The following is a 172,410-nucleotide window of genomic DNA, read 5'->3' as shown; positions in this document are numbered from 1 at the left end:
AGGCCTCACGCCTTACGAGTTCATCTGCAAAATCTGGAAAACAGAACCAGAGAAATTCAAAAGAAACCCGCTCCAGCAAATACCGGGACTAAACATCTAAATGGCAGAAATCGTGGAACTGCTCATACAGATGGCCGTGTATGCAGGCTTCCCCGCAGCGCTCAATGGTTTGGCCGTTGCGAAAGAGGTTTTGCCGAACGCAACAGTTGAAAATCGCTACCTAACCACGCCTCTTCACGCCCGCTGTCTGCGGCACCGGCGTCAGCGCAACCCCATCCTCAAACCAGGCAATGAGATTATCGACCACGAGATCAGCCATCGCCCGCCGCGTCGCCTGGGAGGCGGAGGCGACATGGGGCAGGAGCGTGGCGTTCGGCAGATCGATCAGCGCTTGCGGCACATGCGGCTCATCGGCAAAAACATCGAGACCCGCGGCGGCGATCGTGCCATTTCCCAGCGCTTCGATCAAAGCCTCCTCATCGACAACGGTTCCCCGCCCGATATTGATGAGCACGCCATTTGCCCCAAGCGCGCCAAGCACCTGCGCATTCACAGCTTTTTCCGTTCCCAACCCGCCCGGTACCGCAACGATGAGCGTATCGACGGCCTCCGCCAACGCAGGCAGGCTCGGATAATAATCGTAGGCTACCTCATTGTCCTGGTGCCGATTATGGTAGGCGATCGGCAGGCCGAACGCCTCGATCCGCCGGGCGATGGCCTTGCCGATGCGGCCCAACCCGAAAATGCCGACCGTGCGGCCGCGCAGCGACAATTTCGTCAGCGGATAATTGCCTTCTCGCTCCCACTTGCCCGCCTTGAGCCAGGCCTGCGCCTGTGGCAGTTCCCGAACCGTATCGATCAGCAGGCCTAATGCCGTGTCGGCAACTTCCTCCGTCAGCACATCCGGCGTGTTGGTCACCATGATGCCGGCTTTACCCGCATGGACGGCGTCGACATTGTCGTAACCCACGCCGAAATTGGCGATGATTTCCAGATTTGGCAGCGCATCCATGAATTGGGCGCTGACTGCCCCGCTGGCCGCGATGCCACGCACAAGCGCGGCAAGTTCAGGCGTAACCAGCGCCGGATCGCCGATCTCCATCCGCTCCATCCTGAATGTCCTGTCGATGCGCTCTACGACATGAGGATTCATCCGACCGATCACCAGAATCGTCGTGTCATGTGTTCCGGTCATAAATAATCCTCCCTTTTATCGGTTCTTCGGCTTCGCCGTCGATTGCCGGATGCGCAGTTCCGGCTTGATGAGTTCTTGACGCGGCGCCGCGCCGACGCCGTTCAGTTGATCGAGCAGCGCGCGCGCCGCGCGCAACCCAACCTCGCGCTGCCCGTTCCAGACGGTCGTCAAGGCAGGCGTGGCAATCTCCGCCTCCTCCAGATCGTCATAGCCGGTTACCGAAATGTCCTCGCCCGCCACCAGCCCGGCCCGTGCGATCCCGTTCATCAACCCGATCGCCGTCAGATCGTTCCAGCAAACGGCCGCGGTCGGCTTATCGATCAGCGCCAGGAATTGCGGCGCCACCTCGAAGCCGCCCTGCTTGGTGCGCGGGCCGGGAATGCGCCATTCCGGCTTGACCGGCAGCCCGGCCTTTTCCATCGCCGCCACATAGCCGTGATACCGGTCGCGACCGGTGGAGGTCTGGTCGGTGCCGCCGATCATGGCGATACGCGTATGTCCAAGCGAGATCAGATGATTGGTGGCAAGCCCTATGCCGTAGGAATCGTCCCCGCGAAAAACCGGGACGTTGGCTTGTTCCACGGTACGCGCGATCAGCACCACCGGAAGTCCGTTATCCTCGGCAAGCTCGATATCGGCGGCGGGCGTGCCGATGGCCGGCGACATGATGATGCCATCCGCGCCCAATTGCAGGAGCGTGTCGATGAAGGTGCGCTGCTTTTCCACCTGGTCGTAATGGTTCGACAGGATGAAAGTCTGCCGCGAGCGGTCGAGTTCGGATTCTATCGAACGCAGGATTTCCGCGAAAAACGGGTTCATGATGTCATGCACGACAACGCCGATAATACCCGAACGCGAAGTCCTCAAACTCGCCGCGCGGCGATTGTAGATATAGCCGATGGCGCGGGCATGCTCCTTGATCTTGTCGCGAGTCTGGTCCGCCACCAGCGGACTATCGCGCAAGGCCAGCGAGACCGTCGCGGTTGAAACGCCCAGAGCATCCGCTATGGTCGAAAGCTTGATCTTCTGGGCCAACGCGCCTCCCGCATCCTTTGCGCCGATTCTGCAAAATCGACCAATAATGCCGGGATTTATGCCACTCCAACCGGGGAATTGAAAGATTTTTCAGGCGGGGACTCGCCGGATCAAGCCGCATTATTCAACATAGCTATCCTCGGCTGTTTCCTGGATACCCTCCGCCTCGTCGAGAGGCTCCCGCGCCGACAGATTGAATTCAAGCCTGTTAAGCAATTTCAGCAGCGTCTTGCGCTCTTTCTTGTCGAGGCCGCGCAACGCATCCTTCTCCGTTTTGCGGATGGATTTCTCGATTGTTCTGATCACATCGCGACCATTATCGGTGAGAAAGACATGCGCCTGCCGCTGGTCCCTCTCGGAAGCCTGCTTGGTAACGAAACCCTGTGATTGCAGACGGGAAATAGTCTTGGTCACCGTGGGAGGCCGCACACCGAGGCGCTGCGCCAGGACGCCGGGCGACTGCCCGTCCTCCGCGGCCAGCTGCAACATGATCGCATCCTGCCCGGCATAAAGCCCATGTTCCAGCAGCCGCGTTGCAAGCGAGGTGCGCCCCAGCCTCGCGGCCGATTGCAGCCGATACAAAATGACCTGCTTGCGTTCTTTTGTCATTGGTTCCCCACTGCCGAATATTTCGAGATCATAAGCCGGCGTTCCTCTCGGGGCAAACGTAAGATTTGCTCCTTCTTGCCGTCGAGTGCCCGCTTCGATACGCTGGCTTACAAAGATGACAGGAGAATAACATGGCGGCGCAGGAACACGTGACCGGCAAGACCATCGCCGTCCTGCCTCTCGGCGCTCATGAACAGCATGGCCCGCATCTGCCCTTCGAGACGGATACGATCATCGCCGATGGTCTCGCCGCCAGAACCGCCGCCGCCATGCCTCGCGGCCTCGACGTCCGGTTTCTGCCCACCGAATCGGTCGGCTATTCCATCGAACATCTGGATGTGCCGGGCACGCGGACGCTGTCTTTTGACGAGGCGGTAAACCGCTGGGTCGGCATCGGCGAAAAGCTCCATGCGGAAGGCCTCGAGAAGCTGGTTCTCTTTAATGCCCATGGCGGCAATTCCCCGCTTTTGACCATCGTAGCGACTGAGCTGCGCATTCGACTGGACATGCTCGCCGTCGCCACAAGCTGGACACGCTTCGGCCTGCCGGAAGGAATAATCGCCCCTCAAGACAAAGCACTCGATATCCATGGCGGCTTCATCGAGACATCGGTGATGCTGGCGCTGCGCCCCGATCTGGTGAAAATGGAAAACACGCGCAATTTCCCCAACGCTCAATCTATCTTCGCCGAAAATTTCAAATATCTGCGCGCCTATGGACCTCATGCCTTCGGCTGGAAAATGCGCGACCTCAATGCTGAAGGCGTCGCAGGCAACGCCGCTGCCGCCAGCGCCGAAGCCGGAGAAAAGCTGATCGCCCACGCGGTCGCGGGCTTCATCGAACTCCTGCGCGATATCGACCGCTTCGACCCAGCGTTATTTAAAAACAAGCTCTCACGACCGCGCTGAAGCGGAACCCGCATCATCAAGATAATAGTTCTGATATCGATCCATGAAATATTCCGAGCTCCCATAAGAGCTGTATTTCGCAAGCAGCTTCATATCGGTCTTGTTGAGGACGAGCCCAAGCACCTTCGGCAATATCTGGCCTTCCGCCTGCAAGACGGATCTGACGAGCGCGCGCGGCGTGACACCCCATTCCGTCACCACGACGAAACCGTCGGCAAGCGGTGCGAAGGCCTTGGCATCGACGACGGGTCCAAGCGGCGGCAGGTCGACGATGATATATTCAAAGATACCCCGAGCCTCGTCCAGAAGATTTTTCATGGCGGCACGGGAAATGAGTTCGCTTGTATGGGAAATGTGCCTGGGGATGATAGCCGGAAGGATGGCGAGCTTGGTCTTGCTATCGATCTTGACGGCGCTCTGCCATGGAAGTTCTCCCATGAGAACCTCCACCAAACCTTTTTGAGGGTTGAGTGACAGCGCGCGTGTCAGGCCCGGATTGCGCAAATCGGCATCGATCAGAAGCGTCTTCGCGCCGTTTGCGGCGAGGAGCCCGGCAAAATTCGCCGCAACGGTGGATTTACCCTCGTTCGGCAGAACGGAAACGATGCCGATCACCTTGCTCTCCCTGCCCTGCAGCACCACATCGGCGGCAATCTTGGCATTGCGCAGCGTTTCCGCAAAGGCGGAAGCCGGCGCTTCGACCGCGACGCGCATCATGTTGATGGCGCGCGGTGCGGGCTTCTGGTCATCAGGCGAGGAAGTGCCTGAGCCGCCAACGGCAGGAAGATAGCCAAGGAACTTGACATCCAGATACGCGCGAACCTGCTCGCCGACGCGAAAGAACCGCTCGCTGAACTCCCGCCACGCGCCAAGGCCCGCACCGGCAAAGAGGCCAAGAAGCAGGGATCCCGCCAGCACCATCGTCCTCTTCGGGCTGGACGGATCGGTCGGTGTCGATGCAACGGAGATGATCCGCGCCTTGGCAATCGGGAACGATTGCTGCTGCGACGCCTCCTGGTAGCGCTTCAAATAGGTCTGGTAGAGATCGCTGAGCGCCTGCGATTTCTGCTCCAGCTCCCTCAATTGAACGAGCGACCGGTTCGCCGTGGATGTCTCGCCGGTCGCCTTTTTCAGGCTCTCCGCAAGCGAATTCTCGCGCGATTGCGCCACCTCATACTGGTTGCGCGCGCTTTCCGTCATCTGCTGGATTTCCTGGAAAATCTGCTGCCCCACCTCCTGCTGCTCGGTGCGAAGGCTTACGGCCTGCGGGTGATCGTCTCCGAATTGGCTGGTGATTTCCTGGATGCGTTTGCTGATCGTCAGGTAACGGGTCCGCAGCGTCGAAATGACAGATGTGTTCGTCTGGTCCGATAGGACGGCTGCGTTGTTGACAGCCGATTCCTGCCCGCCGTCGGCGATTGATTTGTACTGGTTGTATTGCGCAAGCGCCCGTGCCGTTTCCGCTTGTGCCAGAATGTACTGGCTATTGAGATCTGAAAGTTGTTGTTCCGATACCAGTGCGCCCTTGGCGGCAGTGAGCCCGTTCGCGGCCCTGAAGCGCTCGACCTCGAACGCCGCCTGCTGTGAGCTCTCCTTCAAATCGACAAGACGATCCTGCAGCCATACGGTGGCTCGCCGCGTGGCATCGAAATTCGCGTCCAGCTGATCTGCGAGATAGACATCCGCATAGGCGCGCGCGATGCGCCCGGCGAGTTCAGCATCGTTCGAGATATAGCTGACGTCGATGACGAAACTGCGCCCCTGCTGTTCTACCTTGACGTTGCTCTGGAGAATTGACGCCGCATATCCGCGCCGGGCCGCGGGGTTGGACGTATCCCCCGCCCCACCGCCGAATATACCGACCAGCCCGCGCGCTACGCCTTTAACCCGCGAGACGAGCGAGCGCGGCGGATTCATGAATGTTTCATTTTGGGTCAGATTCGCGCGGTCCACCACCTTGCCGGCAAGTTCAGCCGATTTCAGAATCGCGATCTGACTGAGAATGGCGGCGTCGGTCTGCGCATTGGAAGGCGCGGGCGACGGCCCATCGGCCAGCTTGCCGAGATTGTCATCGAGCAGGATGCTGGTGGAAGCGGTGTAATAGGATGTCGAGAAGATGAGGCTGAGAATGCCGAGCAGAAGCCCCAGCGCGGTAACAATGGCGACAATCTTTGCCTGCCGCCGCGCCATGGCGAGCAATTGTTCGATATCGATGAATTTGTCGGCATCCGGCTGCCCCTTCGCGTCTACCGCGAGCCTGCCGTTAACCGGAATATTGCCTTGATGCATGATACCGCCAATTCTTTATACGCAAACGATGAGCGCGCGGCTCGCGGAGCTACAAACCGCGCGCGCCTATAATAATTTTAAGCCGCTTCGGTGACGGTTGCATGCGAGAGAATGATATCACGCAGCGGCTCGAAGACCTTGCCCCTGATATCCGCCCGCGCCAGCGCGAACGCCACATTGGCTTCGATGAACCCCTCCTTCGATCCGCAATCGAACGTGCGGCCCTCGAACGGAAAGGCGAAGAAATCCTGGGCTTCGGAAAGGCGCAGCATGGCGTCGGTCAACTGAATCTCGTTCCCCGCGCCCCGTTCCTGATGTTCCAATATATCGAAAATACCGGGCTGGAGGATATAGCGTCCGTTGATGTAATAATTCGACGGCGCGACTGATGGAGCCGGTTTTTCCACCATGCCGGTGATCTCGAAGCCGTGGCCGATATCGCGTCCTTTTGCGACGATGCCGTATTTGTTCGTCTCGGTCGGATCGCACTGTTCCACCGCGATCAGGTTGCCGCCCGTGCGGTTGTAGAGATCGACCATGCCGGGCAGGCAGCCGCGCGCGCCGAAGGTCACCATGTCGGGCAGGAGCAGCGCGAAGGGTTCGTCACCGATAATGTCACGCGCGCACCAGACCGCATGTCCGAGACCGAGCGGCGATTGCTGCCGGGTGAAGCTCATGCTTCCCGCCTTCGGCAAGAGACGCTGCAAGGACGCAAGCTGCTCGAGCTTGCCCGACTCGGTGAGGGTCGAGACCAGCTCCGGCTGGATATCGAAATAGTCCTCGATTGCCGCCTTGTTGCGCCCGGTGACGAAAACGATGTGCTCGATCCCGGCCTCGAAGGCTTCATCGACGGCATATTGCACCACCGGGCGGTCCACGATGGTCAGCATTTCCTTTGGCGTGGATTTGGTCGCGGGGAGAAACCGCGTACCGAGACCGGCGACGGGAATGACGGCTTTCTTGACGGTCTTCATCGAAATTTCCTTTTCTTTCGAGAGCGGAAGAAAATGTGTTTACTGTTCAAAACCCCGCCACCTATTCTCCGAGCGATTGCCTCGCTTCTCATTTCATTATGCCCCCCGTCCGTTGCGCTGCTGTCGACGGCATGAGCTGCTTGAGGCGCACCGCGATCGGCATTGAGAGATGACGCAACGCTATCGGATCGCTGAGCGCCACCTTGACGATATCCTTCAACGACCGGCGCTTGATATGCCCAACCAGCGAGATGAAGGATCGCGCCTCTTCGAGGCTTCGCGTCCGCCGTGCCTGAGCGGCTTTCGCCTCGTCATTGAGTTCGAACGTCCCGACGAATTTCCTGTCCGCCTCCAGCATGGAGATGACATGATGCAGCTCAAGGACACGGGAAATCGAGCCGGAACGGATGTGATAGGAATATCCCACCGCCGGCTCGACAACGAGCTTGCCGCCCTGCGCCAGAATGGACGCGAGGAAGATGTAATCCTCGCCGATGCGCAGGCCCTCGTCATAGCGAAGGCCGTGCGCTTCGATGAAGGCGCGCTCGAATATCGGCTTCATATAGCCGAAATTGAAGGTCGATTTGAAAACGAGGTTCGACGCGATGAAATCCGCAAGCGTGATCTCATGGATATTCTCCAGCCGCCCGGCGGGAAACATCGGCTCCCCCCTCGTCTGGCCTTCGCCGATCACTTCGATATTGTCCACCACCGCCTGCGCGCCCGCCTTTTCGGCCCGTGCGATCATCCGCGCCATTCGGTCGGGTAGAACCTCGTCATCGGCATCGAGCACCGCGATCCAGCGGCCCTTGGCGACACCGAGCGCCGCATTACGCGCCCCGCCCGGACCGCTGTTTTTTGCCAGCGTCACCACATGAACGAGGCTCTCCGGATAGGACGCCGCGATTGAAGCGGTGCGGTCAGTCGAGCGGTCATTCGCGACGATCACATCGACGCTGACGCCGCGCTGCGCCAAAGCGCTTTCGATAGCGCGGCCAATCGTGCCTTCCGCATTATAGGCGGCGATGATGAAGCTGACATCAGGCTGCATGGGATTTGCCTCCGCTGGCTGGCGCCATGGCGGCTTCGCCATATTGCTGGATTTCCCGAATGCCCATCAGGCCGCTGATGACGCCCACATGCATGATGCCGCGCAACAGCGAACGGTTGCGATGCGTGGCTGAAAATGCGGTAACGAGCGCCGCGCCAAAGCTGTAAACAGCCTTTGCCGCAGCCAGCGCCACTTGCTTGGCAAGACCCAAACCCACCGCCTTTCCGGCAAGCAGCCGCCCATGCGTCTGGCCGAAGCGGAAGCGTCGCTTGCAGAGCCACGAGAACCGCGCCCGCCCGGCGGGAACCGGCTCATAAACCCACGCCTCCCGCGCATAGGCGATCTTGCCGCCCGCCTCGTAAAGTTCGGAGAAATACTGCGTATCCTCGCCGCCGCTGCGACCGAGCGCCAGGCTGAAGCGCCGCCCGGCGACGGCAGGCGAAGCATTCCGCAGAAGCACGTTGCACGTATAGCCGGTGCGGATTTCGCCCTTCACCCAGACAGGGAATGTCGAGTGGAAATCGCCCTTGCTCATCCAGCGCGGCGCACCCTCTCCATAAGAAGCCCGGACAGGTCCCAGAACCGCATCGGCGTTTCTGTCCTGCGCGGTAGCCATGAGATAGGCCAGCCAATCCTCGCAGGCCGTTTCGTCATCGTCGATGAAGGCGAGGAAATCGCCATCGCTGGCATCGAGACAGGCGTTGCGGGCGATGGATATATTCGAGGCCGGACAATGGATATAGGTCAGCTCGAACGGCAGCGACGGCGCGATGTCCGCGACGCGCTCCTTCGCGCTAGGGTTCACATCATTGTCGGCGACGATGATCCGAACGCGGCAATTCTCCGGCACATTCAGCCGGCCCAGCGAATGCAGCGTCGCCTCCAGTTCCTTGCGCCTGTACGTGCAGACGCCGATATCGATCCGATAGAATGCGTGCCTGGCGCCCTCGCCCTTCGAGGCTTCGTTCCGCTTCGCTTCACTACGCACCTCAGGATGAGGGCTACTTGAGCGCCGTCGCCCTTCACCCTCATCCTGAGGTGCGAGCGCAGCGAGCCTCGAAGGACGAGGGTGAAGGGATGCGTTGAAAATCTCGGTCTTGCTCATGGCGACGACTCCCGGCGTTTGCGGGAACCGAGCAGTTGCAGCCAGAACCCTGTTGACCACGCAAGATGCATGATCATTGCGGAAACCGCGGCAAGCGGGCCGTAGGGGTTGCGCTCGCCCACCGCCATCCAGACGCCATAGCCAAGACAGATTGCCACCCACAGAAAGGCAGGCACGGCAGCCGACCAGTGGAGGACGGCAAGAACGGTGCCCGCCACCACCGGCAGCACCATCAGCGGCAACGCCTGGCGGAGCTTCGGGACGATGCGATGCTTGAGCACGTTCTTCGCCCTGCCCCGGCCATAGCCCAGATATTGCCGGAAGAGCGAAGACGCCGAGGCTCTTGGATAATAGACCATCAGCGTCCTGTCGGTCATCCAGATGCGGAAGCCGGCTTTTGCGAGCCGATAATCGAGTTCCGCATCCTCATTATGGGTGAAGGTTTCGTCATAGCCGCCGACTTGCCGGAAAGCCTCGATGCGCATCAGCGCGTGGTGGCCATGGTCGGTCCAGTGCCCCTTCGCCCCATGGCGATGCTTGGCGCCGCCGTTGCCGAGCTTGGAATTCTGCGCCGAAGCGGTGGCCTTCTGGAACGTGCTGAACCCTTCCGTCGCCATGGCGACGACGACGGAATCCGCACCTTTCGCTTGGGCTTCCTCGATCAGCTTCCCGCAATAATCGTCCGGATATTTCCCATGCGCGTCGATGCGGATGAAACAGTCATAGCCGTCGCCATAGGTGGCGACAGCCAGATTGATGGCCGCGCTCTGAATCCGCTTTTCGTTATGCAGCAGAACGACGCGTGGATTGCGCTGCATCATGTCTTCGACGATCTGCACCGTACCGTCGGTGCTGCCGCCGTCGGCGACAACGATCTTCATGTCATGCCGTTCGGCATCGAGGCTGAACTGTTCGAGCAGGGCGCCGATATGCCCGGCCTCGTTCAGGCAGGGAATGATGATGAGGCATCGGCTGCTCAGCCGTGGCTTTTTTGCGCTTGGCAAATCCGTCCCCTCTCCTGTGTTCATCTCGGTTACATCCCCTCGGTTCGGAAAAATCAGGCCATGGCCTCCACGACAGCATTCTGGCGCATTGGAACCAGCTGGCGCAGCCGACCTACCAACGCGCGGCAATCACCTTCGTCGCAGATCCACGTGCGGGCATCCTGCGCCGCTATCTTTGCCTGTTCCCGTTCGTATTGCTCCGCATCGAGCCGCTCGAACAGGCTAACGAGTTCGCCCGCATCGGGTTTGGACAGCGCAAAGCCGATGCCGCGCGCCTTCAGGAACAACGACGTCTCCGTCCCCTGCATCGCGATCGGCACGCAATGATAGCGGCACCCCTCGTAAAGCCGGTTGGGCAGGAGCCAGTCCGAATTCTGCCCTGCCTCGAAAAAATCGATAGCCCAGGAGAAATGCACCTCGCCATAGATGCGCGCCAGATCCTCCGGGTTTCGATAAGCCCCATGGAACTGCAGATAAGGCTCGGCGGCGACGAACCCGTCGAAATCATCGAATTCCGTATAGGCCGGACGGCCGCGCAGGACGACCTCCACCCTGCCCTCCATGCGGCGTGAGAATTCCGCCAGAAGCGCCAGCGAACGGCGACAGCGCAGGGCGCCGAACCAGCCGATTTTCCAAGGTTCGCCTGGCGCCTTCCTTCCCCCTTGCGGGGAAGGTGCCCGCGTAGCGGGCGGATGGGGGTGGTGACGGTTGTGCTCGACATTCACCACCCCCACCCCGCTCCGCTTCGCGGAACGACCCTCCCCGCAAGCGGGAGGGCAAGGTAGAAGCTCCAGCACCTTGTTCTCGACCAGTTCGACAGGCAGGTCCAACTGCCCGAACGGTTCGAAATATTGCCGGATAAAGGCTGGAGACGAGGTGATGAGCAGCGCCGCATTGCGTGCCAGCGCGCGTTCCGCCGAGCGGATCGCCTTGCCCGCCAGGTCTCGCCTCAGAAGCAGACGGTGAACATCGAGGCATTCATAGACTATAGGAACTTCGTCTGCCCCGCCCTTAAGCTCCCTGCGGTCGCTGGCGGGGACCCCGCCGGAGAAAATCGCCCTCGCCCGGTTGGCCAGCGCCAGCATTTCCAGATTGCGACCGATGATCACGTCCGGCTTGGCCACACGCTTCAAAGCCGTCCCGAGCGTCAACGTCGCCTGCGCGATTGCTGCCAGACGCTGCGCGAACCGGCCATCGCTTGTTTTTCCCAAATCGATGGGCGAAATGCTCGCCACATCCGATACCGGCTCACCGCTGCGCCTGAAACCGACGAGCGTCACCACCGCACCGCCCGCCTGCAGCATGACCACGCGGCGGCGAACCGCCGGGTCGGAAAGATCATGCACCAGGTACAGGACTTGCAGCATGAGATCGTTCCTCAAGCATGATCCAGAAAAGTTGCAGACTTTTCTGATAAGATCATGCGTTCCACCTTACTGAGCATGATCCAGAAAAGTTGCAGCTTTTCGGACAGGTCATGCAGCTAAACAAAGAGCTGGAGCGGGGCGCTTGCTTTCAATCGATTTGCCACCCACTCCGGTTGATCCGAACCCACAAGGTAATACAGCCTTTGCTGCGCTGCAACATTTCTGTTTGATGGCAATCAGCCAACCTTGGAAAAAGGGCTCCCGGCGCGCCCGGCGTCGATAAAATATTTATGATGCACTGCAATATTACTTGAGCGAGCAGGCGACGGATTCGGGAAACTGGCATGAATCCCCCGGCGCCGTGAAAGCGACACGGGTGAACTGCGCCGTGACCGGCTTGGCGGGGCTTTCAAACTCTCCCAGCCATTCCGTCAGATTGTCGCTCGCCCAGAGGCTCAGATAGATTTTCTGCGCATGGGCCGGCAGCGCCGCCGGGTCGGTAACGGTATGAACCAGCTTGCCGTTGATATAATAGCGCATCCGGCCCTTTTCCCAGACGAAGGCATAATCGTTGAAGGCCGCGTCGGCGCCGCCGGGCACGGGAACCAGTTTCTCATTGCCGCCCTTGCCGTTAACGTAGGAATTGAGCTGAACCTGCGAGGTATCCTTTCCCAGAAACTCAAAGTCTATCTCGTCCCAAGGCTGTTTATGCGCAGGGCCGATATAGGTGAAGAAGCCGGTGTTGAACCCTGAACCTGACGCAGCCTTGATGCGGGCCTCATAGGTACCGTGGCCGAATCGTGCATGCGTCTGAATCTCGCCGCAGGCATATTTGCGATCCTTGGTTTGTTTCGGCGCGTAGCTGAGGCTGAGAATGTTATCGGCGACCTTCACCTGGTCACCATCCCAGGTGCAATTCTGATGGTCGCCATTGGCCCAGCCGTCGGAAATGTACCAACGGCTCTTGTCGAGAACGGAGAAGTTTTCGACGAAGGATTTTCCTGTCTTCTGGTCGCCCTCCTGCGCCTGCGAAGGCAAAGCGGTAGCCAGCATGGCCAAAAGCGGACAAATCGTCTTTGAGAACATCATGGACGGTTCCTTTGCGAGAGTGAAATCATCAACCTCGGCTCCCGACGAGCAGGGCGTAAGCACTGGGAAACGTGCGGCGCGCAATCTCGTTCGATAACAACAGGAGCCCTCCGCCCACGGCCAGGGCGCCGGCATAGAACACCACATACTCGCTGGGATGAACCCGGTTCCAGATCATCCAGAGCATCAGCAGAACGGGGTAATGGGCGCAGAAGATCCAGAAGCTTAAGCCCCCCGTCCGCGCCATTTGCCGCCCGATTTCAGACTGGATCAGCAGCGCAGACAGCGCCCAGAACCCCGGAATGCCGATCAGGATGAAAAGATTGCGGATAACTTCGAGCCAATAGGGATAGTCCGGCCCATAGTGATAGAGCGCGGCGGCAAGCAAAGTGCTTGCCGCAAGAAAAGCGGCAAGGACCGGCGCCGCATAAGGGTCCATGCGCCTGAGATCGACCTTGTGAATGGCGAAGGCCATGCCGAGGGAGAAACTGAGCAGGATCGATGGCCGCAGCACGATATAGATCGGAACGGAAACCACCGTCAGCACCAGGAGGATTGCCAGAGTGGGAATAGGATAGCGCGTTACCAGAAAGGCCAGCACGGGCGAAAGGAGGATACAAGCGAAGAGATCGCGCAGGAAATAAAGCGGCAGATTGATCGGCTCGCCATTCAGCGCGAAAAGCAGATTAAACAGATCGGGAAGCCGCGCATGCGTTACATCAGGCAGATAGCCCTCGCCGATACCTCGACTTTGCATTATTAAAACAAAAAGGAAAAAAGCGCCATTCCAGATCAGCAAGGGCAGCAGGATGCTCTGCATCTTGCGTCCCAAGACTTGGCCGTAGTCGAAATTTTTAAGTCCCTTGCGCAACAGGAGATAACCGGAAATCGCGCTGAGACACGGTACGCCCACGCGGAAAACGCTTTCGGCAAGAAAGACACGCAGCCAATCCACGGCCCCGTTATTGCCATTGAACGGCGTCGTTTCCGGCCCGTAGGGCACATGCACCAGCACGATGCCGCATATCAGCGCTATCCGAAGCAGATTGATCCGGGCGGATATATTCGCATCCATCGTCCTGGCGACCCCTCTGTTTTGGCTGCGCCCCCAAAAACAGCGTGTCGAGCAAATTCGGGAGCATGGGCCCGAAGATCATGCGGCTAAAACAATTGAGATCGATGTCCTGCCAATTGTTTGCTGCACCGCACCAATTTCAGGGAACTTGCCTCTGGTGTCAACCGGCAAAAACTTAGGAGGCGCGGCTATCGGCGTCTGCCAGCCCATTCTCGCCGGCAAAATCCGCTACCGTCTCATCGATCCCCTGGAGGAAGGCAAGCTGCTTTTCCAGAAAGGCGATGCGCTGTGTGAAGCTCTCCAGTGCTTGGGACAAATCATCGATCCGCGCCGATACTTTTTCAGTTTCGCCTTCATTTTCCATATTTTCCAGCGAGAATGCCGCATTCATCGCGACTTCATCATAACGGCGCCGAAAGCCATCGCGCTCTTGCTCAATCGCCGCGGACGCCTCACCGAGCGACTGCCTGATACCGGCGAAACGGGAAAAGTCGGTCCCGCGATCTCTGTCTGGGCTTCGTGTGCGGAAGCGAAAAAATGCCATTTCCTTGCTCCATCTCGCTGAAACCATCCATGGCGCCAGCTTGTTTCCCACGCCCGCACCTGTCAAGCGCCTCCAATATTTAGGTGCATTGCACAAATTTTTTGAAATTCCCGATCTTGCCTGTATTGTGTCGTCAATTGCCGCCACGCCCCCTAAAGCAGAGAGGTTTTCATGCGTCCATTCCACTGGGAATCCAACCACGGAAACTTTGGCGACGATCTCAATCTCTGGCTCTGGGATTTCCTGCTTCCCGGATTGCGCGACAGGCATGACGACATTCTCCTCGTCGGCGTCGGCACGGTGCTCAACTCGACATTGTTGCCGAAAAACATCCTGAAGCTGGTGATCGGAAGTGGCTATGGTTATGGGACCGTGCCGCCGATTGCGGATCGCAGCGAGTGGGATATCCATGCCGTGCGCGGGCCGATGACCGCCGCCAAGCTGGGGCTCGACCCGAAGCTTGGTATCGTCGATCCAGCGGTCATGGTCACCGACATGCCGGAATTCCAAAACCTGCCGAAGAAGAACAAGGCCATTTTCATTCCGCACTGGGAATCGGCCATCGGCGGCATATGGGACAGCGTCTGCAAAACCGTCGGCCTCACCTATGTTGATCCCTGCGGCGAAGCCAAATCCGTGATCAGGAAAATCGCCCAGTCCGAGCTGGTCGTCGCAGAATCGATGCACGCTGCTATCCTCGCGGATGCCTTCCGCGTTCCCTGGATCGCGGTCAGCACATCCGGCAACATCAACAGCTTCAAGTGGAACGATTGGGCCGCATCCGTCGGCGCAAGTTACAAGCCGCATCAAGTGCCCGTGTCCACCCGCGCGGAAGCCATTTTCAAGGGCGAACGTTTCTGGGGCATCAATTATGAGAACCGCAGCCATCCCGTGACCAATACTTTTGAAACGCGCTATGCGCCGGACGGAACCGTACTCACCGCCGGCTGGAAGCCGCTGGATTTTTCCATCAAGAACGTCGCCAAGCAGGTCTTGGCCGTCCCCTCCATCCTGGCGCTATGGCAGGCGAGCAAAGCGGAACCAAGCCTTAGCCCCGACGGCCGGGTAAACGAATGCAAGGAGCGCTTCGCTGAAATGCTCGAGGGTGTGCGACGGCAGTATTTTTAGAGCATTTCATTTCTAGGTTGAAACGGTGATATTCTTTTATCGGTGCGGACTGTTTCACCGTTGAGGCATGGATTCCTGTGACAAGCACAGGAATGACGGCAATATGGCTTTTGACACCATGCCTAAACATTTCTGCCTGCAAGACGATGAAGTTTCAGGCGAAGAACCCTCTCTTCCGTCATTCCTGTGCTTGTCACAGGAATCCATGCCTCAACCTATCCATTCACGACAACGCCGCAAAAGAGCGATTCCATCAAAAGAGAAGCGCCCTAGAGAAATCTACTCAGCGGCGCTTCCGGTAAAAAGATAGCGCAGCTCGATGGGTGCCTCCGACGCCTTCGGCCCCCGCCGTTGCAGGAAACCATCGAGCTTGTCGGAAAGTATACCCTGCGCCACCGGCGCGACAGCGGAGGGGCTCTTCAAGCAATAGCCGAGCGCCGCGCCAAGTCCCCCTTGCGCCTTGGTATCCAGAAACTGGCGGTGGTGATACTTCCCGCGAATATGGCGCTCGTGCTGACGCACCGCTTCTCGTCCCTCGCCCGATAGCACGCCGCTTTCCAAAAGCGCCTTGTCCGCATCGGCGAGTTGCCTCAGATCATCTGTCCTGTGCCGCCCGCTCAGCGAATCCGAGCGCACCACAGCGCCGTAGCCGCAATTATTGATGATCTGAAAGCGCGCACCCACAGCGAGCGCCCTTGTATAGAGATCGTAATCCTCGCCAAGCCTTAGATTTTCATTATAGCGCAGGCCATGGCGGTCGAGAAAATCCCGGCGGATAACGGGTTTCAGGAACCCCAATTCGCCGCGCTGTTTACCGCGCCTGGAAATGTTGCGCTCGACGAATGCCGGCAGGTCAAGAAACCGCGGCTCGGAGGAAAACCGCTTGATGGATGAGGCATCGAATCCGCGAAGCTCCTTCTGATCGACAAAGACCATGTTGTCGCCGGCCAAATCCCAGTCCGTCGCCGCCAGAAGGTTGGAAAAACGTCCGGCAAGGAAAAAATCATCCGCATCGAGAATGCTGATCAACGCTGCCGATGAAGCTGCGATAGCCTGATTGCGCGCATGGGAAGGCCCCTGGTTGATATCGAAGCGGATGATGCGCATCCGCCCGCTTCCATCATCAGCCGTACGCGCCGCATTGGAGGTGCCGTCGGTCGAGCCATCGTCGACGACGATGACTTCCGTCACCTGGGTTTCGCCAAGCGCCGACGATATGGCCATGCCGATGGTATCGGCGGCATTCTTCGCGGCAATGATGACGCAAACGCTATCGTCCGATACGTTGGCGACCGTTTTCCGCTTCGCTTCTTCCATCATGGAAACCTTCATCCGCGCGCTGGCCCCGGCGCAAGGATACAATGGTTTCGCCTCCCCGCAAGAGGCATAGAGCAAGTCCAGGAAAAGTGCGAAGCATAAACGCCGCTATGGTGCCTTGGTGGCGGAGGTGTTGAACGGCTGCGAAGGCTTTTGCAGATTTGCCTCGTCAGTTGGCAGCGATTTGCGCCTCCCGGCGTTGCGCGCATTCTCGCGCATCACGAGGAAAAGAACCGCGCCAAAATAGCCGATCTGGATGAGTACCGCGCAAACCACGGTCTGGGTGACGGTCGTCCAGAACGAATTCGTCATCGCATAAGTCGTGGCCGCGAAGGCGATCAGTACGCCCAGCATTCCTATCAGAAACTTCGGAAATCTCATATCGTTTGCCCCCATTCTCTACCCGAGCCGGGGCCTTTCAAACTGCCGCATCTTGCGCCTCCCCTCCACACCCGTGAAACACGCATATGGAAACCCGCTCTCATTATTCTTGGCCCCGACCGCATTATCGGCGAGAGGCTTTGAGATTGTATTAAACCGCCCTAGCCTACGCAATATATAGCTTTACCATCACCTTTGCACCTCGATTCAAACGAGGGAAAATAGATGTGAACAGCAATCGAGAAATTCCTCAGGCAAAATCGCCCCAGCTGGAGCGCTATACAAAACTATCCGTTGAGTTTTATTGCAGAGCAACATAAATTCAAATTTGTATTACTTGAGTAATACGCAGTATAATTACGCAATTAGCGCATGACCCAACAGGGTTGCGCCGATATATTTTACTCCCACATAATGTTATCAGGAATAATAATATTTTATCCGCAGCTTAGCCCACTATTTATTGGACATTAGTTATTGGTAGATCTGCAATCCGCCGAATTAACGCCTTGATTAATATTCATTCGCTTCCCAAAATCCCATAATTAAGCCAACACGACATTGCCCGGCCCTGGATGAGCATGGCATGAATAACAGCATGTTGCATTGCACAAATTTCATGTTATCGTTTGTGCGACCATTCGTGTCCCTTCAATGGAGCAGCATACATGAAGCCTGCAACGAAGTTGGCCAGTTTCCCTTATCTTCAGCCGTCGGGAAAGACGGAAAAGCTCCCTGTGGGCGGAGCGTTGAAACGCTCCTTCGACCTGATTGGCGCGACTGCCGGCCTTATCCTGCTCAGCCCCCTTTTCCTCCTGGTGGCGCTTCTGGTTAAATTTTCCAGCGGCGGATCGGTTTTTTACGGCCATCGCCGGATTGGGCGCGATGGAAACCCGTTCTACTGCCTGAAATTTCGCACCATGGTGCAAGACGGCGACGCGGTGCTTGCCGCCCATTTCGCCGCCAATCCAGAGGCGCGCGTTGAATGGCAGGCGACACGCAAGCTGCAGAAGGACCCGCGGGTCACCAATGTCGGCGCGGTCCTGCGCAAGCTGAGCCTCGATGAGCTGCCCCAGCTGGCGAACGTACTGCGCGGCGAAATGAGTCTTGTCGGGCCGCGCCCCGTCGTCAAGGATGAGATCGAACTCTACGGCCCGGCAGCGGTGTATTACTTCAAGTCACGCCCCGGTCTGACCGGCGTCTGGCAGATCAGCGGCCGCAACGATGTTTCCTATGACGACCGCATCGCATTCGACAGGCATTATGTTGAGAATTGGTCCTTTCAGAAGGACATCATGATCATTCTCAAGACCATTCCTGCCGTGTGCGCATCGCGCGGGTCATATTGATGGCGGCTGCTTCTCGATCAGGAATGGCTGCGATTTCGCGGCTGTCAGGCGCCCTTCTTCCCGCTTTGCTGCTGATAGCTTTTCCCTCCACGGCAGCGGAATACAAGCTGGGTCCCATGGACAAGCTCTCCATCCGCGTGGTCGAGTGGCAAACGGCGGAGGGTACCTTCCGGGAATGGCCGACGATATCAGGCAATTTCACCGTCGGACCGTCGGGCGCGCTCTCCCTGCCTTTCACGGGTGAGCTGCAGGCCGGCGGGAAAACAACATCGCAAATCGCGGGCGAAATCGCCAAGAACCTCCAGCAGAAATTCGGCCTGCGGGATCGTCCCGAAGCAGCCGTGGAGATTGCCGAATTCCGTCCGATATTCGTTTCAGGTGATGTGGAAACCCCTGGGAAATACGCCTACGACCCGGAATTGACGGTTTTGAAGGCCGTAAGCCTCGCGGGCGGAATGCGCCGGGGAGAAACGGGCCAGCGATTCGAGCGGGATTTTCTCAATGCGCGCGGCAATCACGACGTGCTGATCGCCGAGCGCAACCGGCTTCTGGCCAAGCGTGCGCGGCTCGAAGCGGAGCTCGCCAATGCGAAAGAGATCAAGGTTCCGAAGGAACTGGCCGACAACCCGGATGCGCAAAAGCTGATCGGCGATGAGGCGGCGATCATGCTGTCCCGAAAAAATGCCCTGACGCTGCAGCTCAATGCGCTCAATGAACTCAGGACACTCTATCAGAACGAGATCGTGTCGCTGGAAAAGAAGATGGTCGTCCAGAACCGCCAGAAGGACCTGATGGCCAAGGAACTGGCCAATATCGGCGGTCTGGCGGACAAAGGCCTCGTCGTCAACTCACGCGTCATGACGCTCGAAACGTCGTTCGCCGAAATGCAAAGCAAGCTTCTCGATCTCGACACCAATTCCCTGCGCGCCAAGCAGGAAATCAACAAGGCGACCCGCGACGCGACCGATCTGGAAAACAGCCGGAAAGCCGAACTGACGAGCGACATGCAGGCGACCCAGGCCGCGCTCGATGAGGCCAACCTCAAGCTCGCAATGTACAGGAACCTGATGACCGAGGCGCTGGTCAACGCGCCGGCTGCAGCCGCCCTTGCCGGCAGCGGTGAAGGCGAAGGCCCGGTGCTGCAATACAGCATCGTCAGGAACAGCGGGAACGGCGAGACGAAGGAGATCGCGGCGGAGGAAAACACGCCGCTCTTGCCGGGGGATCTGGTCAAGGCTGCGATTTCGAATGTGCGGTCATAGGTCCAGCAGTTTGTACGGTGGATGCTCCGCGACGGGGTCCTGATTTGATGGAATCGCGAGATACCCCCCTCTGGCTTGCCAGCCATCTCCCCCTCAAGGGGGGAGATTACGCCCTCATTGACGTTCGGCATCAATCGCGAACGTTGCAGGATGAGTGCCGCTTGCCGTATCAGCCAATCTCCCCCCTTGAGGGGGAGATGCCCGGCAGGGCAGAGGGGGGTGAGCCGCGTCGACGGGTGTTCTCAAGATCAGGCCACTCCGGCAGCGTCCCCTCGGATCACGCGCCATGAGAATCGCAAAATCCGCCCTGATCCGCCCAGGCCAAAATACCTTCTACGGCGCCTTCGCCGTTGCCGTTTCGGTTTTCATTTTCGCCTACTCAGCCCACTTCGGCCAGATATCCGTGCTGGTATTCTATGCCCTGTGGCTGCCGCTCATCCTGGTGGATTACCGCCATGTGATCGGTAATTACGCAAGGTTTTCCTGGATTTTGACCTTCGGGCTTTTCGCCTGCCTATCCTTCATCTGGTCGGACGCGCCTGCGGTCTCCTTGCGTGCCGGCATCCAGTACATGACCACCATCGTTTGCGCCTTGATCGCATCGCGCACGATCGACGCAAGGACATTGACGAGCGGCATCAGCATTGGCGTTGGAATCGTGCTCATCTATTCGCTTGTTTTCGGCCAATATCACTATGATCCGCTGGACGGCTCCTACAGCTTCATCGGCACATTCTCATCCAAGAACCAGCTCGGCTTCTTCGCCTCCCTCGGCGTCTATTTCGTCTTCGCGAGCTTCTTCATCCTGCCCACCGGCAAGTTGTGGCGCTGCATTGCGATTCCGTTGGGCGCTTTGTCGGCCTACTCCTTGCTGGCTTCGAGTTCCGCCACATCGATTATCGCTACAGCCGCCACCCTCATGATCGTCACGACGTTGAGCGTGGTCTTGAAATTCTCTCCGCGAAACCGTCGCTCGTTTTTCCTTATCGGGCTTGTCGTCGCGGTGATAATTGCGGTCGTGGCGCTCAACACCGGGGCGGTCGATCTGATCCTCGGCGCGTTCGGCAAGGATACAACCCTCACGGGACGAACTTATCTGTGGGATCAGGGTCTGCGCGCCGCCCATGAATCGCCCGTCATCGGCGTCGGATATTATGCCTATTGGGTCCAAGGCTTTTCCGAAGCGGAACGCCTGTGGGAGGAATTTTATATCGACAGCCGCAGCGGCTTCCACTTTCACAATACCTATATCGAAGCGCTTGTGGAGCTGGGTTATATCGGACTCATCCTGATAATCCTTCTCATGGCACAGATCCTCTTTGGCTATCTCAGGCGACTTCTAACCGAAAGCCGGGCACCCCAGGCGCATCTGATGTTCGGCATCACCTTGATGCTCCTGATCCGTTCCTTCTTCGAACTCGATTTCATGACGCCCTACTCGGTCGGGGCGTTCCTGCTTTATTATTCCGCCGGCATATTGGCGATACCGCAACGCGGTGCATCATCCCTGATGGTTCAGCCGTGGCAATGGGAGAAAACGCGTCCGGAGGGGACCGCATGACCCAGCTGAACATGACCCAGCTGAAATCGATACAGGTTCTGCGCGCCATCGCGGCCCTCGCCGTGGTGTTTTTTCACCTGCGTCCTGCGCGGGCTCGTTGCTCCATCGCGGTCTGAGCGAAGGCCAACCCTACCAGTCCCAATTACCGCTGCGCTTGTCCTTCAGCATCAGGACCAGCGAAACGGGCAGACCGATGACCCGCGCCGGATCGAGCTTGAATATCTTTGACAGGACCACCCTGTTCGGCGCCCTGCCCTTCGCCAGACTGCGGGCAAGCAGATAGGCGTAGACCTTGCTGAACTTGGCGAGCCGCGTCTCGATCATCTGCTTGTCTGGCCCGCCCATCTCGAAATTGCGTTTGAGCTTGGTCAGGAAGACGACGAGATAACCGTAGCGGTCGATCGTCTGCGGCAGGTTCCAGTCGAAGGCGGAGAAATAGATGTTCACCCCCTGCCCGCAAATGACATTGCGCTCGGTCGAAAACACCGCTACCCCAGCCTTGGCCGCGAGCGTGATCCACAGCATATGATCCTCGCCGGCGCTACGCAGATCGGTATCGAACCGCGCGTCCGGAAATTTGGCAAAGCGATAGACGACCGTCGATGTCTGGCTCAGATATTCAGCCAGAAACGCGCTGAAGGCGAGCCGCGAGGGCATCTGGTAGATGTTCTCAAGCCCCGGCACGGGAACCGGCGCCGGGCTTATATCCCCCTTCGCCCATTTCTGGAAAATCTCGCTCTCCTCGAACCAGCTCTTGTCCGTGTTGAAGCGCGTGTGGTCGCAGAAATAGAAATCGTAATCGGGCGAAGCGGACAGCGTAGCAATCGCCTTGCGTAAGTGCTCCGTCTTCCACTCATCGTCTGAATCGAGAAACGCCACGAACGGCACCTCCGCCGGATCAAGGGTGGCAAGCGCCAGGTTGCGCGCCGTGCCCGGACCGCCATTTGGCTGGCTGATCAATTCGATCCGATGCCTTGCGTCAAATGTGACGCTCGCTATATCGTCCACAGGCGAAACCGGCGAGGAATCGTCGACGATCACCACCTTTAGGCAGATAGAGTCGGGGATATCCTGCGCGACGACGGAGCGAAGCGCGCGCGCCAGAATCCCCTTCTCGCGCTGATAAAACGGAATGACGACGGCAATGGTTGTATCGGAATTCATCGGCACCTCTCGGAGCTGATCTTAACCGATGTTTTTGACATTACTACCAAGGGGAAGCCCAAAATTGCTGCATTGCACAAATTCATGGGTTTACCGTTCCGTATATGCCCCGTAAGGTTTGAAAAGCCGAAGCATCGGGAGCATTGCATGGACGAGGTGAGGACGAGCCGCAAGATCATCGGGAATGTCGGCTGGAGCATCCTGTCCAAGATTATCGTCTTCTCGCTCAAATTCATCAGCGTTCCGATCCTTGCTCATCTTCTGGCACCTGCGGAATTCGGCGTCGTCGCCACCGGCATGGTCGTCGTGTCCTTCCTGCTGCTGATTGGCGGCGCGGGCCTTTCCTCCGGTCTCATCCAGGCGGAAAAGGAAGATGCGGAAACGCAGGACACCGTATTCTGGACCAATCTGGCGGTCGCGAGCGCGCTCGGCGTGCTCCTCTATTTCAATGCCGGTTTCGTCGCTCGCCTTCTCGGCGCGCCGGAAGCCAAATGGCTGCTTGAGATATTCGCCTTTCTCTTCCCCATTTATCTCGGCGCGGATGTCGCCTCCGCCCTGCTCTCGCGGCGCATGGCCTTCGCCAAGGATGCCTTCTGGAACGTCATATCGGAGGTGCTGGGCGCAATCGCGGCAATCGTCGCCGCACTTGCCGGTCTCGGCGTATGGGCGCTGGTCCTTCAGCAATTCGTAAGCGCCATCGTGCGCTGGGGCGGGCTGATGTTTGCCAGCCGCTACATGCCGCGCTTCCGCTTCTCCTTCGCCAAGCTTCGGGGCCTGTTCGGCTATGGCAGCCGGATCGCCGGGGCGGACTTCGCCAATTTCATCTCGTTCCAGTCGCCGCTCGTGGTGATCACCCGCGCCCTCGGCCTTGCCGATGCCGGCGCCTTCAGCGTTGCCAACCGCCTCTCCGACCTGCCCAACCAGATCGTCCTGTCGGGGCTGATGGGCGTGCTCTTCCCGGCCTTCTCCACCATGGCGGATGAGCCGGAGCGCAGGAGCCACGCGCTGATGCGCAGCACGCAGATGACGAGCGTGCTGCTCGCGCCGATGCTGTTCGGATTCTGGGCCGTGGCCGAACCCGCCATGAGCGTCGTCTTCGGCGCGCAATGGACGTTTGCATGGCCCGTGCTGGGTCTGCTCGCCGCCGCAAAGGGCATCATGACCCCGTGTGGCAGCTTCATCCCCTTTCTGAAAGCCACGGGTCATGCCGGCGTGCTATGGTGGTTCGCCCTGGCGCGCGCCATCGTGGTCGTTGCCGGAACATGGATCGGCGCGATGGTCGATGGCCTGGTCGGCGTGTGCCTGGCACTCTGCATCGTCAACGTCTTCATCATGATCGGCTATGCCGCGGTGGTCTTCAACGTCGCGAAGATCCCGGCGCGAGCCGCCGTCCAATGCATCGTCCTGCCACTTGGAAGCGCCGTTGTGATGGCCGCTCTCGTCCGCATTCTGCTTGGGATTTTGAGGCCGCATGTCGAGAGCGACCTGATCCTGCTCCTCGCCGGCGCCGGCGCCGGAGCGGTGATTTATCTCACCCTCATACTCGCGACCCAAAAGCAGGCACTATCCTCGCTCGTGGCGCTTCGCCGTTAAAGCAAGAACCAATAGAGCAAGAGATCGAGAATATGGCAGGCATTGCCGTCAGTCAGGCGACTTGTTGGAATGCCAGCATTGCGGAATGACGCGAACGGGATGAGCCGGATGTAATATTATAGCATTGCGTATGGCATTCGCACCGCCCTTCCCTTATATGAATTCTCCACCAAAGCATTGTCTGGTCAGGCGTCCGACGCCGAAGAGCCACGAGCCAAAGAGGCACGAGAATGAGCCAAGCCGAAGCAACCGCATCCGCCCCTGAAGCCTCCACGCAGGCCGGCGCCCCGATCCCCGTCACCGTGCTGACCGGCTATCTTGGTTCCGGCAAGACGACGCTTCTGAACCGGATACTCACCGGGAATCACGGCAAGCGCTATGCGGTGATCGTCAACGAGTTCGGCGAGATCGGCATCGATAATGACCTGATCGTCGAGTCGGACGAAGAAATCTACGAGATGAACAATGGCTGCATCTGCTGCACGGTGCGCGGCGATTTGATCCGTGTCGTCGAAGGCCTGATGCGCCGTCCGGGCCGCTTCGATGCCATCATCGTGGAGACGACCGGCCTCGCCGATCCCGTGCCCGTCGCCCAGACTTTCTTCATGGATGACGATGTGCGCACCAAGACCACGCTCGATGCCGTCGTCGCCCTTGTCGATGCCAAGCACCTGCCGTTGCGCCTGAAGGACAGCCGCGAGGCGGAAGACCAGATCGCCTTCGCCGATGTGGTGCTTCTCAACAAGACCGACCTGGTATCGCCGGAAGAGGCGGACAAGGTGGAAGCGACCATCCGCGCCATCAACCCTTACGCCACCGTCTACCGCACCGAGCGCGCAGAAATCCCGCTCGACAAGGTGCTGGACCGCGGCGCTTTCGATCTCAAGCGCGCGCTGGAGAACGATCCGCATTTCCTCGACCACGATCATCCCGATCACGTCTGCGGCCCGGATTGCGACCATGATCATCACCACCACGATCACGGCCATCATCATCACGATCATGACCACCATGATCACCATGATCACCACCACCATCATGACCATGCCTCGCCGATCCATGACGTGACCGTCACATCCGTATCGCTGAGATCAGGCGAAGTCGATCCGGGAAAATTCTTCCCCTGGGTCCAGAAGATCACGCAGGAGCAGGGGCCGAACATCCTGCGCCTCAAGGGCATCATCGCCTTCAAGAACGATCCGGAGCGCTATGTCGTGCAGGGTGTCCACATGATCATCGAGGGCGACCACCAGCGCGCCTGGAAGGACGGCGAGAAGCGCGAAAGCCGCCTCGTCTTTATCGGGCGCGAGCTTGACCACGATGCGCTGAAAGCCGGTTTCGAGAACTGCAAGTAACCCATGCCCACAATAGCCCCGCTTGACCTGACCGGCCATTGCGTCCTCGCGCGCTTTGTCTCCGGCATTCCCTTCTTCGCGCTTGCCGATGGCGCCATCCACCGCCTCGACAACGGCCACAAGGTGTCCGAAGCCCATGACGGGCTTCTTTGCGCCACGCGCTCGACCGACGGAAAATCGCTCCTGACCGGCGGCGAGGATGGGCGCGTCTGCCGCGTAGCTGTCGATGGCAACGTGGAGGAGTTGGCCTCCAACCCGCGCAAATGGATGACCGCCATTGCGTCCGGCCCGCAAGGATCGGTTGCCTACGCTTCCGGGCGCAGCGCCTGGGTGCGTGAAGCGAGTGGCAAGGTGCAGGAGTTCCAGCATCCCCGCAGCGTCGAAGGCGTCGCCTTTGCGCCGAAGGGCATGCGGCTCGCCGTCGCGCGCTATAATGGCGTGACGCTGCATTGGGCGGCGACGACAAGCAAGCCGGTGGAGTTTGAATGGAAGGGCGCGCATACCGGCGTGATGTTTTCGCCCGATGGCCGCTTTCTCGTCACTGCCATGCAGGAAAACGCCCTGCACGGCTGGCGGCTGGATGATAACAAGCACATGCGCATGACCGGCTATCCTTCCAAGGTCAAGGACTGGTCGTGGAGCGTCAAGGGCAAATGGCTCGCCACGTCAGGCGCGCCCGCTGCGGTCATCTGGCCGTTTTCCGGCAAGGATGGCCCCATGGGCAAGGCGCCTCTGGAACTTGGATTCCGAGGTGACGTCATGGTCAGCGCCGTCGCCTGTCATCCGCTGGAAGACATCGCGGCGATAGGCTATTCCGACGGCATGATCCTCGTCGTCCGCTTCACCGACCAAAAGGAAGTGCTCCTGCGCCGTCCTGGCAAGGGTGCCGTGACCTCGATGGATTGGGATGACACCGGGCGACGGCTGGTATTCGGGTCGCAAAGCGGGGATTGTGGGGTGGTGGATATTTCGGCCTAGCGCCCTCCTTCCCCCTTGCGGGGAGGGTGGCCGCGTTAGCGGACGGGTGGGGGTGGCGACGCTTGCACCATGGTCTTCGAAGCAAGCGCAAACGTCACCACCCCCATCCGCCCGCTCCGCGGGCACCTTCCCCGCAAGGGGGAAGGAGGGCGTGGGCGCTACACCAACGCCGGATAATCAATATACCCCGTCGCCCCGCCGCCATAGAAGCTGGCGCTATCAGGCGCATTCAATTCCGCACCCTCTTTAAACCGCTGCACCAGATCCGGATTGGCGATAAACGGCTTGCCGAAGGCCACGAGATCGGCACGGCCTTCCGCGACCGCGTCTTCCGCCAGTTCTTGGGTGTAGCCATTATTGACGATCCACGCTCCGATGCCGCCCGCATCACGGTAGGCTGCCTTGAAGGCCGCGTAGTCAAAAGGCTTGTCGCCTTGGCTGTAGTCGCGCGGCCCGCCCGTATGACCCTCGACGACATGCACAAAGGCGAGACCATAGGGCGCGAGTTTGCCGGCGACATAATCGAAAAGCGGCTGCGGCTCGGGGTCCGACGCGTCATTGGAAGGCGTAACGGGCGACAGGCGAATACCGGTGCGCCCTCCCCCGATTTCGCCCACAACCGCATCGACCACTTCGAGCAGGAAGCGGGCGCGGTTCTCGATGGAGCCGCCGTACTCGTCGGTACGGTGGTTGGTTCCGGCGCGCATGAACTGGTCGAGCAGATAACCATTGGCCGCATGGATCTCCACACCGTCGAACCCGGCCTCATCGATCGCCGCTCGGGCCGCGCGGCGATAGTCCTCGACGATGCTGGGCAATTCGCTCGCCTCAAGCGCACGGGGCTCGGACGTATCCACGAACCCGCCGTTGCCGTCTGCATCGATAATATAGGTCTTGGTCTTCGCCTGGATCGCCGAAGGCGCTACCGGCGCGGCGCCGCCCGGCTGCAGCGAGGTGTGCGACACGCGCCCCACATGCCAGATCTGCGCGACGACCTTGCCGCCTTCCGCATGCACCGCGTCGGTCACTTTCCGCCAGGCCGCCAGTTGTTCCGGCGCGTAAAGGCCCGGCACGTCGGCATAGCCCTGTCCTTGCTGGGTGATGGCCGTTCCCTCCGAGACGATCAGCCCCGCCGTCGCGCGCTGCGTATAATAGGTGACGGCCAGTTCGGTCGGCGTCGCATTGGGCGAACGGTTGCGCGTCAGCGGCGCCATGACGATGCGGTTGGCGAGTTGCAGATCGCCGGCTTTGATCGGGTCGAAGAGTGTGGTCATTCTTGTCTGCCTTTGGTTGGAGTTCAGAGATCGGAGAGCGATTTGAGGAAATCCGCGATGGTTTCCTCATTGCGTTTGTAAAAAATCCATTGCCCGACGCGCCGCGAGGTAACGAGTTCCGCATGGCTGAGCGTCGCCAGATGCGCCGACACCGCCGATTGCGACAGGCCGCAATTACGCTCGAACCCGCTGGCGCAGACACCCATTTCGAACGGATGCTCCTGGGTGAAATGCTTCTCCGGCTCCTTCAGCCAGTTCAGCATGTCGAGCCGGGTCGGATGCGCCAGCGCCTTGAGGATATCTTCGCGGTTCATGGCCGTTTCCTATATCGCGTACAACAGATACATATATCTGATTTACACGATATACAGCTGCATCCTTCGTCACATTCCCGTGAAAGCGCCAGGTGCCCCTCACCCTTACCCTCTCCCCGCATTGCGGGGAGAGGGAGACATAAGCGTCCGCGCGCCCTTTTTCTGCCAGATACAAGGGGAGAAGAAGGGGCCGGCAACGCCGATGCCCCCCTCTCCCCGTTCTACGGGGAGAGGGTAAGGGTGAGGGGCACCTGGCGCTGACTTCTTTCCTGTGGAACACCCATTGCCTTCTTTGCGCCCATGAGCGGTCCGACTATGGTTGCCCTCCCCTCATCAATACGAGACCGACATGGCAGAAGACATCAAGCGCCTCGCTCCCATCATCGCAGCCGAAATCAACGCGCGCCCCGAGCAGGCCGCCGCCGCGATCACGCTTCTCGATGAGGGATCGACCGTCCCCTTCGTGGCGCGTTACCGCAAGGAGGCGACCGGCGGGCTTGACGACACGCAATTGCGCCTGCTCGCCGAACGCCTTTCCTATCTGCGTGAGCTTGAAGCGCGGCGCTCGACAATCGTCGAATCCATCCGTTCGCAGGGCAAGCTGACGCCGGAACTGCACGCCAAACTCGCTTCCGTCGCCACCAAGGCGGAGCTTGAGGACATCTACCTGCCCTATAAGCCGAAGCGCCGCACCCGCGCCGAGATCGCCCGTGAGCGCGGGCTCGGACCGCTGGCCGAGGCGATCCTCGCCGACCGCAAACTTGTCCCTGCTGAATTGGCGCAATCCTACATCACCGACGATGTGCCCGATGTGAAGACGGCGCTCGAAGGCGCGCGCGACATCATCGCCGAAGGAATTGCCGAAAACGCCGACCTGCTCGGGCGCCTGCGTAATCATCTGAAGGACCGCGCCTTCCTGCGCTCGCGCGTCGTGGACGGAAAGCAGGAGGCCGGCGCGAAATTCTCCGATTATTTCGACCATAGCGAGCGCTGGGCGACAGTTGCAGGCCACCGCGCGCTCGCCATGCTGCGCGGTCGCAACGAGGATTTTCTGTCGCTCGAAATCGTGGTCGATGCCGACGATACTTCGCCGATCAAGCCGGTGGAGCGCATGATCGCCGCCGCCTATTCCATCGGCGGCACCTTGCCCGGCGATCGCTGGCTGATGGAAGTCGCGGGCTGGACTTGGCGGGTGAAGCTGTCGCTGCATCTCTCGCTCGACCTGATGCGCGAGTTGCGCGAGCGCGCGGAAGAAGAGGCGATCCACGTCTTCGCCCGCAATCTGAAGGATCTGCTGCTCGCCGCCCCCGCCGGATCACGCGCCACCATGGGTCTCGATCCCGGCATCCGCACCGGCGTCAAGGTCGCCGTGGTCGATGGCACCGGCAAGCTCCTCGACACCGCCACTGTCTACCCCTTCCAGCCAAGGAACGATCTGCGCGGCGCGCAAGCCGAAATCGCCAGCCTCATCCGCAAGCATAAGGTCGAGCTCATCGCCATCGGCAACGGCACGGCGAGCCGCGAAACGGAACGCCTCGTCGCCGACATGCTGGCCGATATGCCCGCGCCAAAACCGCTGAAGGTCATTGTCTCGGAAGCTGGCGCTTCGGTCTATTCCGCCTCGGAAGCGGCGGCGACCGAATTCCCCAATCTCGATGTGTCATTGCGCGGCGCGGTGTCCATCGCCCGCCGCCTGCAGGACCCGCTGGCGGAACTGGTCAAGATCGAGCCGAAATCCATCGGCGTCGGCCAGTACCAGCACGATGTCGATCAATCCCGCCTCGCCCGCGCGCTGGACGCCGTGGTCGAGGACGCCGTGAACGCCGTCGGCGTCGATTTGAACACCGCGTCAGCCTCGCTGCTTGCCCGCGTTTCCGGTCTGGGCGCTTCGCTGGCGGAGGCGATCATCGCTCACCGCAACGAGACCGGCCCCTTCAAGAGCCGCAAGGAACTCTTGAAAGTGCCGCGCCTCGGCAACCGCACCTTCGAGCAATGCGCCGGCTTCCTGCGCATCCCCAACGGCGCGGAACCGCTCGATGCCTCCGCCGTCCATCCGGAAGCCTATGGCGTTGCCAAGAAGATCGTCGCCGCCTGCGGACGCGACGTGCGCGCGCTGATGAGCGACGGCGCGGCCCTGAAGGCGCTGAACCCAAGCGTTTTCGTGGACGACCGCTTCGGCCTGCCGACCATCCGCGATATCATCGCCGAACTGGAAAAGCCCGGCCGCGACCCGCGCCCCGGATTCAAGACCGCAACCTTCGCCGATGGCGTCGATGACATCAAGGATTTGAAGCCCGGAATGCTGCTCGAGGGCACGGTAACAAACGTCGCCGCCTTCGGCGCCTTCGTCGATATCGGCGTGCACCAGGACGGCCTCGTCCACGTCTCGCAACTCGCCGACAAGTTCGTGAAAGACCCGCACGAGGTGGTGAAGGCGGGCGATGTGGTGAAGGTGCGCGTGGTGGAAGTGGATGTCCCCCGCAAACGCATCAGCCTGACCATGCGCAAGGACGGCGAGGCAATGGCCCCGCGCGGCAACAGTCAGCCGAAGAGCACCGGCAAGAGCTTCACCCCGAAGCCGCAGGCAAAACCCGCGGTGGGCGGATTCGGCGCGGCATTGGCGGAAGCGATGCGGCGGAAGTAGGCCGGGCTCCCTCCTTCCCCCCTGCGGGGAAGGTGTCCGCGGAGCGGACGGATGGGGTGGTGAAGTGTCGAGCAAAACCGTCTCCACCCCCACCCGGCCCGGAGCCTGTCCTGGGCTTGCCGAAGGCAAGACCCGGGGGGCCACCCTCCCCGCAAGGGGGAGGGAAGGCGCTCCTCAGCCAACCATCTCCGCCAGATGCGCGACCTGCGAACCCGCCTCGTAATAAATCTCACTTAAACCGCGAAATATCTGTTTCTGCGGGTCGATGACGGGCAATGGCAGTTCCTCCTCGCTGAGTTCCCCGCTGATATGACGCGCCAACACCTCGCCGAAGACCGTACCCGGCGCGATGCCGCGCCCGTTATAGCCGCTGAAGCCGACCACATTGCGCGCGAGGCGATGGAACTTCGGCACGCGGTCGCTGGTCATGCCGATCTTGCCGTACCAAGCCGCTTCGAATTCCACCTCGCCAATATCGGGAAAGATGCGGGCAAGCGCCCGTTTCGCCCAGGCGCGATGCACCATCGTTCCCGTGCCGCGCAATGCGCCGACGCTGCCGAAAACCAGCCTGCCCTGCCGGTCGAAACGGAAGGAGGAAAGCACCTCCTTCGTATCCCACACACCCTGACGCTCCGGCAAAATGGATGCGCGGAGGCCATCGGCAAGCGGCGCGGTTGCAAAATTGAAATAGGGCAGATGCACCAGTTCGCTGCGCACCTGCGGCCAGGGCGCTTTTGTGTAGGCATTCGTCGCGACCACAATCCAGTCCGCCGAAACCGAGCCTTGCGCTGTCGCTACCCGCCAGCGCTGTCCGTCGCGCTTAGCCGAGATGACGGGACTGCCGGTGAAAATCGCGGCGCCTGCCTCGATTGCCGCGCGCGCGAGCCCCCTGACATAGGCAAGGGGCTGAATGGTCCCGGAGCGAAGGTCGAGAAGTGACGCGGCATAGACCGTCGAGCCGACCTTTTTCGCCGTTTCATCGGCGTCAAGCAAATGTACCGGCGCGTGGCGCTTTTCCCATTGTCTGGCGCGCTGTTCGAGCTCTTTCACGCCTTTTTCACCCACACCGCAATGCAATGTGCCGGCGCGTACCGCCTCGCATTCGATCTTATGCTTTTCGATCAACGCGAAGACGAGATCAGGCGCATTGCCCAGCAAATTCAGCACCCGGCGACCGTAATCCGCCCCCAGCACGCCGGGCAGATCGTCCGGCATCATCCACATGCCGGCATTGACAAGGCCGACATTGCGCCCCGAACCACCGAAGCCGATTTCGACCGCTTCGAGCACTGCCACCTTCGCGCCCTTCTGGGCCAGATGCAGCGCGCACGACAAGCCGGTGTACCCGCTACCAACGATGACGACATCGGCATTGATATCGCCTTGCAACGACACCGTTTGCGGCGCCGCGGGCGCCGTTTTTTCCCATAGGCCATGAGAGCGGGGATCGTTCAGCATAGTTTTCTCACTTCAGGTTTCGATCCAGTTCTCATTGATATGAAGCTGCCGAAGAAGCGCTATTTGCGCAAGGGTTCATTCCGGGCCGGAATGAACTCCGGACTGAACCAGCAATTGATAATCGCTCTTGCCCACCTGCCCCGCAATCCAGCTACAGAAAGTCTGTGTCATCGGGTTTTCGTGCTTTCCCTCAGGCACGACAAGATAATAATCGTTCTCGGTCTTGAGCGGCTTGTCGAAGATGATCACCAGGCGCTTTTCCCGCAATTCCTGCTCTATGAGGTAAAGCGGCAAAAGCGCAAAGCCCATCCCCGCAAGCGCGGCCTCGATTACCATCGAGAACTGGTCGAAACGATGGCCGCGATAGGCCGACCGCGCCTCGATGCCGCAACCCTCGAACCATTGCGCCCATATCTTCGGCCGCGTCGCCAGATGCAACAGCGGCTCGTCTTCAAGCGCCGCTGGTTCCGCCACCGGATGCGCCATGAGCAATAATGGGCTCGCAACCGGAACGATGATTTCGCTGCACAGATAGCTGCAGGTGGCATGCGCCCACACCGGCTGGCCATAATGGATGGCGAGATCGAAAGGCTGCTCGTTGAAATCGAACACCGCCGAACGCGACGCGATATTGAGCGCCACACCGGGATTTGCCTCAAGGAAATCCGGCAGGCGCGGCATCAGCCAGCGGCTGCCGAAGGTCGGCAGCGTGGCGATCGAAAGCGAGGACACCGATTGCGCCGAAGCCATGGCGCGCAGCATCGTATCCTCGGTCTGGTTGAGAAGACGCCGCACCTCGGGCAGGAATTTGCGCCCCGCATCGGAGAGCAGGATGCGCTGGCGCACACGCTCGAAGAGAAGCACGCCAAGCTGCCCTTCCAGGTCCTTGATCTGCCGGCTGACGGCGCTCTGCGTCAGGTTCAGCTCATGCGCCGCCTGCGTAAAGCTGCCATGCCGCGCCGCGCATTCGAAAGCTTGCAGCGTGGCGATGTCCGGAATCAGCCTGCGGCTAAGCTTCATTCCCGCCTCGCATCAACATAGTCGAATTCATCGCAACAATGCCCCACATTGCCCTTAAAGAAAGGGATATGATCCGCTTTATGCATGATATGATACAGCCTGCTTCATCCATATTGCGAGGCATTCGACGATGAAAAAAGAGAATTTCGTTTCCGCCGACGATATCCGCTCGGCATTCTCCGCAGCCATGTCCGCCATGTACCGCAAGGAAGTGCCCGCCTATGGCACGCTGCTCGACCTTGTGGCCGACGTTAACAAGGCGACGCTCGACGCCTCGCCGCAATTGCGCGCGCGGCTGGAAGAGACGGATTCGCTCGACCGCATCTCGGAGGAGCGCCACGGCGCCATTCGCCTCGGCACGGCGGAAGAGCTTAGCCTTATGCGTCGCGTCTTCGCGGTCATGGGCATGTTCCCCGTCGGCTATTACGACTTGAGTTCCGCCGGCGTCCCGGTTCATTCCACCGCCTTCCGCCCGGTCGGCGATGCGGCGCTGAAACGCAATCCGTTCCGTGTTTTCACCTCGCTGCTGCGGCTCGATCTCATCGCCGATGAGGCTTTGCGCGATGAAGCCGCGCGCATCCTTGGCAAGCGCCAGATCTTCACACCCCGCGCCGTCGCGCTTGTCGAGAAGGCGGAAGTCCAAGGCGGGCTTGGCCGCGAGGATGCCGACGAATTCGTCCAGGAGGTGCTCGAAACCTTCCGCTGGCACGACAAGGCCAATGTCAGCGCCGAGCTATACAACCGCCTGCACGATGCTCATCGCCTCATAGCCGACGTGGTGTCCTTCAAGGGACCGCATATCAACCATCTCACCCCGCGCACCCTCGATATCGACGCCGTGCAACGACTGATGCCGGAACGCGGCATCGCGCCGAAAGCCGTCGTCGAAGGGCCACCGACGCGCCAATGCCCGATCCTGTTGCGCCAGACCTCGTTCAAGGCGCTGGAGGAACAAGTCTCCTTCATCGGCGCGGACGGAACGTGGAAGCCCGGCTCGCACACGGCCCGTTTCGGCGAAATCGAACAGCGCGGCATTGCGCTCACGCCAAAAGGCCGCGCGCTTTACGACGCCCTGCTTGATGAGACGCGTAAGGTCGTCCGCCCGGCAGCCGATGGCTCCAATGCAGCCGAATATGAACAGGCGCTTCAAGAAGTGTTTCGCGCTTTCCCCGATGATTGGGCCGAAATCCGTACTGAGGGCCTCGGCTATTTCGCCTATTCGACAGCGCCGGATGCCAAAGCAAAGAAACTTTCGGATGCGGATGATATCGAAACCCTAATCGCTGCGGGCGTTATCCGCTTCGATCCGATCACCTACGAAGACTTCCTGCCCGTCAGCGCCGCCGGTATATTCCAGTCCAATCTCGGTGACGATCAGCGCCAAGAATTCGTGGAAAGCCCGAACCAGAAGCGGTTCGAGAGCGATCTGGGCGCGAGTGTGCTGAACGAGTTCGAGCACTATGCCCGCATTGAACGCGAGTCGATTGAGGCGGCGCTTCGCGCGACCAAGGCAATCGAGCCTGTCGCATAAAGCAATAATCGAACAGGAAGAAACGAAAGCATGGACACCCAAGCCAAAATTGATGTAAAGCGCGAAACCGCGGCCCTTCTGGAAAAGCTCGGCATCGAGCCATCCGCCTATACCGGCGGCGATCTTGCCTCCTTCACGCCCGTCACCGGCGAACAGATCGCCAGCATCAAGACGCATTCCGCGACCGATGCGGAAAAGATCATCGACAAGGCCGATGAAGCCTTCCGCAAATGGCGTCTGGTGCCCGCGCCGAAGCGCGGCGAGCTGGTGCGCTTGCTTGGCGAAGAATTGCGCCGGTTCAAGAATGAGTTGGGCCGGCTCGTTTCCATCGAGGCGGGCAAGATTCCGTCCGAGGGCCTCGGCGAAGTGCAGGAGATGATCGATATCTGCGATTTCGCCGTCGGCCTTTCGCGCCAGCTCTATGGCCTCACAATTGCCACCGAGCGCCCCGGCCATCGCATGATGGAAACCTGGCACCCGCTGGGCGTCGTCGGTGTTATCTCCGCCTTCAATTTCCCCGTCGCCGTCTGGTCCTGGAACGCCGCGCTGGCGCTGGTGTGCGGCAACGCCGTGGTGTGGAAGCCATCGGAAAAAACGCCACTGACGGCGCTTGCCTGCAACGCAATTTTCGCACGCGCCGCGAAGCGTTTCGGTGATGCGCCGGAAGGCCTGTCTCAGGTGCTTATCGGCGACCGCGCCATCGGCGAAGTGCTGGTTGACAGCCCCAAGGTACCGCTCGTCTCGGCCACCGGCTCCACCCGCATGGGCCGTGAAGTCGGCCCCCGTCTTGCCAAACGCTTCGCCCGCTCGATCCTAGAGCTTGGCGGCAACAATGCCGGCATCGTTTGCCCCAGCGCCGATCTCGACATGGCGCTGCGCGCCATCGCCTTCGGCGCCATGGGCACGGCAGGCCAGCGCTGCACCACGCTGCGCCGTCTCTTCGTGCATGAAAGCGTCTATGACACCTTGGTGCCGCGCCTGAAAAAGGCTTACGCCAGCGTCTCCGTTGGAAGCCCGCTTGAGACAAGCGCGCTCGTCGGCCCGCTGATCGACAAGGCTGCTTTCGATCACATGCAGAAGGCGCTGAAGGAAGCTGCGGCAAACGGCGGCAACATCACTGGCGGCGAACGCGTCGAGACCGGCCATGCGGATGCTTATTACGTGAAGCCGGCCCTGGTCGAAATGCCAAAGCAGGTCGCGCCCGTGACGGAAGAGACCTTCGCGCCCATCCTCTATGTCATGAAATACAGCGATTTCGACGAGGCATTGCGCGACCATAACGCGGTCGGCGCCGGCCTTTCCTCATCCATCTTCACGCTGAACCTGCAGGAAGCCGAACGCTTCATGGCAGCGGACGGCTCGGATTGCGGCATCGCCAATGTCAATATCGGCACATCGGGCGCGGAAATCGGCGGTGCATTCGGCGGCGAGAAGGAAACCGGCGGCGGGCGTGAATCCGGCTCGGACGCCTGGAAAGCCTACATGCGCCGCGCCACCAACACCGTCAACTATTCGAAGGCCCTGCCGCTGGCGCAAGGCGTGTCTTTCGATATCGAGTAATCTGAAAGCCATTCCTCACCCGGTCTATCTGTGGACCGGGTGAAGTGGTTTTGCCTGTCGGAGCGTCGAGTCTCGGGCGTCATTGCGAGCCGGCCGGCATCGGGAAGATAAGAGACGACGTGAAGCCGGTCCCACCGTTGAAAAGGACCGCCGCGTCGCTGTTCCCGTCGCCGTTGAAATCTCCGACAACGGGCTGAAAGGTAGTAGGCTGAAACGTCACTAACCCCGATGGGGACGATACGAAGGCCCAGTTGCAGCCCGTATTGAGAAAAAACCGCGTTTCCCCTTTATCCAACAGCGTGGCGGCGATATCCGGCAGATTATCGTGATTGAAGTCCCCAACCGTCAGCGAAATCCCGCCCGCCGCGGGAATTTCGTACCCCGGATGGCAGGTGAAAGTCTTGCCATCGCCGGCGCCTTGATAAACAAATATTTTCGTAGCGCTGCCTACTGCAAAATCCAGATTGCCGTCGCCGTCGAAATCCGCCGCCGTGACTGAACGGGGGCTATGCCCCGCTTCGAGCGTGAAACGGACAGGGTTCCGCTCGAACAAGCCCTGACCGGTGCCGAGGTAGAGCCACGCCGCGCCATCTTGCCCCGCGGTGAGAAGGTCCGGCTTGTCGTCCTTGTTGAAGTCCCCGGTCGTCATCATGGGACCAGTAGGTTGCTGGAACCGCTGGAGATCCTGTGCGGGCGGTGTGAGACCGTAGGCTGTGAACTGCCCCTTGCCGTCGCCGAGATAGACCCGAAAGCCGCGCTCGGTTACGAAGACAACATCGAGATTGCCATCGACGTTGAAGTCGGCGGGCGTCGCCGACAGTTTCGGCGGGTTGAGGTCACCATTGCCCTTGCCTTGCAGATAAATAATGGCGCCCTGGGAATTGCTGGAGCCTGTGACGACATCGAGGATGCCGTCGTTGTTGAAATCCCCCGTCACCATCCCGGCAATATCATAGAGATTCGTGGATTGTTGATAAGAAGGGGTCACCCAGTTAAAATCGCCGGCTGGTTTTGCCAGATAAATGTTGACGGCTTGGTCCGGTTTAGAGCTTGCCACCGCCAGATCACTGTGGCCATCGCGATTGAAATCGCCGGCTTCCAGACCGGTCAGAAGCCGCAAGTCATTGCCAAGAATGGCGGGATTGATCACCGCTATATCCCGCAGCGGATCGCCGCAATGCCCGGCGAGGTCAGTGACGCCACCGCCATGGTAAGTGGTGATATAGGTGTAGGCCGCGCAGGCGATACTGGCCCCTCCATCATTCACCACAGTCACACCGACGGGCCCCAAAGCGTGCGGCGGAGCAGTCACCTGCAGTTCCTTATCCGACTTGACCTTCAAATCCGTCGCCGCGACGCCGCCGAGCTTGACCCCGGTCGTCCAGGTCAGATTCTCCCCCTGAATGGTCACCTGGGTGCCAACCGGGCCGCTCGATGGCAGCACTCCGGCGTTGTTGAAAGCCGGGACGGGAGGAGGAAGATTGACAACCGTAACCCAGCCTTTCGGGTTGGTAATATAGAGAGTTTTACTATCCGGAGTCACAGCCATCACTTGATTAAAATCCCACCACAGCGTGTCCGGGTCCCACCACCCAGCGGCGGGATCAAGGAGAGTCAGCGCGCCTGCGGCAGTGTCCGTCTCCACGTCAATCACCGCGCCGCTTCCATCCATGACATACGCGTATTGTCCATCTGAAGAAAAGACGACGTCAAAAGAATCGGACTGATTTGGGGGCTGAATGAATTTAATAACTGTATCTGTAGCCACATCAACTGCTACAACCCCAGATGCTCCAGCATCACAGTATCGTGTTGCAATATAAGCCTTCTTTCCATCCGGAGAAAAAGAAACACCCCCATAGACCATCCAGTTTGCGGTGCAGCCGAAGTTCCAATTCTTGATCGTTCCGACTACTTTTTTATTCTTAATATCGACCACCCATACGTTGATGAAATTGGCGCTGTTTGTCACATATGCCTTTTCCCCATCTGGAGAAAGCGCGAGAATCCTTCCTCCTCCGTGATTCCATGAGTCGGGAGGAAGAATGAAACTCACCTCCTTTGTCGTGAGATCGATGACGGCAATGCCTGGGTCCGGCGGGTTAGCCGGAACAAAGCTTAGATAGGCAGTCGTTCCATCCGGAGAAATTGCCATGGCGCTTACAGACCCGTAAACATTTACGGGGGGATTCTGGCCGTTGGTTTTCGGTAAGGGAATGGTGTCAGTCTGGGTGTTCGTTGCCACGTCGATAACGGAAATCGTGATATCGCCGCCGTTGGGCACATACACGGTTTTGCCGTCCGGCGACACTGTGATAGCGAAAGCGAACCCAGTATAATTTTTTACCGTACCTATTTCAGCGTTCGTGGCCGTATCGATGACGTGAACTGCACTTGGTTGCTGTGACGTCACATACGCCGTTGTACCGTCTGGCGTGATTGCTACTGCAGTGGCAAAGCCTCCGCTATACCCCTGCACCTTCCCTATATCCGTGTTTGGGTCTGCAGCGTACGCATCCACCAACGCTCCCGCCAGCAAACCCGCGGCAGTCACATACGCTGCCACGAACCGGCTTGGAAATACTTTCAAAAAACCACTGAAAATCATCGCAATAGTCCTGAAAAATTGAAAATAGCCATTCTCCCCGGCAAGCGCGCCCCGATGATGGGGCGCGCCGCGCGGATGAGAAGAAAGAAGGTTAGTTCGGATCGACGGTGATGTAGGTAAAAGCTTTTTCGGCCTTGCCTGGACCGCCCTCATTCTCCACGATAACCTCAACTTGCGCTGGGTCACCGCCCGGCGCAGCGGGCGTGATCACCGTCACCGTCTTGTCGTCAACGACGGTGGGGCTCGTCCCCGCAGTCCCCCCGAAGGTCACCCCCGTCGTATCGAGCAGATTCTTTCCGGTGATGGTCACGGAGGTCCCGCCCTGCACCTGGCCCGAGCTTGGCGCCAGCGGCGGAGCGATGATAGCCGCGGCGGGATGCACCTGAATCACCGCCACATTGTCTGAACCGTTGTAGACCACATAGGCGACATCCCCATCATTGGAGGGGTTGGCATCGGGGCGAAATTTCACCCCGTTCAGATGGTTGCCCTCATAGCTATTCAGATCGACCGTATTTGTTTGCGTGTCGGTTGCGACATCGATCACCGACACGGAGTGAGAACCGAAGCCGGTCACATACACAATCGCGCCGTCCGGGTTGGCAGCCACATCGGCAGGAAAAATGCCGTTGAATTTGGCGACTTCTTTCGTCTGCGTGTGAGTGCCGGTGTCGATCACCGACACCGAGTTTGACTGTTGGTTGGTGACGTAGGCCTTTTTACCGTCGGGGGTGATGGCGATATTGAGCGGAGTGTCGCCGGTATAACTCGAAACCGTTGCTGATTGCTGGTGTTTCGAAACATCGATAACGGCGACAGATTCGCTGGTCGCTACATATGCGAATGTGCCGTCCGGCGCGAATGCCACGCCATGGGCGCCCTGGGCGCCGTCGTAGCCGTCCACCGCGCCGGTTTGCGTATCCGTCGACGTATCGATTATCGATACCGACGCAACCTCATCATTATTCGTCACATATGCGAGATTTGCCCCTTGGGCCCGGCTGAACGCGACGCTGTAAGGGCTGGTTCCCTTGTATCCCTTAACCGTGCTTGTCGACGCCAGATCGTCTGTTTTCGTATCGATGATGAAAACCGAATGCGTTCCGGTGTCGAGCACATAAACCTTCGTCCCATCGGGCGCGACGGCAAGGTTGCCAGGCGTGCTGCCTCTGGGCAGATTGATAATCTTGAGCTGCTTATGGTTCTGAGCGTCTATCACAGACACCGTGTTCGTGCCGGTGTTGGGAACGTATGCTTTCGACCCGTCAGGTGTGAAAGCCACACGATTGGGGGCCGTGCCGGTGAACGCGGCAACCAGTTGGGTCGCCCTGTTGCCGGAAGTCGCCTGCGCGGTCTCGGGCACGATGATTACAGCAGCAACAGCCGCCAGACCGATCATGACGGACGCAAGCCCGGACTTAAACCGCCGCGATGCCGTCGTAGTTAGTAGGTTATTCATATCACTTCTCTTCCCTTTATTAATGAAAACATTGATGTTCGTGCATGCAGAATCAGCACGTAAAGAGAGTATAAATTATATAACACAACCTAAGATAGCTGAAAATGTCGGTCGACCAATATGATTACCAAACGGGTAACCGGCGTTGACCAGCCATCTTGGCAAAATGCGGATGCAAATAAGGGGATATTTCAATGGTGCCCCCCTGGGCCGGCATCTTATTGAAATATCAGCGAAAATCATCCTCTATCATCTTGTATCAAGCCCCTTGATCGGCCATACTGTTCCCGTTACGTTCAATATCAGGCTCTATCACGAATATTCACCCAATCGCAGCATGAAAGGTGGATTGGCGGGTGGATGAAAAGAGCCGCTGAGAAAGGCGGATCGAGGTGCGGGCAATAAACCGTTTGAACGCGCGGGCAGTCGCCACGCTGGGACCGGGGAAATACAATGACGGCGCTGGGCTGTGGCTGCACAAGCGGCCTGATGGCGGCGGGCAGTGGGTTCTTCGTGTTACCGTTCACGGCAGACGGAGGGAAATGGGCCTTGGCTCCTTGCTCGAAGTTTCCTTGAAGGAGGCGCGTGAAGCTGCCGAAAAGTGGCGGACTGTGGTCCGCTCGAATGCCGATCCAATCAAGGAGCGGGAACGCCAGAAACGGGAAGCCGCCCGCAACCTTCATTTACTCAAGGATATCGCCAAGGGACGCCTTCGAGAGCCGCAAGGCCGAACTGAAAGGCGATGGTGAGGCAGGGCGCTGGTTCAGCCCGCTTGAACACCACATCCTCCCAAAGCTCGGGAATGTGCCGGTGGCCGATATCGACCAAACGGAGATTAGGAACACCCTCGCCCCGATCTGGCACACCAAAGCCGACACCGCGCGCAAGGCGATCAATCGGCTCAACATCTGTATGAAGCATGCAGCCGCGCTTGGTCTGACCGTAGACTTGCAGGCGACGGAGAAGGCCCGCGCCCTTCTCGGAAAGCAGCGCCACAAGGCTCAGAATATCCCAGCCATGCCCTGGCAGGAGGTTCCGGCCTTCTATGCCTCGCTGACCGATGACAGCGTAACCCACCTCGCTATGCGCCTTCTTATCCTCACTGGCGTTCGTTCCGGGCCGCTGCGCTCAATCCATGAAGACCAGATCGACGGCGATGTTTGGACGATTCCCGCCGAGGCCATGAAAGGCAGGAAGGACGCGACGAGTGATTTCCGCGTTCCGCTTACGGTCGAGGCGATGAAGGTTATCGAAGCTGCCCGCCGCCACGCTCGCGACGGCTTCCTTTTCCCGAACGTCCGCAGTGGCGTCATCAGCGATATGACGCTGGGAATGTTCATGCGCCGCGCCGGCCTGGAAGCCCGCCCACACGGCTTTCGCTCCAGCTTACGCGATTGGATAGCGGAAGCGACGGAAACGCCCCACGATATCGCTGAAACCGTTCTCGGGCATACGGTCGGCGGATCGGTCGAGCGGGCTTATCGGCGCACGGATTTCTTGGAACAGCGGCGGACGCTGATGGAGCGCTGGGCGCGGTTCGTGAGCGAGGGCAAAGGCCAACTGTTGAGGGTTTCTTTTGGATGACTGACGGGAGCACCAGTGAAGCCAGTTCCTGGCGGGACCATGCATCTCTAAGGCGTTGGGACCGCATCGATTGGCTGCACTTGACTGATGGTGAGCGCGCGGAACTAAGACATACGCTTGAGGGCGTTGTGCGCAAGGTGGTGAAGGGCCACGGGATTGAAGTTTTCGAAACTCATGTGGATCCCAATGAAGCCGAAAATTGGGGGGAATACTCTGCGGCCCACTTACTGAAACAGCTGAAGGCGACCGCGCGTACCAGCCTTGGGGACGAGTTCGGTGAAATCGATGCAGCTGCGGCTTTCGCTTCGGAGGCTCTCGCGAGCGGACTAGGCGGAAAATTTGACGGACTACACGATACGTTCATTTATGTGGAGCCTGACGGGACCATTCGCCCGATCCGGCGCGACCGTGGGGCCGCGCTGAAGGCGAAACGCGAGGGGTTATGGTTCGCAAATTTCGACAACATTCAAGAAGCTCGATTTCAAATAAATAAATGGCTCGCCCTCTACCCTTGGCGAAATGCAGACTCGATTCATCAGTTCTGGCGACAAGGTAAGTTTACCCCAAACTCTCCTATAGACCACGCATTGCACATTCTGAATTGGCATAACGTGTACAAGTCGAACATGGCGAGTATCGACACAGAGGACGAGCGCCATGGCCTTGAAGTACATTTCATTGCGAAGGCGGCGTTTATGATTGGGCGGCACTACGAGGCATTACTGCGAAAACCGTACGAGGATTACGCGGTAAAAAAATTGGAAGAAATCGAGAAAAACCGAGCCAACGGCAAGAACGGCGGGCAATCTAATAGACAGTTGAAGATAGAGCGGCACAAGGTTCTCAACCGCCTTGCGTTGGCGCATAAAGAAGATTTCGCTTTCACGACCGATAAAGCCTGTATCCAGAAGGCGAAGCAGCTAGCCGCCGCTTACGATAAAAACAAGGACGCGGACAGCAGGCTTTTCACCGTGAAGGGGAAGCACCTCAGCCCAGAATGGTACGAGGAGTGGCTATCGCAGTTCCGAGCCGTTGCGCGGAAAGTTCAATAAAATCATTAATTTATGTTCAATCCAGCCACTGGTTAGCCGCAAAAGCGAAGCGCTGTATGGCTGACGTGCCTCCCATGAAGGAGGCTTGAATGAACCATAAAACAGAAACGCCGCACTTGCTAGACAGCAGCAAGGACGGCGGATCGGTAATTCAAAGTGGTTGGTCCCCTTCTGATTACCGCAATCCGCCCCTCACCGCAACGAATTTAACAACATCGATCATCGCAAAGCGCTTCCGCCTTCCGATAGCGACGGCGCGCGTCGTTTGCGAGCTTGCCGGAATTGGAGGCGCAGCATGAGCAGGCGGAAATCAGTTCAGTCGCTTACAGTCAAAATTCGGCCGGATGGCGGGCTTGTTACAGTCGTGGGCCGGGATGCTTGGGCGCTCGATCAGCTTCTCCGAGCTGGCGATGCGGGATGCACCCCTTTGCACAATCCCGCGCTGCGCTGGTCGCATTATATCTTCAAGCTTCGGCAAGCCGGTATCGTGGTGGAGACGATCCACGAAGAGCATGGCGGACCTTACGCCGGAACGCACGGACGCTACGTTTTGCGTTCAGATTTGAAGGTGCTTCGCGAAACTTCGGCGGTGACGCTATGAGCGCCGCGAGAGAGATAACCCGCGCGCTGGGCGGTCACTGGCATGGCCGCTATGGCGTGGCGCGCTGCCCCGCCCATGGCGACAAGCGCCCAAGCCTGAGCCTATCGGACAGACGGCAGGCTCTTGCTTCGCTGCCATTCGGGTTGCAGCTTCACGGATATTCTGGACGCACTGAAAGGCCGGGGACTGGTCGAGGGCGAGGGAAACTATTCCCCGCCATCGCCCGCCGACCTTGAGCGTATCCGGCAGGCCGAGAACGACGAAGCGAAGCGCAAGGAAGGCCGCGCACTGGCCTGCTGGCGGGAAGCTCGCCCAATCCACGGCACGATTGTCGAAACCTATTTGCGCCATAGGGGCATTACCAGCACCCTTGCCGATACATTGCGGTTCCATCCCGATTGCTGGCACCCTTCCGGCAATCGCTTCCCTGCAATGGTCGCGCTGGTCGAGGGAGCGCCGCGTCTGGCGGTGCATCGCACATACCTTCGCCCGGATGGTCGCGGCAAAGCGCAGATCGAGCCAGCAAAGGCGATGCTGGGGGCCGTGGCAGGCGGCGCGGTGCGCCTCTCCAGCGGCACCGATAAGCTGATTGTGTGCGAGGGCATAGAAACGGGCCTCTCGCTCCTCTCCGGCCTTGTGCGCGGCTCTGTGGCCGTCTGGGCGGCACTATCCACCAGCGGCATGAAAGCCCTGTCATTGCCGGATAATCCAGCGCTGCTGACGATTGCCACGGATGGCGACGACGCGGGCCGGGAAGCGGGCAACGCGCGGGCGACCCGCGCGGCGTTAGCGGGCTGGAAAGTCAGCCTGTTGCCCGCCCCAGACGGTCGGGATTGGAACGACATTCTCCTGGTGAAAGGAGCGGCGGCATGAGCACGATCGAGCCTACAGCGAAAATCCTTGATCACTTGGTGCGGGAAGAACCGTTTGAGCTTTGGAAGAAGCCCATCCCCATTTCATCCAGCCTGCCCCCCGTCGAAGCATTTGTGCCGGAACTATTACCGGCTGCACTTCGGGGTTATGTTTTTGATGTTTCCGATCGACAGCAATCCGTCCCCGATTTCGTGGCGGTGGCGGCGCTTTGCGGCATCGCCTCCATAATCGGAAATCGTATCCGCGTCGCTCCGAAGCAACTGGATGACTGGATTGAGGTTCCCAACCTATGGGGGGCTATCATTGGACCGCCGTCCGCGATGAAAACCCCGGCGATGCAAAAGGCCCTTGGCCCTGTTTATGCAATTCAGGACGATATGCGGAAGCAGTGGCAGGAGGGCTTAAAGTCCGCCGATATCGATGACGTTCTAGGCAAGATTGAAACCAAGGAAGCAACGAAGGCAGCGGCGAAAGCATACAAAGAAGGCGACAAGGATGCAGCCCGCGCTATCCTTGCCGAAATGACAAAAGGCGACGACGATGAACCGCCTTGCCCGCGCATTGTGGTGAACGACGCCACTGTCGAGAAGCTGGGTGAACTTCTGAATGAAAACCCTCGCGGCCTGCTGCTGGTCCGTGATGAGCTTCCGGGCTTCCTGTCTCAGATGGAGAGCGAGGAACACGCCAGTGATAGGGCCTTCTATCTCGAAGCCTTCAATGGTTCAGGTCAGTTCACCTATGACCGCATCGGGCGCGGAACGGTCCATATCGCCAATTGCACGGTAAGCATTATCGGCGGCGTTCAGCCCTCGCGGATTGCCCCGATTGTCCGAGGGGCGATTACCGGCGCGAGCAATGATGGCTTGATCCAGCGTCTACAGTTGACCGTCTGGCCGGATCCGCGAGCTTCGTGGCAGTGGATTGACCGGCACCCGGATAGAGCCGCCAGAGAAGCCTATGAGGCAGTATTCCGTGACCTTCACGAACTGGAACTAGGCAGCCCGGATAACCCCACGGTGTTCAGGCTTTCAACGCCAGCACAGGGCATGTTTCAGCAATGGATGGAGGAAATTCAAACTGAGGCACGAAACGGCAAGCTGTCTACGGTTCTCGAAAGCCATCTGCTGAAAATGCCCAAGACGGTCGCCAGCCTCGCATTGATATTCGAGTTGGTCGAGGGTGGCCACGCCGAAGTCGGGCCGGACGCCATGGCTCTGGCTCTGGGGTGGGCGGATTATCTGCGAAGCCATGCGAACCGGCTTTATTCATCCGGCAACACAATCGTTGTCGAGGACGGCGCGCGCCTCATACCGGAGCGGCGCGACATGCTACCGGAAGAATTCACCATCCGCGATATTCAGCGGAAAGGATGGCAGGGCCTTACTGACCGCGATGTTTTAGCCGCGGCTGTCGAGCTTCTGGAAGAAACGCATCATTGCCGCAAGTTCGACAAGGCCGCTGGGGCAGCAGGCGGACGCCCCTCAGCATCCTATCGTTGGAACCCCAAGATGAAGGAGGCGAAAAATGGGGCGCTGGCTTGAGGCATTAAAAGACGCGAAAACGTACCCAAGGCAAACCGACAAAACTGACAAAAATACCGAAACTCCATTTTTGTCAGTTCTGTCAGTTCCGTCCGGGGCCGAAAATGAAAATTTTTCTGCTGATCGAGAGGCGAGCGACAAGAGCGAGAAACCCAACGCACCACTTGAGCGAGGGCGGGTTATCCCATTTCCCGGCGCGGAATGGTCGCCCGACACGACGCCTAAGCCAGACGATCCAGAACGCTACGCGGACGCTCTGCTTGCCTATGGCCCCATGTCCTACGGGATGGCGATGCGCATTCTTGGCTGGGGAGGCACCCGCGCCGGACAGGCCGAGGACGCCTTGAGAAAACAGGGCCGTATCGCCTTTGACAAATTTGGACGGGCTGTTCTGAAAACGGAGGATAAAACACCATGACTAAAGCAATGAAGGAAGCGGCGCGATGGCTGGCGACAACGCCAGATGCCGCGAAGCCTCACCCGATAATCCCCCACCTCAGGAAGCAGTTTGGCCTTTCGCCCGTCGAGGCGGTCAGGGCCATCACAGAAAGCCATCTCATCAAAGCGAGGGCGTCATGAGCGAGCAGACTTTCTTAAAACCTCCTGGGACAACGACCCGCTGATGTACCCGGCATTCATGGGCTGCGTTCAATGGGCGCTGGGGACGGATGAAATCATCAAGCGCTATCGCGACGAAACCGGCGACAAGTTCGAGTTCGGCAAGAGCGGCATTGAGCAGATGGTCGATCAGGCGACCGGCGCGGACTTCGCTTTCTTCCAGCGCTTTTCCGATTGGGTGGAGCGCGAAATCTTCGGAACGCCGGAGATGGTTCACGGGGGTAATGGAGCGTAATGGAAGGTAATGGAACCATGACAGCGCATGAGGCAATCAGGCGCGCTATAGCCGCCATTCCGCTTTTCCCAGAAGGCGAGGATCGATGACCACTCACGCCCCGCCTAAATTGGACATTGAGAAATTCCGCAAGGTCTATGCGCTGGTTTCGGGCGGCGCGACGGATGGCGAGCGGAGGGCGGCAAGAGCGCGGGCGGAGGCAGTGGCGAAATCCGCCGGCATGACCTTCGCGCAAGCCGTGTCAAAACTGGACGGCGTGAAACCAGCATCGAAACCGGCTTCAAATCCGTTCGATGACTTATTCAATTCGCCGGAAGCGCGCGCCAGGAAGGCCGAGAGGGAAACCCGCAATGATAAGCTCAGAGCGAAAGTCCTCTCCGCTTATGGATCGGAGGCGGCGGTGTTCGCTCACAATGCGCGTGAGGTGCTGCTTGCCGCCGCCGTCGAGCATATCGCTACATGGGAATACTGGACCGATGATGACGACCGCCAGTATCGGTTTGCGTCCACGTTGGACGGCAAGAAATCTCACCTCTGGGACATGGACAGCATAACCCCGGCAATCCGAGAGGCGGTGACAAAAGCCTATCCATGGCCGTCAAATTTGGACGGGGTGCTAAGAGAGGTAAAGCAATGGGACCGCCTTCGCTGGGACCGGGGCTTATTCAACGGCGGTGGCTGGGACCATCATGCAGAGGTGGAATGCCGCATATCCCTTCTGGAGCACTCCCTTGATGAGGGACAGGCCGCAACATCATGGGAAGACATTCAGGCGCGGTTCGACTGGAAGCGGTATGAATTTGAGCGCCAATGGATTGACCCGACCAAGCGTGAAGACCCCTTCATGGATCGGCTTGAGGAAGATTTTCGCATTCTTCGCGAGAAATCAGAGGGCATCCATACTGTGGATACCCATGGCTCAGATTTGAGCCATACCGTCCGCCGCACCAATGCCGACAAGCGCGCCGCCGTCCTGTCCATGTTGGACGCAAACCCGGAGCTATCGGACAGGGAGATTTCCCGGCGCGTGGGTGTCAGCCCGCAAACTGTGGGCAACTGGCGAAATCGACACACCCCATAAGTGAGGCAAATTGTCGCACCTATATATCTCCCCGGAATTTGATGGAACCTGATAGACGATGAGCGGCGGTGAAATAAGCCAACCGCTTGATAATTAATACGTATTTCGAGAAAGCGCGCCCCTTTCGTGGTAAATTGTGCCACGAAAGGAGATTGCTATGCGTTCAGATGTTGCAATGCCGGATTATATCCACGTCCGGGTTTTCAGGGAAGAAAAGCGGACGCTGGAAAAGCTCGCCCAGGAGAAGGGAACTTCGCTCTCAGAGTTGATCCGCGCTTCGGTGCTCCCCCAAGCTGGGGAGGCTTCCCCGCGATGAACAAGCCGCTTTTACGGCCCTTTAAAGCCCCGGCAGGCGTTTACATTCTGCACCCTGATTTCGTGCAAGGGATAATCCGGCAAGTCGCGCTGCAGAACTTCGATGATGTCACGCGCCGCGTCGATTGGGACGCTGCACGGGCGGAAATCATGCAAATCACCCACATGCTTGCGGAGATAGCCAGTGAGGATGTGCGAGCGGAGGGCGGCAGCGAAATCGAAGCCGAAATACACGCCAACGAAGTTTATGAAAGCTTGGTCGCAGGCGCGACCGGCATACAGTGAAGGAGAGAAGCCATGTCGAATTTTGATCTTCGCTGGCTGGGTATGCCGCAGGTTCCGAATTACCTGACAGCACAGCCCAACCTCATGCCACAAAACATGCTGACCAACCCGCAGCCGCAATCCGGGCCGATAATCGACTTGACGGCGACCGGCTCCATTCCCTCAAAGGAGACAATCCCGAAGGGCGGCATAATGTCGGCGTTCGAGCAGCCGCAGGGAATGGTCAATTCGCCTGTTGCTGTTGGCCGGAACGATCCGAACTATTTCCCGCCTGCACCAGCCGCAAACGGCCCGCCTATCACGCAGCAGGATTATCAGGCGTCGTTGCGCCACCTCCAGCCGCAGCAGGGCGCACAGCAGCCCGCACAGGCGCGTTCAGGTAATTCGGGCGGTAACTTCATGGAGACAGCCGCCGCGTTCTTGCAGGGGCTTGGTTCGGGCAACGGCGTTCTCTCTGCAATCGGCGGCGGCCTGAATGCCGTCAACAACGTCAAGAAGGAGAACCAGACCGTCAGCTATCTCACGGCTCGCGGCGTCCCAGAAGGTGAAGCGGAGATACTCGCGCAGCATCCGCAGGCGGCTATTCAGGTGATCCAGAATTTGCAGAAGGGTGCTGATCCGAAGGCCGCGCTGGAATTGCAGAAGCTGGGGCTGGAAGTGGAAAACCTCCGAAACCCGCAGATCAAACCGACGAGCGATATCCAAGAATATGATTTTGCCCGCCGCCAAGGCTATCAGGGAACGTTCTCGCAATACCAGCAGGAGATCAAGAAGGCCGGGGCGACCAATGTTACTCAGAACGCCGCCCAAGATGAAAGCGAGTTTGCGAAGAAAGCCGCAGGGCGAAATGTCGAGCGGTTCGGGGCGCTGGCTGATGCTGGAACGCAATCCGCTTCGGTGGCGCAGTCCATCCCCGTCATGCGTGAGTTGCTGACGCAGGCACCGCAAGGCCCGGTATCGGGGCGCTTAGCTGAAATGTTCCCAGGCTTCAGTTCTGCCGGGGATGCTTTCACAGCGCAGGTGAACCAGTTGGCCCCAACCTTACGGGTTCCGGGGTCTGGCGCGCTATCGGATAGAGACATGGATATTCTCATGGGGAGCTTCCCACGCCTTCGCGGCAACCCAGAAGCCAACCAGATGATTATGAATATCTTCGAGCGAAAGGCGCAGCTTAATGCGGAGCGCGGCGCTATCGCATCCGGTGCTTTGCGCGGTGAAGTCACTCCGGCAGAAGCTGACAGGCGCTTAGCCGAAATCGACAAACAGCCGCTGCTCGATGAGCGTACCCGCTCGATCCTTTCCAATTCGGGTGGCAATCAAAACGCCCCCGCCGCGCCGCAAGGCGTTGATCCTTCGCTATGGGGCATCATGACGCCAGAGGAGCGCGCACTATGGAAATGACCCTTGAACAGAAAAGAGCCATCGCGCTTGCATCGGCTCGCTTGAGATTGCAGCAGCAGGGCGGTGGGCGGAACGCCACCGGACAGGATGGGAGCCTGAACGCTGAGAATACCATGCGCGCGCTTGGAACCGGCATTCCGGTTCTTGGCGGCCTGCTGAACAAACTCGACGCAGCGACCAACGCCACGCTTGCGCCGGTCGTGGACCCTTTATTGCCTGATGACTTTCAGAAGCTTCCCGGCGAAACGTGGGGAGAACGCTACAACCAGGCGCTGGATATTCAGCAGAGCAAGGACAAGGCGTTTCAGGAAGAACACCCCTATGTGAATACCGGCCTGAATATTGCGGGAGGTGTCGCAGCGACGGTGCCGCTTATTGCCGCTGCTCCCGCTGCCTTCGGTGCCGGTGGCGGCACTGGCTTGGGTGGCCTTGCGAAGAATATTGGTGCAGGGGCCATGTCAGGGGCAGGCATCGGAGCAGCAGACGCTGGCGTTCGGAGCGATTATGATCCAAGCGCCATGAAACAGGGCTTGATGTACGGCGGTATGCTTGGCGGTGCAGCACCTATTGCAGGTCGCGCCATTGGTAAGGGAATCGCCGCACTCACCGGCCCTTCCCCTTCACGAGCACAGCAAGCTTTCACGCGGGCCGCCGCCGCAGACGGTGTTGATGACGTACCGGCTCGCCTCGCGCAGATGGGGCCGGATGCCATGCCGATGGACCTTGGCCCGAATCTGCAATCGTATGCTGGTGCCTTGGCCGGAACGCCGGGCCGCGCGCAGGAGATGGTTCGGTCCGCAGTTTCGCAGCGGCAGGCCGGGGCAGGGCAGCGCGTATCGTCTTCCCTTGATGATGCGCTCGGTCAGAACGTCGATACCGTGGCGCTCGCAGATGACATTATCGCCCGCAGATCGGCGGCGGCAAAGCCGCTCTACGACGCAGCGTATTCCAAGCCTGTTCCCTTCTCGAAAGAACTGGAGGAACTGTTGCGCCGCCCTACGGTCGGAAAGGCGCTCAAGAAAGCACAGGGGCTTGCCGCAGATGAGGGCATTACCTCGCAGCAATGGTTCGCCAATGTATCGGACGATGGCAGTGTTGCGCTGAGAAATGTTCCAGACGTTCGGCAGCTCGACCTGACAAAGCGCGCCCTGGATGACATGATTTCCTCAGCGCAGCGCGCCGGAAACAACAATGAAGCACGGATTTTCATTCAGCAAAAAGACCTTCTGACAAAGATGGTCGATAAGGCGGTGCCAGAATATGCTCAGGCTCGCAAAGCGTTCAGCGGCCCTGCCGCCGTGCTCGATGCGCTGGAAGAGGGGCGGGCCATTTTCAAGAACCAGATGACGCCCAATCAGATACGCACCCAGCTTCTCAAGATGGGGGACGCAGAACGCGAAGCCTTCGTTCAGGGTGGACGCTCCGCTATCGCAGACACAATGGGAACGGCGCGAAACGATGCATTGAAGGGCATCCAGACATTCGAGAGCGGATACAACAAGGAAAAGCTCGCTCTTCTAGTGGGTAAGGACCAAGCCGACCAGATGCTGAAATCGCTTGATGCTGAGCGCGCCTTTCGCCTATCCCGCGACAGCGTGACCGGCAATTCCGAAACATTCGCCCGCGCTCAGGCGATGAAGTATATTGGCGCGAACGCAAAAGAACCGGGCGTTATCCGTGAACTCTTGAACATGCAGGCGGGGAGTGCCGCCGCCAAGTTGGGAGATAAGACCGTTGGGCGCGTCCAATCGGCCTCACAGCAGAAGGTGAATGAAGAACTCGCGCGCTACCTGACCGTAAAGCCGGGGAACCAAACGGACCTGAAACAGGCAATCGACGCTATCAGAGCCGCGCAACGCCGGAAGGACATTACGGCGGATCAAGCTTTGAAATTCGTCGTCAACGTTCAGGGGCAGTTTGCCCGTAAGGTTAGCGGACCGGAAACCGCGCCTAGAGTTCTGGGGCAGGAAGCGCGCAAGCCGCTGGAGATTACGATACGGCCTAACCGCTAGGGTGTTTCGCGGACGTTGCGGGAGGCGAGGAACAGAAGGCCAATCCCAACGAAGAAGCCAACACCAACCCCCATTCCGAAATCACCGTTGATCCCGGTGAGAAGCCAGTGAATGCCACCCATGACTAGGCCGAAAAGAACGAAGCAGATCGCGTAAATGAAGCCCTGTTGGTTTCTGGTCATCCCTAACCCCTATCCTTGCGCCACACTATAGGAGAAAACCGCGTGGGGCGGCAAGGTTCCGAAAATGGGTCCATCCGAATTTGGAGAGACCCCATATGTCGAGGTCGAGGCGCATATCGTCACGCTCTCCGATATGCGCCTTCTGACGAGGTCTCAAAAGTATCAAAATTAGCCAAATCCGATTTTTGATACTTTTGAGGGTTCGGCTCTGGGGCATTTTCATAAAATTCTGAGCCGAAAAAATACGAAAACAGCCCAAAGGCGAACTGACAAAACTGACAAAAATACCCAAGTTCCATTTTTGTCAGTTTTGTCAGTTCCGTTTCAGGGGAATTGCAGAAAAAATTTTGAGCCGGAAGGAGCCTATGAGGCACTGCCTCCCGCTACTCGTCCCCTTCTCTTTTCCTCCGAAGTAGCAGAAGTAGCGGGAGTAGCAGTAGCAACCGGCCCTTAACAGAATTTGGGAGGTGGGACGCGGCAGGGGCCGCAAGAACGATCAAGTGGCAAACTCTACCACTCGAAGCCCCCGCAATTCCCCCAGGAGCCGTTGAACGGCTTCGAACCTCATAGCGTGGCTCGACCAAAGGCGGCGTTTGGTATCCTCGACGGCCAGCGCGCCTTTGTGGGTGCGACCGTTAAAAATCGCGACTGATTGAGGGTGCGCTACATCTTCGCCGTCTATGGCGTCGTAGAATAGCGCCTCAATCAGATAATCCGGCCGGCGAGGATTGCTGTTTATCGAAAGCCGAACCTGACAATCTTTATCATACCCCCTCATGTTGCCGAGAACGGCCCGAACATACTCCGTCTGGTTATCGACTAAGCCCATTATGGTGACCAAAGTCGCGTCCGGTGGCAGTGCCGGTTTCATTCCGGCCTTATAGGTTTTCGGCATTTTGCTCACGGTTTCAATACCCCACCAGGACAGATCACCTGTCCATTTTTAGAAAAGACATACCCCTTCGCCACCAATTCAGATTTCAGCCAAGCGGACGCGATGTAATAATTGGGATGGCCCACGGATATGGAATAGCGGCGCGATGCGCCTCCAGGCGACACTTGCGGCTCTAAGAGCGCGTTTCCGCCGAGATGATGCCCGTTCAAAGAAGCCTCGATAATTTCATTCTCGGACAGGTGCTTTGAAGCGAGGCGGCATAGCAAATCCATCATGCATTTTTCGCTCGCCCAATAGACGGGAATGACCCTTTCGAAGATGAGTTCGGTGCTGTCATAGCCCTCAATCTTCCAATATCTTCGGTCGCCCTTCATTCGGAACGCGGTCCTGCCAGCGCCACTCCCGGCCCGTTTGCCACCTGTCCATTTTCGAGAAATTGGACGCCTGCATTCGCCAAAACAGAAATCAGGGCTTCGATATTCTGATAGTTGCCGCTCAGCACGCCAGAGCCGCCTTCATAGCGTTTCAACGTCTGAATATTGACGTTCGAGGCTTCTGCCAACGCCCTCTGTTCCATCTTGAGAAGGGCGCGCGCCGCCCGCAATTGTTCCGATGTTATCGCCATTTTGATACCTGCGTATAAAAAATTGAACTCACGTATTGACCATATAGTTCATACATGGTACGTAGGTATCATAAACGATATAAGGGAACAAGCCAATGTTCAACCGTTCTGAAATCATGAAGCGCGCATGGCAGGATTATAAAGCCCGGTACGGTAATCGCCCGTTCAAGCGCTCTCTGTTCACTTGGTGCCTGCAAATCGTATGGGCCGAACTGAAGCAAGCGATTGCCTATCGGGTTAACCCGGTGGCGGCGAAGATTGCCGACCTACGGCACGAGGCCGAAATGCTTTCATACAAGCCTTGGCGGATCGATATCATGAACCGCCAGCGTGAGATTGAAGGGCAGATTGCCAGCCTTTTGGCGGCCTGAAATGACGCATAGAAGCGGCATGAATTTCTAAGTGTCATGAAAAAACATAATAAAATCAATTGGCATGACGCTTATGACACTTATGACGCTTATTTTTACCCCCTCTGAGAGTATACCCGAACGAGGGTAAGACCGAACCAACCAACTTAAAAAATGTGGGACAGACCAATGACGGAACACACCATTCCGGCGAGCGCCGAAGGCTTGCCCAATACCCCGCAGACGGACAAACAAAGCCGTGAGGCGGAAGCGCGGGAACTTTTTGCTCTCCTTAGCGAAAACGAGCGCAAGCGCGTGGCGGCGCTTCTGCGTCGTATGGCGGCGGTAATTGATGGCGACGGGGAGGACGTGCAATGAGCGAGGTAATCCAGTTCAAAAGCTCGCGCGGCCCTGTCGCCGTCCAGCTATCAGCCTACCCGCAAGAGGGCGGATGGGTGCTCTATGCCATAGAAACGCTGAACGGTGACGACACCTGGACAATTCGCAACACCACCAAATCCAAGCCTGTCGGCTGGGTTCGCGCGGAGAGCCTCGCCCTTGAGTTGGGCGTCCCACTTCTCCCGCAATCCACCTTTCCGGGGAGGGAGGCGTGATGAAGCCTCTGACCGAAACGCAGCGCATTGCCAAATTTCTCGCTAAATGGCGGACGCTCACCGAAGCTGAAAAGTTGGCGCTTCTCGCCAAGCTGGATCGGCTTGACGTGAAGGAGGACGCATAATGGCACTTTCCGCTGACGATGTGCTCAACATCAAAATCTTGGTTGTCATGTCCAAATTGGACGAACGGCAGAAGCTGGCGGCATTCGAACGGTTCGACCGTGAATGGCCGGAATACGCCGATCAAGCGGAGAAGCTCCTGAACTTGATGCAGGAGCGGGACGCGGTGCTCGATGCAGCAGGGAGGGCCGAATGATGCTGGCGACCATCCGCATATTCCTAGCCTTCCTCCTTCTTCGTATCGCTCGCGGCGTGACGGTCGTTTCCATCTGGGTTCTGCCTAAGGTGAAAGGCGGCGTGGAATGAACAGCCCAGCGATTTACCGCCTTCGTCGGCTGTTGCTCGAACGCTGGATCGATGAAGCGATTGCACTTCTCGACCAGATCGACGGCGACACGGATTTAGAAGACGGAGACGAGGATTATGAAGACGGGCGCGAATATCCGGCGAGGATGATGGGCGGGCACGGGCTTTGAGCAGCCTGCCTCAGCTTCAGGGTATTCGATTCAGAGCTTAAAATTTCTGATTCCGAATTATGGAGTAATGGGGGGAGAAAGGCCCCCGGCGCGAATGGGAACATCGTCCGAATTGGTGAGCGTCACCGGCTTTCCCCAATGGGGGAAGTTCCTTGTCAATCATGTCAATATGGGAAAATCCCATAATACCGCTGGGGGAGATATTTGAGCGCCCCGATTTTGGGGACCGCACCAGCCGCACCGATTAATCCCATATCATACGCGAGCAGACGGCCCGCACCGATTTAAGTAACATCATATCGCGAGCAGAACCACGTTATCCCGGACCGCTGGAGAGGGGCGAGCGAGCGCCCCACCGATTAATCCGGCATCACCACGCGAGAGAAAGCGACCGGCGCGGCGCGGAGAGGTTTTCCGATTTTTGATACTTTTGAGGGTTCGGGTTTTAAGGGTTTGATGAATTTTCCCAACAGGGCAATTTTGTCAGGCGGTCTATGGCCGTTTGAAAAACAATCAAAGAGTATCAAAGCGGGGCGGCATTCTCCAAAGCCATGGAGGCAGGCCGGAGAGTTTCGGGAGCAGTACGCGCGGACGCGGGGCGGCGTGTGCCTTCCCGCTTGAATTAAATCAAAGGAAATCAAACGCGGCTCGCGGCATTCTCGGAGCGGAAATCTGAATTCGTGGAGGGCGCAGCTGGTCTCAGCCAGCGAGAGCCGCCTTGACGGTTTTAACGGGGATGAACAGCCGGAGCGGGTTGGACGGCAAAGGCATGAAGCCGAACTTCTCCGTATAAAGCTTCAGCCGCCGCGCCGTGTTCCTCTCGTTCCCGCAATCCAGAACATCGAGCATGATGACGCGTATTCCCATTTGATCCGACACCATGACGATCCGCTGCATGGCGTCAACGAGAAGCATTTCCCCGAAACCTTGCCCTTGAAAGCGGCTGTCCACGCCTATCATGGAAATATACGCGGCGGCGATATTGCCGTGGCTGGGCCGGTTCTTGGCATATGGCGGCGGGAGGTCCCGGTAATCGACGGAATGAGCATTTAGGGCATAGAAGCCAATGAGTTCATTTGTCCCGGCAGTTAGAACAAACACCCGGATTGCATCAGCCTTCGATAATTTGTTCGCCGTCAGCTTGAGGAAGTTATCGACTTGCGGCACCCCGCAAGAAAAAGCCGCTCGATCATGTTTGTCTGGATCGAACGGCTCAATGGTGCGCAGGTTCGGATTTTCGCTTGTCACTTTGAAATGACCGCCCTTCTATGGCGGGCAAACGCTGCCTTCAAATGTGCGGTCGGCTCAGGAGGATTGTCGAGAAGCGTAAAGAACGCTTCATGATCCACCGGCTGCAAGAGTGTGTGTTCATGAGCGGCAATGGTTTCCATCGCAGCCTTGTATGCCGCACTCATGGTGAAGACCGAGTCATCCACACCGGAAAGAGCAGCGGCGCGCTGAATGGTCCTCTTGATCCGGGGCTTGGTGCGAAAGTTCATTCTCTCGCTGCTTTTCTCGTCAACGCCGCTAACTTCATCATGGAAAGCCAACATATCAGCCTCCTGCGTCCTGTGGTTGGTGCTGTTGATCATACGTACGTCAAAACGGCGTACAGTTCAATAGCAGCGCGTATCACACATTCTCACCCACTGCCATTGTATGTCAGGCAAAATCGTTTTCCGATGGGAAGTCCAACCGAACGACGCGAGGGGGATTAAGGGGTGGATTGGAAAAGCTGAAAATCATCTAACGAGTTGAAAAATAATGGTTTTTCAGAGAAAAATGGTGCCCCTGGCCGGGATCGAACCAGCACTCCTTGCGGAACTCGATTTTGAGTCGAGCGCGTCTACCAATTCCGCCACAGGGGCCCGGACGCTTGCATGCAGCGTCGGATGCGCCGGACTATAATTATATGCACCTTCCCGTCAACAGGAAGATCGCAGTGGACCACATGAATGTTGCGCAGGCGTGATTGCCCGGTGCCGCTTTAGCCTCTAGAGAATGGCCGACCGAACCGACAATTTGGAACGCTGATGCTGCGCAAACTTTACGACTGGACCCTTTCGCTCGCCGCCAGAAAATCCGCCCAATGGTGGCTCGCCTTCATCGCCTTCATTGAAAGTTCTATTTTCCTGGTGCCGGCGGATGTGCTGTTTCTGCCTATGGCGCTGGCCAAGCCTGAGCGCGCCTATCGCTATGCGCTGATTGCCACCATCGCCTCCGTGCTGGGCGGCATCGCCGGCTGGTATCTAGGTTATCACGCCTATGAAACGGTTGCGAAGCCCGTGCTCGAAATGTACGGCAAGCTCGATACATTCGAGCGGCTGCGCAACTCCACCAGCGCCGATGCCATCCTCCTGATGCTGATAACCTCCGGCCTCGCCCATTTGCCGCCAATCAAGGTGGTGACGATCCTTTCCGGCGCGGTGGGCGTCAATATCTGGCTTTTCATCGTTTCAGCCATCGTCGCGCGCGGCGCCCGCTTCTTCTTCCTCGCCTGGCTGCTGCGGAGCTATGGCGAGCCGATCCGCGAATTCATCGAAAAGCGGCTAGGACTCATTGCGGGCGCCGTATCCGTCGCCCTTATTTTGCTGTTTATAGCAATCAAGTATTTGCACTAAAGCCTGAAATAAAGCCGTACAGGATCGGTCCATGTCCCTCGATATCGCCTCGCTCCGCGCACCCTCCGGTCGCACCCAGACCGTTGCCGCCATCTTCCTCGGCCTCGCCATGGCCGCGACTGTCGGCGGAGCGCTAGGCTTCCAGCATCTGGGCGGCTTCATGCCCTGCAAGCTCTGCCTCGAAGAGCGCACCCCCTATTATATCGGCGCGCCATTGATGCTCATCGCCGCTCTCGCCGGTGGCTTGAAATGGCCCGGCTGGCTCGTGCGGGGTCTCCTGCTGGCGGGCGCGCTGCTGATGACCTACGGCCTTGCGCTCGCGGTCTTCCACGCGGGCGTGGAGTGGAAATTCTGGGCCGGCCCCACCGATTGCTCGGCGGCAAGCATGTCGATCACCACCAATGCCGGCAATCTCCTGGGCGATATCAATTCGATCCGCCCGCCCGCATGTGACACGGCTGCAGGCCGCTTCCTCGGTCTCTCCTTTGCCGGCTGGAACGCCGTGGCGAGCCTGATTTTGCTTAGCGTTGGGTTTTATGGCGCATTCACCCGATCGGATAAAAGATCGTAAGGCTCTACCGGGAAACGGATCAGGCCGAGTCGAAAATGGTGATTTGCGAGCACCGGAGCGGAGCGTACTTTTGGGTACGTGAGCACCGGAGCACAGCAAAGCGCCATTTGCAGACCGGCCTCATCCGTTTCCGATCAGGGTTCCAGCTCGACATCCCAATAGAGATAATCAACCCAGCTCTCATGCAAAAAATTCGGCGGGAACAGCCGGCCATTGTTATGCAGATCATGCACGCTTGGCGCAAAAGCCTTTTGCCGTGGCCACATCTTGGCCTCCGCCGGCATCATGCCGCCCTTGCGTAAGTTACAGGGCGAACAGGCCGCCACGACATTCTCCCATGTCGTCTCGCCGCCATGCCGGCGCGGGATGACGTGATCGAAGGTCAGGTCATCATGCGTGCCGCAATATTGGCATTCGAAGCGGTCGCGCAGGAAAACGTTGAACCGGGTGAAGGCCGGATTGCGCGAGGGGCGCACATAGCTCTTGAGACAGACGACGCTCGGCACGCGCATGGAAAAGGAGGGCGAGGCCACTTCATGATCGTATTCGGCAACGATATTCACACGGTCAAGAAAGACCGCCTTGATCGCGTCCTGCCAGGACCAGAGCGACAAGGGATAGTAGCTCAGCGGACGGTAGTCCGCATTTAATACCAGCGCGGGCAACCCGCCGGGCGACACGGCTACCGTCAAGGAATCACCCTCCTTTGGAGCAAGTCCAGGAACGGACCTGCTTGGAAACAAAGAATTCAACCAGCCGACATCTATAATGTAAGCCTGAGGTGACACTAATGTGAAGCGCAAAACGAGAACGAAGGCGTCTCGCCTATCAATTCCTCGTATTTTGGTTTCTTTTTGCAAAGATTATAAAAGGGGAGCGGCCTCTCTGCCGCGAATAACCGCGTAATAAGCCCAGAACAGCCGCGCCGCCACGCCGCGCCATGGCGACCATATTTCAGCGAAAGCGCGCAGATTCTTGGCATCAGGGCGCGCCTCATGCCCGAAGGCATGGCCCACTGCCGCCTGCAACGCCACATCGCCTGCCGGAAATACATCCGGATGGCCTGCCGAAAACAGAAGGTAGACCTCCGCCGTCCATGGGCCGATACCCTTGATGGCCGTCATCGTAGTGATCGCCTCGTCCGCCGGATGGTCGCACAGGCCGAGAAGATCAAGCTTCCCCGCAAGAACAGCCTGCGAGACATGAGCGAGCGTGGCCTGCTTGGGTCGCGACAGGCCGGAAAGCCGCCAAGCCTCCTCGCCAGCCGCCAGATAATTCTCCGGCGTCAGCGGATCGATATGAGCCTTGAGCCTCCCCCAGATCGCCGCCGCGCTCGCGGTCGAGACCTGCTGCGCCACGATGATCGAGGCGAGGCTTTCAAACCCCGGCTCGGAGCGGCGAAGCGGCACACTTGCCACGGCGGCGCGGATAGCGTGAAGACGCTCATCGCCCGCCACCAGCGCGCGGATGCCTTCCTCTATATCGTCAAGCGTATCGATGCGCCGCATTTGGCTGTCCTTGTCTTGCATGATCCCAAAAAGTTGCAGACTTTTCGTAATTGATCATGCGATAAAAAATACGTCCTTCGCTTTAAATCGCAAATGGACCCTATCGGTAATCTTCCGCTATGAAACCCATTTTCCGCTTTGCCCCCAGCCCCAACGGCCTCTTGCATCTGGGCCACGCCTACTCAGCGCTTCTGAACGCGCGCATGGCGGGAGAAGCCGATGGCCGCTTTCTCCTACGCATCGAAGATATCGACACCGCCCGCTGCGCCCCGGAACTGGAGCACCATCTGATAGAGGATTTGCGCTGGCTCGGGCTTGAATGGGAAGAGCCGGTGCGCCGCCAGTCGGAGCATTTCGCGGATTACCAGGCAGCGCTCGACACGCTCATCGAAGCCGGGCTGGTTTACCCCGCTTTCATGAGCCGGGGCGAGGTGCGCGCCCGCATCGATGAATGGACGCGCGATGGCCGCGAATGGCCGCATGACCCCGACGGTACGCCGCATTACCCCACCGACGAACGCACCATGCCAGCCGCTGAACGCCGCCTCCGCATCGCCGCTGGCGAACCCTTCGCCTGGCGCCTCGATGTGGAAAAGGCCATGGCCCGCTACGGCAGGGATTTATACTGGGATGAAACCGGCGCGGGACCGGCGGGTGAGACAGGCCGCATCGCCGCCGACCCATCGCGTTGGGGCGATGTCGTCATCGCACGCAAGGAAACGCCCACGAGCTATCATCTTTCCGTCGTCATCGATGATGCGCTGCAAGGTGCCACCCACGTCGTGCGCGGCCGCGATCTTTTCCACGCCACCGCCGTGCACCGGTTGCTGCAGGATATACTCGGTCTCCCCGTACCGCTCTACCACCATCATGACCTGATCCTGGGCGAAGATGGCCGCAAGCTTTCCAAAAGCCGGGGAGACACGGCGCTCCGTTCCCTGCGCGAGGCGGGAATGCAGCCGGAGGACATTCGGCGGCTGGTAGGGCTATAATCTGCCGGATTTTTGTCATCCCGTTGAAAATGATATTCATCTTTGACGGATTGACGAAACTCTCAGCGTGGGTTTCAACCCTACCCACAATTAACGAGGAGTAGCTGCCATGAGCGCACGCATCGAGATCGACGGCCTGAAGGTCGCAAACGAACTCTATGATTTCATCAACAACGAGGCGATCCCCGGCACCGGCGTCGAGCCTGCCGCGTTCTGGTCCGGCTTTGCGGAAATCGTGGCCGACCTTGCGCCGAAGAACCGTGAACTCCTTGCAAAACGCGATGCGTTTCAGGCGAAGATCGATGACTGGTACAAGGCGAAGCGTGAGACCGGCTTTACGCAAGACGAATACCAGGCCTTCCTGAAGGAGATCGGCTATCTCCTGCCCGAGGGCGAAAAATTCTCCGTCTCAACTGCAAATGTCGATCTTGAAATCGCCGTCACCGCCGGGCCGCAGCTTGTCGTTCCCGTCATGAATGCCCGCTATGCGCTGAATGCCGCCAATGCCCGCTGGGGTTCGCTCTATGACGCGCTCTACGGCACCGACGCCATTTCCGAGACCGACGGCGCCGAACGCGGCAAGGGCTATAATCCGAAGCGCGGCGAGAAAGTCATTGCCTGGGCCAAGGCGTTTCTTGATGACAGCGCGCCGCTCGAATCCGGCAAGTGGGCGGATGTTACCGGCATCACCGTGGAAGATGGCGTTCTCACCCTCACCCTTGCCGATGGTTCGACCACGCGTCTCATGGATATCGGCCAATTCGCGGGCTATCGCGGCAAGCCAGCCTCTCCTTCCGCAGTTCTGCTGGTCAAGAACGGCATTCATTCCGAGATCGTCATCGATGCCGCCCATTCGATCGGCAAGTCCGACCCGGCGCATATTGCCGATGTGGTGCTCGAATCCGCGCTTACCACCATTCAGGACTGCGAGGATTCAATCGCTGCGGTCGATGCCGAGGACAAGGTCGCCGTCTACAGCAACTGGCTGGGCCTGATGAAGGGCGATCTGGAGGATACGTTCGAGAAGGGCGGCAACAAGATCACCCGCCGCCTCAACGCCGACCGGGACTATACCGCGCCGAACGGGGCGCCCCTCACCCTGCCCGGCCGCTCGCTCATGCTCATCCGCAATGTCGGCCACCTCATGACCAATCCCGCTATTCTTGATGCGGACGGCAACGAAGTCCCTGAGGGCATCATGGACGCCGCCTTCACGTCCCTCATCGCTCTGCATGATGTCGGCCCGAACGGACGGCGCAAGAATTCCCGCGCGGGCTCCGTCTATATCGTCAAGCCGAAGATGCACGGGCCGGAAGAAGTCGCCTTCGCTTCCGAACTTTTCGCCCGCGTCGAAAAACTCATCGGCATGAAGCCCAACACGCTGAAGATGGGCATCATGGATGAGGAGCGCCGCACCACGATCAACCTGAAGGAGGCGATCCGCGCCGCCAGAGAACGCGTGGTCTTCATCAACACCGGCTTCCTCGACCGCACCGGCGATGAAATCCACACCTCGATGGAAGCAGGCCCGATGATCCGCAAGGGCGACATGAAACAGGCCGCCTGGATCGGTGCCTATGAAAACTGGAACGTCGATATCGGCCTCGAATGCGGCCTTTCCGGCCATGCGCAGATCGGCAAGGGCATGTGGGCGATGCCCGATTTGATGGCCGCGATGCTCGACCAGAAGATCGCCCACCCCAAGGCCGGCGCCAACACCGCCTGGGTACCCTCCCCCACGGCGGCAACGCTCCACGCCACGCATTATCACAAGGTTGATGTCGCCGAAGTGCAGGAAAAGCTGAAGAGCCGCCCCCGCGCCAAGCTTGACGATATTCTCTCCGTTCCCGTGGCAAGCCGGCCCAACTGGACGCCGGAAGACATCCAGCACGAACTCGACAACAATGCGCAAGGCATCCTCGGCTATGTCGTGCGCTGGGTCGACCAGGGCGTCGGCTGCTCGAAGGTGCCCGACATCAACAATGTCGGCCTGATGGAGGACCGCGCCACGCTGCGCATCTCCTCCCAGCACATCGCCAACTGGCTGCACCACGGCGTCGTCACCGAGAGCCAAGTGATGGAAACCATGAAGCGCATGGCCGCTGTCGTCGACAAACAGAACGCGGGCGACCCCAACTACCACCCGATGGCCGCCGATTACGACAACTCCGTAGCCTTCCAGGCCGCCTGCGATCTCGTCTTCAAAGGTCGCGAGCAGCCGAACGGCTATACCGAGCCGGTACTTCACGCCCGTCGCTTGGAGCTGAAGGCGAAGGGCTGAGAGAGATTTCACAAGCAGATTGATTGACGAGAAAGTGGCGGGGCAATCCCGCCGCTTTTTTATTTTCCTCTACCCGACACGCTCCCATTGACTCCATCATAGTGGATATTATTCTAACATGATGGAAAACGACATCGACCATTTGGACAATGCCATCGGCGAAAACCTGCGCCGCCAGCGTCTGGCGCAAGGGTTGACGCTGGACACACTCGCCGACGCCTCCGGCGTCAGCCGCGCCATGATTTCGCGCATCGAGCGCGGAGAGACGAGCCCTACGGCGCAATTGCTGGCACGGCTCTGCGCCGCGCTCGGCACATCGCTTTCGGCCTTCTTCGCTGATGCCGAACAACCCGCCTCGCCCTTTCTCGCCCGCGATGCACAGCCCGTCTGGCGCGATCCCGACACCGGCTATATCCGCCGCTCGGTTTCACCGTCAGGCACCGGCTCGAATGTCGATCTGATCGAAGTGGAATTCCCGCCCGGCGCCCGCGTCGCCTTCGCCCCGCAGACCGCCAATGCCGGCATCACCCAGCACATGTGGCTGTTTGCCGGCGAGATGGAAATGAAAGTCGGCGAGACGGAATACCGGCTTCACCCCGGCGATTGCCTGTTCATGCCCCTGATGGCGGGCGTAACTTTTCACAATCCCGCAAAGACCCCGGCCCGCTACGCCATCGTGCTTGAACGGCGCTCCGGCTTCTAGAAGAGAATACCCATGATCAAAGTCCTTGATGCAAATGAGACCCGCGCAGCTCTCCCTGCCCTCGCCGAAATTCTCTCCGATTGCGTCAACGGCGGCGCGTCCGTCGGGTTCATGATGCCCTTCTCGCCGGATGACGGCCTGTCATATTGGTCGCGTGTCGCATCCGAGGTCGAGGCCGGCAGCACGGTGCTCCTGATAGCGGAGCATCAAAGCAAAATCGTCGGCACGGTGCAGATCGGCATGGCGCAAATGCCGAACCAGCCACACCGCGCCGATGTGAAAAAACTGCTCGTCCACCGCAAGGCGCGCGGTCTGGGCCTCGCCCGGCAACTGATGGAAAGCCTCGGAACGGAAGCCCGCAAACGCGGCAAGACCCTGCTTTGCCTCGATACCGCCACCGGCAGCCCGGCCGAAGCGATCTATGCCCGTCTCGGCTGGAAGAAGGCCGGGATCATCCCGAACTACGCCCTGTTCCCGGACGGCCGCTACTGCGCCACCACCCTCTTTTACAAAGGTATCTAGAAATCATGCCCCTCATCCGCCATGCGGCCGAAGCCGATCTGCCAGCCATTCTCGCCATCTATAATGATGCCGTGGAAAACACGACCGCCATCTGGAACGAGAAACTTGTCGATCTCGAAGACCGGCGCGCATGGCTGAAGACGCGCACGGAAGCCGGCTTCCCCGTCCTCGTTGCCGAGCGCGACGGCCGGACGATCGGCTACGCCAGCTATGGCGCGTTTCGCGCCTTCGACGGCTATCGCCACACCGCCGAACTCTCGGTCTATGTCGACAAGACCGCGCGTGGCGGCGGCATAGGCCGTCTTCTCCTGACCGAACTGATCGAGGAGGCAAAGCGGCGCGGCGTACATGTGCTGATCGCCGGGATCGAAGCCGGCAATGCCGCGTCCATCGCACTCCATGCCTCGCTCGGCTTCAACGAAACCGGACGCCTGGCCGAAGTCGGCCGCAAATTCGACCGGTGGCTCGACCTTGTTTTCATGCAGCGGATTTTATGATGATGCCGTTGTAGCCGCGCCCCCTTGATAAGACCTTTTAAGAGAGCTATTTATAGCACTCTTAAAAGGCTTGGAGTGGTCGAATGCCGCACGTTATCTTGGCTGAAATTGCGGCCAGCATTTCGGAATTGAAAAAGAACCCGATGGGGACCGTCGCCGCCGGCGAAGGTGCGGCGGTTGCCATTCTCAACCGGAATGAACCGGCATTTTATTGCATTCCTGCCAGCACCTATGAGGCGCTGCTGGACCGATTGGAGGACATGGAACTCAACGCCATTGCCGATGCCCGCAAGGGACAGAAAGAGATCGCGGTCAGCCTTGATGAGCTATAAGCTCAAGTTTTTGGAAGATGCTGAAAAAGACTGGTGCAAGCCGGCTGGTCTACGAAGTAGTCGACGTGGAAATTCTTGTCGTGGTTATTGCAATCGGTAAACGCGATCACGACGAGGTTTACAAGATCGCCGCGCAGCGAGACGTTCGGCATTGACATTTCCCAGCTGGATATTAGTTTAGAATTATTCTAAACAGAGACCCGCCAAATGCTCAGCCGCTTTTTCCGCACAGGGCGTCGCCCCTTTTCCTCGCTGTCCGAGCAGGAAATCCTCGCGCTCGCCATCTCGTCCGAGGAAGATGACGGGCGCATCTATCTCTCCTATGCCGACGGGCTGAAGAATGAATTCCCCCAGACGGCGAAGATTTTCGAGGAGATGGCGGCGGAGGAAAACGGGCACCGCGAGCGGCTCATCTCCCTTTTCCGCAAACGCTTCGGCGAGCGTATCCCGCTGATCCGGCGCGAGCATGTCAGCGGCTATTATGAGCGCAAGCCCGATTGGCTGGTCCGCCCGCTTGGCATAGACAAAGTGCGAGAGACGGCGGAAGCGATGGAGGATCAGGCCTACCGCTTCTATATCGAGGCATCCAAGCGGGTAAGCGATGCATCGACCCGCAAGCTGCTTGGCGATCTCGCCATGGAGGAAAAGCAGCATGAATCACTCGCCAGCCGCCTTGGCCTCAAGCTCACGCCGGGAGATGTGAGGGAGGAAGAACGCGAAACGGAACGCCGGCAGCGGTTGCTCACCTATATCCAGCCGGGCCTCGCCGGGCTGATGGACGGCTCGGTCTCCACCCTCGCGCCCATCTTCGCCGCCGCCTTCGCCACGCAGAACACCTGGTCCACTTTCCTGGTCGGCCTGTCAGCCTCCATCGGCGCCGGCATCTCGATGGGCTTCACCGAAGCCGCACATGATGACGGCAAACTTTCCGGTCGCGGCTCTCCATGGAAACGCGGCGTCGCCAACGGGCTGATGACGACGCTGGGCGGCCTCGGCCATGCCCTCCCCTACCTCATCCCGCATTTCTGGACGGCGACGAGCATCGCCATCGCCGTTGTGTTCGTGGAGTTGTGGGTCATCGCCTATATCCAGAACCGCTTCATGGAGACACCGTTCCTGCGCGCCGCCTTTCAGGTGGTGCTCGGCGGCGCGCTGGTTTTCGCAGCAGGTGTGCTCATTGGAAATGCGTGAGCACCTCATTTTTTAAATTGATGTCGCCTTGCCCTAGTTCGTCTGGCGCAAGCCGGCGTTCGCCGTGCCCCGGTTATGCGTCCGCTCGTAAAGCTCACGCACGATCCGGCTCGCCGTCGTTTCAAACAGGAAAGGCAGAAATGCGTGGATTATCGCAGCACAGGCGGCGGCGAAGAGCTTCGCCGAAAAGCTTGCGGCAAAGGCCATGTGCTCGAAATAGCTCTCGTCGACGGATGCCGGGTGGTCGGTGAAAAGATGTGTGATGCGGTTTGTCATGGCTATTCTCCCCATTGATATCTCTCACACAGTCTAGCGCCTAACCTCCGCAATTCGTCCCAATTTATCCTTGATATCAGCCTTGATTTGGGACAATCATCCCAACATGGCCATAGAACTCGATGAACTCGACCGGAGAATCCTCGCCGAACTGCAACGCGACGGAACCCTGTCAGTGGATGCGCTTTCGGAGCGCGTGAATCTTTCCCGCAATGCCTGCTGGCGGCGCGTGAAGCGGCTGGAGGAGGAAGGCGTCATCACCGGCCGCGTGGCTCTTGTCGATGCGGACCGCGTCGGCCTCGGCCTTTCCGTCTTCATTCTGGTGCGGACTTCGAACCACGATCCGGACTGGCTGAAGCGCTTCCGTGAGGCCGTCGCCACGCTGCCGGAAATCGTCGGCGCCTATCGCATGACCGGCGATCTCGATTATGTGCTGCGCGCCCGCGTGGCCGATGTGAAAGCCTATGACCGGCTTTATCAACGCCTCATAGCCAAAATGCCGCTTTCCGATGTCTCCGCCTCCTTCGTCATGGAGGAGATCAAGGAAACGACCATCGTGCCATTGGAAATCCGTTAGCGATCCTTTATTGCGCCCTTATTGAGATCAATGATTTACTCCGGTGGTGAAAGGGTCCCCCATGTCTACTCTGCCAGAACCCCATTCCGCTCCGCGTCTCGGCATCGTGCGTCTTGCGCATGGTGAGGGCCTTGAACTCCCTTCGTATGAAACCGCCGGCTCGGCCGGGCTGGATTTGCGCGCCGCTGTTCCGGAAGACCGGCAGATCGTGCTTCTGCCCGGTCGCCGCGCGCTGGTTCCCACCGGGGTCGTCTTCGAATTGCCCGCCGGTTACGAGGCGCAGATCAGGCCGCGCTCAGGGCTCGCCTTCAAGCACGGCATCACCTGCCTCAACACCCCCGGCACAATCGATTCCGATTATCGGGGCGAGATCAAGGTGCTGCTTATCAATCTGGGTGACGATGATTTCCGCATCGAGCGCGGCATGCGCATTGCCCAGGCGGTCATCGCGCCGGTGGCGCGGGCAATCGTCGAGGAGCGCGAGAGCGCCGGCGACACCGCGCGGGGAACAGGCGGTTTCGGCTCTACCGGCACGGCCTGAGACGGCAAATTGCCCCTCACCCTTACCCTCTCCCCGTAAAAACGGGGAGAGGGGGGCATTGACGTCGCCGCGTCTTCCTTCTCCCCGTTCTTCACGGGGAGAAGGTGCCGGTAGGCGGATGAGGGGCATTCTTCATCTTAACAATTTGTAAGTATGATTTCAGTTCATCCGCCATACATATGGCTTGGCGGATCATGTTTTTTGATTTGCGCTTGATCGTAACGGTAATCCCATAAATGCCCCATACCACTCCTCAGCCCAATGACAAGAAACCGGCGCAAGCCACGATGTTTCCAGGCAGCATGACCACCCGCCGCAAGCGGCGGCGGCGCATCTGGCCGTGGCTGGCGCTGGCGGTTGTGCTGGCGGCGGGCATCGGCCTCGCCCTTTCTCCCCGCATGGGAAATGAGCCAAGCGCGACCTACCTCACCGAGCCGGTGACGCGTGGCGATATCGAAAATGCGGTTACCGCCGTGGGCAAGTTGAAGCCGGTCAAGGATGTCAATGTCGGGGCGCAGGTTTCCGGCCAGCTCAAATCGGTTCTGGTCGAGGTCGGCGACAAGGTAAAGCAAAACCAGCTCATCGCCGAGATCGACCCCCGCTCGATCGAAACCAAGGTGGCGATCAGCAGTGCGGAGCTCGATAATCTCAAGGCCCAGCTCCAGAGCAAGCAAGCCCAGCTTGTGCTGAAGCGCGCCAATGCGGCGCGACAGAAAGCGCTGTTGGCGACGCGTGGCGTCAGCCAGGCCACCGTCGATCAAGCCGTTGCCGATCTTGCCGCCGCCGAAGCCGACGTGAAGGGGCTTCAAGCGCAAATCAGCAAGCAGGAAGCCCAGCTTGCGGGCGACAAGGTCGATCTCGGCTACGCAAAGATTTACACGCCGATGGACGGCACCGTCGTGGACCAGTCGGCAAAGGAGGGCGAAACGCTCAATGCCAACCAGTCGACCCCAACCATCGTCACCGTCGCCGATCTCTCGACCATGACAGTGGAGGCGCAGGTATCCGAAGCCGATGTCGGCAAGCTGAGGGTTGGGATGCCGGGCTACTTCACCCTGCTCGGCCAGCCGGGCAAACGCTTTACCGGCACGTTGCGCCAGATCAAGCCAAAGCCCGACACCACCAACAATGTCGTGCTCTATTACGCCCTTTTCGATGCGCCCAACCCCGATGGCGAACTGATGGTCGATATGAGCGCGCAGGTTTACTTCGTTATTGGCGAGGCCAGGAATGTCCTGCTCGTGCCCACCGCCGCCCTCAGCACCAGGCCCGGACCGGATGGCAAGCCGCAAACGACCGTGAAAGTCGTCAGCGCATTGGGCGGCACCGAAGAGCGCGTTGTCGAGATAGGCCTCCGCAACCGCGTCCAGGCTGAGGTCAAAAGCGGCCTCAAGGAAGGCGACCGCGTAATCGTGACCACGGATGCGGGCGCAGCAGCGCGCGGACAAGGCGGCAATTCGCGCGGCATGCGCATGCGGATGTTCTGAGCATGACCGCCCCGCTCATCCGGCTGGAGAACATCAGCAAGACCTATTTCAACGGCGATCTCTCGGTCGAGGTGCTGCACGGGATCTCGCTCGATATCGAGGCAGGCGAGTTTGTCGCCATCATGGGCGCGTCGGGCTCCGGCAAATCGACGCTGATGAACATTCTGGGCTGCCTCGACAGCGCCACCGGCGGCCATTACCTGCTCGATGGCGAAGACATATCTGGCCTCGAAGCCGACGAACTGGCCGCCTTGCGTCGCCGCACCTTCGGCTTCGTCTTCCAGAGCTACAATCTCATCGCCACCTCCACCGCGCAGGAGAATGTCGAGGTTCCGGCCATCTATGCCGGCACTCCCGCCGCTGAGCGCCAGGCCCGCGCCGCGGAGCTTTTGACGTCGCTGAGGCTTGGCGACCGGCTGGACCATCGCCCGAGCCAGCTTTCCGGCGGACAGCAGCAGCGCGTCTCCATCGCCCGCGCACTGATGAATGGCGGCCGCATCATCCTTGCCGACGAGCCGACTGGCGCCCTCGATAGCCAGAGCGGCGAGGAAGTTATGGCGCTCCTGCGCTCGATGCACACCGAGGGTCATACCATCATCGTCATCACCCATGCGCGGGAAGTCGCCGAACAGGCAGACCGCCTGATCGAAATCCGCGACGGGCATATCCTGTCCGACCGCACCAAGCGCCGGGCTCCTAATGAGGTCGCGTCGGAAAAACTGAAGCAGGTTTCAAACGGCGGCGTGGCGGCAATCGCGGATTTTACCGAAGCGGTGAAAATGGCTTTGCGGGCGCTTCGCGCCAATCTCTTCCGCACCATCCTGACCCTGCTCGGCATCATCATAGGCGTCAGCTCCGTCGTCGCCATGCTCGCCATCGGCTCGGGTGCGCAGAAATCCATCCTCGACCGCATCAACGCGATGGGATCCGATCTTCTGCTGATCCGCCCCAGCATGGCCAACTTCCGAGGGTCTGGCTCCATCGTCACGCTCGTGCCGGAGGACGCGGACGCCATTGCGGAATTGCCCAATGTCGCTGCCGCCGTACCTGAGGTTACGGGAGCGGTGACGTTGCGCTATGGCAATGTCGATTATCAATCGCAGGCCGACGGCACGATTCCCGCCTTCACCACAGCGAAATCGTGGAAGGTGGAACGCGGCGATTTCATCAACCAGCAAGACGTCTCCACCTATGCGCCGGTTGCCGTTCTGGGAACGACGGTGGCAAAGACGCTGTTCCCCGATGGCGCCGATCCCATCGGCAAATATGTCCTCGTGCAGAAGATCCCGTTCCAGATCATCGGCGTGATGGAATCGAAGGGCGCCGGCCCCGGCGGCAACGACCAGGACGATGTGATCATCCTGCCGCTCTCCACCGCCAATCTGCGGCTGTTCGGCAACAAGCATGTGCGCACCATCACCGTGCAGGTCAAGGACGGGAGCCTGATCAACGCTACCCAAGATCAAATCCAGGCGCTGCTCGACACCAGGCACAATGCCGACGACACGATGATCACCAACATGTCCTCCATCCGCGAGGCGGTGACCGAAACGTCGAACACGATGACGCTTTTTCTCGGTTCCGTGGCGGCCATTTCGCTGCTCGTCGGCGGCATCGGCGTCATGAATATCATGCTCGTCAGCGTGACCGAACGCACCCGCGAGATCGGCGTCCGCATGGCGACCGGCGCCCGCAGGCGAGACATCCTTATCCAGTTCATCACGGAAGCACTCACCGTCTCGGCCATCGGCGGCGCGCTCGGCGTAGCGCTGGGCCTCGGCATCGGCGTCCTCGCCCGCTATCTCGGCGCCCCGATCGAATTCAGCATCGGCCCGGTAGCCCTCGCCTTCGCCTGCGCTTTTGCGACGGGGCTTATCTTCGGCTTCCTGCCGGCGCGAAAGGCATCGAGGCTGCAGCCTGCGGTGGCGTTGTCGTCGGAGTAGGTGATTTAACGAAAAGCACTGGCGCGCTTCCTCTCACCCCCCTCTGGCTTGCCAGCCATCTCCCCCTCAAGGGGGGAGATTACGCCTTCATAGACGCTCAGTACCAATCGCAAATGTCGCAGAAGAAGCCGGACGGGCTGTGTCAGCCAATCTCCCCCCTTGAGGGGGAGATGCCTGGCAAGGCAGAGGGGGGTGTTATGGCGCTGAGTGCTGTTATCAGCTACCGTGCCTTTACTTAAACTCGAAAGGAACAGCAAACGCCCGCCCTGTGACCGCCGGCGGCGGTGCTGCAATGGGTGAGGCCCGGCGTACGATTCCTTCCACGACCTTATCAAGGGCCGGATCTTTAGATGACGCGCGCACCGAAAGCACATTACCCAAAGAATCAAAGCTGAAATTTATAAAAACCCTGCCCGTAATTTCCGGCGCGTGGCGTTTGGCATATCGTTTGAGGTGGGCAAAAACCTTGGCCTGCCATCTTTTGGATTCTGCACCCGAACTGCCAGCGGTCTCGCTATTCCGGTTCGCCGCAACCTTCGCCCCCTCCGTCGCATCCACCTGCGGCGCGGCGGCCTGCTTCTTTACCGGCTTGGGCTTTTCTACCTTCTTCGGCTTGGCCTTCTCGACAACCTTCGGCTTTTCCTGCTTCGGCTTTTCGATCACCTTCGGCTTCTCAACCGGTTTCGGCGCGACCACTTCCGGCTTTTCCGTCTCCACAACGTCGGGGACCGGCTCCATCTCTGGCTGCTCGATCTCCGGAACCGGCTCCGCCTGCGCGATCTCCTGCGGCGGCGTTTCCGGCTGCAGTTCCTCGACCGGCTCGACCACATCAGGCTCGGGCTCTATCGCTTCTTCCGAGGCTTCCTCCGTCTCCTCCTCAGGCACCAGCGCGGGGGCTTCTTCCGCGATGGGCGCCATCGGCTCCGGCGCGAGTTCCATCATGATGGCCGGGGGCGCCGCGCCGTCTGTCTGCGCAACAGGCTGCAATTCGCGGAGCGCATAAGCACCCGCGCCATGCGCTATCAGCATGACAAGTCCTGCCCCGCCCCAGAGCGCCGCATCACGCCAGCCCGTGCGCTGCGGATCGGGGGATTGGGGTGGAATCGGGGGGTGGCCTTGCGGCAATTCAGGGGGGTAAGCGGTCATGGCGCGGTGGCTCCTCCCCCTGCGGGCGCGGTGGGGAGGGTCTCAAGCCCCACCAGCGCTATTTTCAGATAGCCCGCCTGACGCAGCGCATTCATCACATTCATCAACTCGCCATAGCCCACCGCCTTGTCGGCGCGCAGGAAAATGCGGGTATCCTTGTTGTTCTGCGACAGGCGATCCAGCGTCGCCCCCAGCGTCTCCCGCGTCGCGGCATCATTGCCGACATTGAGCGACAGATCCTGCTTCAATGTCACATAAAGCGGCTTGTCCGGTCGCGGCTGCGGCGTTGCCGCGGAAGCCGGCAGATCGACATTGATATCGACGGTGGCGAGCGGCGCCGCCACCATGAAAATGATCAGGAGCACCAGCATGACGTCGATGAAGGGCGTCACGTTGATCTCGTGGTTCTCCTCCAGATCGTCGCCGCCGCCTTCGCGTATCCTTGCAGCCATCGCCCTTACTCCGCCGCCGCCCGAACCTCGTGTGCCGCAGGCATCATGCCAGCAGCGCGGAAATCGACATCGCGGCTCACCAGGCGCTCAATGCCCGCCGACGCATCGGCCAGAAGCTGGCGGTACCCGGTGATCGAACGGGCAAAAACGTTGTAGATCACCACCGCCGGGATAGCCGCGACAAGCCCGATGGCGGTTGCGAGCAGCGCTTCCGCGATGCCCGGCGCGACAACGGCGAGATTGGTCGTCTGCGCCTCCGAAATGCCGATGAACGAATTCATGATGCCCCAGACCGTGCCGAAAAGGCCAACGAATGGCGCGGTGGAGCCGATGGTGGCCAACATGCCGGTGCCCTTCGACATGCGCCGCCCGGCAGCCGCCTCGATGCGCGAAAGGCGCGAGGCGACGCGTTCCTTCAGCCCTTCGCCATGGCCCTTGACCGCGCCTGCTGAAAGCCGCACTTCCTCTTCCGCCGCGCGCACCAGCAACGCGCCCGTGCCCTTCCTGGCATGCAGCGCGCGAAAGGCGTCGTTGAGACTTCTCGCCTCGGTGATTTCCTTCAGCGCCCGCTTGGCCATCACCCGCGCGCCGGCAAGCTCCAGCGACTTGGCGAGCCAGACAGTCCATGTGACGAGCGAGGCAAAGGCAAGGCCGAGCATGACGCCCTTCACCACCCAGTCGGCTGCCATGAACATGCCCCAAGGCGAGAGATCATGCGGCAACTCGATCTTCACGCCCTCGTCCCCGGCGGTCGCCATGGGCTGAGCCTGGAAGGGCGCAGGCTGCGCGGCTGGCGCGGTAGATTGCGCGGGGGCAGTGATATCAGGCTGTTGCGCTACCGGTTCCGTTTGTGCTGAAACGGCCATCGGAAGTAAGATGATCGCCAAGCACCCGAATGCCGCAATGAGCTTCGCCTTGAACATGTCTCGCGCCTCTTCGATCTCTAGATTTTGCGGAAACTCTTAACCAACAATAACATGATAGCGCAAGTCATGTTTTGTGTTTAGCCCAAGACAGTTTGCTTTTTCGTGGAAGCTTGCAGCCGGCACCGTTCCTCTGTAACCCAACGCCCAAAAGCGACCGTCCCGCTTCGCTTTTGCGGCAACGCGATTCACCCGCCCGAACTATTGTGACCCAAGCAAAGTCTGCGTATCCGGAGGACCCATGGCCGACCATTCCTACATATTGACCCTTTCATGCGAGGATGGGCCGGGGATCGTAGCGGCGGTGACGACGGAACTGGCGGCCATCGGCGCCAACATCGCTGAGTCCAACCAGTTCTGGGACCGCCAGACCAACCGCTTCTTCATGCGCATCGCTTTTACCGCGCCTGACCGCGTGTCGAAAGATGATATCGAACGCGGCATCAAGCCTGCGATCGAGCGCTTCGGCATGAAAACCGCGATCGTCGATCAGGCGCGACTGCCGAAGATCATCGTCATGGTATCGAAGTTCGACCATGCCCTGCTGCACCTGCTCTACCAGATCCGCGTCGGCTGGCTTAATGCGCAAGTTGCGGCCATCGTCTCCAACCATGAAGATTCACGCCGCACCGCCGAATGGGAAGGCATCCCGTTTCATTATTGGCCGGTGACGAAGGACAACAAGGCCGAGCAGGAAGAAAAACTCATCACGCTCGTCAAGGAAACCGGCGCCGATCTCGTCATTCTGGCTCGCTACATGCAGGTGCTTTCCGACAATCTCTCGAAACGGCTTTACGGCAAGGTAATCAACATCCACCACTCCTTCCTGCCGTCTTTCAAGGGGGCAAAGCCCTACCATCAGGCGCATGAGCGCGGCGTCAAGCTGATTGGCGCTACCGCCCATTACGTGACGCCCGATCTGGACGAAGGGCCGATTGTCGAGCAGGAGACGGAACGGGTGACCCACGCCATGAGCGCCGACGATTTCGTCGCCACCGGCCGGGACATCGAAGCCCGCGTGCTAGCCCGCGCCGTCAAGCTGCATCTGGAAAGCCGGGTGATGCTGAATGGGCATAAGACGATTGTGTTTGGGTGAAGTGGAATGCCCCTCATCCGCCTGCCGGCACCTTCTCCCCGCACACGGGGAGAAGGAAGAGGTGGGAATGTCTTCGCTTCTTCTGCACCATGGGTGAAGAAGGCGGCGGCAACGTGGATGTCCCCCTCGCCCCGCTCGCGGGGAGAGGGTAAGGGTGAGGGGCAATTCGCTCAGCGGCCCTTCACCAACACCGCCCGCAAATCATTGACATTCGTCCCCGTCGGTCCAGTAACAAACAAATCCCCCACCGCATCGAAAGCCGTCCAGGCGTCATTGCCATCCAGCAGCGCCGCGCCATCCTTCCCCGCCGCGATGAGCCGCGCGGCGGTCGTGCCGTCGGCAAAAGCGCCGGCATTGTCCTCCGATCCATCGATACCATCCGTATCGGCGGCGAGCGCGGTGATGCCCTCAGTGCCGTCTATATCGAGCGCGAAGGAGAGCAGAAACTCCGTATTGCGCCCGCCCTTGCCCTTGCCCCGCACGGTAACCGTGGTTTCGCCACCGGAAAGCAGTACCACCGGCTTCCGGAACGGCCGGTCCTTCATCAGCACCTCCCGGGCAATCGCCGCATGAACATGCGCCACCTCGCGCGCCTCGCCTTGAACAGCATCGGAGAGGATGACCGCCTCGACACCTTGACGCCGGGCTTCAACCGCAGCCGCTTCCAGCGAAACGGCGGCGGAGGCGATCACCCGCGTCTCATGGCCTGAAAAGCGCGGATCGTCCGGCCGCGGCGCATTCGCCGCCTCGCTTTGCAAGTGCCGAAGCGCGGCTTCAGGCAATTGCAGCCGGTAGCGCTCGATCACCTTCAGCGCATCCTCGCGCGACGTCGCATCGGGCACAGTCGGCCCCGAGGCGACAAAGGCCGGATTGTCGCCGGGTATGTCGGAGACGATGAGCGAAACCACCTTCGCCGGATGGGCGGCTGCGGCAAGCCTGCCGCCCTTGATGGTGGAGAGATGCTTGCGCACGATATTCATCGCCGAGATCGGCGCGCCGGAGGCAAGCAACAACCTGTTGACGGCGATTTCGTCTTCCAGCGTCATGCCATCAGGCGGCGCAGGCAGAAGCGCCGAGCCGCCGCCGGAAATCAGCGCCACCACCAGATCGTCCGCCGTCAGCCCCGAAACAGCATCGACAAGGCGCTTGGCGGCGGCAAGCCCCGCCTCGTCCGGCACCGGATGCGCCGCCTCGATGATCTCGATATCGCGGCATTCCGCGCCATACCCATAACGCGTCACCACCACCCCTTCGAGCGGCCCGTTCCCCGCCCTCTCCCACGCCCGCTCGAACGCCCGCGCCATCTGCGCAGACCCCTTGCCCGCGCCGATGACGATGGTGCGCCCCTTCGGTCTCAGTGGCAAATTGGCGGCAATCACACGCTCCGGATCGGCGGCGGCGACCGCTGCGCTGAAAAGAGACGCCAGAAAGGCTTTTGAATCGGTAATGGTCATTGCGCTCCTCCCTCCCGGAATCGGCCCGAAATTTGGAACCGAACCGGCGATAAGCCGTTACCTCAGAACAATCTGGCCTCTATTTCAAGGAGAGATACCATGGCTCGTGTATCGACCACCCTCCGCCAAGCCGAGGACGTCCTCAGGAATGGCTCCAACGGGGATGCGGCGGACGATCTGCAATATCAGGTAACACGATTGAAGGAAGATATTGCCGGGCTTGCCGCCGCTATCGCGGATTTAGGAACGGAAAAGGTGCGCGACGCCAGACGCAGCGCGGCAAAAACCTATAACAGCGCGCGCCGCACCGGTGAGGACACCGTCTCCGAGCTTCACGACCAGCTTGCCCAATCAGCCCGCGAACGCCCGCTGGCAACCATCGCGGCGGCGGCGGGAGTGGGTTTTCTGCTGGCACTGATGGCGCGTCGCCATTGATGCTGCGGCTTATTCTTCCACTCCTGGGCAGCGAAGCAGGCGTGGCAATTCGGCAAATAACACGCAAGACCGCCTTGCTTTCCGCCATCGCATTCTTCGTGCTGACGGGGGTGATCTTTCTGCTGGCGACGATCTATCTGGCGCTCGCCCGCGCTTTTGGCGATATTCACGCCGCGCTATTTGTCGCGCTCGGCTGCTTCGCCTTGGCGTTCATCGGCTTCATCGCCATCAAAATATTGGATGCGCGTAGGCGGCGCCGGCAGGTACGGGAGCACACGCGAGTGGATGGATCGGCGGTGCTGACGGCAACGGCCCTTGCCGTGCTACCTGAACTAATGAAGCGTCCGCTGATTGCCGCGGCGATGCCGATCATTGGTCTGGCGGCCTATGCCTTTCTCTTCAATGGCGAGGGGACCCCGAAGAACCGCCGTCGTCAGGAATGATCAACCCCGCACTTCAAGCGAGGGAAACCGGATGACCGCCCGTGTGCCTGCGTCGCCGTTGTTGCTGTAATGCGGCGCATCACCAAATTGCAGGCAGAGCTGTTCGATAACCAGCATTCCAAGGCCTTGGCGCTTTCCCCGCTTGCCCTTCCCCTTCCCCTGCCCGACGCCGTCATCGGCGACGGCAAGCTCCAGAACGCCGTCCTCGCCGCGCCCGAAGCTGATCGAGACAATGCCCTCCCGATTATCGGGAAAGGCATGTTTGACGGCATTGGTGACGAGTTCGCCAAGGATGATGCCGATGGTAGTAACATCGCGCGCGTTGAGATTGAGTGGCGCGAACGCGGTCTCGAATTTGATTCTTCCGCCCGGAACAAGCGCGGTCGTAATATCCTCGACGACCGCCTGCAGGAATTCATCGGCGCGAACTGTTTCAAGGTCGTCACCCAGCCGCAGGCGGCGATGCGCTGTCGAGATCGTCTGCACGCGGTCACGCGCGGCGATCAGCACCCGCCGCGCATTCTCATTGGTCGCCTCGCGCAGCTGCAGGCTGAGAAGCGAGGAAACGGTGGCGAGCGAATTGCCGATACGGTGATTGCTGTCCTGCAGCAACACCTCGACCCGCCGTCGCTCGCGCTCGGCGACCGCGCGCGCATTCTCCAGTTCCGCCGTGCGCTCCTGCACCCTCTCCTCCAGAAGCACGTTTTCCGACAGGAGCGCGCTCTGCCCCTCGCTGAGCAGCCGCACATAGCGCTGCACCCGGCTGAGGAGGGAATAGGCAAGCATCACCGCGCTGGTGAGGGCGGCGAGAGACGCGATCGTCAGCCAGTCGCGGGTACGGTCTATTTTGTCATTGCGCTGAATGAGCCGCCGGTCTTCCTCGTCCATGAAATTGCGGATTGTCTCGCGCAACTGGTCCATTTTGCCCTTGTCACTACGAATATCCTCCAGCGCTTTACCGAGCTGGCCCTCTACCGCCAGCTGAACCGTTTGTCTCACCCCGCCCTGGATTTGCGTGGTAAGCGCCTCGATCTCCCGTACGCGTTCCTCCTGCGGCGGATTCCCCCGCGCCATGCTGGCAAGCCGGCTCATCGATTCATCGATGGAGAGCGAGGCCGCGTAGTAGAGATCGAGATAGGAGCGTTCCAGCGTCAGGAGATAACCGCGCTGGCTGGTCTCCATATTGGTGACGAGCAATAGCGTTTTGCTGGCCTGCTGGATGAGTTGGTACGTTTTGGAAACGTCGGCAAGTTGATAGTTGATGCCACGCGTGAGAATGACGGTGGATGTCGCCGTCAACAGCACCAGACACAGCGAGATGATGACGGCGAGTTGTCGCCGATAAGCAGCGCGCGTTCGAGGTTCTGGCACTTGTCGCGAAGTTTCGTTCATCTGACCCGCAAGATGGAACCATACAGGATCGGATTATACGCTTCTGCAAACGAAAAGCGAAACCCCGCATTCTTGGATGTGTTCAAGGCCGGATCGGTTTTCACGCGAAGGAGCGTGTCGTCACCGGCGCGGAAAGGGCGTCGGGACCATAATCAGACTGACCGTTGACGCCGAGCAATTCCTGAAGCCGTGCCCGCGCGCGGCTGACGCGGCTTTTGATGGTGCCCACCGCGCAGCCGCAAATCTCCGCAGCTTCCTCGTAGGCGAAACCGGATGCGCCGATGAGGATGATCGCCTCGCGCTGGTCGGCGGGCAGTTGCTCTAGGGCTTTGCGGAAATCCTGCAGATCGAGCGCGCCATATTGCGCCGGCGGCACGGCTAGCTGGTTTGTAAAAACGCCCTCGCTATCCTGCACCTCGCGACCACGCTTACGCATCTGGCTGTAGAATTCATTGCGCAGGATGGTGAAAAGCCAGGCCTTGATGTTGGTTCCCATCTCGAAGGAATCCTGCTTGGCCCATGCCTTCATGATGGCTTCCTGGACAAGATCATCCGCCTTGTCATGCTGGCCGATGAGCGAAACCGCAAAGGCGCGCAGGCTGGGAAGCGCCTGCAGCAATTCCCTTTTGAACTCGGTCGAACCGGGGTCCATGCCGGCGTCCTGGGCGCTATTTTGCATGCCATCACTCCATGGCGGGCACAGTGGATTCACATCCCTGCCCACGCTCCACCCGATCGAGCTTTTCGAGAAGATCGAGAAACCTGTCGGGAATGGTTTCTTCCTGGATCGAGGTGTAAAGGGCCCTCAGCTTTGAACCGATCTCGCTATTGGGTCCCAGTTCATCTCGGGCGCCCGGATGCTTCTCGCCCGAGCTTTGCTTCCCTCGCGGACGAAGATTGCCTTTCTCGCTCATTTTGTCCCAGCCATTCCTTAGAAGTGTGAAGCAAGTCCGGGAAAAGAGCGCACCGTCAGCCACCCGAACTTCTATAACACGCTTGCGTAAAACAATTGCGGCGCATGTTTATGCCGCATTTCGTTCTTATAATGCTCGATAGCGCAAAAAGTTCCATTAATGCGGAACTTTTTTCTTCCCGCAGCGTTTAATAACGGCTGTGCCGTGAGTTTAAAGCAAGTCCAGGAATAGGGTGACACGGTTTTCCGTTCAGCGGGACTTGCCGACAACCAAAGCTTTAGCGGACTGAAGGGAGCTCAAACAAATGTCCTTGTCCACCCGTATAGCGCCACACCTTCCATATCTGCGACGCTTCTCGCGCGCTGTGACCGGCTCGCAGGCTTCCGGCGATGCCTATGTAGCGGCCACTTTGGAAGCCCTGATCGCGGATATTTCGATCTTTCCGCGAACATCCTCCGACCGGATAGGACTTTATCGGCTTTTCTCCAACATGTTCGAATCGACCGCCGTGCGTGTTCCGGCGACAACTTCGGAATTCGCCTGGGAAGCACGCGCCGCAGCCAATCTCGCCGTGATGGCGCCTAAAGCGCGACAGGCTTTCCTGCTGGTTTCCGTGGAAGGCTTCAGCGAGCGGGAGGCCGCTGAAATCCTCGATGTTTCAGAAAAAGAGCTTGCCGCCCTGCTGGCGCATGCCTCACAGGAGATTTCGCGGCAGGTCGCTACAAGGATCATGATCATCGAGGACGAACCGCTGATCGCCATGGATATCCAGCAAATGGTGGAAAGTCTCGGCCATGAGGTTGTCGGAATAGCACGCACGAGACAGGAGGCGGTCGAGCATTATAAATCCGCCAGGCCGCGCATGGTGCTCGCCGATATCCAGCTTGCCGACGGAAGTTCAGGATTGGATGCAGTCAACGACATTCTCGGCCAGAACACCATACCGGTGATCTTCATCACCGCTTTCCCCGAACGGCTTCTGACCGGCGAACGCCCGGAACCGACATTCCTCGTCACCAAGCCGTTCAATCCGGAAATGGTAAAGGCGCTCATCAGCCAGGCACTGTTCTTCGAGGAGAAATCGAAACTGGCTGCGTGATGTGAGCAGTGAGCAGTAAAAACCCATCTTGCTCACTATCTCACTGCTCGCTGCTCACCATTCCCTCAAAAAGGAACTAATCTCCCCTTTCCGGCGTTTCGGGCCTGACATATGGAAAGGGAGCGTCGGCGTTGCAGTCGGCGATGTTGGAATGGCACCACGAAGAGCGCGCCATGCGAAGACAGGCTACCGCACGGGCGGCGTAGTTGGCGCCGGGCTCTGATGATGGGCGCCTCCCTGCTCTCCGACAAGTCGGAGTATAAAGACGCCGTGCGTTTGCGCTCGCTGCTTCGAGCCATCCATAACAGCAACGTCTTCGTGCTCTACCAATCCGCGGATCTCGCTTATGTCTGGGCGGAAAATCTCCCCGAGGCATGGAGCGCCCAATGGCGCGTCGGTGTCTATGACCATGAGCTGGTCCAGGAGGCCATGCTGGCCAGGCTCGCGGCGGCCAAGCAAGGGGTGCTGGAAACCGGCGAGCCAACGCGCGTGGAGATTTGCCTGCCGCATGGCGAACAGTCCCGCTGGTTCGAGCTTTCCATCGACAGCGACCGCGACGATGCCGGCGTCATCATCGGCGTTGTGACCACCGGCGTGGACATAACCGAGCTGAAACGACGCGAGCAGGTGCTGAAAACCTTGCTGCGCGAGGTCAGCCACCGGTCGAAAAACCTGCTCGCGATCATCCAGAGCATCGCCATGCAGACCGCTCGCTACACGGAGACGATCGATGGCTTCCTCGCGAAGTTCCGCGGGCGCGTACAATCGCTTTCCTATTCGCAGGATCTGGTGACGGATTCCAACTGGCGGGGCGCCCGGTTCCACGAACTCGTCCACTCGCAGATGCAGAAATATATCGACATCGGGGATCCGCGCTTCACGCTCTCCGGCGCCGATCCCTACATATTTCCCGGCGCCGCCCTCCATATAGGTCTCGCGGTTCATGAGCTGATCGTCAACTCCGCCGCCTATGGGGCGCTATCGAACGGCGAAGGCACAGTCACCCTCTCGGGCAGGTTCGAGAATGCCGGCACGGATCGCATGTCGCTCTGCATAAAATGGGATGAGAAGATTCCAGGCTCGCTCAAAGGGCAAAACCCCAACGCCCGCTTCGGCAGCGCCGTTCTGGAGCGCATCGTGCCTATATCGGTTGATGGAACCGCGACCTACCGCATCGAGCAGGACAGCGTGACGTATGCGCTAGACGTGCCCCGCTCTCATTTTGAGCTTTAGCTTCTCAGGCAGGATGAAAAAGAAGGATCGCCACGGGCCGGTCTTGTGCCGGAACGCCATGGCGATCCTGATTTCGCGTCTCCATGGCATTGGGCAACCATGGGCGCGCAGTGGCCGCAAGCGTTAGGGGGACTCGCGACCGATGCCTGGCTTTTTCGTGAGGGGGGCGGGGTGCGCCAGACATCCTGCGACCCAAACGGAATACGAGAACGAAGGTTCCAGCAAAAAAGATTTTTGTTTAAATTTTTCACGATCCGGCAAGCGTTTTCTACACTGGGGACCTGTAGCATACCCGCCCCAGGAAGGGCCTTTCGATGAAAACGGAACTACCAGGTTGGTATCTCCGTTTATTCCGTCAAAGGAGTTGAGCCCATGCAACATCTGGCTGCCATCATGGTATTGATTTCTTGCTCGAACGATCTGGTCGTTTGCAACGAACGCCCGGCGCCGACCGTCTCTTATGAGACGATAGCGACATGCAAGGCTGAATTGAAACCGGCAATGGATAACCTCGCCGCCGAGAGCACGAGGCCTTACGGAAAATGTGTCGAGGTCGATCCTGAAATGATGGAACGCGACGCCGCTGTTTATTGGGAAATCGACAAGAACGACGAATTGCAGGTGACGATCCGCGAAGAACATGAAGACCCCGCCGTGACGGCGGAAACTCAAACCACAGGCTCGTAATAGGAACAGGATTGCACTAGAAATGCCTCACATCATTAATTGTGAGGCAATCTTGAACCGAAACCCCGCTTCCCATCCCTTCCTCGACCCACTCTGGCGGCGCATTGCGCTTGTCGCCTTCTGCGCGGCCTGGAGCATTTTTGAGTGGGTGAGAGGTGACGCCTTCTGGGGAACGCTCACAGCCGGCATGGCGGTTTATGGCGCGTGGATCTATCTGTGGAAATACAAGGTAGGGGAATAGGGCAGTAAGTCAGTAGGGCAATATGTTAGAAAAACCGCTTGTTTCAAAAACATACTGCCCTATTCCCCTACTGCCTTACTGCCCTGTCTTCCGCTTTCGCCCATAAAGTTCGAGCCGATGATGCACGATGTCATAGCCGAGCGAACGGGCGATTTCCTCCTGCAGCTTCTCGATGCTGTCTGAGTGAAATTCGATGACATCGCCGGTTTCGATATCGATGAGATGATCATGATGCGCACCGCTCGCCTGCTCGAAACGCGATGGCCCGCCATTGAAGGCATGGCGATGGATGGCGCCGCGCTCTTCGAGCAATTTCATTGTGCGATAGACGGTTGAGAGCGAAATGCTGCTGTCGATGGATACCGCGCGGCGAAAAATCTCCATCGCGTCAGGATGATCCTCGGTGGCGGATAATATATCCAGAATAACGCGCCGGGGCCGGGTGATCCGAATGCCGGCGTCGCGCAATTCCTTCTCATAATCGGGCTTGTGATTCATCGCTCCCATAGAGCCGATTATGCGCCAGTTGACAAGATTTTGCAAAATTTGCGGCTACCGTCACGGACGACCTCTTATGAGTGCGCCCGTCGCGCCTTTTGGCCGGTCTTACGGCCGTGACGGTCTAGGTGCTCCCGATCATGACGCGTCATATAAAGCAGGAAAAGCCCAATCAAGAGAGCTCCAGCCGGCGCAACCAAGAATGTCAGAAGTTGGGTGGTCGTCATGGCTTTAATCCTTTAAGGATCCGTCTCCCGACAATATGTAATCCAAGTGAGACGAAAAAACAAACCACGCCGATAAATATAGAAGAATCGTTATGCCCATTCCAGCCTCTATTAAGACTGGAAACCGTAGGTGCAAAAAAGCCGACTGCGAAAATAGCTATAGCAGCCCCATTCGCATAGTTTGCAGTAAGCTTGGTACGTTCATTGCCGACTGCATCCATTTTCTTCCCCCAGCTTAAGCTGCCCCACAGGAAAAACCCAACTCATTATATTTATGAAAAATGCTGGTACGCCCAAGGGGAATCGAACCCCTGTTCCCGCCGTGAGAGGGCGGTGTCCTGGACCGCTAGACGATGGGCGCCCGGGCAGAGCGCCGATATAGCCAAGCTCGAATGAAAGCGCAACGGCTATTCGGCAAAATAATGCATGAAACTTATTCGATGGCGCCCAACTTATTCGATAGCGCCAAGACGCATCCGCGCGACGATCCGGGACTTGACGTAATCATAGACGATGATTTCCGTGCCGCCATCGGGCAGAAGCGTTTCGAGAGAGACGTGATCGCCGGAAAGGCTCTGCGACAGAAGGCGCGTGCCGGGAGCGAGCGGCACTTGCGATTCGATGATTGCAGGCGGAGCCACCGGCGCGGTGACAGCCTCACCCGGAATATCGGAACGCGGCGGCGCCGTTTCCGCCTCGTCGGAACGCGTAACCTTATAGACAACCGCCACCAGGACAGCCATAAGGCCGATGAGCATGATGCCGATGGAAACCGCCAGAAGCCGCATCATCTTGCGGCGCACCTTTTCCATGGCGGGATCGAGCGGAGGCTCGGCCGCGGGATGGATGCCCGGATAGGCATGCTGGTCAGGATAACTCTGATTATCAGGATACTCCTGATGATAACGGTCCTGGTGCATCGAATGTCTCCAGTTCGCGCATGATCCCAAAATGGTCCAGACTTTTGGAATAAGATCACGCGGTTAGATAATGCGGTTGGGCCGCGTGATAACGAAGGGAAGTGACGATTGAAAGAGCTAATTGCCGATGCGGACGCCGCCGGAAAGCGGCTTGACCAGTGGCTGGCGGCTCAGTTCGCCCCCGATTTGTCGCGCAGCCGCATCCAGCAGCTGATCGCCGATGGCCAGGTCACGGTGGATGGAAATCCCGTGCGCGAGCCCAAGCACAAGCTGCGCGAAGGCATGGCGATCGCGCTGGAAATGCCGGAGCCAGAGCCGGCCGAACCCGAAGGCGAGGATATCCCGCTCGATATCCTTTACGAGGATGACGACCTCATCGTCATCAACAAGCCCGCCGGATTGGTGGTCCACCCAGGCAACGGCAATTGGACCGGAACGCTCGTCAATGCGCTGATCCACCATTGCGGCGATACGCTTTCAGGCATCGGCGGCGTCAAGCGGCCCGGCATCGTCCATCGCCTCGACAAGGAGACGACCGGCGTCATGGTGGTGGCGAAAAACGACCGCGCCCACCGGCATTTGAGCGAGCAGTTCGCCGACCATGGCCGCACGGGCGATCTTGAGCGCGCCTATCTTGCGCTCGTCTGGGGAACCACGGACCGCACCAATGGCACGGTTGACGCCCATCTTGGCCGATCGCACCGCGACCGCACCAAACAGGCCGTGGTGAACGAAGCCCGTGACGACGCGCGCCATGCGGTGACGCATTTTTCGCTGATCGAGAAGTTTGGCGCAAAGGAGGACGCAACGGCCGTCGCCTCCCTCATCGAATGCCGTCTAGAAACCGGCCGCACACATCAGATCCGTGTGCATATGGCCCATATCGGCCACCCGCTGATCGGCGACATGGAGTATGGCGCCGCCTTCAAGACCAAGGCCAACAAGTTGGCCGAACCGCTGAAACAGGTTGTGACCGCATTTCCTCGCCAGGCGCTGCACGCCAGGCTCTTGACCTTCGCCCACCCCGCCGACGATGAAATCATGAGCTTTGAAGCTCCCTTGCCGGAAGATATGGCCGAGCTGGTGGAAGCGTTTCGCGCCCATGACGGACATTAGAATGCCGGCAGGTCGGACACCTTGTCCTGCCGTCTTCTCCGGGCTCCATTGATACGAATTTAAATTTATTCCTCGCGAAAAAGGTGAAACTTTTCGCACCACATTATCGTTCACGTTGGTGTGACGAATTGTTTAGCATGTTAAGGCATCGTGTTTTTGCCAAAATGATGTTTATATAGGTGAGCTTACGCCCGAGGTGCGAAGGGCAATCGGGTGTGCCGGGTCTGCCCATGGTGGGGGCCCGCTTTCCCAAGAGGAGGGTGCTTTATGGCCCAGAGTCTTCCAAGCCTGGTTTCCGGCGATGGCGGTCTTACCCGTTATTTGGAGGAAATCCGGCGTTTTCCCATGCTTGAGCCGCAGGAAGAATACATGCTGGCCAAGCGTTATCTCGAACATGCCGACCCGCAAGCCGCACACAAGCTCGTAACGAGCCATTTGCGTCTGGTGGCGAAGATCGCCATGGGTTATCGCGGATATGGATTACCGATCGGCGAAGTCATTTCCGAAGGCAATGTCGGCCTGATGCAGGCAGTCAAGCGCTTCGAGCCGGAGCGCGGCTTCCGCCTCGCCACCTATGCGATGTGGTGGATCAAGGCTTCGATCCAGGAATATATCCTGCGTTCTTGGAGCCTCGTCAAAATGGGCACCACCGCCAATCAGAAGCGTCTGTTCTTCAACCTGCGCAAAGTGAAGAGCAAGATCCAGGCCCTCGACGAAGGCGACCTCCGCCCCGACCAGGTCAGCGAAATCGCCACCCGGCTGAACGTCAGCGAGGAAGAGGTGATTTCAATGAACCGTCGCCTGTCCGGCGACGCATCGCTCAACGCGCCGATCCGCGCGACCGAAGGCGAATCGGGTGAATGGCAGGATTGGCTCGTCGACAACAGTTCCAGCCAGGAGCAAATTCTCATCGAGCAGGACGAGCTGGAAAACCGCCGTTCCATGCTGACTGGCGCCATGGCTTCGCTCAACGACCGCGAGCGCCGCATCTTCGAGGCACGCCGCCTCTCGGATGACCCGGTAACGCTTGAAGATCTGTCGACGGAGTTCGGCATCAGCCGCGAGCGCGTACGCCAGATCGAGGTCCGCGCCTTTGAAAAGGTGCAGGACTCGGTGAAAGCCGCCGCGATCAGCCAGCAAAAGGCGCTGACCCAGACCGGAGCGGCTCACTGAGTTGCTTGGAGCTCTCTATCCTCCACGTGGAAAACTTCATATTTCCACGTGGAGGCGCGTCTGCCTGAACGTTTCCACCATCACTACAGTTCAGTTGATCTCCCTGCGCATCCCGTGAGATTTCACGTCCGGCAAATAGACACCCCGCCATCCACCAGCAGCGCCGTACCGGTTATGAAACTGGATGCATCCGATGCGAGATGGAGCACGGACCGGGCGATTTCCTCAGGCGCGGCCATCCGCTTGAGCGCATGCAGGTTTTCGACAAAGGCCAAGGTCTCCGCGGTTGCTCCCGGAGCGCGGGTCACACTCATCGGCGTATCGGTGCCGCCGGGAAGAATGGCATTGGCCCGAATGCCCTTGGCGCCATATTCCGCGGCGAGAACCTGGGTAAGACCGATCAGGCCCGCTTTGCTTGCTGCATAAGCCCCCATCCCCGGCATACCAGCCGTATAACCGACGAATGTGGAGGTGAAGATGATCGAGCCGCCACCGCGCTCAAGCATCGCCGGCACCTGATATTTGGCGCCAAGAAAGGCACTCGTCAGATTGGTATCGAGCGCTTCCTGCCACTCCGGCAAGGATAGTTCATAAATTGGTCCGGTTGCACCAACCATACCCGCATTGTTGAACGCGATATCGAGACCGCCGAACCGGCTGATAGCCGTATCGACCACCGCCTTGGCAAGCGCTTCGTCTTTCACATCTCCCGCAACGGCAACAGCTTGTCCGCCGGACGCCTCGATTTCAGCGACCAGGCTGTCAAGCTCCGTTTGCCGGCGGGCGGTCACGACAATGCGGGCGCCTTCCCGCGCAAATAGCTTTGCTGTCGCATAGCCAATACCGGAACTCGCACCGGTCACTATGGCAACCTTATCCTTCAATACATCCATTTTGAGATCCTTCCGTTACACAAGAACGGAACCCAAATCTCAAACACGAGCTGTAAGCGCTATCCGTTCCTTGCGCCCGAATCCCACAAATATTTTTCCAAAGTTCAGTCGAAACGAAAAAGGCTCCGCAACGAGCGGAGCCTTACGCAGCGGCCGTCGGCCACGCTGTTCTTCACTGCCGGCTATTATCCAACCACACCCCAAGCCTTCAGCACCTTATCGAAAACCTGTTCGCCGGGGACGCCTTTTTCAACTGTAATGAGCGCGCGGCGGCCGTTGCGGTAGGTGATCGGGATATCGATCCATTGCTGGCGGCGCATCAGCGTCATGTTGGTGTCTATTGCCGTGCGTGCATCGTTCAACGCCACGATGAAAAAATTATCGGCAATCTTCGCGGGAATGGCGATAAGCGGACTGCCGGCCGATTGCTCGGTATCCTTGAACGTCACGCGCTGCACATTCTCGATCGCCCCGCCGGAGAAATTCTCGGGCACGGAAAAGATCATCTCGATAAGATGGCTCGCCGGCAATGATTTGTCCGTGTTACGCCGGATGGTCATGCGCAGCTTGAGATTGCTTTCCGGAATGGTGACATCGGCGCGGATCGCCGGTTCCGCCGGTTCCCCCTCGCCGGGCGAATCCTGCACTTCCGACCAGACGACAGTCCCCTTTTTGGCGGACCCAGCCTCCTGCCCGCTTTTCTCTTCATAGAAGAAGGCCTGCTGTCCGACCGGGACGGCCGCCTGCGGAGCCTGCGTGGACGCGCCGCCGGCTTGCGGACGTAGCCCTGGCTGGTCGGTGGATGCGGATACCGACGTGCCCTCCCCCACGCCCGGCGTATCGCCGGCCGGTCCGGGATCCGCTTCCGAGCCATCTGGCAACAGCCGTTGCGTCAGTTTCTGCGTTTGCGGCAATTGGCCGGCGCCACTTGCCGCTCCCGCGCCACTTGCCACTGAGGTCGGCTTTCCCGAGGCGGATGTTTTCGTTGGGACTGGCTGAACAGCCGCCTCGTTTGTGCCGTTGAACTGATCCATTACACTGGCAAGATACGGCTCAAGGCGATCCTTGTTGGTCCAGGCGGCATAGCCTGCGCCACAGAGCACCAGAAGCGAGAGAAGACCGAAAACGAGTCCCTTGCCTGCGCTCCGCCGTCTCTCGCGGGCTTCGCTATAGGAATCGTCGGCGAAGGCATCTTCCTCCTCCTGGTCCCTGCCCCAGTCGTTACGCTCGCCCCGGTTGGACGAAAGCATCGCATCGTCTTCATGCGAAGACCGCCGGCGGGGCTTGGCCGACCGCGTTTTCGTGAAATCCGGCGCAGGATGGGCGGCGGCGGCGCGACGTGGAGCCGGCTGGGTGCCTTTGAGAAAATCATCGAGCGGATCGACTGCCGGCTCCGGTGCTCTTGCCGCCGCGCGTCTCGGCGCAGGAGGCGGCGGTACGGGCGCAGCTACACGAGCAGGTGCAGGCGCCCGTAGAGGCGCACTTTGCTCGGCGCGAGGCCTTGCAGGCGCGGGTTTCGGCACCGCGGGCGCGGGCGGAATCGGCCTGGACATCGGCCGCGGAGCGGACGCTGTTGCCGCTGAGGGGATTTTGCCTGCAGCGGAGGTCCTGGCCACAGGCGCCGCATATTGCGCCTCGACTTCGGCAATGGAATCCTCCAACGCCTTGCGCTGCCGACTGGCGACAGCGGCAGGCGCATTGGCGGCAGCAAGCTTCTGCTCGATCGTCGCGCGAGCCTTTTCATAGACGCGTTGCCGCAACTCGGGCGTCGGGTTCGCCTGCGTCTCGATCGTCTTCTTCAGTACCGCTGCAAAATCTGCCATGCCGTGCTGCTCATACTTTGCAAAGAGGTTTTGCTGTTACTTTGGCGTCGCATAAATGCGGCATCCCAGGACCGCTTTCTGCGTCCAAGTAGAATCACTTGGCGTCGCAAAAATGCAGCTTCCTATGACCTGCCCAATAATCACAATAATCCATCGAAAGCAAAATCACGCTGAAATTCTGCCGATGCGAACAACTTTCCCAAGGGATTAATCCTGGAAGGGATCAGTCACTAGTATCGTGTCCTCTCGTTCCGGGCTCGTCGAAAGCATCGCCACCGGCGCGCCGATCAGTTCTTCGATATAGCGGACATACTTGACCGCCTGCGCCGGAAGCTCGTTCCAGGACCGCGCGCCCGCGGTCGTTTCGGACCAGCCGGGCAGCGTCTCATAGATCGGCTTGACCCGCGCCTGCGCGCCCATCGACGCCGGCAGATAATCAATCCGCTTGCCGTCGAGTTCATATGCCACGCAGACCTTGATCTCCTCGAGCCCATCGAGAACGTCGAGCTTGGTGAGTGCGATGCCAGTGATGCCCGATGTGCGCACCGTCTGGCGCACGATGACCGCATCGAACCAGCCGCAACGGCGCTTGCGCCCCGTCACGACGCCGAATTCATGGCCGCGCGTGCCGAGAAACTCGCCGACCTCATCGTTGAGTTCCGTCGGGAACGGTCCCTCGCCCACGCGCGTCGTATAGGCCTTGGTGATGCCGAGCACATAGCCGATCGCCGTGGGTCCGAGCCCCGAACCGGCGGCGGCCTGTCCGGCGACCGTATTGGAGGAAGTCACGAACGGATAGGTGCCGTGATCATTGTCGAGCAACGCCCCTTGCGCGCCCTCGAAAAGAATACGGTCGCCCGCCTTGCGGCGCTCGTCCAGCACGCGCCCGACCTGATCGATATAGGGCAGTATCTCACCGGCCACCGAGGTCAGTTCCTGCATGATGGCTTCAACCTGAATTTCATCGAGACCCATGCCGCGGCGCAGCGCATTGTGGTGGGCGAGCAGACGCTCCACCTTCGGCTCCAGCGTATCGGGCTCGGCGAGATCGATGACGCGGATGGCGCGGCGGCCGACCTTGTCCTCATAGGCGGGGCCGATGCCGCGCTTGGTGGTTCCGATCTTCAGGCCCGAATTGGAGCCCTCGCGGATCGCGTCGAGATCGCGGTGCAGCGACAGGATCAACGGCGCGTTCTCGGCGATACGCAGCACATCGGGCGAAATCTCCACGCCCTGCCCGCGCAGCTTCGCCACTTCGGCCACGAAATGATGCGGATCGACCACCACGCCATTGCCGATGACGCTGAGCTTGCCGCGAACGAGGCCGGAAGGAAGCAGCGAGAGCTTGTAGCTGACGCCGTCGATGACAAGCGTATGGCCGGCATTGTGGCCGCCCTGATAGCGCACGATCACATCGGCGCGCTCCGACAGCCAGTCAACGATCTTACCCTTGCCCTCGTCGCCCCACTGCGACCCGACGACAACCACATTGGCCATAAAGAAACTCTCCGCTCCGGGCGGCGGACCGCCCGCCATAAAATGACAAACGTGAGCTTCTATACAGGCTCAATCCATAAAGCGCGACCTTCTTTTTATGTTCGGAGCACACCAGCCAGCTTTGCATGATTGTACCGGCACGGCTGTAACGTCATAATAAATTATGTACCAATTGCAGCCTGGCATAAAGAAAGACCCCATACGACGGTGGGCTCTGCCTGACCGTATCTTTTTTGGAAATGGGGCATGCGCCATTCTCGCCGGGGTATTCCTGCGAGAAGCTCCTCTTTGCGGCTTCCACGCGGAGCGGATCATTCCAGGTGAAGGTTTCGGGGGAAACCACATTTACGTGACGGATGGAGTAGTCGCGTTCGATTATCACGGATATTCGCTGCGGAGCCGATTACTGCTGCATCATACAATGGGCTGGGCGAACCGATATACCGAAGGCTGGAACTGTCTTCTCGAACGCGTGAGCTTCGATTTGCTGGATACGCGTGATCTGAACAACAACAAGATGCTTGGACCGGATCAATACCTTCACGATCCAATAGCTCGCGCGCAAAGGTTTCTTGATCGAGTGGATCACGTGGGAGCCAGCGCACGAGCACGAGCCAAACAATAAAGGCCCGCCGCGAGGCAGGCCCGATGGATGATCCCGGGTAACTAGAGTCTGTCAGGCTTCAACTGGAACGCGGATCAGAGAAGGCGCATAGTTCTGCCGTCATTCTCGGGCTTGTCCCGAGAATCTGCCATAAGAAAAAGATAAGCGATTACCATCCTGACAGATTAGCCCACGGTAGATTCTCGGGACAAGCCCGAGAATGACGGCGAGAGGGGCGTCCGCATCATGAAACGGGCATCGCCAGAATAGGTGCGAAGCTTTTCGCCAAGTTCGGGCGCATCCACAATCGAGAACCCCTGCTTCTGCCAGAAGCCCGCCGAGCCGTTGACCGCGACGAGCGACATGGTGGTAAAGCCATCGCGCGTGGCTTGCTCCACCATGACAGCTACAACCCGGGCAGCCAATCCGCCGGACCGGCCCTCCGGCAATAGCGCGATATCGTGCAGGTAATAGGTGTCCGAATCATCAGGCAACTGCCAGAGAAGCGTGTTGAGCGTCGGTATCCGGAACTGGCGCCAGGGATGGCTGATGGCATATCCAATCAGGCCGCCCGCCCCTTCCAGAACGAAACAGCCTGCGGGGTAGAGTTTGAGCCGCTCGATATAGACGGCGTCATCCTCGAAGAAGTCGGTGTGAATGGCGGCCGCCATGGCGCTGACAGCGGGAATGTCCTCCCCGCGCATCAGCCGCCAATGACGACTGCCAGTCATTCTACTTTAAGCCTCGGCCACGTCGAATTGCAGCGGACGGGCGGAATTGATCGCCGTGTGGGAACGCAGTTCTTCCAGCACGCTCTCCGGAACCCGCTCATCCAGATAGAGCAGCGCGATGGCGTCCCCGCCCGGATGGTTACGGCCAAGCGAGAAATTGGCGATGTTGACGCCATGCTTGCCGCATACCGTTCCGAGCATGCCGATCATGCCCGGCGTGTCGTTGTTGGTGGTGTAGAGCATGTGCTGGCCAACCTCGGCGTCGAGATTGATGCCCTTGATCTGGATGAAGCGCGGCTTGCCATCCGAGAAGCAGGTGCCGGCGATGGACCGGGTGCGCAGCGTGGTCTTCACCGTCAGCTTGATATAGCCGTCGAACACGCCAGATTTATCGCGCTTGACCTCGGAAACGATGATGCCGCGCTCCTTGACCATGATCGGTGCGGAAACCATGTTGACGTCGGACATCTGAGGACGGATCAAGCCTGCAAGCGCCGCCGAGATGAGCGCCCGCGTGTTCATCGTCGCGGTCACGCCGTCGAACAGCACTTCCACTTCCTGGATCGGCTCGTCCGTCACCTGCCCCACAAACGCGCCCAGCACTTCCGCCAGCTTGACGAAGGGCTTCAAACGCGGCGCTTCCTCAGCCGTGATCGACGGCATGTTGATGGCATTGGAGACAGCGCCCTTGATGAGGTAATCCGACATCTGCTCGGCCACCTGCAGCGCGACATTTTCCTGCGCTTCCGAGGTCGATGCGCCCAGATGCGGCGTGCAGACGACATTCGGCAGGTTGAACAGCTCGTTCTCCGTCGCCGGTTCCACCTCGAACACGTCGATGCCGGCGCCTGCGACCTTGCCGGATTTCAGCCCTTCGATCAGGTCCTTCTCGACGATCAGGCCGCCGCGCGCGCAATTGATGATGCGCACGCCCTGCTTCATTTTGTTTATTGCGTCCGCATTGATGATGTTGCGGGTCTTGTCGGTGAGCGGCGTGTGCAGCGTGATGAAATCGGCGCGGGCAAAGAGCTCGTCCAGTTCTACCTTCTCGACGCCCAGCTCCTGCGCGCGGGCTTCCGAGAGGAACGGATCGAAGGCCGCCACGTGCATTTTCAGCCCAATGCCACGCGCGGCCACGATGGAGCCGATATTGCCGCAGCCGATCACGCCCAGCGTCTTGCCGGTGATCTCCACGCCCATGAAGCGGTTCTTCTCCCACTTTCCGGCGCGGGTGGAGACATCCGCCTCCGGCAATTGCCGGGCGACGGCGAACATCAGCGCGATGGCGTGTTCGGCGGTGGTGATCGAATTGCCGAACGGCGTGTTCATGACGATGATGCCACGGCGCGATGCCGCCGGGATATCGACATTATCGACACCGATGCCGGCCCGGCCGATGACCTTCAGCTTCGTGGCGGCGGCGATCAGCTTTTCCGTGGCCTTGGTGGCCGAGCGGATGGCAAGGCCATCATACTGGTCGATGACTTCGAGCAGCTTGTCTTTGTCCTTGCCGAGATCCGGCAGGTAATCGACATCGACGCCGCGGTCCTTGAAGATTTGCACGGCGGTGGTGGAGAGTTTGTCTGATACGAGAACGCGAGGCATGGGTGATGTCCTTTGATGAAGGAAAGCCTCTTCATCCGACCACTCGCAAGGGGGAGTACGGGAATAAGTGAGTAGGGGAATAGGTGTATGAAAAACATACTCCCCTATTCCCTTATTCCCCTACTCCCTTTCGGATGAGAGGATATCGAATTGATATTGTCGAGAAATCAGGCCGCTTGTTTCAGCGCGGCCTTCTGATTGGCAAAGGCCCAGTCGAGCCACCCGGTGAGCGCTTCGAGATCGGAAGCTTCCACGGTCGCCCCGGCCCAGATGCGCAGGCCCGATGGCGCGTCGCGATAGGCGCCGATGTCATAGGCGACGCCCTCCTTGTCGAGCGCCGAGACGATGCCCTTGGCGAAAGCCGCTTGCGCATCGGCATCGAGCGCCATGACATCAGGATCGACGATGGTCAGGCACACCGAGGTGTTGGAGCGCGTCGCCGGATCGACCGCGAGATTGCCGATCCACGGCGTCTTCTCGACATAGGCGTCGAGAACCGCGAAATTCCTGTCTGCCCGCGCGATCAGCGCATCGAGCCCGCCGATGGACTTCGCCCAGTTCAGCGCATCGAGATAATCCTCGACGCAGAGCATGGACGGCGTGTTGATCGTCTCGCCGGCGAAGATGCCTTCGATCAGCTTGCCGCCCTTGGTCAGGCGGAATATCTTCGGCAGCGGCCAGGCAGGCTTGTAGCTTTCCAGCCGTTCGACAGCGCGGGGCGACAGGATCAGCACGCCATGCGCGCCCTCGCCGCCCAGCACCTTCTGCCAGGAGAAGGTGACGACATCGAGCTTTGAGAAATCGAGGCGTTGCGCGAAAGCCGCCGAGGTGGCGTCGCAGATGGTCAGGCCTTTGCGATCCGCAGGGATGAAATCGGCATTCGGCACGCGAACGCCGGAAGTCGTGCCGTTCCAGGTGAAGACCACGTCGCGGTCGAAATCGACCTTGGCGAAATCCACGATCTCGCCATAGGGCGCTTCGAAGATGCGCACATCGGGAAGCTTCAACTGCTTGGCGACATCCGTCACCCAGCCGGCGCCGAAGCTTTCCCAGGCGACCATGTCGACGCCGCGCTCGCCAAGCAGCGACCACAGCGCCATTTCGACAGCGCCGGTATCGGACGCAGGGACGATGCCGATGCGGTAATCGGCGGGAACCTGGAGAATTTCACGGGTAAGGTCGATGGCGTCCTTCAGCTTGGTCTTGCCGATTTTCGCGCGATGCGAACGGCCAAGAGGAGCATCGGCAAGCGCTTGAAGCGACCAGCCGGGACGTTTTGCACAGGGACCGGATGAAAAGTTGGGATTGGCCGGACGCGTGGCCGGCTTCGAGATCGTGGTCATGTTTTTTCCTATCCTCACAGATAGCACGCCTCTCGGTGGGGAGAGGTGGCCCGCTGACGGAGTTAGGAGAAACGTCGCACCCAGTCAAGAAATTTGTCCGGGCGCGACAGAACTTTTGTGGGGAAACAGCTGCACCCTCAATCCGCACCGCTTTCCCTGCGCGACAAGATGCGGTCGATCAGCCCCCATTCCAAGGCTTCTTCCGCTGTCATGAAGCGGTCGCGGTCCATCGCGCGCTCGAATTCTTCGTAGGAGCGTCCGCAATGCTCCGCGTAAAGTCGCGTCATGCGCTGCTTGGTCTTCTGGGTTTCCTCGGCATGGATGAGGATATCGGACGCCTGCCCCTGAAAGCCTCCCAATGGCTGGTGGATATGGATGCTGGCGTTGGGCAGCGCAACGCGCTCGCCCGGCTCGCCTGCCATCAACAGGAACGACCCCATCGAACGGGCCGTCCCCATGCAAAGCGTATGCACCGGCGCGCGAATGAAACGCATGGTGTCATACATGGCGAGGCCGCTCGTTATGACGCCGCCCGGCGAATTGATGTAGAGGTTGATGGGCTTCTTGGGATTTTCGGCCTCAAGAAACAGCAATTGCGCGCAGATGAGAACCGAGACCGCATCGTTCACCTCGCCGTTGAGAAAGATGATCCGTTCCCGCAGAAGGCGGGAATAGATGTCGAAAGACCGCTCCCCTTTGCTGGATTGCTCTATGACCATAGGGACGAGCTGCATCGCTTCGCGCATCGGCGAACTCCAATCATTCAGAGGTTTGAGATAGGCTTGCCCGCGTCAGGCGGCGAGCATGAGGGGCGGACTGTTGCTGTTCGCAGCCAGCCTCGCATCGGTCAGTTTCTGGAGAATCCGAAGACACGTTCCCCCCGTGCCGTTCGCGGCAACCGTGAACGTCACGGTGCTTTCAAGAAATGGCGGGGCGTCGTCGCGCAGCCTGTATCGAACGGCCTCTCCGGGCGTGATGGTGGTCGCCTCCGCGTCGGCAAGAGCATCCTTCGGCAGCCAGTTTTCCCGAAACTCGGCAATGCTGATGGCGCGCCAGACCTTTTGCGGCGGCTCGTCAAGGTCGAACTCCAATTCAATGCCGTCTTTCTGCTCTTCAGTCTCAGCATTGTTCATTGGTCCATATCCTTCAGCAAGACCTTGAGAGCGTCGATGCGCTGAGGCCAGTAGGCACGATATTTCGCCAGCCATTGCGCGATGAGAGCCAGCCCCTCCGGATCGACCTCATAATTCACGAACCGCCCCTGCCGTTCTTCCCGCACCAGATTGGCGCTCCGCAGCACCGCGAGGTGCTGCGACATGGCCGGCTGGCTGATTTCCATCCCCTCGCGCAAGACGCTGGCGTTCATGCCGCCAACCGCCAGCTTCTCGAAGATGGCGCGCCGGGTCGGATCGGCCAAGGCTTTGAAAATATCATTCTCGATCATGCCAACAGATAAGCACACACTTATGCGATTCGCAAGCCTGTTTCGCTCGCGGACGAATGGTTGAGGTTCAAAGGAAACCATGCCAACGCTATTCCTCAAAGGAATGACCGCCATGGATCGCTTTTCGTCGTTGCAATTATTCGTCCGCGTCGTGGAGCGCGGCAGCTTCACCCATGTCGGGCGGGAACTTGGGCTCGGACAACCGGCCGTGAGCAAGCAAATCGCCGCGCTTGAGGCTCATCTCGGAACCCAACTGCTGAGCCGAACCTCGCGCGGGCTGCACCCGACCGCCGCCGGGCAGGATTTTTATGAATCGGCGATCCGCATTCTCCACGATCTGGAGGAAGCCGAACTTCGTATCGGCCAAAACAATGTGAGCCCCGCCGGCGTGGTCCGATTGGCGACGCCACCGGCGCTAGGCCGCATGTATATCATCCCAAGGCTTCCGGCTTTCTTCGCGCGCTATCCGGACGTCTCCATCGATTTGTCCGTCGCGGAGCGCCGTGTCGATCTTGTGCGGGAGGGCATCGACATCGCCTTGCGCGTTGGGCCCTTGGCGGATTCGACGCTTGTCGCCCGCAAGATTGGAGATTTGCACATGATGGCGGCAGCGACACCGGCTTACCTCGAACAATACGGCACGCCTTCCAGCCCGGCGGATCTGCGCTCCCATAATCTTATCGTCAGCCAAAATCAGGGCGCCACGCAGCCATGGAAGTTCAACGGCCCGGACGGACTTATCCTGTTCGAACCTGAGGGTAATTTCAGAACCAACGATGCCGGGGACCAGCGTGCCGCGGTGCTGGCCGGGCTTGGCATCGCCTACGCCGGACGCGCAATGTTTGAAGCGGATCTGCGGGCTGGAAAAATGGTTCCGATCCTTGAAGACTTCGCACCCGCCCCCTCACCCATCCACGTCATCTGTGCAAGCGGTCGCCGAATGCCGCAGCGCTTCCGTGTCGTCATCGACTTCCTCGCCAAGATGTGCGCCGAGGAGCCCGCCTTGCGTCTTGCGCCTTAACGTCATTCCAAACCGGAATGGTTCCTAGTCCTGATTGCCGTCTACGGTGACATGCAGGAGACGACTAGCTTCCGTCCATCGCTGCACCAACCGGGCAGCTCGACATGGAAGGATCGGAAGAATGGGTAAATTGGACGGAAAGATCGCGGTCATCACCGGCGCCAGCACAGGCATGGGCCTGGCGACGGCAAAGCTGTTCGTGCGTGAAGGGGCTGAGGTCATCATCACCGGCCGGGACCAGGCGGCGCTCGACGCGGCGGTTCTGGATATCGGGAAAGGCGCCGAAGCAATCCGCGGCGACATCTCGAGCCTTGCAGATCTCGACGCCCTGCGAGCCCACGTCGAAGCCCGCCATGGCCGCCTCGACATCCTGTTCGCGAATGCAGGCGTCGGCAAGCCGGGCCTTTTCGAAGAGGTGTCCGACGAGGATTTCGACTTCACCGTCGGGATAAACTTCAAGGGCACGTTCTTCACTGTCCAGAAGCTCATTTCCCTCATGCCGGCTGGCGGCTCGATCATCCTCAACACATCGATACAGGGTGTACGCGGCACCGCCGGCCTGTCGGTCTACTCCGCGACCAAAGCCGCGCTCCGTTCACTGGCGCGTTCCCTCACCGCCGAATACGGCCCCAAGGGCATCCGCATCAATGCGCTGGCTCCGGGCTTTATCGATACGGACATCATGCGCAGAAACGGCCTCAGCGAAGAGATGATCCGCGAGATGAAAACCCAATCAACCGCCCACACGCCGCTTGGCCGAATTGGTACCGGGCACGACATAGCCAAGACCGCGCTGTTCCTCGCGACCGATGAGTCCGAGTTTATAACCGGCGTGGAACTGACCGTCGATGGCGGCTGGGCGCAGGTATAGAGCGCAGCCAATAAAAAACCGCCCCAACGTTCGTTGCGGGCGGTTTTCACATTCTTTGAACTCAATGGGTTTTATTTATAGACCGGCGCCGGGCCTTCATTATAAACCGGCAACGGTTCCGGCTGATAGGCCGCTTGTGCGCCGCCGAATTCGTAGCGCAAGCCGGCGCGGACCTGATGCACGCCGAAGCCATCGTCACGGCCCTGCGTCCCCGTCGCTCCGGCTGCGAGGTCGGACGCATCCCAGCCGAAGGCCTTGCCGCCCTTGATGTGCGAATAGCGGTAGCCGAAGTCGAGCTTGGTGCTGGACGTGATATCTACCGTCATGCCGGCCATCAGAGCCCAGGTGAAGCGCGTGGAAGAGAGGCCGCCATGGTCGGCCCAGTAGTCGACACAGCCGGGAGCGCCGCCATTGCACCAGGAGCGGTTCTTCATCGTCCCATACTTGACGCGCGTGAAGCCCAGACCGCCGCCGATATAAGGCGTCACCTTGCCCCAGGTGATGAGATCGACATAGGCATTCGCCATCATTTCCCAGGCGCTTGCCTTCGACGTGTCATCGAAGGTGACCGTGCCGTCGAACGCACTGCTCGAACCGAAGACATCGCGCTTCCAGTAAGCGAGCGTCGCGTCCGCGCGGAAGTGCTGGTTGAAGCGATAGCCGACGCCGACGCTGAAATCCGTATTGCCGCGCAGCTTTATCTCGTCATAGTCGAATTCGGTCGCGGTACCGCTGTCCCTATCCCAGACGTCGTAGCTGCCATCGCCCTTGGCGTCGAAACTGTGCCCGACATCGCCCCGCAAATACCAGCCTGAGGCAGCCGCTACCGGCGCTGCGACGGCCGGCATTTCCGGTTGGAAAGGAACCGGCTCGTAGTCGGCAGCAAACGCCGGACCGGCCAAAACTGTGTAAAATGAAGCGAAGAGAATGCGCTTGGTGCATGTCATAATCGTGTCCCCCACGGAAACGTGGCAAAGCCGCTTCTGCCGTTACGTTTCTTGATTATTAACCAAAAATCTTAATTCACCGTTAAGCATGGCTGTCGCGAAGCAGTCGGAGTAAGAGGCGCAACCTTACTTGTAAGCAGGAAGTGGCTCGGCAGCATAAGCTACGGCGGATGGCGCGCCGAACTGGTAACGCAGGCCCACGCGGACATCGTGCACGTTCATGCCCTTGTCACGCCCATCCCCCACCCACTCGCCGCCTTCGAACATCTTGCCACCTTTGATATTGCGGTAGCGGTAGCCGGCATCGAGCTTCAGATTTTGCGTAAGATCGATAGATGCGCCTGCCATCACCGCATAAGTGAAGCGCCAGTTCGCCGCGCCTTCCTGGGACTTGCCATAGCGGACATCGTCGAGATCGCTCCACTTCACGCGGGTGCCGCCGATGCCCGCGCCGACATAGGGCGTAATGCCGTTGAAATTGCCAAGATCGATATAGGCATTGGCAAGGATCGACAGTGCCGAGAATTTGGCGCGCTCATCCGAGGCGCAATCCTGATCGCCGTTACAGCTCTCGCCGAACGTATAGCCCTTGAACTTGGCGCGGGTCATGTAATCGGCGGTAACGTCCGCGCGAAAATAATCGGTAAACTGATAGCCGACACCGGCGCCCGCGAGGACCGCGCCCTTCAGGTCGCCATGCAAAGTGTTCTCGCCCGGTCCGCTGCCGCCGCATCCGTCGCAGCCGGGAGTACCATAGGTTGCCTTACGGAATTTGGGCCAGGAATAGCCGATATCGCCGCGCAAGTACCAGTTACCAGACTCCGCCGGCACAACTTCGGGAACAGCCGGTGCTTCCGGCGGGGGCGCCAGATCCGCGGCAACCGCGGAATGAGAGATCCCGGCGACGATCAGCAAGATCGCGCCGGTAATGATATTTCTTGAACGATGCTGCATGGCTTTCCCATCCCGAAACATACCCGGTGCGACTCGCGCGCCCGAATTCCCACTGATTTCAATGTTAGAAATAGATGGGAAAAGTTAAGCCTCGCTTAACCCTGTTTTTTCATCATCTTTGTTAAGAGAATGCAGCAATGCAAAGAAAAAGGCTCCGTTCAGGAGCCTTTTGCATTAGTCTGAGAATGGGAGAACCGCTCACGCAGCCGTGCGGATACCCGAAATCACACTGACGATATCGTTCACCACCGCCTCCACCAGGGTGCGGTCGTCGCCCTCCGCCATCACGCGGATCAGGGGCTCGGTTCCCGAAGGCCGGATCACCAGCCTTCCTGCCGTGCCGAGCCGGTCGCGCCCATCCTCGATGGCGCTCTTGACCGTGATATCCTCCAGCGGCTTGCCGCCGGTGGTGCGGACGTTTTTCAGCAGTTGCGGCACCGGCTCGAACTTGCGGCAGACCTCGCTCAACGGCCGTTGCTGTTCCTGCATGACCGCCAGAATTTGCAAGGCTGAGACGAGGCCGTCGCCGGTGGTCGAGAAATCGGAAAGCACGATATGGCCGGACTGCTCGCCGCCGACATTGAAGCCGTGCTCGCGCATGTGCTCGACGACGTAACGGTCACCCACCTTGGTGCGCGCCAGCGTCAGACCGATATCGGAGAGGAAACGTTCGAGCCCAAGATTGGACATGACGGTCGCGACAATGCCTTTGCCTGTCAGCCGGCCCGCATTGGTCCAGGATTCGGCAATGACCGCCATGAGCTGATCGCCATCGATGACATTGCCATCCCCATCGACCATCAGTACACGATCGGCATCGCCATCGAGCGCGATGCCAAGGTCAGCCCTCACCTCGTGCACTTTCTTTATCAGGCCAACCGGATGGGTTGAACCGCAATCCTCATTGATGTTGACGCCGTTCGGCTCATCGTTGATGGTCACAACGTCAGCGCCCAGTTCCCAGAGCGCCGAGGGGGCGACCTTGTAGGCGGCGCCATTCGCGCAATCGACGACGATTCGCAGGCCTGCGAGCGAGAGATTGCGCGGCAGGGTGCGCTTGGCGAACTCGGTATAGCGATAGATATCACCCTCCACGCGCTTGGCGCGCCCGATCTCACCATTGCCGGCAAGCTTGCCGCTCATATCCGCCTCGATCAACGTCTCGATCTGCATCTCCAGCTCGTCGGAAAGCTTGAAACCGTCGGGGCCGAACAGCTTGATGCCGTTGTCGTAATACGGATTGTGCGAGGCAGAGATCATCACGCCGATATCGGCGCGGAGCGACCGGCAGAGCATCGCCACCGCAGGCGTCGGAATAGGTCCGAGCAGGAAGACGTCCATGCCCGTCGCCGTAAAGCCCGCGACAAGCGCGTTCTCCAGCATATAGCCGGAAAGACGTGTATCCTTGCCGATCACCACGCGCTTGCCCTGGCCCGTCTCCCTGAAAAGGAGGCCGACGGCCATGCCGACCTTCATGGCGATATCCGGCGTCATGGGAAAGCTGTTGGCTTTCCCGCGAATGCCGTCCGTTCCGAAATATTTCCGACTCATGCTTATGCCTGTCTGAGCTGGCGCCGATTTCAGGCTGTTTTATCTCAAAACAGCGGGACGGCGCAATTCCACTTGCCGATATGTCCCATAATAGCGCCAAGGGATGAAAAAGAGGCAAACGAGCAACTCCCCGCACTTTTCCATTCACTTTGTATACACAAACGAAACAGCCGGGCATTGCCCGGCTGTTTTTATACCAATTTGGACGACCACTACCGTCAAGATTGCGGCTGCGGCTCCATGCCGGTATCCGGCTCGTCGCTCTTGCGCTTCCTTGCCGAACCGGCTTTCGGCACGCTTGAACCGCGTGAAGGCGGCGTATCATCACCCAGATCGCGCGCGGGCTTCTTGCCGGCGGTGATCGCCTTCAACTCTTCGCCGGTCAGCGTCTCATATTCGAGCAGGCCTTCGGCGATGGCGATCCATTCTTTCTTTTTCTTGGTCAGAATGCTGCGGGCCGCGGTATAGGCGGTGTCGATAAGCTCACGCACCTCCGCGTCGATCAGTTGCGCGGTTTCTTCCGACACATTCTGCTGGCGCGCCACGGAATGGCCGAGGAAGACCTCTTCCTGATTCTCGCCGTAAGCCACGTGGCCGAGCTTGTCGGAGAAGCCCCAGCGCGTCACCATGGCCCGGGCAAGCTTGGTCGCCTGCTCGATATCGGATGAAGCGCCCGACGTGATGTTCTCCTTGCCGAACTTGAGTTCCTCGGCAACGCGGCCGCCCATCATGATCGCGAGCCGGGAGATCATCCACTTGTAGCTCATCGAGTATTTGTCGCCTTCCGGCAGCTGCATCACCATGCCAAGCGCGCGACCGCGCGGAATGATGGTTGCCTTGTGCACCGGATCGGCAACGGCAACGTTCATGGCGACAATGGCGTGACCGGCTTCGTGATAGGCGGTCAGTTCCTTTTCTTCCTGCGTCATGGCGCTGGAGCGGCGCTCCGCGCCCATCATCACCTTGTCCTTGGCATCCTCGAATTCGAGCATGGTTACAACGCGCTTGTTGCGCCGCGCCGCCATCAGGGCGGCCTCGTTGACGAGGTTCATGAGATCGGCGCCGGAGAAACCCGGTGTACCGCGCGCCAGAACTTTCAGGTCGACATTGGGCGCCAGCGGCACGTTGCGGACGTGCACTTTCAGGATCTTCTCACGCCCGGCGACATCCGGATTGGGAACGACCACCTGGCGGTCGAAGCGACCTGGCCGCAAGAGCGCCGGATCGAGAACATCCGGACGGTTGGTCGCAGCGATCAGGATGATACCTTCATTGGCCTCGAAACCGTCCATCTCGACCAGCAGCTGATTGAGCGTCTGCTCGCGCTCGTCATTGCCGCCGCCCAAACCAGCGCCGCGATGACGACCGACCGCATCGATTTCATCGATGAAGATGATGCAGGGCGCGTTCTTCTTGGCCTGCTCGAACATGTCGCGCACACGGCTAGCGCCGACGCCGACGAACATTTCAACGAAATCCGAACCGGAAATGGTGAAGAAGGGCACGTTGGCCTCGCCTGCAATGGCGCGGGCAAGCAGCGTTTTACCAGTTCCGGGAGGGCCGACGAGCAGCACGCCGCGCGGAATACGCCCACCGAGGCGCTGGAATTTCTGCGGATCGCGCAGGAACTCGACGATTTCCTCGAGATCTTCCTTGGCCTCATCCACGCCCGCGACATCCCCGAACGTGACACGGCCATGCGCTTCCGTCAGAAGCTTGGCCTTCGACTTGCCGAAGCCCATCGCCCCGCGCGAGCCGCCCTGCATCTGGCGCATGAAGAAAATCCACACGCCAATGATCAGGATCATCGGCAGCCACGAAAGCAGGAAGTTGATGAGCGGGTTCGATCCGTCGGTTTCAGGCCGCGCCGTAATGGCTACGCCCTTGCTCTCAAGCCGCGAGACAAGCCCGGTATCACCAGGAGAATAGGTCTGGAAGGAGGATCCGCTGTCCGAATAGATGCCACTGATCCGCTCGCCGGTGATCGTGACCGACTTTACCCGCCCGCTCGAGACATCGCTGATAAACTGCGAATAGGGAACCTCGCGCGACGCGGTGCGCTGCGCCGGACTCTGGAACAGGTTGAAAAGCGCGATCAGGAGAAGGGCAATAATCGCCCACAGGGCGAAGTTGCGATAGTTTGGATTCATGTCGGGTCCAATCGGGTCAGCACATCCGCCCCAAAAGCTGGTAACGGCGATTTTCAACTAACATAGGTTCGAAGCGAGGCCTTGCCAAGGCAAGCATGAACCCTAGCATCAAATCTTATAGGTCTGGTTTACAATGCGTTTGATATAATGCGCGCTTGGCATACGCCCATTTGCAGCCGGGCGTACAAAAATAGCTAAGTCACTATTGGCGGATCGGGATAGTTCGCAAATCCGAACAACCGCCGCACGGCATTGGCGAGCGCAAGGTCATGTCCCGGCAGAATTTTATCGAAAAGCGCGATATGGCGCGTCATCGCAAGGCCTGCCGGCAGGAAACGCCCGCCTGTCACCGCCGGAATGTCCATAAGCTTGCCATCCACATATACCGCAGGCCCGGTCAACGCCGCGGCGCGGCGGATATTCGTCCGGTCGATACCCGCGTTCAAGCAAAAGTCATCGAATTCCATAGAAACAAGCGGCGCGATCCGCACCTGTTTGCCGCCGGATAGACCGTTGGCGATCCTGTAGCGCCCATCCCAGATGCTGCTTTCGCCGGAGGACAGCAGCAATTCCGGCAAGCCACGCGCCTCCCGCCAGATATGGTGCCGGTGCCGGCCTCGCTTGATGATGCAACCGCCAAGTCCCAGCCGCGCCGCGGCTTGTCCTGACAGATGCGTGAAGAGACGTTCGCGCTCCGCGTCGCCCGGCAGGAAGCTACGCCCGCCGATCACCGATGCAAGGACACCAAGCGCCAACGTAGCGACATCATGCCTCGCTTCTTTAAGCGCATTGGCATCGATGCTCACATCTTCCGCCGGCTCGATACGCACGCCGACCCCAAGAAAATCCGCAACCGCCTCGCCTTGCGCCCGTCGGGTTGCGACTGCTTTTGCGATTCTATCCAATTCGGTGGCCAGTTCGGTGGAATGCCCCTCACCCTTACCCTCTCCCCGCAAGCGGGGAGAGGGGGGCATAGATGTTTGCGCATTCTTGTTCATGCCAGGCGCTGGGAGAGAAGAAGAACCAGCAACGCGGAGGTCTCCCTCTCCCCGCCTGCGGGGAGAGGGTAAGGGTGAGGGGCTTCCGCCATCGCCCAATCTCGCCCGAACCCTCGGGCGCTCGAACGCGAGATTCTCATTGGTCGGGTCGTCGAACCATTCGATATTCCGTTTGCGCAAAACGGAGCGCAAATCCTCGCGGCGGGTGTTCAACAAAGGCCGCACCAGCCAGAGCTGCCCGTCGAGCAAGGTGAACCCGGCCATACCCGCTAGCCCCCTGCCCACACCCCGCGCGCCGCGCATGAGAAACGTCTCGATCTGATCGTCCCGTGTGTGACCGGTGACGATAATTCTCGCGCCCGCCTTTCGGGCGGCCTCGACCAGCAGCCGATAGCGCGCCTCGCGCGCCGCCGCTGGAAGGCCGGTCTTTGGCTTCTCCCCTTCCCAGCGCAAGGTTCGATGCTCGATGCCGTGCTCACGGCAAAGCCGCGCGACAGCTTCCGCTTCGTCGGCCGATTCCGGCCTGAGACCATGGTCGATGGTGACGGCGGTCAGCTGGGGCGCATCCGCACCGCGCTGCGCCAGATATTCCTTGAGAAGAAAAAGCAGCGCCAGCGAATCCCCGCCGCCCGATACAGCCGCCACGATCGCCCGCGCACCACCGAAATCGATCGACGCAAAGATCGTGTCTGGATCGAGATCAGCAGCTGTTTTTGGCACGTTCTTCCGTCACCCGGTGGAGAACAGCCTGCGATGCTCCAGGATAGCGCGTCGGCACCTGGGCAAAGGTCGCGCAGGCAACCTCCTGATCCTTCATCTTTGCCAGAGTCATGCCGAGCTTCAACAAATTTTCCGCACCGCGCTTGGAGTCCGGATAATCACGCTGCGTATCGATGAACACCGTCGCGGCTTCCGGATAGCGCTCCTGCCCATAAAGCGATTCTCCCAGCCAGAACCGGGCATCGGCAGTCGAGGGATCCGCGGGATACCGCTTGACATGCTCGCGAAACGCCGTTTCCGCCGCGCGATAGTCACCGGCCAGAATGCTCTGATACGCAAGCTGATAGAGATCCTGCGGATTGTCTGTTTCTGGAAGCGAGGCGATTGCATTGCCGCCCGCCGGAACCGCGCCACTGCCTCGGGTTGCCGCCTCATCCATCGTCTCGCCGATTACATTGCCATTGGCGTCAAAGCGGATGGAGCCAAGGGAACGGGCGGGAAGCCCGTGCTCCGGCGATGCACTTTGCGGTTCAATGGCCATGGAATCGGCGCTGTCAGAAGCGGATGCCACCGGGGCGGCGGACGAGGCATCTTGCGATGCCTCACCCTTCGTCTCGCGCGTTGCGGAAGCGACCGCCCTGTCCTGGCGGCTGCCCGCATCCGAGCGCTTGCTCTTTTCCAACTCCTGGAAGCGGAACTCATTGTCTTCCTGAACTTTACGCATCTGCTCCTGCATCTGGAGAATCTGAAAATTCAGTTCCTCAAGCTTGCCGGTCAGGGAGCGCACCTGCTCTTCAAGCTGGCTGACGCGAGGATCAGCGCCCTGCGCGGCCGCTGTTCCAACGAGCAGTGGCAACAAAGCCATGCTCATCAACAGTTTCTTCAATAGTCCGTTCATTCGTCGTTGGCCCCTTCGATACCCCTGTTTTTGAAGCATGATCCCATCGCCTCAATCGGCTCACTTGCTTATTTATCAATCCATACCCTACTGGAAGACAAGCAAGTTCGGCCAAAATTTGTTTAAAATGAAAAAGCGGCCGCCTGGCCGCTTTTCCTTGATCCTATGTGATGTTTTTGCAAGCAGCAAAAACAAAATTTAAGAGCCTGCGCCACCCAGAACGGTGACGGCACGGCGGTTCTGCGACCAGCAGGAGATGTCATCGCAAACCGCGACCGGACGCTCCTTGCCGTAGGAAAGGGTGCGCATGCGGCTGGCGGGCACACCCTGCGAGGCGAGGTAGTCGCGCGCGGCGGCGGCGCGGCGCTGGCCGAGCGCGAGGTTGTATTCGCGCGTGCCGCGCTCATCGGAATGGCCTTCGATGGTGATCTGGTAGTTCGGGTAGCGCTGGAGCCACTGCGCCTGCTTGGCGAGCGTCTGCTGCGCATCGGCGCGGATGACCGAGGAATCGGTGTCGAAAAAGACGCGGTCGCCGACATTGACCGTGAAATCCTGCGCCGAACCGGCAACGGCGCCGTTCGCGCCCGCGCCGCCCAGGCCAAGATCGCCGGCATTGCTTGGAAGATTTTTCTTGGAGGCGCATCCGGCAACGGCAAGCGACATGAAAAGGGCGACAACGATCGGGCTGCGTGCGATTGTCTGGATACGGCGCATGGGCCGGGGCTCCTTGATAATTTTAATTGTTACGGTGAACAGGTAGTAACCATATCGAGGTTAAGGCGCACTCAAGAATTATGGTTAATTTTCTCTTGGCGTCCCGCCTGTCCCCGAAGGCTGTTTGGCATTCACATTCAAGAGACAATGCGGCGGAAAGAGGGCTTTCCGCCGCCAGATTGTCGCAGTCGGAGTTCCACCCTCCCCCTTGCGGGGAGGGTCGGACCGGAAGGTCCGGGGTGGGGTGGTGAAGGATAGAGCACAACCGTCTCTCACCCCCATCCGCCTGCTCCGCAGGCAGCGCTTCGCTATGGCTTCGCGCGTTCGTCGCTGGAAAAGCCAAATCGTTGGCTTTTCCTCGGCCTATGGCCGAACGCTTCTCACTCCCCGCAAGGAGGAAGGAGAGTTTCGCTAGTCGAGCAGAGGGGACCATGCTGGATCGGAGCCGAAGTTCGGCGTCTGGATCTGCCGCTCGTTGCGCCCCGTCACGTCGATGGTGAAAAGCCGGGCGCCGGCGCCGGGCGGCTGGCGGAAGAACATAAGCACGCGGCCATTCGGCGCCCATGTCGGCCCCTCATTGTGGATGCTGGTGGCCAGCAGCCGCTCGCCCGAACCGTCGGTCTTCATTACACCAATGGAAAACTGACCGCCGGACTGCTTGGTGAAGGCGATCAGATCGCCGCGCGGTGACCAGACCGGCGTTGAATAGGCGCCGTCGCCAAAGGAGATACGGCGGGGATTGGAACCATCAGCGCCCATGACGTAAATCTGCTGGCGGCCGCCGCGGTCGGATTCGAATACGATCTGCGTCCCGTCAGGCGAATAGGATGCCGACGTATCGATGGCCGACGAGCTGGTAAGGCGCGTCGTCGTGCGGCTGCGAAGGTCCATCGTGTAGATATTGGCGCTGCCATCGTCCTGAAGCAGGCTCATGATCACCTTCTGTCCATCGGGCGAGAAGCGTGGCGCGATGGTCATACCCGGAAAATTGCCGACTACCTCGCGCTGCCCCGTATCGAGCTGCAGGAGGTACACGCGCGGCTTGCCGCCGGCGAACGACATGTAAGTGATCTCCTGGCGGCTGGGCGAGAAACGCGGGGTGAGGACCAGGTCGCGCCCATCGGAAAGGTAAATCACATTCGCGCCGTCCTGGTCCATGATGGCCAGCCGCTTGACGCGCTTTTCCTTCGATCCCGTTTCATCGACAAAGACGATGCGCGAGTCGAAATAGCCCTTCTCGCCGGTGAGCCGCTCATAGATGGCATCGGCGATGATATGCGCGATGCGGCGCCAGTTTTCGGGCGAGGTATAGAACTGCTGCCCGGCGAGTTGCTGTCCGGCGAACGTGTCCCACAGACGGAACTCCGCCTTCAGCCGCCCGTCCGCCTCCTTGGTGACGCGGCCCGTGACCAGCGCCTGCGCGTTGATCACCTTCCAGTCCTCGAAGCGCGGCGCGGCATCGGGATTGGAAATCTTCTCGATGAACGCGCCCTTGTTAACAGGCGCGAACAGCCCGGAGCGTTCCAGATCGGCGGCGATAATGGCGGAAACTTTCGCGCCCATCTGGTCTGCCGACAGAAAATCGGTGATCGCGATCGGCAGCGGTTCGACATTGCCCTTGTTGATGTTGATTTCAACAGCAGCCTCGGCAGGCATGAACCCAGCCGTACTGGAAGCCACGAACATGGCCAGGGCTGAAAAAAACGTCCGGATCATTCTCTTCATAATTTCGTGGACCTCGTTTGTCCTTGGGGCCATTCGATTGGCAAAGCTGGTTGAATTCTAGAACATCTCGCTTGGGTCGAAATGCGCGGTGACATCGGCCCAGTCATCGTATTTGTCGCGCGGCAAATTGTAAGGTGCGCAGCGCATGACGGCGCGAAGCGCGCTACCTGCCGCCGCCCTGCTGACCGCGCCATCGCCACCACCGGCGGACGTAACCTCCGGCGTGCCTTCGATCTCGCCCGTTTCGGTCAATTTCATCTTCACCGTCACGCGCAGTCCTTGCGCATCAGCCACGCCGGCCGGCACGTTCCAGCACTTGGATATCTGGCCTTTCAGCGCATCGAGCTCGCTCTGGCTCAGTTTCGAGCCGCCCGTATTCTTCTCGCCGCCAAGCGAGGCCTGTTCGGTAGAGCGCTTCGCACCGCCGCCAGCGGCCTTCTCGCGATTAAGAAGCGCCTTGACCTCATCGGCGATGGCGTCTTTCTCTTCCGACGCGTTCTTGGCCGCAGCCGATGCCGTCTCTTTCGTCTCTTCGGTCTGCTTGCGGTCCGGCGTCTTGGCCGTCTGCGCCTGCGGCGGCTTCGGCTTGGCGTCGGGCGCGGGAACCTTGTCGGGCAGCTTCACGGCTTCGGCGTCAGGGCTTTCCGTCTGCTTCTCGATGGCCTCAGCCACTGCATCCGGCTTCACTTCCTGCTTGGGCTCAGGCTTGGGCTGAACTTCAGTTGCCGGAACCGGCGTCGGCTTGGGCTCGGGCTTCGGTTCCGGCTTCGGATCTGGAATCGGCTCCGGCTTTTCCACCGGCTTCGGCTGTGGCTTGGCGGCGTCCGCCGTCTCCACCGGTTTCGGCTTGGCATCGGGCTTGGGCGGTGTTTTCAGGTCGATATCGTTGTCACCCGCATTCTCGGCATTCTCCAGGGGCGGCTTGGGCTTCGTCGTCGGCGTCACCGCGGCCTTTTCCTTCATCGGAGCCTTCTTGTCGCCCTGCTGGATTTGCGTGATGGATTCGATCGGCACGATATCCACCGGCAGCGCCTCGGCATCCGTGATCTCGAAAGGTTTCGGCGACGAAAAGGATACAAGTCCCCATCCGAGGATGACGGCGTGCAAAATCGCGGAGGATGTCAGGCCAGCCTTCATGATGGCGTCAGCTATTCTGCTCCTGGAGTGTCACAAGACCGATATTCTTGAAACCGGCCGCTGAAATTCGCGCCATGACCTGCATGACGGTGCCGTAATCCGCGCTCTTGTCGCCGCGCACAAAGATACGTTCCTCATAACCCGTCTTGGAAATCGCCTCTAGCTTCGGCACGACCTCGTCGAGGCCGATCTCGGTTTCCTGCAGATAGATCTGCCCCTTGTCATTGACCGAGACGGTGATCGGCTGCGTCTGCGCATTCATCTCCTTGGCCTGCGTCTCGGGCAGGTCGATGGGCACGCCGACGGTCAACATCGGCGCGGCGACCATGAAGATGATGAGCAGCACCAGCATCACGTCCACGAAGGGCGTGACGTTGATCTCGCTCATCAGGGCTTTCCTGCGCCCGCGACGGCCACGGCGGCCGCCGCCAGATCCCTGATTTCCCACCGACATGCCCATGGCTTGTCTTTCCCTCTAAATCCGTTTCCGGCCCTCTAAATCCGTTTCCGGCGCTCGCCTTTACTGGCGAGGCTGAAGCTTCTCATCGATTTGCCGCGAGAGTATGGCGGAAAACTCGTCGGCGAAGCCTTCCATGCGCGCGCTGATCTTGCCCGCGTCGCTGGAAAGCTTGTTGTAGGCGATAACTGCCGGAATAGCGGCGAGGAGTCCGATGGCCGTCGCCAGAAGCGCCTCGGCGATACCAGGCGCCACGACTGCCAGATTGGTCGATTTCGAAGAGGCGATGGCCTGGAACGACGTCATGATGCCTACCACGGTACCGAACAAGCCTATGAATGGCGCCGCCGAACCGATTGTCGCAAGAAAGCCCAGACGGGATTCCAGCTTGTCGTTCTCGCGCGCCAGAGCCACATCCATCGCCTTGTCGATGCGCATCTGCAGCGCAATGGGTGAACGCGCGCCCTTCTCAAAGGATTTTTTCCACTCGCGCATCGCCGCCATGAAGATGGCGCTCGTGCCCGTCGTGCGGCGATCATTCAGATTGCGATAGAGATCCTCCAGCGACTGCCCGGACCAGAACACCTGCTCGAAGCGATCGAGCGCCCTGCGCGCGCGGCCATAGCCAACCGTCTTGTCTACGACGATCGCCCACGTCCAGACCGAGGCGCCGAGAAGGCCGAGCATGACGAGCTTGACCACCCAGTTCGCCTGCATGAACAAGCCCCAGAGGGAGACGTCGGCGCTGGGAGCAGCAAGCGCAATGTTTTCCATAAGTCCACCATCCTCGAATCCAAACGCCCGGCACGGGACCGGGCGGCAAGGGTCGCATTCGTTGTCGCAGTCGCCGCATTTTGTAAAGAGGTTAATAGCCCCCTAATACGGCTTCTTGCGGCTAAATTTGGTGAAAGGAAGGCGCGGGATCAAACGCGGTCCGTTGCCCTCATCTCCGTTCTCGCGCATTCATGAATCCTTATGGTTAAGGATGAGTTATGATTCCAGCATTTTCGAACGCCCTTTCCAAACGATCCCGTTTGTCATAAAAGCCTCTCTTTCCGGTCGCAGCCCACCCGGATCAACAAAACAAGGGACAACGCACATGAAAACACTCGTCGTCTGCTCCGGCGGACTGGATTCCGTATCCTTGGCCCACAAGGTGGCGGCGGAACACGAACTCACCGGCCTCATATCCTTCGATTACGGCCAGCGCCACCTTAGGGAGATCGACTTCGCCGCCAGCTGCGCGAAGCGGCTGGGCGTCGCGCACCATGTCATCGACATCCGTCCAATCGGAGCGCATCTCACCGGTTCGGCGCTGACCGATGACGTGGACGTGCCCGACGGGCATTATGCGGAGGAGACGATGAAGACCACCATCGTTCCGAACCGCAATGCCATCATGCTGGCGATAGCGTTCGGCCTGGCGGCTGCGCAAAAGGCGGACGCGGTCGCCGTCGCCGTGCATGGCGGGGACCACTTCATCTATCCCGACTGCCGGCCCGGCTTCATCGAAGCATTCCAGGCCATGCAGGACGAGGCTCTCGACGGATATGCAAAGGTCAGGCTTTTTGCGCCTTATGTCGAGATCTCCAAGGCGGAAATCGTCAGCGATGGCGCGAGGCATGGCACACCGTTCGCCGAAAGCTGGTCCTGCTACAAGGGCGGGGAGAACCATTGCGGGCGCTGCGGCACCTGCGTCGAGCGCCGCGAGGCTTTCCACCTCGCCGGCATCGAGGACCCGACACGATATGAGGATCCGGATTTCTGGAAAACGGCCGTGTCGCAACACGCCGTTAGGGAGGAACGGTAATGTACCGGATCACCAAGGAATTCCATTTCTCCGCCTCCCATCAGCTGAGCCATCTACCGCCGGAGCATCAATGCGCGCGCCTGCACGGTCATAACTACATCGTGGTCGTCGAGCTTGCCGCTGAAACCTTGGGCGAAGATGGTTTCGTCCGCGACTACCACGATCTTTCGGCCCTCAAGCGCTATATCGACGAGACGCTGGACCATCGCCATTTGAACGAAGTCTTCGGCCATGAAAAGGTAACGTCCGAGTTTCTGGCGAAGCACTTCTTCGATTGGTGCAAGGCGCGTCTCCCTGAGACATCGGCGGTGCGCATTAGCGAGACCCCTAAGACATGGGCCGAATATCGCCCCACCGCTTCGCAGCCATGACCGGGCAGATTATCCGCACCAGCGAAATCTTCGGCCCGACGATACAGGGTGAAGGCGCCTTGATTGGATTGCCGACCGTCTTCGTGCGGACCGGCGGCTGCGATTACCGCTGCTCCTGGTGCGATAGCCTGCACGCAGTCGACAGCGCGTTCCGGCATGAGTGGACGCCGATGTCCCCGGAAGCGATCTTTCAGGAGGTAACCCGCCTCTCCGGCGGAATCCCTCTGACGGTTTCGCTATCGGGAGGCAACCCGGCGGTTCAGCCGCTCGAGCCCCTCATCGAACTCGGACATTCGCATGGATATCGTTTCGCCCTGGAAACGCAGGGCAGCATCGCTCGCGACTGGTTTGCCGATCTCGACGTGCTTGTCCTCAGCCCCAAACCGCCTTCCAGCGGAATGCGGACCGATTGGGACCAACTGGACGCTTGCCTCACGGCAGGTAGCGCCGGACAGGCACAGATCGCGCTCAAGATCGTCGTCTTCGACGATGAGGACTACGCGTTCGCACGGCGGACGGCAGGGCGATACCCGGATACGCCAATCTACCTCCAACCGGGCAATCACACGCCACCCCCGCCGCACGACGATGCGGCGCATGTGGATATCGACGGGATTATGGATCGGATGCTTTGGCTGGTTGCCAAGGTGACGGAAGACCGGTGGTATGCGGCCCGTATCCTACCGCAGTTGCATGTGCTTCTTTGGGGTAATAAGCGGGGTGTGTGAATAGCGTGACATCTATACGCTTTTTCATATTTAGATGGAAACGTAGTGCGCCCTTCACCCCCGTGGTTCGAGGCTCCGCTACGCTTCGCACCTCACCATGAGGGTGAAGGGGCCGCAACGTCGCAGTAGCCCTCATCCTGATGTGTGTAGCGAAGCGGAGCCTCGAAGGACGAGGGCGCGGGCACTAGTTCTGGCAAACGCTAACGCAGGAACAGCTCTTTCCACTCCTTCGGAAAACGCCGCGGCCTCCCCTCCTTGTTGATGAGCGCCGCCTCCACCTTCGCCTCGATCAACAGAACGTCCTCCCGCGAAATCCTCTGCAACATATGGATGCGCGCACCGGAAACATCCTCTACCCGTGTCTCGATCGCCAGAATGTCATCGATGCGCGCGGGACCTCGAAAATCGATCTCCATGCGCCGTACGATCCAGACCAGATGCTCGCCATGCACCCCATCCGCCAGTTCGGAATGATGGATGCCGGTAAGGCGCAGGAAATCGGTGCGTCCGCGTTCGAGAAATTCCAGATAGCGGCCATGATAGACCACACCGGAAAAATCCGTATCCGCGTAATAGACCCGCGCGAGAAGCCGGTGGCCGCTTGTCGTCAACACGCCTGAAAGCAGCGCGTCCCCTGCCCTTGAATTATCGCCGGTAAGCTGATTTGGTTCCGCCATTCCCGCTTCCTCATTATATGATGAAGTGAAGCGATGACACTCTTGGCCGCCATGTTCAAGCTGAAGAAACCGCTATTCCCCGCTCTGGCGCTCGCCGTGGCGTTCGCCATGCCCGCTGCCGCCGCGACGTTCAAAATGAAGCGCGGCGTCAATCTCGATATATGGACCACCTGGCCAGACGAAAGCCGCTGGAACGACGAAAGCGTGCTCCTGCCCTACCCGGAATGGCGCAAGAGCCTTGAGCCACAGGATTTGGCCGCGCTGAAACAGGCCGGGTTCGATTTCGTCCGCATTCCGGTCGACCCCGCCCCATTCCTATCCGATAAGACAATCATCTTCCGCGACAAGCTTTATGAAAGCGTGTTGCAATCCGCCCACCTGGTCAATGAAGCCGGATTGAACGCGGTTGTCGATCTCCATCTCTTCCCTACGGAACGCAGCGTCAGCATGACCAATGTCATGGCCGACCCGGCTCTTTTCGAGCGCTATCTGGATGTTGTCCGCACTATGGGCCGCACCCTTTCTAGGGAAGCGCCGGATAAAATTGCGTTCGAGTTGATGAACGAGCCTGTCGTCGATTGCGATGCGACATCCTCCCCTCGCTGGCCGGGAATGCTGCGGCAGCTTTTCGCCGCCGCGCGCGCCTCTGCCACAAATTTGACCTTGGTACTTTCAGGCGGATGCTGGGGCAAGGCGGAGGCGCTGGCACGGGTAGACCCACGCGATATTCCCGACGACAATATCATCTGGAGTTTCCATACCTATGGCCCTTTTCTGTTGACGCATCAGGGCGCGCTATGGGCGGGCGATTTCATCCGCTACGTTACCGGCCTCCCCTATCCGCCCTATAGTGTCCCGCCAGCCGAACGGGAGAGAACCCTCGAAGAAATACGTCAACGCATCGAAGAAAAGGCGCCCCTGATGCGACGCATCGGACTGCTGGCCTATCTCGATGAGCAATATGCCGAGATCGATACGCCGGAAAAGCTCTCCAACGTCATCGAAGCGCCCTTCAAGACGGTTGCGGCATGGGCTGCAAAATATGGCATCCCAAAGGAAGATATCTTCTTGGGCGAGTTCGGCATGATCCGGCAGGAAGATGGCAATCCTTATCGTATGCCCTCGCAATGGCGCGCCGCCTATCTGCACGACATCACCACACTATCGGAGCGCTACGGATATGCTTGGGCCGTCTGGTCATGGGGCGGCGCCTTCGGCATCACCAACGATGACAAGAACCGCATATTGGACCCCCTTATCCTGAAAGGGCTGGGGCTGAAATAGCTACCCCACAGAGGTCAATCGTCATCCTGAAATAGCCCGATCTGCGTTTGCGCAAGATCGGACGGCGCGGTTAGTCCCAGATGCCGCCATGCGTTGACGGTCAGCACGCGCCCGCGCGGGGTGCGCTGGATGAAGCCCTGCTGGATGAGATAGGGCTCGATGATATCCTCGATCGCATCGCGCGGCTCGGAAAGGCCGGCGGCGATGGTTTCGATGCCGACCGGACCGCCACCGAAATTCCGGGCGATCATGTCGAGATAGCGCCGGTCGAGCTGGTCGAGGCCGATGCTGTCAACCTCAAGCCGCAAAAGCGCCTCGTCGGCTATCTTGCGGTTGACGGTATCGGCCCGAGCCACAAGCGCAAAGTCGCGCACCCGCCGCAACAGCCGCCCGGCGATGCGCGGCGTACCGCGCGCGCGCCGCGCGATCTCCAGTGCACCGTCATCCGAAATGCCCAGTTGCATGATCCGCGCGCCGCGCCGCACGATATGCTCAAGCTCCGGCACCGTATAGAAATTGAGCCGCACGGGAATGCCGAAGCGATCACGCAGCGGCGTGGTCAAAAGGCCAAGGCGGGTGGTCGCGGCGACAAGCGTGAAGCGGGCGAGATCGATCTTCACCGACCGCGCCGCCGGTCCTTCGCCGATGATGAGGTCGAGCTGGAAATCTTCCATCGCCGGATAGAGGATTTCCTCCACCGCCGGGTTGAGCCGGTGGATCTCGTCAATGAACAGCACATCCCGGTCTTCGAGATTGGTCAGGAGCGCAGCCAGATCGCCGGCCTTGGCGATGACCGGACCGGAGGTCGAGCGGAAATTAGCGCCCAGCTCCTTCGCCATGATCTGCGCCAGCGTGGTCTTGCCAAGGCCGGGCGGTCCGACGAAAAGCACATGGTCGAGCGCCTCGCCGCGCGTCCGCGCCGCCTCGATGAACACTTTCAGATTGGCCCGCGCCGCCGCCTGCCCGACGAAATCGTCAAGCGATTGCGGCCGCAGCGTGTTGTCGACATCCTCGCCGCGCTTGTCGGGAGATATCAGGCGGTTGCTATCGTTCATGCCATTCTCACCGCGCCAGTTCCTTCAGCCCAAGCCGGATGAGTTTCGCGGAATCGGCATCCTCTCCCGCCTGCTTCAGCGCCGCCGCAACCGCATTGGCCGCCTGGTCGCGCGAATAGCCGAGATTGCTGAGTGCCGAAACCGCATCGGCGACGGGCGCGGGAGCTACCCCTTCGCCCAGCTCTTGCTTCAGCCCGATGGTGCCGGACGCTTCGCCGGCGAAAGCCGGAGCCTTGTTCTTCAATTCGGTGACGATCCGCTCCGCCACCTTCTTGCCGACACCAGGCGCGCGGCTGACCATGGCGAGATCGCGCAGCGCGATGGCATTGGCGAGTTCCGACGGCGTCAGCGTGCCAAGCACCGCGAGCGCCACCTTCGCGCCCACACCTTGCACATTTTGCAACAAACGAAACCACTCGCGTTCCAGATGGGAGGCGAAGCCATAAAGCCGGATCATGTCCTCGCGGACATAGGTCTCGATGAAGAGCGTCGCCGCCTCGCCCACACCAGGCAGATTGCCGAGCGTCCGCGTCGAGCAATAGGCGACATAACCGACGCCATGCACATCGATAATGACATGATCCTCGTCGATCTCATCGACCGTTCCCTTGAGCTTGCCGATCATGCGATTTGCGCGAGCCTCCCGGTGATACTTTGCCTGTTATGGGCGTGACAGATGGCGATGGCCAGCGCATCGGCGGCATCGTTACCCTCAAAGGTGGCCTTAGGCATCAAAACCTTGACCATCATGTGGATCTGCTGCTTCTCGCCATGCCCGACGCCGATCACTGCCTTCTTGACCGCATTCGGCGCATATTCAGCGACGCTCAAGCCAGCCTGCGCCGGCACAAGCATGGCGATGCCGCGTGCCTGACCAAGCTTCAGCGTGGCGGTAGCATCCTTGTTGACGAATGTATGCTCCACGGCCGCCTCATGCGGCATATGGCTGTGCAAAACCGCGGAAAGCCCCTCATGCAACTGACAAAGCCTGGAAGCAAGATCCATCTTGTCGTCGGATTTGACCGTGCCGGAAGCAATGAAGCGCAGCGAGTTGCCAAGCGTCTCCACCACGCCCCAGCCCGTCCGTCTCAAGCCCGGGTCAATACCGATAATCCGAATCGCTTCTCTCATGTGCCGACCTTACCGTTTGCAAGGCGCACTTGACAGCAGAAATGTGAACAAAAGAGAAACAAAATAGCGAGTAGAAATTTTCTACGCGTTACAACCATCTCTATTTGCTTTGAAGACGATTTGGATATGATCGCGTCGCCGGATTTCGATCCGGCAAATGAAAGGAGGTGAGACGATTGAAGAAAACCGGGCTTACGCTGATTATCAGGTTAACGACTTGGCGGTTCACCCTGACTGTCAGCAAAATTAAGTAAGCACATTGGGATCGGGCTTCGGCCCGGTCCCTCCGGTAAAGGAAGATCGTCTCACCTCCTTCTTAGGATATTACCACGACACCCAACGATTTCAAGGCGCGGCGCAAGCCCAAACGGGTTTACCGTCCACCAAAGGCCGTCTGCAGCAGCACCAGCTGATCCGATACCGGATTGCCGGCCACGCCGGAAATGCCTGGCGCGCCATAGACCTCGTCATCCATGCGCCTAATCCGCTCCTGCAGGCGCAGCGAGCGTTCGACGATATCGATGAAATCCGCCGGCATTTGCGCCCAGCCCGGCAGTGCTTCCGCCGCTGAAGATGTATCGAGACGAACCTTGGCCTTCTCCATCGCCACTTGCTGTCGGGTCAGTTCGCCGTTGCGGGCAGCGCGCTGAAGGAGAAGCCAGGATGCGATCTGCATGAGGCGCGTCGTCAGCCGCATGGACTCGGCGGCATAAAACGGCGTTGCGGAGCGTGGCAGCATTTTTGCTTCGTCGCGGCCCGGACCGTCGAGGTAAGCAGCCGCTTCCTCGACCAGACTCATCCCCTCCCTGTAAAGCGGTTTGAACGAATCGGAGAAAACGACGCGCTCAGCCAGCCTTATGGTATTATTCCGGTATTCGTGTTCGATCATGATCGTCTTCGCAACCCCACACTGCCGTTGTTTCAGGCAGTATCTCCTGAGCATGACCCCCAAAAAGTTGACCAGCTTTTTGGATAGGATCATGCGGATAAGCAATCTTAGAATCGGGCCCATCCGAACCCATTTCCGAGGGTTCGATCACGAACCGGCGATGGGCGAAACAGGCCTTGGCATGAATCCCACTGCAAACTGCATTGCTATACACCGCGACGCAAGAATATGTTTAAGAAAGGGTTAACGCAATCTGCGCATTCCCACAAAATTGTGAACAAAAAAAGAGCCGCGAAAGCGGCTCTCAGGAGTTTAACAGGGAGGCGTCAAACAGAGTGGCGAAACCACTCGGTAAGTATCCAGGAAAACTGGATATCAACCATTTAATACGCTTATCCTTAATGAACGGTTAATCCCGCCAGCTTTCACGGCCCCGTTTTCGCGGCCCCACTTTCATTGCATGAAATCGGCTTACAGGCTCAAGACAGGCTGAAATCCCGGCTTCATCCCCGCACCGTGTGCTTGGGCAGGTCTCTCCTGGGCTTGGACGGGAGCGGCTTTCGCTGCAGTTTTTCCACCCCAACCGATGCGCGGCAGCCATTCCAGATAATAGGCGAGTGCGAACTGCACGACGATTCCGGTGGCGATCAGCAGCGTGTCATAGGGAAGACCACCTGGATTGATGAGCTTCATCACCTGCGCGACCATCGCAAGGATCGTGCCTGCGATGAAGACCGGCAGCGAATGCCTGCCGAGGATCGCCAGCGGATGGTCGGGCGCCGTGCGCGCGAGATTGGAAATCGCCGGGACCGCGACGATAATATAGCTTGCCGCCAGCACATGTAGCAGTCGAGGCATTGAAAGAAACGTCTTGTCGAATCCCGTCAGGACCGCCGGCAGCCCCATCGAAGGGTCGACACCCCACAATGGCAGCCGCACCCATACGAGCGCGAGCAGGAGATAGGCAGCGGAAGCGCCTATCAGCCAGGGATAGGCCGGAATGCGTCCGCCCCGGCGAACATGCACGGTCCCCGCGATGCCTATGACGAACAGGAACTGCCAGGAAAGCGGATTGAGGAACCAGAATCCGGAAGTCGGATAATTGTGAGGCGCGATTTGGTAGATGCCCGCCAGAAGCCAGAATACGCCTGAAACGCCCACCATCAGCCCGAGGCTTAGGCGCGCCAGAAGAAGAAATGCCGGCGTCATCAGCAGAAGCACCGCATACATCGAGAGAATATTATTATAACCAAGCTGATGGCCTAGCGTGACGATGCCGAACAACGCCTCTACCGGATGTTTCATCACGGGCTGGATATTGATCTGCGACAGGAACTCCGGCCGCTTGAGGAAGATCGCCGTGCCGGCAAAGATGGCAAGCGTCGCCATGGTGGTCATGATGTGCGTGGTATAAAGCACTCCCGCCCGCCGCCACATCTTCAGCCCGGTCAGAAGACGATTGCCCGGTTGGAACTTGGTCCCATAGGCGAGCCCCACCGCGATCCCGGAAATCAGCACGAAGGCTTCGGCGGCATCCGAGAACCCCAGGTTCTTATGGGTCAGATGTTCATAGATCGTACCCGGCACATGATTGACGAAGATCGTCAGCAGCGCCAGCGCCCTGAATACGTCGATACGGGTATCCCGCTTAAAATGATTCAGCATCTTAATCTCTGTATATTTGAAGCAACCTTGGGAATCCCAAGTTCACGAAGCAGTTAATCAGGGCAACGAAGGTCAGAATCTACATAGGCCGTATACCGGTTTAAACGATGCCAGCGAAGCCATATTCCCAAGAAATGGGACGGAATTCCGCATCGTCCAGTTCAACTTTCTTGTCCGTTCAAAACATGGCGGCAACACCGTCATAAACGAGCTTCATCCCGGTCAGAAAAACCATGGAGTAGATGAAGGGATAAAAGACCTCAGGCTTCATCCGCCTCACGATCCATGCGCCGGCAAGCGGCGTGGCAAATGCCAGGGGCGCGAGAACGGCGGAGGCCGATAGATTGGTCGCATCGAACTGGCCGAGAGCGAAATAAGGAATGACCTTCACGGCGTTCATCACAGTGAAGAAGATGACGCTGGTGCCGTTATAGATCTTCGGATCCTGTCTCAACGGCAGCGCATAGATCTGGTAAGGAGGACCGCCCGCATGCGCAACGAAACTGGTGAACCCGGCGATCGTGGACCAGAAGGTCGCCGCCGCAAAATTCTGCCGTTTTGGCGTCGCCCGCCCCGCGGCTCCCGCAAGCACATAACGCAGCACGAAAAGCACCGCGACCGCGCCGACGATAAGCTTCACCATGTCGTTGGTGACAACCGCCACCAGCAGCCAGCCGATGGCTATGCCGATAATCCCGCCGGGCAGCATATATTTGAGCGTCTTGACATCACGGTAGCCACGCCAGGCCCAAAGGCTCGCCACGTCCATCACGATGAGGATCGGCAGCATGATCGCCGCCGCCTGCACGGGGGCAATCACCAGCGTCATCAGCGGCACGCCAAGCTGCCCCATCGCGCCGCCGAGCCCCCCCTTGGAAAGGCCGACGAGGATGACAGCCGGAAGAGCGGTTGCATAGAACCAGGGGTCGGCGAGAAGACTGTGCATGGAATGGACTCAGCGGGAACAAGGATTAATACCCCTCCGCCACACCGATGACGAGGTACGTTTCATGCAATACACGACTCACCGCATCGCATTAAGAGGGCTGTTCAACCAGCAAACCATGCTCTATGCCCGAATTCCATCATCTTCTTGACCTTAGGCTTATCCCATGACCGCGCCGAACCATGCCAATCGCTGCCGTATCGTTCTCGTCGCCCCTCCGGTTGGGGATAGCGACGCGCTTGCCGCCCTCTTGCGCAAGGCGCTTTCCGGTGGCGATGCGGCGAGCGTGATTCTTGATTCCGCAGGCCTCGACGAAGCGACGTTCCAGGCGGCGGCGCAAAAGGCCATTCCTGTCATCCAAAGCGCGGGCGCGGCGGCACTGATCCTCAACGATACGCAAATTGCCGGCCGTGTCGGCGCCGATGGCGTGCACATCGAAGGCAAGATCGCCGATCTCGCGGACACCATCGAACGCCACGCGCCCCGGCTGATCGTCGGCATGGGAAACTTGCGCGACCGCCACGGCGCATTGGAGATTGGCGAGTTGCAGCCTGATTACGTCATGTTCGGCAAGGTCGGCGCCGACATGAAGCCCGAGCCGCATTCGCGCAACATCGGCCTCGCCGAATGGTGGGCGCCGATGGTCGAAATCCCCTGCATCGTACAGGCTGGAAACATCCTCGCAAGCATTGAACAGGCGGCAGCGACCGGCGCCGAGTTCGTGGCCCTCGGAGCCGCCATATTCGCAAGCGACGATCCGGCGGAAGCCATGCGCGAGGCCAACCGGCTGCTTGATGAGACAGCGCCGCGTTTCGAGAGCTGAACGGATGAAGCGATTGCCGATCATAGCCCTTGCGATTTCCGCCGCCCTGCCCGGCGCAACCGCGCAGGCTGCAGCGCCAACGGAAAAGGACGACAAGCCGGCCATGCTCAGGCAACCGGCCTCAACCGATACCTTACCGTCCATGGACCGCTTCGGCGACAAGCCGGCCGATGACGCTTTCGGCGCATTCCAACGCGGGCTTTATCTTACCGCCCTCAATCTGGCGCTGCCGCGCGCTGAAAAAGGCGACCCTGCCGCGCAGCTGCTTGCGGCGGAAATTTACGCGCGTGGGCTGGGCGTTCCGGTCAACCAGGCAGAAGCGGCGCGCTGGTATGAAAAAGCGGCGGAGCAAGGCGTGACGGAAGCGCAGTTCCGTTATGGCGCCATGCTGCTGCAGGGCAAGCACATCCCGCGCGATAAGGCAAAGGGCGAGAAGCTGATGCAGGCAGCCGCCGAGGCTGGCAATCCGATGGCGCAATATAATTATGGTCAGCTGATGATGGCGAACCACCCCGGCGAAACCGGGCTGGACAAGGCGTTTCCCTGGTTCATGAAGGCGGCGCAGGCGCGCCTTGCCGATGGCGAATATGGCGTCAGCCAGATCTATGCCAACGGCACGCTGAAAATTCCGCGCGACGACAAAAAGGCACGCGAATTCCTCGAGCGGGCGGCGAAACAGGGTTTCGACACGGCCCAGCTCGATCTGGCCAGCTGGTACATCGAAGGGCGCGGCGGCGTGCGCGATTACAAGGCCGGCTTCCGCTGGATGCACCGCGCCGCCCTTACCGGCAACGTAGCGGCACAGGCCCGCCTCGCCCGGCTCTATCGCGATGGCATCGGCACGGAGGGAAATTCCGTCGAGGCCGCCGCATGGTATATCGTAGCCCGCCGCGCCGGTCTCTCCGCCCACGATCTCGACTCGTTCATGGACGGTCTCGACGAGGCTCAGATAAAGGAAGCCATCGCCCGCGCCGGCAAGCTTCGCTAGGCCCCATTTCAGCTTAATTACATCCTGCTCAGAAAGTTCGCCTGCCTCCAAGCTTGCGCAAATTCGCAATTTATGGTCTTGGGAGCCCCGATTGCTGCGGCTTATGTTATTATCGGCTGAGCCCGCCCCTTCTCAGATTAGATCCGGAACAATTCCATGAAGATCAACGGAAACGAAATCCGCCCAGGCAATGTCATCGAGCACAACGGCAGCCTCTGGGCCGCGGTGAAGACCAACGCGGTGAAGCCCGGCAAGGGCGGCGCCTACAATCAGGTCGAATTGAAAAACCTCATCGACGGCACCAAGCTCAACGAGCGCTTCCGCTCCGCCGAAACGGTCGAGCGCGTTCGCCTGGAACAGAAAGACTTCTCGTTCCTTTACGAACAGGGCGATGCGTTGATTTTCATGGATACCGAGAGCTACGAGCAACTCGAGTTGCAAAAAGATTTCGTCGGTGATCGCGCCGCCTTCCTGCAGGACGGCATGATGGTCACGGTCGAGCTTTACGAAGAAAAGCCGATCGGCATTCGCCTGCCTGATTATGTGACGCTCACAATCACCGAGGCAGACCCTGTGGTGAAAGGCCAGACGGCAAGTGCCTCTTATAAGCCGGCCATGCTCGAAAACGGCATCCGCATCCTCGTCCCACCCTTCATCGGATCGGGCGAGCGCGTGATCGTCGATACCAATGAACTGACCTATGTCCGTCGCGCGGATTAATTAACGAAATGCCGGCGGGGCAATACCCCCCTCTGCCCTGCCGGGCATCTCCCCCTCAAGAGGGGAGATTGGCTGACATCGCCCTTCGCCTTCATTCTGCAAGGTTTGCGATTGGTGCCGCATGTTGATGAAGGCGTAATCTCCCCCCTTGAGGGGGAGATGCCCGGCAGGGCAGAGGGGGGTGTGCCTGGAACCAACATTTGCAAGTAACAGGAATTAAGAAATGGCGCGTTCGGCGATACTCAATGTCATGGTCCAGGCCGCGGTGAAGGCCGGGCGCTCGCTTGCGCGCGATTTCGGCGAGGTACAGAACCTCCAGGTCTCCCTGAAAGGCCCCGGCGATTATGTCAGCCAGGCGGACAAACGCGCCGAGGACATCGTCTATGCGGAACTGCGCCGCGCGCGGCCGGACTACAGCTTCCTCATGGAGGAATCCGGCGCCATCGAAGGCAGCGACGGCCAGCACCGCTGGCTGGTCGATCCGCTCGACGGCACGACCAATTTTCTGCACGGCATACCGGTGTTCGGCGTATCCATCGCACTGGAGCGCCAGGGGCAGATCGTCGCCGGCGTGATCTACAATCCGGCCATGGACGAGCTTTACACCGCCGAGCGCGGAGGCGGCGCCTTCCTGAACGATCGCCGCCTGCGCGTTGCAGCCCGCACAAAATTGTCGGATGCGGTCATCGGCACGGGCGTTCCGCATCTGGGCCGCGGCCATCACGGCAACTACCTGCTCGAATTGCGCAATGTCATGGGCGAGACGGCGGGCATCCGCCGCATGGGCGCTGCAGCACTCGATCTCGCCTATGTCGCCGCCGGACGCCTTGACGGCTTTTGGGAAGACGCGCTTCATCCCTGGGATATCGGCGCGGGTATTCTTCTCGTGCGCGAGGCAGGCGGCTTCCTCTCCGACAAGAATGGCGGCCAGGATATGTTCGAGACAAAATCGATCGTCGCGGGCAATGAGGCCATCCAATCCGCCTTGCTGCAGGTTCTGAAAAAGCCCGTCTAGAGAGACGCGCGTCCGATTGGACGCGTAGAGGACGTTCTAACACTCTGGAATACTGCGTAATTCCATTCCATAGAATCGAATTTCATTGAAGGAATTATGCCGTCGCCCGCGTGACGGCTGCCATAATTTCAGTTAATCTCCGCATCCGGCAATGCCCCTGTTAATACGGGTTATTACGGGTTGAGGAGTGGGAATTCATGGCAAGAGCGAAAGCAACGAAAACGGATCGGGAGTTCGGCGCGGATTTCGATCCCTACAGACTGTCGAGCCCCCGTATCGTCGTTCTGGCGATGGTGATCTTCCTGATTATCGTGGCTTTCCTCGGCGCCATTCTGCTACGCCAGATCCAGGTGTTTTTCTTCACCAATCCCGGCTTGAACGGCCTCATTCTCGGCGTTCTCCTGATCGGCATCCTGCTTGCCTTCGGCCAGGTGCTGCGGCTTTTCCCGGAGATCCGCTGGGTCAATTCATTTCGTGGCGGCTTCGAAGAAAGAAGCGGGCGCGATCCAGTGCTGCTGGCTCCCATGCGCGCACTGATCGGCCGTCGCCAGTCGATGGCGCTCTCCACCAGTTCGATGCGCTCGATCCTCGATTCCATCGCTACGCGCCTTGATGAAAGCCGCGATATCTCACGCTATCTGATCGGCCTTCTGGTCTTTCTGGGCCTGCTCGGCACCTTCTGGGGCCTGCTCGAAACCATAGGCTCGATCAGCCAGACCATTCAGTCGCTCGACCCGAAGGGCGGCAATACAAATGACATGCTGGATGCCCTGAAAACAGGGCTGCAAGCGCCGTTGCGCGGCATGGGCACGGCCTTTTCCTCCTCGCTCTTCGGCCTGTCCGGTTCGCTCATTCTCGGCTTTCTCGACCTGCAGGCGGGGCGTGCCCAAAACCGTTTCTATACGGAACTGGAAAACTGGCTCTCCTCGGTCACCGATCTGGGTTCGGACCTGATCGGTCAGGAAGGCGCGTCCGGAACCACCGATGAACTTCGCGCGCTCGCCGAACGGATGCAGTCCATGCACGATGCCGGCGCCCCCGGTCAACGCACCACCGCGGCGCTGGCCAATCTCGCGGAGGGCATTCAGGGTCTGGTCAAGAACATGCGCAACGAGCAGCAATTGGTGCGCGACTGGATGGGAAACCAGGCGGATGAGCAAAAAGCGACCCGCGCCACGCTCGATAAGCTCGCCACCGCAATCGCCAAGCAACAGCACCGCGAGGTGAAATAGCCATGGCGCTCGCTCGCAATCGCCGCCAGCAGCGGACGGTTGATTACTGGCCTGGCTTCGTCGATGCGCTGTCGACATTGCTGCTCGCGATCATGTTTCTGCTATCGGTTTTCGTGCTGGCGCAATTCCTCCTCTCCCGCGAGGTGACGAGCAAGGATGAAGTGCTGAGCCGGCTCAACAGCCAGATCAACGAATTGACGCAACTTCTCTCCCTGGAACGCAGCAACAAACAGGATTTGCAGGATTCGCTTACCGATCTGCAGGCATCGTTGACGCAGGCGGAAAGCGAACGCTCCCGCCTGCAATCTCTTTTGAGCGCGGGGGCAGGTGCCGGCGCGGCAGCGGAAGGCCGCATCGGCGAGCTATCGAGCAATCTTGAAGCAGAGAAACAGGTCAGTGCCCGGGCGCTATCGCAAGTTGAACTACTGAACCAGCAGATCGCCGCGCTTCGCCGTCAGATCGGCGCGCTGGAAGAAGCGCTGAACGCCTCGGAGTCACGCGACCGCGAATCCAACGCCAAGATCGCCGATCTCGGCAAGCGGCTGAACGTGGCGCTGGCTCAGCGTGTGCAGGAACTCAACCGTTACCGCTCCGATTTCTTCGGGCGCTTGCGCGAGATTCTGTCCGACCGCGAGAACATCCGCATTGTCGGCGACCGTTTCGTCTTCCAGTCGGAGGTGCTGTTTTCCAGCGGGTCGGCCGATATCAGCACCGCCGGACAGGACGAGATGAAAAAGCTCGCCGACGCCATCATCCAGTTGAACAAGGAAATTCCCGGCGACATAAACTGGGTTCTGCGCGTCGATGGCCACACGGACAACGTCCCGCTCGCAGGCACCGGCCGCTTCCGCGACAATTGGGAGCTTTCGTCGGCGCGCGCTGTCGCCGTGGTGAAATTTCTCGTTGCCAACGGCGTCCCGGCCAATCGCCTGGTGGCCGCCGGCTTCGGCGAATATCAGTCGCTCGATCCCGCTGACACGCCGGATGCCAGAAGCCGCAACCGCCGCATCGAGCTGAAACTGACGGAGCGATGAGACAGATATTTTGATGGATGCGCTAGCCACACCCCCCTCTGCCCTCCTGAGCTTTTGTCGAAGGGCGGGCATCTCCCCCTCAAGGGGGGAGATTGGCTGACAGGACATGCGGCTCTTGTTCTGCACGCTCTGTAATTGGTGCTACACACTGATGAAGGCGTAATCTCCCCCCTTGAGGGGGAGATGCCTGGCAAGGCAGAGGGGGGTATCGTGGCGCCAACGCTTCCATCATGAGGGTAGAATAAAATGGCCTTGGGAGGGGAAAATGGCAAACAACGCTGATGTCATCATCGTCGGCGCGGGTCTGTCCGGTCTTGTCGCCGCAGCCGAACTCGCGGCGGCAGGCAAGCGCGTCATCATCGTCGAGCAGGAAGGCGAAAATGCCATCGGCGGGCAGGCCTTCTGGTCGCTGGGCGGGCTGTTTCTGATCGACACGCCCGAGCAGCGCCGTCTCGGCATCAAGGACAGCTTTGAGCTCGCCCGGCAGGACTGGATGGGCTCCGCCGGCTTCGACCGGCCGGAGGACCACTGGCCCAGGCAATGGGCCGAAGCTTACCTGCAATTCGCAGCCGGCGAAAAGCGCGCCTGGCTCCATTCGCTGGGAATGCGCTGGTTTCCCGTGGTCGGCTGGGCCGAGCGCGGCGGCGGCCTCGCCACCGGACACGGCAATTCCGTGCCGCGCTTCCACATCACATGGGGCACCGGCCCCGGCGTGCTCGCCCCCTTCGAACGTCTCGTGCGGGAAGCGGCCGCCAAGGGCCGCATCGCCATCAAATGCCGTCACCGCGTCAGCGCCATTCTCAAAACGAACGGCGCCGTCACCGGCGTCGCGGGCGAAATCCTTGAGCCCACCTCCACCGGGCGGGGCGAAAAATCGAGCCGTGAAGTCGTCGGTTCCTTCGAATTGTCCGCAAGCGCCGTCATCGTCACCTCCGGCGGCATCGGCGGCAATTTCGATCTCGTGCGCCAGAACTGGCCGCGCGACCGGCTGGGCGAGCCCCCAAGCAACATGGTCGCCGGCGTTCCTGACCATGTCGATGGCCGGATGATCGGCATTGCTGTCGAAGCAGGCGGCGCCACCATCAATACCGACCGTATGTGGCATTATACCGAGGGCCTGAAAAACTGGGCGCCCATCTGGACCAACCACGGCATCCGCATCCTGCCTGGTCCCTCCTCCCTCTGGTTCGACGCCAATGGCAACCGCCTCCCCGCCCCTTGCCTGCCGGGCTTCGATACGCTCGCCACGCTCAAGCATATCCTTTCCACCGGACATGATTATTCCTGGTTCGTCCTCACGCAGAAGATCATCGAAAAGGAATTCGCCCTCTCCGGCTCGGAACAGAACCCGGACCTGACCGGCAAGGATTGGAAGCTGCTCCTCAAGAGCCGTCTCGGCAAGGGCGCACCACCACCGGTAGAGGCTTTCAAAGAGCATGGCGAGGATTTCGTGGTCGCCAAGACCTTGCCCGAACTGGTCGAGGGGATGAACGCGCTGACCGGCGAGAAGCGGATCGGCCTCGACCATATGCGAACGCAGATCGAAGCGCGCGACCGCGAGATCGCCAACAAATTCTCCAAGGACGCGCAAGTGGTCGCCCTGCGCAGCACGCGCAACTATATCGGAGACAGGCTGGTGCGCACGGCAAAACCACACCGCATCCTCGACGCTGAGGCCGGCCCCCTCATCGCCGTGCGCCTGCACATACTGACGCGCAAGACCCTTGGCGGCCTGCACACCAATCTGCAAAGCCAGGTGCTGGACGCTTCAGGCGCGCCGGTCCCCGGTCTTTATGCGGCGGGCGAGGCCGCTGGCTTCGGTGGTGGTGGATATCACGGGTATAATGCGCTGGAAGGCACGTTTCTTGGTGGATGCATTTTCTCGGGGCGGGCAGCAGGGCGGGCGGCGGCGAAGGTGTAGGATCTAGACGGAGACGTCAGCGAGGCACCCCCTCTGCCCTGCCGGACATCTCCCGTAACTCTACAGTCGTCATCCTCGGGCTTGACCCGAGGATCCACGGCAAGGAAGCACCAACTTATCCATCGCCTCGACGCGCTCCAGTGAAGAGAACCCGCCCAATATTTCGTCAGATAAATTAATGATCCCGTTGCGGGGTGATAACAGCGTTTTCGCCCCCTTGCCGTGGATCCTCGGGTCAAGCCCGAGGATGACGACTGTAGGGGTGGGGAGATGCCCGGCAGGGCAGAGGGGGGTGTTTCGCGAATCCCTCGAAAGGGCCCCCCTACCTCCCCCTCAATCCAGCTCTATCTTCGCGCTCTCCACAACCGGCTTCCACTTGGCAAGTTCCGCCGTCACATGCTTGCCCAGCTCCTCCGGCGTCGAACCGACAATCGTGGCGCTGAAATCCTTCATGCGCGCGACGACGGCGGGGTCCTTCATCGCATTATTCGCGGCTTCATTGAGCTTGGCGACAACCTCCGGCGGTGTTCCGGCGGGGGCGAAGAGTGCGTTCCAGGTGTAGGTCTCGTAACCGGGAATGCCGGATTCGGCGACCGTCGGCACATCGGGGAAGGAAGCGGCGCGTTCCTTTGTGGTGACGGCCAGCGCACGAAGCGTGCCCGCCTTGATGTGTCCGGAAGAGGAAGGCAGATTGTCGAACATGATCGGCACCTGATTGCCGATCACATCGTTCAGCGCCGGCCCGGAACCCTTGTAAGGCACATGCTGCATGTTGACACCGGCCATGCTCTTGAACAATTCGCCGGAGAGATGCAGCGGTGTGCCGTTGCCTGATGACGCATAGCTCTGGCCATCAGGATCGGCCTTCAGCAGCGCCAGCAATTCCGCGACATCCTTTGCCGGCAGCTTGGGGTTCACCACCAGCACATTCGGCACGATGGCGAGCAGGGACACCGGCGCGAAATCCTTTTCCGCGTCATAGGGCTTGGTCTTGAAGATGAGCGGATTCAACGCGTGCGTGGCGACCGTCCCCATCAGGATCGTGTAGCCATCCGGCTCCGCGCGGGCCACGCGACCGGCGCCGAGGCTCCCACCCGCGCCGCCGACATTCTCCACGATGACCTGCTGGCCGAGACCCGCCGACATCTTCTCCGCGATGATGCGCGCAACCACATCCGTCGAGCCGCCCGCCGCGAACGGCACGACGAGCGTGACCGCGCGTTCCGGAAATTGCTGGGCGCTGGCGGGGCTATTCAGCGCCAGTGAAGCCAGCATGGTGGTGCCGATGGCCATGAGCGCACGGCGGGTAATCATGGAAAATGCCACGTTCTTCTCCTCCCAAGAGCAACGTTAAACCCCCGACAGAATAGACCGGCACGACAAGGAAGCAAGGGCAGATAGAATCTAACCGGCGGCGCTCTTCTCAGCGGCAAAAGCCTGCCCGCCATGATCGAACTGCAGCTTGGCCAAACGCGCATAAATCCCGCCGAGTGCGACAAGGCTCGCATGGGTGCCCTCCTCCACGATCCGCCCCTGATCGAGCACGAGGATGCGATCGGCCTTGAGCACGGTCGCCAGCCGGTGCGCGACGACCAATGTCGTGCGCCCCTGCATGAGATGCTCCAGCGCCTTCTGCACCAGCATTTCACTTTGCGCATCGAGCGCCGACGTCGCCTCGTCGAGCAACAGGATCGGCGCGTTGCGTAAGATCGCGCGGGCGATGGCGATACGCTGGCGCTGGCCGCCGGAAAGCGTCACGCCACGCTCGCCAACTTGCGTGTCATAGCCGTTTTCGAGCGCCAGGATGAAATCATGCGCGAGCGCGGCCTTCGCCGCCGCCTCGATCTCCGCCTCGCTGGCGCCCGGTCTCCCGAAACCGATATTGTCTCGTATGGAAGCGGCGAAGATCGCCACATCCTGCGGAACGACTGCAATGCGGCGGCGCACATCGAGCGGATCGGCGTCGCGCAAGTTCACGCCATCCATGGCGACAGTGCCCGATTGCGGATCGTAATAGCGCAGGATCAGTGAGAAGACCGTGCTCTTGCCCGCCCCCGATGGGCCGACGATTGCAATGGTCTCGCCGGGCTTCGCCTCGAAGCTGATATCGTTCAACGACGGCGCATCGGGCCTTCCCGGATAGCTGAAGCTCAACTGATCGAAAACAAGCGCGCCGCGCCCCGGTTCCGGCATGGCTATCGTGTGAACCGGGGCGGCAATCGCCGGCTTCTCTCCCAGCAATTCCGTCAGCCGCTCGGTGGCTCCCGCAGCCTGCGCCAGTTCCCCCCAGACCTCCGACAGCGCGCCCAATGCCCCCGCCGCGAACACCGCATAAAGCAGGAACTGGCCGAGCGTGCCGGGTGTCATAGTTCCATTCAATACATCGCGCGAGCCGAACCACAGCACCGCCACGACGCTGGAAAACACCATGAAAATGGCGAAGGCCGTCAGGAATGCCCGCGCCAATACCGACGCACGGGCAGCCTGAAACGCGTCATCCACGGCGTTGGCAAAACGCTTGGTCACCAGCGACTCGTTGGTGAAGGCCTGCAGCGTCCGCACCGCCGATATCTGCTCGCCCGCATAGGCCGTGGCATGGGCCAGCATGTCCTGCGCCGCGCGTGAACGGCGGCGCACGGAACGCCCGAAGGCGATGAGCGGCAGCACGACCAGCGGAATGGCGGCGATCACCAGCCCCGAAAGCTTCGGGCTGGTGACAACCATCATTGCAATCGCGCCGAGGCCGAGGATGAGATTGCGCAGCGCCATCGAGGCGGTCGCGCCCACGGCGGATTTGATCTGCGTGGTATCGGCGGCAAGCCGGGAGACGATCTCGCCCGAAAGCGTCCGGTCGAAGAAATCAGGCGACAATGTCGTCACATGGGAAAACACGTCGCGGCGCAGATCGGCGACGACTCTCTCGCCGAGCGTGATGACGAAATAATAGCGCGCGGCGGAAGCGCAGGCGAGGACAGCGGCGAGCACCACCAGCATACCGAAATAATCATTGACGAAATTGCTGTTGGCTGCGGTGAAGCCATGGTCCACCATGCGGCGCACCGCCAGCGGCAGCGTCAGCGTCGTCGCGGCGGCAAGCACCAGCGCGACAATGGCGCCCGCCACCAGGCCCTTGTAGCGGCCAAGATAGGGCGCAAGGCGGCCCAGCGGCGTCATGGACCGTCGATCCCGGCTGGCTGCCTTGATCCCGGTCTCGGTCGAAGATATCTGCGCCATTGCTTCCTGATGTTTGGGATTGTTATTGCCGTCCGGCTGATGTATAGGCTCGCCAACGCTTTTGGAAGCCGTAGTCTTTTTGGGCTGCGGCTTCAAGTTTGCCATTGGGCGGATGTGCCGCAGTTTCGCGCGTCGGGACGTGGTTCACGCCAGAATCCTTCAGGAATGTGACCGATGAAAGCCAATATCCATCCCGATTACCACACCATCAAGGTCGTGATGACCGATGGCACCGAATACATGACCCGTTCGACCTGGGGCAAGGAAGGCGATACGATGAACCTCGATATCGATCCGACCACCCATCCGGCCTGGACCGGCGGCACGGGCACCCTCGTCGACCGCGGCGGCCGCGTCTCCCGCTTCAAGAACCGCTTCGGCAATCTGGGTATCTAAACCGGCTTTCAGGTTTGATTATCGAAAAACCCCGCTTCGTGAACTGACCCCCGAAAGTTGGATGTCAACCTTCGGGGGTCAGTTCACGAAGCGGGGTTTTTTGCTATTATGACAGCGCTATGGCGCAACCAGTTTCAGCTATATCGATCACCGGAAGCTCCCACACCGGCAAGACGACACTTGCTATCCGGCTAGCCGACCGGCTGGGTTGGCCGCTCATCTCCACGGATAAACTCGCCCGTCATCCGGGGCGCCCATGGCGGGATATCCCTCCCGCCGTCGCCGAATTTTATGCAAACCTTTCGCCTGAAACCATCTACTGGTTCTTGCGAGTGCACCATGAAAATATGTGGCCCGCGCTGAAACAGAAGATTGAAGCTGAGGCTCTCGCTGGACACCCATTCGTTATCGAAGGCTCCGCGCTTCGCCCGGAATATTTGGCGACGTTGAATTCCACGGGGATGGTGGTCGTATGCCTCTATGGGGAAACGGATTTTTTGCGCGACCGGATGCATCGTGAGGCGGGGTATGAGGAAGCCGATGCGTACCAGCGGGTACGGATCGGCAAATTCATCGAGCGGTCTCTCCGCGATAATGCGGAAATGCGGGCAGCGGCACAAACGCACGGCATGAGAATTGTGGATGCCAGCGATGCCGCTGCCATGGAAACGCTTCTCCATATGCTTATCGAAAAGGCAACTGCTTAGGCTGTTGTATTGGTCGGAGATGCTGGTGGGACAGTACCCCCCTCTGCCCTGCCGGGCATCTCCCCCTCAAGGGGGGAGATTAGCTGGGAGGACCGATTTCGCCAATCTTCAACGCTGCAGAATAAAGCACCATCATCAATGAAGGCCAATCTCCCCCCTTGAGGGGGAGATGCCCGGCAGGGCAGAGGGGGGTATATCCAGTTGGATCTTCCGTTCAAATGAACGGCTGAACAAAAAACTCCCGGACGAAGCCGGGAGTCTATAAGCACCGAACGTTTAAAAAATCACGCGCTCAGCTTTTCCATAACCTCATCGCTGACCTCGAAATTCGTATACACATTCTGCACATCGTCATCGTCTTCGAGCACATTGAGCAGCTTGAGCAGCGAGCGGGCCTTTTCCTCGTCCAGTTCCGTGTTGGTCTGCGGCTTCCAGATCGTCTTGATCGATTCCGCCTCGCCCAGCGCCGTCTCTAACGATTTCGACACCTCGCCGATATTTTCGAAGGCGCAGATGACCACATGGCCGTCTTCGTCCGACTGCACGTCGTCGGCGCCGGCCTCGATGGCCGCTTCCATCACCTTGTCGGCATTGCCGGTGCCCGGCTTGTAGACGATCTCGCCCACCCGGTCGAACATGAAGGACACCGATCCGGTCTCGCCCATCGCGCCGCCGGCCTTGGTGAAGGCCGCGCGCACGTTGGAAGCGGTGCGGTTGCGATTATCGGTCAGCGCCTCGACGATGACCGATACGCCGCCGGGGCCCCGCCCTTCGTAACGCACCTCGTCGTAATTCTCGCCGTCATTGCCCGCGGCCTTCTTGATGGCGCGCTCGATATTGTCCTTGGGCATCGATTGCGCCTTGGCGTTCTGGATCGCCAGACGCAGGCGCGGGTTCATCGCCGGGTCGGGCAGCCCCTGCTTGGCCGCAACCGTGATTTCGCGGCCGAGCTTGGAAAAGATTTTCGACCGCACGGCATCCTGCCGGCCCTTGCGGTGCATGATGTTCTTAAATTGTGAATGGCCAGCCATGGCACCCCTGCAACTTCCCAGGCATTTTGCAGCCGGATAACATTCGGCATCGCATAAATGCGGCTAAACAAAAGAATCCCGGCCTTATAGAAAAAATGGCCGCCCGCGTCCAGAGACCCCTACAATCGTCATCCGAAGTCCTCGGATTTAAACCTGAGGATGACGAACTGTGTTGGATCGTATAAGGACATGAGCCTTATTCAGGATAGGAGACTACTCTCATGCCCGACACGACATCAACGGCAATCCGCGCTTCGTTCAGCCCCTTGAGGCTCGACAGCCGCTCGACGGCTACGAAGATCGCCGCCGTACTGGCCGGTACGCTCATTCTCGCCGTCACCTCGCAGATCGAGGTGCCGATGCTCCCCGTTCCGATTACGCTGCAAACCTTGATCGTGCCGCTGATCGGCGCGCTCTATGGCTGGCGGCTGGGCGCGCTGACGGTTCTCGCATGGCTCGTCGAAGGCGCGATGGGCCTGCCGGTACTGGCGGGCGGCATGGGCGGCCTGCCCTTCTTCGCTGGCCCCACCGCCGGTTATCTCGCTTCCTTCCCCATCATCGCGGCTCTCACCGGCTGGCTCGCCGAGCGCGGCTGGAACGGGCGCAACGTGCTCCTCGCCTTCACCTCCTTCCTTGCCGCCAACGCGCTTTGCCTTATGCTTGGCGCGGCATGGCTTTCCACGCTCGTCGGTTTTGAAAAGGCCGTTGCCTTCGGCGTAACGCCCTTCCTCATCGGCGCGCTCATCAAATCGGCGCTGGGCGCGGCGATCCTGAAGGCATCGGTGCGCTAAATTGACGACAATTAGCCCTTCACCATCCGCATAAGGGTGAAGGGCGGTTAGCGCCCCTCAGTTCGGAAGACGAAATGAGCCTTAAGCGAATCGAACATGTCCAGCTAGCGATTCCGCCAGGCGGTGAAGATGCCGCTCGCCGCTTTTACGCTGACGCGCTGGGAATGACGGAGATGCCGAAGCCTGCAAATCTGGCCAAACGAGGCGGCTGCTGGTTTGCGTCCGGCGACGTACGCGTACACCTGGGGGTACAGACCGATTTCCATCCCGCCACGAAGGCTCATCCGGCATTTGTGGTTGATGATCTGGAAAGCCTCCGCGCGCGTCTCAATGCGGCGGGGTTCGCTTGCAAAGACGACGAGCCACTTACCGGCTTTTACCGCACCTATGTATCGGATCCATTCGGCAACCGGATTGAGTTGATGGAAGCCATGGTCACGGAAAGCCCCTAAATGACGGTCCGCCTGCGCGCGCATCATCTTCTCTGCATGCTGACCTATGTCGGCAAGGGCTACAGCCCCGCTTTCATCGCCAATTACGATAGAATAGCGGGGCGGCTTGCGGGGGGAGAGGATATTCTGCTGGTGACGGGGCCGGACGATATCTGCGCCCCGATTTTGAACGACAGCGACTGCCACTGCTTCCGGGAAAGCGTCACGGAACGGGACGCCAAGGCTATCGAAGCGGTATCGAGGCTCCTCGCCCGCCCCCTTGATCCCGGCAGCCGGATCAATCTCGACGCCGGTATGCTCACCACGATGCGCAACGCCTTCGCGGCGGGGAAAACCCGGCAGGCCTGCCGGGAATGCGAATGGTTCGAGCTTTGCTCATCCGTGGCGGATGGCGGGTTTGCCGGAGCAAAAATCGCCATCCCCTGACAAGCCATCCCTTACGCCTTCGGCGCGTTCTTCTTCCGTCTGCGCGCCAGCATGTTCAGCCCCTCCACCAGCGCGGAGAAACCCATCGCCGCGTAGATGTAGCCCTTCGGCACATGGTAGCCCATGCCGTCGGCGATCAGCGTCATGCCGATCATCATCAGGAAGCCCAGCGCCAGCATGACGATGGTCGGATTGGCGGCGATAAATTTCGACAGCGGATCGGCGGCAAGCAGCATCACCGAGACGGCTGCAATCACCGCGATCACCATGATGGCGATCTCGTCGGTCATGCCGACCGCCGTAATGATCGAGTCGATGGAGAAAACGAGGTCGAGCAGCAGGATCTGGCTGATCGCCGCGCCCATCGTCAGTTGCACCGCGCTACCGACCATGCTGTCCTTGTGATCTTCCGGATCGACCGTATGATGGATTTCCTTCGTCGCCTTCCACACCAGGAACAATCCGCCGGCGATGAGGATCAAATCGCGCCAGGAGAAGCCGTGGCCGAACAATTCGAAAACCGGCGCGGTCAACTGGACGATGATCGAGATGGTGAAAAGCAGCGCCAATCGCAGCACAAGTGCGGCGCCGATGCCAAGCCGCCTTGCGCGGGCCTGCTGCTCCGGCGGCAACTTGTTGGTGAGGATCGAGATAAAGATCAGATTGTCGATGCCAAGCACGACTTCCATGACGACGAGGGTGGCAAGCGCCGCCCAGCCGGCCGGCTCGGAAAGAAATGACAGATGCTCGGCGATGAAATTCATACCCGGTGTCCCCTTAAAACAATAATACAGCTCGGTAGGTAGGGAACACCCTGCCCACCGTCAATGGACCATGTAGCCAAGCGCCCTCGTGGTTCGAGGCTCGTTGCGCTTCGCTTCACTCACACCTCACCATGAGGACTACTGAAACGCCGGCGCCCTTCATCCTCATGGTGAGGTGCGGAGCGAAGCGGAGCCTCGAACCACGAGGATGAAGGGTTATGACTATGCCCAAAAATCCGGGATCGTTTCTTGCAACCGAGGGCCGATGCGCAAGGGTGCGATCTTTTCGGCAAGTCCGGTGCGGTCGGATATCTCCACGCAGACGCCGGAGAGCGTCGCCGGGCCATTCGCCGCCTCAAAACGCCCCTTCGGCACTTTGGATAGAAAGCGATTGAGCGGTTCTTCCTTGTCCATTCCGAGCGAGGAATCGTAATCGCCGCACATGCCCGCGTCGGACATATAGGCCGTTCCGCCGTTCAAGATCTGCCAGTCGGCGGTCGGCACATGCGTGTGCGTGCCGACGACGAGGCTGGCGCGGCCATCGACGAAATGGCCGAAACACTGCTTCTCGCTGGTGGCCTCGGCATGAAAGTCGAAGATCACCGCATCGGCCTGCTCGCCAAGCGGACAAGCGGCAAGGATTTCTTCCGCCGCCTGGAACGGATCGTTGAGATCGGGATGCATGAACACCCGGCCCATGATGTTGGAGACGAGCACGCGCGCGCCGTTGCGCGCGAGATAGACGCCCGCACCCTTGCCGGCGGTGCCTGCGGGGAAATTGGCGGGACGCAGAAACCGTTCCTCGCGCCGGGCGAATTCCAGCGCCTCGCGCTGGTCCCAGACATGGTTGCCGGTGGTCACCACATCGGCGCCGGCCTGGAGCGTATGGTTGAAAATCTCCTCGGTGATACCGAACCCGCCCGCAGCGTTTTCGCCGTTCACCACGACGAAATCCAGCTTCAAATCGGCAACGAGGCCCGGCAGCTTTTCATACACCGCCGTGCGCCCCGACCGGCCCACCATATCGCCAAGAAAAAGAAATCTCATCGCCTGCCTTTATCAGGCAGGCATAATGGGACGCAAGCCGCTCTCGGTGAGGATTTGTTGAAGATGTACGTCATGCGGCTCGTGGGGCACCTGGTCCACTTCCTGACAATCGAAGGCAAGACCGATCAAGAGCGGATGCAAACCCTTCTCCGCCAGCCGCGCCAGCGCGCGGTCATAATGCCCGGCGCCATAGCCGATGCGGCCGCCATGGCGGTCGAAGGCGGCGAGCGGAACGAGCATGATTTCGGGATCAAGCATCGGCGCGTCCAGCGCCGGCCCCATCGTGCCAAATCCGCTCGCGATGAGCGGAGCGCCCTCTGAGAATTCACGAAAGACGATGGTTTCGCGATTCTGCACCACAGGCAGGCAAAGCCGCGCACCACGCTCACGCAAGTTGGAGAGAAGCGGACAAGGATCGATCTCGGAGCGGATCGGCCAAAAGCCGGAGATTGAGGCGCCGGGTTCGAAGGCGATGTTCGCGCCATGCTTCATGACCGCCAGCGACGCATCAGTGCGATAATCGGCATCAAGCGCATCGCGCCGAGCAAGCGCCTCTCGCCGCAATTGGGCTTTCTGTTCTTTACGGCCCATACCAGTCGCCCCCTTTGGCGTTACGGCCATCCATTCCCTCCTGTCGTCATCCTCGGGCTTGACCCGAGGATCCACGGCAAGGAGGCATTGGCATTTCCGCCGCCCCGGCGCGTTCCAGCGAAGAACCCCGCCTAATATTTCATCAGGTAAATTTATGATCCCGTTACTGATGATAGCAGCGTTTCCGCCTCCTTGCCGTGGATCCTCGGGTCAAGCCCGAGGATGACGACGATAGGGACGAGAAATACCCGGCAGGCCAGAAAGGCTGCCACCAGCGAGGTGGCGACCACACAACCGATGGAGAGGTTGATCCCGGAAACCTACAAAGTAGGTGGGCGCCGTGTAGAAAAGCCCAGGGGCCTTTCCAGGGACAGCTCCCTAGGATCAATTAAGGCCCCGGGGAATAAGTTACTCCTGTCGCGAAGCGCAGTACGCCGATGACGAATATAGGATGGTGTGTCCTGATAGGCTAGAGGGAGTAAGAAATAAGAGAGCATGTTTTATATACTCCCCTACTCCCCTGCTCCCCTGCTTCCTAATTTCACCGCCATCGCCTCGATGCGCTGGACCATTTCGGAGAGCGCGCCCGTCAGCATCGAATCATTCTTGTCGGCCTTGCTCAAGGCGTCGTCGCGCGAGCGGCGCAGCGTTTCCGCTTCGTTTTCGAGGCCTTTCAGGCGCTTCTGCAGTTCGTTGAGCTCGTCCATCACCATGATGCCGGCCATCACGGTCAGCCGCTGATCGCCGATTTCACCGAAATTGGTTTTCAGATGCGTGACATAGCGGTCGAAGCGCTCTGCCAGTCCGGTGAGATGCTGCTCCTGCCCCTCGTCGCAGGCCATGCGATAGGCCTTGCCGTCGATCGTTACCGTCACCGTCGCCATGCGATTTTCTCCTACCGGTCCAGCACGGTGCGGATGGTTTCCATCGCTGTGACAAGACGCCGCGAAACTTCGCGATTCGCGGCTTCGAGACGCTCGGCGCGGGATTCGGAAATGTCCAGCTCCTGCGCCAGCCGGCTGCGGTCGGTGTTCATGCGCTGCACCTCCTCCTCGGCTTCCGCATAGTCGATCTCTTTCTCAAGCCTGAGATCGACCGCCTCCTCCAGCGCGCCCAGCGCCCTGTCCAGCCTGTCCATGACCTGCCTGAGGGTCGTTTCCGCTGCCATGCCTTATTTAATCCCCTCTTGCAACTTGTCGTGCAAACCCATTGCTTGAAAACGGCTCTTTGAAAATATTAGTGCCTGCTTTGATTGTGCGCAACAAGTCACGCCGGCCACGAAAAAGTCATACACTGTTATCGCCTTCATTATGACTTTTTGCTGGCAATGCACAAGTTCGCCGCATCGGCCCGGGGGCAGCCCATGGAACCCAATAGCGAAGCTATGGTTTTGTTGACTCCACTTCCCTACCTGCTATGTGTCGCGTGCTTTTCCGATATCGCCGGAGCCGGCGCGCGCAAGTCCCTGATCAAAGACGGACGAGACCCATGACCAATTCCGAAAATCTCAACCAGATGGCAAATGCAATCCGCTTCCTGTCGATGGATGCGGTGGAGAAGGCCAATTCCGGCCATCCCGGCCTGCCGATGGGCGCGGCCGACATCGCCACGGTTCTCTATACCCGCTTCCTCAAATATGATCCGAAGAACCCGCATTGGCCCGACCGCGACCGTTTCGTCCTGTCCGCCGGCCATGGTTCGATGCTGCTCTATTCCGTCCTCTACCTCACTGGCTATGAGGACATGACGATCGATGAGATCAAGAATTTCCGCCAGCTGGGCTCGCGCACGGCGGGCCATCCTGAATATGGCCATGCGGCGGGAATCGAGACGACCACAGGCCCGCTCGGCCAAGGCCTCGCCAACGGTGTCGGCATGGCGCTGGGCGAGCGCATCATGAATGCGCAGTTCGGCGACGATCTGGTCGATCATTACACCTATGTGCTCGCGGGCGACGGCTGCCTGATGGAGGGCATCAGCCAGGAGGCCATCGCGCTTGCCGGCCATCTGAAGCTCAACAAGCTCATCGTCTTCTGGGACAACAACTCGATCACCATCGACGGCCCCGTATCGCTCTCCGATAACACCGACCAGCCCGCGCGCTTCGCTGCGTCCGGCTGGAACACGATCTCCGTCGACGGCCACGATCAGGAGGCCATCACGAAGGCCATCGAGCAGGCCCACGCCTCCGACAAGCCGACGATGATCGCCTGCAAGACGACCATCGGCTTCGGCGCCCCCAACAAGGCGGGCACCAACAAGGTGCACGGCTCGCCGCTCGGCGCGGATGAAATCGCAGCCACGCGCAAGGCGCTTGGCTGGGAGGCGGAGCCTTTTATCGTGCCCGCCAATATTCTCGATGCCTGGCGCGCCGCCGGTCGCAGTGGAGAGTCCACGCGCGAGGCCTGGGAAAAGCGCCTCGCCGGCGCCGATGCCGATAAACGCGCTGAATTCGAGCGCCGTATGAGCGGCGATTTGCCTGGGGGTTTTGAACAGGCCATCAACGATTACAAGAAGAAGGTTTCCGCGGAAAAGCCGAAGGTGGCGACCCGCAAGGCCTCCGAGATGGCGCTGGAAATCATCAACGGCGTGCTGCCGGAAACCATCGGCGGCTCCGCCGATTTGACCGGCTCCAACAACACCAAGACCAGCCAGACCAAGCCGATCACGCCGGGCGATTATAGCGGCCGCTATGTCAATTACGGCATTCGCGAGCATGGCATGGCGGCGGCGATGAACGGCCTGACGCTGCATGGCGGCATCATCCCCTATGGCGGCACCTTCCTCACCTTCTCCGATTATTGCCGCCCGGCCATGCGCCTGTCGTCGCTGATGGGCATCCGCGTCGTCTATGTCATGACGCATGATTCCATCGGCCTTGGCGAAGACGGTCCGACGCACCAGCCGGTCGAGCAGCTTGCCGCCCTGCGCGCCATTCCCAACAACATGGTGTTCCGTCCCGCCGATGTGGTGGAAACCGCCGAGTGCTGGGAACTGGCGCTGAAATCGACAAAGACGCCTTCGACCCTGGCGCTGACCCGCCAGAACTTGCCGACGGTGCGCACCGAGCATACCGAGGAAAACCTCTCCGCCTACGGCGCCTATGAGCTGGCGGCGGCAAGCGGCGACGCCAAGGTGACGATCTTTGCCACCGGATCGGAAGTCGAGATTGCGCTGGGCGCCCGCGCCGCGCTGGAAGAAAAGGGCATCCCCGCGCGCGTCGTCTCCGTTCCCTGCTTCGAACTGTTCGACAAGCAGACGCCCGCCTACCAACAGGCGACGCTCGGCAATGCTCCGGTCAAGATCGCGGTCGAGGCGGCGATTTCGCTCGGCTGGGAACGCTTCATCGGCGAAAACGGCGTCTTCATCGGCATGAAGGGCTTCGGCGCCAGCGGCCCCATCGAGGACCTCTACAAGCATTTCGGCATCACGGCGGAAGCCGTCGTCGAAGCGGCTGAAAAGAAATTGAAAGCCGCCTAAAGCGGCTTCCCCCACCGGACATTTAAAAACACCTTTGCTCGCAAGTCAGGGAGACAGTGGAAATGGCAGTTCGCGTCGCAATCAACGGGTTTGGCCGCATCGGTCGCAATATCCTTCGCGCCATCGTGGAATCCGGCCGCACCGACATCGAGGTCGTGGCGATCAACGATCTGGGCCCGGTGGAAACCAACGCCCATCTGTTGCGCTATGATTCGGTCCACGGTCGCTTCCCGGCTGACGTCAAGGTCGAGGGCGACAGCATCGTCATCGATGGCGGCAAGCCGATCAAGGTGACCGCGATCAAGAACCCCGCCGAACTGCCGCACAAGGAACTGGGCGTCGATATCGCCCTGGAGTGCACCGGCATCTTCACGACACGCGAAAAGGCCGCCGCGCACCTCACCGCCGGCGCCAAGCGCGTTCTCATTTCCGCGCCCGCCGAAGGCGCCGACCTGACGGTTGTCTATGGCGTCAACGACCACAAGCTGACCAAGGACGATCTGGTCATCTCCAACGCCTCCTGCACGACCAACTGCCTTGTTCCGGTCGTCAAGGTTCTCGATGACGCGGTTGGCATCGACCATGGTTTCATGACCACCATCCACTCCTACACCAACGATCAGCCATCGCTCGATCAGATGCACAAGGATCTCTACCGCGCCCGCGCTGCGGCACTGTCGATGATTCCGACATCAACAGGTGCGGCAAAGGCGGTAGGCCTCGTGCTGCCGCATCTGAAGGGCAAGCTCGACGGCTCCTCGGTGCGCGTACCAACCCCGAACGTCTCGGTCGTCGATTTCAAGTTCGTCGCCAAGCGCGACACGACCGTCCAGGAAGTCAACGACGCCATCAAGGCCGCCGCCAAGGACGGCCCGCTGAAGGGCATCCTCGCCTACACCGAGGAGCCGCTCGTCTCGCGCGACTTCAACGGCGACCCGCATTCCTCGATCTTCGCCATCGACCAGACCAAGGTCATGGAAGGCAACTTCGTGCGTATCCTCACCTGGTACGACAACGAATGGGGCTTCTCCAACCGCATGGCCGACACGGCTGTGGCTATCGCAAAGGTGATGTAGAGTTGAATTAAGTGGATTCGGAATTGCGAGGCGACACCCCCCTCTGCCCTGCCGGGCATCTCCCCCTCAAGGGGGGAGATTGTCCTTCATCAATGACGGCACTTACCTTGCTACGTCCGCGATTGAGTGCCGAACTATGAGAGCTTAATCTCCCCCCTTGAGGGGGAGATGGCTGGCAAGCCAGAGGGGGGTGCTGTGCCCCGCCAACGTTTCCATCCAACACCGGAGAAAACCGATGACCTTCCGCACCCTTGACGATGCCGATATCGCCTCCAAACGCGTTCTTCTCCGGGTCGATCTGAACGTCCCCATGGCCGATGGCGAGGTGACGGACGCCACGCGCATCGAGCGCGTCGTGGACACGATCTCCGAACTTTCGAACAAGGGTGCAAAAGTCATCCTGCTCGCCCATTTCGGTCGCCCAAAGGGTGCGCCGTCAGGTGAATTCTCGCTGCATCAGGTTGTAAAGGCGCTGGAGAAACATCTCCACAAGCCCGTCGCTTTCGCCGAAGATTGCATCGGCGAAAAGGCGGCAAGCGCTGTCGGCGCCATGAAGGACGGCGATATCCTGCTTCTGGAAAACACCCGTTTCCACGCAGGCGAGGAAAAGAACGATCCCGATTTCGCCAAGGCGCTGGCTGCCAACGGCGACATCTATGTCAACGACGCCTTTTCCGCGGCCCACCGCGCCCACGCCTCGACGGAAGGCGTCGCCCGTCTGCTCCCCGCCTATGCCGGCCGCGCCATGCAGGCCGAGCTTGAAGCGCTGGAAAAAGGTCTTGGCGAGCCCGCCCGCCCCGTCGTGGCGATTGTCGGCGGCGCCAAGGTTTCCTCCAAGATCGATCTCCTGATGAATTTGGTCCAGAAGGTCGATGCGCTCGTTATCGGCGGCGGCATGGCCAATACCTTCCTCGCCGCGCTCGGTGTCGGTGTCGGCAAATCGCTTTGCGAGCATGATCTTGCCGAAACCGCCCGCCAGATCATGGCCAAGGCGGAGGAGACCAAATGCGCCATCATCCTGCCCGTCGATGCCATCGTCTCCTGGCATTTCCAGGCGGACGCGCCCAATCATGCTTATGGCCTCGACGCGATTCCCGCTGACGGCATGATTCTCGATGTCGGCCCGCAATCGATAGAGCGCATCCAGGGCGCCATCGATGATGCCGCGACCTTGGTCTGGAACGGCCCGCTCGGCGCATTCGAGCTCCGCCCCTTCGACAAGGGAACCATCGCCGCCGCGCGCCATGTCGCGGCCCGCACCAGGGAAGGCAAGCTCGTCTCGGTCGCCGGCGGCGGCGACACGGTCGCCGCGCTCAACCATGCCGGGGTGGCGGATGATTTCAGCTACGTCTCGACGGCCGGCGGCGCCTTCCTCGAATGGATGGAAGGCAAGCCGCTGCCGGGTGTGGATGTGTTGAAGAAGCAGGGGTGATAAGCGGGATCTGACACGCTGCCCACTGGAACGCACCGTGTATTATGGAAAAGTCAGTGCTCCCTTGCCGTGGATCCTCGGGTCAAGCCCGAGGATGACGACTATAGAGAGAGCATTGCTAAATGGCAGGCGCAACGCTTGCACATTGGCGACTTCGTTCCTCCCCCGTCATCCTCGGGCTTGACCCGAGGATCCACGGCAAGGGAGCGCAAATGTTGCTCTCATTTTGCGGCGGTATCGTAGGCGGTGCGGTGAATAGAGCCTCGAAGCGAGGCACACCTTACCCCTCCACAGAAAAAGTGATCATTCTAAATCGGTTGAAATAAATTCAATCGTTTCAATGATTTGCGCCGCCGTTTCGTTTGTTTCACTCTTTTGTTATGCGGGTTTTCAACCTGAACCAAAGAGTGGAGCTTCGATATGGCCGCCCCAATAGAACGTCTCGAGGATATTGCGATTGCCATGGTTGCCGATGGCAAGGGCATTCTTGCCGCCGATGAAAGTTCGGCGACGATCAAGAAGCGGTTCGACACGATAGGCCTCGCTTCCACGGAAGAAAGCCGCCGCGATTATCGCGAGATGCTGTTCCGTTCCGAAGGCATGAAAAAATATATCTCCGGCGTCATTCTCTATGACGAGACCATCCGCCAGAACGCCGCCGACGGTACGCCCCTTGCCGATATCATCCGCCAGGCGGGCAGCATTCCCGGCATCAAGGTCGATGCCGGGGCGAAGCCGCTGGCAGCCTTCCCCGGCGAAACCATCACCGAGGGGCTCGATGGCATGCGTGAGCGTCTCGCAGAATATTACGCGCTCGGCGCGCGCTTCGCCAAATGGCGCGGCGTGATTTCCATTTCAGACAGCCTGCCTACCTGGGGCGCGGTCAAGCAGAACGCGCAGGCCCTCGCCCGCTACGCCGCGCTCTGCCAGGAAGCCGGCATCGTTCCGATCGTCGAGCCGGAAGTGCTAATGGACGGCAAGCCCGGCGATCATTCCATCGACCGCTGCTATGAGGTCACGCAATGGGTACTGAAGACGGTCTTCGCAGAGCTTTACGACGCGCGCGTCATACTGGAAGGGATGATCCTGAAGCCCAACATGGTCATCGACGGCAAGAACGCCCGCAAGGCCTCCGTCGAGGAAGTGGCGGAAAAGACCGTGCGCTGCCTGAAATCGACCGTGCCCGCCGCCGTGCCGGGCATCGCCTTCCTCTCCGGCGGCCAGTCGGACGAGGAAGCGACGGCGCATCTCTCCGCCATGAACGCGAATTTCGACCTGCCGTGGAAGCTCACCTTCTCCTACGGCCGCGCCTTGCAGGCTGCGGCCTTGAAGGCCTGGGGCGGCAAACCGGAAAACGTCGCCGCCGGACAACGCGCCTTCACCCACCGCGCCCACATGAATTCGCTGGCCGCGCTCGGCGGGTGGGAACCGGAACTCGAAAAGGCTGCGTAAGATAGCCCCAAATTCGTAGAACAAGGCCCGGATCGCCCGATCCGGGCTTTTTCGTTTGTAGCTTCATGCTCCTGACAGAAAGCTGTCAGGAGGGGTATGCGATGATGCTCTCATGAAAAGATCAAGGGAGAAACACAATGGGCATCGTCATAGCTCCGATTTTAAGTGCGATCGCGCACTTTCGTCGCAAACTTAGAGAACGTCGCAGCAGAGCGCATACCAAGCGTCTGATCAACAATCTGCCACGTCACGTCCAAAAGGATATAGGCTGGTCCGGTAGCTGCGAGGAATGGCAGCCGGGCAATTGGCAGCTGTCCTCCAATGCGAGAAAGCGGTAAAATGCGCCGTAAACTCGATTGGAGAGCATGAAAATGGCAGAAAACAAGACGATTGGCCTCGTTTTCATCGAGGGTTACGCCGATTGGGAATTCGGCTTTCTTTCGGGAGCAGCGGTGGGCGAATTCGCCGCGCGTGTTGTCGCGCTCTCGCCGGAAGGCCAGCCGGTCACGTCCATCGGCGGGCTGCGCCTGACGCCGGAACGTGGCGTCTCGGCTGAGGAGAATGTCGATCTCGACGCTATCGCGGTCATCGGTTCGGAAGGATGGTTTAGCGACACTCCTCCTGACATTGCGCCATTGCTCCTGTCCGTTCATGCGCGCGGGGGAATTGTCGGCGGCATTTGCGGCGGCACGCTGCCGCTCGCACGCGCCGGCCTTTTCTCCGGTCGTCCCCACACCAGCAACCGCGCTGGATGGATCGAAGGCAAGATCGGCGCATACGACGGCGCGGAGCATTATCGCGACGTGCCGCATGCGGTCAGCGACGGCCGGATCGTCACCGCTGCCGGCACGGCTCCGGGGACCTTCGCCACGGCCTTCCTCGAAGCGCTCTATCCGGCGGAAACCGCTAAAATTCAAGACATAAGCGGGATGCTGTCTCGCGAATATGGCCGGGTGTAATCCATGCGGCGCGCTGATCGTCTTTTCCAGATCGTGCAACGCCTGCGTGGCGGCAGGCTGGTGACCGCGCGGCAATTGTCCGAACGGCTGGAAGTATCCGAGCGCACCATCTACCGCGACATCGCCGATTTGCAATCGACAGGCGTTCCCATCGATGGGGAAGCCGGTGTCGGCTACATCATGCGCGAAGGTTTCGATCTGCCGCCGCTGATGTTTACGCGCGATGAGATCGTCGCCCTCGTCGTGGGCGCAAGGCTTGTCCGTGCCTGGGGCGGCGCGTCCATGGCGCGCGGCGCGGAGGAAGCGCTCATCAAGATCGAAGCGGTATTGCCGAAGGAGGATCGCTCGCGCATCGCCAACACGCAAGTCCATGCCCCCGCCGCCTATTTGAGCGAGCAGGAGCGGCGGATCATCGATATCGTCGAGCGCGCGGTCGATGGCGGCAGTGTGCTGACCATTCAATATCGCGATCTGGAAGGGCGCGAAAGCGGCCGCGATATCCGCCCGCTCGGCCTCTGGTTCTGGGGCAAGGTGTGGACAGTCATCGGCTGGTGCGAATTGCGAACCGCCTTCCGCACCTTCCGCACCGACCGCATCTCGCTGGCCAGCGATTCAGGCCGCCGCTTCCGCCCCGAACGCGGCAAGACGCTGGCCGATTTTTACCGACAGATGGAGATGCGGGAGTTCAATGCCTACAGGGAGCAGTATTGAGGCCTGCGGCCAGTGAGCAGTGAGCAGTGAGCAGTGAGCAGTGAGCAGTGAGCAGTGAGCAGAAATAAATTCACGGCTCACGGCTCACTGCTCACTATCTCACTGCTCACTTCTATATTCCTATTCTTCGTCTTCCTCATCACTCCGCGAACCTTTCAGCGATGAAAGCTTGGCGAAAATCTTGTCGGCGTCGAGCTCCTGATCTTCGGACGGCTGATCGCGATAATCGCGGTTTTCCGTCGCCGAAGCCGGAAGCAGTGTGCCGCCGGTCTCCTCCGGCGTGGCCGGACGGTTGCGCGAGGCGCGTTCGACTTCAAGGTCGAGATCGATCTGCGAGCAGAGACCGAGCGTCACCGGGTCCATCGGCTGCAGGCTGGCGGAATTCCAGTGCGTGCGGTTGCGGATCTGCTCGATGGTCGATTTCGTCGTACCGATGAGGCGCGAAACCGCCGCATCCTTCAGTTCCGGATGGTTGCGCACCAGCCAGAGGATCGCGTTGGGGCGGTCCTGACGCTTCGATAGCGGCGTATAACGCGGTCCCTTGCGCTTGGTTTCCGGCACCCGAACCTTCGGCTCCGAGAGCTTCAGCTTGTAGTTAATGTCCTTCTCCCCCCGCGCGATTTCCTCGCGGGAAAGCTGGCCTGTAATGACGGGATCGAGGCCCTTGATGCCCTGCGCGGCCTCGCCATCGGCAATCGCCTTCACCTCAAGCGGATGCAGCTTGCAAAAATTCGCGATCTGGTCGAAGGACAGCGCGGTATTGTCGACAAGCCAGACGGCCGTTGCCTTCGGCATAAGAAGCTGGGTGGCCATTAGATATAGTCCTCTTGTTCGTCCGCTCCGGGGGCGCGGGCCGTGGGTAACCACAAATTTCCGGGAAATCACTGCTTATATAGCGACCTTTTCGGCATGGGGCAAGAAAAGCTGAAACAAACTTGCCGTGCATGAATTTGGGGTTTCATGAAACCGTCACGAGACTGTCATCGCACTGAAATGAAGCTGCATGAGGAGTGAGCCGATAACAGGGAGCCTCACTCATGCAACGCCGTTCCGTCTATCTCGCCCTTCTCACCGCGCTGACCGCATCCGCCGCTTTTCCAGCGGTCGCCGAGCCGATTTTCAACCGCATCGCTACTTTTCCGGTGGCAAAGAACCTCCCCGCCGATGCCGACAAAAAGGCGACGACCTCAGCGGAGATCATCGCCGCTTCGCCTGACGGCAACACGCTGGTCTATTCCGACAGCCCCTATGGCGGCATTGGCTTTGTCGACATCACTGACCCCGCCCAGCCGAAGCCGGGTGGTACCCTCAAGGTGGAAGGCGAGCCGACCTCGGTGATCGTCGTGGGCGGAAAGGTGCTCGCGGGCGTCAATACCTCGGAAAGCAAGGCGAAACCCTCGGGCCGTCTCGATGTCATCGATCTCGCGACCCGCAAGGTGGAATCCAGCTGCGATCTCGGCGGCCAGCCCGATTCGGTCGCGGTTTCGCCCGACAAGGCGTTCCTTGCCGTGGCGATCGAGAACGAGCGCGATGAGGACCTGAACGACGGCGAGTTGCCGCAACTGCCGGGCGGCGATCTCAAGATCGTGCCGCTGAAGGATGGCGCGCCCGATTGCGCCGGGATCAAAACCGTCGCGCTGACCGGCCTTTCGGAAATTGCTCCGGAAGACCCGGAACCGGAATTCGTCTCGTTCAATGGCAAGAACGAAATCGCCGTGACGATTCAGGAAAACAACCACATCGCCATCCTCGATGCGGCGAGCGGCAAAATTGTCTCGCATTTCTCCGCCGGCAGCGTCGATCTCGACGGCGTCGATACCAAGTCCGACGGGACGCTTGCCTTCGATGGCAGCGTAAAAGGCGCCCTGCGTGAACCGGATGCGGTGAAATGGCTCGATGACAACCGCCTCGTCGTCGCCAATGAGGGTGACTACAAGGGCGGCTCGCGCGGCTTCACCATTTTCAGCCGCGACGGCAAGGTGCTCTACGAATCAGGCTCGTCGCTGGAGCGGAAGATCGCCGAGATCGGCCACTATCCCGACAAGCGCTCAGGCAAAAAGGGTGTTGAGCCGGAAGGCATCGAAGTCGCGACCTTCAATGGCGTGAAATACATCTTCGTCGCCGCCGAGCGGTCCTCCATCGTCGCGGTCTACAAGGATACCGGCGGCGAGCCGGAATTCGTCCAGCTCCTGCCCTCCGGCATCGCGCCGGAAGGTCTCGTTGCGATACCGGGCCGCGATTTGCTGGTCACCGCCAACGAATCCGATCTGGTGGAAGATGGCGGCGCCCGTTCGCATGTGATGGTCTACAAGCTGGAAGACGGCAAAGCGGCCTATCCGCAGATTATCTCTGCTGACAAGGAGATCGGCTGGGGCGCGCTTTCCGGCCTCGTCGCCGATCCAAAGGAGCCGGGCAAGGTCTATGCCGTATCCGACTCCTTCTATTCGACCGCGCCGACGATCTTCACCATCGACGCGACCAAGCAGCCCGCTGAAATCACCAAAGCGTTGACCGTGACGCGCGGCGGTCATCCGGCGCAGAAGCTCGATCTCGAAGGCATCACCACCGATGGCGATGGCGGCTTCTGGCTGGCCAATGAGGGCGATGCCAAGAAGCTCGTCCCCCATGCCATTCTGCAGGTCAACAAGAAGGGCGAGATCAAGCAGGAAATCGCCCTGCCTGAGGAAGTTCTGGCAGGCCAGACCCGCTTCGGCCTCGAAGGCATCACCCGCGTCGGCGAAGGCGACGACACGACGCTCTGGATGGCCGTGCAGCGCGAATGGGCTGATGATCCGAAGGGAACCGTCAAGCTCCTCAGCTACAAGCCGAAGGCCAAGGGTGGGGAATGGACGGCGGTCCGCTATCCGCTCGACAAGACCGAGTCCGGCTGGGTCGGCCTTTCCGAAATCACCGCCCATGACGGCCAGCTCTATATCGTCGAGCGCGACAATCTGATCGGCGACAAGGCGGTCAACAAGAAGCTCTACCGGGTCGCGCTGGACGGGTTGAAGCCCGCGAAGCTCGGCGGTGAGTTGCCTGTCGTCCAGAAGACGCTCGTGCGTGATTTCATGCCCGATCTGAAGAAGACCAACGGCTATGTCGCCGACAAGCTCGAAGGCTTCGCCATCGACAGCGAAGGCAACGGCTATGCCGTGACGGACAATGACGGCGTGGACGATTCCTCCGGCGAGACGTTGTTCTGGACGATTGGTAAGGTCCAGAAATAAGCCTCCCTTCCCCCTTGCGGGGAAGGTGCCCGCGGAGCGGGCGGATGGGGGTGGTGAAATGTCGAGCATAATCGTCGCCACCCCCACCCCGCTCACTTGCGTATCGCGACCCTCCCCGCAAGGGGGAGGGTAAGAAAGGCTTACGCCACATCCAGCACGATCTTGCCGATGTGCCGCCCTTCCTCCATCCGCTCATGCGCCCGCCAGGCATCGCGTAGCGGGAAGATCATATCCATGACAGGCGCAACCCGCCTTTCCGCCAGAAGCGGCCAGACCTTGGCCTCCAGCTCACGCGCAATTCCCGCCTTGAATTCCACCGAACGCGACCGCAGCGTCGAGCCGGTATGGGTCAGCCGCTTGGTCATCAGCTTGGAAAAATTGACCGTAGCTTTCGCGCCATTGAGAAAGGCTATCTGCACGATGCGCCCATCCATCGCCGCCGCATCGTAATTGCGCTCGATATAATCGCCGCCGACCATGTCGAGAATGACGTTCGCGCCCTTCCCGTTCGTCGCCTCTTCGACGATCTTGACGAAATCTTCCGCGCGGTAATTGATCGCCCTGTCGGCGCCGAGCCGAAGACAGGCCTCGCATTTTTCCGCTGATCCTGCCGTCGTGATGACATAGGCACCGAAGGCGCTGGCAAGCTGGATCGCCGTCGTGCCGATGCCGGAAGAACCGCCGTGTACCAGAAGCGTCTCGCCGGCTTTCAGTCCGCCACGTTCGAAGACATTGTGCCAGACGGTGAAGAACGTCTCCGGAATGGCCGCCGATTCGACATAGCCATAGCCGGCGGGAAGTGGCAGGGCGTTGCTTTCATCCACCACGGCGAATTCCGCATAGCCGCCGCCGGCGACGAGCGCCATCACCTGATCGCCGACCTTGAAGCGCTTGACCTCGCCTCCCACCGCAGCCACCTCCCCGGCGATTTCCAACCCAGGAATATCCGATGCGCCTGATGGAGGCGGATAATATCCCTGCCTTTGCAGTATATCCGGGCGGTTTATGCCCGCCGCCCGCACATGCACCAGAATTTCAGTCAGGCCAGGGTTCGGCACGGTGCGTTTCACCGATTTCAGCGCATGCGGCCCGCCGGGCTCGGCGATCTCGATCGCCGTCATCCGGGAAGGTATGTTGAGAGCCATAGGGATCGCTCCTTGTCGAAGTGTTTGCATCTCTCGCTCATTGGAATGTATCCTTTGGCTTCTATGTGGCAATGGGCGGCGGGGAGGAACGCTGAGAGGAGAACGACATGGCGCTTTTCGACGACGAACAGCCGGTGAGGAAGACGATTCACGAAATCGGACAGGACCTTTCGCTCTTGTCGGTAGCGGAACTGGATGAACGCATCACCGCCCTTCGCGCGGAAATAGAACGGCTGGAGGCCGACAGGGACAAGAAGGACGCCAGCAAGGCGGCGGCGGAAGCGTTGTTTCGGTGAGGTTACTCCCTCTCCTTCCCCCTTGCGGGGAAGGTGCCCGCGTCAGCGGGCGGATGGGGGTGGTGACGTTTGCGCTTTTGCAGGAGACCGTGGTGTAGGCGTAACCACCCCCACCCGACCCTACGGGTCACCCTCCCCGCAAGGGGGAGGGAAGGCGCGAGCCGATTCCGCCAAATATGCCTCGCTTGAATACCACCTGCGCAACCATTTTCATCTTTCGCCATTATTCGGCCATGGGGGCTCTCTTCCCTCGATGGAAATCTTTGTTTACGCAAGCCCGGACGGAAAACCGCTTCGCACTTTTCCTGGGCTTGCTCTTGATTCGGGGGTCGTTTTGTTCCGTTCTTTCGTCCAGATATTCGCGCTTCTTTGCGGCACGGCATTTCTTCTGGCTGGGTCAGGCCTTCACGGCCTTCTCCTGCCCTTGCGCGGTGGTGACGCGGGCTTCGCCATCTCCTCTCTCGGTCTTCTTGGCACCGCCTGGGCGGGCGGTTTCATTGCCGGCTGCCTGCTCGCGCCACGGCTCGTTCGCCGTGTCGGTCATGTCCGTGCCTTCGGCTTTTTCGCCTCCTCCGCCGCGATCATCGCACTCATGACCGGCCTTTTTATCGATTCGACGGTGTGGATTATTCTACGCGCTTTCACCGGCTTCTCCATGGCGGGCGCGTTCATGGTCATCGAAAGCTGGTTGAACGAGCGCGCCACCAACGAAACCCGCGGTCAGATTTTCGGCCTCTACATGATGGTGAACTACGGCGCGGTGATGAGCGGCCAGATGATCGTCGCCGCCGGAGACGTGCGCAACGACGGCCTCTTCATGGTAACCGGCATCTTTCTCTGCCTGGCGCTGATTCCCACCGCCATATCCACCGCCAGCAGCCCGAAACCGCTCAGCGAAGTGCAGCTAGACCTGAAGGCGCTTTACAGGAATTCACCCGTCGCCTTCATAAGCTGCATCCTGATAGGCATCGCCAATGGCGCGTGGGGCACGCTCGGCGCCGTCTATGGCGCGGGTTCAGGGATCGACACCACTATGATCGCCCTGATGGTCAGCTTCACCATTCTCGCCGGTGCGCTGACGCAGATCCCCGTCGGACGCTTCTCCGACAAAATAGACAGGCGTTTCGTGCTCGCAAGCGTCGCCGGCGCATCCTCCCTGGTCGGGCTCGCCATATTCCTCATCGCCCCCACCAACGCCATCGTCATCCTGGTGATGACCGCGCTCTATGGCGGCCTCGCCTATGCGCTCTATCCGGTGGCAGTCGCCCATGCCAATGATTTCGCGGCTTCCGAGAATTATGTGAAAATTTCAGGCGGCCTGCTGTTGCTTTATGGCTTCGGCACCATGATCGGGCCGCTCGTTGCCGCCGCCGCAATGGAATATCTCTGGCCCGCGGCGTTGTTCGCCGTCACCGCGCTGGCGCATGTCTCGATCACCGCCTACGCCCTCGTCCGCTCACGGCAACGCGCGGCGCCTTCGGCAGCACAGAAGGACAGCTTTCAAAGCCTCCCCGAACGCGCCGCGACCCCGGAAGGCTTGAAACTCATTCCTCGCGCCGAAGGCGAGCAAAATTAGAGTTTGCTAGACTAAATTGGAGCGTCTTCCACCGGCCGTCATTCTCGGGCTTGTCCCGAGAATCTACCGTGGCCTGATCTGTCAGGACGGTAATCGCTTATCTTTTTCTTATGGCAGATTCTCGGGACAAGCCCGAGAATGACGGCAGAACAATGTGTGTCATCCTGCCCGCGTCGACAATCCTAAAACAAAAGCGTCGAGGCGCCTGCTCTCGTTGCAAGCGCCTCTCCCTCAATTTTTACTCAATGGCGGGTGACCTGCGTCTTCAGTTTTTCAATCTGGTCCTTGAGCAGCAGTTTCTTGCGCTTGAGACCGGCGATATGGAGATTATCCATTGCCGGGCAGGCCATCGCCTCGTCTATCTCTCTTTCGAGGGCGCCGTGCTTCTTCTCCAGCGTTGCAAGATGGATCTCAATGGCCATGATTGGTTCTCCTTCGGGTTGTTGTCCTTAAAAAGGCTCATAAAACCGACCGGATATGCGTCGATCGGGGTGATGAAGCAGCCTCCTGCTTTTAGCCGCACGACCTCATCCGAACAGCTTGCGCCTTTTCGGGATCATGCTTCTAAAACCGGCTGCACAAACGCAATGCTCGGAAGGTAATCAGGCATTTTTCCGCCGTTTCCGCGGCGCGCCGGTATCAACTATGCGGGAACCGGAAACAGCCTCCGCCTGAAGACTTCGTGACAGAGCGATGACAGTCTGCCACGACTTGAACGCGGTGTCGAATACGGAATAGTAGCATTTTCCCTCATGCAAAAATGTGCTATGGGCTGCGCCGGGGACCAATGAGATCCAAGCAAATAATCAGAAACGGGACGAACCGGATGTCCGATCAGGAACAGGCAGATATACGGCTGGCTGTCGCGCGTCTGAAGCAGGAACATGCTGATTTCGACGCCGCCATCAATGCCATGATTGAGGTGGGCTGCGACCAGTTGCGCATCCAGCGCATGAAGAAGAAGAAACTGGCGATCAAGGACAAGCTTCTGGAATTGGAAGACCGGGTCATCCCGGATATTATCGCCTAAAGCATGATTCCAGAAAAATGCAGGCCTTTTGGATAAGATCATGTTGCTAAAGCAAGGCTATCGGCGCCTTGCCTTGCAGGGCTGTTGCTTTTCGCGTACTTGCCCGTTCAAACCGAGTATTTGCCCTTTCAAACCATGAAGGAAACCGGCGATGGCTGAAACACGGGCCACCGAAAAGCGAGGTGATGTTGCGATCATCATGGGCAGCCAGTCCGACTGGCCGACGATGCGCCATGCCGCCGAGACGCTCGACGCGCTGGGCATCGCCTACGATGCCCGCATCGTTTCCGCCCATCGCACGCCGGACCGTCTCGTGGCCTTCGCCAAGGGCGCCAAGGCCGACGGCTTCAAGGTGATCATCGCCGGGGCCGGCGGCGCCGCGCATCTGCCGGGCATGGCCGCCTCGATGACATCACTGCCCGTTTTCGGCGTGCCGGTGGAATCGAAAGCGCTCTCGGGACAGGATTCACTGCTCTCCATCGTTCAGATGCCGGCAGGCATTCCCGTAGGAACGCTCGCCATCGGCCGTTCCGGCGCGGTCAACGCCGCGCTGCTCGCAGCTGCCGTGCTGGCGCTATCGGACGAATCTCTCGCTGAACGGCTCGACGCGTGGCGGGAAAAGCAAAGCGCTGGTGTCGCCGAGCGCCCGTCGGACGAGGCGTGATCATGCTGCAGCCCGGATCGACGATCGGCATCATCGGCGGTGGCCAGTTGGGCAGGATGCTGGCAATGGCCGCCGCGAAGCTAGGCTTCCGCACCGTCATTCTGGAGCCGCAAGCCGATTGCCCCGCCGCACAAGTGGCTAACCGGCAGATTGTCGCGCCTTATGACGACACGGATGCGCTGGCTGAACTCGCTCGCTCCTGCAACGTCATCACCTATGAATTCGAGAACGTCCCCGTCGAAGCCGCGCTGGAACTCGCGGAGAAAAAACCTGTCTATCCGCCTCCAATCGCGCTTGAAATCTCGCAGGACCGCTTCCGGGAAAAGGCATTTCTCAACGATTGCGACATAGCGACAGCGCCCTGGTATCTGGTGAACGATACGCGAAGCCTCGCCGCCGGTCTGGCAGCTATCGGCGGCCCCGCCATCCTGAAAACGCGACGCCTCGGCTATGACGGCAAGGGGCAGGTGCGGCTCAAGGGCGATGGCAGCGACGATCTGGCGGCAGCGCTTGACGCAATCGGCAATACGCCCGCCATTCTGGAAGGCTTCGTCGCGTTCGAGCGCGAGGTCTCGGTCATCGCCGCGCGGGATCGTGAAGGCGAGTCGCAAGTCTACGACATCGCCGAAAACGTGCATTCCAATGGCATTCTCGCCACCTCCACCGTGCCGGCGGCCATTACGCCGGCGACTGCCGATATGGCCCGCGAGGCGGCGGAAAAACTCATGCATGCCCTCGATTATGTCGGCGTGATGGGTCTGGAATTCTTCGTTCTGGCGGACGGCTCGCTGCTTGCCAATGAATTCGCGCCCCGTGTGCACAATTCCGGCCACTGGACGGAGGCCGCCTGCGCCATATCGCAGTTCGAGCAGCATATCCGCGCCATTGCCGGTCTCCCGCTGGGTGACCCCATCAGGCACAGCGATTGCGTGATGGAGAACCTCATCGGCAACGATATCGCCCGTGTGCCGGAGATTCTGCGCGAACCCCAGGCGGTGCTGCATCTTTATGGCAAGGCGGAGGCGCGGCCCGGCCGCAAGATGGGCCATGTTACCAAGCTTAAACGCAAGAAATAGAGTCGGTTAGCGGGACTTTTTAGCGTCTCGCCTGGCTGCAAAATGCGTCCGCGGGAGTTGACAATGGCCCCTATCCTTGGCTATGTCGCGCCAACCCATTTACGGTATGCCCTAGGGTATGCCTTCATCGATGCCCGGCGACGGGCCAACCAGACCGGTGACTGACATGAAGATCAAGAACTCGCTCAAAGCGCTCAAGGGCCGTCATCGCGACAACCGCATGGTTCGCCGCAAGGGCCGCATTTACATCATCAACAAGACCGCGCCGCGCTTCAAGGCGCGCCAGGGCTGAGTTGATTATGCTGAAGCGGTTGCTTGTCCGCTTCACAAAAAGCGTTTCACTGAAATTCGCATTTGACGTTTCGCTGCGTGCGGTTACCATCGCGCGCATGCGGAACGTTTTTGCCATGCTCGCTCTATCTATCTTTCCCGCGGCTTTGTTAGCCGGGGAAAATACGGCAATAGCGCAGGAGCAAAACCCTGGCGCGGCCCCCTCTCCGGAAAAACTGCCCGACGGAATGACTGAAGCGCAGCAGCGCCGTGCCGATCTCGATCGTCTTTTCGGCGAATTGCGCAAAGAGAGCGACGAAGCCAAGGCGAAGAATATCGCCGGCAAGATTTATGGCCTATGGAACCAGTCGGGCAGCGCCACCATCGACTTGATGATGGGATGGGCCGGCAATGCCATGGCAGATAAGAAATATCCGGTCGCGCTCGATTTCCTCGATGAGGTTACCACCCTCAAGCCCGACTACGCCGAAGGCTGGAATCGCCGCGCCACGCTGTTCTTTTTGATGAATGATTATACCGGCGCCATGCGCGACATAGACCGCACACTCCGCCTGGAACCGCGCCATTTCGCGGCGCTGACAGGCATGGGCGCGATTCTGAGAGAAACGGGCAGCAAGGAATTGGCGCTACGCGCCTATGAACGCGCGCTCGAAGCCTACCCGATGCTGCGTGATGCGCAGAAGGAAGCGGGCGAGATCACGGATGAGCTGACTGATACGCGTACTTGAGGGAAACGCTGGGCGCGCTATGCTCTGCCCGACCGGTTGGGCGCCTTCCTTCCCCCTTGCGGGGATTGAGGAGCGTACGGCCGTAGGCCGAGGAAAAGCCAACGATTTGGCTTTTCCAGCGACGAACCCCGCGGAGCGGGCAGATGGGGGTGGTGATGGCTGCGCTCAATCTGCACCACCCCCACCCGGCCCTTCGGGCCACCCTCCCCGCAAGGGGGAGGGAGAACCGCCCGCCTAAAGAATCAAATCCCCGTCAGCCCATCCGCGCCGATATACGCAATGCGTAGCATGTTGGTGGACCCCGGCGTACGCAGCGGTACGCCAGCCGTGACAATCACCCGGTCACCCGGTTTGGCAAAACCTTCGCGGAAGGCGATATTGCAGGCGCGGTCGACCATGTCGTCCAGATCGCGCGCGTCCTCGGTGACGACGCAATGCAGCCCCCATACGATGGAAAGCCGACGCGCCGTCTCGACGACGGGTGAAAGCGTGATGATCGGCGTCTGTGGCCGCTCGCGCGCCGCCCGCAGGCCGGTGGTGCCCGACGCGGTATAGGTGATGATCGCCGAAAGGCGGAGCGTTTCCGCGATCTGGCGTGCCGCCAGCGAAATCGCGTCGGCGCCGGTCGCCTCTGGCTCAGAGCGTTGTGCATGGATGATGCCAGGATAAGTCGGGTCGCACTCCACCTTTTCCGCAATGCGCGCCATGGTGGCCACTGCCTCGACGGGATAATCACCCGCCGCCGATTCGGCTGAAAGCATGATCGCATCCGCGCCCTCGAACACGGCGGTGGCAACGTCCGACACCTCCGCGCGGGTCGGCACCGGCGCCGTAATCATCGATTCGAGCATCTGCGTGGCGACGACAACCGGCTTGCCGGCGCGCCGCGCTGCGCGCGTGATCTGCTTCTGGATGCCGGGGACGGCTTCCAGCGGCATTTCCACACCCAAATCGCCACGCGCCACCATCAGCGCGTCCGACAGCTCGATGATTTCATCCAAGCGGGTGACTGCCTGCGGCTTTTCGATCTTGGACATGAGCCCGACACGCCCGCGCGCGATCTTGCGCACCTCCGCCAGATCTTCCGGCCGCTGGATAAAGGAGAGCGCCACCCAGTCGATCTCTTCCTTGAGCACCGCGTCCAGGTCCTTGTGGTCCTTTTCAGTCAGCGCGCTCACGCTAAGCGTCGTATCGGGCAGGCTGACACCCTTGCGATCGGAAATTCCCGTGCCGGAAACGACGCGGCAGCGAATCGACTTACCATCGACCTCTTCGGCAATGAGCGTCAGACGCCCGTCATCGATCAAGAGGCGATGCCCAGGCTCGACCGACTGCAGAATTTCCGGATGCGGCAGGAAAACGCGGGTGTTATCGCCAGGCACATCCTGATTGTCGAGCGTGAAAATCTCGCCGGGCGTCAGGCTGACCTTGCTGTCTTTGAACTTGCCGACCCGCAGCTTCGGCCCCTGCAAATCGGCGAGAATACCGATAGGCCGGCCCATTTCACGCTCCACATTGCGGATACGGCGTACCAGCGCGCGCATCGTATCATGGTCGGTATGGCTCATATTGATGCGGAACACATCCGCGCCGGCCTCGAAGAGCTTACGGATCATCGCTTCCTCAGACGAGGCCGGTCCAAGCGTTGCGAGAATTTTGACCTTGCGGCTGCGTCTCATGGATTATTAGTTCCTGTCACTGTCGGATTTTCTGGAGGCGCCTCATCTGTCAGCTGGACCATCCAGCTCGATTGCTCTCCCGTATCGTATTCCTGAAAGCCGGCGCGCTGGAAACCGCGCGCAAAGCAGTCGTTGACCCCAGAGACCTTGAACTCCTTGTCAGCGACGCACATGTTGACCGGCCCGGCCCAGCGCCCCCCACCCTCGGCATCCTCGGCATAGAGATAATAATAGCGCTGGGAGAGCGGCCCTTCGATCAGCGTCTTGCAGCTGGAACCGTTGATATGCCACCAGCCTTCGGTGATCCATCCTGTCTTGGCGCGGTATCCTATCGCCACGCCGACGAGATTCTGCGTCGCATTGCAAACGCGAAAATCGGCGCGCGCCTCCGTTCCCATGAGCATCATGCCCAAAGCAAGAGCGCCGAAAAAGGCCGTGAGGTGTTGAGCGCGCATTCGCGAGCCTGCCACGTTTGAAAATCCCATGTTTTTGGTTGCCCTCTTTTCCGCAGTTTCGCGAATGATGTCAACGCGCCAATCAGGATACCAGAGTATGATCCCAAAAAGTTGCAGACTTTTTGGATAAGATCATACGTCTTGAAAACGGTATGATCCCAAAAAGTTGCAGACTTTTTGGACAAGTGTTGCAAACCGCCTGCTCGCATGGGAAATCGGTAATTGAATGGCAGGAGAACCGGCATGATTGAGCTTGAAGAGCAGCGACGCATCGAATTCGAGGCGGCAGCCTTTCGCGCGCTGGTCGAGCATCTGCGCAAGCGCGATGATGTCCAGAATATCGATCTCATGAACCTGGCCGGCTTCTGCCGCAACTGCCTCGCTAACTGGTACAGGGATGCAGCCGGCGCGGCCGGCGTTGATTTGACCAAGGACGAAGCGCGCGAGATCGTTTACGGCATCCCCTATGAAGAATGGCGAGCGGCACATCAGACGGGAGCGCCGGAAGCGCTCTCTCATAAGCCGTCTCACTGATTATAAACCATATCGCTGACAATATAGGCTGCGAATGACGCGCATCGCGGTCTTGACCCGCCGCACTGCGTCGGGCATCGACTTATTCAAATCCCCCACATTATCTGGAGAACGAATTCATGGACGACATTACAAGCAACACCGCACAGACGGTAGCCGTTGGACAGTTGCGCGCTTTCATCGAGCGCATTGAACGGCTTGAGGAAGAAAAAAAGACGATTTCCGACGACATCAAGGATGTTTACGCCGAACTCAAGGGCACCGGCTTCGATGCCAAGGCCGTGCGCACCATCATCCGCCTGCGCAAGAAGGAAGAGCAGGAGCGCCAGGAAGAAGAAGCGATGATCCAGCTTTATAAGGATGCACTTGGGATGGGGTGAGTGGCGCTTCCGATAGACACGTTGGCGCGAAGCATACCCCCCTCTGCCCTGCCGGGCATCTCCCCCTCAAGGGGGGAGATTGGCCTTCATGGAAGCTTGGCACCAATCGCAAAGGTTGCCGAATGAATACCGGAATTCGTGTCGGCCAATCTCCCCCCTTGAGGGGGAGATGTCCGGCAGGACAGAGGGGGGTGAAGTGCTCCACCAGCGTTTCAATCTAAAAACCGCTGGCGAAAATCCCTACTCCCCCATCTCCTCCCGCAGCATCTCAAGCTCCAGCCATTCCTCTTCCATGGCCGCCTGCGCCTCCCGTTTTTTATCCAGTTCCGCTGCGGTCTTGGCAAAAAGATCGGGATTTTTCGCATAAAGCTGCGGGTCGGCGAGCTTCACTTCCAGCCCGGCAATCTCGGCGGCAACCACCTCCAGCTTGCCCGGCAACGTCTCCAGCGCGAATTTCTGCTTGTAGGAAAGCTTGCGCTTTTCCTCGCGCCTGGGCTCGGATGAAACCGCTTGGGGCTGATTGCGGGAGCCTGAAACCTTGGCCTCGCGTTTCATCAGCGCCGCCTCGCGCCGCTGCGCCATCATGTCGGCATAGCCGCCGGCATATTCGAGCCAGCGCCCCTCGCCCTCCGGCGCGATCACCGACGTCACCGTGCGGTCGAGGAAATCGCGGTCGTGGCTTACAAGGATGACGGTTCCGGCAAAGCCCGTCACCAGCTCCTGCAGGAGATCGAGCGTTTCCATGTCGAGATCATTGGTCGGCTCGTCGAGGATCAAGAGATTGGCCGGGCGCGCCAGCACGCGGGCGAGCATCAGCCGCGCCTTCTCGCCGCCGGACAATTCGCGGATCGGCGTACGCGCCTGTTCCGGCTGGAACAGGAAGTCCTTCATATAGGAGACGACATGGCGCTGCTCACCATTGACGATAACATTCTCCCCTCGCCCATCGGTCAGATAATGCGCCAACGTTTCCGTCGGATCGAGGCTGTCGCGCTTCTGGTCCAGCACGGCCATTTCAAGATTGACGCCAAGCCGCAAGCTGCCCCCGTCGGGAGCAAGCGCGCCGGTCAGCATGGACAGAAGCGTGGTCTTGCCTGCGCCATTGGGTCCGACCAGGCCTATACGATCGCCGCGCATGATCCGGGCGGAGAAATCCTTCACCAGGTCGCGCCCGTCATAGGATTTGCTCAACCCCTTCGCCTCGATGACAAGCTTGCCCGATTCGCGACTGTCGCTCGCTTGAAGCACAGCGCTGCCTTGCGCGCGGCGATGCGTACGGAACTCGTTGCGCATCGAATGCAATTCGCCCAGGCGGCGCATGTTGCGCTTGCGCCGCGCGGTCACGCCATAGCGCAACCAATGCTCCTCGCGCACGATCTGGCGGCCGAGCTTGTGCAAGTCGCGCTCCTCTTCCTCCAATATCTTGTCGCGCCATTCCTCGAACTGGCCGAAGCCCTGTTCCAGCCGGCGCGTCACGCCCCGGTCGAGCCAGATGGTCGAGCGGCTGACATTTTCAAGAAACCGGCGATCGTGCGAGATGACCACGAGGCTGGAGCGGATCTGGCGCAACTCATCCTCAAGCCACTCGATGGTGGTGAGATCGAGATGGTTGGCCGGCTCGTCGAGAAGCAGAATATCCGGCTGCGGCGCGATCACACGCGCAAGTGCGGCGCGCCTCGCCTCACCGCCGGAAAGCTGACCCGGCTTTTCCTCGCCCGTGAGCCCCAGGTGCTCAAGCAGATAGGTGACGCGATAAGGATCGTCGGAAGGTCCGAGCCCGGCTTCCACATAGTCACGCACGTTGGCGAAGCCGTCCATATCCGGCGATTGCGCGAGATAGCGGATCGTCGCGCCCGGATGACGAAACACCTCGCCCGATGTCGGCTCGACAAAGCCTGCCGCTATTTTCAGCAAGGTCGACTTGCCGGAACCATTACGTCCCACCAGCGCGATTCGCTCGCCTTCGCTTACCGAAAGCGCGGCATCCTCCAGCAGCGGCGTACCGCCAAAGGTGAGTTTTATCTGGTCGAGACGGAGAAGCGGAGGAGCCATGGAACTCTGGTCGGTACTGTTGCTGCAAAGAGATTGAACGCGCTTGTCCGTGAGAATGGCGCGCGTGTCAAATGCTGTGCAACGCTCATAACGAAACAGGCCGGGTTTCCCCGGCCTGTCCGAAATCCGTCTGGACCAATATTACTGGCACTGCGCTTCGTACTGGCGGCCATAGGGATCGCGATAAATGCACATGCCCTGGCGCGACTGGGACGCGCCAACGAGTACGCCTGCCAGGCCACCCAGCGCTGCACCTCCCAGTGCACCACGCTTGCCGCCAAGAGCGCCACCGGCTAAGCCGCCGAGAGCAGCGCCGCCTATGCCATAACCGGCGGTACGCTGGTCGGCGGTGGTGCAAGCGGCGGTGGACAGGGCGAGCAGCCCGCTGACGATGATCATCGATAGACGTTTATTCATGGAGATCTCTCCCGTTCAAGAATCAAATCCGGCCAACGTTGCGTCCCCAATGCGGCGAAACAAAGTGCCATCATCCTGTGAAATTGACAATAGGCCGCTTTTTATTCCTCCAAAGTGGCGATCAGGACACCGCATCCGGAACGCAAGCGAAGCCCCAAGGTTCCCCGCGCCACGTTGGAAACCGTAAGAGATGATCCGAATGGCGCCTTCACATTGTCTAACGGCCATTCAGCGTTTTTGATAGTCAGGCCGTCAAGCTCCGTGAAGCCGATAAGGCTGAAAAGCGTCCCGTCGGGCAGGTCGGGCGCGTAACTTCCGGGCAGAATCGGCCACGCCTCTTCCACGCCGCTGGAAAGAAAAATGTCGTGGCCTTTTTCCGCCTGCGCCGTCGCCATGGTGAGGTGCAGCATGGTGTGATCGGTGCGCTCCCCCCCGAACGCGCCGCATAGGATGACGCTGGTGGCGCCAAGCACGAACGCCTCATTGAGCGCCAATTCGCCGTCCGTCATATCCTTATAGGCAGGAAAAGTGCGGCGCGGCACATGTTTGTAGCGCCTCGAAAGCGCTGGCGACGTCGAATCGAAATCCCCCAGCCACAGTTCAGGTTCGACACCGAGAGAAGCGGCATGGCGAATGCCACTATCGGCAGCCAGAACCCGCGCGCCGGCGATCTGGCGCTTGAGCCTGTCCGTTACCGTCAGATGGCCGCCAAGAAGAATGAGAAATTTGCTCATTTCCGGCTCTTATCATGTGCCGCGCGGAGGACGAAAGGGGGCGGCTGCAATGTACTCGTGCGTCCTTCGAGGCTCCGCTTCGCTCCGCACCTCAGGATGAGGAATGCTGTGCATTGCAGTTGGGTCGAGTTGAGCATCGGTTTTAATGTATGATGATACTATACTGATGCAAATCGCGACACTCCTCATCCTGAGGCGCGGAGCGAAGCGGAGCCTCGAAGGACGCACAACAGTCATGCGAAAGAAAAGGCCGATGAAATTCTTGAACCGCCTCGCCCTCACCGCCGCCCTGCTGCTCGGCCTCGCCGCGCCGGCTGCGGCGAAGGACACGCTCACCATCTACACCTATGACAGCTTCACCGCCGACTGGGGCCCCGGCCCCAAGGTGCAGGCGAATTTCGAGAAGACATGCAACTGCACTGTTAATTGGGTTTCCGCGGCGGATGGTGTCGCGTTGCTCAACCGCCTCAGGCTGGAAGGCCCGGACTCGAAGGCGGATATCGTGCTGGGCCTCGACACCAACCTGACGACCGAGGCGAAAGAAAGCGGCCTCTTCGCCCCGCACGGCATCGACACCGCGAACATAAGCGTTCCCGGTGGCTATGAGGACGATACCTTCGTTCCCTACGACTATGGCTATTTCGCCGTCGTCTATGACTCGAAGACACTCCCCAATCCGCCTATAAGCATGAAGGAACTGGTCGAAGGCGATCCCACGCAGAAAATCGTCATCGAGGACCCGCGCACCTCGACGCCGGGTCTGGGCCTGCTGCTCTGGGTCAAGTCGATCTATGGCGACGGCGCAGCAAGTGCTTGGGGCAAGCTGAAAAACCGCGTACTCACGGTTACGCCCGGCTGGTCGGAGGCCTACGGCCTGTTCACCAAGGGAGAAGCGCCAATGGTGCTTTCCTACACCACCTCGCCCGCCTATCACATCATCACCGACAAGGAGACCCGCTATAAGGCGCTGGCCTTCCCCGAGGGGAACTATCTGCAGATCGAACTCGCGGCCAAGACGCAAAAAGGCGCGAAAAATCCGCTATCGGCGAAGTTCCTGCAGTTCATGACAGGCCCCGGCTTTCAGGATGTCATTCCCGAAACCAACTGGATGTTCCCTGCCGGCAAAACGTCTGAGCCGCTCGATCCCGCTTTCGATACGCTGGTGAAGCCCGCGAAGACGCTGCTGTTGCCGTCCGATGAAGTGGCGAAGAACCGCAAGGCGTGGATCGATGAGTGGCTCGCGGCGATGAGTAAGTGATGGCGGCGGGGGTATCTGGTTCTCACCCCCCTCTGCCCTGCCGGGCATCTCCCCCTCAAGGGGGGAGATTACGCCTTCAGAGCGCTCGCCACCAATCGCAGAAGCTGAAAGGTGAACGGCATGGTTCTCGTCAGCCAATCTCCCCCCTTGAGGGGGAGATGCCTGGCAAGGCAGAGGGGGGTGAAGTGCCCCGCGACACATGCCGTTAGCACACCCCAAACCCCTCGCCGGCGCCCTCGCCCTCGCTTTCCTCGCCCTCCTCGCCGGGGGCGCGCTGTTCTCGCTCGCCTTCGAAGCCTCCCGCGAAACGGGCGATACCCTTGCCGCATTCAACCCCTATCTCTGGCGGGTGGCGCGTTTCACGCTCTGGCAGGCGCTGCTTTCGACGGCGCTTTCGGTCGGGCTTGCCATTCCCGTAGCCCGCGCCCTCCATGCGCATCAACATTTCATGGGCCGCGCTTTCGTCCTGCGGCTCTTCGCTCTCCCCCTCGCCCTGCCTGCCCTCGTCGCCGTGTTCGGCATAACCAGCATCTACGGGCGCGCGGGTCTTATCGCCCATATCTCGCAATATTTCGGCTATGGCCTCCCCGATATTTACGGCCTGACCGGCATCCTCCTGGCGCATGTTTTTTTCAATCTCCCTCTCGCGGTGCGCCTCCTTTTGGCCGGGCTCGATTCTATTCCTGCCGATTACTGGAAACTTTCAGCGCAACTCGGCATGGGAAACGGAGCGCGCTTTCGCCTCATCGAATGGCCGGCCATGGCCCGCAATCTGCCCGGCATCATGGGCCTCATCTTCATGCTCTGCGTCACCTCGTTCACCATCGTGCTGACACTGGGCGGCGGTCCCCGCGCGACGACGCTGGAAGTGGCGGTCTATCAGTCGCTTCATTTCGATTTCGATATCGGCCAGGCAGTGGCCCTGACGCTCACGCAACTCGCCCTCACCCTCGCTATTCTCTCAGCTTTTCGCCTCACCGGCAGGCCCACCGAGGAAGGCTTCTCACTCGCCGTCACCACAAGGCGTTATGAAAAGCTCAGGGTTGGCGAGAAACTCGCCGATCTCACCCTCATCCTCCTCGCCTTCCTGTTCGTCGCCTTGCCGATTGCGGGCATGGTGGTCTCCGGGCTTTCCGCCGATTTCGCTAGGTTGTTTAGCGACCGTTCGGTATGGCGGGCGATTGCGACAAGCCTTGCGCTAGGCGGCGCGGCGGCGCTCCTTTCCGTCATTCTTTCCCTCGCCCTTGTCGCCGCGCGTCAGGCGGTGGCGGCAGCCAAAAAACACCCCCTCTTCGAACGCGCGCTAGACACCGGCGCCAGCCTTATCCTGGTCGTGCCGCCCATCGTCATCGGCGCGGGATGGTTCATCTGGCTTCGCCATTTCGCCGATCCGTTCGTTTTCGCGGCCCCGATGGTGATAACCGTCAACGCCGCCATGGCCATGCCCTTCGCCGTGCGGCTTCTGCGCCCGGTATGGGACACGACAAGCGCGCGGCATGACAGGCTTTGCGCCCAGCTGGGCATTTCCGGCTGGACGCGCTTGGCGCTGATCCGCTGGCCGGTGCTCCGCCGCCCATTGGGCGTCGCCTTCGCCTTCGCGATGGCCCTGTCGCTCGGCGATCTCGGCACCATCGCGCTTTTCGGCAGCGAGGATGTGCAGACCTTGCCCTATCTCCTGTTGCAGCGCATGAGCAGCTACCGCACATTGGATGCGGCAGGGCTGGCGCTGATTCTAGGCGTTTTGAGCCTCGGGCTGATGATTCTGGCCGACCGTGGATCACGCAAGGAAAGCATGCAATGAGCGGCAGGAGGAAAGGAGCGGAAGTCGCGCTGAAAGACGTCCGCTTCAACTACGGCGAGATGCGAATGCATTTCGACCTGACCGTGCCGCCCGCCCGTATCGCCGCCATTATCGGCCCAAGCGGCTCCGGCAAATCCACGCTGCTCAATCTGATCGCCGGCTTCGAGACGCCGCAATCGGGCGAAATTCTCATCAATGGCGTCGATGTCACGCGCATTGCGCCGGAGGAGCGCCCGGTTTCCATGGTGTTTCAGGACAACAATCTTTTCGCCCATCTCGATGTCGAGACTAATGTTGCGCTTGGACGCTCGCCCAAGCTGAAACTGACCGATGCCGACCGCGCCGCGGTAAACAGCGCCATCGCCCGCGTCGGCCTTACCGGCAAGGAAAAGCGCAAACCGGAAGCGCTCTCAGGCGGCGAAAGGCAGCGCGTAGCCATCGCCCGCGCGCTCGTCCGCAACCGCCCGGTTTTGTTGCTCGACGAAGCCTTCGCTTCGCTCGGCCCCGCGTTGCGAAACCAGATGCTCGATCTCGTGAAGGCGCTACACCAGGAAATGTCGATGACCATTTTGATGGTCACGCATCACCCGGAAGATGCACTCCATTTGGACGCCATGCTGTTTTTCCTGGAAAACGGCGCGGTCACAGCGCGAGGGCCGGCCCGCAAGCTGCTCTCGGATACAGGCCCAGCGGCGCTGAAGCGCTATATGGGTACAGTCACCTAATCGCCGGCTGCTATCCACAGAGAGGGTTCTTCGCCTGAAACTTCATCGTCTTGCAGGCAGGAATATTTAGGCTGGTGTCAAAAGCCATATTGCCGTCATTCCTGTGCTTGTCACAGGAATCCATGCCTCAAGGTGAAACAGTCCGCACCGATAAAAGAAACCACCGTTTCAACCTAAAAATGAAATGCCCTAGGCTGACGGCGGGTATTGCAACTCTGAGATGTATATGCTAAGTTGTCTTGCCTAATCGCAGCGGCGGCTTAGCTGATTCATCATAGCCGTTATTATTTCAGAAAATCCATAAGCGACATTAGTTAAGTACGATACGATTTTGCGATTAATATATTGACATATTTAAACTATATTAGGAGGAATTCATATGAATACGAAATGGACGTCCCTGCTCTTGGCGGGGGTGATCGGTATTGCCTGCGCCTCGGCTACATTTGCGCAGCAGCAACCGGCGGAAAGCCCGCCAAAGGCAAGACCGGGCCAAACTACGGCCGGTCCAAATACTGATGAAATGGGTAGCGCACTGGACCCGGCTCTCGACGCCTGGGGACAGCAGATGGCTAACACACCACTGCCTGGTGCGTGGTGCTATAAAGTCACCTATCCAAGCGTCAAATGGGAAGACGCCGATCCTTATCTCTGCGGCTACAATTACCCGGAAAATAAACTGCCGGCATCCAGGACTAGCGTGTCTGCACAAAAGCAAGTCGGCAATGGCACGGGGTGGTACCTGCAAGCTCCAGCGGGATTTATTTCGCAAGCCGTCGGCTCTTTCCCTTCAATGAGCAACGTGACATCCGTAGAGAGTACGTATCCCGGCAGCGTTACAGTTCCCGAATCATTCTCGGTGCAATTGAATACAAATACCGCGCCAACCAGGTGTGCCGGCATCGGCGAATGTACGCTCTGGCAACAATTTACTCTAAACGTTTATATGCAAGATGAGGTACCAGTTCTGCAACTATGGTATTGGGCGACGGGTCAACTGTACCCGTATACTATTTCCACCGGCATTCCGGACCGCACCACGCATACTGGTTCTCTCAATGATCGTGATTTTCTCAATATACACGATCTTCCATATATAAAAATATATGGAAATGTCGGTCGAGATAATGGCAAGGGATCAAAAACGTTGGATGCCGCAATACTCCAGCACAATGATAACATGTATGCCATAACGGTCGATACAACCCAAATAGGCATGCCATGGACGAATATGTCGACTTTATGGAACGCTGTCGAAGTCAACGTTTTCGGGCGAGCCCCTGAATGGTTCAACGCGAATTTCAATAGCCGGGCCCAACTGACGGTGAAAGCCGGCGCTTGGTATGATAATTACCAAAATGGCATCGCTCCGACCTGCGGCTCCGGCAGTCCAGCTTCAAATACAGGCATGCCTTATACGAATAATTTGTATTTAGGGTATTGCCAGGCCGCCGGTTTTGACAACGCAAACCCTGACTCCTATCCCTACATTCAATTCGAAGAAGCCTTTGTCCCGCCTCCGGTGATCACGTCACCTAAGGACGGGGATAGTTCAACGAACCAGTTCCCGCTGGTCGCGGGCGAGGGAGCGGCAGGATCCATGATCTACGTAACCCTGGATGAAGAGAAACAATGGTGCAGGACAGCGGTCCTAAGTGAGAATACCTGGACGTGCCCTTCGAAGCAAGTGAGCCCCGGCAAACATACAATTTACGCGACGCAGAGCCAAAGTCTGGGTAATAGCGCCCCAGCAGCCGTGAGTTTTGAAATAACACAGTGAGCGGCTCTATAGCTGGACCAACTTGAATTCCTGAAACGTGCCCGCCCTTCAGCCGAAGGGCGGGCGTTTCAGTGTCAGCCAGCCCAATTCTGCTCGATTACAAGCCCGGCGGCAAAGTGTCCATTTGGACGCATATGCGGCGGATTTGACATATTTTACCCCCAATCGGCGGCAAGAAGCTGCGTCGATATGAGAGTCGCTCTTCATGCGCCGCGTGCTCTCTGCTAAGCAGGTCGAGGAAAAGCGCGAAGCGGTTTTCCGTCCGGGCTTGCGTAAACGAGACGCGTGGCGCGGAAAATGGCGACATATTCACGGGCGAGGACAAAAGACTGAATTCGCAGTCGGCACCAGCATACGCAACGCGCCAGATGAAACGTGTGCGGTCGTCGGGAACCATCGTTTCCGGCATGTACATGCTTGCCTTTCTGTCCGGCTGCCAGGCGCTTGATCTGGGCAAGGAAGATGCCGCGCTTGGGCCCTCCGCCAATCCGATCACGGTCGATAATGTCACGCGCAACGACCGGCTGGCGAAAATCGGTGCGGAACAGCACCCCCGCATCCTCGCCACCTATGGCGGGGAGTACAAGGATCCGAAGCTTGAGCGCATGGTCGCCAAGATCGTCGGCAAACTGACGCTTGTGTCAGAAAATCCGAACCAGACCTACCGCATTACCATTCTCAATTCGCCCAATATCAACGCCTTCGCCCTGCCGGGCGGATATGTCTATGTCACGCGCGGGCTCCTGGGACTTGCCAATGATTCGGCGGAAGTCGCCGCCGTCATCGCGCATGAAATGGCGCACGTCACCTCAAACCATGGTGTCCAGCGCCAGCAGAAGGAAGCGGAAGCCGCCATTGCCGGCCGGGTCGTCTCCGAGGTGCTGCATGACGACATGACAGGCCGCGAGGCGCTTCTGCGCGGCAAGTTGAAACTCGCGCAATTCTCCCGCAATCAGGAGCTTCAGGCAGACGCGGTCGGCATCAAATCTGTCGGCGGGGTGGGTTACGATCCCTTCGCCGCCGCACGCTTCCTGCAATCCATGGAAGCCTATACGAGCTTTCGCTCCGTTTCCGGCGCCACCGATGCGAGCCTGGACTTTCTGGCCACGCACCCGGCGACACCGCAACGCGTGGAGCTTGCCATGGGCCATGCGCGCCGCATCGGCGCACCAGGCGTCGGCACGACGGATCGCGATGCCTTTCTCGATGGCATCGATGGCCTGCTCTATGGCGATACGCCCGATGAAGGCTATGTACGAGGCCGCGCTTTTATCCACCCCAAACTCGGCGTGACCTTCACCGTGCCTGAGGATTTCACCATCGACAATTCGGCCGACGCCGTCATGGCGACCGGCCCGGGGGAAGTCGCGGTCCGGTTCGATGGCGCGCAACTCGCCTCTGGATCGAGCCTGACCGACTATATCAAGAGCGGCTGGGTATCGGGCCTCGATGAATCGACCGTCCGCGCGACAACATTGAATGGAATGCCCGCGGCCACCGCGCGCGCCGGCGCAGACCGCTGGCAATTCGACATTGTGGTCGTCGGCGCGGGAGGCAAGGTCTATCGCTTCCTCACCGCAGCGCCCAAAGGCAGTACGACTCTCCTGCCAGCCTCGCAAGCTGTCACCAACAGTTTCAGGCTTCTTTCACCTGCCGAAAAAGAAGCGGTCAAGCCACTCCGCATCCGTGTGATTACGGTGAAACCGGGAGAAACCATCGGCACGCTGGCAGCCCGGATGCAGGGCACCGACCGCAAACTCGACCTCTTCCGCCTCCTCAACGCGCTGCCTCCGGGTGGGACGGTCTCGGTGGGCGACCGTGCGAAGATTATTAGCGAATAATGAGCAGTGAGCAGTGAGCAGTGAGCAGTGAGCAGTGAGCAGTGAGCAGAATAACGCAAGTTTTTGCTCTTTTACTATTGCCTCACTGCTTACCGCTCACCCCCTTCACGCCTGATACGCTGAAAGCTCATGCTTGCTGAGAAGAGCGGTTTTAAGCTTTTCCAGCGCCCGGTTTTCGATCTGTCGCACACGCTCCTTCGATATTCCGAGGCGTTCGCCCAGCGTCTCCAGCGTTACCCCTTCGTCGTCCAGCCGGCGCTGGCGGATGATTTGCAGTTCGCGCTCGTTAAGTACAGCCAGCGCTTGCCCGAGCCATGACGATCGGCGTTCCTTATCAATCGTCTCTTCTGCGATTTCATCCGGTAGCAGGCTTTCGTCCATTAGAAAATCTATGCCTTCCGCATTGCCGCCTTCATCGCCTGCAATGGGCGCGCTCAGCGAATGATCGGGACCGGAAAGCCGATGGTCCATCAATTCCACATCCGCCATCGGTACGCCGAGGTGAACGGAAATACGCCGATGGATATCTCCAGGTGAGAGTTCTTCCCCGCTCTGCGCCAGCCTGGCGCGCAAGCGACGCAAATTGAAGAACAGCGCTTTCTGTGATGAGCTTGTACCGCCGCGCACGATCGACCAGTTACGCAGGATATGATCCTGCATGGCGGCGCGCACCCACCATGTCGCATAGGTGGAGAACCGCACTTCGCGCTCCGGATCGAAGCGGATAGCAGCCTCCAGAAGCCCGACATGTCCCTCCTGGATCAGGTCGCTCATAGGCAGGTTGAATTTGCGGAACCGCGAAGCCATCGCGATGACCAGCCGCATATGCGCCGAAACGATGCGCTCCAGCGCTTGCCTGTCCTTCTTTTTCTTCCACCGGATTGCCAGTTCCCGCTCCTCGTCGCGCGCCAGATAGGGCGCGGCCATGGCGCTCCGCATCATCGATTGGTCCAGAGACACCCGGAGGCGGCCAAGAGACGAACGGGAAGTGGAGGAACGGCTTTCGGCGAGCTGCTGCATTATCGTTCTCCTCTGGTGCTGGGCGGGGCTTGGTGCAAACGCACGAAATGCCCAGCGGTTCCGCATCGGCCCGTTCGGGCAAGCGGAAATGGAAACCTGCAGCCGAATAGCAAAAAAGCCCGGCATAGCGTGAACTGACCCCCGAAAGTTGGATGTCAACCTTCGGGGGTTTTTCATGTCCAGGCACAGCACTGCTTTCAAGCATTCTGTTGTGGAATTTTATCG

The 172,410-nt window shown here is 59.7% G+C and carries 175 protein-coding genes, 2 tRNA genes, 1 other RNA gene and 5 pseudogenes; 95 read left to right on the top strand and 88 right to left on the bottom strand.

The features are described from left to right. Together C7477_RS19170 and C7477_RS19495 are read left to right on the top strand one after the other, a co-directional pair. Positions 1-100, top strand: a pseudogene (locus tag C7477_RS19170) (IS481 family transposase); the annotation flags it as partial. Between the two features lie 6 nt (positions 101-106). Continuing rightward, a pseudogene (locus C7477_RS19495) lies at positions 107-190 on the top strand (carboxymuconolactone decarboxylase family protein); the annotation flags it as partial. Positions 191-220: 30 nt separating this feature from the next. Here C7477_RS19495 and C7477_RS07380 read toward each other — a convergent pair. The 3 genes from C7477_RS07380 to C7477_RS07370 form a co-directional block, all read right to left on the bottom strand. Continuing rightward, positions 221-1,195 carry a 2-hydroxyacid dehydrogenase gene (locus C7477_RS07380; protein ID WP_110750620.1) on the bottom strand — a complete coding sequence of 325 codons (975 nt, stop codon included), beginning with the start codon at positions 1,193-1,195 and terminating at the stop codon, positions 221-223. A gap of 15 nt (positions 1,196-1,210) precedes the next feature. Continuing rightward, positions 1,211-2,230 carry a LacI family DNA-binding transcriptional regulator gene (locus C7477_RS07375; protein WP_110750618.1) on the bottom strand — a complete coding sequence of 340 codons (1,020 nt, stop codon included), beginning with the start codon at positions 2,228-2,230 and terminating at the stop codon, positions 1,211-1,213. Positions 2,231-2,350: 120 nt separating this feature from the next. Further along, complete coding sequence (locus C7477_RS07370; RefSeq protein ID WP_110750616.1) at positions 2,351-2,839, bottom strand: MarR family winged helix-turn-helix transcriptional regulator; 489 nt, start codon at positions 2,837-2,839, stop codon at positions 2,351-2,353. A gap of 131 nt (positions 2,840-2,970) precedes the next feature. Here C7477_RS07370 and C7477_RS07365 point away from each other — a divergent pair, with 131 nt between their 5' ends. After that, a complete protein-coding gene (locus tag C7477_RS07365; RefSeq protein ID WP_110750614.1) occupies positions 2,971-3,747 on the top strand; it encodes a creatininase family protein in 777 nt (258 codons plus the stop codon). Here C7477_RS07365 and C7477_RS07360 read toward each other — a convergent pair. The 9 genes from C7477_RS07360 to C7477_RS07320 all read right to left on the bottom strand — a co-directional run bounded on the left by C7477_RS07360 (position 3,733) and on the right by C7477_RS07320 (position 14,431). Then, positions 3,733-6,036 carry a polysaccharide biosynthesis tyrosine autokinase gene (locus C7477_RS07360; protein ID WP_110750612.1) on the bottom strand — a complete coding sequence of 768 codons (2,304 nt, stop codon included), beginning with the start codon at positions 6,034-6,036 and terminating at the stop codon, positions 3,733-3,735. The genes C7477_RS07365 and C7477_RS07360 overlap by 15 nt on opposite strands. A 77-nt stretch (positions 6,037-6,113) precedes the next feature. Next, positions 6,114-7,010, bottom strand: coding sequence for a UTP--glucose-1-phosphate uridylyltransferase (locus tag C7477_RS07355; protein ID WP_110750610.1), 897 nt, complete (start codon positions 7,008-7,010; stop codon positions 6,114-6,116). An 88-nt stretch (positions 7,011-7,098) separates the two neighbouring features. Next, positions 7,099-8,061 (bottom strand): glycosyltransferase family 2 protein, encoded by a 963-nt coding sequence (locus tag C7477_RS07350; RefSeq protein WP_110750608.1) that lies wholly within the window; start codon positions 8,059-8,061, stop codon positions 7,099-7,101. After that, entirely contained in the window at positions 8,051-9,166 is a 1,116-nt protein-coding gene (locus C7477_RS07345) for a glycosyltransferase family 2 protein (protein WP_110750606.1), read from the bottom strand. Before C7477_RS07345 ends, C7477_RS07350 begins: the two co-directional genes overlap by 11 nt. Continuing rightward, a complete protein-coding gene (locus C7477_RS07340) occupies positions 9,163-10,194 on the bottom strand; it encodes a glycosyltransferase family 2 protein (RefSeq protein ID WP_110750604.1) in 1,032 nt (343 codons plus the stop codon). The genes C7477_RS07345 and C7477_RS07340 overlap by 4 nt, the downstream gene beginning before the upstream one ends. A gap of 29 nt (positions 10,195-10,223) precedes the next feature. Further along, positions 10,224-11,537, bottom strand: a complete 1,314-nt coding sequence (locus C7477_RS07335; protein ID WP_110750602.1) for a glycosyl transferase family 1 — start codon at positions 11,535-11,537, stop codon at positions 10,224-10,226. Positions 11,538-11,843: 306 nt separating this feature from the next. Beyond that, positions 11,844-12,626 (bottom strand): endo-1,3-1,4-beta-glycanase ExoK, encoded by a 783-nt coding sequence (gene exoK, locus C7477_RS07330; RefSeq protein ID WP_110750600.1) that lies wholly within the window; start codon positions 12,624-12,626, stop codon positions 11,844-11,846. A 28-nt stretch (positions 12,627-12,654) separates the two neighbouring features. Continuing rightward, positions 12,655-13,701 (bottom strand): acyltransferase family protein, encoded by a 1,047-nt coding sequence (locus C7477_RS07325; RefSeq protein ID WP_110750598.1) that lies wholly within the window; start codon positions 13,699-13,701, stop codon positions 12,655-12,657. 175 nt (positions 13,702-13,876) lie between these two features. Beyond that, entirely contained in the window at positions 13,877-14,431 is a 555-nt protein-coding gene (locus C7477_RS07320; RefSeq protein WP_146226074.1) for a hypothetical protein, read from the bottom strand. Between C7477_RS07320 and C7477_RS07315 the strand changes: the two genes are divergently transcribed. After that, the gene (locus tag C7477_RS07315; protein WP_110750593.1) at positions 14,417-15,373 is read left to right on the top strand and encodes a polysaccharide pyruvyl transferase family protein; all 957 of its coding nucleotides are present in this window, start codon (positions 14,417-14,419) and stop codon (positions 15,371-15,373) included. The genes C7477_RS07320 and C7477_RS07315 overlap by 15 nt on opposite strands. A 279-nt stretch (positions 15,374-15,652) precedes the next feature. Here the strand turns inward: C7477_RS07315 and C7477_RS07310 are convergent, their stop codons facing one another. After that, a complete protein-coding gene (locus tag C7477_RS07310) occupies positions 15,653-16,693 on the bottom strand; it encodes a glycosyltransferase family 2 protein (protein WP_245411752.1) in 1,041 nt (346 codons plus the stop codon). 105 nt (positions 16,694-16,798) lie between these two features. Next, on the bottom strand, positions 16,799-17,071 hold the full coding sequence (locus C7477_RS07305; RefSeq protein ID WP_110750648.1) for an exopolysaccharide production repressor protein: 273 nt from the start codon (positions 17,069-17,071) through the stop codon (positions 16,799-16,801). 668 nt (positions 17,072-17,739) lie between these two features. Between C7477_RS07305 and C7477_RS07300 the strand changes: the two genes are divergently transcribed. From C7477_RS07300 to C7477_RS07285, 3 genes are all read left to right on the top strand, one after another. Further along, a complete protein-coding gene (locus C7477_RS07300) occupies positions 17,740-18,420 on the top strand; it encodes a sugar transferase (protein WP_110750591.1) in 681 nt (226 codons plus the stop codon). 23 nt (positions 18,421-18,443) lie between these two features. Then, positions 18,444-19,682: a polysaccharide biosynthesis/export family protein gene (locus tag C7477_RS07295; RefSeq protein WP_281032527.1), complete on the top strand. Its 1,239-nt coding sequence runs from the start codon at positions 18,444-18,446 to the stop codon at positions 19,680-19,682. A gap of 286 nt (positions 19,683-19,968) precedes the next feature. After that, on the top strand, positions 19,969-21,243 hold the full coding sequence (locus C7477_RS07285) for an O-antigen ligase family protein (RefSeq protein ID WP_110750587.1): 1,275 nt from the start codon (positions 19,969-19,971) through the stop codon (positions 21,241-21,243). A gap of 129 nt (positions 21,244-21,372) precedes the next feature. Here the strand turns inward: C7477_RS07285 and C7477_RS07280 are convergent, their stop codons facing one another. Continuing rightward, complete coding sequence (locus C7477_RS07280; RefSeq protein ID WP_110750585.1) at positions 21,373-22,407, bottom strand: glycosyltransferase family A protein; 1,035 nt, start codon at positions 22,405-22,407, stop codon at positions 21,373-21,375. A gap of 147 nt (positions 22,408-22,554) precedes the next feature. Here C7477_RS07280 and C7477_RS07275 point away from each other — a divergent pair, with 147 nt between their 5' ends. The 3 genes from C7477_RS07275 (at position 22,555) to C7477_RS07265 (ending at position 26,333) form a co-directional block, all read left to right on the top strand. Then, entirely contained in the window at positions 22,555-24,000 is a 1,446-nt protein-coding gene (locus C7477_RS07275; protein WP_110750583.1) for a lipopolysaccharide biosynthesis protein, read from the top strand. 230 nt (positions 24,001-24,230) lie between these two features. Continuing rightward, positions 24,231-25,355, top strand: coding sequence for a CobW family GTP-binding protein (locus tag C7477_RS07270; RefSeq protein WP_110750581.1), 1,125 nt, complete (start codon positions 24,231-24,233; stop codon positions 25,353-25,355). A 3-nt stretch (positions 25,356-25,358) separates the two neighbouring features. Continuing rightward, a complete protein-coding gene (locus tag C7477_RS07265; RefSeq protein ID WP_110750579.1) occupies positions 25,359-26,333 on the top strand; it encodes a WD40 repeat domain-containing protein in 975 nt (324 codons plus the stop codon). 158 nt (positions 26,334-26,491) lie between these two features. On the opposite strand, the gene C7477_RS07260 is transcribed toward C7477_RS07265, so the two are convergent. Continuing rightward, a complete protein-coding gene (locus C7477_RS07260; RefSeq protein WP_110750577.1) occupies positions 26,492-27,607 on the bottom strand; it encodes an alkene reductase in 1,116 nt (371 codons plus the stop codon). A gap of 23 nt (positions 27,608-27,630) precedes the next feature. Further along, positions 27,631-27,921: an ArsR/SmtB family transcription factor gene (locus C7477_RS07255; RefSeq protein ID WP_110750574.1), complete on the bottom strand. Its 291-nt coding sequence runs from the start codon at positions 27,919-27,921 to the stop codon at positions 27,631-27,633. 349 nt (positions 27,922-28,270) lie between these two features. On the opposite strand from C7477_RS07255, the gene C7477_RS07250 reads away from it, so the two are divergent. Further along, on the top strand, positions 28,271-30,565 hold the full coding sequence (locus C7477_RS07250; RefSeq protein ID WP_110750572.1) for a Tex family protein: 2,295 nt from the start codon (positions 28,271-28,273) through the stop codon (positions 30,563-30,565). A 174-nt stretch (positions 30,566-30,739) separates the two neighbouring features. Here C7477_RS07250 and C7477_RS07245 read toward each other — a convergent pair whose 3' ends face one another. Both C7477_RS07245 and C7477_RS07240 read right to left on the bottom strand, forming a co-directional pair. Then, positions 30,740-32,023, bottom strand: coding sequence for an NAD(P)/FAD-dependent oxidoreductase (locus tag C7477_RS07245; protein ID WP_110750570.1), 1,284 nt, complete (start codon positions 32,021-32,023; stop codon positions 30,740-30,742). 75 nt (positions 32,024-32,098) lie between these two features. Beyond that, positions 32,099-33,043 (bottom strand): LysR family transcriptional regulator, encoded by a 945-nt coding sequence (locus C7477_RS07240; protein WP_110750568.1) that lies wholly within the window; start codon positions 33,041-33,043, stop codon positions 32,099-32,101. Positions 33,044-33,173: 130 nt separating this feature from the next. Between C7477_RS07240 and hglS the strand changes: the two genes are divergently transcribed. Next, complete coding sequence (gene hglS, locus C7477_RS07235; protein ID WP_110750566.1) at positions 33,174-34,574, top strand: 2-oxoadipate dioxygenase/decarboxylase HglS; 1,401 nt, start codon at positions 33,174-33,176, stop codon at positions 34,572-34,574. A 30-nt stretch (positions 34,575-34,604) separates the two neighbouring features. After that, positions 34,605-36,134 carry an L-piperidine-6-carboxylate dehydrogenase gene (gene amaB / locus C7477_RS07230; protein ID WP_110750564.1) on the top strand — a complete coding sequence of 510 codons (1,530 nt, stop codon included), beginning with the start codon at positions 34,605-34,607 and terminating at the stop codon, positions 36,132-36,134. A gap of 79 nt (positions 36,135-36,213) precedes the next feature. Here the strand turns inward: amaB and C7477_RS07225 are convergent, their stop codons facing one another. Beyond that, a complete protein-coding gene (locus tag C7477_RS07225; RefSeq protein ID WP_110750562.1) occupies positions 36,214-38,895 on the bottom strand; it encodes an FG-GAP-like repeat-containing protein in 2,682 nt (893 codons plus the stop codon). Further along, a complete protein-coding gene (locus C7477_RS07220; RefSeq protein WP_110750560.1) occupies positions 38,834-40,201 on the bottom strand; it encodes a beta-propeller fold lactonase family protein in 1,368 nt (455 codons plus the stop codon). Before C7477_RS07220 ends, C7477_RS07225 begins: the two co-directional genes overlap by 62 nt. Before the next feature lie 392 nt (positions 40,202-40,593). On the opposite strand from C7477_RS07220, the pseudogene C7477_RS07215 reads away from it, so the two are divergent. The 14 genes and pseudogenes from C7477_RS07215 to C7477_RS18950 all read left to right on the top strand — a co-directional run bounded on the left by C7477_RS07215 (position 40,594) and on the right by C7477_RS18950 (position 51,799). Then, positions 40,594-41,785, top strand: a pseudogene (locus C7477_RS07215) (tyrosine-type recombinase/integrase). Beyond that, on the top strand, positions 41,782-42,837 hold the full coding sequence (locus tag C7477_RS07210) for a hypothetical protein (protein ID WP_110750558.1): 1,056 nt from the start codon (positions 41,782-41,784) through the stop codon (positions 42,835-42,837). The pseudogene C7477_RS07215 and the gene C7477_RS07210 overlap by 4 nt, the downstream one beginning before the upstream one ends. Before the next feature lie 89 nt (positions 42,838-42,926). Beyond that, positions 42,927-43,136: a hypothetical protein gene (locus tag C7477_RS07205; RefSeq protein WP_110750556.1), complete on the top strand. Its 210-nt coding sequence runs from the start codon at positions 42,927-42,929 to the stop codon at positions 43,134-43,136. After that, entirely contained in the window at positions 43,133-43,438 is a 306-nt protein-coding gene (locus C7477_RS07200; RefSeq protein ID WP_110750554.1) for a winged helix domain-containing protein, read from the top strand. Before C7477_RS07205 ends, C7477_RS07200 begins: the two co-directional genes overlap by 4 nt. Continuing rightward, positions 43,435-44,311: pseudogene (locus C7477_RS07195) on the top strand (DUF7146 domain-containing protein). The gene C7477_RS07200 and the pseudogene C7477_RS07195 overlap by 4 nt, the downstream one beginning before the upstream one ends. Further along, on the top strand, positions 44,308-45,852 hold the full coding sequence (locus C7477_RS07190; protein WP_110750552.1) for a YfjI family protein: 1,545 nt from the start codon (positions 44,308-44,310) through the stop codon (positions 45,850-45,852). Before C7477_RS07195 ends, C7477_RS07190 begins: the two are co-directional and overlap by 4 nt. Then, positions 45,836-46,270 carry a hypothetical protein gene (locus C7477_RS07185; RefSeq protein ID WP_110750550.1) on the top strand — a complete coding sequence of 145 codons (435 nt, stop codon included), beginning with the start codon at positions 45,836-45,838 and terminating at the stop codon, positions 46,268-46,270. The genes C7477_RS07190 and C7477_RS07185 overlap by 17 nt, the downstream gene beginning before the upstream one ends. Further along, positions 46,267-46,431 (top strand): hypothetical protein, encoded by a 165-nt coding sequence (locus C7477_RS18955; RefSeq protein WP_181418370.1) that lies wholly within the window; start codon positions 46,267-46,269, stop codon positions 46,429-46,431. The genes C7477_RS07185 and C7477_RS18955 overlap by 4 nt, the downstream gene beginning before the upstream one ends. A 43-nt stretch (positions 46,432-46,474) precedes the next feature. Beyond that, the gene (locus C7477_RS07180; protein WP_110750548.1) at positions 46,475-46,705 is read left to right on the top strand and encodes a hypothetical protein; all 231 of its coding nucleotides are present in this window, start codon (positions 46,475-46,477) and stop codon (positions 46,703-46,705) included. An 85-nt stretch (positions 46,706-46,790) separates the two neighbouring features. Beyond that, a complete protein-coding gene (locus C7477_RS19165) occupies positions 46,791-47,786 on the top strand; it encodes a winged helix-turn-helix domain-containing protein (protein WP_245411751.1) in 996 nt (331 codons plus the stop codon). A 157-nt stretch (positions 47,787-47,943) separates the two neighbouring features. Next, the gene (locus C7477_RS07170) at positions 47,944-48,102 is read left to right on the top strand and encodes a DUF6290 family protein (RefSeq protein ID WP_110750546.1); all 159 of its coding nucleotides are present in this window, start codon (positions 47,944-47,946) and stop codon (positions 48,100-48,102) included. Beyond that, positions 48,099-48,386, top strand: coding sequence for a hypothetical protein (locus C7477_RS07165; protein WP_110750544.1), 288 nt, complete (start codon positions 48,099-48,101; stop codon positions 48,384-48,386). The genes C7477_RS07170 and C7477_RS07165 overlap by 4 nt, the downstream gene beginning before the upstream one ends. A gap of 12 nt (positions 48,387-48,398) precedes the next feature. Next, the gene (locus tag C7477_RS07160) at positions 48,399-49,787 is read left to right on the top strand and encodes a hypothetical protein (RefSeq protein WP_110750542.1); all 1,389 of its coding nucleotides are present in this window, start codon (positions 48,399-48,401) and stop codon (positions 49,785-49,787) included. Then, complete coding sequence (locus tag C7477_RS18950; protein WP_181418369.1) at positions 49,778-51,799, top strand: hypothetical protein; 2,022 nt, start codon at positions 49,778-49,780, stop codon at positions 51,797-51,799. Before C7477_RS07160 ends, C7477_RS18950 begins: the two co-directional genes overlap by 10 nt. On the opposite strand, the gene C7477_RS07150 is transcribed toward C7477_RS18950, so the two are convergent. The 4 genes from C7477_RS07150 to C7477_RS07130 form a co-directional block, all read right to left on the bottom strand. Further along, a complete protein-coding gene (locus C7477_RS07150) occupies positions 51,796-51,981 on the bottom strand; it encodes a hypothetical protein (RefSeq protein WP_110750540.1) in 186 nt (61 codons plus the stop codon). The genes C7477_RS18950 and C7477_RS07150 overlap by 4 nt on opposite strands. Before the next feature lie 496 nt (positions 51,982-52,477). Then, positions 52,478-52,876 (bottom strand): hypothetical protein, encoded by a 399-nt coding sequence (locus C7477_RS07140; RefSeq protein WP_110750536.1) that lies wholly within the window; start codon positions 52,874-52,876, stop codon positions 52,478-52,480. A 5-nt stretch (positions 52,877-52,881) separates the two neighbouring features. Further along, positions 52,882-53,250 (bottom strand): hypothetical protein, encoded by a 369-nt coding sequence (locus C7477_RS07135; RefSeq protein ID WP_110750534.1) that lies wholly within the window; start codon positions 53,248-53,250, stop codon positions 52,882-52,884. After that, positions 53,247-53,501: a helix-turn-helix domain-containing protein gene (locus C7477_RS07130; RefSeq protein WP_110750532.1), complete on the bottom strand. Its 255-nt coding sequence runs from the start codon at positions 53,499-53,501 to the stop codon at positions 53,247-53,249. Before C7477_RS07130 ends, C7477_RS07135 begins: the two co-directional genes overlap by 4 nt. Positions 53,502-53,596: 95 nt before the next feature. Between C7477_RS07130 and C7477_RS07125 the strand changes: the two genes are divergently transcribed. The 6 genes from C7477_RS07125 (at position 53,597) to C7477_RS18945 (ending at position 55,064) form a co-directional block, all read left to right on the top strand. Next, entirely contained in the window at positions 53,597-53,872 is a 276-nt protein-coding gene (locus tag C7477_RS07125) for a hypothetical protein (protein WP_110750530.1), read from the top strand. 168 nt (positions 53,873-54,040) lie between these two features. Continuing rightward, the gene (locus tag C7477_RS07120; RefSeq protein ID WP_110750528.1) at positions 54,041-54,229 is read left to right on the top strand and encodes a hypothetical protein; all 189 of its coding nucleotides are present in this window, start codon (positions 54,041-54,043) and stop codon (positions 54,227-54,229) included. Further along, the gene (locus C7477_RS07115) at positions 54,226-54,465 is read left to right on the top strand and encodes a hypothetical protein (RefSeq protein WP_110750526.1); all 240 of its coding nucleotides are present in this window, start codon (positions 54,226-54,228) and stop codon (positions 54,463-54,465) included. Before C7477_RS07120 ends, C7477_RS07115 begins: the two co-directional genes overlap by 4 nt. Next, complete coding sequence (locus C7477_RS19360) at positions 54,465-54,590, top strand: hypothetical protein (RefSeq protein ID WP_281032525.1); 126 nt, start codon at positions 54,465-54,467, stop codon at positions 54,588-54,590. The genes C7477_RS07115 and C7477_RS19360 overlap by 1 nt, the downstream gene beginning before the upstream one ends. Further along, on the top strand, positions 54,590-54,784 hold the full coding sequence (locus C7477_RS07110) for a hypothetical protein (RefSeq protein ID WP_110750524.1): 195 nt from the start codon (positions 54,590-54,592) through the stop codon (positions 54,782-54,784). Before C7477_RS19360 ends, C7477_RS07110 begins: the two co-directional genes overlap by 1 nt. A 106-nt stretch (positions 54,785-54,890) precedes the next feature. Continuing rightward, positions 54,891-55,064 (top strand): hypothetical protein, encoded by a 174-nt coding sequence (locus C7477_RS18945; protein ID WP_181418368.1) that lies wholly within the window; start codon positions 54,891-54,893, stop codon positions 55,062-55,064. 699 nt (positions 55,065-55,763) lie between these two features. Here the strand turns inward: C7477_RS18945 and C7477_RS07105 are convergent. The 3 genes from C7477_RS07105 to C7477_RS07095 all read right to left on the bottom strand — a co-directional run bounded on the left by C7477_RS07105 (position 55,764) and on the right by C7477_RS07095 (position 56,932). Further along, positions 55,764-56,312, bottom strand: a complete 549-nt coding sequence (locus C7477_RS07105) for a GNAT family N-acetyltransferase (RefSeq protein ID WP_110750522.1) — start codon at positions 56,310-56,312, stop codon at positions 55,764-55,766. Beyond that, positions 56,309-56,617, bottom strand: coding sequence for a type II toxin-antitoxin system TacA family antitoxin (locus tag C7477_RS07100; protein WP_110750644.1), 309 nt, complete (start codon positions 56,615-56,617; stop codon positions 56,309-56,311). The genes C7477_RS07105 and C7477_RS07100 overlap by 4 nt, the downstream gene beginning before the upstream one ends. A gap of 230 nt (positions 56,618-56,847) precedes the next feature. After that, positions 56,848-56,932, bottom strand: a tRNA-Leu gene (locus tag C7477_RS07095). 165 nt (positions 56,933-57,097) lie between these two features. On the opposite strand from C7477_RS07095, the gene C7477_RS07090 reads away from it, so the two are divergent. Both C7477_RS07090 and C7477_RS07085 read left to right on the top strand, forming a co-directional pair. Next, a complete protein-coding gene (locus tag C7477_RS07090; RefSeq protein ID WP_110750520.1) occupies positions 57,098-57,685 on the top strand; it encodes a YqaA family protein in 588 nt (195 codons plus the stop codon). A 43-nt stretch (positions 57,686-57,728) separates the two neighbouring features. Further along, positions 57,729-58,256, top strand: a complete 528-nt coding sequence (locus C7477_RS07085) for a disulfide bond formation protein B (RefSeq protein ID WP_181418372.1) — start codon at positions 57,729-57,731, stop codon at positions 58,254-58,256. A gap of 134 nt (positions 58,257-58,390) precedes the next feature. Here the strand turns inward: C7477_RS07085 and C7477_RS07080 are convergent, their stop codons facing one another. Beyond that, the gene (locus C7477_RS07080; RefSeq protein WP_110750516.1) at positions 58,391-58,948 is read right to left on the bottom strand and encodes an HNH endonuclease; all 558 of its coding nucleotides are present in this window, start codon (positions 58,946-58,948) and stop codon (positions 58,391-58,393) included. A 171-nt stretch (positions 58,949-59,119) separates the two neighbouring features. Next, positions 59,120-59,764 (bottom strand): DNA-3-methyladenine glycosylase family protein, encoded by a 645-nt coding sequence (locus C7477_RS07075; protein ID WP_110750642.1) that lies wholly within the window; start codon positions 59,762-59,764, stop codon positions 59,120-59,122. A 119-nt stretch (positions 59,765-59,883) separates the two neighbouring features. Here C7477_RS07075 and gluQRS point away from each other — a divergent pair, with 119 nt between their 5' ends. From gluQRS to C7477_RS07045, 6 genes are all read left to right on the top strand, one after another. Next, positions 59,884-60,756, top strand: coding sequence for a tRNA glutamyl-Q(34) synthetase GluQRS (gluQRS, locus tag C7477_RS07070; RefSeq protein WP_110750514.1), 873 nt, complete (start codon positions 59,884-59,886; stop codon positions 60,754-60,756). A 109-nt stretch (positions 60,757-60,865) separates the two neighbouring features. Further along, on the top strand, positions 60,866-63,037 hold the full coding sequence (locus C7477_RS07065) for a malate synthase G (protein WP_110750512.1): 2,172 nt from the start codon (positions 60,866-60,868) through the stop codon (positions 63,035-63,037). Positions 63,038-63,158: 121 nt separating this feature from the next. Next, positions 63,159-63,740 carry a helix-turn-helix domain-containing protein gene (locus C7477_RS07060; RefSeq protein ID WP_110750640.1) on the top strand — a complete coding sequence of 194 codons (582 nt, stop codon included), beginning with the start codon at positions 63,159-63,161 and terminating at the stop codon, positions 63,738-63,740. 6 nt (positions 63,741-63,746) lie between these two features. Next, complete coding sequence (locus C7477_RS07055; protein ID WP_110750510.1) at positions 63,747-64,262, top strand: GNAT family N-acetyltransferase; 516 nt, start codon at positions 63,747-63,749, stop codon at positions 64,260-64,262. A gap of 2 nt (positions 64,263-64,264) precedes the next feature. After that, positions 64,265-64,759, top strand: coding sequence for a GNAT family N-acetyltransferase (locus tag C7477_RS07050; RefSeq protein ID WP_110750638.1), 495 nt, complete (start codon positions 64,265-64,267; stop codon positions 64,757-64,759). Positions 64,760-64,842: 83 nt separating this feature from the next. Beyond that, on the top strand, positions 64,843-65,091 hold the full coding sequence (locus C7477_RS07045) for a type II toxin-antitoxin system Phd/YefM family antitoxin (protein WP_110750508.1): 249 nt from the start codon (positions 64,843-64,845) through the stop codon (positions 65,089-65,091). 2 nt (positions 65,092-65,093) lie between these two features. Here the strand turns inward: C7477_RS07045 and C7477_RS18940 are convergent, their stop codons facing one another. Further along, the gene (locus C7477_RS18940; RefSeq protein ID WP_181418367.1) at positions 65,094-65,243 is read right to left on the bottom strand and encodes a hypothetical protein; all 150 of its coding nucleotides are present in this window, start codon (positions 65,241-65,243) and stop codon (positions 65,094-65,096) included. 55 nt (positions 65,244-65,298) lie between these two features. Here C7477_RS18940 and mbfA point away from each other — a divergent pair, with 55 nt between their 5' ends. Then, positions 65,299-66,282 (top strand): iron exporter MbfA, encoded by a 984-nt coding sequence (gene mbfA / locus C7477_RS07040; protein ID WP_110750506.1) that lies wholly within the window; start codon positions 65,299-65,301, stop codon positions 66,280-66,282. 33 nt (positions 66,283-66,315) lie between these two features. Here mbfA and C7477_RS07035 read toward each other — a convergent pair whose 3' ends face one another. Beyond that, positions 66,316-66,558 (bottom strand): DUF6356 family protein, encoded by a 243-nt coding sequence (locus tag C7477_RS07035; protein WP_110750504.1) that lies wholly within the window; start codon positions 66,556-66,558, stop codon positions 66,316-66,318. A 106-nt stretch (positions 66,559-66,664) separates the two neighbouring features. Here C7477_RS07035 and C7477_RS07030 point away from each other — a divergent pair, with 106 nt between their 5' ends. The 4 genes from C7477_RS07030 to C7477_RS07015 all read left to right on the top strand — a co-directional run bounded on the left by C7477_RS07030 (position 66,665) and on the right by C7477_RS07015 (position 71,106). Continuing rightward, complete coding sequence (locus C7477_RS07030; RefSeq protein WP_110750502.1) at positions 66,665-67,135, top strand: Lrp/AsnC family transcriptional regulator; 471 nt, start codon at positions 66,665-66,667, stop codon at positions 67,133-67,135. Between the two features lie 61 nt (positions 67,136-67,196). Beyond that, positions 67,197-67,676: a dUTP diphosphatase gene (gene dut / locus C7477_RS07025; protein ID WP_110750500.1), complete on the top strand. Its 480-nt coding sequence runs from the start codon at positions 67,197-67,199 to the stop codon at positions 67,674-67,676. A 236-nt stretch (positions 67,677-67,912) separates the two neighbouring features. Next, positions 67,913-69,163, top strand: coding sequence for an efflux RND transporter periplasmic adaptor subunit (locus C7477_RS07020; protein WP_425373533.1), 1,251 nt, complete (start codon positions 67,913-67,915; stop codon positions 69,161-69,163). 2 nt (positions 69,164-69,165) lie between these two features. Continuing rightward, positions 69,166-71,106, top strand: a complete 1,941-nt coding sequence (locus C7477_RS07015; RefSeq protein WP_110750496.1) for a MacB family efflux pump subunit — start codon at positions 69,166-69,168, stop codon at positions 71,104-71,106. Between the two features lie 231 nt (positions 71,107-71,337). Here the strand turns inward: C7477_RS07015 and C7477_RS07010 are convergent, their stop codons facing one another. Genes C7477_RS07010 through exbB form a run of 3 tightly spaced genes read right to left on the bottom strand, consistent with a single transcriptional unit; the run spans position 71,338 to position 73,627 of the window. Beyond that, positions 71,338-72,252: a TonB family protein gene (locus tag C7477_RS07010; protein ID WP_110750494.1), complete on the bottom strand. Its 915-nt coding sequence runs from the start codon at positions 72,250-72,252 to the stop codon at positions 71,338-71,340. Further along, positions 72,249-72,704, bottom strand: a complete 456-nt coding sequence (exbD, locus tag C7477_RS07005) for a TonB system transport protein ExbD (protein ID WP_110750492.1) — start codon at positions 72,702-72,704, stop codon at positions 72,249-72,251. Before exbD ends, C7477_RS07010 begins: the two co-directional genes overlap by 4 nt. Before the next feature lie 5 nt (positions 72,705-72,709). Further along, positions 72,710-73,627, bottom strand: coding sequence for a tonB-system energizer ExbB (gene exbB / locus C7477_RS07000; protein ID WP_110750490.1), 918 nt, complete (start codon positions 73,625-73,627; stop codon positions 72,710-72,712). 241 nt (positions 73,628-73,868) lie between these two features. Here exbB and purU point away from each other — a divergent pair, with 241 nt between their 5' ends. Continuing rightward, positions 73,869-74,723: a formyltetrahydrofolate deformylase gene (purU, locus tag C7477_RS06995; RefSeq protein ID WP_110750488.1), complete on the top strand. Its 855-nt coding sequence runs from the start codon at positions 73,869-73,871 to the stop codon at positions 74,721-74,723. Between the two features lie 170 nt (positions 74,724-74,893). Here the strand turns inward: purU and C7477_RS06990 are convergent, their stop codons facing one another. Continuing rightward, positions 74,894-76,177 (bottom strand): glycerate kinase type-2 family protein, encoded by a 1,284-nt coding sequence (locus tag C7477_RS06990; protein ID WP_110750486.1) that lies wholly within the window; start codon positions 76,175-76,177, stop codon positions 74,894-74,896. A gap of 99 nt (positions 76,178-76,276) precedes the next feature. On the opposite strand from C7477_RS06990, the gene C7477_RS06985 reads away from it, so the two are divergent. Next, complete coding sequence (locus tag C7477_RS06985; RefSeq protein WP_110750484.1) at positions 76,277-76,612, top strand: ElaB/YgaM/YqjD family protein; 336 nt, start codon at positions 76,277-76,279, stop codon at positions 76,610-76,612. 41 nt (positions 76,613-76,653) lie between these two features. Continuing rightward, on the top strand, positions 76,654-77,055 hold the full coding sequence (locus C7477_RS06980) for a hypothetical protein (protein ID WP_146226073.1): 402 nt from the start codon (positions 76,654-76,656) through the stop codon (positions 77,053-77,055). Here C7477_RS06980 and C7477_RS06975 read toward each other — a convergent pair whose 3' ends face one another. From C7477_RS06975 to C7477_RS06965, 3 genes are all read right to left on the bottom strand, one after another. Continuing rightward, positions 77,056-78,447, bottom strand: a complete 1,392-nt coding sequence (locus C7477_RS06975; RefSeq protein WP_110750480.1) for a sensor histidine kinase — start codon at positions 78,445-78,447, stop codon at positions 77,056-77,058. It abuts the gene before it with no gap. A 100-nt stretch (positions 78,448-78,547) separates the two neighbouring features. Continuing rightward, positions 78,548-79,099 (bottom strand): RNA polymerase sigma factor, encoded by a 552-nt coding sequence (locus tag C7477_RS06970; protein WP_110750636.1) that lies wholly within the window; start codon positions 79,097-79,099, stop codon positions 78,548-78,550. A 31-nt stretch (positions 79,100-79,130) separates the two neighbouring features. Beyond that, complete coding sequence (locus tag C7477_RS06965) at positions 79,131-79,361, bottom strand: NepR family anti-sigma factor (protein WP_110750478.1); 231 nt, start codon at positions 79,359-79,361, stop codon at positions 79,131-79,133. Between the two features lie 304 nt (positions 79,362-79,665). Between C7477_RS06965 and C7477_RS06960 the strand changes: the two genes are divergently transcribed. From C7477_RS06960 to C7477_RS06945, 4 genes are all read left to right on the top strand, one after another. After that, a complete protein-coding gene (locus C7477_RS06960) occupies positions 79,666-80,460 on the top strand; it encodes a response regulator (RefSeq protein WP_110750476.1) in 795 nt (264 codons plus the stop codon). A 225-nt stretch (positions 80,461-80,685) separates the two neighbouring features. After that, on the top strand, positions 80,686-81,693 hold the full coding sequence (locus C7477_RS06955; RefSeq protein WP_110750634.1) for a sensor histidine kinase: 1,008 nt from the start codon (positions 80,686-80,688) through the stop codon (positions 81,691-81,693). A 372-nt stretch (positions 81,694-82,065) separates the two neighbouring features. Continuing rightward, positions 82,066-82,380 carry a hypothetical protein gene (locus tag C7477_RS06950; protein WP_110750474.1) on the top strand — a complete coding sequence of 105 codons (315 nt, stop codon included), beginning with the start codon at positions 82,066-82,068 and terminating at the stop codon, positions 82,378-82,380. Between the two features lie 52 nt (positions 82,381-82,432). Beyond that, entirely contained in the window at positions 82,433-82,621 is a 189-nt protein-coding gene (locus tag C7477_RS06945; protein ID WP_245411750.1) for a DUF3329 domain-containing protein, read from the top strand. Between the two features lie 75 nt (positions 82,622-82,696). Here the strand turns inward: C7477_RS06945 and C7477_RS06940 are convergent, their stop codons facing one another. The 4 genes from C7477_RS06940 to C7477_RS06925 form a co-directional block, all read right to left on the bottom strand. Next, a complete protein-coding gene (locus C7477_RS06940; RefSeq protein WP_110750470.1) occupies positions 82,697-83,128 on the bottom strand; it encodes a Fur family transcriptional regulator in 432 nt (143 codons plus the stop codon). 214 nt (positions 83,129-83,342) lie between these two features. Beyond that, the gene (locus C7477_RS06935) at positions 83,343-83,567 is read right to left on the bottom strand and encodes an amino acid transporter (RefSeq protein WP_110750467.1); all 225 of its coding nucleotides are present in this window, start codon (positions 83,565-83,567) and stop codon (positions 83,343-83,345) included. A gap of 64 nt (positions 83,568-83,631) precedes the next feature. Next, positions 83,632-83,707 (bottom strand) — tRNA-Glu (locus C7477_RS06930). Between the two features lie 91 nt (positions 83,708-83,798). After that, a complete protein-coding gene (locus C7477_RS06925; protein ID WP_110750465.1) occupies positions 83,799-84,266 on the bottom strand; it encodes a hypothetical protein in 468 nt (155 codons plus the stop codon). Positions 84,267-84,374: 108 nt separating this feature from the next. On the opposite strand from C7477_RS06925, the gene C7477_RS06920 reads away from it, so the two are divergent. Then, positions 84,375-85,382, top strand: a complete 1,008-nt coding sequence (locus C7477_RS06920; RefSeq protein ID WP_110750463.1) for an RluA family pseudouridine synthase — start codon at positions 84,375-84,377, stop codon at positions 85,380-85,382. A 267-nt stretch (positions 85,383-85,649) separates the two neighbouring features. After that, a complete protein-coding gene (gene rpoH, locus C7477_RS06915) occupies positions 85,650-86,555 on the top strand; it encodes an RNA polymerase sigma factor RpoH (protein ID WP_110750461.1) in 906 nt (301 codons plus the stop codon). A gap of 122 nt (positions 86,556-86,677) precedes the next feature. Here the strand turns inward: rpoH and C7477_RS06910 are convergent, their stop codons facing one another. The 3 genes from C7477_RS06910 to C7477_RS06900 all read right to left on the bottom strand — a co-directional run bounded on the left by C7477_RS06910 (position 86,678) and on the right by C7477_RS06900 (position 90,768). Continuing rightward, the gene (locus C7477_RS06910) at positions 86,678-87,448 is read right to left on the bottom strand and encodes an SDR family oxidoreductase (protein WP_110750459.1); all 771 of its coding nucleotides are present in this window, start codon (positions 87,446-87,448) and stop codon (positions 86,678-86,680) included. A 185-nt stretch (positions 87,449-87,633) separates the two neighbouring features. After that, positions 87,634-89,271, bottom strand: coding sequence for a transcriptional regulator (locus C7477_RS19490; RefSeq protein ID WP_425373531.1), 1,638 nt, complete (start codon positions 89,269-89,271; stop codon positions 87,634-87,636). Positions 89,272-89,478: 207 nt separating this feature from the next. After that, the gene (locus tag C7477_RS06900) at positions 89,479-90,768 is read right to left on the bottom strand and encodes an adenylosuccinate synthase (RefSeq protein ID WP_110750457.1); all 1,290 of its coding nucleotides are present in this window, start codon (positions 90,766-90,768) and stop codon (positions 89,479-89,481) included. A 163-nt stretch (positions 90,769-90,931) separates the two neighbouring features. On the opposite strand from C7477_RS06900, the gene C7477_RS19160 reads away from it, so the two are divergent. Beyond that, positions 90,932-91,393 (top strand): hypothetical protein, encoded by a 462-nt coding sequence (locus tag C7477_RS19160; protein ID WP_110750455.1) that lies wholly within the window; start codon positions 90,932-90,934, stop codon positions 91,391-91,393. Positions 91,394-91,557: 164 nt separating this feature from the next. On the opposite strand, the gene C7477_RS06890 is transcribed toward C7477_RS19160, so the two are convergent. From C7477_RS06890 to C7477_RS06865, 6 genes are all read right to left on the bottom strand, one after another. Further along, the gene (locus tag C7477_RS06890; RefSeq protein WP_110750453.1) at positions 91,558-92,103 is read right to left on the bottom strand and encodes a GNAT family N-acetyltransferase; all 546 of its coding nucleotides are present in this window, start codon (positions 92,101-92,103) and stop codon (positions 91,558-91,560) included. A gap of 6 nt (positions 92,104-92,109) precedes the next feature. After that, entirely contained in the window at positions 92,110-93,708 is a 1,599-nt protein-coding gene (gene serA / locus C7477_RS06885; RefSeq protein ID WP_110750451.1) for a phosphoglycerate dehydrogenase, read from the bottom strand. Between the two features lie 167 nt (positions 93,709-93,875). After that, complete coding sequence (locus C7477_RS06880; RefSeq protein ID WP_110750449.1) at positions 93,876-95,051, bottom strand: phosphoserine transaminase; 1,176 nt, start codon at positions 95,049-95,051, stop codon at positions 93,876-93,878. Positions 95,052-95,188: 137 nt separating this feature from the next. After that, a complete protein-coding gene (locus C7477_RS06875) occupies positions 95,189-95,797 on the bottom strand; it encodes an ATP-dependent Clp protease proteolytic subunit (RefSeq protein ID WP_110750447.1) in 609 nt (202 codons plus the stop codon). Positions 95,798-95,842: 45 nt separating this feature from the next. After that, a complete protein-coding gene (locus tag C7477_RS06870) occupies positions 95,843-96,184 on the bottom strand; it encodes an SRPBCC family protein (RefSeq protein WP_110750445.1) in 342 nt (113 codons plus the stop codon). Beyond that, entirely contained in the window at positions 96,181-96,495 is a 315-nt protein-coding gene (locus C7477_RS06865; protein WP_110750443.1) for an ArsR/SmtB family transcription factor, read from the bottom strand. Before C7477_RS06865 ends, C7477_RS06870 begins: the two co-directional genes overlap by 4 nt. 112 nt (positions 96,496-96,607) lie before the next feature. Between C7477_RS06865 and C7477_RS06860 the strand changes: the two genes are divergently transcribed. After that, positions 96,608-97,516: a LysR family transcriptional regulator gene (locus C7477_RS06860; protein WP_110750632.1), complete on the top strand. Its 909-nt coding sequence runs from the start codon at positions 96,608-96,610 to the stop codon at positions 97,514-97,516. A 121-nt stretch (positions 97,517-97,637) separates the two neighbouring features. Continuing rightward, positions 97,638-98,387, top strand: a complete 750-nt coding sequence (locus C7477_RS06855) for an SDR family NAD(P)-dependent oxidoreductase (protein WP_110750441.1) — start codon at positions 97,638-97,640, stop codon at positions 98,385-98,387. Positions 98,388-98,458: 71 nt separating this feature from the next. Here C7477_RS06855 and C7477_RS06850 read toward each other — a convergent pair whose 3' ends face one another. The 11 genes and pseudogenes from C7477_RS06850 to tolQ form a co-directional block, all read right to left on the bottom strand. After that, positions 98,459-99,334 carry an outer membrane protein gene (locus tag C7477_RS06850; protein WP_110750439.1) on the bottom strand — a complete coding sequence of 292 codons (876 nt, stop codon included), beginning with the start codon at positions 99,332-99,334 and terminating at the stop codon, positions 98,459-98,461. A 126-nt stretch (positions 99,335-99,460) separates the two neighbouring features. Continuing rightward, a complete protein-coding gene (locus tag C7477_RS06845; RefSeq protein WP_110750437.1) occupies positions 99,461-100,288 on the bottom strand; it encodes an outer membrane protein in 828 nt (275 codons plus the stop codon). A gap of 198 nt (positions 100,289-100,486) precedes the next feature. After that, a complete protein-coding gene (glmM, locus tag C7477_RS06840; RefSeq protein WP_110750435.1) occupies positions 100,487-101,839 on the bottom strand; it encodes a phosphoglucosamine mutase in 1,353 nt (450 codons plus the stop codon). Between the two features lie 218 nt (positions 101,840-102,057). Then, positions 102,058-103,989 (bottom strand): ATP-dependent zinc metalloprotease FtsH, encoded by a 1,932-nt coding sequence (gene ftsH / locus C7477_RS06835; RefSeq protein ID WP_110750433.1) that lies wholly within the window; start codon positions 103,987-103,989, stop codon positions 102,058-102,060. A gap of 1,103 nt (positions 103,990-105,092) precedes the next feature. After that, positions 105,093-105,707: pseudogene (gene tilS / locus C7477_RS19155) on the bottom strand (tRNA lysidine(34) synthetase TilS); the annotation flags it as partial. Further along, the gene (ybgF, locus tag C7477_RS06825) at positions 105,688-106,578 is read right to left on the bottom strand and encodes a tol-pal system protein YbgF (protein ID WP_245411749.1); all 891 of its coding nucleotides are present in this window, start codon (positions 106,576-106,578) and stop codon (positions 105,688-105,690) included. The pseudogene tilS and the gene ybgF, both read right to left, overlap by 20 nt. 225 nt (positions 106,579-106,803) lie before the next feature. Then, positions 106,804-107,319 carry a peptidoglycan-associated lipoprotein Pal gene (pal, locus tag C7477_RS06820; RefSeq protein ID WP_110750427.1) on the bottom strand — a complete coding sequence of 172 codons (516 nt, stop codon included), beginning with the start codon at positions 107,317-107,319 and terminating at the stop codon, positions 106,804-106,806. 411 nt (positions 107,320-107,730) lie between these two features. Next, complete coding sequence (tolB, locus tag C7477_RS06815) at positions 107,731-109,077, bottom strand: Tol-Pal system beta propeller repeat protein TolB (protein ID WP_425373530.1); 1,347 nt, start codon at positions 109,075-109,077, stop codon at positions 107,731-107,733. A gap of 24 nt (positions 109,078-109,101) precedes the next feature. Next, the gene (locus C7477_RS06810; protein ID WP_110750422.1) at positions 109,102-110,181 is read right to left on the bottom strand and encodes a hypothetical protein; all 1,080 of its coding nucleotides are present in this window, start codon (positions 110,179-110,181) and stop codon (positions 109,102-109,104) included. A 7-nt stretch (positions 110,182-110,188) separates the two neighbouring features. After that, positions 110,189-110,641 (bottom strand): protein TolR, encoded by a 453-nt coding sequence (gene tolR / locus C7477_RS06805; protein ID WP_110750420.1) that lies wholly within the window; start codon positions 110,639-110,641, stop codon positions 110,189-110,191. 60 nt (positions 110,642-110,701) lie between these two features. Beyond that, the gene (gene tolQ / locus C7477_RS06800; RefSeq protein ID WP_110750419.1) at positions 110,702-111,412 is read right to left on the bottom strand and encodes a protein TolQ; all 711 of its coding nucleotides are present in this window, start codon (positions 111,410-111,412) and stop codon (positions 110,702-110,704) included. A 325-nt stretch (positions 111,413-111,737) separates the two neighbouring features. Between tolQ and queC the strand changes: the two genes are divergently transcribed. Genes queC through queE form a run of 3 tightly spaced genes read left to right on the top strand, consistent with a single transcriptional unit; the run spans position 111,738 to position 113,547 of the window. Next, entirely contained in the window at positions 111,738-112,448 is a 711-nt protein-coding gene (gene queC / locus C7477_RS06795) for a 7-cyano-7-deazaguanine synthase QueC (protein WP_110750417.1), read from the top strand. Further along, a complete protein-coding gene (queD, locus tag C7477_RS06790; RefSeq protein ID WP_110750415.1) occupies positions 112,448-112,819 on the top strand; it encodes a 6-carboxytetrahydropterin synthase QueD in 372 nt (123 codons plus the stop codon). The genes queC and queD overlap by 1 nt, the downstream gene beginning before the upstream one ends. Next, on the top strand, positions 112,816-113,547 hold the full coding sequence (gene queE / locus C7477_RS06785) for a 7-carboxy-7-deazaguanine synthase QueE (protein WP_110750413.1): 732 nt from the start codon (positions 112,816-112,818) through the stop codon (positions 113,545-113,547). The genes queD and queE overlap by 4 nt, the downstream gene beginning before the upstream one ends. Positions 113,548-113,747: 200 nt before the next feature. Here queE and ybgC read toward each other — a convergent pair whose 3' ends face one another. Further along, positions 113,748-114,224: a tol-pal system-associated acyl-CoA thioesterase gene (ybgC, locus tag C7477_RS06780; RefSeq protein WP_110750411.1), complete on the bottom strand. Its 477-nt coding sequence runs from the start codon at positions 114,222-114,224 to the stop codon at positions 113,748-113,750. 33 nt (positions 114,225-114,257) lie between these two features. Between ybgC and C7477_RS06775 the strand changes: the two genes are divergently transcribed. Beyond that, positions 114,258-115,508, top strand: a complete 1,251-nt coding sequence (locus C7477_RS06775) for a glycoside hydrolase family 5 protein (protein WP_110750409.1) — start codon at positions 114,258-114,260, stop codon at positions 115,506-115,508. Positions 115,509-115,522: 14 nt separating this feature from the next. On the opposite strand, the gene ruvB is transcribed toward C7477_RS06775, so the two are convergent. From ruvB to C7477_RS06745, 6 genes are all read right to left on the bottom strand, one after another. Then, positions 115,523-116,563: a Holliday junction branch migration DNA helicase RuvB gene (gene ruvB, locus C7477_RS06770; RefSeq protein WP_110750407.1), complete on the bottom strand. Its 1,041-nt coding sequence runs from the start codon at positions 116,561-116,563 to the stop codon at positions 115,523-115,525. Positions 116,564-116,570: 7 nt separating this feature from the next. Next, complete coding sequence (gene ruvA / locus C7477_RS06765; RefSeq protein WP_110750405.1) at positions 116,571-117,188, bottom strand: Holliday junction branch migration protein RuvA; 618 nt, start codon at positions 117,186-117,188, stop codon at positions 116,571-116,573. After that, positions 117,185-117,694, bottom strand: a complete 510-nt coding sequence (gene ruvC / locus C7477_RS06760) for a crossover junction endodeoxyribonuclease RuvC (RefSeq protein ID WP_110750403.1) — start codon at positions 117,692-117,694, stop codon at positions 117,185-117,187. The genes ruvA and ruvC overlap by 4 nt, the downstream gene beginning before the upstream one ends. Before the next feature lie 373 nt (positions 117,695-118,067). Then, entirely contained in the window at positions 118,068-118,583 is a 516-nt protein-coding gene (gene rcdA, locus C7477_RS06755; protein WP_110750401.1) for a protease adaptor protein RcdA, read from the bottom strand. A gap of 471 nt (positions 118,584-119,054) precedes the next feature. Continuing rightward, a complete protein-coding gene (locus C7477_RS06750; RefSeq protein WP_110750399.1) occupies positions 119,055-120,248 on the bottom strand; it encodes an OpgC family protein in 1,194 nt (397 codons plus the stop codon). A 178-nt stretch (positions 120,249-120,426) separates the two neighbouring features. Further along, the gene (locus C7477_RS06745) at positions 120,427-121,194 is read right to left on the bottom strand and encodes a sulfite exporter TauE/SafE family protein (RefSeq protein ID WP_110750397.1); all 768 of its coding nucleotides are present in this window, start codon (positions 121,192-121,194) and stop codon (positions 120,427-120,429) included. 166 nt (positions 121,195-121,360) lie between these two features. On the opposite strand from C7477_RS06745, the gene C7477_RS06740 reads away from it, so the two are divergent. The 7 genes from C7477_RS06740 to C7477_RS06705 all read left to right on the top strand — a co-directional run bounded on the left by C7477_RS06740 (position 121,361) and on the right by C7477_RS06705 (position 128,927). Continuing rightward, positions 121,361-122,017 carry a thiamine phosphate synthase gene (locus C7477_RS06740; protein ID WP_110750395.1) on the top strand — a complete coding sequence of 219 codons (657 nt, stop codon included), beginning with the start codon at positions 121,361-121,363 and terminating at the stop codon, positions 122,015-122,017. Between the two features lie 4 nt (positions 122,018-122,021). Further along, entirely contained in the window at positions 122,022-123,005 is a 984-nt protein-coding gene (locus C7477_RS06735; RefSeq protein WP_110750393.1) for a tetratricopeptide repeat protein, read from the top strand. A 156-nt stretch (positions 123,006-123,161) separates the two neighbouring features. After that, positions 123,162-123,725 (top strand): elongation factor P, encoded by a 564-nt coding sequence (gene efp, locus C7477_RS06730; RefSeq protein WP_110750391.1) that lies wholly within the window; start codon positions 123,162-123,164, stop codon positions 123,723-123,725. 223 nt (positions 123,726-123,948) lie between these two features. Beyond that, the gene (locus C7477_RS06720; RefSeq protein WP_110750387.1) at positions 123,949-124,740 is read left to right on the top strand and encodes an inositol monophosphatase family protein; all 792 of its coding nucleotides are present in this window, start codon (positions 123,949-123,951) and stop codon (positions 124,738-124,740) included. Between the two features lie 197 nt (positions 124,741-124,937). Further along, on the top strand, positions 124,938-125,972 hold the full coding sequence (locus C7477_RS06715; RefSeq protein WP_110750385.1) for a MotA/TolQ/ExbB proton channel family protein: 1,035 nt from the start codon (positions 124,938-124,940) through the stop codon (positions 125,970-125,972). A gap of 2 nt (positions 125,973-125,974) precedes the next feature. Beyond that, a complete protein-coding gene (locus C7477_RS06710) occupies positions 125,975-127,006 on the top strand; it encodes a peptidoglycan -binding protein (protein WP_110750383.1) in 1,032 nt (343 codons plus the stop codon). Positions 127,007-127,271: 265 nt separating this feature from the next. Continuing rightward, on the top strand, positions 127,272-128,927 hold the full coding sequence (locus C7477_RS06705) for an FAD-binding dehydrogenase (protein ID WP_110750381.1): 1,656 nt from the start codon (positions 127,272-127,274) through the stop codon (positions 128,925-128,927). A 333-nt stretch (positions 128,928-129,260) separates the two neighbouring features. On the opposite strand, the gene C7477_RS06700 is transcribed toward C7477_RS06705, so the two are convergent. Beyond that, entirely contained in the window at positions 129,261-130,241 is a 981-nt protein-coding gene (locus C7477_RS06700) for a Bug family tripartite tricarboxylate transporter substrate binding protein (RefSeq protein WP_425373534.1), read from the bottom strand. A gap of 90 nt (positions 130,242-130,331) precedes the next feature. After that, complete coding sequence (locus tag C7477_RS06695) at positions 130,332-132,161, bottom strand: ABC transporter transmembrane domain-containing protein (protein ID WP_425373528.1); 1,830 nt, start codon at positions 132,159-132,161, stop codon at positions 130,332-130,334. Between the two features lie 174 nt (positions 132,162-132,335). Here C7477_RS06695 and rpmE point away from each other — a divergent pair, with 174 nt between their 5' ends. Together rpmE and C7477_RS06685 are read left to right on the top strand one after the other, a co-directional pair. Continuing rightward, on the top strand, positions 132,336-132,557 hold the full coding sequence (rpmE, locus tag C7477_RS06690) for a 50S ribosomal protein L31 (RefSeq protein WP_110750374.1): 222 nt from the start codon (positions 132,336-132,338) through the stop codon (positions 132,555-132,557). A 119-nt stretch (positions 132,558-132,676) separates the two neighbouring features. Further along, positions 132,677-133,264: a nucleoside/nucleotide kinase family protein gene (locus C7477_RS06685; RefSeq protein WP_110750372.1), complete on the top strand. Its 588-nt coding sequence runs from the start codon at positions 132,677-132,679 to the stop codon at positions 133,262-133,264. A 284-nt stretch (positions 133,265-133,548) separates the two neighbouring features. Here C7477_RS06685 and C7477_RS06675 read toward each other — a convergent pair whose 3' ends face one another. Further along, positions 133,549-134,295, bottom strand: coding sequence for a YebC/PmpR family DNA-binding transcriptional regulator (locus tag C7477_RS06675; protein ID WP_110750370.1), 747 nt, complete (start codon positions 134,293-134,295; stop codon positions 133,549-133,551). Between the two features lie 221 nt (positions 134,296-134,516). Between C7477_RS06675 and C7477_RS06670 the strand changes: the two genes are divergently transcribed. The 3 genes from C7477_RS06670 (at position 134,517) to C7477_RS06660 (ending at position 135,964) form a co-directional block, all read left to right on the top strand. Continuing rightward, complete coding sequence (locus tag C7477_RS06670) at positions 134,517-135,086, top strand: biotin transporter BioY (RefSeq protein WP_110750368.1); 570 nt, start codon at positions 134,517-134,519, stop codon at positions 135,084-135,086. Positions 135,087-135,160: 74 nt separating this feature from the next. Continuing rightward, on the top strand, positions 135,161-135,538 hold the full coding sequence (locus tag C7477_RS06665) for a VOC family protein (RefSeq protein WP_110750366.1): 378 nt from the start codon (positions 135,161-135,163) through the stop codon (positions 135,536-135,538). Next, positions 135,539-135,964 (top strand): DUF1284 domain-containing protein, encoded by a 426-nt coding sequence (locus C7477_RS06660; RefSeq protein ID WP_110750364.1) that lies wholly within the window; start codon positions 135,539-135,541, stop codon positions 135,962-135,964. Between the two features lie 11 nt (positions 135,965-135,975). Here C7477_RS06660 and C7477_RS06655 read toward each other — a convergent pair whose 3' ends face one another. The 6 genes from C7477_RS06655 to C7477_RS06630 all read right to left on the bottom strand — a co-directional run bounded on the left by C7477_RS06655 (position 135,976) and on the right by C7477_RS06630 (position 139,534). Further along, positions 135,976-136,728: a TerC family protein gene (locus tag C7477_RS06655; protein WP_110750362.1), complete on the bottom strand. Its 753-nt coding sequence runs from the start codon at positions 136,726-136,728 to the stop codon at positions 135,976-135,978. A 222-nt stretch (positions 136,729-136,950) separates the two neighbouring features. After that, positions 136,951-137,775: a TIGR00282 family metallophosphoesterase gene (locus tag C7477_RS06650; protein ID WP_110750360.1), complete on the bottom strand. Its 825-nt coding sequence runs from the start codon at positions 137,773-137,775 to the stop codon at positions 136,951-136,953. Positions 137,776-137,787: 12 nt separating this feature from the next. After that, complete coding sequence (locus C7477_RS06645) at positions 137,788-138,396, bottom strand: 5-formyltetrahydrofolate cyclo-ligase (RefSeq protein ID WP_110750358.1); 609 nt, start codon at positions 138,394-138,396, stop codon at positions 137,788-137,790. A gap of 250 nt (positions 138,397-138,646) precedes the next feature. Further along, positions 138,647-138,802: non-coding RNA, 6S RNA (gene ssrS / locus C7477_RS06640), on the bottom strand. A 76-nt stretch (positions 138,803-138,878) separates the two neighbouring features. Then, positions 138,879-139,250 carry a cell division protein ZapA gene (locus C7477_RS06635; RefSeq protein ID WP_110750356.1) on the bottom strand — a complete coding sequence of 124 codons (372 nt, stop codon included), beginning with the start codon at positions 139,248-139,250 and terminating at the stop codon, positions 138,879-138,881. 11 nt (positions 139,251-139,261) lie between these two features. Then, a complete protein-coding gene (locus tag C7477_RS06630) occupies positions 139,262-139,534 on the bottom strand; it encodes a DUF4164 domain-containing protein (protein WP_110750353.1) in 273 nt (90 codons plus the stop codon). A 320-nt stretch (positions 139,535-139,854) separates the two neighbouring features. On the opposite strand from C7477_RS06630, the gene tkt reads away from it, so the two are divergent. The 6 genes from tkt to C7477_RS06595 all read left to right on the top strand — a co-directional run bounded on the left by tkt (position 139,855) and on the right by C7477_RS06595 (position 147,476). Continuing rightward, positions 139,855-141,846 carry a transketolase gene (gene tkt / locus C7477_RS06625; RefSeq protein ID WP_110750351.1) on the top strand — a complete coding sequence of 664 codons (1,992 nt, stop codon included), beginning with the start codon at positions 139,855-139,857 and terminating at the stop codon, positions 141,844-141,846. A gap of 62 nt (positions 141,847-141,908) precedes the next feature. After that, complete coding sequence (gap, locus tag C7477_RS06620) at positions 141,909-142,922, top strand: type I glyceraldehyde-3-phosphate dehydrogenase (RefSeq protein ID WP_110750349.1); 1,014 nt, start codon at positions 141,909-141,911, stop codon at positions 142,920-142,922. A 235-nt stretch (positions 142,923-143,157) separates the two neighbouring features. Next, positions 143,158-144,354 carry a phosphoglycerate kinase gene (locus C7477_RS06610; protein ID WP_110750347.1) on the top strand — a complete coding sequence of 399 codons (1,197 nt, stop codon included), beginning with the start codon at positions 143,158-143,160 and terminating at the stop codon, positions 144,352-144,354. 420 nt (positions 144,355-144,774) lie between these two features. After that, positions 144,775-145,806 carry a class I fructose-bisphosphate aldolase gene (locus C7477_RS06605; RefSeq protein WP_110750345.1) on the top strand — a complete coding sequence of 344 codons (1,032 nt, stop codon included), beginning with the start codon at positions 144,775-144,777 and terminating at the stop codon, positions 145,804-145,806. Between the two features lie 371 nt (positions 145,807-146,177). Beyond that, positions 146,178-146,765 (top strand): DJ-1/PfpI family protein, encoded by a 588-nt coding sequence (locus tag C7477_RS06600; protein ID WP_110750342.1) that lies wholly within the window; start codon positions 146,178-146,180, stop codon positions 146,763-146,765. Positions 146,766-146,768: 3 nt separating this feature from the next. Beyond that, positions 146,769-147,476 carry a helix-turn-helix transcriptional regulator gene (locus tag C7477_RS06595; RefSeq protein WP_110750340.1) on the top strand — a complete coding sequence of 236 codons (708 nt, stop codon included), beginning with the start codon at positions 146,769-146,771 and terminating at the stop codon, positions 147,474-147,476. 120 nt (positions 147,477-147,596) lie between these two features. Here the strand turns inward: C7477_RS06595 and C7477_RS06590 are convergent, their stop codons facing one another. Then, positions 147,597-148,289: a DUF1013 domain-containing protein gene (locus tag C7477_RS06590; RefSeq protein WP_110750338.1), complete on the bottom strand. Its 693-nt coding sequence runs from the start codon at positions 148,287-148,289 to the stop codon at positions 147,597-147,599. A gap of 224 nt (positions 148,290-148,513) precedes the next feature. On the opposite strand from C7477_RS06590, the gene C7477_RS06585 reads away from it, so the two are divergent. Next, complete coding sequence (locus C7477_RS06585) at positions 148,514-150,703, top strand: esterase-like activity of phytase family protein (RefSeq protein WP_110750336.1); 2,190 nt, start codon at positions 148,514-148,516, stop codon at positions 150,701-150,703. 140 nt (positions 150,704-150,843) lie between these two features. On the opposite strand, the gene C7477_RS06580 is transcribed toward C7477_RS06585, so the two are convergent. Beyond that, the gene (locus C7477_RS06580) at positions 150,844-151,848 is read right to left on the bottom strand and encodes an NAD(P)H-quinone oxidoreductase (RefSeq protein WP_110750334.1); all 1,005 of its coding nucleotides are present in this window, start codon (positions 151,846-151,848) and stop codon (positions 150,844-150,846) included. 107 nt (positions 151,849-151,955) lie between these two features. On the opposite strand from C7477_RS06580, the gene C7477_RS06575 reads away from it, so the two are divergent. Both C7477_RS06575 and C7477_RS06570 read left to right on the top strand, forming a co-directional pair. Then, a complete protein-coding gene (locus tag C7477_RS06575; protein WP_110750332.1) occupies positions 151,956-152,144 on the top strand; it encodes a DUF1192 domain-containing protein in 189 nt (62 codons plus the stop codon). Between the two features lie 334 nt (positions 152,145-152,478). Beyond that, positions 152,479-153,720, top strand: a complete 1,242-nt coding sequence (locus C7477_RS06570) for an MFS transporter (RefSeq protein ID WP_245411748.1) — start codon at positions 152,479-152,481, stop codon at positions 153,718-153,720. Between the two features lie 242 nt (positions 153,721-153,962). Here the strand turns inward: C7477_RS06570 and C7477_RS06565 are convergent, their stop codons facing one another. Continuing rightward, entirely contained in the window at positions 153,963-154,145 is a 183-nt protein-coding gene (locus C7477_RS06565; RefSeq protein ID WP_181418371.1) for a YdcH family protein, read from the bottom strand. 401 nt (positions 154,146-154,546) lie between these two features. On the opposite strand from C7477_RS06565, the gene C7477_RS06560 reads away from it, so the two are divergent. The 5 genes from C7477_RS06560 (at position 154,547) to C7477_RS06540 (ending at position 157,509) form a co-directional block, all read left to right on the top strand. Next, positions 154,547-154,750, top strand: a complete 204-nt coding sequence (locus C7477_RS06560; RefSeq protein WP_110750326.1) for a YdcH family protein — start codon at positions 154,547-154,549, stop codon at positions 154,748-154,750. Positions 154,751-154,901: 151 nt separating this feature from the next. Then, on the top strand, positions 154,902-155,414 hold the full coding sequence (gene purE / locus C7477_RS06555; RefSeq protein ID WP_110750324.1) for a 5-(carboxyamino)imidazole ribonucleotide mutase: 513 nt from the start codon (positions 154,902-154,904) through the stop codon (positions 155,412-155,414). Between the two features lie 2 nt (positions 155,415-155,416). Further along, positions 155,417-156,490 carry a 5-(carboxyamino)imidazole ribonucleotide synthase gene (locus C7477_RS06550; protein ID WP_110750628.1) on the top strand — a complete coding sequence of 358 codons (1,074 nt, stop codon included), beginning with the start codon at positions 155,417-155,419 and terminating at the stop codon, positions 156,488-156,490. 166 nt (positions 156,491-156,656) lie between these two features. Then, complete coding sequence (gene ykgO, locus C7477_RS06545) at positions 156,657-156,782, top strand: type B 50S ribosomal protein L36 (protein WP_068883155.1); 126 nt, start codon at positions 156,657-156,659, stop codon at positions 156,780-156,782. Between the two features lie 97 nt (positions 156,783-156,879). Further along, positions 156,880-157,509, top strand: a complete 630-nt coding sequence (locus tag C7477_RS06540; protein WP_110750626.1) for a tetratricopeptide repeat protein — start codon at positions 156,880-156,882, stop codon at positions 157,507-157,509. A 242-nt stretch (positions 157,510-157,751) separates the two neighbouring features. Here C7477_RS06540 and pyk read toward each other — a convergent pair whose 3' ends face one another. Both pyk and C7477_RS06530 read right to left on the bottom strand, forming a co-directional pair. Then, the gene (pyk, locus tag C7477_RS06535) at positions 157,752-159,188 is read right to left on the bottom strand and encodes a pyruvate kinase (RefSeq protein WP_110750322.1); all 1,437 of its coding nucleotides are present in this window, start codon (positions 159,186-159,188) and stop codon (positions 157,752-157,754) included. Next, the gene (locus C7477_RS06530) at positions 159,185-159,595 is read right to left on the bottom strand and encodes a DUF1036 domain-containing protein (protein ID WP_245411753.1); all 411 of its coding nucleotides are present in this window, start codon (positions 159,593-159,595) and stop codon (positions 159,185-159,187) included. The genes pyk and C7477_RS06530 overlap by 4 nt, the downstream gene beginning before the upstream one ends. Positions 159,596-159,886: 291 nt before the next feature. Between C7477_RS06530 and C7477_RS06525 the strand changes: the two genes are divergently transcribed. Together C7477_RS06525 and C7477_RS06520 are read left to right on the top strand one after the other, a co-directional pair. Continuing rightward, on the top strand, positions 159,887-160,177 hold the full coding sequence (locus tag C7477_RS06525) for a DUF1244 domain-containing protein (RefSeq protein WP_110750317.1): 291 nt from the start codon (positions 159,887-159,889) through the stop codon (positions 160,175-160,177). A 119-nt stretch (positions 160,178-160,296) separates the two neighbouring features. Next, entirely contained in the window at positions 160,297-160,557 is a 261-nt protein-coding gene (locus tag C7477_RS06520) for a DUF2312 domain-containing protein (protein ID WP_110750315.1), read from the top strand. Between the two features lie 240 nt (positions 160,558-160,797). Here the strand turns inward: C7477_RS06520 and C7477_RS06515 are convergent, their stop codons facing one another. From C7477_RS06515 to C7477_RS06505, 3 genes are all read right to left on the bottom strand, one after another. Then, positions 160,798-162,609, bottom strand: a complete 1,812-nt coding sequence (locus C7477_RS06515; RefSeq protein WP_110750313.1) for an ABC-F family ATP-binding cassette domain-containing protein — start codon at positions 162,607-162,609, stop codon at positions 160,798-160,800. A gap of 141 nt (positions 162,610-162,750) precedes the next feature. Further along, positions 162,751-163,026, bottom strand: a complete 276-nt coding sequence (locus tag C7477_RS06510; protein WP_110750311.1) for a hypothetical protein — start codon at positions 163,024-163,026, stop codon at positions 162,751-162,753. 101 nt (positions 163,027-163,127) lie between these two features. Further along, the gene (locus C7477_RS06505; protein WP_110750309.1) at positions 163,128-163,760 is read right to left on the bottom strand and encodes a thiamine diphosphokinase; all 633 of its coding nucleotides are present in this window, start codon (positions 163,758-163,760) and stop codon (positions 163,128-163,130) included. A gap of 253 nt (positions 163,761-164,013) precedes the next feature. On the opposite strand from C7477_RS06505, the gene thiB reads away from it, so the two are divergent. From thiB to C7477_RS06470, 5 genes are all read left to right on the top strand, one after another. Then, a complete protein-coding gene (gene thiB, locus C7477_RS06500) occupies positions 164,014-165,018 on the top strand; it encodes a thiamine ABC transporter substrate binding subunit (protein ID WP_110750624.1) in 1,005 nt (334 codons plus the stop codon). Between the two features lie 199 nt (positions 165,019-165,217). Then, positions 165,218-166,819: a thiamine/thiamine pyrophosphate ABC transporter permease gene (gene thiP / locus C7477_RS06490; protein ID WP_110750305.1), complete on the top strand. Its 1,602-nt coding sequence runs from the start codon at positions 165,218-165,220 to the stop codon at positions 166,817-166,819. Then, on the top strand, positions 166,816-167,544 hold the full coding sequence (gene thiQ / locus C7477_RS06485; RefSeq protein ID WP_110750303.1) for a thiamine ABC transporter ATP-binding protein: 729 nt from the start codon (positions 166,816-166,818) through the stop codon (positions 167,542-167,544). The genes thiP and thiQ overlap by 4 nt, the downstream gene beginning before the upstream one ends. 379 nt (positions 167,545-167,923) lie before the next feature. Further along, positions 167,924-169,324, top strand: a complete 1,401-nt coding sequence (locus tag C7477_RS06480) for a hypothetical protein (protein ID WP_110750301.1) — start codon at positions 167,924-167,926, stop codon at positions 169,322-169,324. Positions 169,325-169,692: 368 nt separating this feature from the next. After that, entirely contained in the window at positions 169,693-171,165 is a 1,473-nt protein-coding gene (locus C7477_RS06470) for a M48 family metalloprotease (RefSeq protein ID WP_245411747.1), read from the top strand. 105 nt (positions 171,166-171,270) lie between these two features. Here the strand turns inward: C7477_RS06470 and C7477_RS06465 are convergent, their stop codons facing one another. Beyond that, on the bottom strand, positions 171,271-172,107 hold the full coding sequence (locus C7477_RS06465; RefSeq protein ID WP_110750622.1) for an RNA polymerase factor sigma-32: 837 nt from the start codon (positions 172,105-172,107) through the stop codon (positions 171,271-171,273). Positions 172,108-172,410: the final 303 nt, after the last annotated feature.

Origin of the sequence: Paramesorhizobium leguminum (assembly GCF_003217235.1) — a bacterium.
GTDB lineage: Bacteria > Pseudomonadota > Alphaproteobacteria > Rhizobiales > Rhizobiaceae > Paramesorhizobium > Paramesorhizobium leguminum.
This window is presented reverse-complemented; position numbering and strand designations above follow the sequence as displayed.

Excerpts from the sequence above, each read along its gene's own strand:
- C7477_RS19360 (WP_281032525.1), top strand. The coding sequence starts at position 54,465 with ATGAAGCCTCTGACCGAAACGCAGCGCATTGCCAAATTTCTCGCTAAA.
- C7477_RS06585 (WP_110750336.1), top strand. The coding sequence starts at position 148,514 with ATGCAACGCCGTTCCGTCTATCTCGCCCTTCTCACCGCGCTGACCGCA.
- C7477_RS06865 (WP_110750443.1), bottom strand. The coding sequence starts at position 96,495 with ATGATCGAGAATGATATTTTCAAAGCCTTGGCCGATCCGACCCGGCGC.
- queC (WP_110750417.1), top strand. The coding sequence starts at position 111,738 with ATGAAAACACTCGTCGTCTGCTCCGGCGGACTGGATTCCGTATCCTTG.
- C7477_RS06595 (WP_110750340.1), top strand. The coding sequence starts at position 146,769 with ATGCGGCGCGCTGATCGTCTTTTCCAGATCGTGCAACGCCTGCGTGGC.
- C7477_RS07045 (WP_110750508.1), top strand. The coding sequence starts at position 64,843 with ATGCCGCACGTTATCTTGGCTGAAATTGCGGCCAGCATTTCGGAATTG.
- C7477_RS06740 (WP_110750395.1), top strand. The coding sequence starts at position 121,361 with ATGACCGCGCCGAACCATGCCAATCGCTGCCGTATCGTTCTCGTCGCC.
- C7477_RS06985 (WP_110750484.1), top strand. The coding sequence starts at position 76,277 with ATGGCTCGTGTATCGACCACCCTCCGCCAAGCCGAGGACGTCCTCAGG.
- efp (WP_110750391.1), top strand. The coding sequence starts at position 123,162 with ATGAAGATCAACGGAAACGAAATCCGCCCAGGCAATGTCATCGAGCAC.
- C7477_RS06975 (WP_110750480.1), bottom strand. The coding sequence starts at position 78,447 with ATGAACGAAACTTCGCGACAAGTGCCAGAACCTCGAACGCGCGCTGCT.
- C7477_RS06675 (WP_110750370.1), bottom strand. The coding sequence starts at position 134,295 with ATGGCTGGCCATTCACAATTTAAGAACATCATGCACCGCAAGGGCCGG.
- C7477_RS07210 (WP_110750558.1), top strand. The coding sequence starts at position 41,782 with ATGACTGACGGGAGCACCAGTGAAGCCAGTTCCTGGCGGGACCATGCA.
- C7477_RS06560 (WP_110750326.1), top strand. The coding sequence starts at position 154,547 with ATGTCCGATCAGGAACAGGCAGATATACGGCTGGCTGTCGCGCGTCTG.
- amaB (WP_110750564.1), top strand. The coding sequence starts at position 34,605 with ATGGACACCCAAGCCAAAATTGATGTAAAGCGCGAAACCGCGGCCCTT.
- gap (WP_110750349.1), top strand. The coding sequence starts at position 141,909 with ATGGCAGTTCGCGTCGCAATCAACGGGTTTGGCCGCATCGGTCGCAAT.
- C7477_RS07060 (WP_110750640.1), top strand. The coding sequence starts at position 63,159 with ATGGAAAACGACATCGACCATTTGGACAATGCCATCGGCGAAAACCTG.
- C7477_RS07090 (WP_110750520.1), top strand. The coding sequence starts at position 57,098 with ATGCTGCGCAAACTTTACGACTGGACCCTTTCGCTCGCCGCCAGAAAA.
- ruvC (WP_110750403.1), bottom strand. The coding sequence starts at position 117,694 with ATGAGAGAAGCGATTCGGATTATCGGTATTGACCCGGGCTTGAGACGG.
- C7477_RS07110 (WP_110750524.1), top strand. The coding sequence starts at position 54,590 with ATGGCACTTTCCGCTGACGATGTGCTCAACATCAAAATCTTGGTTGTC.
- C7477_RS06720 (WP_110750387.1), top strand. The coding sequence starts at position 123,949 with ATGGCGCGTTCGGCGATACTCAATGTCATGGTCCAGGCCGCGGTGAAG.
- C7477_RS06505 (WP_110750309.1), bottom strand. The coding sequence starts at position 163,760 with ATGAGCAAATTTCTCATTCTTCTTGGCGGCCATCTGACGGTAACGGAC.
- C7477_RS06660 (WP_110750364.1), top strand. The coding sequence starts at position 135,539 with ATGACGGTCCGCCTGCGCGCGCATCATCTTCTCTGCATGCTGACCTAT.
- C7477_RS07310 (WP_245411752.1), bottom strand. The coding sequence starts at position 16,693 with ATGATGGAAGAAGCGAAGCGGAAAACGGTCGCCAACGTATCGGACGAT.
- C7477_RS07345 (WP_110750606.1), bottom strand. The coding sequence starts at position 9,166 with ATGAGCAAGACCGAGATTTTCAACGCATCCCTTCACCCTCGTCCTTCG.
- C7477_RS06530 (WP_245411753.1), bottom strand. The coding sequence starts at position 159,595 with ATGATGCTCATGGGAACGGAGGCGCGCGCCGATTTTCGCGTTTGCAAT.
- C7477_RS06745 (WP_110750397.1), bottom strand. The coding sequence starts at position 121,194 with ATGCACAGTCTTCTCGCCGACCCCTGGTTCTATGCAACCGCTCTTCCG.
- C7477_RS07030 (WP_110750502.1), top strand. The coding sequence starts at position 66,665 with ATGGCCATAGAACTCGATGAACTCGACCGGAGAATCCTCGCCGAACTG.
- C7477_RS06480 (WP_110750301.1), top strand. The coding sequence starts at position 167,924 with ATGAATACGAAATGGACGTCCCTGCTCTTGGCGGGGGTGATCGGTATT.
- C7477_RS07265 (WP_110750579.1), top strand. The coding sequence starts at position 25,359 with ATGCCCACAATAGCCCCGCTTGACCTGACCGGCCATTGCGTCCTCGCG.
- C7477_RS06875 (WP_110750447.1), bottom strand. The coding sequence starts at position 95,797 with ATGCGCGAAGCGATGCAGCTCGTCCCTATGGTCATAGAGCAATCCAGC.
- dut (WP_110750500.1), top strand. The coding sequence starts at position 67,197 with ATGTCTACTCTGCCAGAACCCCATTCCGCTCCGCGTCTCGGCATCGTG.
- C7477_RS06645 (WP_110750358.1), bottom strand. The coding sequence starts at position 138,396 with ATGGCCGTAACGCCAAAGGGGGCGACTGGTATGGGCCGTAAAGAACAG.
- C7477_RS06605 (WP_110750345.1), top strand. The coding sequence starts at position 144,775 with ATGGCCGCCCCAATAGAACGTCTCGAGGATATTGCGATTGCCATGGTT.
- pal (WP_110750427.1), bottom strand. The coding sequence starts at position 107,319 with ATGCGCCGTATCCAGACAATCGCACGCAGCCCGATCGTTGTCGCCCTT.
- C7477_RS06860 (WP_110750632.1), top strand. The coding sequence starts at position 96,608 with ATGGATCGCTTTTCGTCGTTGCAATTATTCGTCCGCGTCGTGGAGCGC.
- C7477_RS07140 (WP_110750536.1), bottom strand. The coding sequence starts at position 52,876 with ATGCCGAAAACCTATAAGGCCGGAATGAAACCGGCACTGCCACCGGAC.
- C7477_RS07245 (WP_110750570.1), bottom strand. The coding sequence starts at position 32,023 with ATGCTGAACGATCCCCGCTCTCATGGCCTATGGGAAAAAACGGCGCCC.
- C7477_RS07220 (WP_110750560.1), bottom strand. The coding sequence starts at position 40,201 with ATGAATAACCTACTAACTACGACGGCATCGCGGCGGTTTAAGTCCGGG.
- C7477_RS06845 (WP_110750437.1), bottom strand. The coding sequence starts at position 100,288 with ATGCAGCATCGTTCAAGAAATATCATTACCGGCGCGATCTTGCTGATC.
- C7477_RS07300 (WP_110750591.1), top strand. The coding sequence starts at position 17,740 with ATGAAGCCTGCAACGAAGTTGGCCAGTTTCCCTTATCTTCAGCCGTCG.
- C7477_RS07270 (WP_110750581.1), top strand. The coding sequence starts at position 24,231 with ATGAGCCAAGCCGAAGCAACCGCATCCGCCCCTGAAGCCTCCACGCAG.
- C7477_RS07020 (WP_425373533.1), top strand. The coding sequence starts at position 67,913 with ATGCCCCATACCACTCCTCAGCCCAATGACAAGAAACCGGCGCAAGCC.
- C7477_RS07075 (WP_110750642.1), bottom strand. The coding sequence starts at position 59,764 with ATGCGGCGCATCGATACGCTTGACGATATAGAGGAAGGCATCCGCGCG.
- C7477_RS07340 (WP_110750604.1), bottom strand. The coding sequence starts at position 10,194 with ATGAACACAGGAGAGGGGACGGATTTGCCAAGCGCAAAAAAGCCACGG.
- C7477_RS07260 (WP_110750577.1), bottom strand. The coding sequence starts at position 27,607 with ATGACCACACTCTTCGACCCGATCAAAGCCGGCGATCTGCAACTCGCC.
- C7477_RS06540 (WP_110750626.1), top strand. The coding sequence starts at position 156,880 with ATGCGGAACGTTTTTGCCATGCTCGCTCTATCTATCTTTCCCGCGGCT.
- C7477_RS06470 (WP_245411747.1), top strand. The coding sequence starts at position 169,693 with ATGAAACGTGTGCGGTCGTCGGGAACCATCGTTTCCGGCATGTACATG.
- C7477_RS06750 (WP_110750399.1), bottom strand. The coding sequence starts at position 120,248 with ATGCTGAATCATTTTAAGCGGGATACCCGTATCGACGTATTCAGGGCG.
- exoK (WP_110750600.1), bottom strand. The coding sequence starts at position 12,626 with ATGATGTTCTCAAAGACGATTTGTCCGCTTTTGGCCATGCTGGCTACC.
- C7477_RS06950 (WP_110750474.1), top strand. The coding sequence starts at position 82,066 with ATGCAACATCTGGCTGCCATCATGGTATTGATTTCTTGCTCGAACGAT.
- C7477_RS06855 (WP_110750441.1), top strand. The coding sequence starts at position 97,638 with ATGGGTAAATTGGACGGAAAGATCGCGGTCATCACCGGCGCCAGCACA.
- C7477_RS07065 (WP_110750512.1), top strand. The coding sequence starts at position 60,866 with ATGAGCGCACGCATCGAGATCGACGGCCTGAAGGTCGCAAACGAACTC.
- C7477_RS07200 (WP_110750554.1), top strand. The coding sequence starts at position 43,133 with ATGAGCAGGCGGAAATCAGTTCAGTCGCTTACAGTCAAAATTCGGCCG.
- C7477_RS06970 (WP_110750636.1), bottom strand. The coding sequence starts at position 79,099 with ATGGACCCCGGTTCGACCGAGTTCAAAAGGGAATTGCTGCAGGCGCTT.
- ybgF (WP_245411749.1), bottom strand. The coding sequence starts at position 106,578 with ATGAGCATGGCTTTGTTGCCACTGCTCGTTGGAACAGCGGCCGCGCAG.
- C7477_RS06635 (WP_110750356.1), bottom strand. The coding sequence starts at position 139,250 with ATGGCGACGGTGACGGTAACGATCGACGGCAAGGCCTATCGCATGGCC.
- C7477_RS18945 (WP_181418368.1), top strand. The coding sequence starts at position 54,891 with ATGAACAGCCCAGCGATTTACCGCCTTCGTCGGCTGTTGCTCGAACGC.
- C7477_RS07370 (WP_110750616.1), bottom strand. The coding sequence starts at position 2,839 with ATGACAAAAGAACGCAAGCAGGTCATTTTGTATCGGCTGCAATCGGCC.
- rpmE (WP_110750374.1), top strand. The coding sequence starts at position 132,336 with ATGAAAGCCAATATCCATCCCGATTACCACACCATCAAGGTCGTGATG.
- ruvA (WP_110750405.1), bottom strand. The coding sequence starts at position 117,188 with ATGATCGGCAAGCTCAAGGGAACGGTCGATGAGATCGACGAGGATCAT.
- C7477_RS07035 (WP_110750504.1), bottom strand. The coding sequence starts at position 66,558 with ATGACAAACCGCATCACACATCTTTTCACCGACCACCCGGCATCCGTC.
- C7477_RS06600 (WP_110750342.1), top strand. The coding sequence starts at position 146,178 with ATGGCAGAAAACAAGACGATTGGCCTCGTTTTCATCGAGGGTTACGCC.
- C7477_RS06940 (WP_110750470.1), bottom strand. The coding sequence starts at position 83,128 with ATGGGAGCGATGAATCACAAGCCCGATTATGAGAAGGAATTGCGCGAC.
- C7477_RS07190 (WP_110750552.1), top strand. The coding sequence starts at position 44,308 with ATGAGCACGATCGAGCCTACAGCGAAAATCCTTGATCACTTGGTGCGG.
- C7477_RS06650 (WP_110750360.1), bottom strand. The coding sequence starts at position 137,775 with ATGAGATTTCTTTTTCTTGGCGATATGGTGGGCCGGTCGGGGCGCACG.
- C7477_RS06575 (WP_110750332.1), top strand. The coding sequence starts at position 151,956 with ATGGCGCTTTTCGACGACGAACAGCCGGTGAGGAAGACGATTCACGAA.
- C7477_RS07360 (WP_110750612.1), bottom strand. The coding sequence starts at position 6,036 with ATGCATCAAGGCAATATTCCGGTTAACGGCAGGCTCGCGGTAGACGCG.
- C7477_RS06810 (WP_110750422.1), bottom strand. The coding sequence starts at position 110,181 with ATGAAGGCTGGCCTGACATCCTCCGCGATTTTGCACGCCGTCATCCTC.
- C7477_RS06965 (WP_110750478.1), bottom strand. The coding sequence starts at position 79,361 with ATGAGCGAGAAAGGCAATCTTCGTCCGCGAGGGAAGCAAAGCTCGGGC.
- C7477_RS06550 (WP_110750628.1), top strand. The coding sequence starts at position 155,417 with ATGCTGCAGCCCGGATCGACGATCGGCATCATCGGCGGTGGCCAGTTG.
- C7477_RS07165 (WP_110750544.1), top strand. The coding sequence starts at position 48,099 with ATGAACAAGCCGCTTTTACGGCCCTTTAAAGCCCCGGCAGGCGTTTAC.
- C7477_RS06665 (WP_110750366.1), top strand. The coding sequence starts at position 135,161 with ATGAGCCTTAAGCGAATCGAACATGTCCAGCTAGCGATTCCGCCAGGC.
- C7477_RS07170 (WP_110750546.1), top strand. The coding sequence starts at position 47,944 with ATGCGTTCAGATGTTGCAATGCCGGATTATATCCACGTCCGGGTTTTC.
- queE (WP_110750413.1), top strand. The coding sequence starts at position 112,816 with ATGACCGGGCAGATTATCCGCACCAGCGAAATCTTCGGCCCGACGATA.
- C7477_RS07365 (WP_110750614.1), top strand. The coding sequence starts at position 2,971 with ATGGCGGCGCAGGAACACGTGACCGGCAAGACCATCGCCGTCCTGCCT.
- C7477_RS07115 (WP_110750526.1), top strand. The coding sequence starts at position 54,226 with ATGAGCGAGGTAATCCAGTTCAAAAGCTCGCGCGGCCCTGTCGCCGTC.
- C7477_RS06700 (WP_425373534.1), bottom strand. The coding sequence starts at position 130,241 with ATGATTACCCGCCGTGCGCTCATGGCCATCGGCACCACCATGCTGGCT.
- C7477_RS07160 (WP_110750542.1), top strand. The coding sequence starts at position 48,399 with ATGTCGAATTTTGATCTTCGCTGGCTGGGTATGCCGCAGGTTCCGAAT.
- C7477_RS06935 (WP_110750467.1), bottom strand. The coding sequence starts at position 83,567 with ATGGATGCAGTCGGCAATGAACGTACCAAGCTTACTGCAAACTATGCG.
- C7477_RS06655 (WP_110750362.1), bottom strand. The coding sequence starts at position 136,728 with ATGAATTTCATCGCCGAGCATCTGTCATTTCTTTCCGAGCCGGCCGGC.
- queD (WP_110750415.1), top strand. The coding sequence starts at position 112,448 with ATGTACCGGATCACCAAGGAATTCCATTTCTCCGCCTCCCATCAGCTG.
- tolR (WP_110750420.1), bottom strand. The coding sequence starts at position 110,641 with ATGGGCATGTCGGTGGGAAATCAGGGATCTGGCGGCGGCCGCCGTGGC.
- C7477_RS06775 (WP_110750409.1), top strand. The coding sequence starts at position 114,258 with ATGACACTCTTGGCCGCCATGTTCAAGCTGAAGAAACCGCTATTCCCC.
- C7477_RS06870 (WP_110750445.1), bottom strand. The coding sequence starts at position 96,184 with ATGAACAATGCTGAGACTGAAGAGCAGAAAGACGGCATTGAATTGGAG.
- C7477_RS18955 (WP_181418370.1), top strand. The coding sequence starts at position 46,267 with ATGACTAAAGCAATGAAGGAAGCGGCGCGATGGCTGGCGACAACGCCA.
- C7477_RS06590 (WP_110750338.1), bottom strand. The coding sequence starts at position 148,289 with ATGGCCACCCAGCTTCTTATGCCGAAGGCAACGGCCGTCTGGCTTGTC.
- C7477_RS07185 (WP_110750550.1), top strand. The coding sequence starts at position 45,836 with ATGGGGCGCTGGCTTGAGGCATTAAAAGACGCGAAAACGTACCCAAGG.
- C7477_RS07275 (WP_110750583.1), top strand. The coding sequence starts at position 22,555 with ATGGACGAGGTGAGGACGAGCCGCAAGATCATCGGGAATGTCGGCTGG.
- glmM (WP_110750435.1), bottom strand. The coding sequence starts at position 101,839 with ATGAGTCGGAAATATTTCGGAACGGACGGCATTCGCGGGAAAGCCAAC.
- C7477_RS06880 (WP_110750449.1), bottom strand. The coding sequence starts at position 95,051 with ATGACCACGATCTCGAAGCCGGCCACGCGTCCGGCCAATCCCAACTTT.
- purU (WP_110750488.1), top strand. The coding sequence starts at position 73,869 with ATGGCCGACCATTCCTACATATTGACCCTTTCATGCGAGGATGGGCCG.
- C7477_RS07100 (WP_110750644.1), bottom strand. The coding sequence starts at position 56,617 with ATGTTGGCTTTCCATGATGAAGTTAGCGGCGTTGACGAGAAAAGCAGC.
- exbB (WP_110750490.1), bottom strand. The coding sequence starts at position 73,627 with ATGTTCAAGGCGAAGCTCATTGCGGCATTCGGGTGCTTGGCGATCATC.
- C7477_RS07335 (WP_110750602.1), bottom strand. The coding sequence starts at position 11,537 with ATGCTGCAAGTCCTGTACCTGGTGCATGATCTTTCCGACCCGGCGGTT.
- C7477_RS07130 (WP_110750532.1), bottom strand. The coding sequence starts at position 53,501 with ATGGCGATAACATCGGAACAATTGCGGGCGGCGCGCGCCCTTCTCAAG.
- thiP (WP_110750305.1), top strand. The coding sequence starts at position 165,218 with ATGCCGTTAGCACACCCCAAACCCCTCGCCGGCGCCCTCGCCCTCGCT.
- C7477_RS07380 (WP_110750620.1), bottom strand. The coding sequence starts at position 1,195 with ATGACCGGAACACATGACACGACGATTCTGGTGATCGGTCGGATGAAT.
- C7477_RS07285 (WP_110750587.1), top strand. The coding sequence starts at position 19,969 with ATGAGAATCGCAAAATCCGCCCTGATCCGCCCAGGCCAAAATACCTTC.
- C7477_RS07180 (WP_110750548.1), top strand. The coding sequence starts at position 46,475 with ATGTACCCGGCATTCATGGGCTGCGTTCAATGGGCGCTGGGGACGGAT.
- C7477_RS06955 (WP_110750634.1), top strand. The coding sequence starts at position 80,686 with ATGGGCGCCTCCCTGCTCTCCGACAAGTCGGAGTATAAAGACGCCGTG.
- C7477_RS07015 (WP_110750496.1), top strand. The coding sequence starts at position 69,166 with ATGACCGCCCCGCTCATCCGGCTGGAGAACATCAGCAAGACCTATTTC.
- C7477_RS06525 (WP_110750317.1), top strand. The coding sequence starts at position 159,887 with ATGATTGAGCTTGAAGAGCAGCGACGCATCGAATTCGAGGCGGCAGCC.
- gluQRS (WP_110750514.1), top strand. The coding sequence starts at position 59,884 with ATGAAACCCATTTTCCGCTTTGCCCCCAGCCCCAACGGCCTCTTGCAT.
- C7477_RS06465 (WP_110750622.1), bottom strand. The coding sequence starts at position 172,107 with ATGATGCGGAGCGCCATGGCCGCGCCCTATCTGGCGCGCGACGAGGAG.
- C7477_RS07240 (WP_110750568.1), bottom strand. The coding sequence starts at position 33,043 with ATGAAGCTTAGCCGCAGGCTGATTCCGGACATCGCCACGCTGCAAGCT.
- C7477_RS06850 (WP_110750439.1), bottom strand. The coding sequence starts at position 99,334 with ATGACATGCACCAAGCGCATTCTCTTCGCTTCATTTTACACAGTTTTG.
- C7477_RS06890 (WP_110750453.1), bottom strand. The coding sequence starts at position 92,103 with ATGACTGGCAGTCGTCATTGGCGGCTGATGCGCGGGGAGGACATTCCC.
- C7477_RS06900 (WP_110750457.1), bottom strand. The coding sequence starts at position 90,768 with ATGGCCAATGTGGTTGTCGTCGGGTCGCAGTGGGGCGACGAGGGCAAG.
- C7477_RS07150 (WP_110750540.1), bottom strand. The coding sequence starts at position 51,981 with ATGACCAGAAACCAACAGGGCTTCATTTACGCGATCTGCTTCGTTCTT.
- C7477_RS06715 (WP_110750385.1), top strand. The coding sequence starts at position 124,938 with ATGGCAAGAGCGAAAGCAACGAAAACGGATCGGGAGTTCGGCGCGGAT.
- C7477_RS07205 (WP_110750556.1), top strand. The coding sequence starts at position 42,927 with ATGAACCATAAAACAGAAACGCCGCACTTGCTAGACAGCAGCAAGGAC.
- ybgC (WP_110750411.1), bottom strand. The coding sequence starts at position 114,224 with ATGGCGGAACCAAATCAGCTTACCGGCGATAATTCAAGGGCAGGGGAC.
- ftsH (WP_110750433.1), bottom strand. The coding sequence starts at position 103,989 with ATGAATCCAAACTATCGCAACTTCGCCCTGTGGGCGATTATTGCCCTT.
- exbD (WP_110750492.1), bottom strand. The coding sequence starts at position 72,704 with ATGGCTGCAAGGATACGCGAAGGCGGCGGCGACGATCTGGAGGAGAAC.
- C7477_RS07315 (WP_110750593.1), top strand. The coding sequence starts at position 14,417 with ATGCGTCCATTCCACTGGGAATCCAACCACGGAAACTTTGGCGACGAT.
- C7477_RS06710 (WP_110750383.1), top strand. The coding sequence starts at position 125,975 with ATGGCGCTCGCTCGCAATCGCCGCCAGCAGCGGACGGTTGATTACTGG.
- C7477_RS06925 (WP_110750465.1), bottom strand. The coding sequence starts at position 84,266 with ATGCACCAGGACCGTTATCATCAGGAGTATCCTGATAATCAGAGTTAT.
- thiB (WP_110750624.1), top strand. The coding sequence starts at position 164,014 with ATGAAATTCTTGAACCGCCTCGCCCTCACCGCCGCCCTGCTGCTCGGC.
- C7477_RS07350 (WP_110750608.1), bottom strand. The coding sequence starts at position 8,061 with ATGCAGCCTGATGTCAGCTTCATCATCGCCGCCTATAATGCGGAAGGC.
- C7477_RS18950 (WP_181418369.1), top strand. The coding sequence starts at position 49,778 with ATGGAAATGACCCTTGAACAGAAAAGAGCCATCGCGCTTGCATCGGCT.
- rpoH (WP_110750461.1), top strand. The coding sequence starts at position 85,650 with ATGGCCCAGAGTCTTCCAAGCCTGGTTTCCGGCGATGGCGGTCTTACC.
- C7477_RS07125 (WP_110750530.1), top strand. The coding sequence starts at position 53,597 with ATGTTCAACCGTTCTGAAATCATGAAGCGCGCATGGCAGGATTATAAA.
- thiQ (WP_110750303.1), top strand. The coding sequence starts at position 166,816 with ATGAGCGGCAGGAGGAAAGGAGCGGAAGTCGCGCTGAAAGACGTCCGC.
- C7477_RS06630 (WP_110750353.1), bottom strand. The coding sequence starts at position 139,534 with ATGGCAGCGGAAACGACCCTCAGGCAGGTCATGGACAGGCTGGACAGG.
- C7477_RS19160 (WP_110750455.1), top strand. The coding sequence starts at position 90,932 with ATGTACCAATTGCAGCCTGGCATAAAGAAAGACCCCATACGACGGTGG.
- C7477_RS06515 (WP_110750313.1), bottom strand. The coding sequence starts at position 162,609 with ATGGCTCCTCCGCTTCTCCGTCTCGACCAGATAAAACTCACCTTTGGC.
- rcdA (WP_110750401.1), bottom strand. The coding sequence starts at position 118,583 with ATGATCGAACACGAATACCGGAATAATACCATAAGGCTGGCTGAGCGC.
- C7477_RS07280 (WP_110750585.1), bottom strand. The coding sequence starts at position 22,407 with ATGAATTCCGATACAACCATTGCCGTCGTCATTCCGTTTTATCAGCGC.
- C7477_RS07355 (WP_110750610.1), bottom strand. The coding sequence starts at position 7,010 with ATGAAGACCGTCAAGAAAGCCGTCATTCCCGTCGCCGGTCTCGGTACG.
- mbfA (WP_110750506.1), top strand. The coding sequence starts at position 65,299 with ATGCTCAGCCGCTTTTTCCGCACAGGGCGTCGCCCCTTTTCCTCGCTG.
- pyk (WP_110750322.1), bottom strand. The coding sequence starts at position 159,188 with ATGAGACGCAGCCGCAAGGTCAAAATTCTCGCAACGCTTGGACCGGCC.
- C7477_RS19165 (WP_245411751.1), top strand. The coding sequence starts at position 46,791 with ATGACCACTCACGCCCCGCCTAAATTGGACATTGAGAAATTCCGCAAG.
- serA (WP_110750451.1), bottom strand. The coding sequence starts at position 93,708 with ATGCCTCGCGTTCTCGTATCAGACAAACTCTCCACCACCGCCGTGCAA.
- C7477_RS06580 (WP_110750334.1), bottom strand. The coding sequence starts at position 151,848 with ATGGCTCTCAACATACCTTCCCGGATGACGGCGATCGAGATCGCCGAG.
- hglS (WP_110750566.1), top strand. The coding sequence starts at position 33,174 with ATGAAAAAAGAGAATTTCGTTTCCGCCGACGATATCCGCTCGGCATTC.
- C7477_RS07295 (WP_281032527.1), top strand. The coding sequence starts at position 18,444 with ATGGCTGCGATTTCGCGGCTGTCAGGCGCCCTTCTTCCCGCTTTGCTG.
- ruvB (WP_110750407.1), bottom strand. The coding sequence starts at position 116,563 with ATGAACGATAGCAACCGCCTGATATCTCCCGACAAGCGCGGCGAGGAT.
- C7477_RS07010 (WP_110750494.1), bottom strand. The coding sequence starts at position 72,252 with ATGACCGCTTACCCCCCTGAATTGCCGCAAGGCCACCCCCCGATTCCA.
- C7477_RS06990 (WP_110750486.1), bottom strand. The coding sequence starts at position 76,177 with ATGACCATTACCGATTCAAAAGCCTTTCTGGCGTCTCTTTTCAGCGCA.
- C7477_RS06510 (WP_110750311.1), bottom strand. The coding sequence starts at position 163,026 with ATGAATAAACGTCTATCGATGATCATCGTCAGCGGGCTGCTCGCCCTG.
- C7477_RS06670 (WP_110750368.1), top strand. The coding sequence starts at position 134,517 with ATGCCCGACACGACATCAACGGCAATCCGCGCTTCGTTCAGCCCCTTG.
- C7477_RS19490 (WP_425373531.1), bottom strand. The coding sequence starts at position 89,271 with ATGGCAGATTTTGCAGCGGTACTGAAGAAGACGATCGAGACGCAGGCG.
- C7477_RS06695 (WP_425373528.1), bottom strand. The coding sequence starts at position 132,161 with ATGGCGCAGATATCTTCGACCGAGACCGGGATCAAGGCAGCCAGCCGG.
- C7477_RS06910 (WP_110750459.1), bottom strand. The coding sequence starts at position 87,448 with ATGGATGTATTGAAGGATAAGGTTGCCATAGTGACCGGTGCGAGTTCC.
- tolB (WP_425373530.1), bottom strand. The coding sequence starts at position 109,077 with ATGGCCCCAAGGACAAACGAGGTCCACGAAATTATGAAGAGAATGATC.
- C7477_RS06705 (WP_110750381.1), top strand. The coding sequence starts at position 127,272 with ATGGCAAACAACGCTGATGTCATCATCGTCGGCGCGGGTCTGTCCGGT.
- C7477_RS18940 (WP_181418367.1), bottom strand. The coding sequence starts at position 65,243 with ATGCCGAACGTCTCGCTGCGCGGCGATCTTGTAAACCTCGTCGTGATC.
- C7477_RS07325 (WP_110750598.1), bottom strand. The coding sequence starts at position 13,701 with ATGGATGCGAATATATCCGCCCGGATCAATCTGCTTCGGATAGCGCTG.
- C7477_RS06610 (WP_110750347.1), top strand. The coding sequence starts at position 143,158 with ATGACCTTCCGCACCCTTGACGATGCCGATATCGCCTCCAAACGCGTT.
- ykgO (WP_068883155.1), top strand. The coding sequence starts at position 156,657 with ATGAAGATCAAGAACTCGCTCAAAGCGCTCAAGGGCCGTCATCGCGAC.
- tkt (WP_110750351.1), top strand. The coding sequence starts at position 139,855 with ATGACCAATTCCGAAAATCTCAACCAGATGGCAAATGCAATCCGCTTC.
- C7477_RS07250 (WP_110750572.1), top strand. The coding sequence starts at position 28,271 with ATGGCAGAAGACATCAAGCGCCTCGCTCCCATCATCGCAGCCGAAATC.
- C7477_RS07120 (WP_110750528.1), top strand. The coding sequence starts at position 54,041 with ATGACGGAACACACCATTCCGGCGAGCGCCGAAGGCTTGCCCAATACC.
- C7477_RS06960 (WP_110750476.1), top strand. The coding sequence starts at position 79,666 with ATGTCCTTGTCCACCCGTATAGCGCCACACCTTCCATATCTGCGACGC.
- C7477_RS07305 (WP_110750648.1), bottom strand. The coding sequence starts at position 17,071 with ATGAGATTTCCGAAGTTTCTGATAGGAATGCTGGGCGTACTGATCGCC.
- C7477_RS07225 (WP_110750562.1), bottom strand. The coding sequence starts at position 38,895 with ATGAGGGCGGTCCAGGCAAGGCCGAAAAAGCTTTTACCTACATCACCG.
- tolQ (WP_110750419.1), bottom strand. The coding sequence starts at position 111,412 with ATGGAAAACATTGCGCTTGCTGCTCCCAGCGCCGACGTCTCCCTCTGG.
- C7477_RS06735 (WP_110750393.1), top strand. The coding sequence starts at position 122,022 with ATGAAGCGATTGCCGATCATAGCCCTTGCGATTTCCGCCGCCCTGCCC.
- C7477_RS06520 (WP_110750315.1), top strand. The coding sequence starts at position 160,297 with ATGGACGACATTACAAGCAACACCGCACAGACGGTAGCCGTTGGACAG.
- C7477_RS06685 (WP_110750372.1), top strand. The coding sequence starts at position 132,677 with ATGGCGCAACCAGTTTCAGCTATATCGATCACCGGAAGCTCCCACACC.
- C7477_RS07255 (WP_110750574.1), bottom strand. The coding sequence starts at position 27,921 with ATGAACCGCGAAGATATCCTCAAGGCGCTGGCGCATCCGACCCGGCTC.
- C7477_RS07135 (WP_110750534.1), bottom strand. The coding sequence starts at position 53,250 with ATGAAGGGCGACCGAAGATATTGGAAGATTGAGGGCTATGACAGCACC.
- purE (WP_110750324.1), top strand. The coding sequence starts at position 154,902 with ATGGCTGAAACACGGGCCACCGAAAAGCGAGGTGATGTTGCGATCATC.